Source organism: Streptomyces sp. NPDC033221, assembly GCF_055577005.1.
In genome coordinates, this window is record NZ_JBVIQN010000003.1 from 211,458 (window position 1) to 409,259 (window position 197,802).

Sequence of the window (197,802 nt, forward strand, 5' to 3'; positions counted from 1 at the left end):
ATGTCGGCCGGCGTCAGGCCCTCGTACGCGCCGTAATCGACCTCCATCAGCGCGTCCCAGTCCTGGGCGCGGTCGCCGAAGCCGGCCAGCTGACAGGTCTCCTTCGCGCGCATCAGGGGGCTGGTGCGGACCTCGACGTCCGGCAGGCCGTTCCAGGGCGCGCGGTGCAGCCGCTCGCCCAGGAGCTTGGCGCCGCGGCGGCCCTCCTCCAGGAGCGGAATGTCCGTACGTCCGGTGTGCTTGCCGGACAGGGACCACTCCGTCTGCCCGTGCCGGGCCAGCAGAATGCGCGGTGCCATGGGAAATACCTCTGGCCGATTGCTCGGCTTTTCCGTTGTCGGAGTCCGCTTCGGAACTCTTTTTGTTCGACTGGTGCTCGATGGTGACCGGCTCATGCCGCCATGTGGCGGTGGCCGTCCGTTCCATCATCGCGCATCGCCCTGACTTCCCGGGGCGGGCCCTCCCCGCCGGAAGCATCCAGCCATACGGCGTACGGTGGAGGGTCGGCGTTTTTCGCGCCGGCGGGTGCCGCGCCGAGCCGCGCACCCCTCGTACCAGGCCCGCGACCGATCCGCCACGGGCATCGCATGTTGGAGAACGACCACGATGGACGCCGTAGCGCGCCGCCTCGCGGCTGCCGGCAGCCGGCCGCGCTGGTGGACGGAACTGCCCCTGCTGGCCCTCGTGTACGTGGCCTACTCCGCGGGCCGCCTCGTGGCCCGCGGGGACGCGCACACCGCCGCGGGACACGGTGAAACGATCCTCCGGTGGGAGGAGGTGCTGCGGCTCGATCCGGAACCCGCGCTGAACCGCTTCTTCACCGCCACGCCCGCCATCGGCATCCCCGCCGACTTCGCGTACGCCTCACTGCACTACCTGGTCACACCCGCCGTCCTCATCTGGCTGTGGAACCGGCGCCCCGAGCGCTACCGCGCACTTCGTACGTGGCTCATGCTGGCCACCCTCATCGGGCTGATCGGCTTCACGCTGCTGCCGACCGCGCCGCCGCGCCTGCTGGAGGCGGGCAGCGGCTTCGCCGACACCATGGCGCAGTTCTCCTCGTACGGATGGTGGGGCGGCGACGCGAGCGCGCCGCGCGGGCTCGGCGGCATGACGAACCAGTTCGCGGCGATGCCCAGCCTCCATGTGGGATGGGCGCTGTGGTGCGGCGTGGTGCTGTGGCGGCACGGCCGGTCGCCGGTGACGCGGGGCCTCGGCGCGGCGTATCCGCTGCTCATCGTGCTGGTCGTGATGGGCACCGCCAACCACTACCTGCTCGACGCGCTGGCCGGTACGGCCGTGATGGGGCTGGGGCTGCTGCTGACCCGCCCGGCGCTGCGGCTCGCGGACGGCGTGCGCGGGCGGTTCCGGGCCGGCGGGCGGACCGGGACGCGCATGGGGGCGACGGGCGCGGTCGGCGCGGCGGGAACGGCGAACGCCACGAGCGCGGCGGGCACGGTCGGCGCGGCGGGCGCTACAAGCGCGGCGGGTGCCGGAGACGGCCTGGTCATGGGCTCGGCGGCCGACCTTCCGGCCGCTCGGGCGACGGGTGTCCACGCGAATGTCAGTGGCGGATGCCAGACTTCCGCGGGTGAACGTTTTCCGCGACAGCCGACCCGCCGCGGCCGACCGGCCGCCGGAGCAGCCGCCGCCGCGGCCGCAGCCGACGACGGGGTTGCGACAGCGGCTCAGTGAGCTGCGCGGCCCCGGCGTGCGGCCGCGGCCGCTGGACGCCCGCTCGCTCGCCGCGCTGGCCGCCAACCCCGGCTGCCGCCGCCGCGCGCTGCTGGACGGCGCCGGGGTCGACAAGGCGGCCCTCGCGGGCGCCCTCGGTTCACCCGCGGCCTTCGGGCAGTCACAGTTCGCGCTGGCCCGGGGCAACTCCTTCGAGGCCCGCGTCAAGGCGGACGGCGGCGCGGACCTGATGCGGCTGGTCCACGAGCGCGTAGGGGGCGGCGCGGAGGCCCCCGAGCCCGGCCGGACCGCCGTCCCGGACCTGTCCGCCGCCGGCCCCGAAGGGCGGGCCGCCCGTACGGCTCTGGCCTTGCGCGAGGCCACCGCGACCGGCGGCTGGACGCTGCTGGACCATCCGTTGATCACCCTGGACGTGGCCGGGTCGCCCGCGTATCTGGAGCCGGACGCGGTCGTGGTGCATCCGGACGGCGGCTGGACGGTCGTGGAGATCAAGTCCTTCCCGATGATCGACGGTTCCGCCGATCCGGCCAAGGTCGGCGCCGCGGCCCGGCAGGCGGCTGTGTACGTCCTCGCGCTGGAGCGGGTGGCCGGGCAGGTGCATGCCAGTACGGGCCGTACGGTGACGGTGCGGGACCGGGCACTGCTGGTCTGCCCGAAGGACTTCGCGAACCTCCCCACCGCCGAGGCCGTCGACATCCGTAAACAACTGGCGACGACACGACGTCAGTTGCGGCGCCTCACCCAGGTCGAGGAGATCGCCGGGGCCCTCCCGCCCGGCACCACCTTCGACCTGCGCCTCGCGGACGACGGGAAGACCGTGACGCGGTCCGCCGCCGAGCTGACCGAGGCGGTCGAGTCCGTGGACGCGGCCTACGCCCCGGAGTGCCTGGCCGCCTGCGAGCTGGCCTTCCACTGCCGCGGGCGGGCCCGCGCGGCAGGCGCCGTGGAGTCGCTGGGCCGCGGGGTGCGCGGTGAGCTGGGCGGGCTGCGTACTGTCGAGGAGGTGCTGGCGGCAGCGCGTACGGAGAGCGCGACGGACGCGGCGCCCGGCCTCCCGGGGGCGACCGCCTGCCCTTCGGCCCCGGGCACCGATACCAGCACACCTACCGACACCGACACCGCCGCCAATGCGGACGCCCCCGCCGCCGAAGCGCTGCGCCGCGCGGCCGCCCTGCGCGCCGAAGCCCTGGCCGCCGCCGGATACGGCACCGCCAGGGACGCGGCGGGCCGCGCCGGAGAGCGGACGGACCGCGCCGGGGAACGGACCGAGGACGGGGCCGACGGCCGGGACCAGAGCCGGGCCGACGGCGCCCAGGGGGTGGCGGCATGTCGCTGATCGAGGTGCTCGCCAGGATGGAAGCCGTGGCGGCGGGCCGTGCCCAGCCGCTGACGACGGTCCGGCACCGCCATCTGTCCGCCCGTCCGCTGGTGTTCGTCCCGTTGACGACCTCGGGTGAGGCGGGCGCCCCGCTGGGCGCCCTGATCGGTACGGACCGCGAGAAGCCGCTGCTGCTCGCCGTGCCGCAGCCGCGCGACCGTGACCTGCGGTTCGCGTTCCTCGCCGAGCTGGCCGAGACCGTCCTGCCGTACGTGGACGGGTACGCGGACACCGTCGAGCTGGAGGAACGCAAGGAGACCGACCCCGAGACGGGCAAGAAGGTCCCGGTCGAGGTCGAGCTGTGCGCGGACGCGCCGCAGGTCGTCGTGCCGAGCGCGGCCGGCGTGGAGTACGTACGCCTGCTGGGCCGGTCCATGCGGTTCCGGCGGACCGCCGAACAGGAACCGGACACACCGCACCCGGCGCCTCCTCATGTGCCGCTGCTGGGCCGCTGGTTCACCCACTTCGGCGAGCGGGCCCGGGTGCCCGGCGCGAGCCTGCTGCTGCCGATGACCGGGCTGCTCAGCCGCCACTGGGCGACCGGTCAGAGCAACCTGGAGGACCAGCACCTGGGCGCGCTGCTCGCCTGGATAGACCCTCCCGGGGGCGAGCACGGCGCGACGGCCGCGCAGCGCGCCGAGACGGCACGGGACGCGGACGGCCAACTGCTGTGCCCGCCCGCCGGACCGGCCACGGACCCGGCCTTCGACAACAAGCGCCTCGCCCCGGCGATGGCCCGTTACGACGCAGGGCTGCCCGGCGCCGAGGACGAGATCCGCGGCCTGGTCGAGAGCCAGCTGCGACCCACCTGGGACGCCGTGTGGCAGGGCATCGATCTGCTGCGCGGCCTGCCGGAGGGCTCCCGGGTGGCCGACCGCTGGAAGCGCGACCGCTGGTCGTACACCGCGCACCGCGACCGGGTACGGACCGGTGAGCCGCCGCAGCCCAAGCGGGACGACGCGATCACGGCCGCGCAGAAGCTGTCCTCCCGGGAGACCGCGCAGGCGCAGCTGGACGCGCAGGAGGCACTGGACGACCCGCTGGTCATGGCGGGCCGGCGGCTCACCGGAGAGGCGCTGGTCGGCGAGGTGACCGCGGTCGAGATGGCGTATTCGCAGGGCAAGCGGCCGATGCCGCGCCCGCTGGTCACGCTGTGGACCGACGACCGGCCGCAGCTGGCCGAGGGCGGCAAGCTGTACCGCCCGCTGCCGGAGGGGAAGGCCCAGCCCGCCGAGTTCATCGCGTACACGACGGACGGGCCGGGCGGGCTGGTCGTCCGGCTGACCGGCGGGATGGGGCGGGGGAAGACCCCGGAGCCCGGGTCGGTCCCGGAGCCGGGCGACCGGGTGTGCTGGACCCTGTTCGAGCACCAGCCGCGCGGCGGCCCGGAGCTCCCCGACCCCGAGGACACACCGTGGACACACGGCGGGCCGCCCGCGGCCGACACCGCCGTACGGCCCGCGGACCTGCCCGATCCCGTCACCGCGGAGGACTTCCTGTGACCGAGGCCCGCCCCGCGCACCCCGACGAGCCCGCGCATCCCGACGCGCTCGCGCACCCCGACGAGCCCACACCCTCCGACGTGCCCGCCGCGCGGCGGCCGGACGGCGCGACGCACCCCGCCCCGAGCACCGCGCACGCCACCCCGAACGCGATGCCCTCCGCCCCGGGTGCCGCGCCCTTCGACCCCGGCGCGGCGGCGGCCGAGGCCACCGACGCGATCGTGCACAGCACGCTGTACGGCACGCACCGCGGCGTCGTCGTCGACTCGCCGCCGGGCGCGGGCAAGTCGACCCTGGTGGTGCGGGCGGCCCGCGAACTGGCCGCGGCCGGACGCCCGCTGATGATCGTCGCGCAGACCAACGCGCAGGTGGACGATCTGGTACTGCGGATCGCCGAGAAGGACCCCGAGCTGCCGGTCGGCCGGTTGCACAGCAGCGAGCCGGGCGCGTTCGACCCCGCGCTCGCGGAGCTGCCCGCCGTCCGTACGTCGTCGAAGGTCGCCGACCTGGCCGGACTGGACATCGTCGTCTCGACGGCCGCCAAGTGGGCGTACACGAAGGTCGACGAGCCGTGGCAGCACGCCATCGTGGACGAGGCGTACCAGATGCGTTCGGACGCGCTGCTGGCCGTCGGCGGCCTGTTCGAGCGGGCGCTGTTCGTGGGCGATCCGGGGCAGTTGGACCCGTTCAGCGTGGTGGGCGCCGGCCAGTGGGCCGGGCTGGCCTACGACCCGTCGGCCAGCGCCGTGACGACCCTGCTCGCGCACAATCCCGGCCTGCCGCAGCACCGGCTGCCGGTGTCGTGGCGGCTGCCGGCCTCCGCGGCGCGGCTGGTCTCCGACGCGTTCTATCCGTACACACCGTTCCGCAGCGGTACGGACCACGGCGACCGGCGGCTCGCGTTCGGCGTGCCGTCCGACGGTTCGGGCGTGGACCGCGTACTGGACGAGGCCGCCGAGTCCGGCTGGGGGCTGCTCGAACTGCCCGCCCGCCACACCCCGCGTACGGACCCGGAGGCAGTGCACGCCATCGCCCGGGTGGTGCGGCGGCTGCTCGACCGGGGCGGCGCGGCGACCAGCGAGCGCTCCCCCGAGCCGGCGCCGCTGACGGCCGGCCGGATCGCGGTCGGCACGGCCCACCGCGACCAGGCGGCGGCGGTCCGGGCCGCGCTGGCCGGGCTCGGGGTCAGCGGTGTCGCGGTGGACACCGCAAACCGGCTGCAGGGACGGGAGTTCGACGTCACGGTCTTCCTCCACCCGCTCTCCGGCCGCCCCGACGCGACCGCCTTCCATCTGGAGACGGGCCGGCTGTGCGTCCTGGCCTCGCGCCACCGGCATGCCTGCATCGTGGTCTGCCGGGCGGGCGTACCGGAGTTGCTGGACGAGCACCCCTCGGCGGAGCCCGTGCAACTGGGCGTCACGGTCAAGTTCCCGGACGGCTGGGAGGCGAACCACGCGGTACTGGCCCATCTGAACGAGCACCGGGTGCCCTGGCGGCCTTGAGCGGCAGGCACTGCCGCGGGCCTGCTCCGTCCGGCACGGCAAACACCAACAGCCATAGCAGACAGCAGACAGCAGACAGCAACGAGCAGGGCGCGCATCGGCCGGCGCGGCGCATTGCCGCCGCCGTGCGCCGCTTACGGACGTACGGTGGCGGTGCGGGCGCGGGGCAGGGGCGCGCGGCACGTGGCGCGCCGCTCCCGATGGGCGGGCGAGCCCCCGTAAGGGCGCATCCCCAGGCGCACTTGCGCGGCGCGGGACAATGGAACGCGGCACACGATCCAGGAGGTACGTACATGTCCGAGCCGCAACCGGCTTCCGACCCGCGCGGGACGGCCCCCGCGTCCCGGCGCCTGAAACCGGCTCCGCTGCTCTTCGAGCCTCCGGAAGCCACATCCGATCCCGAACACTTCTTCGACCTGGAGTCCATCGAGGACCCTAAGGAGCTGCTCGCCCGCTCCACCGAGCTGACGCTGGCCTTCCGCGCGGCGGCGGACCGGGCCACGGAGTTCCAGGCGATGGCGGCGGCCCACCTGGCCGACCCGCGGCGCTTCGACCGGCTGCCGCTCTCCGTGATCGCCGAGCGCGCCGACTGGACCGAGGACTACGCGGCGAAGATGGTCGAGTTCGGCCGCGGCCTGCTGCGCAGCGGTGGCGGCAGCCGCCTGGACGCCACGGACTGAACGGTTCAGCTCGGGCCCCCGCTTGGCCCCCGGCCCATGACCAGCCAGGTTGATCATGGGCCGCTGGCATATGCGGGCGCGGAAACATACCCCACACCGACCCGTCCTGTCCCGATTTCAGCCATTCCGCAGAAACGGAACGCCTGATACCGGTAGACCAGGGCCCATGAGCGACTGGCCCTCCGGGCACCCCCGCCGTCCCGCGCCCGCCACCACGTTCCACTCCGCGTCGTTCGTCACGCTCGCCGGCGCCGACTGGCTCGCCTCCGCCGCCCCGTGCCCGGAGACCGTGCACGCCCGGTGGGCGTCCCGCCCGGACGCCCCGAGCACCCTGCCGTGCGGCACCGTCTTCGACGTGATCAACGCGCCCGCGCTCTTCGGCCGCGACCTGGTGGACCGCTTATGGACCGCGGGGCCCGGCTCCGGCCCGGTCGCCACCCACCGCGGCCGCATCCTGCTGTTCACGGAGCCCGGCACGGCCCGGCGGCTGCCCGCCCTGCTCGGCTGGGAGGAGTGGTCCGGCTCCGTACCGCCGCTGCTCTGCCACGGCCCGGGCGACGCGGTGACCGTGCCGCCCCTCTTCCCGCACCAGCCCGCGCACCGGTCACCACAGCCGGAGCCCGACCTGGAGCCCCACCTGAAGCCCGGCCCGGAGTCCCACCCAACCTCACACCCGACCCCGCACCCGGCCTCCCAGCACACCCCCCACAGCACGCTCACCGCCCAGTACGGCCCCCTCAGCACCGCGGCAGCCGCCCCCGGCCCCGGCGCCGACCCCGAAGACCCCACGCCCGACCTCGCCGCCTCCCGCTGGCTTGTCGCCCCGGACGTGCGCCACCCCTGGCTCCCCGGCCCCGGCGCCCTCCTCTGGGCCTGCATACGGGCCGCCCGCCGCGCCACCGCCACCCGAACGGCGCCACCGCTCCCACCCCTGTGACCAGCGCCACCGTCGCCCGGACGGCCCCGGAAACCGGGCCCGGCGAGGCCGCCGCGCCCCGCACACCCCGGTGCGGGGCCGGTCCGGCGGAATCGATTTTTGCGCCGCCCGATCAGGATGCTAATGTTTTCCACGTCAGCAGGCGCCGCTAGCTCAGTTGGTTAGAGCAGCTGACTCTTAATCAGCGGGTCCGGGGTTCGAGTCCCTGGCGGCGCACCGACAGAAGAAGGCCCCCACCTCGGTGGGGGCCTTCTTCGTGCGCCGGAAAACCGGAGCGGGAGGGACAGGAGAAACGGAAGGGGCAGGAGGGACGAGCGCACCGTCTCAGCCGCTCCGGCCCACCTTGACCGTCCAGTCCCCCGAGGACGACCGCCCGTACACCTGTACCCGGACCCCGTCCTCGGCGTCGTCCAGGCTTTCGCCCGCGCCGAGCGGCGCATCAGCAAGCCGGGGGAATACGGAAGTCCCCCAACACGCCTCGGTACCGGGGTGGCCGTCCAGCACCTCCACCGGACCGCTCCCGGACGCGGTCTCGCTGTGTACGCGGTAGACCAGCACGCCCTCGGTGCAGACGTCGTGATCGTTGCCGACCGCGCCGCGTGCCTCGATGGCCAGCGCGTCGCGTGGTCCGGTGCGTACGACCAGGAGCCGTGCCCGCCGCTCGTCGCCCGGCCCCATGGGGGCCGACAGCGGCCGCAGGGTGTGCACGGTGGCGCGCCGCTCCTTGGCGGGGGAGACGCACGTCACCTGGCGGTCGCCGAGCCAGCCGACCTTCCACTTGTGCCAGCCGAAGGGGTCCGGGGCGAGGCCGAACTGGCTGCCCATGAGGTCCCAGTCGCCCACGTAGGTGTCCCAGTCGCCCTTGCCGTCCCGGGGCCGGTGGTAGAGGTCCGGCAGGTCGAAGACATGGCCGGTCTCGTGGGCCAGCACGTTGCGGTCCGGTGGGCTCTGCTCGAAGACGGTGACGAACCGGCTGAGGTCCGCTTCGTCGGCGCGCAGCGGCCGGTCGAGGTTGACGACCTTGGTGGCGTCGGAGTCGACGCCGGCCGCGTCCGGGTCGGCGACGAGGTAGACGACGTCGTAGCGGCTGAAGTCCACCGAGCCGTCGGCGGCCGCGACGGCGTCGCGGAGGTAGGCGGCGCGGCGGTCGGCGTCCCAGTCCCGGCGTATGCCGTAGGTGCTGGAGGTCTGGGGCATCCGCACCCAGCGGCGCTGGATGTCGGGGCGCAGGGTGAAGCGGCCGTAGGACGCGCGCCCGAAGAAGCGGGAGGTGGCCGGGAAGTAGTCCGCGGCCAGTTCACGGGTATCGGCGACGGGTTCGGAGTCCGGGAAGGACAGGAAGACCATGACGGCGTCGAGTGTGCGGGCCGGACGGGGGTAGGCGCGGTTCCAGGTGTCCAGGCCCTCGGAGTGGTGTGCGTCGGTGCGGGTCAGGGCGCAGGGCGGTGTTCCCTCGGACGCGGTGGCGGGGCCGGCGATGACGGAGGTGGCTATGACCGCGCTGAGGGAGGTGGCCACCGCGGCCACCCGGCGCAGTACCTGACGTTCCACCTCCGGAGGTGGCTGGGCGCGTGGCACATCGACCTCCCGGTACGGATTCGGAGCACCCTCACCACCTTGTGATGGTTTGCCGGATTCCGCCCAGTTCCGGGGCCCCAGACGAGTGACCGGCCCAACTCCCCACCCCGTAACGGAAAGTCACTATCGATCGTTGACCGGATACGCACGAACACAGCCGGACGAAAATGGCCAAACTTCCGCCATGGGTGCCGATGATCACGGTTACGTCGCTGGCTACGCCCTTGCGGCAGCCTCTATGATCGCCACACTTTCCAGCGCGGATTCCCCCCTCCATCACGAGACAAGCGCCATGCGGGAGCGAGCAGTGAGCGGATACCCCGGCGGCACGGGCCGCGCGCCCGGAACGACGCTCTCCGCGGTGACGGAGCGTAATGAACCGACCAATGAATCCGCCGGAGGCCAGGACGGCGCCTCCGGCCCGGAACACACCGGCGGCCCCACCGCGGCCGACGGACGCACCCGGCCCGGCGCCCACGACGACCAGCGGACGGGCGCCCGCGGCGAACCGGACGTTGGTGACGGCTCGGCGGCCTCGCTGCGCGACTACCGCGCCGCCTTCCGGGCCGCCCGCGCGCCACTGGCCGTACTGAACCGCGAGGGCCTGATCCTCGCCGCCAACCCCGCCTTCGGCGAACTGGTCGGCGCGGCGCCGGACGAACTGGTCGCGGCGACCGCCGCCGACCTGACCGAACTGGGCACCGACCCGCGCATCTGGGCCGCGTACCGCGAGGTGCTGCGCGGCCACAGCGACCGGCTGCGGTGCACCCGACGACTCAAACATCCCGACGGGCAGTTCCTGTGGGCCGAGGTGACGGTCGAGCCGCTGCCGGACGAGGACTGCGTCCTGCTGTCCGTCTCGGACATCAGCGACCGGCACGACCTGCTGGCCCGGCTGCGCCACCTCCAGATGCACGACCCGGTGACCCGGCTGCCCAACCGCGCGCTGTTCTTCGAGCGGCTGGCGGGCGCGCTGGAGTCGGCCGCCTTCGAGCAGCACGGTACGGGCCGGGTCGGCCTGTGCTACCTCGACCTGGACGGCTTCAAGGCCGTCAACGACACCCTCGGGCACCGGGTCGGCGACCGGCTGCTGGGCGCGGTGGCCCAGCGCCTGACGCACTGCGCCGAGAGCCTGACCGAGCGCGGCGCGGTACGCGGCCGCAGCGGCCACCTGGTGGCGCGGCTGGGCGGCGACGAGTTCGCGCTCCTCGTGGAGGACTCGGCCGGTACCGAACAACTCGCCGAACTGGCCCAGCGCGTGCTGGACGCGCTCCAGCGGCCGTTCGACCTGGCCGGGCAGCGGCTCTCCGTCTCGGCGAGCATCGGCGTCGTGGAGCGCGCGGCGACCGGCACCACCGCGACCGGTCTGATGCAGGCCGCGGACACCACGCTGTACTGGGCGAAGGAGGACGGCAAGGCCCGCTGGACGCTCTTCGACCCGGAGCGCAACGCGCACCGGATGACCCGCCAGGCCCTGTCCAGCACCCTGCGGCCCGCGGTGGACCGCGGTGAGTTCACGCTGGAGTACCAGCCGCTGGTCGGGCTCGGTGACGGGCGGGCGCAGGGCGTCGAGGCGCTGGTGCGCTGGCGGCATCCGCAGTTCGGCACACTGTCGCCGAATCGGTTCATCGGATTGGCGGAGGAGAACGGCTCGATCGTCGAGCTGGGCCGCTGGGTGCTGGCCCGCGCCTGCCATCAGGCCCGCGCCTGGCAGCTGGCGCGTCCGGGCGCCGAGCCGCTGTTCGTCAGCGTCAACGTCGCCGTACGGCAGGTGTGGGACTCCGACCTGGTCGCGGACGTGGCAGGCATCCTCGCCGAGACCGGGCTGCCGCCGGCCCTGCTCCAGCTGGAGCTGACCGAATCGGCCGTGATGGGGTCGGCCGGGCGCCCGCTCCAGGCGCTCCAGGCGCTGAGCGAGATGGGCGTACGGATCGCCATCGACGACTTCGGGACCGGTTACTCGAACCTGGCATACCTCAGCCGGCTGCCGGTGTCCGTACTGAAGCTCGACGGCTCCTTCGTCCGGGGGTTCCGCTCGCAGGAACACCCGAACCCGGCGGACGAGACGATCGTGGAGGCGCTGGTCGCGCTCGCGCACCGGCTGGGCCTGACGGTCACGGCGGAGTGCGTGGAGAGCGCCGAACAGGCGGAACGGTTGCGTCGTATCGGCTGCGACACCGGGCAGGGGTGGCTGTACTCCCGCCCGGTGCCCCCGGACCGGGTCTGTGACCTGATCGGCGCGGGGCGGCAGACCGGCGCGTAGCGGCTGCGGAGGGAGCGGGCGGAGCAGCACACTCCCCCGCCCGCTCCGACGCATCCGCCCGTTCCCCGGGCGGCACCAGGGTCACGCCGCCGTCCGCGCGACGGTCACACCGTCGGCAGCCCGTACGCGTCGGCGATCAGCTCGTACGAACGCAGCCGGACGTCGCCGCCGTGCGCGTTGGCCGTGATCATCAGCTCGTCCGCGCCGGTGCGCTTGGCGAGGTCGTCCAGGCCGGCGCGGACGGCATCCGGCGTGCCGTGGATGATGTTGGCCAGCCAGCTGTCGACGAAGTCCCGTTCCATGGCGCTGAACGCGTACGCCGCCGTCTCCTCGGGGCTGGGCACCAGCCCGGGGCGCCCGGTGCGCAGCCGGATCATGGACAGCGCGCCGGTGAGGACCTGGCGGTAGGCCGCCTTCTCGTCCTCGGCGGCCAGCGCGGCGACGCCGATCAGCGCGTACGGCTCGGAGAGGACCGCGGAGGGGCGGAAGGACTCGCGGTACAGGTCCAGCGCGGGGATGGTGTTCGCCGCCGAGAAGTGGTGGGCGAAGGCGAACGGCAGGCCCAGGCGGCCCGCCAGCTGGGCGCTGAAGCCGGAGGAGCCGAGCAGCCACAGCGGCGGCCGGTGCGCCGACTGGACGCCGCCCGGTGACGTCGCCTGCACCGGGCCCGGCACCGCGTGGATGCGGCTGTACGGGTGCCCGTCGGGGAAGTCGTCGTCCAGGAAGCGGGTCAGTTCGGCGAGCTGCTGCGGAAATTCGTCGGCTCCCTCGTGCAGTCGCTCCGTACGGCGCAGGGCGGCGGCGGTGGCGCCGTCGGTGCCGGGCGCGCGGCCGAGGCCGAGGTCGACGCGGCCGGGAGCCATCGCTTCGAGCGTGCCGAACTGTTCGGCGATCACCAGCGGCGCGTGGTTGGGCAGCATGACGCCGCCGGAGCCGAGCCGGATGCGCTCGGTGTGCGCGGCGAGGTGCGCCAGCAGGACCGCGGGCGACGAGGACGCCACACCGGGCATCGAGTGGTGCTCGGCGACCCAGTAGCGGTGGAAGCCGCGGCGCTCGGCCGTGCGGGCGATGCCGACGGCGGTCCGTACGGCCTCGGAGGCGGTGTGCCCGGCGCCCACGGTCACCAGGTCCAGTACGGACAGGGGTACCGGCGCGGTGCCGAGGGCCGTGCCCCGTATGCCGTCGCCGCTGCGGGCGTCATCGGCCGGGCTGCCGGTGCCGGCCCGGTGGCCGGCCTCGGCTCCGTTGCCGTCGTGGTCCCGGATCTCGTCGTGGTCGCCGCTCACGGTGCGGGCCCTCCTCGCGTCGCTGGTCTGCCCGGGGAACAACCGGAGTACTTCTCCGGTTATTCCCCGGGCGGGCGAGGAGGGCGGTCCGGCGGGCGGGTCCGCCGCCGTCACCCCGCCGCGGACGGCACCGGCGCCCCCGCGAACAGCGTGCCCAGCGCCGGGCAGGCGACCGTACGGTCCAGCAGCCGCAGCCCCTCCCAGGCGGTGACCTGGTTGGCGGTGAGCACCGGCTTGCGCAGCTCCTCCTCGATGGCGGGCACATACCCGGCGGTGTGCAGGGCCGTATCGGGGAGCAGCACCACCTCGGCGTCGGGATGGTCCCCCGAACGGGCGAGCAGCAGGACCTCCTCCAGGCCCCATGTGCCGACCTCGGCGGCGGTGATGATGCCGCTGCCGCACGTCGAGACGACTTCCGTGCCCGCGGATTTCAGGAAGGCACGGAAGCACTCGGCGACGTCGTCGGGATAGGTCGCGGCGATGGCCACACGCTCGGCACCCAGCGCCCGTACGGCGTGCGCGAAGGCGAAGGACGTACTGGAGGCGGGCAGCCCGGCGGTAGCCGACAACTCGCGCACCTGCTCGTGGGCGCCCTCCCAGCCGAAGACGAAGCTGGCGCTGGTGCAGGCCCAGACGACGGCCTCGGCGCCGCGGTTCTTCAGGTCGGCGACGCCGGCCGCGAGCCGGGCGGCGGAGCCCATCTCCAGCAGGGCGTCGACGCGGTGGGCGTCCTCGCCGATGTCGGTGTGGACGAGCGGCAGGCTCAGGCCGTTGCCGAGGAGTGCTTCGAGCCGGGGATAGTCGTCCTCGGCGGAGTGGCCGGGGTAGAGGAAGCCGACCGTGGATGGCATGCACGTCTCCTGACTGGGTGGGGGGATGCGTGTGGGGGTGTGTGCTGCGGTGCGCGCGCCGCCCCGGGCGTACGTGCGCGGGGCGCGCGGGTGGACGCGGGGTGGGGACGGCAGCCGGCGGGGCGCCGCCCGTACGCGTCAGACCGGTGCCGCCGGACCGGGCTCCTCCGGGGGATGAAAGGGCGGCACGTCCAGGCCGTCGACCGGCTCCGCCTCGGACGACGGGACCGCCGAGCCGGCGAACGCCGCCTCGGAGAAGCCGCTCCGCCTCGGCATCCCGGCCCCTTCCTCCGGGGCCCAGGAACTGGTCATGGAGGCCGGACCGCGTCTGGCGACGGGGTCCACCAGCGCCTGGTACGGACCGATCGCCGCGGCTCCGATGGCCCGCAGGGAGGCCCACATCGTGACCTGGTTGGCCGACAGGACCGGCATCCGCAATTCGGCCTCCAGCTGCGGGATGACGTCGTACGTCGGCAGGTTCGTACAGCTGATGAACAGGGCGTCCGCGGCGCCGACGACGGCCTGGCGGGCCATGTCGACGACGTCCCGGTACGGCACTTTCCAGATGTGCCGGGTCAGGCCCAGGTAGGCGCGGCCCGTGACGGTGACGCCGGCCTCCTTCAGGTACTCCTCCAGGGAGTCGGTGACGGATTTGGTGTAGGGGGTGACGACCGCGATCCGCCACGCGCCGATCTCGCGCAGCGCTTCGAGGAGCGCGCCGGAGGTGGTGAGCGCCGGCAGCCGCTCCCCCGCCAGGGTCATGGCGGCGCACATGGCGCGCTCGCCCGCCACGCCGCCGACGAAGCTGCCCGAGGTGCAGGCGTACGAGACGACCTGCGGGGAGACGGCGCACAGTGCCTGGACGGCGGCGTGCAGGGTTTCGTGTTCACTGACGAGGCGGGCCAGGTCGAGGCTCACCTCGACGGGCACGAAAGGGGTTCGGGTGAGGTGGAGGGACACATCGTCGGGGATCCAGCGCCACAGCTCGCGGTCCAGGGCGAAGTCGAAAGGAGCGACGACACCCACACCGAGCTGAGGCTTCGGTCCCCCCAGAAATGAGACGTCCATGATGCCCCCAGAAGAGCGAAGGGCTGGTAAGGGCAAGGCCTTTGGCCAGGGGTTCGTGGTGCGACCGGCACGAGCCGGGGACGTCGGGACAGAGCCGTTGTTGACACGGTAGTTACGACTTCTTAGCGTGGTCAATCCTCGCATCTCAGGCATCTGTCGGCGCCTCCTTTCATTCAAGGGGGCTCACGTTTCAGAACGGTTTCTGGCCTATGTCCGAAAGCACCGTCCTTGTCCTCGGCTCCGACCCGCCTCCCCGACTGGACCGGCTAGCCGGCCGGGCCCGGCTGGTGTACGCCGACGACGAGACCTTCGCCGACCAACTACCCTCAGCAGACGTGGTGTTGGCGTGGGACTTCACCTCCGACGCGGTCCGGGCCGCCTGGCCGGGCGGCGGCCCGCGCCCCGTTTGGGTGCACACCGCGAGCGCGGGCGTGGACCGGCTGATGTGCCCGGAGCTGGTGGCGGACGAGACCCTGGTGACCAACGCGCGCGGAGTTTTCGAGCAGCCGATCGCCGAGTACGTGGCCGGGCTGGTGATCGCCATGGCCAAGGACTTCTACGGAAGTTGGGAGCTCCAGCGGCAGCGGCGGTGGCGGCACCGTGAGACGCTGCGGGTGGCGGGCAGCCGCGCCGTGGTGGTGGGCTCGGGACCGATCGGCCGGGCCATCGGCCGGACCCTGCTGGCACTGGGTGTCAGGGTGGATCTGGTCGGGCGGCGGGAGCGTACGGACGATCCCGACTTCGGCCGGGTGCACGCCGGGAGCGCGCTGCACGGTCTGCTGGGCACGGCCGACTGGGTGGTGTGCGCGGCGCCTCTGACCGAGGAGACGCGCGGCATGTTCGACCGGGCCGCGTTCGGCCGGATGCGGCAGCGGGCCCGCTTCGTCAACGTGGCGCGCGGGCCGCTCGTCGTCGAGGACGACCTGGTGGCGGCGCTGCGGGAGTGGCGGATCGCGGCGGCGGCGCTGGACGTCTTCGAGCACGAGCCGCTGACCTCGGACAGTGCCCTGTGGGACGTGCCGCACCTGATCGTCTCCCCGCACATGAGCGGCGACACGCTGGGCTGGCGGGACGCGCTGGCCGAGCAGTTCGCGGACAACTTCGACCGGTGGGCGGCGGGCGAGCCGCTCACCAATGTGGTGGACAAGCGGCTGGGCTACGTACCGGGCTCCTGATCTTCCGGGACCGTGGTGGCAAGCGCTCGTGGATGGAGGTCGGGATGGCTGAGGTGACGGACCTGGCGGACTGCTCGGCGGTGCGGCTGGTCGCCGGGTACGCGGCGGGCGAGTTCTCGCCGGTGGAAGCGGTGCAGGCGGTGCTGGAGCGGGCCGAACGGGCGCAGGAACGGGTGAACGCCTTCACCCTGATCGACGCGGACGACGCGCTGACCGCGGCCAAGGAGTCCGAGGAGCGCTGGCGGACCGGGCGGCCCGCCGGGCTGGTGGACGGGGTGCCCGCCACGGTCAAGGACCTGCTGCTGACCCGTGGGGCGCCGACGCTGCGCGGCTCGCGCACGGTGCGCGAGGAGGGCGCGCGCTGGGACGCGGACGCGCCGGCGGTGGCGCGGCTGCGTGAGCACGGCGCGGTGTTCGTGGGCAAGACCACCACGCCCGAGTTCGGGTGGAAGGGCGTCACGGACAGCCCGCGGCACGGGGTGACGGGCAATCCGTACGACCCGTCCCGTACGGCGGGCGGCTCCAGCGGCGGCAGCGCGGCGGCCGTGGCGCTCGGCGCGGGGCCGCTGAGCCTGGGCACGGACGGCGGCGGGTCGGTGCGCATCCCCGGGTCGTTCTGCGGGATCTTCGCGCTGAAGCCGACGTACGGGCGGGTGCCGCTGTTCCCGGCGAGCCCGTTCGGGACGCTGGCGCACGTCGGGCCGATGACCCGGGACGCGGCCGACGCGGCGCTGCTGATGGACGTGATCACCGGGGCCGACTGGCGGGACTGGTCGCAGCTCGCGCCGCCGGCCGGGTCGTTCCGGGAGGGGCTGGACGGCCCGGTGGCCGGGCTGCGGGTGGCGTACAGCCCGTCGCTGGGCCGGGACGTGCCGGTACACCCGGAGGTCGCCGCCGCGGTGCGGCGCGCGGTGGACCGGCTCGCCGAGCTGGGGGCGCAGGTGGAGGAGGCCGACCCGGGGATCGCGGACCCGGAGGAGGAGTTCCACACCCTGTGGTTCAGCGGCGCGGCGCGCGTGGTGCAGCATCTGAGTCACGCGCAGCGGGAGTTGCTCGACCCGGGCCTGCGGGAGATCTGCGCGGAGGGCGCGCGGCGCAGCGCGCTGGACTATCTGGCGGCGATGGACGTACGGATGGCGATGGGGCTGGCGATGGGCCGCTTCCACACCACGTACGACCTGCTCGTGACGCCGACCGAGCCGATCACCGCCTTCGAGGCGGGGGCCGAGGTGCCGGCCGGGTCCGGGCACACGCGCTGGACGGGCTGGACGCCGTTCACGTACCCGTTCAACATGACGCAGCAGCCCGCCGCGACCGTGCCGTGCGGCGTGGACGGGGACGGGCTGCCGATCGGGGTGCAGCTGGTGGGCGCGCGGCACGCGGACGCGCTGGTCCTGCGCGCCGCGCACGCCCTCTACACGTCGGGGGCCGCGGACCTGCCCGCCCCGGCTACACCCGGCGGAAGTTGAGGGTCTCCCCCAGGGCGCCGGCGCGCCACAGGTCCTGGCAGGCGTCGGCCATCCGGTCCAGGCCGTCCACCACCGCGCCCCACACGATGCCCGGCACCCAGCCCGCGTCACCGTTGATCAGCAGGTTGTTGCGCTCGTAGAACAGCGCGAGGTCGACGACGGTGGCCCGGCCCTGGTGCCGGGCCTGGCTCTCGTAGCCGTACGAGGCGGTGCCCAACTGGGTGCCGGTGAAGGTGAAGTAGCACAGGTCGCCGGGGATGGGCGTGATGGTCGGGTTCTCCAGAGGGGGCTCCTCCGGGGCGAACGGCGGGACGAGTGCGTAGATCTCGTTGCGGGCGTATTTGGCGTGGTAGACGTCGCCGCCGAGCGGCAGGGCGTCCCAGACGGCCTTGCAGGTGACCGGCGCGCGGTCGTCGAGCAGCTTGGCCGTGCAGCTCACGCCCCGCTTGTCGAGGGAGACTTCGATGAAACGGTCGACCACTTGTGCCTCCTTACGGTGCTTTGCGGCTCCATGGTGGACCAGCGGGCGGCCCGATGCACACGGGAACCCCGGACGCGGTACCCGGCGCTCCCGCCACTGCGTGCGGCGGTTGACGACCGACGTCAACAAGCCACAGGAAAAGCGGAATTGCCGCCCCCGAACGGGTGTCGTGTGCACGCATGACCGACATGCGCCACGGCCCCGCACCGCTTACATCAAGGGCCGGAAACGATTGGCATATCTTCAACGAGTTCGGGTAGCCGCGCGCCCATGGCTCCACCACAGGGGAACAGCTCAGGAAACACCGCATCAGGGTTCCGCCGCCGCTCACTGCTCGCAGGAGCGGCGGCGCTGGGTTTGACGGGGGCACTGGGGGCGACCGCAGGGTGCTCGCGTGTGGACATCACCGGGGCTACGGACGGGGGACACCTACTCGATGATCTTCGCAGCAGGAAAGTCGTACGGATGGGCATCGCCAGCGAGCCGCCGTACGCGTCGATCAACAGCCAGGGCGAGCTGACCGGCGAGGCACCCGCCGTCGCCAAGACAATCTTCCAGCGGCTGGGGGTGCGGAACTTCGAGCCGGTACCGGTCGAGTTCGGCGCACTCGTACCGGGCCTGCACTCCTTCCAGTACGACGTGATCGTGGCCGGCATGTTCATCAACAAGGCCCGCTGCCAGGCCGTGCTCTTCTCCGACCCGGACTACGAGTCGAAGGACGGCTTCCTCGTGCCCAAGGGCAACCCGAAGAAGATCAAGTCGTACGAGGACGTGGCCGAAGGCGGCCTCCGGATGGGCACCGGCATCGGCTACGCGGAGATCGATTACGCGGTCGGCAACGGCGTCGCCAAGGGGAGGATCCAGACGTACGGCGACCAGATCGCCGGCATGGAGGCCCTGGAGGCCGACCGCATCGACTGCTTCGCCGGCACCGCGCTGACCATGATGGAGGCGCTGAAGACCGGCAAACACCCCAAGGTGGAGATGACCCACCCCTTCACACCGGAGGTGGACGGCAAACCCCAGCGGGACGGCGGCGGTTACGGCTTCCGGATCGGCGAGACGAAGCTGCGGGACGCCTTCAACGGCGAGCTGCACCGGATGAAGAAGAGCGGCGAACTCCTGCGCATCGCCCGGCCCTTCGGATTCACCGAGGAGTTCATGACCGACCTCACGGCGAAGGAGCTCTGTGCCCGGTGACCGGAGCCTTGTGGGAACTGTTCTTCAAAGGGGTGTGGATCACCGTCCAGCTGATGGTCTACAGCGCCGTGCTGGCCGCCGTCGTCGCCTTCGGCATCGGCCTGGCCCGGATGTCGCGGCTGTGGACCGTCCGCTTCCTGTCCGGCGTCTACGTGGAGTTCTTCCGCGGCACTTCGGCGCTGGTCCTGATGTTCTGGCTGTTCTTCGCACTGCCGCTGCTGGGCTGGCAGCTGGCCGGGCTCTGGGCGGGCACCCTGGCGCTCGGCCTGTCCTACGGGGCGTACGGCTCCGAGATCGTCCGCGGCTCCATCCAGGCGGTGGCGCCCGCCCAGCGTGAGGCGGCGATCGCGCTGAGCTTCACGCCGTGGCAGCGGATGCGCAAGGTCATCCTGCCGCAGGCCGTGCCGGAGATGCTGCCGCCGTTCAACAACCTGCTGATCGAGCTGCTCAAGGGCACCGCGCTGGCCTCGCTGCTGTCGATCGGGGAGCTGACCTTCCAGGCCAAGCTGGCCCGGCTCTCCACCGGCCAGAGCGCCCAGGTCTACGGGATCATCCTGGTCCTCTACTTCGTGATCGCGTTCGTGGTGACCCGGATCATGCGCCTCCTGGAGCGCCGGGCCAAGGCGTCGATCGGCCGTGCGCCGGAGAAGTCGAGCTGGTTCTCGCGGCGGCTGCCGGTCGGGAAGCAGGGCCCGCAGGTGATCGCCACCCCCGGAGGCAAGCCGTGAACAACTGGTCGTGGGAGTACGTCGGCGACATCCTGCCCGACCTTCTCCAGGGGCTGCTGGTCACCGTCCAGGCGACCCTGCTCGGTTCGCTGGTGGCGTTCGCCCTGGGCCTGGTGTGGGCGCTGCTGCTGCGCTACCCCAGCCGCTGGGTGACGTGGCCGGTCAGCATCTTCGTCGAGTTCGTCCGCAACACCCCGCTGCTGGTGCAGCTGTTCTTCCTCTTCTTCGTACTGCCGGGCTGGGGGCTGACCTTCGACCCGCTGACCACCGGCGTCATCGGCCTGGGTCTGCACTACTCGACGTACACCGCCGAGGTCTACCGGGCGGGCATCGACGGCGTTCCGGAAGGCCAGTGGGAGGCGGCGACGGCGCTGAGCCTGCCGCGCCGGCGCACCTGGACCGCGGTGATCCTGCCGCAGGCGTTCCGCCGGGTGGTCCCGGCGCTCGGCAACTACGTCATCGCGATGTTCAAGGACACGCCGATGCTGGCCGCGATCACCGTCGCGGAGCTGCTCTTCCAGGCGAACAGCATCAGCGCGACCACCTTCGACTACATGGAGCCGATCACGGTCGTCGGCGTCCTGTTCGTCGTGATCTCGTACCCCACCTCCCTTCTCCTGCGAGTCCTGGAGCGTCGCCTTGTCCGCTGACAGCAACCCCATACAGCCCGCGCAGCCCACGGTCGGGACCGAGGAGGACGGCCCCGAGCTGGTCCGCTTCGACCGGGTCACCAAGCGCTTCGGCGCGCACACCGTCCTGGACTCGCTGGACATGACGGTCTACTCCGGCAAGCACGTGACGCTGATCGGCCCCTCCGGATCCGGCAAGACGACGATCCTGCGGCTGCTGATGACGCTGCTGAAGCCGGAGGAGGGAAAGATAAAGGTCGGTGACGCGTATCTGACCCACGAGGAGAAGAACGGCAAGCTCGTGCCGGCGAGCGAGAAGCACTGCCGGGAGGTGCGCAAGAACATCGGGATGGTCTTCCAGCAGTTCAACCTCTTCCCCAACATGAAGGTGCTGCGCAACATCACCGAGGCGCCGGTGCACGTGCTGGGCCTGGGCAAGGATGCCGCGGAGGAACGGGCCCGCGGGCTGCTGGACCTGGTGGGCCTGACCCAGCACATCGACAAGTACCCGTCCCAGCTCTCCGGCGGCCAGCAGCAGCGGGTCGCCATCGCGCGGGCCCTGGCCATGCGGCCGCAGGTGCTGCTGCTGGACGAGGTGACCAGCGCGCTCGACCCGGAGCTGGTGGCCGGCGTGCTGGACGTGCTGCGCGACATCGCGCACACCACCGACATCACCATGCTCTGCGTGACCCACGAGATGAACTTCGCGCGGGACATCTCCGACTGCGTGATGATGTTCGACCAGGGACGGGTGATCGAGTTCGGGTCGCCGGAGAAGATCTTCAGCGAGCCGGAGAACACCCGGACGCGGGAGTTCCTGAGCGCGGTCCTCTGAGGCCCGGTCCGCTGCGGCGCCGCCCGTCGCGGCGTGGCGTCCGGGCATGGCCGAGGCCGTGCTCCGGGCGCCCGCCGGGTGGCGGACCGGCCCTCCGGACGCCCCCGGAATGACATCGGCATATGCCTTCGGACCACGCCCCAGCACAGCTGCGTGACCGGGTCCCCTTTTCGGTCAAGACCCCCTCCAGTGAGCGGCTTTGACCGCTATCGTGGTACGAGCCCCGCTGCCCGGGAACGGCCGGTACTGCTCGACGGCCGTGACCGCCGGCGACGGCAGCGACGCAAACGGTCACAACCTGCTAGGGGGACACCGTGGCGCTGAAGCCCGAGCCGACCGCGCCGTTCCACTCGGTGCAGTACGCCCTCCGCGTGCTCGAAACCATCGCCCGGCACGCCGACGGCGTGTCGGACATCCAGATCGCCCGCGAGACCGGCCTGCCGGCCGGGCACCTCGCCCACATGCTGGCGATGCTGCGCCGCGAGGGCTATGTCGCGCAGGTCGCCGACGGTGCGTACGTCGTCGGCGAATCGCTCGTCCTGCTCGGCTCGGGCGGCGGCCACGAGGAGGCGCTGCGCGACAAGCTCCAGCGCACCCTCGTCGAGCTGCGCGACTCGGTGGGCGCGGCGGTCTACATCAGCCGCTACATCGACGGCGAGGTCAAGATCCTGCACTACGCCGACGGCCCGCGCGCCCCCAAGGTCAACGAGTGGGCGGAATTCCGCCGTACGGCACATGCCAGCGCGGTCGGCAAGTGCCTGCTGGCGCAGCTGGACCACGACGGCCGGATGGACCACCTCTCCCGCCACAAGACCGCCCGCCTCACCTCCCGGACGATCACCAACGAGAAGGTGCTCTTCCACAAGCTGGACAGCCAGCCGCCGACGGTCCCGATGCTCGACCTCCAGGAGTACGCCGTCGGCACGGTCTGCGCGGCCGTACCGATCACGGCGGGCGCCACGGTCGGCTGCCTGGCCCTGTCGCTGCCGCTGGAGCACGCCCACCGGCTGCGGCAGGCCGCCGACGCGCTGAACCGGCGGGCGGCCCCGGTGCTGCTGTCGCTGACCCTCTGATCCAGGGGTCAGCGGCCTGCGGAGGCGGCGGCCGGTGCGATGGTCGGAAGCACCCCCGCGGACCAGGTAGTATTTCTTTTGTCAGCGCGCGCCGCTAGCTCAGTTGGTTAGAGCAGCTGACTCTTAATCAGCGGGTCCGGGGTTCGAGTCCCTGGCGGCGCACCTGAGAGTGGGCCTCTCGAAGCACAGCTTCGAGAGGCCCACTCGTGTTTTCCGTACCGGTCGCGGTGGCCACCGCACGGCCGGCCGCCCGCGCCGCTCAGTACTGCACGTCCGAGCAGGCGTAGAAGGCGTTACCGGTGTCGGCGATCGTCCAGACGCCGACGATCAGGTGCTTGCCGGTCTTGCCGCCGGGCAGCGTGCCCGGGTGGGAGTACGTGGTCGGCGGCTGCTGCCCGTTGTAGGGGACCGTCAGGAACGGGGTGAGTTCCAGGTCCGCCCTGGTCAGGGGGCGACTGGGGTCCCAGCCGTTCTTGGTGATGTAGTAGCGGAAGTCCGTGGTGCGGTGCGGGGCGGTGAACCGCCAGCGGAAGGTGTACGAGCCCGCGCTCACCTTGGTCGCGGGCCACTGGCCGGCGCGCGGGTCGTCCAGCTCCTTGAAGCGGCCGTTGCCGCCGGAGCAGATCTTCCCGTCGGCGGGTCCGCCGTTCGGGAACCCCTTGGGGCCCTCGACGCTCTGCGGCTCCCACTGGATCGCGCCGCAGTTCTTCACCGTGCCGTTGGCGCACAGTTTCTGTCTGCTGATGGGGGCGTCGCTGTAGCCGTGGCTGCCCGCACCGCTCGTCGACAGGACGGATGCGCCGATGATGCCCAGGCCGATGACGGCCGTACCGATCCTTTTGCGCATGTGTCGCTCCCGGAACATGAGGGGGTGGTTCCTGCGAGCCGAGTGCACTGCGGTCCAGACCAACCAGCAGAATATTCCCGCCGGTCGGTGCTGCCTAGGGGATGCGGGCCGGTGATGCGAGCGGCTGCGGGGAGCGGGTTCGTGCGGACGGAGGGGGCCGTACGGGCGGAGGGGTGCGTGCCGTACGGGCGGAGGGGGCCTCCCCGGAGGAAGGACAGGGAGGCCCGTCGACGCTCCGGCGGCGGTTACGACAGGTTGACGTCGGAGCAGGCGTAGAACGCGTTGCCGGTGTCGGCGATGTTCCAGACGCCGAGGATGATGTGGTGGCCGGACTTCTGGGTGGGCACCGTGCCCTGGTGCTGCACGGTCGCGGCCGGCTGCCGCCCGCCCATCGGCACCGTCACGAACGGCTCGGGTTCGAGGTCCGCGCGGGTGAGCGGCTTGCTCGGGTCGTAGCCGTCCTTGGTGATGTAGTACCGGAAGTCCGTGGTGGCGTGCCGGGCCGTCAGGCGCCACTGGAAGGTGTAGCCCTGGCCGCCCTTGAGAGCGGTGGCGGGCCACTTGCCGCCGCGCGGGTCGTCCAGCTCCTTGAACCCGCTGTTGCCGCCGGAACATATCTTGCCGTCGGCGGGGCCGGCCGCCGGGAAGCCCTTGGGGCCTTCGACGCTCTGCGGCTCGTACTGGATCGCGCCGCAGTTCTTGACGGTGCCCTTGGCGCAGAGCGCCTGGCGGCTGGGGGGTGCATCGCTGTAGCCGTGGCTGGAAGCGCTGCCCGTGGCGAACAGGGAGACTCCGGCGATGCCGAGACCGACCACGGCAGCGCTGAGCTTCTTACGCATGGGTGCTCCTGTAGAACGAGGGGGGTGTTCCATGAGCTGCTGACTTGCGCACTGTGCGGTCTAGACCAAAGCAGAGCGTAGTGACGCTGCATGGACATGTCCAGACCAATAACAACCGGACGGCCGGTTACCGCTTCCGTACAGCCGCCCCAACAGCCCCCTCCCTGATCACGCCACGGCGGTCAGCGAACCCCCGGCCGGAAGCGCTCCCGGATGCGCGGCACAGTGCACCAGCCCCGCGTACGTACGCCGCAGCGCGATCAGCGCCTCCCGCGCCTCCCGGTAGGCGGCGGCATCCGGACCACCCCGGTACGCAAGAGTGCGTACGGGCGCGCAGTGCCGGTCCATCGCGGTCAGCCAGGCGCGGTGCGCGGGCGGCAGATGACGGCGCAGCTGATGCCGGCCGCACTCCCCCGCCCGGCGCCCGCCCGTGCCGAGCACCGCGTCGGCCGCCAGGAACACCGGCGGCTCCAGCGCCCCCTGCGCCGCGAGCGCGGCGAGCACCGCGCCCTCCCGCGCGGAGGCCGGAGCCGCTTGCAGCTCCGCCGCCTCGCTCCGCAGCTGAGCGCGCAGTGCGTGCTGGATCCGGGTCAGGCGGCGCAACGCCGTACCGGTGGACACGTCCCCGGGGCCGCGCTCCGCGAGCGTCCCGGCCAGCCGGAACAACCAGCTCCCGTGCGCCTCCAGCCGGGTGGTGGCCAGCATCAGCCGGTCCAGCCGGCCGAGCGGCTGCCCCGGCGGCGACCAGCGCACGATGGGGACCAGCGTCTCCGTACGGGCGAGCTGGTCGATGGGCAGGTGGCGGCGCGGCTTGCGTTCGGGGGCCCAGTTCAGCAGGGCCAGCGTGGGCAGCGCCACGAACTGCTGGTGGTCGACGCGGTGCGCGACGGCCGACCACAGGTCGAGGAAGGCCGCGTCGGCGGTGCGCCGGGAGGCGGGGGCGAGCGGGTCCAGGCCGCTCCAGCCGCAGGCCGTCGCGAGCACCGCCACCCGCAGGGAGGCGGCCTCGGCGTGGCGCGGCGACAGGCGTGAGACGCGCTGCCGCAGCGCCGCCAGTTCGCCGTCCCGTCCTGCCCGGGAGACCAGGCAGCGGGCGGTGTCCAGGTCGGGCGCGACGGCGGCCGCGACGGCCAGTTCGCCCAGCCGCGCCCAGGTACCGGCCATGGTCCGTACGGGCGGCCGTTCGGGCAGGAAGCCGTGCGTCCCCAGGTCGGGGGCTCGTACGGACGGGGTGGGGGCGGGGGTCGCGGTGGCTCGCCCGGGTATGGCGGGGCCGGGCAGGGCCGGGCCCGGTATGACGGGGTCGGAGCCCGTGGACGGGTTGCCGGGCGGGGCCGTGAGGGTGGTGGGCGCGTTCGGCGCCATGGCGGTGGACCTTTCTTCGGGAACGGGCCTGCGCGGCGGACGGCGGGGCGGCCGGCCGCGGGGTCAGCCGACCCGCCCGTACAAGGTGGGGCGGTAGGAGGCGAAGGACGAGATCCGGACCGACCGGCCGGCCCGCGGCGCCTCCAGGTACTGGCCGCCGCCGAGGTAGATCGCCACGTGGTGGACGCCGGACGAGGAGCCGTTGGACGACCAGAAGACCAGGTCGCCGCGGCGCAGCTGGGACCGTGTGATCGGCTCCGAGGCGCGGTACTGGGCGTCGGCGACCCGCGGCAGTGAGATGCCCGCGCGCTGGTACGCCTGCTGGACCAAACCGGAGCAGTCGAAGGAGTACGGGCCGTTGCCGCCCCACGCGTAGGGCTTGCCGAGCTGGGCCATCGCCCACCGGATCGCGGCCTCGGTGCCGTACCGGATGGGGGTGCCCTTGCCGCTCTCGCTCCCGCCGCTCAGCGAACCGGAACCGGAGCCCGAGCCGGGCTCCGAGCCCGAGCCGGTGCCGGTGGGCCCGTCGTCCCCTGGCCTGCTGATACGGGCCTCGTAACGCTCCCGGTGGCTGGTCCACCGCCAGCCGCCGTTCTCCCGGTACCAGTACACCCGGTCGACGGCGTCCCAGCCGGACCGGCCCCGGAACGTGGGGCTGGGGTTGTGGCCGCGCACGCCCGCACCGGCGGCGGAGGACGCGGCCGGCGCCCTGTCTGACCTGCCGCTCCCCGAACCGCCCGCGTGACGCGCGTACTTCTCGTAGTGGCTGGTCCACCGCCACCAGCCGGTGGCGTCCCGGTACCAGTACTTCGCACCGTCCCAGCCCGCGTGGCGGGGCGCCGGTTCGGCGCCCGCCGAACCCGCCGCCGCGCCCACGAGCGTCACCGCGCCCACCGCCGCCGCGACCGCGCCCCGCACCGTGCACCGCGCCCGGCTGCCGCCGTTGCGCGCCGCGGACTCGACCGCGGCCCCGCTGCAGAAGGCGCACCCGCAGTCGGCCCCGACGACCTCGAAGAACACCGGTGTCCCCATCCCACTGCCTGCCTCTCCGCTGTGTCAGCTCTTGGCGGCGGCGCTGCCGCGCGCCGTATAGAAGGCCACGGTCAGGTCCTTGACCAGGGCCTTGCGTTCGTAGTCATCCAGCTCCACCAGCCCTCTGCTGGTCAGCCGGTGGACGGTGTCGTCGACCGCGTCCACGACCGAGGTCAGGACGCTGTCGCGGTGCTTGGCGTCGATCGCCGCGATCTGCCGGCGCTGCATGGCCGCGGCCACCTCCGGCGCGTACTCGATCCGGGTCGGCTGGACGGAGAAGACCTCGATGCCGACCGGGCGGCAGTCCGCGGCCAGTTCCCGGGTGAGGGCCTCGCCGACCGCCTGCGCGTCGCGCAGGGTCGGCGCCTCCTCGTGGAACGCGTCCGCCGGGAGCTGCGAAAGGACCCGCGCCATCGCCGACTCCACCTGTTCCCGCAGGTAGGCGGTGTGGTCGCGGACGGTGAGCAGGGCCCGCGCGGTATCCCTGACCCGCCATACGACGAGCACCACGACGCGCAGCTGGACGCCCTCCGCGTCGACCGCCGGCATCGCCTCGCTGCGCCAGTGCCGCAGCCGTACGTCGACCCGGCGGCGCAGCACGAAAGGGCTGATCCACACCAGGCCGGTACGGCGCACACTGCCGCGGTAGCTCCCGAAGAGGCTGAGCACCCAGGCACTGCCGACCCGCCCGCGGGCCAGCCCGCCGAAGGCGTACACCGCCGCCGCGCCGCCGAGACCGGCCAGGGCCCACTCCCACAGGTGCGGCGCGGGCCGGATGGCGATCTCCAGGCCCAGGGCCCGAACGACCGCGGCGGGCAGCATCCCCCGCCACCACAGGAACGCCACGGAGCAGGCGATGGCCAGCAGGCCGGCGAACAGGGCCAGCCAGCCGGACAGGGAGAAGCCGCGCCGCTCGGACAGTTCGGCGTCTTCCTCGGGGGCCCGGCGCACGGTCGGTCCGAGGAGTTCGCGGAACCAGGAGGGCCGGCCGTCGCCGGTGGTGCCGGAGCCCGCGTACCGGCCGCCGCGGGCTCCGGGCCCGCCGTCCGTACGGGACCGGCTGCCCGCGTCGACCACTCCGAGGGCGCCGTCGAGTACGGCGCGTTCCGCGGTGTCCAGCAGGTCGGTCGCGGCGGCGATACCGGCCACGGCGGCGTCGGCGGGGGTGATGCGGACGGGTTCCGTGGCCGTCGGCGGGACCGGGACCCGCGGCTGTTCGGCGGTTTCCGCCTCGGCGGCCGCGGCACCGGACGCGTCTGCCCGGCAGGCCGTGCCGGGTGGTTCGTCCGGGTCCTGCGTACCGTGCGGGTCGCGGGGCGGGATGCTGCCGTTCGGGCGGCGCGGGCCCTTGGTGAAGTCCAGCTCGGGCGTGCGGGCGTCCTCCGGCGGTTCGGCCGGGCCGGTGCCGAGGCCGGTTCCGGGGCCCGTTCCGGTTCCGGTGTCCGGTTCGGCGCGGAAGAGCATATCCATGGGGATGCTGTCGCCGTGACCGGCGGGCCGCAGCCGTGCGGACCAGAGGGGAGGGCCGGAGGGTACGGGTCCCTCCGGGGTGTCGGGGGTCGGCCCGGGACCGGCCGCAGCCGTCGCACCACTTTCCGGAGCCGGGCCGGAGCCGGGTACTGAGCCCCGGTCAGAGCACTTCCCGCTGACCCGTCCTGAGCCCGCATCAGCAGTGGCCACCGCCCCGACCGCAGCCTCCGCCTCCGCCCCGGCCCCCGCCCCGGCAGCCTCGCCGGGCTCCGTGTCCGGGCCGTTCGCCCCGTTCCCCGTGTCCGCTGTCTCGGTCTTCGTCGCCATCGTGCGCTCCGTCATCGGAAGAGTCGCCGCCATGTCTCGGGGCCGGGGTAGCCGTCGGCGTCCCGGCCGGTCCAGCCCTGGGCCCGCTGGAACGCCTCGACGTTGCGGCGGTCCGCCTCCGTCCACCGGGGTCCCGGGCCGGAGGTGTAGTACTTGCCGAACCCCTTGCTCACCAGTTGCTTCCCGAGGCTGGTGACATATCCGTTCGACTGGCCCGGCCGGAACCAGCCGCGGCCGGGGAACGCCCCCGCGTCGCTGCCGCCGGTGCTGCCGATGTCCCGGCCCACGCCGTTGACCAGGTACGACCAGGTCGTCGGGCCGGGGATGCCGTCCGCCTCGGCGCCGCTCCAGCCCTGGGCCCGCTGGAACGCCTCGGTGGCCCGGCGGTCCGCCTCGCTCCAGCGCGGCCCGGGTCCGGAGGTGTAGAACCGGCCGCCGCCGCGTTCCACCAGCATCCGGCCCAGCCGGGTGACGTACGCGTTGTCCGCGCCCGGCCCGAATTTCCGCGCGCCGGGAAAGGCCGAGGTGCCGCTGCCCGGGTCGCCGCCGGTGTCGCCGCCGTCGGCCAGGCCGCGATAGCGATAGGCGACGTAGCGCGTGGAATTGCTCCAATAGGCGTACGGCGTCGACCGTTTCACCGCGTGCGGCCGGGTCTGTTCATAGGCGATGTACCGCGTACGGGAGGAATCGGCCCAGCCGCCGAAAATGGTGGCGTGGGACCCGGCGCCCGGATTTCCCGGGTTGTGGAAGAGCAGCATGTCGCCGGGCCGCAGTTCGCTCTTCGTTATACGGGTGCCGTATTGGGCCAGGCTTCCGGTCCACTGGTTGCGGCCGAGGTTCCAGGCCATCGAGATGAATCCGGAGCAGTCCTGGCGGTATCCGTCCGACCAGTGGCGATGCATGTTGTACGGGACCTGGGCGCTGACCCAGCGCCGGGCCCGCGCGATGATCTCGTCGCGGGTGAGGGGCCGGGGCGCGGAGGTGGCCACGGCGCGGCCGCGCCCGCTGCCCGTTCCCCCGTACAGCCCGCTGACCTGGCCTTGCGGGGTCGCCCGGGAGGTCAGGGAGAGGGCCGGGGCGCCCGGCCGGGCGTTTTGGGGGCGGCCGGGGCCATGGGCCACGGCGGTGGTGAGCAGGGCCCGCTCGCCGCCGGTCTGCGCGCCCGTTCCGGCGCCGAGGGCCGCGGCTGCCCCGGATCCGGAAACGCCGCTGCTCAGGACCGTTCCGGCGGTCGCCATGAGGACCAGCGCGCGGCGGGCTCCGTGCACGGCGGGGTGGCCGCCGTCCCGGATCGCGAGCGCGTGCTGGAGGGCTCGCCGCTCCTGGGCGCAGCCGCCGCAGGGGCAGCCGCCCGCGGGGTCGAATTCCACGAATCCCGGCACTGCCATTCCCGTTCCCCTCCAGGCTCGATCCGCTTCCGTTCGCCTTCGCACGTGCGACAGCTTCTCAACTGGCAGGAGATATCGCATGTTGACGGGGCAACTGATGATCATCCATTACGAAAGCATACTCACAGACCAAATCGGTCAATCGGCTCGACGAAGGTCCCGAGATCACGGGACTTTCGCCCCGCCGGACCTCGCCATCCGGCACGGCGCCAACACTCCCCGGACGGACGCAAAAGCGGGTGACGCAGGTCACACATTCGGCGGGCCCGGGCGGCCGGGCAGGTGGTCGGGAGCACCCCCGGAGTTCGTGTAAAGTTTTCCACGTCAGCGCGCGCCGCTAGCTCAGTTGGTTAGAGCAGCTGACTCTTAATCAGCGGGTCCGGGGTTCGAGTCCCTGGCGGCGCACGTCACACCGAGGCCTCTCGCAGCTGCGAGGGGCCTCGGTGCTTTTCCGCCGCCTTCCGGGCCGCCCGCCGCTTCCCCTTCGGCGCCGGGCCGGTGAATCGCTGGTCAAAACGGTGATCGGGGTGCACAGTCGCACAATGGCGCGCGACAACCAGGAGCGGATCAAGAAGCTCATCATCGACCGGCGGCTGGCCCCCGGGGCGCCGCTGCCCACCGAGACGGACCTGATGGAGCTGCTCGGGGTCAGCCGGAACTCCGTCCGCGAGGCACTCAAGGCGTTGCAGGCGATGGGCATCGTGGAGATCCGGCACGGCTTCGGCACCTACGTCGGGCCGATGTCGATGGCCCCGATGACCGAGGGGCTGGCCTTCCGCACGGTGGCCGGCCACTACCGGGGCGAGGACAGCCTGCTCCAGCTGCTGGAGCTGCGGGAAGCGGTGGAGACCGGACTGATCGCGCGGCTGGCGGGGCAGGTGCCGCCCGCGGCGCTCGCGGAGCTGGACGAGCTGGTGGAACGGATGGCGGCGGAGGCCGCCGGGGGCGCGGTGCGGGCCGACACCGACCGGGCCTTTCACGCCGCGCTCTACCGGGGGCTGGACAACCGTCTGCTGAGCGAGGTGCTGGACGCGTTCTGGGAGGCGTTCCACCGCGTACGGACGGACCTGGCCGGACTGGGGGCCGATCCGCGGATCACCCACCGCCAGCACGCGGAAATTCTCGCGGCGGTGCGCGACGGCGACGCACAGCGGGCCGAGCAGGCCGTACGTAGCCATTTCGACAACATCCGTCAGCGGCTGAGCAGTTCGGGACCGAAATAATGCCCCCTCCGACCTGACCCGTCCATCAATGCACTCGCATGTCCGGTAAACTCCTCGTTTCGCCCTTGCGATCAAGATATGAGGTTCGGGACCCTGACGGGATACTGGAGCCCAACTGAGCCTGTGCACGCTCATGTTGGGTGACACACCGGTTGCGGTGAATGTGGGAGTGGGGACCCCGCTGCACGGGACGCGAGTCGGAGCGGACATCATGCAACCGGAAGGCGGCCGTCACACGTCTACGACGTAGGCGGCCGACACCATTTGCGCCCGGGTCGGTCGAGGGGGACCGAAGACTCGGACCAGGAGAAGACGGGCACGCAGCCAGAAGCGTGCCGGGGGGATGGACTCATGACGTCGCCGCCTACCGGCGCCCGGCAGGAGCACCAGTACGACCCGTCCGCGACGACACGCCTGCGCGTGCCGCGCCAGCACTGGCAGCGCCGGCCGCAGCGCAAGCCACTGCCGCGCTACGACTACGAGCACTACAGCCGCCTCGCCGGGCCGCTCACCCAGCCGGACCCCGACAAGCCGTACAAGGTGCGGTACCGCAGTCTGCTGGCGGACGAACCGCACCGAATACGCGCGGCGCTACTCCTCGGCGCCGCTCCCCTGCTCTCGCTCGGCCTGCTCGCCTGGCTGATGCAGCCGGCCCACTGGACCGAACGCGACTACCCCGCCTACGACTTCCTGCCGGTGCTGGACATCGTCATGCTGGTCTCGATCGGACTGATCGAGTTCTTCCGGTGCATGAACGTGCTGTCCAACGCGCACGCCACCCTGGTGGCCCGCGACCCCATCCCGGTCGTCCCCGAACAGGGCACCCGCGTCGCCTTCCTCACCTCCTTCGTGCCCGGCAAGGAGCCGCTGGAGATGGTGACCAAGACGCTGGAGGCGGCCGTCAAGATCCGCCACCGCGGTCTGCTGCACGTCTGGCTCCTCGACGAGGGCGACGACCCGGACGTCAAAGCGGTCTGCGAGCGCCTGGGCGTCCACCACTTCACCCGCAAGGGCATCCCGCAGTGGAATCAGAAGAAGGGCCCGCACCGCGCCAAGACGAAGCACGGCAACTACAACGCCTGGCTCCAGGCACACGGTGACGCTTACGACTACTTCGCCTCCGTCGACACCGACCACGTACCGCTGCCCAACTACCTGGAGCGGATGCTCGGTTTCTTCCGCGACCCGAACGTCGGCTTCGTCATCGGGCCGCAGGTGTACGGCAACTACGACACGTTCGTCACCAAGGCGGCGGAGTCGCAGCAGTTCCTCTTCCACGCGCTGATCCAGCGGGCCGGCAACCGCTACGGCGCGCCCATGTTCGTCGGCACCTCCAACGCCGTACGCATCAAGGCCCTCCAGCAGATCGGCGGCCTGTACGACTCGATCACCGAGGACATGGCCACCGGGTTCGAGATGCACCGGCACCGCAACCCGGACACCGGCAGGAAATGGCGCTCGGTCTACACCCCGGACGTGCTCGCGGTCGGCGAGGGCCCCACCGCCTGGACGGACTTCTTCACCCAGCAGCTGCGCTGGTCGCGCGGGACGTACGAGACCATCCTCAAGCAGTTCTGGAAGGCGCCCTTCACGCTGCCGCCGGGCAAGTTCTTCAACTACACGATGATGGTCATCTTCTATCCGATGTCCGCCATGAACTGGATTCTGGCGGCCCTCAGTTGCGCGCTGTTCCTGGGCCTGGGTGCCTCGGGCGTGCAGATCGACCCGTCGGTGTGGATGATGCTGTACGGCAACGCCTCGGCGCTCCAGATCGGGCTGTACGTGTGGAACCGCCGGCACAACGTCTCGCCGCACGAGCCGGAGGGCTCCGGCGGGGTGGCCGGCATGGTGATGTCCGCGCTGTCCGCGCCGATCTACGCCCGCTCGCTGTTCGACGCGGCGCTGCGCCGCAAGAGCAAGTTCGTGGTGACGCCGAAGGGCGACTCCTCCAGCCCGGACACCCTGTTCGGCACGTTTCGGGTGCACCTGTTCTTCATCCTGGTCTTCGGGGGATCGCTGGGCGCCTCGTTCTGCTTCGGGCACAGCCACCCGGCGATGATCACCTGGGCCGTGCTGGCCCTGCTGATCACCGCGGCGCCGATCTTCGCCTGGCGCTGGGGCATCCGCCGGGACAAGCGCGGGAAGGCGCGCGGGGACACACCGGCGTCCGGCGGCGACGGGCCGCAGCAGGCGCCGCATCCGCAGCGCCAGCCCAGCTGGGCGGCGCCCACCGGACGCGAAAACCCCGCTGAGCCGGGCCACCGCACCGCCGACGACCGGACCGCGCAGATCGCCCTTGGGGGACGTCACACATGAAGTACCGTCCGAGCCGGCGCACCCGCAGAGTCGCGATAGGCGCGGCGGTGGTGCTGGCGCTGGCCGGGATGAACGGCCCCGCCCTGTTCAACTTCGCCTCGGAGCAGTACCACCAGTACAAGATCAACAAGCCCGAGTACAAGGCGGCGAACGGCCACTGGGACGTGGTCGACGTACCGCCCGAGTACAAGATCAACACGATTCACGCCGCACTGCTGCACACCGGCAAAGTGCTGCTGGTCGCCGGGTCCGGCAACAACGCCAAGAACTTCGCGGCCAAGTCGTTCCGTACGGTCCTGTGGGACCCGGCGAAGAACACCTTCAAGAACATCCCCACCCCGAAGGACCTCTTCTGCGCCGGCCACACCCAGCTGCCGGACGGCAAGCTGCTGGTGGCCGGCGGCACCCAGCGCTACGAGAAACTCGGCGGCGACGTGAAGAAGGCCGGCGGCCTCATGATCGTCTACAACGAGAACCCGGACGCGCCGAAGACGTTCCCGGCCGGGACGCTGTTCACCGGCAAGCAGAACGGCAAGACGTTCGCGTCCAAGGACCCGGTCGTGGTCCCCCGCGCCAAGAAGAAGGCGGACCCCGGGACCGGCAAGGTCACGGTCACCCACAGCGAGGCCCGGGTCTACGTGGAGGCGCTCAAGGAGGGCCGCGAACACTCGACCGGCGCCCAGGACAACTACCGCATCCACGGCCTGACCGGCGCCGACGCCCGCAACTTCTACGGCATCGCGCAGAAGCTGTCCTTCGACAAGAAGGACTTCCAGGGCATCAAGGACTCGTTCGAGTTCGACCCGGTGGCCGAGCGGTACATCCCGGTCGACCCGATGAACGAGGCCCGCTGGTACCCGACGCTGACCACCCTGGAGGACGGCAAGGTGCTGTCCACTTCGGGGCTGGACGAGATCGGCCAGGTCGTCCCGGGCAAACAGGAGATCTACGACCCGAAGACGAAGAAGTGGACCTACCTCCCCAAGCAGCGCTTCTTCCCGACCTACCCCGCCCTCTTCCTCACCGAGAAAGGCCGACTGCTCTACACCGGCTCCAACGCCGGGTACGGTCCCGACAACATCGGGCGCAAGCCCGGCATCTGGGACCTGAAGACCAACAAGTTCCAGGTCATCCCCGGGATGAGCGACCCGGACGTGCTGGAGACGTCGATGTCCGTACTGCTGCCGCCCGCGCAGGACCAGCGGTACATGGTGCTGGGCGGCGGCGGGGTCGGCGAGGACCCCAAGGCCACCGACAAGACCCGGCTGGTGGACCTGCACGCCGCCCAGCCACGGTTCAAGGACGGCCCGCCGCTGTACGCGAAGGCCCGCTACCCGAGCAGCGTGATCCTGCCCGACGACACGGTGCTCACCACCAACGGCTCCGGTGACTACCGGGGGCGCAGCGACAGCAACATCCTCAGCGCCGAGCTGTACGACCCGAAGGGCAACACCTCGCGGGCGGTGGCCGATCCGCTGGTGGGGCGCAACTACCACTCCGGCGCGCTGCTGCTGCCGGACGGCCGGGTGATGACGTTCGGGTCCGACTCGCTCTTCGCCGACAAGGACAACACCAAGCCCGGTGTCTTCCAGCAGCAGATCGACATCTGGACGCCGCCGTACCGGTACCGGGACTCGCGGCCGGAGCTGACCGACCCCGGGCCGAAGACGGTGAAGCTGGGCGGTACGGCCACGTACGGGACCAAACACGCGTCGTCCATCAAGAAGATGCGGCTGATGCGGCCGGGTTCGTTCACCCACGTCACCAACATCGAACAGCGGTCGATCGCCCTGGACTTCAAGGCGACCAAGGACGGGGTGACCGTCACGCTGCCGAAGGACCCGACACTGGTGCCGCCCGGCTGGTACATGCTCAACGCGGTGGACGACCAGGGCACGCCGTCCAAGGCGGTCTGGGTGAAGGTGCCGACGGCGTCCCAGGCCGAGCTGGCCGGCCTGGGCCTGAACTGAGCCGCCGACGAGGGTGCGGGGTGCCACGGATCTCCCGGGGCGCCCCGCACCGTCGTTCCCTCGCGGCTACTTCGTATTGCGGGCCAGCTCCAGGGCGTAGTCCGGCCACCACTCGCCCGCCTTGGGCCCGCCCTTGCACGTGCCGTCGGACTCGCCGGGCCGCTTGATCCACAGGTAGGCGTCCACGAGCGGGTCGCCGGTCCGGACCGTCGGTGCCGCGCCGAGGGCGCGGCCGCGCGGGTTGCACCAGTTCTCCGGGTCGTCGCCGCCGGGGGCCGGGCCGTTGCCGTTGCGGCTGGTGTCGATGACGAAGTGCTTGCCGCCGACCATCGAGGACAGCCGCTGGCCGTACTTCTTGTTCTCCTCGGTGGTCTGGAAGTTGGATATGTTGAGCGCGAACCCGTCGGCCTTGTCGATGCCGGCCCGCTTGAGGGGCTCCACCATGCGGCCCGGGTCCTTGATCCAGTGCGGGTTGCCCGCGTCCAGGTAGACCTTGGTGTGCGGCAGCGCCTTGAGCTTGCCGACGGCCTCCGTCAGCAGGGCGTAACGCTCCTCGTGGAACTGCCCGGGGGTGCACTTGTCCTCGATGTGCGGCAGCGCGTCCGGCTCCAGCACGACCGTCGTGGGGCGGTCGCCTATGCCCTTGAGCACGCCGTCCAGCCACGCGCGGTACGCGTTGCCGTCCGCGGCGCCGCCCTTGGAATAGCTGCCGCAGTCGCGGTGCGGGATGTTGTACAGGACCAGCAGCGCCTCGCGGCCGGACTTGGCCGCCGCTTCCGTGAAGCCGCGGGCCTCCCCCTGCGGATCCTCGACGCCGATCCATTCGGCCACCGGCTGCTCGGCAATCTTGTCGATCTGCCGGGCGTCGTCGGACTTGTCGTCCTTGGCGTACGCGGCGGCCTGCCGCGCCGCCTTGCCTTCCGGGTTGACCCAGTAGGGCACCGTGGACTTGGGCTGTTGCCCGGGCTTGGCCCCGGGCTTCCCGTCGCCCTCGCCGTCACCGCCGTCGGACGACGAGAAACACCCCGACACCAGCAGCAGCGCCCCCAACGCCGATGCCGCGCCCCACCATCCGCGCCGGCGCGCGGCGCGGCGCCCGCCCGGGGGACCGCCCCCGGATCCCCGAACACTGCCGTACATCCACTCCCCCCTCGGAGCACGGGACAAGACCGGTCGAATCCATCCTGGCACATGCCCCTCAGCCGCAGGCCGGCCTGTGGACAACCTGTTACGCCCGCGCCGCCCGGCCGGAACCGACCGGTTGGGCCGGTCCAACTGCCGCACATCCCCTAGGCGGCACAGCGCAGCAGTCCTACAGTGAACGCAGGTGGAACTTCCTGTTGGTCACCTGGCCCCAGCCCCCGGCCGGGCACGTGCACGCGCCTTCGTGCAGGCGCCCACGCACCTCCCGCCGGCGGCAGGGCAACTCCCGCAGTCCTGACATCCCGGCGGTCGAGGACCGGCCGGTCGGCGGCTCAGGGGGAGCGAGCCGTCGGCCGGGATCGGTCGGCTCCGGTTGCCGTCCCCCGTACGCGGCTGCCTCAACTCGGCTGGGTCTGCGTGGCGTTCGTCAGGTAGGCGTGCACGACGACGTTGGCGGTGTAGGCGTCCCGCTCGTGGTCGTAGGCTCCGGCGCAGGTGATCAGGCGCAGTTCCGCGCGGCCCGGCACATGCGCGCCGTAGACCTTGCGCGGTACGAAGTTCTTGCGGTCGTAGATCTTGACGTCCTCGACGGTGAACCGCGCGGTGCCGCCGTCCTCCCTGCGAACGTCCACCGGCTGCCCCGGCCGGAGGCTGCCCAGGCGGTGGAAGACGGCCCGCCCGCTGGTCGTGTCGACGTGCCCGACCAGCACCGCGGCGCCCGCCGTGCCCGGCTGCGGCCCTTTCGCGTACCAGCCGACGAGTCCGGGCGTGCGGTACGGCGGCGTGTCCACGGCGCCGGTGGGGTCCAGCCCGGTCTCCGTCACACCCGCCCGTACGTCCAGCGCTCCGACCGAGACCTCGGTGGGGCGGCCGCCCGGGGAGGTGGCCAGGGGCGCGTGGGCGGCGGGCAGGTCCGGTCCGAGCGGGCGGCCGACGGCGGCGACGTCGCCGGTGGTCGGCCCCTTCGCCAGGTCTCCGCCGTCCGTCAGGTCCCTTCCCCACATCCACAGTCCCAGCAGCAGGACCGCCCAGGCCACTCCGGCGGCCATCCGGCCGTGGCCCTGAGGGTGGCGGCGGTCCGCCACCGGGTGGTCGTCAGCCGGCATCGCCATCGCCCGATCCCTTGCGCCGGCGCCGCATCCGCAGCACCTGTCCGGTGAGCGCGAGGACCGCGCCTCCTGCCAGTACGAGTCCCACCGCGTAGACGCCGTCGCCCTCGTGGCTCGCGGCCGTCCGCACGGCCACCGTCCGCTCCGGCGTGGTGTGCGACGCCTGCGCGGGCGTCGCGGCGGTCTTCGCCGTATGCGCCGGGGTCCGGTGCGCCTGCGCCGCCGTCCAGCCGCCTCCCGCCCGTACGGGGGCGGAGGGGGACGCCGGCGGGCCCGCGGCGCCGGACTCCGCCGCGTCGAGGGGATCGGCTGCCACAGCTCCCGGGGCGTTTCCGGCCGGGTCCGCGCCCTCGGCGCCGCCGGCCGTCCCCGCGTCCGCGTCCTCGCCGTTCTCCGCGGGCGCGGGGACGACCTCGAAGGTGCCCGCGGCACGCGCGTCCTCGCCATCGCAGTGGACGGCGACGGCGTACGTGCCGGGATCGGCCGAGGAGCGCACCCGCGCGTCGCCCACCAGGCCCGCGGCGACCCGCGCCAGGGGTACCGCGTCGACGAAGGCGGCCGAGGTGGCCCGGCCCGCGCGGCCCGCGCAGCCGGTGACCTGGAGGGCCGTCTCGGTGCCCGGCGCGGGGGCCGACGGCGTGACCGCGACCGTGCCGGCCGTGGCGCCCGGTGCCCGGGCCGGGGACGCGAGGGCGGGCCCCGGAGACAGCACCGCCACCGTCAGGGCGGCACAGAGAGTGAATCCCGGTGAGCGCATGGTGAACCTCCGAACACTTCCGAAGGTCCGCCCGGCGGCCCGTTTCCGCATCCGGTGCGGGCCGGAACTGCGCCGTCCGGGTGAGCGATCGTGGTCCGGCCGCGGGCGGTGCGGCCGGACCGCGCCCGGTCAGACCAGGTCGACGAGGTCGGCGATGGAGTCGACGACCCGCGACGGCCGGAACGGGTGCCGCTCGATGTCGCCCTTGCCGGTCAGCCCGGTCAGCACCAGGAAGGTCTCCATGCCCGCCTCCAGGCCGGCCAGCACGTCGGTGTCCATCCGGTCGCCGATCATCGCGGAGGTCTCGCTGTGCGCGCCGATGACGTTCAGGCCGTGCCGCATCATCAGCGGGTTGGGCTTGCCGACGAAGTACGGCTCCACGCCCGTCGCCTTGGTGATCAGCGCGGCGACGGAGCCGGTGGCGGGCAGCGCGCCGTCCGCCGAGGGGCCGGTCTCGTCCGGGTTGGTGGCGATGAACCGGGCGCCGTCGTTGATCAGCCGGATGGCCTTGGTGAGCGCCTCGAAGCTGTACGTGCGGGTCTCGCCGAGCACGACGTAGTCCGGCTCGTGATCGGTGAGGACGTAGCCGATGTCGTGCAGGGCGGTGGTCAGACCCGCCTCGCCGATGACGTACGCGGTGCCGGACGGCCGCTGCTCGTCCAGGAACTGGGCGGTGGCCAGCGCGGAGGTCCAGATGGACTCCCAGGGCACGTCCAGGCCGATCCGGTTCAGCCGGGCGTGCAGGTCGCGCGGGGTGTAGATGGAGTTGTTGGTCAGGACGAGGAAGGGCTTGCCCGAATCGCGCAGCCGCTTGATGAAGGTGTCGGCACCGGGCACCGGGATGCCCTCGTGCATCAGCACCCCGTCCATGTCGGTCAGCCATGACTCGATCGGCTTGCGCTCTGCCACTGCCGGTCTCCCGCCGTGCGTGTCTGCCAGGGGCGCCGGCCGTGCCCGCGCCGTCGCGGGGCCCGTACGCGTCGCGCACCACAGCGGGTGACCTGCGTCTCGTACGTATGGCCGACGCCCCCAGCCTAAGTCAGCCGCCGCGATCTTGACCCCGCCGAATGGCCCCGGGCCTCGGGCCGGGGCCGCGCCCGGGAGCGGTACGGCGCTCAGCTGCCCGTCGCCGCCTTCCAGGCGTCGAGGTAGCCGGACAGGTTCTTGTCGATGTCGGTCCAGTCCGGGCGGAAGATGTCGACGCCGTCCATGATCCTCGTGAGTTCGGCGGCGTTGCGGTCGGTGGGCCGGATGTCCGTACGGGCCGCGAACCCGCCGCCGACCGCCGAGACCTGCTTCTGCACCTCGGGCGAGAGCAGGTGGTCCAGGAACCTTCTGGCCCGCGCCGCGTGCGGGGCGTTCTTGACCAGCCCGGCCGCGTACGGCAGCGCGAAGGTGGACGGCCGGGCACCGGGCCGGGCGGCGGGGAAGAAGATGCCCTGGTTCGGCATGGACTTCATGTTGGCGTGGTTCATCTGCACGTCGCCGTTGGCGATGAGAAGTTCGCCCTTGTCGGTCTTGGGGGCGAGCTGTCCGGTGGAGGAGGCCGGGCCGACGTTGTTGGCCTGGAGTTTCCCGAGGAAGTCCATGGCCGGGCCCTGGCCGCCGAAGTCGTGCAGGGCCTGGATGACGACGGCGGTGCCGTCCCCGGCGACGCCCGGCGTGGAGTACTGGAGCTTGTTCTTGAAGCGGGCGTCCGTCAGGTCCTGCCAGGTGCGGGGCGGCTGCTGGAGTTCCTGCTTGTTGTAGATGAAGCAGAAGTAGTTGTTGACGATGGATGTCCACTTGCCGCCCGGGTCCTTGTCCGCGGCGGCGACCCGCTCGGAACCCTTGGGGCGGTAGGCCTCCAGCAGGCCCTTGCCGTCGGCCTGCTGGATGAACGGCGGCAGGGTCACGACGATGTCCGCCTTGGTGTTGTCCTTCTCGCGGGCCAGCCGCTGTACGGCGGCGCCGGACCCGCTCTCCACGAGGTTGACCTTGATGCCGGTCTTCTTCTCGTAGTCCGCGAAGACCCGGTCGTAGAAACCGTCGCCCCGCTCGCCGCGCAGGCCGTCGGCGCTGTACACGGTGATCTCTTTCGCGTCGGCGCGGGACACGCCGCCGCAGCCGGTCAGGGCGGCGCCGAGGACCAGGGCGCCGCAGAGGGCGGCGGGCGGCTTGGGGTGGGTGCGCATGACGTGTCGTGGCTCCTTGGGTGGTCGGGCCGGGGCCCGTCAGCGGTACGCGGCTTTGGTACGGATACGGGAGACGGCCAGGAGCACGAGCAGCGTGGCGGCCAGCAGCGTCACCGCCAGCGCGGCCCCGGCGAACAGGGCGCCCCGGTCGGTGGTGGCGAAGATCCGCACCGGCAGCGGCAGCCAGTCCGGCGGGTAGATCATCATCGTGGCGCTCAGCTCGCCCATGGACAGCGCGAAGCACAGGCCGGCGGCGGCCGTCAGGGACGGCAGCAGCAGGGGCAGTTTGACGCGCCACAGGACGTAGGCCGGGCGCGCGCCGAGGCTGGCGGCGCTCTGCTCGTACGCCGGGTCCAGGCGGGCCAGCGCGGCCGTCACGGACTGGTATGCGAAGGCGGTGACCAGGACGGTGTGCGCGAGGACCACGATCTGCGGGGTGCCGTTCAGGAGCAGCGGCGGCTGTGAGAAGGCGACCAGCAGCGACAGGCCCACGACGACCGACGGCACCGCGACCGGCAGCACGAACAGGCCGTCGAGCACGCGGCGGGCGCGTGGCCCCAGACGCTGGGCGGCCAGCGCTGCCCAGGTACCGGCCGTGAGCGCCAGCAGGCTCGCGGCGGCGGCCGTCGCCAGGCTGGTGACCAGCGCCTCCAGCGAGTCGCCGCGCACGATGTCCTGGTAGTGCGCCGTTGTCGGGCCGGACGGCAGCGCCCCGCTCCAGCTGCTCGCGAAGGACACCGCGACGACCACCAGCAGCGGCAGCGCGAAGACCGGCAGGAAGAGGACGAAGAAGACGGCCCAGACGGCCCGTCGGGCCCCTTTGCTATGCACGAGCACGGTGGCCGGCACCTCCCGTCGACGGTGTACGCGCCCTGCCCGCCCGTGCGGCCACGGTCCGGTACAGGGCGTAAAGGGCCACGGACAGCACGATGTTGACGGCGGCGACGACGCACGCCCCCGTGTAGTCGCCGTCGAGAATGGCCTTGGTGTAGACGAGCACGGGCAGGGTCACCACGTCCTTGGCGCCGGTGAACAGCACGATCCCGAACTCGTTGAGCGTCAGCACGAGGACGAGCGCGCCGCCCGCTGCCAGCGACGGCAGCGCATCGGGCCAGATCACCTTCCGTACGATCCGGGCCGGTCGGGCGCCGAGCGAGGCAGCGGCCTCCAGCTGTCCGGTCTCCACCTGGGAGAAGGCCGCGAGGAGTGGCCGCATCACGAACGGCGTGAAGGAGGTGGTCTCGGCGAGCAGCACGCCCCACGGGGTGTGCAGAAAGCCGAATGGGCCCTCCGCCGCGCCGGTGACGTCCGTCCACACCCCGTTGGCCAGGCCGGACGTGCCGTACACGAAGAGCAGGGCGAGCGTGATCAGGAAGGACGGGAAGGCGAGGAAGACATCGATGAAGCGGCTCAGCGCCCGGCTGCCGGGGAACGGTACGAACGCGATCACCAGCGCGAGGAAGAAGCCGAGCAGCAGACAGCCGGCGGTCGCGCCGACGGCGATCAGCACGGTGTTCCCGAGCGCGTCACGGAACGACGCTTCGGCGAAGACCTGCGCGTACGGCGCGGTGGACGGCGTGCCGCCCTCGTCGCCGGTGACGGACTGCCGTACGACCAGGGCCAGCGGATAGAGGAAGACGAGGGTGAGGGCGAGCAGCGGCGGGAGCGCCCACAGGGCCGCTGAGGCCGATGACGCTGCCGAGGCCGGTCGCTTCCCTGGCTGGTCCTGCGGCGCCGCGCGGCCCTTCGCCCGCGCCGGTGCGAACGTGTCCGGCCTACTCATCGGCCGTGCTCCCCGCCCCGGCCGGCAGCAGCACCGCGTCCTCGGCGGCGAAGTGCAGGACGACTTCGGCGCCCGGCTCCGGAGTCGTCCGCAGCTCGCGCAGGTCCGCCAGGACGCGATGGCCGGCCACGTCCGCGTACACCCGGTGGGTCGCGCCGCGCCACTGCACCTCGGTGACCCGGCCGTGCAGCGCGTTGGGGCCCTCGCCGAGGCCGACGAGGTGCGGGCGTACGCACAGCGTGGCGGACGCGCCGGGCACCGCGCCGTCGGCGGGCGTGACGGCCAGCCGGGTACCGGCGAAGTCCGCCGTGCCGCGCGGGCCGGCCGTCACCGGCAGCAGGTTGGCGTTGCCGACGAAGGAGGCGGTGAACTCGGTGCGCGGGCGCCGGTAGAGGTCCTGCGGGGTGCCGCAGTCGCGCAGCCGGGCCCGGTCCATGACGGCGATGCGGTCCGCGAGTGTCAGCGCCTCGATCTGGTCGTGGGTGACGTACAGGATCGACACGTCGGGCAGTTCCCGGTGGAGCCGGGCCAGTTCGGCGAGCATCCCGGAGCGCAGCCGGGCGTCCAGGGCGGACAGCGGCTCGTCCAGCAGCAGCACGCCGGGCCGGATGGCCAGCGCCCGCGCGATGGCGACCCGCTGCTGCTGCCCGCCGGACAGTTCGCGCGGGTAGCGCCCGGCGTACGCGGCCATGCCGGTCATCTCCAGCGCCTCGGCCACGCGCGCGGCGGTCTCGGCACGTGACGCGGTGCGTCCGCGCCGCGCCTTGAGGCCGAAGGCCACGTTGTCCTCGACGCGCAGGTGCGGGAAGAGCGCGTACTGCTGGACGACCATGCCGATGCCGCGCCGGTGGGGCGGCAGCCCGGTCATGTCCCGGCCGCCGATCAGCACCCGTCCGGCACACGGCCGGACGAACCCGGCGACGGCCCGCAGCGCGGTGGTCTTGCCCGAGCCGGACGGGCCGAGCAGGGCCAGCACCTCGCCCGGTTCGACGGTCAGGTCGAAGGAGTCCAGGACGACGTTCCCGCCGTACGCGACGGAGACGTTGTCGAAGCGGATGCCGGAGGGGGCCTCCGGGGCCCGGTCCGGGCCGGCCGTCGCGGCGGTCGCGGCGGCGGCGCTCATGAGGGGCGCTCCGGCCGCGGGCCGTCGAGCAGCGCGGGCAGTCCGGCCACCGAGCCGAGGACGTGCGTGGCGCCCGCGCCGCGCAGCGCGGTCCCGTCATGGGCGCCGGTCAGCACCCCGGCGACGACGGAGGCGCCCGCGCGGCGCCCGGAGAGCATGTCGTACGAGGTGTCCCCGGCGACCGCGATCTGGCGTACGGAGTCGGCGGCGCCGGTCCGCAGCAGCGCGGCCAGCACCAGGTCCGGGTACGGGCGTCCGCGCCCGCCCGCGTCGGCCGGGCACAGGGTCACCGGCACCAGTTCCCGCCAACCGAGCGCGTCCAGGACGGCGTCCTGGGTGACCCGCGCGAAGCCGGTGGTCAGCACGACCGTACGGCCCGCTTCCCGCAGGTCCTCGATCGCCTCCCGCGCGCCGGGCACGGGGGCGATGCGGCCGCCGTCGACCAGTTCCCCGTACGCCTCCTCGAAGGCGGTGTTGGCTTGCCGGGCCCGCTCCTCGTCCCCGAAGAGGTGGCGGAAGACGGAGATCTTGGATTCACCCATGGTGGCGCGGACATACGCCAGTTGCGCCTCGTGCTCGGCGCTGCCCGGTCCGACGCCGAGCCGCCCGGCCGCGGTGGCGAACGCCTGCTCGACCAGCCCGCCGTCGGCCACGGTCGTCCCGGCCATGTCCAGCACGACCAGTGAAATGCGGTCCGCGTGTGCGGAATTGTCGACGGTCACCGTCCTCACCACCCGATTTCGTTCGCGGTGTCCTCGGCCAGCGCCGGGGAGCAGGTCATACCGCGCCCGCCGGGCCCGGTGACCAGCCAGACGCCGTCGCGCACCCGTTGCCGGTGCACGACGCGCGAGGTGTCGGTGCACTGGGCGTACACCCCGGCCCAGCGGCGGCGCACGGCGGGCAGCGGGCGGCCGAGCAGGTCTTCGACGACGCCGGTCAGGTGCTCGTACGGGTCCTCGACGACGTCGAAGCCGAAGGGCGTGGCGTACTCGTGTGTGTCGCCGATGGTCAGGCCGCCGTCCGCGCGCTGCACCATCAGCAGCTGCATCCGGTGCCCGGCCGCGACGGGCGGCTGCGGCTGGGCCGCCGCCCAGGCGTCCAGCTCGGCTCCCCCGTAAGCCGGGTAGTAGCGGAAGCTGTCCGCGTCGGCCACAGAGGTGGTGAGGGTTTCGCCGAGGGGCGCGGTCTGCATCATCTGGAGCCGGACGCGGCGCACCGGCAGGTCGGGCACCAGCTCGCGCACCAGTCCGCCGAGCCAGGCGCCGGTGCAGAGGACGACGGCGTCCGCCTCGTGCAGTTCGCCGTGGTCGTCGCGTACGGACCGCTCGCCGACGACGTCGCGTACCTCGCGGTCGCCGAGGAAGGTGTAGCGGCCGGAAGCGGACAGCGCCTCGCGCAGCGCGCGCTGTGCGGTACGGGGCTCCATGGCGGCGTCGCGCTCGCACCACAGCGCGCCGTGGAGGACGCCGCGCAGGGCCGGGTTCACGGCCCGGACCTCATCGGCGTCGAGCAGCTTGTAGCCACGGGACGCGGCGTCCGGGCGGCGCGTGGCGGCCTCGGCGACGGCGCGCTCGGCCGCGTTCCGTACGACGGTGAGGGAACCGTTGGGCCGGAATCCGAGGCCGGGGACCCGCTCCCCGATGCCCTCCCACAGCTCACGGGCCCGCAGCGCGGTCGCCAGCTCCGCGCCGCCGGCCCGCCCGCCGACCCAGACCAGCCCGAAATTGCGCACCGAGGCCCCGCGCGCCTCGGTCTCCCGCTCGATGTGCACGACCTCGTGGCCGCGCCCGACCGCTTCCCAGGCGTGCATGGTTCCCAGCACCCCGGCTCCGACAACTATGACTCGCATGCCCGGAACGGTCGTGGGAGCGGGTGACCCACCGGGGGCCGGGAGACGACGCCGGGGTGAATGCGGACTCAATCTTGGCCTAGACCCGTTATGCATCCGTGACCTTACAGCCCAAGGGGGTGCGGATGAGCGGGGATCAGCCGCCCAGGCGGGTCGTGAAGGAGAACCGGTCGCCCCGGTAGAGCGAACGCACCCGCTCCAGCGGCAGGCCCCGGGTGTCCCGCGAAAGACGGTGGATCAGCAGCATCGGCAGCGCCCCCGGAGTGCCGATCAGCAGGGCCTCGCGCGGGGTGGCCAGGACGGTCTCCAGGCGCTCGTCCGCGTCACCGAAGCCGATGCCCAGCCGCTCGTGGAGGTAGGCGTAGAAGGAGGAGTCCGGCTCGAACTCCGTGTCCAGGCGCGGCACCCGCGCCACGGCGACGTACGTGCTCTCCAGCCCCACCCGCTCCTCGTCCGCGAGCAGCACCCGCTCCATGTGCCACACCTCGTCGCCGGCCTGCAGCCCCAGCTCCCCGGCCAGCTTCGCCCACGCGGCAAACCGCTCCAGGCCGACCAGATGACGGCCCGGCCGCCGGCCCTGCTTCCGTACGCCCTCGGTGTAGCTCGCCAGTGACAGCGGCTGCTCCAGCTTGGGGCCCGCCACGACCGTGCCGCGGCCGAGGCGCCGCAGCCGCCCCTCCAGGTGGAGTTCGCGCAGCGCCTGGCGCAGGGTCTCGCGGGAGACCTCGAAGCGCAGCGCCAGGTCGCGTTCGGTGGGCAGCGCCTCGCCCTCGCCCAACTCGGCGAGCAGTGCCTCCAGCTGGACCTTCGCCGCGTAGTACTTGGGGATACGTCCGTGTTCGGGGATGCCGGATCGGACCGGCGCGCCGGGTTCCTGGCCGTTCGGGTAGTCCACCGGCCGATCCTCGCACCCCCGGGGCCGCGCGGGTCAGGGGGACCGGCGCCGGCGGAGGCGGCGGGCCGCCGTCACGAGGAGCGCGCCGGCGGACAGGAACACCAGGGCGGCGGCTCCGATACGGGGCACCCCGGGCGAACCGGTGTCGGCCAGGCGGGGCGGTGGGCCGGGGCGGGCCGGGGCGCCGGTGGCGGGAGGTTCGGCCCGGGGGACGGCCGCGCCCTCCACAACGGCCGCCGGGGCGACTGCCGTACGGGCGGCAGTCGTCGCGGTGGCGGCGTGCGCCGATGGCGTGGTGATCAGGAGGGTTACGGCCAGCAAGGCCGCCGGAAGGGTGGCGCGCAGCAGTGCGCGGGGCGGACGCACGGGCATGACGGACGCTCCTGCTCGATCGGCCCGGAGCCGGTGTCCCGTCCCCGGCCCGCGGCGGGCGCCCGGCCAGGACTGTGGGCACCGGCTCTCGGGCGACGGGGACCACACCAGGCCGCTCGTATGACCGGTCGGCTTCGGACCTTGCCATGTACGGCCGTCACCGTGGCTCCGACACCGCCGGTGCGGCTCCCCGGTCGCCCGAATGCCGCGCGTTCAGCGCAGTTACGCGCCCGTTCCGGCTCCGAACGGGGTGCCCGGGGACCCGAACAGCGGAGCCAGGACGAGTTGCGCCGCGCCGTCCGCGACCGCCCGCGCGCCGCCCTCGGCCAGGGCCACGGGGACCGCGGGCGTGCCGCCGTCGCCGCGCGTGCGGGCCTGTTCGGCCAGCGCCTCGGCCACGCCGCGTACGTATATGCCGGGACAGGCCAGCACCGTACGGCCGCCGAGCAGGACCCTGTCGATGTCGAGCAGTTCCACGAGGTTGGCCGCGCCGACGCCCAGGATGCGCGCCGCCTCGGCGGGCTCGCCGCGCGCCGCCCGGTCGAGGCACAGCGCCTCGACGCAGCCGCGCTTGCCGCAGCCGCAGGGCGGGCCGTCCAGTTGCAGCACCTGGTGGCCGAACTCCCCCGCGCCGGTTCTGGCCCCCCGGTACAACGCGCCGCCCAGCACCAGGCCGGCGCCCAGGCCCGTACCGAGGTGCAGGTAGCCGAACGAGCCGCGGCCGCCTGGCGCGCGCTGGGCGAGCCCGAGCGCCGCGGCGTTGGTGTCCTTGTCCAGGACGACGGGCAGGCCGAGCCGTTCGGCGAGGGTGTCGCGCAGCGGGAAGCCGTCCCACTCCGGGAAACCGGTGACCCGGCGCAGCACCCCGGCCGCGTGGTCCAGCGGCCCCGGGCAGGCGGCGCCGACGCCCAGGACGCGGGGCGAGCGGGCTTCCTCCGGCAGCGCGGCGAGCTGTCCGGCCACCGTGTCGAGCACGGCGCACGCGCCCGCGCCGAAGTCGAGCGGGGCGGTGCGCTCGGCGACGGTACGGCCCGCGAGGTCGGCGAGGACCGCGGTCAGCTCGTCGCGGTCCAGGTGCAGCCCGATCGCGTACCGGGCTTCGGGGACCAGGCACAGCACCGTACGCGGCTTGCCGCCGGTGGAGGCGCGCCGGCCCGCCTCGGCCACCAGGCCGTCGGCCCGCAGCCGGGCGATGATCTTGCTGACGGCCTGGGGCGTCAGCCCGGTGTGCGCGGCCAGCTCCAGCCTGCTGACGCCCGCCGGGCCCGCCGTCCGCAGCAGGCCCAGGACCAGTGCGGTGTTGTGGCCGCGCAGGGCGGGCAGGCCGGCTCCGCCGCCGGGCGGGGCGGAGGCCGCCGTGGAAGTCGATGCGGGAGCCGGTGTGGAGGCAGGGGCAGGTACGGAGTCGGGTGCGGCGACGCCCGGCGGCGCCGGGGCCGGGGCGGCGACACGTTCTGCGGGGTCGTTGCTGGTCACCCGTCCATTGTCCGTATTGCTTGCACTTTGGCAACAGCGTTGTTTAAGTGGGTGGCATGAACGACTCCCCCGGCACACCGCTCCGCGTCGGCCTGATCGGCTACGGCCTGGCCGGCTCGGTCTTCCACGCCCCCCTGATCGCCGCCACCGACGGCCTGGTGCTGGACACCGTCTCCACCCGCAGCCCGGACCGGCAGGCCCGGGCTCGCGCCGCACATCCCCAGGTCCGTACGGTCGCCACCCCCGACGAGGTACTGGCCCGCGCCGGCGAACTGGACCTCGTCGTCATCGCCTCGCCCAACAAGACACACGTCGCCCTCGCCAAGGCCGCCCTGGACGCCGGGCTGCCGGTCGTCGTCGACAAGCCGCTCGCCGGGACGGCCGCCGAGGCCGACGGACTGGCCGGCCTCGCCGAGCAGCGCGGCCTGCTGCTCTCCGTCTTCCAGAACCGCCGCTGGGACAACGACTTCCGCACCGTGCGCAAACTGGTCACCGAAGGCGCGCTCGGCGACGTACAGCGCTTCGAGTCGCGCTTCGAACGCTGGCGGCCCGAGCCCAAGGGCGGCTGGCGCGAATCCGGCGACCCGGCGGAGATCGGCGGCCTGCTGTACGACCTCGGCAGCCACGTCGCCGACCAGGCGCTGGCCCTGTTCGGGCCGGTCACCCTGGTCTACGCCGAGTCCGACGTACGCCGCCCGGGCGCGGAGGCCGACGACGACACGTTCCTCGCCCTCACCCACGCCAGCGGCGTCCGCTCCCACCTGTGGGTCAGCGCGACCACCGCCCAGCTCGGCCCGCGCTTCCGGGTGCTGGGCAGCCGCGCGGGTTACGTGAAGTACGGCCTGGACCCGCAGGAAGCGGCGCTGCGCGACGGGCGGCGCCCGGGCGACGACCCGGCCGGCTGGGGCGTCGAGCCGGAATCGGCGTGGGGCCGGATCGGCTCCGGGGAATCCCCGCTGACCGGCGGCGGCGACCCCGTACCCACCCTGCCCGGTGACTACCCCGCGTACTACGCCGCCGTCGCGGCAGCGCTGCGCACCGGGGGCGAGCCGCCAGTGAGCGCCAGAGAAGCAGCGGACGCGCTGCGCGTCCTGGAAGCGGCGAAGACATCGGCGGCCGAGGGCCGCGCGGTACGGATCGAGGAGTCGGCATGAGCGGCACGAACGGCGTGACCAGCATGAACGGTACGGGCAGCACAGGACTGCCGCACGGCCTCGACGAGCGCGAGGCGGCCCGCCACCAGATCCGCGAACTGGAGGAGCAGGAACGCCGCCTGGTCCTGGACCGCTTCGGCAACGAGGACGCCTGGCGGCTCGGCTGCCTGCTGACGGAGCTGGCGCGCGAGCGCGGCGCGGCCGTGACGGTGGACATCCGGCGCGGCGCGCAGCAGCTGTTCCACTGCGCGCTGCCGGGTACGTCGGCGGACAACGACGCGTGGGTCGAGCGCAAGTGCCGCGTCGTCGAACGGTACGCGGAGTCCTCGTACCTGGTCGGCGCCCGCTTCCGCGCCAAGGGCCGGACCTTCGAAGAATCGTCCCGCCTCGACCCGGACCGCTACGCCGCGCACGGCGGCGCCTTCCCCGTACGGCTGCGCGGCACGGGAGTCGTCGGCACCATCGCGGTCTCCGGCCTCCCCCAGGGCGACGACCACGCACTGGTGGTCGACGCCCTGGGGCGCTACATCGAGCAGCAGCCGGCGGACTGACCCGGGGGTCAGCCGGAGCGGCGGCGGGTGCGGATGATCAGTACGAGCACCACACCACTGACGACGGCGGCCGCTGCCGCCCCGATGAACAGCGGGTCCTGGAAGGCACCACCGCTGTGGGCCAGTTGGTCTCCGTCATCCGTTGGCCCGGGGCTCGGTACGGGGCTGGGTACGGGGCTGCCGGATGGGGAGGTCGTGGGGTGCGGGGTGGGGGTTGGTGATGGGGGCTCGGTCGGTGACGGGGGTGCGGTCGGCTCGGTGGGGGTGGGGGTCGGTGACGGAGACGCGGTCGGCTCGGTCGGGGTCGGTTCCGGGGTGGGGTCGGTGGGCTCCGGGGTCGGGTCGGTGGGGTGCGGCGTCGGCTCCGTCGGGGACGGGGTCGGCTCGGGGGGAGTCGGCGACGGCGGCCGGGTCGGCTCCGTGGGGGACGGGGTCGGTTCGGTCGGCGTGGGGGTGGGAATCGGCTCGGTCGGGGATGGCGTCGGTGACGGGGTCGGCTCCGTGGGTGACGGGCTCGGCTCTGTGGGCGACGGGCTCGGGTCCGTCGGAGTCGGTGACGGCTCGTCCGTCGGTGACGGTGACGGCTCCGTGGGTGACGGGCTCGGCTCGGTCGGCGACGGACTCGGGTCCGTGGGCGACGGGCTGGGCTCCGTCGGGCTCGGCGACGGTTCGTCCGTCGGCGACGGCGACGGCGTGAGTGATGGGGTGGCAGTTTGCGTGGGTGTCGGGCTCGGAGCGCGGCAGTCCGGCAGGTCTCCGTTGAACGGGTAGTTGTGCATCTCCGCGCCGGATGTCGAGGTGTGCACCAGCGAACCGGCCGTGAAGAAGCGGCCGTTCATGCCCGGTACCGACACCGTCGTCGTACTGCCCTGCCTGCCGACCAGCACACTCCCCTGGAACTGCGCGCCGCCCTTGAACTCCACCGTGTTCGCGTCCGGGAAGTTCCACAGCAGGCGCTCGCGGATGCCGGGCGGCTGGAGGTCGTGCCCGATGTGGGTGTTGATGGTGCGGGCGTCGCCGAGCATGTTGACGAGGACGGTCGCGCCCGCCGGGATACCAGCGAAGGTGATGCCCTGCGCGCCGCCGTTGCGGCCCATCAGGTCGAAGTCGACGTTGAAGACCTGGAGGGCGGACGTGCCGTCGCCGGTGAAGACCGTCGCGTAGCCCTGGTTGACGGCGGTGCCGGTCGCGGGCCGCTGCCCGTCCCCGGTGCGGGCGTAGCACCGGCTGCTCGCCGTCAGGTCGGGCACCAGCCCGCGGTACGGGTCGGCGACGCCCGGGCGCTGGTCGGCCTGGGGAATCACCGTGCCGGTCAGCCTGCCTTCGTACGCGACGACGCCGTGCGTGCTGCCTTCCTCGGCGAGCAGCCGCTGGCCGGGGGCGATGGTGACGTCGCCGCCCACGGTCAGGAAGTCGGAGCCGTTGGGCGGCGTCACCCGGGAGCCCACGGCGATGCCCACGTTGTAGACGCTGGACCCGCCGGTCTTGTTCATCTCGAAGCTGCCGAGGGTGACGACCTTCCCTTCGGCCTCCGCGGCCGAGCCGCCGACGCGGAAGTCCCCGCCGACGAAGACGTTGATGTTCTCGTCGCGCCCGGCGACCGGTCCGTTGTTCGGATCGTCGTACGAGGACGGGCACGCGCTCCCCCGGCACGGGCCGAGGCCGTCGGGCAGCGGCGCCGCGAAGCCGAACGCCGCGAACAGGCCGAGGAGCAGGGCGGCCACGGCTCCCAGTGCGGCGGCACCCACCACATGGGACCGTTTTGTCTTTTTTGCAGGCATATACGCACTATGTGCGCAGGTCGGTCGGGCAGCCGGACAGCCCGCACCCCCGCACGGCGAGTCCCCCTGTCCAGCCGACAGCCACCCGCCGACCGCCCCTGCCCGCACCGGCCCGCCCGTACCACCCCACCCGCACCGGCCCGCGCACCTGAGTCCCCGTCAGGACGGTGTCACGTCCCGGCTGGACTCTCGCCCGGCCCTGTCAGGCCCCCTTCAGCTCCTGCCGCTGCCGCCCCAGGCCGTCGATCTCCAGCTCCACCACGTCACCGGCGCGCAGATACGGCTTGGGCTCCGGGCAGCCCATCGCCACGCCCGCCGGGGTACCGGTATTGATCACATCGCCCGGGTACAGGGTCATGAACCGGCTCACGTAACGGACCACTTCGGCCACCGGGAAGATCTGCTCGGCGGTCGTGCCGTCCTGCCGCAGCGTGCCGTTGACCCAGAGCCGTACGCCCAGCGCCTGCGGATCGGGCACCTCGTCCGCCGTCACCAGCCACGGGCCCAGCGGGTTGAACGTCTCGCAGTTCTTGCCTTTGTCCCACTGGCCGCCGCGCTCGATCTGGAACTCCCGTTCGGAGACGTCGTGCGCGATGGTGTAGCCGGCGACGGCGGCGCGGGCCTCCTCGTCGGTCTCCAGGTAGCGCGCGGTACGGCCGATGACGACGGCCAGTTCGGCCTCCCAGTCCGTCTTCACGCTGCCGCGCGGCACCAGCACCGTGTCGTCGGGGCCGACGACCGTGTCCGGCGCCTTCAGGAAGACGATCGGTTCGGCCGGGACGGCGGCGCCGGTCTCGCGCGCGTGGTCGTGGTAGTTCAGCCCGATGCACACGATCTTGCCGATCCGGGCGACGGGCGGCCCCGTGCGCAGACCGGCCGGGTCCAGGCGCGGCAGTACACCGGCGGCAGCCGCCGTCCGGATCCGCGCGAGGGCCGGGCCGTCCGCGAGCAGCGCCCCGTCCACGTCCGTGATCAGCGACGACAGATCGCGCAGTACGCCTTCCTCGTCGAGCAGCGCCGGGCGTTCCGCCCCCACCGGACCGACTCGCAGCAGCTTCATCGGTACAACTCCCGTGGTCGAAGGGTCGGTCCGGGAGGGCTCTCCCGGACCGGCCGATGGGGACGGCCATCGAGCGATTCGGACGATCGTCCAAGAACAGTGTCCGCTCCGCAAGACCCGGTTCACGTACTGGACCATTACCCAGTGGTACGGGCCGGGGGCGCGACTCCCTTCCCGGCCCCGGGCGTACGGTCCTCCCGGCCGCCCCGGGGGTCACGGTCCCGGTGCAGCAGCGCCCGCTCACACGCCGTCCACGCCGTGGTCGTCACCAGGTAGAGCGCGGCCGCCAGCGGCAGCACCGCGACGCTGACCAGCGTCCCGAAGGACAGCAGCGGCAGCACCTTCGTCATACCGGCGAGTCCGGGCACCGCGCCACCGTCGCCCGCGCCCGCCTTCCCGAGGGCCGCGACCGGCGCGGGGTTCCGCGCCATCGCCGTACGGGCCCGCCGGTAGTTCCAGGTGGCGACGGCGGCGACCAGCACGAACAGCGCGAGGTAGACCCGGCCGTGGGGCCCGAACACCCCGCCGTCCGCGACGGCCTGCGACCAGTGCCCGCCGAGCGGCGCGCCCAGCAGCGTGTGCCCGAGCAGACCGCTGCCGTCGCTGGTGAACAGGTGGTACATGACGAAGAAGACGGGCAGTTGCAGAAGCGCCGGCAGGCAGCCGGCCAGCGGGGAGGAGCCGGTCTCGGCGTAGAGCGCGGCCGTCTCCTCCCGTAGGCGCTGCGGGTCCTTCGCGTGCTTGCGGCGCAGCTCGGCCAGGCGTGGGGCGTGCGCGGAGCGGGTTTTCTCGCCCCGGGCGGCGGCACGGGCGAGCGGGTGCAGTACGGCACGTACGCACAGGGTGACCAGGATGATCGCGGCGGCCGTCGCCGAGGCGCCGAAGAGCGGTTCGATCAGGTCGGCGGCCTGGGACAGCGCGCCGCCCAAGGCGGAGAAAACGGACATGGGTGAGCCCTCCACGGGGTCTCGTCGTGCCGGGATACGGAATCGGCGTGACGAGCCGCGCGGGGCCGGAGACCCCGCAGAATGCGAGGTGAAAGGCGCCTACGCGGCCGTCGGGAGGGGACGGTCGGGCGCCCTGGGGCGCGGGCGGCCCGCGGCGTCGGGGTCGCGTTGCGGCAGGAAGGCCGTACGGCGTTCCCGGTCGCGCAGGGCGGTACGGATGCGGCCCGGCGGTTCGGGCCGGGCGAGCGCGGCGGCCAGGAAGGCGCGGCACAGCAGCAGTACGGCGGCGGTGGCCGCGGCGGAGGCGAGCGCGGGAGCCAGCCCGCTCTCGGCGAGGAGGAGCCCGGAGAGCAGGAAGAACAGCGCGCCCACGTACAGCCGCCAGGCTTCGGCGCAGCGCTGCATGTGCTCACTCACCTCTTCCTCAGGGCGGGTCGCGGGCTCGCGGCTTGTGTGACCTACCGCCGGTGTCCGCCCAGAGTAACGGTGGCACGGCCGTACCGGTTCCCGGCCCCGGACCCGGCCCGTGCGGGGCAGGCCCGGGACCGCACAAGGCGGCGGCCCCGGAGGGGAGCCCGGGGCCGCCGCGGTCATGGTGCGCCCGTCACAGTCCGTTGACCCGGGCCTCCCTGGCCATGCCCAGCGGACGGATGGTGGAGGCGACGGCCCGCGCCCGGCGGCCGGCCCGCGAGCGGTAGCGCCGTACATGGGCCATCAGGCGACGGCTGCGCAACGCCATCTCCAGCTCGAAGCGGGTACGCGGATCCCGCAGCGCGGGCCCGAAGAGCTTTTCGATCTGCCGCAGGCGGTACCGCACGGTCTGCGGGTGCACTTGGAGCACCTTGGCCGCTTCGGGCGCGCCGCCGCCCTCCAGCCAGGCCAGCAAGGTGACCTCCAGGCGCTCGCTCTGCCGGGGTGTCAGGTCGTCCAGCGGGCTCAGCCATCGGGAGGACAGGGCCCGGGCCAGCGATTCGTCCTGGAGGAGGAGCAGGGCGGAGAGGTGGTCGTCGACGAAGGCCGGGCGCGTGTCGGGGCCGCCGCGGCCGGGTGACAGTGCGAGCAGGGCGCGGGCCCAGCGCAGTGAGGAAGCGGCGTCGCCCGCCGGTACGGCGTGGCCGACCGCCGCCGCCCGGCCCTTGAGCGCGGCCTCCAGCCGGGCCCGGGTCTGCGTCCCGGGGTCGGGGACCAGCAGGCAGGTGTCACCGTCGACGGTGCCGATGAGGGCGTCGCCGAGGGCGGCGGCCAGCTGGGGGACTTCGGCGGGCGAGGCGAGGGCGATGGCCTGGACGAGCGCCGGTACGGGCCAGCCGGCACAGCGGGCCACCTCGGCGAGGGCGACGTCGGAGACGTCCTTGGCGCCGGAGAGGGCGGCGAACATCTCCCGGCGGGCCGGCGCCACCGGCAGCGGGGTGACGACGAGGTCCTTGGGCCGCCGGACGCGCTCCGCGGTTTCCTGGTAGCCGAGCGCCACCAGCATGGCCTGTTCCACGGCCCACCGGGTCTCTTCGGCACCCGTTTCCGCGAGAAGTGCGGAAAAGGCGGGAAATCCGCTCCGCAGTTCCTCAGTCACCTTCCCGGCGAGCGCCGGGAGTTCCTTTCTCAGAACGCGGGTCCATTCACCACGGGGGCGTGACCAGATGCGGTTCAGGAGATCACACATCGCTACCTCGTTCCTGGCGTGATGCGGAGGGGGGTAAGGCCCTGCTTGCCCGGAAGCACCGTGAGCAGGGTGCGCACCGTGCGGAAGTGCTTCGAGCGGGAAGTGCATCGTGCGGAAGTGCATCGAGCTGTGGTCGTGCGGTGGTTGTGCGTGGTGTGCGGTGGTGCGCAGTGATCGAACGGTGGTGTGCGGTGGTCGTGCTTGGAGGGGCACCATCCGGAGTTACCTGGCGTAACTTCGATGCCGGTGCAGGAATTTGTCACAGCGCGATAAACCGGAGGACGGTCCGGCGGCGTTCCGTGATGCTGCTGCTCACCCCCGATCACCGCCTATGGCGCATACCTTTGCGCGCTTCCCCGGCGGGGACACGGCGCATAAACCGTGGCGCATATCCCGGCGGCCCGACCGGCCCGCCCTTCCCACGTCCGCCGCCGGCAATTGGCCCCACCCCCGTGCCCCTGTTCCCCCACGCCCTCCTTCCCTCCCCCGCCCCCTCTCCAAGGAGGCCCGATGCCCGCATCCCGCTTGCGGACCGCCCTGCGCCCGGCCCTGCCGGCCGTCGTGCTGCTCTTCCTCGCCGTGGCCGCCCAGGTCGGCGCTCCCCAACAGGTGCTCGCCTTCCTGGACTTCGGCGCGGGCGTCCTCGCCCTGGTCTCGCTCACCGGAACCGTGCTGTGGGGCCTGGCCGCCACCGACCGACTGCTGCTGCACTCCGGCCACCGGCTGGTCGCGCAGGCCGTGCACCGCGGAACCGGCGTCGCCGGGCTGGGATTTCTCGCCCTGCACATCGGCGTGAAGATCGCCCGCGACCGGACCAGTGGCACGGCCGCCGCGGTGCCGTTCGCCGACGACGGCCGGCCGCTGCTCATCGGCCTCGGCACGCTGGCCGGCTACCTCTTCCTCGCGGCGGCGGTGACCGGCGCGGTACGCGGCACGTTCACCTCGCGCCGCGGATCGCGGTGGTGGCGGGTGCTGCACATGGGCGCGTACGTGGCCTGGTGCGCGGCACTGGTACACGGCCTGAAGACGGGCCGCCCGGCCGCCGGCTGGGTGACCGCCGGGTACATGCTGTGCGTCGCCGGGGTCGCGGTGGTGCTCGTCCTGCGGCTGCGGGCACCCCGTAACGGAACGGTGCCGGGCGGCCGCCCACCGGGAACGGACACCGGCGGGCCACGGGCCCCGGCCCACTCCGCCCGGCACCACCGCGGCACACGGCCATGACCCTTCGCTACGCGCGCAGATACCGCCGGGGCCCACCGGTACGTGCACAGATGCCGCCGGTACGCCTGCGGAGCCGCACAGCGCCTGCGGGGCTGCACCGTCGCGCCTACGGGGCCGACTTCTGTGGCCCCCCGAATGCCCCAACGTCTCAACGAACCAACGGAGTTCCCGTCATGACGCTTCTAGCGCAGGCCACCACGATCCCGCTGCCCGTCATCGGCCGCGCCCCCGCCGACGGCCACGCTCCCACCGACGGCCGCGCCCCCGACGACAGCCGCGTCCCCGCCGTACCCGTATCCATACCCGGTCCCGTTCCCGGCCCCGGCCCCCTTCCCGTTCCCGGTCTGGCTGTGCTCGGGGTGCCTCGGCTGCTGGGCGGGCTGGACGGGGCCGAGCGGCTGGACCGGGTGGCGCATCTGACCCGGCACGGCAGCCCGCCCGATCTGTCGGCGAGCGAACTGGTGGCGCTGGCCGAGGACACCGGGCTGCGCGGCCGGGGTGGTGCGGGGTTCCCGTTCGCGCGGAAGCTGAGCGCCGTGATGGAGGGACAGCGCCGCGCAGACGGGCGGGTCGCGGTGGTCGTCAACGGCAGTGAGGGTGAGCCCAGTTGTCTCAAGGACACGGCGTTGCTGCTGTACGCGCCGCACCTGGTGCTGGACGGTGCGCTGCTGGCCGCGCGGGCGCTCGGCGCCGAGGAGGTCGCGATCGGGGTGACCCGCGCGGACGTGGCCCGGTCGGTGCGCCGGGCGATCGCCGAACGGGGCCCGCTGTCCACGCCGGTCCGCGCCGAACTGCTGGCGGAACGTTTCGTGACGGGCGAGGGCACCGCGCTCACCAACGGCCTCAACCGCGGCCCCGGCCTGCCGTCGGGCCGTAGGGTCCGCTCCAGCGAACGCGGCCTCGGCGGCCTGCCCACCCTGCTCTCCAACACCGAGACGTACGCCCAGCTCGCCGTCGCCGCGCGGCTGGGCGCCCTCGGCTACCGCGCCACGGGCGACCCCGCCGAACCCGGCACCGTCCTGCTGACCGTGGCCGGCGAGCGGGTCGTGGAGGCCCCGACCGGGGTGCCGCTCGCACGCGTCCTGGCCCTGTGCGGGCTCGGCCCCGGACAGGGCGTCCTGGTGGGTGGCTATCACGGCACCTGGCTGTCACCGTCCGCCGCAGGTACGGCCCTCCTCAGCCGCGACGACCTGGCCGCGTACGGCGCGGTGCTCGGCGCGGGAGCGGTACTGCCGCTCCCGGAGGAGACCTGCCCGGCAGGCGAGACCGTACGGGTCGCGCGCTGGATGGCTGCCGAGTCAGCAGGACAGTGCGGGCCCTGCGTCCTGGGTCTGCCCGCGCTCGCCGACGCACTTGGCCAGGCGGTCGGCGGTGGCGGGCAGCGCGCGCTGGACGCCGTACGGACCCGGATGCGGGCCGTGGAACGGCGCGGCGCGTGCAGCCACCCCGACGGCACCGCGCGGTTCGTCGCCTCGGCGCTGACCGCCTTCCCCGACGAGTTCGACGGGCACGCCCGCGGCACCGGCTGCGGCCGCCCGGTGCTCGGCGCGCTGCCGGTGCCCGGCGAGGCGTACGGCCCCGAAGGCGCGCCCGGGCCCGGCAGCGGGCGGCAGGGCGCGGGCGGCAGGGCGGCCACGTCCGCCGCCCGGACCCGCGCGCCCGAAGAGCGGCTGCTCGTGGACTGGACGCTGTGCCGGGGCCACGGCCTGTGCGCCGATCTCGTACCCGGCATGGTCCGGCTGGGGCCGGACGGTTACCCGGAGCGGGCCACGATGCCGCTGCCCGCCCGGATGCGCCGCCGCGCGCAGCTCGCGGTACGGCGCTGCCCGGCGCTCGCCCTGCGCGTCCAAGGCGGCGAATGACCCGTACGGCACGTGGAGGCTCGTACCGGCACCCACGGACACGTGCGGGCACGCACGGGCCCCGGGCACGCACGGGCACGCACCGGCATCGAATCTGCCCGGTCCGGACGCCGCTTCGGCGCGGTTCCTGTCTGCCGATGACAACTTCCGTCCCGCCTGAACACCCGCTCCCCACCCCGCGTACCCCGCAGACAACACCCCCGGCACGCCACCACCCGCCCCTCCCGAAGGAGACACCCATGACCCCGCAACCTCACGCCCACACCAACCAACCCCGCCCCCGCACCACCCAGCCCCGCCCCGCCGACCCCCGAACCGACCGCCCCCGCCCCGCCGACCCCCGCCCCGCAGCCCGCCGCCCCGACCCCCAGCGCCGGCACGCCGCGCTGGCGGTGGCGGCCGCCGCCGTCATGGCGCTCACCACCGCCTGCGGCTCCGGTGACAACACCAATGCCGCGCCGGTGGCCAACGACAAGGTCCAGGCGGGCAGCGGCAGTTCCGCCGGGTACGGGTCGGGCAGCGACGGTGGCGGTTACGGCACCGGCAAGGGTCAGGCCGGCGGTGACGGTTACGGGTCGTCGGACGACAGTTCCCGGCCCGCCGCGCAGGGCGCCCCCGCGCAGACCCTCGCCCTGCGCCAGTCCCCCGAACTGGGCCCCGTCGTCACCGACAGCAAGGGCATGTCCCTGTACCGCTTCGACAAGGACACCGCGAAGCCGCCCAACTCCGCCTGCGCCGGAGCCTGCGCGACGACCTGGCCCCCGGTCCCCGCCGACGACGCCACCGCCGCCTCCGGCATGGCCGCGAGCGCCCTCGGCTCGGTCACCCGCGCCGACGGCACCAAGCAGCTCACCATCGGCGGCTGGCCCGCCTACCGCTACGCCAAGGACACCGCCCCCGGCGACACCAAGGGCCACGGCGTCGGCGGTACCTGGAACGCGTTCGCCCCCGACGGCAAGAAGGCCACCGCCGGGCCGGCCGCCGACGTCTCCGTCTTCGACCAGCCCAAGCTGGGCAAGCTGCTCGTCGACAAGGAGGGCCGTACGGTCTACCGCTTCAACAAGGACAGCGCCTGGCCGATGAAGTTCGGCTGCAACGGCGCGTGCCTGGACACGTGGAAACCCGTCGGACCGGCCGACAAGAGCAAACTCGAAGGCATCCCCGGGAAGCTGATCAGCACCGTCACCCGCCCCGACGGCACCAAGCAGCTCGCGGTCGACTGCTGGCCGGTCTACACCTTCAGCGGCGACAAGCAGCCCGGCGACGTCAACGGGCAGGGGAAGATGGGCACCTGGTTCGCCGTCTCCCCGGAGGGCAAGAAGATCACTTCGCCGGCGACGGGCTGACCCCGGCCGCGCCGCCTCCCGACGCGCCGTCCCCCGGCGCGACGGCCGCGCCCGGACCGTCCTCCGGGTCCAGGTCCGACGCCAGCACCTCGGCGTCCGGCCGGTCGTCCACGGGCCGCGGGCCCAGCCAGGTCACCGCGAGCGCCACCACCAGGTTCACCGCGAGCGCCACGATCCCCGCGTTCATGCCCCACACCGGGTCGTGCTCGGTGAAGACCAGCCCGCAGACCACCGCCAGGCCCACGACCAGGCCGCTGACGGCCCCGTACAGCGTCAGCCGCCGCCACACCAGCCCCAGCAGGATCATCGGTACCAGCTGCGCCATCCCCTCGTACGAGATGAGCGAGAGCCGTACGAGGGTGTTCGGCGCGGTGTACGTCAGCAGCAGCGCCAGCGCGCCCGCCACCACCACGACCAGCTGCGACCACAGCTTCTGGCGGTTCGCCAGCCGGGGTACCGCGCCCAGCACGCTCCTCCCCCACATCGTGCCGATGACCAGCATGAACACGGCCATCGGCACGATGGAGGAGAGCGCCGCCGCGACGCCGGTGACGCCCACCAGCCAGGCCGGCAGCGAGTCCACCACCAGCTTGAACAGCGCCAGATTGGAGTCCGCGCCGGTCAGCCCCGGCACCACGAACAGGGCCGCCATGCCCAGCAGCATCGGCACGAACAGCAGCACGTTGTAGAACGGCAGCAGCACCGCGTTGCGCCGCAGCGCGTCGGCGTTGCGCGCGCCCAGGTAGCCCGCGACGGTCGTCGGGAAGATGACGACGGTCAGCGAGTTCAGCAGGGAGGTGGTGATGAACCAGCCCTGGCCCAGGCCGCCCGACTCGTGGCCGGGGAAGGTCAGCCACTGCGGCTTCTCGGCGACGATCCGGTCCAGGAAGGGCCCGTACCCGTCGAAGTAGTGCAGCGGTACATACCCGGCGAGGAACGCCAGCGTCGCGATGACCAGGATGTCCTTGAGGACCGACACCCACGCGCTGCCGCGCAGCCCGCTGACCACGACGAAGAGGGTGGTCACCGCGAAGCCGATGAAGTAGGCCCAGTTCAGGCTGATCGCCCCGTAGGAGATGGTCGTCACGACCACGCCCATACCGGTGATCTGGAGCTGGATGTACGGCAGCAGGCAGACGGTGGCGAGGATCGCCACCGCCGTGCCGAGCCAGCGCCGCCCGTAGCGGTGCGCCACCAGGTCGGTGATGCCGACCAGGCCGTGCCGGCGGGCGTACGACCAGAGCATCGGGCCGACGACGAAGCCGAGCGCGTAGCCGCAGGACATGTACGCGAGGACGTACAGGACCGGGGCGCCGAAGTTGTAGCCCCAGCCCGCCGCGCCCAGGTAGCTGAAGCTGGTGTAGCTCTCGCCCGCCATCAGCACCCAGATGAAGACCGTGCCGAGGCTGCGGCCGCCCACCGACCATTCGGCGAGCCCGCCCTCGCGGCGCCCGCCGCCGCGGACCGCCAGCAGGCCCAGGGCCAGCGTCAGCACCATGAACGCCGCGAAGATGGAGGTGGCGATGGTGGCGTTCATGCCGCACCCCGCTCCGCGGTCCGGCGCGCCGCACGCTTGCGGTCGCCGCGCCAGGCCAGCCACACCGACGCGGGCGTCAGCAGGGTGGCGAGCAGCATCCAGAAGACGAGGAAGGGCAGGCCGAACACGGTCGGCGTCACACGGTTCACCAGCGGCAGCACGCCGAGGTAGAGCACGTGAGGGACCAGGAGCCACAGCAGCGTGGGACGTTTCAGCACAGTCGATGAGCCTATCGGGGCGCCGCGCCCGTCAGACGGCCCCACACCACCAGCCGGTAAGCGGAGGAGTACTCGGGCGTGCAGGTCGTCAGCGTCAGGTAGGCGCGCGGCTCGGTGTAGCGGTGGGCCGGGTGGGCGGTGCTGTACGGGACCGGGGCGGTGACCGTGCCGTCGGCGGGCGAGGTGCGCGCCAGGATCCGGTCGACCGCGTACGTGTAGCGGACGGCCGCGGTCACCACCTCCACCGTGTCGCCGGGCCGCAGCCGGTTCAGGAAGCGGAACGGTTCACCGTGGGTGTTGCGGTGCCCGGCGAGGGCGAAGTTGCCCTGCTCGCCGGGTTGCGCGGTGTGCGCATAGTGGCCCGCGTAGCCCTTGTTCAGGACGGCGGACCTGCTGGTGCCCTCGGCGACGGGAACGGTCAGGCCGAGGCGCGGGATGCGCAGCACCGCGTACGCGGCGTCCCGGCGCGGGCGCGGCGGCGCGGACCGCTCCAGCGTGCTGCGGAACTCCTGGCTCATGCGGATGCCGGGCCGCCCGGGGGCCGGTGCGGGAGCCGGGGAGGCGGCCGTGCCGGGCGGTGGTCCGCCGGGCGTCGGTTCGGCGGACGGCGGGCGCTGCGCGTCCCACTGCCGTTCCAGCCGCGCCACCTGGTCACGCACGCCCGCCTGCGCCTGCCGGTTCGTCCAGTACAGCTGGTGCACGACCAGCAGCAGGACGACCACACCGAACGTCACCGCCAGTTCAGCGCCCGCCCACAACACCCGTACAGCGCGCGGCCGCCGCCGTCGCTGCCCCTGCACCACCACCGGTATCCGCTCGCGCACGCGGTGCACGGTAGGGCCTGGGGCGTGAAACATCCATGGCCGCCGCCCCGCGCGCTACCCTCCGAGCAGCCGCGACACCGCGTAGATGCACAGCCCGGCGAGCGCGCCGACGACCGTGCCGTTGATCCGGATGAACTGGAGGTCGCGCCCGATGTGCGCCTCGATCTTCTTCGAGGTGTGGTCGGCGTCCCAGCTCGCGACGGTGTCGGTGATCAGCGAGGTGATCTCGTCGCGGTACGTCGTCACGACGTACACCGCGGCGCCCTCCAGCCAGCCGTCGACCTTGTTCTGGAGCCGCCCGTCACGGGCCAGCCGCTGCCCCAGCGACAGCAGGGCCGACCGGGTGCGCTGCCGCAGTTCGCTGTGCTCGTCCTCGGCGGCGGCCACGATCATGGTGCGTACGGAGCCCCACGCCGAGGCGATCAGGTCCTGCACCTCGCCGCGCCCCAGCACCTCCGACTTCAGGCGCTCCACCCGCTCCCGGGTGTCGGTGTCGGACTGCAGGTCGCTCGCGAAGTCCTTGAGGAAACGGTCCACCGCGCCGCGCGCCGGATGTTCGGGCATGTCGCGCATCTCGGTGACGAAGCGCAGCAGCTCCTTGTAGACCCGCTCGCCGACCTTGCGGTCCACGAAGCGCGGCGTCCAGCCGGGGGCGCCGCCGGAGACCGCCGTCATCACGGAGTCGCTGTGCGAGGTCAGCCAGTCGTGGGCCCGTACGCAGATCAGGTCCACGACCCGCCGGTGCCCGTCGTCGGCGACGACCTTCTCCAGCATCTTGCCGAGGCCCGGCGCCACCTCCTGCGCGTCGGCGCGGCGGGTGATCGCCTCGCCGACCACCGCCTGTACGTCGGAGTCGCGCAGCACAGTCAGCGCGCCGCGCAGCGCGGTGGACAGCTCCGCCGTCACCCGGTCGGCGTTCCTCGGTTCGGCGAGCCAGGCGCCCAGCCGGCGGCCGATGCCGACCTTGCGCAGCCGCTGCCGGACCACCTCGCCGGACAGGAAGTTCTCGCCGACGAAGTCGCCGAGGCTGACCCCGAGCTGGTCCTTCTTCGTCGGGATGATCGCGGTGTGCGGGATGGGCAGCCCCAACGGGCGCTTGAACAGGGCGGTGACCGCGAACCAGTCGGCCAGCGCGCCGACCATGCCCGCCTCGGCCGCCGCCGCCACATAGCCCGCCCAGCCCCCGGCGCCGGCGGCCTTGGCCAAGGTGGCGAGGGCGTAGATCAGCGCCACCCCGAGCAGCAGGCCGGTCGCCAGGGCCTTCATCCGCCGTACGCCGCGCCGCTTCTCCTCGTCGGCGGGGCTGTACGGGAAGCCGCCGGGCGGCACCGGGCCACGGAAGCGGCCCGTACCCGTGTGTGCGCCGCCCGTCGGTGTGCCGCCCGGTCCCGCGGCCGTATCCGCACCGGGGACCACGTCCGTCTTCGTCCGTTCCATCCGCTCCACCCGCTCGAACCCGTCAGCACCGTACGTACAGGCATATGCCCTGCTTCATGCCGGCCGTGCGTTCAACTGTGTCCTACTCCGGCAACGAACCACGAGTTCCCCGATCGCCCGGCTCTTAGGGCGCCGGGCGGGCCAGTCGGCCCGCGTGGCACCATGCAGGGGCCGATCGGACCGCAACGGCGCCGCTGATCACACGCTGCCCTGTGCCCGCCCGGAGCACGCCGCTCCGCCTGCCCCAGGAGACTGTGCCCACATGTCGACAAAAGTGGGCCGCGCCGTGCTCGCCGGCCTCGCGGCGCTGGTGGCGCTCGTCATCACCGCGGTCCTTCTCAGCACCGGGGACGACGGCACCCAGGACTCCGCGGGAGGCGACCGTCCGCCCGCCCCGCCACAGTGGGCCGGTACGTGGTCGGCCGCCGCGGCCGCCGCCGAGCCCGGTGCCCTCGACGGCTATGCGGGCCGGTCCCTACGCAACCTCGTGCACACCAGCATCGGCGGCACCAGCGCCCGCATCCACCTCTCCAACCTCTACGGCACCCGCCCGCTGCCCGTCAGCCACGCCTCCCTCGCCCTGGCCGCGGTGCCCGGCGAACCGGCGGCCACGCCCGGCACCATACGGCGGCTGGCCTTCTCCGGACGGCCCGCCGTCACCATCCCGGCCGGCGGCGCGGTCACCAGCGACCCGGTCCGGCTGACCGTCCCGGCCGCCGCCGACCTCCTCGTCACCACCTACTCCCCGGCGCCCTCCGGACCCGTCACCTACCACCCGCACGCCCGCCAGACGTCCTACCTGGCACACGGCGACCGGGCCGCGGACACCACCGGCGCCGCCTACACCGAGAAGGTCACCTCCTGGCGCTACCTGACCGGCGTGGACGTCCGCGGCCCGCACACCGAGGGCAGCGTCGTCGCCATCGGCGACTCGATCACCGACGGCAACACCTCCACCCCCGACACCAACCACCGCTGGCCGGACTTCCTCGCCGCCCGGCTGCGCGCCGAGCCGGGCGCGCCCCGCTTCGGCGTCCTCAACCAGGGCATCAGCGGCAACCGCCTGCTGACCGACGCGAACCGCTGGTCGGTCAGCGGCGGGCCGAGCGTGCTGTCCCGGCTGGAGCGCGACGTGCTGTCCCGAGCGGGGGTGCGGGCGGTCGTCGTCGAGATCGGTCTCAACGACCTGTTCAAGTCACGCCACCGGCTCGCCCCGGAGGAGCTGGCGGACGGGATGCGGGAGATCGTGCGCCGGGCGACGGCGCGCGGCATACGCGTCGTCGGCAGCACGCTCACCCCGTTCGGCGGCCACCGCGGCTACCGGCCGGAGCTCAACGCCGTACGGGAGGCCCTCAACGCGAAGATCCGCGCCGGGGAGGTCTACGGGCAGTACGTGGACTTCGACAAGGCGCTGCGCGACCCGCACGACCCGCTGCGGATGCGGCCCCGCTACGACTCGGGCGACCATCTGCACCCGAGCGACGAGGGCTACCGGGCGATGGCCCGGGCGGTCGGCCTGCGGCAGCTCAAGGGGCCGGCGCGGGCGGCGCTGTGAGCCGCCGGGGCGTCTCCCGGGCCGCGCGCGCCGTCAGTCCAGCTCCTTGCGCCAGCGATCCGTCACCTCGGGCCCGCGCGGGTCTCCCGGAAGCTCCGGCGCCGCGCGCCGCTCGCGCTCCAGCCTGATCCGCTTCTTCTCCAGCTTGGACAGTTTGCGCCGGACACCGACGCCGCCCATCATCGCGAACCCGGTGATCTTCACGCGCGGCGCGCCCGGGTCCCCCGGCTCGCCGTCGCCGTTGTCGAAGCCGCCCATGAAGCCCCAGCCGGTCACCTGCACCTCAACGCCCGGCGGCACCACGACGTCGATGCCGCCCATGAGCGCGAAGCAGCGCACCGTGATCTCGGCAGCCTCGAAGTGCGCGTCGCGCAGGTCGATCTCGCCGCCCGCCTGGAACACCCCCGCGGTGAAGGTCCGCGGCGCCGTCCAGCGTCCCTTGCGGGAGAAGCCGCTCCAGAAGGCGAAGGCCCCGCGGGAGGACGGCTCACCACCGATCCGCTCCCGCCAGCCGGTGATCTCGGATCCGGCGGCCCGGGTGTCCGGCGCGCCGCCGTCGAACGTCTGCGGCAGGTCGGCGACCAGCGGCCGCAGGGCGCCGATCGTGCGCGCCTCGTACGTCGCGGTCAGCCGCTCGTCGAACTCCTCCATCGCCAGCCGCCCCTCGGCGAGGGCGTCGCGCAGGATTCCGGCGACCCGGTCGCGGTCGGCGTCCGATGCGCGCAGCTCGGGGAGTTCGTCAGTCATACGAACAGATTAATGCCTCATGGCGCCGCGTTGTCCGCGTACATCCGGGAGATGACGTCCTCGATGTCCGGCTCCCGCACCGACAGATCGACCAGCGGATACCGCTCCGCCACCGCCGAGACGATGGGCGCCGCGCTCTGTGCGGCCGGGAACGCCAGCCACTGCCGCGGCCCTTCGACCTTGACCGTACGGGCGCCGGGCACCCCCTCGATGGGCGGCAGCTCCCGTTCCAGATCGACCACCAGGGTCCGTTCGCTGCGGCCGACGGCGTGCAGCCCGTCCAGGCCGCCGTCGTAGACCAGCCGTCCGTGGTCGATGACCATCACCCGGTGGCAGAGCTGCTCGATGTCGGTGAGGTCGTGGGTGGTCAGCAGAACGGTGGTACCGCGCTCCGCGTTCACCTCGCGCAGGAAGCCGCGCACCTTGGCCTTGCTGATCACGTCCAGCCCGATGGTCGGCTCGTCGAGATAGAGCACCTCCGGGTCGTGCAGCAGGGCCGCCGCGATGTCACCGCGCATCCGCTGGCCGAGCGAGAGCTGCCGCACCGGGACCGGCAACAGTCTCCCCAGGTCGAGCAGTTCGACGCAGCGCTCCAGATTCCGGCGGTACACGGCGTCCGGAATCCGGTACATCCGCCGCACCAGTTCGTAGGAGTCCTTCAGCGGCAGGTCCCACCACAGCGTCGTACGCTGCCCGAAGACCACCCCGACCCGGCGCGCCAGCCGGGTGCGTTCGCGCGCCGGGTCGATGCCCGCCACCCGCAGCCGTCCGCCGCTCGGCACCAGGATGCCGGTGAGCATCTTGACGGTGGTGGACTTGCCCGCGCCGTTCGGGCCGATGTAGCCGACCATCGCGCCGCGCGGCACACGGAAGCTGAGGCCGTCGACGGCCCGCACCTCCTCGCGCACCCGCCGCAGCCGCCCCTTCCTGCGCCGTACGCGGAAGACCTTCTCGACGCCGTCCAGCTCGATGAAACCGGACTCCCCGCCGGACGGGCCGGGGCCGTACGCCTGCTCGCGCCGCCCCTCATCAGCACGGGACGCCGCCCCGCCGCCGGCCCGCTCCGGGCCCCGCACCGTGTCCCCGGTCCCGCTCCGCATACCGTCCTCAGCTCCCCGTACTCCGATAGTTCCGCAGGCCCGACCGCCAGGCCAGCCACGCCAGGACACACATCAGCGCCGCCACCGCGGGCCCCAGGAAGTCCACCCAGCCCGGCAGCCCGAGCGGATCGTCGCGGCCCAGCAGCCGCAGCGCGGGCAGCCAGTTGACGAAGGCCAGCGGTACGACGAAGGTGACGCCGCGCACCAGGTCCTTGGCGAAGACGGTGGGCGGGTACTGCAGCATCGTCGTCCCGCCGTACGTGAACGAGTTCTGCACCTCGGCCGCGTCCTGCGCGATGAACTGGAACGCGGCCCCGATGGTGAAGACCGCCCCGAAGATCACCGCGCCGCACAGCAGCATCAACGGCACCAGCAGCACCTTGCCCGGCGTCCAGTCCACCTCCAGCCGGGGCAGCGACCAGCCCAGCACCAGCGCCGCCTGCAGAATCCGGCCGAGCCGGCGCAGCGCGAAACGGTCCGCCGCGACCTGCGCGAAGACCGGTACCGGCCGCACCAGCAGAACGTCCATCGTGCCGTCCCTGACCCGGGACCCGAGCCGGTCCATACTGCCCAGCACCAGATCCGCCAGGCCCAGCGCGGCGCCGGACGTGCCGTACAGGAACGCCACCTCGGGCAGCGAGAACCCGCCGAGGGCCGTGATGTGCGAGAACATCAGCAGGATGGCCAGGAAATCCAGGCCGGTGGCGGCGAAGTTGCCGAGCGCGGTCAGCAGGAAGGACGCCCGGTAGGCCAGCGTGGAGCGTATCCACATCGCCGCGATCAGCCCGTACGCCCGCAGCCCCGCGCCCCACTGCGCGACCGCCCCGGCGCGCACCCGCCCCTCAGCCACCCTGCACCACGACCTTCCGCGTCGCCACGGACTGCACCAGCCGCCCCGCCGCCAGCAGCACCACCGCCCACCCCGCCTGGAAGGCCAGCGCCCACGCCACACCCGCGCCGTCGTGCACCCCCAGCAGCACGTCGGCCGGAACCTGGAGCATCGAGGACCACGGCAGCAGCCGTACGGCCTCCCCGAAGCCGCCGGGAAAGACGTTCAGCGGCAGCACCATCCCCGAGAAGAACAGGCACAGCAGCCCGGCGACCATCGACACGCCCGCGCCGTCCAGCAGCCAGAACGACGTCAGCGCCATGAGATAGCGCAGCGCGAAGCCCACCACCACACCGAGCGCCACCGACACCAGGAACAGCAGCCAGGTCACCGGGGAGGCGGGCAGCGCCGAGGGAAAGACCAGCGTGCCCACCGCCATCGGCACCAGCCCCCGGCCGAGCAGCTGGAAGGCGGCCCGCCCCAGATCCGCGGCCAGCCACCACAGCTGGAGATCGGCGGGCCGGTACAGGTCGACGGCGACGTCCCCGCTGCGGATGCGCTCCTGCAGCTCCTCCAGACCGCCGCCCATGAGCAGCCCGGTCGCCGCCAGCAGCGCCTGGCCGGTCCAGACGAAGGTCAGCGCCTGCGGCAGGTCGTATCCGCCCAGGTGGGGGCGCTCGGTCCACAGGGCGGTGTAGGTGTAGGCGAGGATGAAGCCGAAGACGGTGTTGGTGAAGACACCGGAGACGGTGGCGATACGGTAGGTGGCATAGCGCCGGAAGCTGCCAGCCGCGACGGCTGCGTACAACACGCCGGAGACCTCCCGTACCTGACGGCGCGCCATGTCCGGGCGCGGAGCACAGGAGCCTAGTTCGGGACGCGGGTGCCGGGCCACGCATTTATTCACCCGTTCCGGTGAGACTTTCGACCCGTTCGGCCGGTCACGGAGCGGTCACAGGTGCGCGCCGCCCCTCGTGAGTGAAGGGCATGATGCGAGAGTTTCGTATCGGGCGACAGTTCCTTTTCCGGCTTTGGACGCGAATCGCCCGACACGTCACCGATCCGCCGCGGTACAACCCTCGGCGGCGGCCGAGGAGTCCATACAGACATGAGCGACGATCCGCAGCAGGACGGCAAGGCCGGCCCCCGCGTACCGAGGTGGGCCGCGCGCTCCGAGTTGCCCCCGGCCGCCGGTGAGGACGACCCCCCGGAGGGCCCGGCGGCCGGCGGCAAGGCCGCCACGTCACGGCCCAAGCGCACCGGCTGGCGGCGCGTCATCCCCTCCTGGCGGGTGGTCCTGGGCGGTCTGCTGCTCATCCTGCTGCTGATCGCCGGCGGCCTCGTCGCCGGGTACATGCTCGTACCCATCCCCGCCGCCAACCGGGCCGCCCAGGCGCAGAGCAACGTCTACCTGTACGCGGACGGCAGCCAGATCGCCCGCGACGGCAAGGTCAACCGCGAGAACGTCCCGCTGAGCCAGGTGCCGAAGACCACCCAGGAAGCCGTACTGGCCGCCGAGGACCGCGACTTCTACTCCGAGTCCGCCGTCGACCCGGTCGCCATGCTCCGCGCCGCGTGGAACACCGTCACCGGCAAGGGCAAGCAGTCCGGCTCCACCATCACCCAGCAGTACGTGAAGAACTACTACCTCGGCCAGGAGCAGACCCTCACCCGCAAGGCCAAGGAGTTCTTCATCGCGATCAAGCTGGACCGCGAGCGCAGCAAGTCCGAGATCCTGGAGGGCTACCTCAACACCAGCTACTACGGCCGCAACGCGTACGGCATCCAGGCCGCGGCCCAGGCGTACTACAGCAAGAACTCCGACCGGCTCACCACCGCCGAGGGCGCCTACCTCGCCACCCTGCTCAACGCGCCCAGCGCCTACGACGTCGCCACCCACCCGGAGAACCGGCAGCGCGCCGAGGACCGCTGGAACTACGTCCTGGACGGCATGGTCAAGAAGAAGTGGATCAGCGCGTCCGAACGGGCCACGCTGAAGTTCCCCACGCCCGGCAAGACCAAGCCGCCCACCGGCCTGTCCGGACAGCGCGGCTACCTCGTCGAAGCGATCAAGGACTACCTGACCAACAACAAGATCATCGACGATCAGACGCTGGCGGCCGGCGGCTACCGCATCACCACCACCATCGACAGGAAACGCCAGGACGCCCTGGTCGACGCCGTCGACGAGAAGCTGACCCGGCAGCTCGGCAGCTCGCCGGCGGACCGCTACGTACGGGCCGGCGGCGCCTCCATCGACCCCGCCACCGGCAACGTCGTCGCCATGTACGGCGGCATCGACTACGCGAAGCAGTACGTCAACAGCGCCACCCGCCGCGACTACCAGGTCGGCTCCATCTTCAAGCCGATCGTCTTCGCCGCCGCCGTCGCCAACGACGCCGTCACCCAGGACGGCAACAAGATCACCCCGAACACGGTCTACGACGGCACCAACAAGCGCGAGGCCGTCAGCGACGGCCGGCGCACCGGCTTCGCCCCCGAGAACGAGGACGGCCGCTCGTACGGCCCGATCACCGTCTCCACCGCCACCGACAAGTCCGTCAACGCCGTGTACGCCCAAATGGGTGTCGACGTCGGCCCGCAGAAGGTCAAGGACACCGCCATCGACCTCGGCGTCCCCAAGGACACCCCGAGCCTCGGCTCCTCCGAGGGCGCCATCTCGCTCGGCACCGCCACCCCCAGCGTGCTGGACATGACGCAGGTCTACGCGACCCTCGCCAACCACGGCAAACAGCACGCCTACAGCCTCGTCGGCAAGGCCACCAAGGGCGGCGAGACCGTCGAACTGCCGGACCGCGGCGAGAAGACCGCGGTCCCCCGCAACGCCGCCGACACCACCACCTCGATCCTGCGCAGCGTCATCGAGAGCCCCGGCGGCACCGGCGCAGCGGCCCGCGCCGCCGGACGGCCCGCGGCCGGCAAGACCGGCACCGCGGAGAAGGACAAGGCCGCCTGGTTCGCGGGCTACACCCCCGAGCTGGCCACCGTCGTCGGCGTCCTGGGCCAGGACCCGGACACCGGCGCGCAGAAGCCCCTGTACGGCGCGGCGGGCCAGGCCCGGATCAACGGCGGCGGCTTCCCCGCCGAGATCTGGGCGGAGTACACCGCGGCCGCCCTCAAGGGCAAACCGGTCAAGGACTTCGACCTGGACCTGGAGGAAGGCGCGAGCCAGGCACCCAGCGAGTCGGCGTCCGACACGCCCAGCGCGTCGCCGAGCACCAGCACCGCACCGCCGGCCGACACCGCCCCGCCCACCGGCCCGACCGGCTACCCGCCGTCCAGCGGGCCGACCACGGCCCCCGGGCCGAGCTTCCCGACGTTCCCGACCCAGCAGCCGACCACCCCGCCCACCGACGACTGGCCCACCATCGAGCCCCCCACCGGGGGCACCGAGGGCGGCATCGGCGGGGGCCGGGGCGGCAGCGGCGGCGGAATGGGAGGCGGCATCGGGTACGACGGGGGCTACGGCGGATGGGAGAACTTCCCGGGAGCCTGAGCGGCCCCCGGACCGTGCGGGGGCTGTGCGACCCCGGGGCCGTGCGGGGGCCGTGCGGCGCGTACGGCCGGATCAGTGGCCGGACGTCATCTTCAGCCCCACCACCGCCACCAGCAGCAGGCAGATGAAGAAGATCCGCGCGGCGGTGGCGGGCTCACCGAGCACCAGCATGCCGACGACCGCGGCACCGGCCGCGCCGATGCCGACCCAGACGCCGTAGGCGGTGCCGATCGGCAGGGTCCGGGCGGCGTAAGAGAGCAGCACCATGCTGGCGACGATGCCCGCGCCGGTGAAGACACTGGGCCACAGCCGGGTGAACCCGTCCGTGAACTTCATACCGATCGACCAGCCGACTTCGAGCAGACCGGCGACGGCGAGCAGAATCCATGCCATGACGGCACCTCCGTGGAAAACGAGCTTCTACAGGGGTGCGTCGTCTTGTCGTGACCCGGTACGGCGCGTCTCGTCGGGATGCCTCCGACCCTAGCAAAAGGCAGGCAAAACGGGCGGTGACCCTGGTCACCGCCCGCCCTCACCGCCCTACGGCCGTACCGCTACGGGTACCGCCCGGCGGCCTCTACAGATACAGCCCCGTGGCGTCCTCGGCGCCCTCCAGGCGCTCCGCCGCCACCGCGTGCAGATCACGCTCGCGCATCAGCACGTACGCGACACCGCGCACCTCGACCTCGGCCCGGTCCTCCGGGTCGTACAGCACCCGGTCACCGGGCTCCACGGTCCGTACGCTCTGGCCCACCGCGACCACCTCGGCCCAGGCCAGGCGGCGGCCGACCGCCGCGGTCGCGGGAATGACGATGCCGCCGGTGGACCGGCGCTCGCCCTCGGCGATGTCGGTACGGACCAGCACCCGGTCGTGCAGCATCCGGATGGGCAGCTTGTCGTGGGTGTCCTTGGCGTTATTCGGGCTCACGGCACGACCGTACCCGGCCGCGCGGCCCGGCAGCGCCCGCCCTGCTAACGCCGGCGCCGGGAGCCCACCACCAGCAGCCCGACCACGGCCACACCGATCATCGCCAGCGGCACCACCCGCTCCAGCCGGGGCGCGCCGTCCTCCGCCACCAACTGGGCGCGGATGTCCGAGACCGCGCGGTTGGCGGCCACATACGCCCGCCCCGCCGTACGGTCCACGGCCGCCGCCGTCTTCGCCTTCGCGTCCCCCATGATCGTCTTCGGGTGCAGCCGCACACCGATCTCGTCCAGCGTCACGGCAAGCTCCTGCCGCCTGCGGACGATGTCCTTCTCGATCTGCGCAGGGGTCCTGGCTTCCGACACCGCGCTGCCTCCGGTCGTCTCGATCCGTCTCCGTGCGGACAGTCTGTCAGCACCACCGCCCCGGCGCCCCACAGCACCCCCTTTTCGGGCGCCTCAGTAACCTCGGGGCGTAGCGCAATCAGGGGCGCGACCCGCTCGCGCACCCGCCACCCCGTACGTGATCCCCGCGTGCCGCCCACCCCAAGGAGAGCCATGAGCGAGCGACTGCAGCCCGGCGACACCGCCCCCGCCTTCACCCTCCCCGACGCGGACGGCAAGCAGGTCTCGCTCGCCGACCACCGCGGCCGCAAGGTCATCGTGTACTTCTACCCGGCCGCGCTGACCCCCGGCTGCACCAAGCAGGCCTGCGACTTCACCGACAACCTCGACTTCCTGGCCGGCCACGGCTACGACGTCATCGGCATCTCCCCCGACAAGCCGGAGAAGCTCGCGAAGTTCCGCGAGAAGGAGGAACTGTCGGTCACCCTGCTGGGCGACCCCGACAAGGAGGTCCTTCGGGCCTACGGCGCCTTCGGCGAGAAGAAGCTGTACGGCAAGGTCGTGACCGGCGTCATCCGCTCCACGGTGATCGTGGACGAGGAGGGCAAGGTCGAGCGGGCCCTGTACAACGTGAAGGCCACCGGCCACGTCGCCAAGATCATCAAGGATCTGGGGCTGTAACCCACGGCCGGACGGCCGACAGCGGGCGGCCGGGGCCGGTGGACCGCACACACCGGCCCCGGCCCCCCCCCACGGCCCCTACGAGGCCGCCACCGCTCCCCGCTCCGCCACCAGCACCCGCTCCGCATCCCCCGGCTCCGCCGGACCCGGCAGCTCCAGCACCGCCTCGGCACCGCCGCCCTCGGCCGCACCGAACACCAGCCGGCCGCCCAGCACCTGCGCCTGCCCGGCCGCGATCGTCAGCCCCAGGCCATGCCCCGTACCGCGCTCCGGAGCCGCCGTACGGAACCGGCGCGGCCCCTCGTCACACAGCTCCGGCGGAAACCCGGGCCCGTGATCACGCACGACGATCCGCGCGCCCTCGACCCGCACCTGCACCGGCGGCCTGCCGTGCTTGGCCGCGTTCGCCAGCAGATTGACCAGCACCCGCTCCACCCGGCGCCGGTCCGTCTCCACCACCCGCGCCGGGCCCGCCACGACGACCTCGACATCCGTGATGCCCCGCACCAGCTCCGCCCGGCCCACGATGCCGCGCACCAGCGACGGCAGATCCACCGCGTCCAGCTGCGCCGACTCCACCCCCGCGTCCAGCCGGGACACCTCCAGCAGATCCTCCACCAGACTGCGCATCGTCTGCGCCCGGTCCCGCACCAGCTCCACGGCCCGCTCGTGCGGCAGCAGCTCGGCCGCCGCGACCAACCCCGCCACCGGCGTACGCAGCTCGTGCGCCACATCGGCGGTGAACTTGCGCTCCGCCTCCACCCGCGCCGCCAGCGACGTCGCCATGTGATGCACCGAACGGCCCAGCTCGGCCACCTCGTCCCGGCCACCCGCCGCCAGCGCGTCCGCGTCCGGCGGCTCACCCGCCGCGATCCGGCGCGCCGCCGCCGCACTGAGCCGCAGCCGCCGCGACAGCCGCTGCGAGACGAACCACGACACGCCCGCCATCAGCACCACCGTGCCGATACCCGCGATCACCAGCGCCCGGTCCAGCGACTCCTGGGCCGGATCGTTGTCCGGGAACGCCGCCGACACCGACAGCGTCCGCGGCTGCCCCGGGGGCCCACCGGTCCCGGAATCACCACTCCCAGCCCCATCAGTCCCTGCACCACCACTCCCGGAACCACCGGCTCCGGAACCACCGCCCACCCCGGTCGCCGCCCACACCCGCGGATCCTCGCCCTGACTCACATACGTACCGGACTTGCCCTCCAGGACAGCGGCGCGCAACGGGCTCGGCAACGTCGCGTCGTCCAACTGCGCGCCCAGCGCCAGCGTGCCGTCCCGCTCATAGATCTGCAGCGCCGAACTCAGCCGGTCGTCCTGGTACGAGCGCGCCGACCGCTCCCGCTCCGCATCCGCGATGTGATGCACCGCGAACCCCAGCACCACCACCGCCAACACCGTCACACACGAAATGGCCAGCGCGATCCGGCCCCGGATGCCCATCACGCGAGGTTGTACATCTCCGTCGAATCACCGAGCGGCGTCGAGCCCTCGTACGTCACCTCCAGCCCCGTGAAGGCCCGCGCGCCGTCCACCGTCTTCGCCCCGTACAGCCGGAACGTCGCCGGGAAACCGGCATCCGCACCCGCCCCCGCCGCGGCCTTCTCCACCTGCACCACACCCTTGCCCTCGGCCTCCGCCGTGCCGTACCGGTGCCAGGTGATGCCGGTCGCCACCATGCCGGCATCCGCACACGTCAACGTGATGACCTGCGGCTTGATCTCCGGCTCGCCGAAACCGCAGTCGCGTACGCCGGGCAGCCCGCCGGTCGCCTTCCCGGCCGACTTCACGTCCTGCACCGCCGACGTCTTCGGCGCCGCGTCCACCGCCGACGCGCGGTCCGTCGCCTGGCTGAACCACACACCGCCGGCCGCCAGCGCGGTGACCGCGGCGAAGGTCGCCAGGGCGGTGCGCCCGCTGAACCGGCGGGAACCCTCGCGGTCGGTCATCAACTTCTCCTTCCGGGGCAGCGGCCCCGTGCCGGCGCGGAACGGGCCACCGCGGCCGAACGCGTCACCCGCGCGGATCGCCCGGGTAAAGGTCCCACGCGCGCGCGGACCGGGCTGCGCGTACGCGGGGTACGCGTACACCAGGTATCCACAGAACGAACGGTTCGGAGCATAAGGGTGGTTTCGATACCCGCAACTCTCCCCTCCCCGCCACACAGGCTGATTGCCCGGACACTTCGGTGACCACGCGGCCTTGTACCAGTTCTGTAACAGCGACCGTCACACCCCTGGCGAAATCCACCACGAAACCGGGAGAAACCGCTGCGCCGGACGGCGCAGACTACGTGACGTACGTCGCGTTGTGGGGTCAGAGTGGTTTGAGTCGCGCTCCAGTGCGCAGGCGCACCTGTCGTACGACCACCTTTGTGATCACCGGCGACCGCCGACGGCCCGCCCGGCCACGAGGACGCCCACGACCGCTGCGACCCCCCTGCCGCGCATCGAGCGCGCTGACCGACCGAGAGGACTCGACTCGTGCCGACCGGCAGCACCGAAGCCGAACCCACGACCGACCGGGACCCTGCGGCGTTCAAACGCCACAGAAACCTGTTCCGTGCCGTCGCCCGCCGCCGCAACCCCCGGCTGCGCCGCACCGACATCACGGTGACCGACGAGCGCGTCGTCAAACGCGCCGTGAAGGCCGCCGCGCTCGGCAACGCCATGGAATGGTTCGACTTCGGCATCTACAGCTACCTCGCGGTCACCATCGGCAAGGTCTTCTTCCCCGGCGGCAGCGACACGGCCAGCCTGCTCTCCTCCTTCGCCACCTTCGCCGTCGCCTTCCTCGTACGGCCCATCGGCGGCGCGTACTTCGGCCCCCTCGGCGACCGTATCGGCCGCAAAAAGGTCCTCGCCCTCACCATGATCATGATGGCCGCGGGCACCCTGTGCATCGGCCTGATCCCCTCGTACGCCAGCATCGGCCTGTGGGCCCCCATCCTGCTGATCGTCTTCCGCATGGTCCAGGGCTTCTCCACCGGCGGCGAGTACGGCGGCGCCTCCACCTTCATCGCCGAATACGCGCCCGACAAGAAGCGCGGCTTCTTCGGCAGCTTCCTGGAGATGGGCACCCTGGCCGGCTACACCGGCGCCGCCGGCCTGGTCCTCGTCCTCAACACCTGGCTCGGCCCCGACGCCATGCACGACTGGGGCTGGCGCATCCCCTTCCTGGTCGCCGGACCGCTCGGCCTGGTCGGCCTCTACCTGCGGATGAAGCTCGACGAAACCCCCGCCTTCCAGAAACTGGAAGCGGCCCAGACCCACAACGGCGACGCCTCCCTCACCGAGACCGAAGCCGACTTCTCCCACCTCTCGGAGAACGCCCCCAAGAAGAAGCTCGGCGAGATCTTCTCGCAGCAGTGGCCGATGCTGATCCTGTGCATCGCGCTGGTCGGCGCGTACAACATCTGCCACTACATGCTGCTCTCCTACATGCCGACCTACCTGACCGACACCCTCCACTACGACGAGGCGCACGGTCTGCTGATCGTCATCGGCACCATGCTCGTCCTGATGTGCATCATCAGCAGCGTCGGCAAACTCAACGACCGCTACGGCCGCAAGCCCCTGCTCATGGCCGGCATGCTCGGCTTCTTCGTCCTCTCCATCCCCGCCTTCCTGCTGGTCAAGCAGGGCAGCATGGCCGCGATCATCCCCGGCATGCTGATGCTCGGCCTCTCCCTGGTCTGCCTCCTGGGCACCATGTCCGCCGCGCTCCCCGCCCTCTTCCCCACCAGCGTCCGCTACGGCTCCCTGTCCATCGGCTACAACCTCGCCGTCTCCCTCTTCGGCGGCACCACCCCCCTGGTCATCACCGCCCTCATGGACGGCTTCGGCGGCAACGACATGATCCCCGCCTACTACGCCATGGGCGCCGCCCTGGTCGGCGTTATCGCCGTAGCCTGCATGAAGGAAACCGCCCAACAGCCCCTGGAAGGCTCCCCGCCGGCGGTGGCCACCAAGGAGGAGGCCGTGGAAATGGTCACGGCCCAGTCGCCGGACCCGCGGTTCTGAATCCCTTCGCACTCCGCATCGCGGCCCTCGCCCTCGCCGGGCGGGGGCCGCGGTCGTTTTTTTGGGTTTTTGGGCTGTTCGGCGTAACCGGGTGGGGTGGGGGACGTTGGGCAGTTCGAGGGCACAACACACGGCCGAAAAACGACGGGGGATCACATGCCGGTCAGTCCCTACACTCGCGAACGCTTGACCGAGGTGGCGGCTTCGTCTCGGACGTTGTCGGAGGCATTGGTCAAATTAGGCGTGGATCCGAAAGGTTCTCGGCGTACGTACCTCCGCGAGCGCATGAGGTTGATGAAAATCGATACCTCGCACTTCGCGAGCGAGGGCGCACGCTGGACCAAAGAAGTACTGGAGCCTGCGGTGGCTTCCTCCACCAACGTCTGTGAAGTACTGCGATACCTCGGAATCGAGGAGGTGGGCGGCCACCACACTCACATCAGCCGCCGGATCCGGGCGCTGGGGATCGACACCTCGCACTTCACGGGCAAGAGCCGCACCAGGCGGGCCACCCGGCGTCGCTCCGATGCCGGTCTGCTGGTGGAGATGCCGGCCGCAGGTGCCCGCCGGGTGCCGAGCAGCCGCTTGAAGACGGCGATGCTGGCTCGCGGCGCCACGGAAGTGTGCAGGCTGTGCGGTACAGGACCGAACTGGCGCGGCAGCACCATCCCGCTGGAGGTCGACCACATCGACGGCAATTGGCGCAACAACCGCTTGGCGAACCTCCGGATTCTCTGCCCCAATTGCCATTCGGTGACGGACTCCTATCGCGGCCGCGGCAAAAAGGCCCGGAGCGCGCGGGCAGGCGTACAGCGATGAGCAGCGGCGTGCGCTACACGAGGGAACTGCTCGAAGAGGCCGCTCGCCGCTGCAAGAACATCGACGAGGTCATCGCCTTCGTCGGTGTCCGCCCCTATCAGCAAGTCCAGCGGTACATTCTCCGGCGCTTCGCCCACTTCGATATCGACGTTTCGCACTTTGAAGCCGTGGGGCGCCGGGGCTCCCACCCGCGCCCCACAAAAGCGGCGCTCCAGGCAGCCGTCGCCTCCTCCTGTTCCGTGGCGGCGGCCCTACGGCACGTGAACCGGGCATCGAACTACTGCACGCGCGCGCAGTTCCGGCGTTGGATCCGCGAGTACGGCATCGACACCAGCCACTTTCTGGGCCAGGCCCACCAGCGGGGGAAGACGATGCACAACAGGAAACCAGCTCACGAGATCCTCAGAAAACAGGCCACCGGTCGTCGCACCGGCGCATCGCAACTGCGCCGGGCATTGCTGGAAAGCGGCGTTGCCGACCGGTGCGCAGAGTGCGGAACCGGCCCGGTGTGGCACGGTCGGCCGATGACACTGGAGATCGACCACATCGACGGCGACTGGAGCGACAACCGGCCCGAGAACCTCCGCCTGCTGTGTCCCAACTGCCATGCGGCGACCAGCACCTGGTGCAGGGGAGGCAACCCGCACCGCGGAGCCCGTTGACCTTTCCGTGTTCCGCTGAAGCCGCCAGCCGGTACCATGGCTGGCGGCTAGTGGCCGTGGCGGAAAGGCAGACGCGCGCCGGTTTAGATCCGGGTGAGCTTAGCTCGTGTGGGTTCGAATCCCACCGGCCACACTGGTCAGAAGGGCTGTCCCTCGGAGAGGGGCAGCCCTTCTGCTTGCCTCAGCCCAGCAGCTCCCGCACCACCGGCACCAGCCCCCGGAACGCCTTGCCGCGATGGCTGATGGCGTTCTTCTCGTCGGCGGTCAGTTCGGCGCAGGTGCGGGTGTCGCCGAGGGGCGCCAGGATCGGGTCGTAGCCAAAGCCGCCGGTGCCGGCGGGGGTGTGGCGGAGGGTGCCTTCGAGGCGGCCCTCGACGACGCGTTCGGTGCCGTCGGGGAGGGCGAGGGCCGCGGCGCACGCGAAGTGGGCCGTGCGGTGGCCGTCGGCGATGTCGGAGAGCTGGGCGAGGAGCAGGTCGAGGTTGGCCTGGTCGTCGCCGTGCCGGCCGGCCCAGCGGGCGGAGAAGATGCCGGGGGCGCCGCCGAGGACGTCGACGCACAGGCCGGAGTCGTCGGCGACGGCCGGGTGGCCGGTGGCCCGGGCGAGGGCGTGGGCCTTGAGGAGGGCGTTCTCGGCGAAGGTGACGCCGGTTTCCTTGACGTCGGGGACGTCCGGGTACGCGTCGGCGCCGACCAGTTCGACGTCGAGGTCGGCGGCGGCCAGGATGGCGCGGAGTTCGGTGACTTTGCCGGCGTTGCGGGTGGCGAGGATCAGGCGCTTCATGGGGCCCGATTATCCAGGGGCGGCGGCCGGCCCGCTCATCCCGTGGCGCAGCTCCTGGTGAGTGCGCCGGCCGCGTCCCGCAGTGCGGTGAGGTCAGGGGCCTTGCCGTCGCGTACGGCGTCGTCGGCCTTGTGCACGGCGTCGGTGAGGCCGCTGAGCGCCTTTTGGACGTCGGGGTCGTCCGTCGCCTTCTGGATCTTGCCGAGGTCCGCGTTGAGGCGGTCGATGGCGCGTTCGGCGTCCTGGGGGCTGTCGGCGGCGTTGCTCAGGTCCTGTTTGAGGGAGGACAGGTCGTTGGCGAACGTCGTGGCGGTCTTGGCGCAGCCGACGGCCTTCTCGACGGCGCCGCAGGCGGCGAGGAGGGGGACGGTCAGGGCGGCGGCCGCCAGGAGGGCCGCGGTGGTGGCCGGGCGGCGGTTCGCGGTGCTGCGGAGTGCGGTATGGCGGCGTGGTGCCATGGAACGGTCCTCCCCTGGGCGTGCCGTGCACGGGCGGTGCAGCGGTACTGGTACTAGGGAGAACGCCTTCGGGCGGGCTTTGGTTGCCAGGGCCGGGAGGGAGGCGGGGCGGCTGCCCCGTGTGTCAGATGAGGCCGGTCTGGGTGAAGAGCATGGCCAGGACGACGACCAGGGTCCAGCCGGCGAGGTGTTCCAGCAGGTTGCGGTCGTCCTTGGGCCCGCCGGTGCGGGACCGGGACACGGTGACGGAGGCGTCGGCTGCGGCAGCCGTGGCAGCGGATGTGGACATGCGTTCCACGGTGCGCGGCGCGTCGGCGTTTTCCTAGAGACGCAGATCCCACGAGGGAAAGGTCACAGGACGGGCGCGCGGGGGCGGTACGGGCCGCGCCGGCCCACCGTGGCGGGGGCCGGCGCGTCAAGAGGCTCGTACGGCGGCCGAGGAGACCGCGTGCGGGCCTTACAGCGTGCGGGCGAGGGCCTCGCGCTGGGCGGCGTCCAGAGTCGAGCAGCCGGCGACGGCGAGGTCGAGGAGCGAGTTGAGTTCCTCGCGGGCGAAGGGCTCGGCCTCGGCGGTGCCCTGGACCTCGACGAAGCGGCCGTCGCCGGTGCAGACGACGTTCATGTCGGTCTCGGCGCGTACGTCCTCCTCGTAGCAGAGGTCGAGCATCGGTACGCCGCCGACGATGCCGACGCTGACGGCGGAAACGGTGCCGATGAGCGGCTGGCGGCCGGCCTTGATGGTCTTCTTGGTCTGGGCCCAGGAGATGGCGTCGGCGAGGGCGACGTAGGCGCCGGTGATGGCGGCGGTGCGGGTGCCGCCGTCGGCCTGGAGGACGTCGCAGTCCAGGACGACGGTGTTCTCGCCGAGGGCCTTGAAGTCGATGACGGCACGCAGTGAGCGGCCGATGAGGCGGGAGATCTCGTGCGTACGGCCGCCGATCTTGCCGCGGACGGATTCGCGGTCGCCGCGGGTGTTGGTGGAGCGCGGCAGCATCGAGTACTCGGCGGTGACCCAGCCTTCGCCGCTGCCCTTGCGCCAGCGCGGGACGCCTTCGGTGAGGGAGGCGGTGCAGAAGACCTTGGTGTCGCCGAAGGAGATCAGCACGGAGCCTTCGGCGTGCTTGCTCCAGCCGCGTTCCATGGTGACGGGGCGGAGTTGGTCGGGGGTGCGGCCGTCGATACGAGACATGGCCCCGACCCTATCGGCTCGGCGGCGGGGCCGGTTCCGGGTCGGGTGAGGGTTGGGTGAGGGTCGGGGCGGGGGTACGGAGGGGGAGGGATGCGCGGGTACGTACGCGTGTTTCGGCGGTACGTGCGGCCGCGTGCCGCTGCCGTCCGTCCCCATGCCGGAGCCCCGGTCCTCGCCTGGTGCGGCGGGCGGCCGGGGCTCGGGCGGGTGAGCGGTCAGCTGCTCACATCATGTCTTCGATCTCGGCGGCGATCGGGTCCGCGTCGGTGCCGATGACGACCTGGATGGCGGTGCCCATCTTCACGACGCCGTGCGCGCCGGCGGCCTTGAGCGCGGCCTCGTCGACGAGGTCGGGGTCGGCGACCTCGGTGCGCAGGCGGGTGATGCAGCCCTCGATCTCTTCGATGTTGTCGAGGCCGCCGAGCCCGGCGACGATCTTCTCAGCCTTGCTGGCCATGTCCACTCCTGCTTGTCTCGGCCACCGCGCGGTCGGTGCCGCTCGGTGATCACACGGTAACGCACGTTCAGCCCAGTTACCCGGGCACATGCCCGCGCTCTGGCGAATGATGGCGACCACCCGGCAGCGCTTTTCCGGGGGTCCGAAACGCACCACAAGTGGTCTACACCATCAGTATGCGGCACGTACCGAACCGGCCCGCGACGGGTCGGCGGCCGGGAGGACGCGGATGAGCCCGAACGCGGCGACAGCGGGGCGCAAGAAGCGGTCGGCGAGCCTGTTCCAGGGCTTGCAGAAGATGGGGCGCAGCCTCCAGCTGCCCATCGCCGTGCTGCCGGCCGCGGGCATCCTCAACCGGCTGGGCCAGCCGGATGTCTTCGGCGCGGACGGTCTGGGCTGGGAGAACGTGGCGAAGGTGTTCGCGGGTGCGGGCGGCGCGCTGCTGGACTCCTCGCTCGGTCTGCCGCTGCTGTTCTGCGTCGGTGTGGCGATCGGGATGGCGAAGAAGGCGGACGGTTCGACGGCGCTGGCCGCGGTGGTCGGCTTCCTCGTCTATTACTCGGTGCTGCACCAGTTCCCGCAGGACTGCGCGGCGGGTTCGGCGTATGCGACGGCCGGGCAGTGGGGCGGGGTGTGTGTGGACGGGAGCGGCAAGGCGACTCCGGCGGGTTTCCAGAATCCGGGGGTGTTCGGCGGCATCGTGATGGGGTTCTTCGCCGCGTGGATCTGGCAGCGGTATCACCGCGTGAAGCTGGTGGACTGGCTGGGCTTCTTCAACGGGCGCCGGCTGGTGCCGATCATCATGGCGTTCGTCGGGCTGGCCTTCGCGGCGCTGTGTCTGTGGGTCTGGCCGCCGATCGGTGACGCGCTGACCGGCTTCAGCAGGTGGCTGACGGATCTGGGGGCCACCGGTTCCGGCATCTTCGGTGTGGCCAACCGGGCGCTGCTGGTGATCGGGATGCACCAGTTCCTCAATACGTTCATGTGGTTCCAGTTCGGTGACTTCACCAAGCCGGACGGTACGGCGGTGCACGGTGACATCAACCGGTTCCTGGCGGGTGATCCGACGGCCGGGCAGTTCACCACGGGCTTTTTCCCGATCATGATGTTCGCGCTGCCGGCCGCGGCGCTGGCGATCACGCACTGCGCCAAGCCGCACCGTCGCAAGGAGATCGGCGGGCTGATGCTGTCGGTCGGTCTGACGTCCTTCGTCACGGGTGTGACCGAGCCGATCGAGTATTCGTTCCTGTTCGTCGCGCCGGTGCTGTACGCGCTGCACGCGGTGCTGACGGGTGTGTCGATGGCGGTGAGCTGGGCGCTGGGCGTCAAGGACGGTTTCAGTTTCTCGGCCGGTCTGATCGACTACGTGATCAACTGGGGGCTGGCGACCAAACCCTGGATGATCATTCCGATCGGGTTGTGTTTCGCGGTCGTCTATTACGTGTTGTTCCGCTTCGTGATCATCAAGTTCGACCTGCACACTCCGGGCCGTGAGCCGGAGGAGGTGGAGGAGGAACTGACGAAGGAGAACACGAAGTAGGCGGGTGGGGCAGGGGCAGGGGCAGGGGCAGGGGCCACCGGGGCGGGGCGCGACGGCCGGGTGGCTTTCGTACGGGGGAGATGCGCGCGGTTCGGCCCGGGCCGGTCGGTCCCGTGGGCGGCGGCACTTGTAGGCCGGTCGCCATGTGATCTAAACCTTGGGAACAACGGATTCCTTTATGTGTGGGCGACATGCTAAAAATGGTCTAAACCACTGAGTGGTGTAGACCAAGCCGGCGGGCCGTCCCCCTTCTCCCGGAGCCCGCCTCACCAGGAGGAATCCGATGAGTTCGGCCACCGCTACGGCGGCTCCAGACAAGAAGCGGCGCGGCGCCGGCGCCATGGCTGTAGCCCAGCGCATCGGCCGCAGCCTCATGCTGCCGATCGCGACGCTGCCCGCCGCGGCGCTCATGGTCCGGCTCGGCCAGCCGGACATGCTCGGCCGGGATTCGTTCCCCGCGTTCCTGAACAAGATCGCGGAGTTCATGGCCGCCGGCGGCGGCGCGCTCCTGGACAACATGCCGCTGCTGTTCGCCGTCGGTATCGCCATCGGCTTCGCCAAGAAGGCGGACGGCTCGACCGGCCTGGCCGCGGTCGTCGGTTACCTGGTCTTCAGCAAGGTGCTGGCCACCTTCGGGGACGACAGCCTCCCGAAGATCGCCAAGGTGGTGGACGGGAAGATAGTCCAGGAGGCCGCGCCCGCCGACGCGAAGGTGCTCGGCGGCGTGGTGATGGGCATCGTGGTCGCCCTGCTCTACCAGCGCTACAGCCGCAAGAAGCTGCCGGACTGGCTCGGCTTCTTCAGCGGCCGCCGCCTGGTCCCGATCCTGTCGTCCTTCGCGGGCCTGGTCATCGGCATCGTCTTCGGTTACATCTGGCCGGTTCTCGGCGCCGGTCTGCACAACTTCGGTGAGTGGCTGGTCGGCTCCGGCGCGGTCGGCGCGGGCATCTTCGGTGTCGCCAACCGCGGTCTGATCGCGGTCGGCATGCACCACCTGCTGAACTCCTTCCCCTGGTTCCAGGCCGGTGACTTCGAGGGCAAGCACGGCGACATCGCCCGCTTCCTGCAGGGCGACCCGAGTGCCGGACAGTTCATGACCGGCTTTTTCCCGATCATGATGTTCGCGCTGCCCGCCGCCTGCCTGGCGATCGTGCACTGCGCCCGCCCCGAGCGCCGCAAGGTCGTCGGCGGCATGATGTTCTCGCTCGCGCTCACCGCCTTCGTCACCGGTGTGACCGAGCCGATCGAGTTCACGTTCATGTTCATCGCGCCGCTGCTGTACGCGGTGCACGCGGTGCTGACCGGTGTGTCGATGGCGCTGACCTGGGCGCTGGGCATGAAGGACGGCTTCGGCTTCTCGGCCGGCGCGATCGACTACCTGCTGAACCTGGGCATCGCGACCAAGCCGCTGATGCTGGCCGTGGTCGGCCTGTGCTTCGCCGCCCTGTACTACGTGATCTTCCGGTTCGCGATCGTCAGGTTCAACCTCAAGACGCCGGGCCGTGAGTCCGACGAGGAGATCGCCGAGATGCAGAAGATGGAAGGCAAGTAGGCCCCGGCCCCACGCCTCCCGAGCAGCAGGCCCCCGCGACCCTGTGGTCGCGGGGGCCTGCTGCATCTTCGGCCGGGCGTACGTGCGGCCGGGGCCGCGCGGCTCAGATCTCGTACACCGCGCCCGCCTTGGCGACCTCGACCGGCCCGTCGAAGACCTCCTGCGCGTCGCGCAGATTGATGCCCGGGTCGGTCCACGGCGGGATGTGGGTCAGGACGAGGCGTCCCGCGCGGGCGCGCGCGGCGTGCGCGCCGGCCTCGCGGCCGTTGAGGTGGAGGTCCGGGATGTCTTCCTTGCCGTGCGTGAAGGACGCCTCGCACAGGAAGAAGTCGGTGTCCTCGGCGAGGCCGTCCAGGGCGTCGCAGACCCCGGTGTCCCCGGAGTACGTCAGCGACTTGCCGTCGTGTTCGATACGGAAGCCGAACGCCTCGACGGGGTGGCTGACCAGATCCGTACGGATGGTGAACGGTCCGACGGTGAAGGTGCCGGGGGTCAGCGTCCGGAAGTCGAAGACCTCGCTCATCGCCTGGTCGGTCGGCAGGTCCGCGTGCGCGGCGGTCAGCCGGCGCTCGGTGCCGGCCGGGCCGTACACGGGCATCGGCGCGCACCGGCCGCCGTCGGGCCGGTAGTAGCGCACCACGAAGTAGCCGCACAGGTCGATGCAGTGGTCGGCGTGCAGATGCGACAGGAGTACGGCGTCGAGGTCGTAGAGACCGCAGTGGCGCTGCAGCTCGCCCAGGGCGCCGTTGCCCATGTCGATGAGCAGCCGGAAGTCGTCGGCCTCCAGGAGATAGCTCGAACAGGCCGATTCCGTGGAAGGGAACGACCCCGAGCATCCGACGACAGTGAGCTTCATGCGGGCGTGAACCTCCGTGGCTGGGGGCGGAGCGGCGGGTCCATGCGGGGCTTCGGCGGGCGCGTGCACCAGTCCCCGCCGGGTCCTCGTCCGGCGGGCGTCCTGCCGGGTCTGAGCGGTCATTGCGGTGCCCACGAGCGTAAGGCGCGAAAGGGCCGGTGGCTCCTCCGGCGGGGCGAGCTGTGGGCGGAATCACCAGTCCGGGTGGGTGTGTACAGGACGGTGTTCCCCTGCTGTGGTTCCCCGGTGCCGGACGCCTACACGACGGCGCCCGCACGCCGGTACGGCCGTGCCGCCCGGCTGCTTCGGCCGGTACGGTCGGGACGGTCGGGACGGTCGGGACGGTCGGGACGGTCGGGACGGGGCCGGGTATGTGGAGGGAGCGGGTTTGGACGTCTCGGGGTGGTGGCCGGCGCTGGTCGTGGTGGCCGCGCTGGCGCTGGTGGCGGCGATCGTCGACGGACGGGCCCGGTCGCGGGGCGCGCAGCGGCGTCGAGGGGCGCGCTTTCGGCCAAGAACGCGGGAGCGCGACCGTACGCGCCCCGGCGGGCATCCCGCCCGGACCACGGAACCGGGCGCCCGCACGCCCCGGGCGCGGGAGATCTGGTGGGCCCTGGTGCCGTACGAGGACGAGCCGGGCGCGAAGGACCGTCCCTGCCTGGTGCTGTCGGTGCACGGCCGTACGGCGCACGTCGTGAAGATCACCAGTCGGCACCATCCGGACCGGCCGGGTGTGCTCCCCCTGCCGCCCGGCACGGTCGGCGACGAGCGCGGCCGGACAAGCTTCCTGGAGACGGACGAGCTCCGCGAGGTGCCGCTACGGAACTTCCGCCGGCCCGCGGGGACCGTCGACGGCGCCCTGTGGAAGCGGGTACGCCGCCTGACCGGGGGGTGAGGCGGCGAGGGCGCTGAGGCCTGACGGCCGCACCCCTCCATCACGGCCTCACGCCTCCGTCACAGTCCCGCACCCTTACAGCCTCACGGCCTCACGGCCTCACGGCCTCACGCCCAGAGCTGACCATGCAGCGTCTCGATCGCGGCCTCGGTTGATGCGGCGGTGTAGACGCCGGTGGACAGGTACTTCCAGCCACCGTCGGCCACGACGAAGGCGATGTCAGCGGGCTGCCCCGCCTTGACCGCCTTCTTGGCGACGCCGATCGCCGCGTGCAGGGCCGCGCCGGTCGAGACGCCCGCGAAGATGCCTTCCTCGGCGAGGAGTTCGCGGGTGCGGCGGACGGCGTCCTCGGAGCCGACGGAGAAGCGGGTGGTGAGCACCGACGCGTCGTACAGCTCGGGCACGAAGCCCTCGTCGAGGTTGCGCAGCCCGTAGACCACGTCGTCGTAGCGCGGCTCGGCGGCGACGATCTGTACGCCGGGGACGTGCTCGCGCAGGTAGCGGCCGACGCCCATGAGGGTGCCGGTGGTGCCCAGGCCCGCCACGAAGTGGGTGACGGAGGGCAGGTCGGCGAGGATTTCGGGGCCGGTGGTGGCGTAGTGCGCGCCGGCGTTGTCGGGGTTGCCGTACTGGTAGAGCATCACCCAGTCGGGGTGTTCGGCGGCCAGTTCCTTGGCGACCCGTACGGCCGTGTTGGAGCCGCCCGCCGCGGGCGAGGAGATGATGTCCGCGCCCCACATGGCGAGCAGTTCGCGCCGCTCGGAGGAGGTGTTCTCCGGCATGACGCAGACGATCCGGTAGCCCTTGAGCTTGGCCGCCATCGCCAGCGAGATGCCGGTGTTGCCCGAGGTGGGCTCCAGGATCGTGCAGCCGGGGGTGAGCCGGCCGTCCTTCTCCGCCTGCTCGATCATGTGGAGCGCGGGGCGGTCCTTGACCGAGCCGGTCGGGTTGCGGTCCTCCAGCTTGGCCCAGATGCGGACGTCGGCGGAGGGGGACAGCCGCGGCAGGCGGACCAGCGGGGTGTTGCCGACCGCCGCCAGCGGGGAGTCGTACCGCATCAGCGCTGTTCCCGGGGGTCGCGCGCCATGCCCGAGCCGCCGGCCACGGCCGGCAGGATGGTGACGCTGTCGCCGTCGCTGAGCTGGGTGGAGATGCCCTTCAGGAAGCGCACGTCCTCGTCGTTCAGGTAGACGTTCACGAAGCGGCGCAGCTGGTCGCCGTCGACGAGGCGCTCCCGGATGCCGGAGTGGCGGCTCTCCAGGTCGGTGAAGAGGTCGGCGAGGGTCGCGCCGCTGCCTTCGACGGCCTTCCGGCCGTCGGTGTAGGTGCGGAGGATGGTCGGGATACGGACCTCGATGGCCATGGGAGCTCCTGTGGAAAGGCGGTGGCGTGCGGGGCGGGCGTGCGGGCGGCGCGGCTCGGGGCGTGCGTCGCGGAGGCGCTGAGCGGGAGGGGCACGGTGCGGCGCGCACGGCGTGGTGCGCGCGGGAACCGCCGCGCGGCCGGTGTACCGGCGGCGTCAGGCGGCAGCGCGGAGGGGACAGATGGCGCTGGCAAGGCGGCACAGGTCGACGTGCAGCCGCGCCACAAGCAAAATGCCCGGCGTCTTTTCGCTCACGTCGTCAGGAACCATGCGGTCATCGTATCGATTCCCGGTCCGGGGACCGGAACCTCGTCTTGCGATGCGGACGCCCGGTGCACACCAGGTGGGACGCGCCGGCCGGCGGCCCGGGTCAGGGGCGGGCCTCGTACGCCGCGATCCGCTCGTCCCTGCTGGTCAGGCAGCAGCTGACGCAGCGCACGGCTTCGGCGCTCGTATAGAAGAGACAGCAGGTCCGGCGGAGGTAGACCAGGCGCGGAGAGCCGTCCCGGCGTGTGACGGTGGCCACATCGCCCAGCGCCGCGAGGCCGCCGGGCGCACCGTCCAGAAACGCGTCCCAGCGGCGGGTCAGCAGCGCGGGATCGGCACGGGAGGCCCCGAGGGCGGTCGCGCAGCCGTGCGCCACTCCCCCGCGCAGTTGCCGCAGCCCGGCGCGGGTGCGCTCCCGGAGGGCGTCGGCCAGCGGGAGCAGGTGGCGGGCGAGGACGGCCTGCTGAAGCGTTCCGGCGCCGCCGTCCGGCGCCTCGCCCAGGGTCCGGAACGTCCGCAGCCGCACGCCGGCGATGCCGTGGCCGGGGTCCGGCCGCAGGAGGACGTTCTCCGGCCGTACGTCCAGGACGCGGCCGGTCAGCGCCCAGTGCAGGACGGCCGCCGCGGTGACCCGGCCCGCGTAGACCGCGATGAGGGTGAGGGCGGCGGCGTGGGCGGTGCGGTGGCCGCTGCCCTGGTATTCGGTGTCCAGCAGGTGGGACAGTTCCGGGCCGTACGGGTCGAGCAGCCGGTCGGCGGCGAGCCAGCCGGGCTCGCCGTCCGGCGGGGTGCCGAGCCCGAGGCGGTAGCGGGGGCCGTGTGCGGCGAGCGCGGCGAGCGGCCCGGCCGGGTTGTCGGCGGCGGCTTCGTCGTGCGCGTTCACCGGCGCTCCGCCGTCGTCGTGTTCCTGCCTGCCGCCGCGTCCGGTGGCAGGTACACCACCGTCGGCGCCCCGGTCACCGGGTGCACGCTGACCTCGGCGGCGACCCCGTACACGTCGGCCAGCAGGCCGGGGGTGAGGATCTCGTGCGGCGTCCCGTGGGCGACGACGCGGCCCGCGCGCAGCACGTACAGGCGGTCGCAGTAGTACGCGGCGAGGTTGAGGTCGTGCAATGCGAGCAGGGTGCTGACGCCCAGGCCGGCCACGAGTGAGAGGACGTCGAGCTGGTAGCGGATGTCGAGGTGGTTGGTCGGCTCGTCGAGGACGAGCAGGGACGGCTGCTGCACGAGGGCCCGCGCGACCAGGACGCGCTGCCGTTCGCCGCCGGAGAGCGCGGCGAAGGAACGGTTGCGCAGCTCCGCGACGCCCACCCACTCCAGCGCCTGGTCGGCGAGGGCGGCGTCGGCCGCCGAGTCGGTCTCCCAGAAACGTTTGTGCGGTGAGCGGCCCATCGCGACGATCTCGCGCACGGTCAGCTCGAAGGCGCCGCTGCCGTCCTGGGGGACGGTCGCGACGCGCCGGGCCCGCTCCTTGGCCGAGAACCCGGCCAGGTCGCGGCCGTCCAGGGTGATCCGGCCATGGGTGGGGGCCAGGGTGCCGTAGACGCAGCGCAGCAGGGTGGTCTTGCCGCTGCCGTTGGGGCCGACCAGGCCGACCGTCTCGCCCGGCGCGACGTACAGGTCGGCGCCGTCGACCAGGTGGCGGCCGTCGACGCCGTACGACAGGCCCTCGGCCCGCAGTTCGGCGGGGGCGGCACCGGCGGGAACGGCACCGGCAGGGGCCGGGCCCGCCGCGGCCGCGGTCCGCTCGCTCATCCGGTGATTCCTTCCGTACGGGTGGTGCGGCGCAGCAGCCACAGGAAGAACGGTCCGCCGGCCAGCGCGGTGATCACCCCGACGGGGATCTCCTGGGAGCCGGCGACCGTACGGGCCAGCAGGTCGGCGAGGACGACGAAGACCGCGCCCGCCAGCGCGACCACCGGCAGCAGGGCCCGGTGCGAGGCACCGACGAGCATGCGGACGGCGTGCGGCACCATCAGGCCGACGAAGCCGATCGACCCGCTGGCCGCCACGAGCACGCCGGTGACCAGCGACGCGAGGACGAAGACGGCGGCGCGGAAGCGGCCGGTGTCCAGCCCGAGGACGGTCGCGCCCTCCTCCCCCACGAGCAGCAGGTCCAGCGGCCGGGCGAGGGTGAGCAGCACCGCGAGGCCGGCGAGCAGGGCGAGGGCGGGCAGCCACAGGGTGTTCCAGCGGGCCTGGCCGAGGCCGCCGAGCGTCCAGAACATGAGGGACCGCAGGTGTTCGGCCTGGGCCGAGGTGACCAGGACGAGGCTGGTCAGCGCGGAGAGGATGTACTGCACCGCGACGCCCGCCAGCACCAGGCGCCCGGTGGTCATGGTGCCGCCGCGCCGGGCCAGCGCGTAGACGGCGATCAGTGCGCCCAGTGATCCGGCGAAGGCGGCCAGCGGCATCGAGACGGTGGTGGCCAGGCCGCCGCCGACGCCGAGGACGACGACCATGACGGCGCCGGTCGAGGCGCCCGAGGAGACGCCGAGCAGGAACGGGTCGGCGAGCGGGTTGCGGACCAGCGCCTGCAGGACGGTGCCGATGACGGCGAGCCCCGCGCCGACGACGGCGCCGAGCAGCACGCGGGGCAGCCGTACGTCGAGCACGATGGTCGGGAAGGGGCCCACCGGCGCGTCCCCGCCCAGGATGCGCAGCACGTCACCGGGCGGGATACGGACGGACCCGAGGACCAGTCCGGCCAGGCACGCCGCGAGCAGGGCGGCGGTGAGGACGGCCAGGACGAGGGTGTAGCGCAGTCGGCGCGGCGGCGCGGCCGCTGTCTTGCAGGTCACCGGGGCTACTTGAAGGCGTCGGGGTGCAGCTGCCCGGCCAGCGACCGGGCGGCGTCCGGTACGCGTACGCCGAGCACCGCGCTGGACAGCGGCAGCACCGCGAACCGCTGGTTCTTCACGGCCGGTACGTCCTTGAGCGCCGGGTCTTCGAGCAGCTGCTTCTTCTTCGCCGCGACGGGGGTGCCACCGTAGTCATAGATCACGATGATCTCGGGCTTGCGCTCGACGATCTGCTCCCAGGACACGTCGGTGAAGGTCTTGGCGGTGTCCGCGAAGACGTTGCGGCCACCGGCCAGCGAGATGATCTCGTTGCCGATGCCCTTGCCGCCCGCGGTGTGCACCGAGCTGTCGCCGCTGTCGTAGACGAAGACGGAGACCGGGGCGGTCCCCTTGAGCTTGTCCTTGGTGGCGTCGATCGTGGCCTCGGCCTTCTTGACCAGGGCCTCGGCGCGGTCGCGTACGCCGAAGGTGGCGCCGACCTCGCGGATCTCCCGGGCGAGCTGCTGGACGCCGGTCTTGCCCTGCGTGCAGTACTCGATGTTCAGGCGGGTCTTGATGCCGGACTTCTCCAGGGCGGCCCGCTCGCGGCCCTCGGCCTTGTCGAAGGCGCTGGAGTAACCGCCGTAGACGAAGTCGGGATTGGCGCCGAGCAGCGTCTCGTAGGAGGGGTACTCCTTGGCGAGGACCTTGACGCTCTTGTAGTCCTTCTCGTACTGCGGCAGCACCTTGTCGTCGAGATAGGCGGTGCCGGCCAGCCGGTCCTTGAGGCCGAGGGCGAGCATGATCTCGGTGGTGTGCTGGTTCATGGTGACCACGCGCTCGGGCGGGGCCTTGAAGGTGGTGCGGACGCCGCAGTTCTCGACGGTGTAGGGGAAGCCGGCTGCCTTCGCCGTGGCCCCGCCGGATGCCTTCCCGTCGCCGCCGGTGCCGCAGGCGGCGAGCGGCAGCAGGAGCGCCGCCGAGACGAGCGCGCGCAGCGCGTCACGGGACCTGGGTCTGGACATGGCCGTGCCTCCTCCGGGGGATCCGCGTCCCCTGGTCGGTGTGGGGCGGCAGGTCAGTTCCTGGCTTCCAGGCCGTACGGCCTGGTCACAGTGGCGGGACCGTCCCGGATTCGCACCGGGTTCCTGGGTCCTGCCGCCCTGGGTGATGCGGCACAGTGTGTCAGGTGCGCCGACGGCGTCCGCCGCCGCGGTGGCGGGTACGCGTCCGCGCCCCCGGCGCTCAGTACGCGTCGACGACCTCGACCTCTTCCTCCGTGACCTGTCCGTCCACGATCCGGAACGAGCGGAACTGGAACGGTCCGGCGTCGTCGGTGTCGGCCGTTGAGACCAGGACGTAGTGCGCGCCGGGCTCGTTCGCGTAGGAGATGTCCGTACGGGACGGGTACGCCTCGGTCGCGGTGTGCGAGTGGTAGATGATCACGGGTTCCTCGTCCCGGTCGTCCAGCTCGCGGTAGAGCTTGAGCAGGTCCTGGGAGTCGAACTCGTAGAAGGTGGGCGAGCGGGCCGCGTTGAGCATCGGGATGTACCGCTCGGGGCGGCCGCTGCCGGCCGGGCCCGCGACCATGCCGCAGGCCTCGTCGGGGTGGTCCGCGCGGGCGTGGGCCACGATCTGGTCGTACAGGGCCTTGGTAAGCGTCAGCATGGGCCCAGAATAAGCAGGCGGGCCGGGCCGTACCGAAGGTTGGTACGAACCGGCCCACATGCCGGACAGCCCGCCTGGAGCGGGCCGCCCTCAGTCCTTCTTGCCGCCCTGCGCGGCGGACTTGGCGACGGCCGCGGCGCCCGCCTTGCCGAACATATCGGGGTTGCGGGACTTGAGCACCAGGTAGCTGACGCCCAGGACCGCCGCCCAGACCGGTGCCGCGTACAGCGAGACGCGGGCGTCCGGGTCCACGCCCATCATCACGATGACCATGCCGATGAAGGCCAGCGCGAAGAGCGAGGTGTACGGGGCGCCGGGCGCCTTGAACTCGGACTGCGGCAGCTCGCCGCGGTCGGCCTTGGCGCGGTAGCGCAGCTGCGAGATCAGGATCATGATCCAGGCCCACATGCCGGAGATCGTCGCGAAGGAGACGACCAGGTCGAACGCCTTGCCCGGCCACTGGTAGTTGATCCACACGCCGAACAGCATCATCGCGACGGAGACGCCGGTGCCCCAGGTGGGCAGGCCGTTCTTGCTGAGGCGGGTGAACAGCTTGGGGCCCTGCCCGTTGAGCGCGAGGTCGCGGAGCATCCGGCCGGTGGAGTACATCCCGGAGTTGGCCGAGGACAGCGCCGCGGTCAGCACGACGAAGTTGACGATCGCCGCGCCGGCCGGCAGGCCGATCTGCTGGAAGGCCGCGACGAAGGGGCTCACGCCCGGCTTGAAGACCGTCCAGCTGACGACGGACAGGATGATGATCAGGGAGCCGATGTAGAAGAGGCCGATCCGCCACGGGACGGTGTTGATGGCCTTGGGCAGGACCTTCTTCGGGTTGGTGGCCTCGCCCGCGGTGACGCCGACGAGTTCGACCGCCAGGAAGGCGAACATCACGATCTGCAGGGTCATCAGCGTGCCGCCGATGCCCTTCGGGAAGAATCCGCCGTCCGACCACAGCAGGCTGAAGGAAGCGGTGTCACCGGCGTCGGAGAAGCCGATGGTGATCACGCCGAGACCGATCAGGATCATGCCGATGATCGCGGTGACCTTGACCATCGAGAACCAGAACTCCAGCTCACCGAAGAGCTTCACGGAGATCAGGTTGATACCGAACAGGGCGACCGTGAACACCAGGGCGGACGCCCACTGGGGTATTCCCTTGTTCCAGTACTGCACATAGGTGGCTGCTGCAGTCACTTCTGTGATGCCGGTGACCACCCAGAACAGCCAGTACGTCCAGCCGGTGACGAATCCCATGAACGGGCCGAGGAATTCGCGGGCGTACTCCGAGAAGGAGCCCGACACCGGGCGGTACATGAGCAGCTCGCCCAGGGCGCGCATGATGAAGAAGATGACCAGGCCCACGATGGCGTAGGCCAGGATGATGCTGGGTCCCGCTTTGGAGATCGCCTTGCCCGCTCCGAGGAACAGACCCGTTCCGATGGCGCCACCGATGGCGATCATCTGGATCTGCCGGTTTCCCAGCCCCCGCTGGTAACCCTCTTCGGAAGCAGATCCCGCGGCGTCGCTGCCGCCGGTTTCCTTTTCGACCTGCACAGAGGTCATGTGTGGTGCGCCCTTCTCCATTCCGACCCGGTCTGTCCGGATCGGGTTCCGATCCCCCCGGATGGAGTTCCTGCACGCCGACGGTCGGCCGGCCAAGCGCTCCCGGAGTGACAGGGGTGGCGTCACTCACGGCAGGTTCGTGAACATGTATCACGGTCCCTTGGGCATCTACCAGTGATGTCTTGGGGCCGCGAACAAGAAAAGTAGGATAAATGCTGGAATGGGCTGCTGGGTAGTCAGGGTCGGTGACGCGATCGTTATCCGGATTTGAGTGTCCGTTGAGCGGGACCTCACGATCGCGACATCCGGGGCAGGGCGCCGGTCACGAGGGGCGGCCCGCCGGGCGCCGGACGGCGGCCCGCGCGGGCTCAGGCCGTCAGGGTCTCGATCAGACTCTCCTGGAGGCCGCCCAGCCACAGGTACGCCATCACCATCGGCTTGCGCGGGTCACTGTCCGGCAGCCGCAGCAGCTCACCGCTCTCGTCCTCGTCGGTGACCTCCAGACGGGTCCCGATGGCCAGCCGGAGGTCGTTCAGGGCCCCCAGCCACTGCCGCGACTCGTCCGGCTTCAGGCGCAGCACGGCGCCGTCCACGGCGCCCTCCTCGCCCGTACCGTCCGATCCGCCGACCGGGCCGAGGGCGTCCAGGGCCCGTACGACCGCGAGCGCGTCCTCGCGCTTACGGGTGCGCAGATCGTTCTCGGTGTAGCGGCGGAACTCGGCCGAGGCGGCGTGCGCGGCGTCGTCCGGCACCGCGTCGGGGCCGCCGTACGCGTCCGGGAACAGCCGGGCCAGTGCCGGGTCGGACGGCGGCTCGCTGGGGCCCGCCGTGAACAGCGCGGCCAGCGGGTCGTCGCCCTCGGCGGGCTCCTCACCCGGGCCGATCAGCTCCATGAGCTGGACGGCGAGGCTGCGCAGGATGGAGATCTCGACCTCGTCGAGGGGGGCGGCCGCGCCGCCGCCGGGCAGGGGCTCGAAGTGGCCGGCCATCAGCGGTCCTGCGTGAGGGTCGCCCACAGGCCGTAGCCGTGCATCGCTTGCACGTCGCGCTCCATTTCCTCGCGGCTGCCGCTGGAGACGACCGCCCGTCCCTTGTGATGGACGTCGAGCATGAGCTGCTTGGCCTTGCCCTTCGAGTAGCCGAAGTAGCTCTCGAAGACATACGCCACGTAGCTCATGAGGTTGACGGGGTCGTTGTGCACCAGCGTGACCCAGGGCACGTCCGGCTCGGGCACCTCGAAGGGTGCCTCGCTGGACTCGGGTCGCTCGATCTCCACGGGGGCGCTGAGCGCGCAGCGCGTCGATCGAAGGGCGATGGTGGCAGACGGGTCGGCGCTCACGGTCTCCATGCTGCCACCCGTGGTGGGGCATCGCACAAACGGCCCGGGGAAATCGTCAAAGTGACGAGTATGAGAGGTAGCATCCTCACCATGAACACAGCAGACCTGGGGCTGCCGGTGGCCGTGCCGTCGACTGCGCTCTTCACCGACCAGTACGAACTCACCATGCTGCAGGCCGCGCTGCGGTCCGGGACCGCCGACCGCCGCTCGGTCTTCGAGGTCTTCACCCGGCGCCTGCCCGAAGGCCGCCGCTACGGCGTCGTCGCCGGGACCGGCCGGGTCCTGGACGCGGTGGAGAACTTCCGCTTCGACGAAACGATTCTCGGCTTCCTGCGCGAGCGCGGCATCCTCGACGACCGCACACTGGACTGGCTGGCCGATTACCGCTTCCGCGGCGACATCTGGGGCTACCCGGAGGGCGAGGTCTACTTCCCCGGCTCGCCGATCATGCGAGTGGAAGGCACCTTCGCCGAAGCGGTCCTGCTGGAGACGGTGATCCTCTCCATCCTCAACCACGACTCCGCGGTGGCCGCCGCCGCGTCCCGCATGGCCGTCGCCGCCGGCGACCGCCCGCTCATCGAGATGGGCGCCCGCCGCACCCACGAACTCGCCGCCGTCGCCGCCGCCCGTTCGGCCTACGTCGGCGGCTTCCACTCCACGTCCGACCTCGCGGCCGGCTTCCGCTACAACATCCCGACGGTCGGCACCAGCGCCCACTCCTTCACCCTGCTGCACGACAGCGAGCGCGACGCGTTCCGCGCGCAGGTCGACTCGCTCGGCAGCGGCACCACGCTGCTCGTGGACACGTTCGACGTCACCGAAGCGGTCCGTACGGCCGTCGAGGTGGCCGGCCCGGACCTCGGTGCCGTACGCATCGACTCCGGCGACCTGCTGCTGCTCGCCCACCGGGTACGGCAGCAGCTGGACGAGCTGGGCGCCCGCGACACGCGGATCGTCGTGACCAGCGACCTGGACGAGTACGCCATCGCCTCGCTCGCCGCGGCGCCGGTGGACGCATACGGCGTGGGCACCCAGCTGGTCACCGGCAGCGGACACCCCACCTGCTCGATGGTCTACAAACTGGTCGCACGCGCCGACAGCGACGCGCCGGACGCTCCGCTGCGGCCGGTGGCCAAGAAATCCATGGGCGGCAAGGCGTCACTCGGCGGCCGCAAGTGGGCGGCGCGCCGGCTGGACGAACACGGCATCGCCGAGGCCGAGGTCGTCGGCACCGGGCCGGTACCGCCGGAGCTGGCCGACCGGCAGCTGGCGGTGCCGCTGGTACGCGGCGGCGAGGTGATCGCCCGCGAGCCGCTGGACGCGGTGCGCGAGCGGCACATCGCCGCGCGGGGCGGGTTGCCGATGTCCGCCACGCAGCTGTCGCGGGGCGAGGCGGTGCTGCCGACGGAGTCGCCGTGAGGCGAGGTTTTGGCCGTTCCGGCCGGGGTTTCGGCCGTTCCGGCCGGGGCGGTGGCCGTTCCGGCCGGGGTGTGGGCGGTCCGGCCGGGGTGCGGGGGCCCCGGCCGGTGTGCGCCCCCGGTGCCCACTCCCCCTCGGCGCAGGTAGTGGCTACCCTCGGTCACATCGCTCCAGCGCCCACTTCCCACCGCTCCCCAGCCGGAAGGCTCGCACCATGCACCGGGCATTGATCGTCGTAGACGTGCAGAACGATTTCTGCGAGGGCGGCAGCCTCGCCGTGGCGGGAGGTGCGGATGTGGCTGCCGCCATCACCGATCTGGTGGGGCAGGCGGCAGGCAGCGGCTACCGGCACGTCGTGGCGACCCGCGACCACCACATCGAGCCCGGCGACCACTTCTCCGTACGCCCGGACTACGAGACGTCCTGGCCGCCGCACTGCGTGGCCGGCACGGAGGGCAGCGGCTTCCACCCCAACTTCGCGCCGACGCTCGCTTCGGGGGCCGTGGACGCGGTCTTCTCCAAGGGCGCGCACTCTGCCGCCTACAGCGGCTTCGAAGGGGTGGACGAGAACGGACAGCCGCTGGCCGAGTGGCTCCGCGCCCACGAGGTGAGCGAGGTGGACGTGGTCGGGCTGGCCACGGACCACTGCGTGCGGGCCACGGCGCTGGACGCGGTGAGCGAAGGGTTCCGGGTACGGGTGCTGCTCGACCTCACGGCCGGGGTGGCGCCGGGGACGACGGAACGGGCGGTGGAACGGATGCGGGCGGCCGGGATCGAGCTGAGCGGCAAGCCGGTGGTTGCGGCGGCGTAACGCGATGCGCGCTTTGCGCGCGAGTTTCCGTGTTTGGCTTTCCCGCCGTTGTGGTTGCGGTTCAGGTGTCCTCGAACGCCGGACGGGCTGGGATGGTGCGGGGCGGCCCGCTACGCCGACCGGAGCAATGACCTGATCGGGTGCCAGGATTCCGTATCGTCCTCCGGGGTCTCGCGCCAGACCAGGCCGTCGGGGTGGTGCAGGACGGCCGTGACCTCGTCCGGGGTGGGTGGTTCCGTGTTGCCGCGGAGGTAGACCGCGCGCAGGCCGAGGTTGCGCAGCCTGGTCAGGGCGCGCTGGCGGTTCACGGCGTGGACGAGGACGCGGACGCGGTGTCCGTTATTGCCCGGTCTGGGCAGGGCGAGGGCCACCACCACGCTTCCGCCCGGAAGCCTGATGAACCCTCCTCCGGATGTGGGCACGGTTCCCCCGTGAGACTAGGCGTCAACAAGAGCTCGCACGATGCATCTAAACGCGAACGGCCGCCGCCCGCTAGGGGGCGGCGGCCGATTGGCTTGTGACCTGCGGTTTTGTTGGTTACTTGCCGGAGGGGCCGACCTGGAGGGTCACCGTGGAGCCGTTCCAGGCCTCGTTGAGGATCCTGATGCGGGTGTTGGTGTCAGCAACGATCACGCCCCCGGTCGGGTTCGACTCGTCGTAGTAGTCGCCCTTGCGGTCGTCGAAGACGGTCACCCCGGGCTTCGACTTGATCTTGGTGATCTTGCCGTCCTTGTGCAGCGTGAGCGCGTCCGTGCGGTGCCGGGTGAAGGTCGAGTCGTAGCTCTGGAAGCGGTTGCGCATCAGCTTGCCGTCCGACCACTTCTCGGCCTTCGGGTGGGCGTCGACCGGCAGGATCTGCCCGTAACCCGGGTGCTGGCCGACGTTGTTGTCCGGCTGCGAGGTGTCCCACAGCCAGATCAGGACGCCGTTCTGGTACGGGAAGTGCTCGACCCACTGGGGGCGGCTGGAGGCCCAGCCGAAGTTGTACGGGCCGGTCTTGAGGGTCTTGTCGTACGAGACGTACTGGCGGTTCTCGGCGATGTAGTAGCGCGGGTAGTCCTTGGTGAAGGACGCGCCGATGCGCGAGAAGCCCTTGGCGGCCCAGCCGTTGTCACCGGCCTCGGCGCCGTCCGTGAACAGCGCCGTGCCGTCGGCGGTCACCGAGACCGCGTCCGCGGCGAATCCCTTCTGGGCGGCGCCGCCGTCCGTCTGGTAGCGGAAGCGCAGGTCGATCTTCTTGCCGGCGTACGCGTCGAGCGGGAAGGCCAGGTCCTTGTAGGCGCCCGAAGTGCCGGTCAGGGCGGGCTTGTCGCCGCCGTCACGGGTGATCGGCTTGCCGTCGGCGGTGCCTTCCAGCGGCGTGTAGTTGGCGCCGCCGTCCGTGGAGACCTCGGCGTAGGCGAAGTCGTAGTTCTGCTCGATGTCCCACCAGCCCTTGAGGGTCAGGGCGGCCTTCTTCTTGCCGGTGAGGTCCACCGTGCGGGACAGGGTGTTCTTCAGGTCGTTGCCCATGCCGCTCCACCACTGCTGGGTGCCTTCGGCGGGCTTGACGACGTCGGTGCGGACCGTCTTGGAGGGCAGTTCGACGACCAGGGCCTGCTTGTCCTTGGTGTTGTACTCGGCGACGCCCAGCTTGTGGGTGGACCTGGTGGCCGCCTTGGCCTTGGCGTAGTTGAGCCAGCCGAGCTGGAGCTTGTCCCAGGCGCTCATGTCGCCGGGGAGGTCGCCTATGGAGTCCTTGCCGGTACCGAGCCAGGAGCCGCCGGACATCAACGACCACGAGTCGACGGAGGATTCGCCGGTGCCGGTGGTGTCGTACTCGTCGGGCAGGCCGAGGTCGTGGCCGTACTCGTGGGCGAAGACGCCGAGGCCGCCGTTCTCGGGCTGCATGGTGTAGTCGCCGACCCAGATGCCGGTGCTGCCGATCTGGGTGCCGCCGGCCTTGTTGCCGGCCGGGCCGGTGCGGCCGGAGTCGCTGCCGTACGCGTACCAGCGGTGTGCCCAGATGGCGTCGGTGCCCTGGGCGCCGCCGCCCGCGGACTCGTCCTCGCCGGCGTGCACGATCTGGAAGTGGTCGATGTACCCGTCGGGCTCGTTGAAGTCGCCGTCGCCGTCGTGGTCGTTGCGGTCCCACTGGTCGTACTTGGCGAGGTCGGCCTTGATCTGGGCGTCGGTGCGGCCCTTGGCCTTCTGGTTCTCGGCCCAGCGGTTGACGCCGTCGCGTATCAGGTCCCAGGCGCTGGCGCAGTTGGTGGAGCCGCAGAAGTTGGAACCGTAACGGGCCTCGTTGTAGTCGACCTTGACCCAGTCGGAGACTTCGCCGTCGACGGAGTAACGGCCCGATGACTGCTTCTCGTAGTACTTGGCCAGGGACTCCTTCTTCTTGTCGTGGGAGAAGTAGAGGTCCTGGAAGTGCTGCCGGTTGTAGTCCTTCTGCCAGGCGGTGGAGTTGTCGTTGCGGCGGTCGGGCTGCGCGATGGTGTTGTGCGCGGGGCCGGGCTTGCCGCCGTACTTCTTCACCGGAGGCTTGGGGCCGTCGCCGTCCGGGTCGTACATGGTGGTGTCGTCGACCTTGTTGCCGAACTCGACCAGGATGGTGAAGATCTTGTCGGTCTTCTCGCGGGCGAGTTCGACGTATTTGCCCCGGCCGAGCTTGACGACCTGGGAGGCGCCGCGCCGGGCGGGCGTGGCGTCGCCGGAGATGACCTGCTGGAGCGCTTCCTTGCGCTGCGCCGCCTGCTGGTCGCTGAACGGGCCCTTGAGGTCGTGGTCGACGGCCTGCTTGGCGGGCGCGCCCGGGTCCTGCCGCTGAACGGCGAGCGGCGGGTGGCCGTCGTCGGCCTGCGCCGGCACGCCGGAGGCCAGGCCGGCCGCTCCGATCGCGGCGGCGGCCGTGGCCAGGGCGACCGGTCTGAACGCCCGTCTCTTGGCTCTCACTTGGCGCAATCCTCCCCTTGGAATCGGTCACTGGATGCCAGCATTTGACCGGAAGGGGGAGGGAAAAGACAGATCTTGACTTGGGCACGACAGAGAAGTACGGTTTTCGGTCCTCAGAATGCGGGTATCGCACACCGTCGGGGGCATTCGGGGGCACGCGAAGCGCGTACTTCGTGTACGTATCCACACTCCCCCGGCGGCTCCCCCGCGCCGCGCTCCGCGCACGCCAACGACCGTTCCGATCAGGTCCGTTCACATCAGAGATGAATCCGTGCGCCCCCTATGCCTCGGAACCGTGGGTTAGGTCACGCTTACCGCCAGTTCCGCTCGGGCAGTAAGGACCGTAGAGTCATTTGACGGCGCGCCCCTGTCGACCACACCCCTGCCGACCTCTTGAGGACGGATCCGCCATGCCTCGTCCGACTGCCGCACAGCTCGCCTACGGATCGGCCACCGTCGTCTTCTCGACCCTCGCGTTGTTACTGCTCTCGCAGACGCGGACCGGGGTCGGAATCGCGGTCATCGCCATCGCAGCCCTGGCCCTCGGCCTGCTGGTCGCCCTCACGGCGCCGCTGCCGGGGGTTTCTCATGTGGCGCGCCGCCGTACGGCCCGGCGCTCCGCCACGCGTACACGCGTGACCGTCGCCGCCGGCGCGGCGGCCCCGCGCCCGCCGCGCCGGCGCATCCACGCAGGCGTCTCTTCCGAGGCCCGCGTCAGCGAGCACTCCCGTTAGTCACCTGTCCGTGGCTGGTGGACGCGCGTAGGCGGCCGGGCACCGCTCGGATGAGGGGTGCGCCGACCGCCGGTTGACGCGCCGGAGCCGCCAGGATGGGGACGGGAGAAGCCGAGTAGGGCCGGGGCGCGCCCCCTTGTAGGGGGCAGGTGCCTTCGGGTGTCCGGCGTCAGACCGTGGAGACCACCACCGTCTTGGCCGCCTTGTCGTGCACGCACTGCTGGTACGGCTTGTCCCAGGTGCACCACAGGACGTTGACGAGCCAGAAGAGGAAGCCGCAGCACGGCACGATCTCGGGCAGCGTGTAGACCGCCGCCCGCACCCAGCCCGCCTGCCCGGCCGGTACCGCGCCGTCCTCCAGCATCCCCACCCGGATCTTCATCGCCATCTTGCCGACGGTCTGGCCGCGACTGGTGAGCATCAGGCCCTCGTAGACGAGGTAGACCAGCATCGTCACGAGGGAGACGGACGCCTGCCGTCCGGTGTCCGTGCCGTCGGTCGTCCAGTAGTCGAAGCCGCCGACGATCACGCTCATGATCAAGCCGACCGGTACGCAGATGATGATCCAGTCGATGATGCGGGCGACCAGGCGCCGGCCGCGGCCCGCCAGCGGCGGCATGCCGGCCAGCGGGTCGGCGGCGCCGTACTGGTCGCCGTACGGATTGCCCCCGTACGGGTCACCGCCGTACGGGGGCGGCGGCATCCCCCCGGGCGGCGGGCCGCTGCCGGGCGGCGGGGCGCCGCCGTACGGGTCCCCGCCGGAGGACTGTTCGCCGTACGGGGTGGAGTTGGCGGTCCGGTCGTACGGAGAGCCGCCGGCCGGCTCGTTCCCGTACGGAGAGCCGCCCGACGGCGGTTCCTGCGGCTTCTTCAGGAACGGGTCGTCCTCCGGCGGTTCGCCTCCGGAGCCGGGCCTGGGCTGGTCGGTGCTCATGGCCCGAGTCGAACCCGGGCCGCCCGCCGCCGCATCCGGCGAGGTCCGGGCGGGTGACGCGGCCGGCCCGGCGGCCTACTTCGCGGCGACGAAGGTACGCGCGATCTTGTCGTGCCAGCACTGCCGCCACGGCCGGTCGAAGAGGCACCACACGGCGTTGACGACGCCGACCACCAGCACGCCGAGCACGCCGTACACCAGCCACCGCTTGATCACGGAAGCCATCGGCGGGGTGTCGTGCCCCTCGATGTCCAGCACCTTGACGCCGCACAGCTTCTTGCCGAGCGTGTGGCCCCACTTGACGGTGGGCAGCACCTCGTACAGACCGCCGCCGATGAGCAGCACGGCGAGCACGATGGCCAGGTAGGGACCGGTCGTGCCGTCCAGCAGGTAGACGGTGACCTCGCGCCCGGACTGCTTGGCGGCCTCCACCTTGGCGTCGATGTGGTCGGCGGCCGGGCCCCACAGCGGTACGGCGGCGGCGCCGGTGATGACGGCCAGGGCCAGCGTGTCGATCAGGCGGGCGGCGAACCGGCGGCCCAGGGAGGCCGGGCGGCCCTGCTCCTGCGCGGCGGCGAGGAACGGGTCGGAGGCCGGCGGCTTCCAGGGGACGACGCCCTCGGCCGCGCCGGCGTCCTGCTGCGGCGGGAAACCGGCGAAGGGGGCGGGCGGCTGGGCCTGCGGGCCGGGCGCGGGGGCCGGGGCGGGCGTCTGCGGGGCGGGGGCCGGTCCGGCGTGCGGGCCCGGGGCGGGCTGGGGCGGTGCCTGGTGGACCGGTGCGTGCGGCGCCGGAGCCTGCTGCGGCATCTGGGACTGAAGGGGCTGCTGGGGCTGCTGGGGCTGCTGGGGCTGCTGCGTCGGGAACGGCTGGTGCTGGGCCGGCGGCACGGCGGGCCCCGGGCCGGGCTGCGGCTGTACGGGCCCCTGGGGCGCCTGCCGGGCCGGTCCCTGGGCGGCGGGTGCCTGGCCGCCGGGGCCGGGCTGCGCGGCGCCCTGCTGCGGTCCTGGGGCCGTCGGCGGCTGCTGTGCGCCGGTGGACGGCAGCGGCTGCGGGGCCGTGGCGCCGGGCAGCGGCGAGGACGGGGTACCGCCGGACTGCGGCGCCACCCGGATCGCCATCGTGTCGCTCTTGCCGCTTGCGTTCCCGCCGGGGCGCACGGCGCGGATCGCGGTCGTACCGTGGTCGCCTCGCGCGCCCCCTTCGTCCCGTACGGCCCGGACGGTGACCGTGCCCTCGGACCGCGGAGGCTCGTCGCCGGACGCCGGCGCACCGGACGGGCCGGCCTCCTCCCGCTGCTGCGGCAGGCCGGCCTGCTGCTCCTCCTCGGGTGAACCCCAGGCGATACGGCGGTCCTGTTCGCCGCCGAAGCCGTTCTGCCGGGCGGTGTCGGCCTGCCAGGCGGAGGCGGGCACGCCCGTACCGGAAGCGCCGCCCGGCTCGGTCAGCCGGCCGTGCTCGTCCTCTTCGTCGAAGAAGACCGGGCCGGTCTCCTCCACGGCGGGGGTGGGGGCCGGTGCGGGCGCGGGGGTCTGGGCGGCGCCGGGCGGCGGCGCGGGCAGCGCCTCGCCCTCGGCGGGCGCCGGGCGGCTGGTGCCCGGCACCCATGCGGCACCGTTCCAGTACCGGATGTAGCCGGGGATGGACGGGTCCGGGTAGAAGCCTGGCGTGGGGCTGCCGCCGGCGGATCCTGAGGAAGGGGCGCTCATGTCCGAAGTCCCGCTATCTGTTCTCGGCCTGGTGTGGTGGGTGGGGCATGTGCAGTCTGCCGCAACGCAGCGTCCACATCTATCAGACGGAGGGTCGGGGCGGGTGTCCAGGCCGGGCCGGACCACCTGGAAGAGGCCCGCGAAAAAAGTTGTGCGAAGTCGCGTAATGGTCCGGGCTCCAGGGCCTCTATCCAAGTGCGGGCCCAGTCACAGGGGCCCGCAGGAGGCACAGAGGAGAGGCGGACCGTATGCACACCGTGGTGGAACGAGAGCTGGAGCTGGGTCTGGTCCTGTCGCCGGACCGCAGCGTCCCCGTCCCGGCCCGGCTGACCTACCGCACGGACGACCCCTACGCCGTCCACGTCACCTTCCACATCGGCTCGGACGTCCCCGTCAACTGGACGTTCGCGCGCGAACTGCTCGTCGAGGGCGTGTTCCGGCCGTGCGGTCACGGCGATGTGCGGGTGTGGCCCACGAAGGTGGACGGGCGCAGCCTGGTCTGCATGGCGCTCAGTTCCCCGGACGGCGACGCGCTGCTGGAGGCGCCGGCCGCGGCGGTCTCGGCGTGGCTGGAGCGCACGCTGCGGGTGGTGCCGCCGGGCTCGGAGCAGGAGCACCTGGGACTGGACAAAGGGCTGAGCGCGCTGCTGGCCATGACGACGCGCGACGACCTGTGGCTGTCCGACCCGTGGCCGTCGGACGAGTCGCCGGAGGCGGGGGCGTAGCGGCGTGGGCCGGCGTGCGGCCCGGTCATGGCCGGGCGGTCCGGCCCCGGGCGTACGGGGCCGGAAGGGCCTGCCGGAGCCGGCGCCCGGCAGCCTCTTACCCGGGTCAGGACGCCTCGGTACGGAGGTCCTCCAGGCTGTGCTTGCGGGTGAGGAACTCGATGGCGTGGCCGTCCGGGTCGCTGACGTAGACCCCGCGGCCGCCCGCGAGGTGGTTGATCTCCTGCGGCTGGTGGTGGTACGGGTCCGCCCAGTACGGCAGTTCGCGCTCCTGGATGCGGGCGAAGATCGCGTCGAACTCCTCCTCGGAGACCCGGAACGCCAGGTGCTGGCGCACGATCGCGTCCGGCTCGACGACGTGCTCGGCGTAGTCGATGGTCAGCCCGTCGGCAGCCGCCACGGCGGCGAACGGCCCGAACGCCGTGGGCTCCGCCAGACCGGCCAGTTCGGCGAGGAAGCGCGCGGACGCGAACTTGTCGGTGGCGTGGATGACGGTGTGGTCGAGTTGCACGGACACGGTGTGCCTCCTGCGAAAATCGGAGTGTTCAGGCCCGTCGAGCCCTGGCGCTCCTGACCGTACGGCGGCACACCGCGCGCGGGTATCGGGATTCCGACCTACGCCGCCGGACCGGCCGTGCTCGGTCCGCCGTCCTCAGCCGCGGTACGTCTCCAGCAGCCGCAGCCACACCTCACTGATCGTCGGGTACGCGGGCACCGCGTGCCACAGGCGGTCGAGGGGGACCTCGCCGGCCACCGCGACGGTTGCCGAGTGGAGGAGTTCGCCCACCGCCGGGCCGACGAAGGTGACGCCGAGGAGGATCTCGCGGTCCAGGTCGACGATCATGCGGGCGTGGCCGCGGTATCCGTCGGCGTACAGGCCGGCGCCCGCCACGGAGCCGAGGTCGAAGTCGACGACGCGGGTGCGGTGGCCGGCGCGTTCCGCCTCGGCGGCGGTCAGGCCGACGGAGGCGGCCTCGGGGTCGGTGAAGACGACCTGCGGTACGGCGGCGGTGTCGGCGGTCGCGGCGTGCGCTCCCCAGCGGCCGGTGTCCAGGCCGGTGGTCCCCTGGGCCTGGGCGGCGATGGCGGCGCCGACGATACGGGCCTGGTACTTGCCCTGGTGGGTGAGGAGCGCGCGGTGGTTGACGTCGCCGACGGCGTACAGCCAGCCGCCCGGCACGTCCGTCACCCGGCAGGTGTCGTCGGTCTCCAGCCAGGAGCCGGGCTCCAGGCCGACCGTCTCCAGGCCGATGTCGTCGGTGCGCGGCGCGCGTCCGGTGGCGAACAGGACCTCGTCGGCGACGGTCTCCTCGCCGTTGTCTAGCACGACGGTGGCGGGCCCGTTGGGCAATTCCCGGCGCACCGCGCTCACCGAGACGCCGGTGCGTACGGTGGCGCCCGCCTCGGCCAGGGCCTCGGCGACCAGTTCGCCCGCGAACGGCTCCATCTTCGGCAGCAGCCCGCCGCCGCGCACCAGGAGGGTCACCCGGGAGCCCAGGGCCTGCCAGGCGGTGGCCATTTCGACGCCGACGACGCCGCCGCCGACCACCACCAGGCGCGCCGGGACGGACTGCGCGCTGGTCGCCTCGCGGCTGGTCCAGGGGCGGGCGGCGGCCAGCCCGGGGAGGTCGGGGAGGACGGCGCGGCTGCCGGTGCAGACGGCGACGGCGTGCCGGGCGGTGAGGGCGCGCTCTCCCCCGTCGCCCGTGGCGACCACCACGCGCCGGGGGCCGTCGAGGCGGGCCCGGCCGCGTACGAAGTCGATGCCGGCCGAGTCCAGCCAGCGGACCTGGCCGTCGTCCTTCCAGTGCGACGCGAACGCGTCGCGGTGGGCAAGCACCGCCTTGGTGTCCAGCGGCGCTGCCGCGGCCTGGTGGAGGCCGGGGACGCGGCGCGCGTCGGCGCGGGCGGTGACCGGGCGCAGCAGTGCCTTGCTGGGCATGCAGGCCCAGTACGAGCACTCGCCGCCGACCAGTTCGCTCTCCACGATCACCGCGCTCAGGCCGAGGGCGTGCGCCCGGTCGGCGACGTTCTCACCGGTCGGCCCGGCGCCCAGCACGACGACGTCGTACGTGTCCCGGCCCGCGGCCTCTTCGGCCCCTGTGGTCGTCGGCATCGCTCATCGCTCCCTGTGTCGGCGTCAGCGTCGTGGCAACGGGTCCATCCTCTTCCCGGGGGCCCGGCCCGGCCACATGTATCGGGGCATTCGCCGGGCGGCGGGGGCACCGGCTCTCAGCCTTCCCGGCGCTCCACGGCCTCCTTGGCCTCCACCAGTCCCGCGCCGGTCAGTTCGCGGTAGCGCTTGATCGCCTCGATCTTCTTGCCCTTGTGCAGCAGGGCGTCGACTTCGGCGATGCCCTCGGGGCCGGTCTCCTCGACGCCGAGGTGTTCCATGATCAGGTCGAGCTTGCGGTCCATGCGCCGCAGGCGGCGTTCGAGCGTCTTGTGGCGGGCGTCCATGGTGGAGGCGAGGACGACGATGACGACGGCCGCCGCGCCGATGATGGTCCAGAGGTCGGAGTTCATGGACCGAACCTTAGAAGGTGCAGCTCACGGCGGCCGAACCGCGGGCGGTGTCGTTCAGAACACCTTGCCGGGGTTGAGCAGTCCCAGCGGGTCGAAGACGGCCTTGATGCCGCGGTGCATCTCCAGGCCGACCGGGCCCAGCTCGCGGGCCAGCCACTCCTTCTTCAGGACGCCGACGCCGTGTTCGCCGGTGATGGTGCCGCCCAGTTCCAGGCCGAGCGCCATGATCTCGTCGAAGGACTCGCGGGCGCGCCGGGACTCGTCGGGGTCGTTCGCGTCGAAGCAGACGGTGGGGTGGGTGTTGCCGTCGCCGGCGTGTGCGCAGACGCCGATGGTCAGGTCGTACTTGTCGGCGATGGCGGCGGTGCCGTCGAGCATCGCGGCGAGCTTCGAGCGCGGTACGCACACGTCGTCGATCATCGTGGCGGATTTGACGCGTTCCAGGGCGGTGAGGGTCAGCCGCCGTGCCTGGAGGAGGAGGTCGGATTCGGCCGGGGTGTCGGCCGGTACGACCTCGGTGGCGCCGGCGGCCTTGCACAGTGTGCCGACGGCGGCGAGGTCGGCGGCCGGTTCCGGGGAGTCGAAGGCGGCGAGCAGCAGCGCCTCGGTGCTGTCCGGCAGGCCCATGCTGGCCATGGCGTTGACGGCGCGGATGCTCGTACGGTCCATGAGTTCGAGCAGGGAGGGGGCGTGGCCACGCGCCATGATCTCGCAGATGGCGTCGCACGCGGCGGCGGTGGAGGGGAACTCGGCGGCCAGCGCGAGCTGCTGGGGCGGTGCGGGCTTGAGGGCGAGGACGGCGCGTACGACGACGCCGAGGCTGCCTTCGGAGCCGACGAACAGGCGGGTGAGGTCGTATCCGGCGACGCCCTTGGCGGTGCGGCGGCCGGTGGTGAGCAGCCGGCCGTCGGCGAGGACGACGTCCAGGCCGAGGACGTACTCGGCGGTGACGCCGTACTTGACGCAGCACAGGCCGCCGGAGGCGGTGCCGATGTTGCCGCCGATGGAGCACTCCTCCCAGCTGGAGGGGTCCGGCGGGTAGTAGAGGCCGTGTTCGTTGACGGCCCGGGAGAGCACCGCGTTGACGACGCCGGGCTCGACGACCGCGATCCGGTCGACGGGATTGATCTCGATGATCCGGTCCATCTTGACCAGGGAGAGCACGATGCAGCCGTCGGAGGCGTTGGCGGCGCCCGACAGGCCGGTGCGGGCGCCCTGGGGGACGACCGGGACGCGCAGTGCGGTGGCGGTGCGCATCACGTGCTGGACCTGCTCGACCGTACGCGGCAGCACGACGACGGCGGGCATGCCGGCCTCGCAGAAGCTCGCCATGTCGTGGGCGTAGGCGCCGGTGACGTCGGGGTCGGTGAGGATCGCTTCCGCGGGGAGTCCGTCGCGCAGGCGTGCGATGAGGTCCATGCCGCCAGCCTCCCATCCGTGGGCCGTACACGGAAGATCCTCTCCCGCACCCGGGTGGCGGTCCCGGGTGCGGGAGCGCCGCCTCCCGCGGGAAGGGCCACGGCCCCGCCGGGTCAGGTCCGGCGGAGCCGCGGGGGTGGGGGGTGGCGTCCGTGGGACACCCTGGCGGAGGCCGGGGGTCAGAGGTTGCCGCGGCGTTCCTGCTCGCGCTCGATGGCCTCGAAGAGGGCCTTGAAGTTGCCCTTGCCGAAGCCCAGCGAGCCGTGCCGCTCGATCAGTTCGAAGAAGACGGTGGGGCGGTCCTGGACCGGCTTGGTGAAGATCTGCAGCAGGTAGCCGTCCTCGTCGCGGTCGACGAGGATCTTCAGCTCGCGCAGGGTCTCGACGGGGACGCGGGTCTCGCCCGCCCACTCGCCGAGGGTGTCGTAGTACGAGTCCGGGGTGTCCAGGAAGTCGACGCCGGCAGCGCGCATGGACCGTACGCTCGCGACGATGTCGTTGGTGGCCAGGGCGATGTGCTGGCAGCCGGGCCCGCCGTAGAACTCCAGGTACTCGTCGATCTGCGACTTCTTCTTGGCGATGGCCGGCTCGTTGAGCGGGAACTTCACCTTGCGGGTGCCGTCCGCGACCACCTTGGACATCAGGGCGCTGTACTCGGTGGCGATGTCCGAGCCGACGAACTCCTTCATGTTCGTGAAGCCCATGACGTTGTTGTAGAAGGACACCCACTCGTCCATCTTGCCCAGCTCGACGTTGCCGACGCAGTGGTCGATGGCCTGGAAGCGGCGCTTGCCGGGCTCCACGATGGGGGCGGCGGCGACGTAGCCGGGCAGGTAGGGGCCGTCGTAATCGGTGCGCTCGACCAGGGTGTGCCGGGTCTTGCCGTACGTGGCGATGGAGGCGCGGACGACGACGCCGTGCTCGTCCTTGGTCTCGTACGGCTCCTCTATGCCGGTGGCACCGTGCTCCAGGGCGTACGCGTAGGCGGCGCGCGCGTCCGGCACCTCGATGGCGAGGTCGATGACGCCGTCACCGTGGGCGGCGACGTGGTCGGCGAGGAAGCGGCCCCAGTCGGTCGTCGGCTTGATGACGGAGGTGAACACGAAGCGGGCGCCGCCGGATTCGAGCACGTAACTGGCGGTCTCGCGGCTGCCGTTCTCCGGTCCGGAGTAGGCGACGCGCTTCATGCCGAAGGCGGTGGCGTAGTAATGCGCCGCCTGCTTGGCGTTGCCGACGGCGAAGACGACCGCGTCCATCCCCTTGACCGGGAAGGGATCGGCCTGCCGAGCACTGGTGGGGGTGGTGTGGTCCGTGGTCTGTGTCATGCCCGCAGGCTGCCCCCGGCCCACAAGGTGCGCAATAGTTTGCGCATTCACTGGGCAGTCTGTAGAGCGATTCACGCGATTGACCGGACGTTTCGTACATGATGACCATCAATTTCGGAGGCATGGGCCGTGGCGATCGATCATTTGGACGGCAGGCTCCTGGAGCTGCTCGCCGAGGAACCGCGCATCGGCGTGCTGGAGGCGTCGCGCCGGCTCGGGGTGGCGCGCGGTACGGCGCAGGCGCGGCTGGACCGGCTTCAGTCGAACGGAGTGATCCGGGGATTCGGTCCGGACGTGGACCCCGCGGCGCTGGGCTACCCGGTCACCGCATTCGCGACACTGGAGATCAAACAGGGTCAAGGGGCGGACGTCCGGGCGCACTTGGCGTCCGTACCGGAAGTGCTGGAGCTGCATACAACGACGGGACATGGGGACATGCTGTGCAGACTCGTTGCCCGTTCCAATGCCGACCTGCAGCGGGTGATCGACCGTGTTGTGGGTTTTGATGGCATCATGCGGGCTTCCACCGCGATTGTCATGGAAAATCCGGTTCCGTTGCGCATCATCCCCCTGGTCAAACAAGCTTCGGGGGACTGACCGAGGAGAGCGCGTGTGAGCTTCTGGGAGTACGTCGGCAACCGGCACGCCCAGCTGCTGACGGATACGTTTCAGCACGCCAGCGCCGTCTTCCAGTGCATGGTGCTCGCCACCGTGCTCGGAGTGCTGCTCGGCGTCGCCACGTACCGCAGTGAATGGGCCGGGAACCTGGCCACGGCCACCACGGCGACGATCCTGACGGTGCCCTCGCTGGCCCTGATCGGCCTGCTCGTGCCGATCGTCGGCCTCGGCGTGGCCCCCACCGTCATCGCCCTGACCCTGTACGGACTGCTGCCGGTCGTCCGCAACGCCGTCGTCGGCCTGCGCGGCGTCGACCCCGCGCTGATCGACGCCGCCAAGGGCATCGGCATGTCCCGTACGGCCCGGCTGCTGCGGGTGGAACTGCCGATCGCCTGGCCGCCGATCCTGACCGGCATCCGGGTCTCCACCCAGATGCTGATGGGCATCGCGGCGATCGCCGCCTACGCCTCCGGCCCCGGCCTGGGCAACGAGATCTTCCGCGGCATCTCCTCCCTGGGCAGCGCCAACGCGCTCAACCAGGTGCTGTCCGGGACGCTCGGGATCGTCGTCCTCGCCCTGCTCTTCGACGCCGCGTACGTCGTCCTCGGACGGCTGACCATCTCCAGGGGGATCCGTGCCTGACACCACCGCCTCCGGCGCCGGCATCGCGCTGGAAAACCTCAGCAAGCTCTACCCGGGCAACCCCACGCCCGCGGTCGACAACGTGAGCATGGACATCAAGCCCGGCGAGACGGTGATCCTCGTCGGCCCCTCGGGGTGCGGCAAGTCCACCACCCTGAAGATGATCAACCGGCTGATCGAGCCCACCTCGGGCCGGATCATGATCGGCGACGAGGACGTCACCGGCATCGACCCGGTCAAGCTGCGCCGCAAGGTCGGCTACGCCATCCAGTCGTCCGGCCTCTTCCCGCACATGACCGTCGCCCAGAACATCGCCCTCGTCCCCAGGATGACCGGCTGGCCGAAGGCGAGAGTGAGCAGCCGCGTCGAGGAGATGCTCGACCTGGTCGGCCTGGACCCGCGCGAGTTCCACGGCCGCTACCCGCGGCAGCTGTCCGGCGGACAGCAGCAGCGCGTCGGCGTGGCGCGGGCCCTGGCCGCCGACCCGCCCGTCCTGCTCATGGACGAGCCGTTCGGCGCGGTCGACCCGATCACCCGCGACCACCTCCAGGACGAGCTGATCCGGCTCCAGCACGAACTGCGCAAGACGATCGTCTTCGTCACCCACGACTTCGACGAGGCGATCAAGCTGGGCGACCGCATCGCGGTACTGCGCGAGCGCTCGCACATCGCGCAGTTCGACACCCCGGAGGCGATCCTCACCAACCCCGCCGACGACTTCGTCTCCGGCTTCGTCGGCGCGGGCGCGGCCCTCAAACGCCTCAACCTCACCCGCGTACGGGACGTCGGCGTCGTCGACTTCCCCACCGCGTCCGTGGAAGACCCGCTGCAGTCCATCTTCGACCTGCTGCGCTCCGGCACCACCAACGAGATCCTGCTGCTGGACCGGCACCGGCGCCCGTACAAGTGGCTGCGCCGCGGCGACCTGATGCGCGCCAAGGGCTCGCTGGCCCGCGCGGGCACGCTCGTGCACGACACGGTCACCCGCGACGCGACGCTGCGCGACGCGCTGGAGGCGGTGCTCACCGACAACGCGGGCCGGGTCGCGGTGACCGGACGGCGCGGCGAGTACATCGGCGTGGTCGACATGGAGACGCTGATGAACAACGTCCACGAGCTGCTGGAGGCGGACCGGCTGGACGCCGTCGAGCACCGGCACGAACTGGAGGAGCAGCGCGCGCGGCAGACGCGGCTGGCCCAGGAGGGCGTGGATCCGGCGGGCGGCGCGCACGGGGTCAAGGCGTGAGCCCCCGGGACAAGCGCCGGCCGCCGAAGGACGAGCGGCCGCCGGGCGAGCACGAGGTACGCGGCGTGCCGTTCCGCGACGAGGCGGCGGCCGGGGAGCGCGGGCCGGTGCTGGCGGCCGAGCCGGCGCCCGCCGCGCCCACCGCGGCCGCCACCCGGCCGCCGCGCCGGATCACCTGGAAGAAGGCGGTCGCGCTGCCCGCCGTGCTGGCGGCGGTGCTGCTCGCCACCTGGCTGTGGTTCCGCGGCGCCCGCCTGGACTCGATCGCGCATCAGGCGGTGGACGGCGGCAAGGTCTGGCTGGCGGTGCGCCAGCACCTCCAGCTGACCGCCGTGTCGACCTTCTTCGTACTGATCATCGCGCTGCCGCTGGGCATCGCACTGACCCGCGCCAGGCTGCGCCGGGCCGCGCCGCTCGCGGTGGCGGTGGCCAACCTCGGGCAGGCGGTGCCCGCGCTGGGCCTGCTGGTGCTGCTGGTCATCTGGATCGGCATCGGCCCCGAGGCCGCCGTCATCGGCATGGTCGTCTACGCCGTGCTGCCGGTGCTGGCCAACACCATCGCGGGCCTGAAGGCCATCGACCCGACGCTGACCGAGGCCGCCCGCGGTATCGGCATGTCGGCGGCCGGGGTGCTGGGCAAGGTGGAACTGCCGCTGGCCGTACCGCTGATCCTGGCGGGCGTACGCAACGCGCTCGTGCTGAACGTCGGCACCGCCACCCTGGCCACCTTCGGTGGCGGCGGCGGGCTCGGCGACCTGATCTCGGCGGGCATCATCACCCAGCGGATGCCGGTGCTGGTGCTCGGTTCCGTCCTGACCGTGGTGCTGGCGCTGCTGGTCGACTGGCTGGCGTCGCTCGTCGAACTGCTGCTGCGCCCACGAGGGCTGGAGGTGGGGGAATCATGACCGCCGGACCGCGGCGACACCGCCGTACCGTACCGGCCGCCGCTGCCTGCCTGCTGCTGGCCGCGGCCGGGCTGAGCGGCTGCGGGCTGGTCAGCGGCAGCCCGATGAGCGACGACGTGCGGCCCGGCACGATCGGCCGGGGACAGCCGCTCAAGGGCGCCGAACTGACCGTGACGTCGAAGGAGTTCACCGAGAACATCATCCTGGGCCAGATCATGGGCCTGGCCTTCAAGGCGGCCGGCGCCTCGGTCGTCGACAAGACCAATATCCAGGGCACGATCGGCGCCCGCGAGGCGGTCAAGTCCGGTACGGCCGACGGCATGTACGAGTACACCGGCACCGGCTGGATCACCCACCTCGGCCACGAGAAGCCCATCGTCGACCCGCAGAAGCAGTGGGAGGCGGTACGCGACGGCGACCGGGCCAACGGACTGGAGTGGCTGCCGCAGTCCAAGCTGAACAACACCTACGCGCTGGCGCTCAACGCGGAACAGTACGAGCGGCTGGGTGTCGGGACGCTGTCGGACGTCGCCGAGCTGTCCCGCAAGAACCCGAGCGTGGTCACCCTGTGCGCGGAGGCCGAGTTCTCGGCCCGTAACGACGGCCTGCCCGGCATGGCCAAGGCGTACGGCATGCAGATCCCGGCGGGCAACATCAAGAAGATGACCAGCGGCGTCGTCTACACGCAGGTGGCGGAGGGCCGGGCCTGCACGTTCGGCGAGGTCTACACGACCGACGGCCGGATCAAGGCGATGGGTCTTAAGCCCCTCAAGGACGACAAGCACTTCTTCCCGAACTACAACGCGGCACCCGAGATGAACGCGGCGACGATGAAGAAGTACCCGCAGATCGCGGACCTCCTCGCGCCCGTCACCGCGGCGCTGGACAACGCCGTCGCGCAGAGCCTGAACGCGAAGGTGGACGTGGACGGGCAGGACCCGCACGAGGTCGCCAAGGAGTGGATGATCGAGAAGGGGTTCATCGAGGACGGCGGCTGAGGCGGCGGGCCGGGGCCTCTCCGTACGGGCGCCCCGTCCGGACCCTCGGCTCGTCTTTCCACCTCAGCAGCTGGGGACCTTGCCGCCGGACTTCAGCGCCTTGAGCGCGTCCACGGTGCCGGACAGCGTGCTGATCGGGATCAGCCGCATCCCGTCCGGCAGCTCGGCCTGCGCGTCCTTGCACTCCGACTGGGGGACGAGGAAGACCGTGGCACCGTCCCGGCCCGCGGCCTGCGTCTTCAGTGAGACCCCGCCGACCGCTCCGACCTCGCCGTCCGCGGTGATCGTGCCGGTACCGGCGATCTTCTGCCCGCCGGTCAGGTCGCCGCCCTTGCCGTCCCCGGCGAGCCTGTCGATGATGCCCAGCGAGAACAGCAGGCCGGCGCTGGGCCCGCCGATCGTGCCCAGGTCCAGCTTGACCTGCACGTCCTTGTCGCTCTTGTGCAGGTAGTTCAGGGCGGCCCGGGTGGCGACGTCCTGCGAGGAGCGCATGTCCTTCAGGTTGTGCTCCACGGCCTTCTCCGCCGTGTCGCCGACCGGGTAGACCGACTCGACCGGCATCACGGCCTGGTCCGTACGGAACCAGCCCTTGACGATGTCCGGCAGCCGGACCGGCGCGTCGGGGCCGGTCGCCACGATCGCCGCCATCCGCAGCTGGCCACTGGTCTCGCGGGTCGGCGCGCCGCTGATCGTGATCACCTGTTTGCCCTTGTGCTTGCCGAGCACGTCCGCCGTGTCGCCGGGGAAGGCGACCGAGAACGGCAGGGGCGCGAAGGCCACGGTGGCGAGGAGCGCGATGACCAGGGCGGCGCAGATCCCGAGGGCGCGAGTGCGAGAAGACACCCCGCCACCCTAGATGACCTGTGCCCCCGGCCCCGCACCACGGGGCGCCGGCCGGTGCTCCCCGGTACCCCCGGCGCCCCCGGCCAAGCCTGCCGCCGTGCCCGGCTCAGCGCAGCGCTTCGGACACCTCGCGGGCCGCCTCGACCACCCGGGGCCCGACCCGCTCGGGCACCGTGTCGGCGAGCATCACGACGCCGACGCTGCCCTCGATGCCGCTCACCCCGAGCAGCGGGGCCGCCGCGCCGCTCGCGCCCGCCTCCAACTCGCCGTGTGTCAGGGCCAGTCCGGCGTCCTCGATGCGGCCTTGGCGGGCCTTGAGTATCGCCCGCCCGGCCGCGCCCCGGTCCAGCGGGTGCCGGAAGCCCGCGCGGTAGGCGACGTGGTAATCGGTCCAGGACGGCTCGACGACGGCCACCGCCAGGGCTTCCGTACCGTCCACGAGCGTCAGGTGGGCGGTGGCGCCGATGTCCTCGGCCAGGGCCCGCAGGGCGGGCAGCGCCGCTTCGCGCACCAGCGGGTGCACCTGGCGGCCCAGTCGCAGCACGCCCAGGCCCACCCGGGCCCGGCCGCCGATGTCCCGGCGTACCAGGGCGTGCTGCTCCAGGGTGGCGAGCAGGCGGTAGACCACGGTCCGGTTGACCCCCAGCTTGGTGGACAGCTCGGTGACGGTCAGGCCGTGGTCGGTGTCGGCGAGCAATTTGAGGACGCGTAGTCCCCGGTCGAGCGTCTGGGAGGTCTCCGCGGTCACGACGCCCCCTCCTCGGGTGAGTGGCGGCTCGTCCGCGGGGTGCGCTGCCGGTCCCGGGGCAGCGCGCGCAAAGAGGCCGCCGGCCGCATGGCACCGGCTGCGCTCCGCGGCGGCGCTGCCACGGGGCGTGTGCGTGACCGGGACAGTAGCGAGCCAGTCCGGTGAGCGGAAGGGTCCGTCCAGAATCCGGTCTTCCGTGACCGCTTTGTCCCTGTACATCCGCAGGTTGCGACCGTACGGCGGCGGACTGCGGCCTTTCGGCCTGGGGCACAACACGGAGACGTACGGACACGCGCCCCCGCGTGCAGACACGCGGGGGCGCGTGCGGACACCCATGGGCGCGTACGACCGCGGCCCGCGCCCCGGAACACCGTCCGGGGCGCGGGCCGCCGCCTCACCTCACAGGAGGGTCACTTCATGCGCGTGGCCCACTCCCGTACCTTCTTGATCCGCTCGTTGAGCTGCCCGGCCGTGGCCTCCGCGCTCGGCGGGCCGCCGCACACCCGGCGCAGCTCGGTGTGGATCACTCCGTGCGGCTTGCCGCTCTGGTGGACGTACGCGCCGACCAGGGTGTTCAGCTGCTTGCGCAGCTCCAGCAGCTCCTTGTGCGTGACCACCGGGCGCCGCTCCGCGGGCATCTCCAGCAGGTCGGCCTCGGAGTCCGGCTTCTTCTTGCTGTGCGCTATCTGCCGGGCCTGCCGCTTCTGGAGCAGCATCTGCACCTGGTCGGGCTCCAGCAGCCCGGGGATGCCGAGGTAGTCCTGCTCCTCCTCGCTGCCCGAGTGCGCCTGCATGCCGAACTCGGCGCCGTCGTAGAGCACCCGGTCGAAGACCGCCTCGGACTCCAGCGCCTCGAAGGAGAACTGCTCCTGCTCGCCGGTGTCCTCGTCCTGCTCCTTGTTGGCCTCGTCCATCTCCTTCTCGGACTCGGCGTACGGGTCCTCCTCGCCGTCCTTCTTCGGCTTGTCCAGGACGTGGTCGCGCTCGACCTCCATCTCGTTGGCGAAGCCGAGCAGCGAGGGCACGGTGGGCAGGAAGACCGACGCGGTCTCGCCGCGCTTGCGGGACCGTACGAAGCGGCCCACCGCCTGCGCGAAGAACAGCGGGGTGGAGATGGTCGTCGCGTACACGCCGACCGCCAGGCGCGGCACGTCGACGCCCTCGGACACCATCCGGACCGCGACCATCCAGCGGTCGTCGGAGTGCGCGAAGTCGTCGATGCGCTGCGAGGCGCCACTGTCGTCGGACAGCACGAGGGTGGCGCCCTGCCCCGTTATCTCGCGGATCAGCTTGGCGTACGCGCGGGCCTGCTCCTGGTCGGAGGCGATCACCAGGGCGCCGGCGTCCGGTATGGCCTTGCGGACCTCGGTCAGCCGCTGGTCGGCGGCCTTGAGGACCTTGGGCATCCAGTCGCCGCGCGGGTCGAGCGCGGTGCGCCAGGCCTGGGAGACCGCGTCCTTGGTCATCGGCTCGCCGAGCTTCGCCGCGATCTCGTCCCCGGCCTTGGTGCGCCAGCGCATGCTGCCGCTGTACGACAGGAAGATCACCGGCCGGACGACGCCGTCGCCGAGCGCGTTGCCGTAGCCGTACGTGTAATCGGCGGAGCTGCGCCGGATGCCGTCGTTGCCCTCCTCGTACGTCACGAAGGGGATCGGGTTGGTGTCGGAGCGGAACGGCGTACCGGTCAGCGCGAGCCGCCGGGTGGCCGGCTCGAACGCCTCCAGGCAGGCCTCGCCCCAGGACTTGGAGTCACCGGCGTGGTGGATCTCGTCGAGGATGACCAGCGTCTTGCGCTGCTCGATCCGGTTGCGGTGCAGCATCGGACGTACGCCGACACCCGCGTACGTGATCGCGATGCCGTGGTACTCCTTGCTCAGCGGGCCCGCGCTGTACTCCGGGTCCAGCTTGATGCCTATCCGGGCGGCGGCCTCCGCCCACTGCTTCTTCAGGTGCTCGGTGGGGGCGACCACGGTCACCTGCTGCACGACGTGGTGGTGCAGCAGCCAGGAGGCGAGGGTGAGCGCGAAGGTGGTCTTGCCCGCGCCGGGGGTCGCGACCGCGAGGAAGTCGCGCGGCTGCGTCTGGATGTACCGGTCCATCGCGGTCTGCTGCCAGGCGCGCAGCTTGTTCGCGGTACCCCAAGGGGCCCGTCCGGGGAAGGCCGGGGACAGGTGGTGGTTGTTGGTGGCGCTGGTGGTGGTAGTCACGGTCTCCGTCGGGCTGGCTCGGCGATCGGCAACCGCGTCAGCCTAACGCTCCGCGGGAGCGGACGGCGTTCGCGGGTGAGTCGCCGGTGCCGTCTTCGCGCCACCGGGCGGGGCCGCCGCCGGGCCGCTTTCCGCGGGCTTCAGGCGTGTGGCCACCCACGATCCGGTGAGGGCGACCGCCGCCATGGCGACGAAGACCGCGGCGAAGGCGGCGGGCTGCCCGGATGCGGCGTTGGTCACGTCCGGCGCGGCGTGTCCCTCGGCCGCGGCGCCGCCGAAGGCGCTGAACAACAGGCCGCTGATGCCCACGAACGTGATGTTTCCCAGGGCGTCGGACACCTGGAGGGAGGCCGAATTGCTCCCCGCGTCCTCCGGCCGGGACAGCTTCAGCAACAGCACGCTCCCGCTCGAAATGTTCAGCCCGATACCGAACCCGGCCACCACCCACGCCACCGCCACGATCCAGACCGGCACCCCGTCGATCAGCACCAGCGGCACGGCCAGGATCGCCGCCGTCATCAGCAGCAGCCCGACCCCCATGACCCGCTCCCGGTACGGCTCCAGGCGCGGCCTGCTCTGGATGTACGAGCCCAGGGCCCAGGTCAGGCCGCCGCCGGTCAGCGAGAGCCCGGCCAGCGTGGTCGACAGGCCCCGCTCGGTGACGAGCAGCAGCGGGATGAAGCTCTCGGCGGCGAGCAGCGAGCCCGCGGCCAGGCCGCGGATGAGGACGACGGAGGGCAGGCCGCGGGCCGCCCGGAACGTGCCCGCGGGAAGCAGCCGGACGACGGCGGGCACCAGGAGGGCGAGGCCCGCGGCCGCGGGCTGGACGGCGGTCCAGTCGCGCCGCTGGGCCGCGTACTGGAGGAGCCCGGCGCCCGCGGCCACGGCCAGGGCGAGCAGGATGCGGCGCCGGTCCATCCGCTCGTCCGACCTCCGGGGCGGCAGCTTGCGCAGCGCGGGCAGCATGACCGTCAGCGGCAGCAGCACGAGGACGGGGATGGACAGGAACACCCAGCGCCAGCCCAGCTGCTCGGTGACCGTCCCGGCGACGAGCGGCCCGACGATCACCGGCAGCACCCAGGCCGCCGAGAAGGCGGCGAGGACGGACGGCCGCAGCGCCTCCGGGTAGGCGCGGCCCACCACCACGTACAGCGCGACGATGACCAGCCCGCCCCCGACCCCCTGCACCCCGCGCCCCACCACGAACAGCCACATCTGCTGCGCGCACCCCGCGACCACCAGCCCGGCGCCGAACGTGGCGATACCGGTGAACAGCGGCGCCAGCAGCCCGCCCCGGTCGCACCACTCCCCCGACAGCGCCATCGCGAACAGGCTCGCCGTGAAGTACGCGGAGAAGGCGAACGCGTACAGCTCGATGCCGTCCAGCGCGTGGCCGACGGCGGGCATCGCGGTGTTCACCGCGCTCGCCTCGAAGGCGATGAGCGAGACGACGGAGATGATGCCGAGGGTGAGCGCCCGGTACGTACGGCCGAGGACGCCTTCGGTGGGCGGTGCGGCCTGCGGGCCTGCTTGCAGGGGCACTTCGGCGGCGTCGCGCGGGTCCACGGCAGTCATGCGGTCAGCGTAAGAGGCGTCGGTACGGTGTGCCCCTGTCGCGGGGAGGGGATCTTCTGGGACGTTGGGACTAGGACGCCGGGCCGTGGCCGCCACGCGGGGCCTCTCCCCCGTACGGCAAGCTGGGGCCATGCCGTACTTCACCAGCTACGACGACGCCGAACTGCATTACCGCATGCTCGGTCCGGACGATTCCGGGCTGCCGCCTCTGGTGTGCCTGGCGGGCGGACCGGGCCGGGACGCCGCGTACCTGGGCGGCCTCGTCGGCCTGGCGGAGCGGCGGCAGCTGGTGATCCCGGACAGCCGTGGCACGGGTTCCTCCCCGGCCGCCGCCGACCCGTCCCGCTACGCCTTCCCGCACCTGGCCGAGGACCTGGAGGCACTCCGCGCCCACCTGGGCCTGGAACGCTTCGCGCTGCTGGCGCACGACGCGGGGGCGGCGACCGCGCAGGCGTACGCGGCCGCGTACCCGGGCCGCCTCACCCGGCTGGTCCTGGTCTGCCCCGGCTCCCGTCTCCAGGGGGAACTGCCCGATGACGCGCGGGAGATCTTCGAGGCCCGGAAGGACGAGGTGTGGTGGCCGGAGGCGGCAGCGGCGGTACAGCGCCTGGCGGAGACGCCCGACATGGCGGAGGTACGGGACCTGTTGCTGCGCGCGGCGCCGCTCGCGTACGGGCGCTGGGAGGCGCCGCAGCAGGTCCACGCGGCGGCGGAGGGCGAGCAGTTGGCCCCGGTGCCGCGGGCGGGCTTCTGGCAGGGCGTGGACGAACCGGCCCGCCAGACGCTGCTGGCGGGCCTCCGCGAGGTGACGTGCCCGGTGCTGGCCGTCACCGGCGGCCGGGATGCGGTGACGGGCGTACGGGCGGGCGAACTGGTCGCGGAGTCCTTCCCCGACGGCCGGGTACGGTCCCTGCCCGAAGCGGGCCACTACCCCTGGGTCGACGAACCGGCCCTCTTCGTCCGGGTGGTGGAGGAGTTCCTGCACGCCGCCTGAGCGACGCCCGCGCCCCCGGGAACCGGCGGCTACCCGGACTCGTGAACACCGCATTGCAACCTCGTGGCAGCCCCGCCCGGGCCCTTGCCCCTCCCCCGGGCCCCCGGCCTACTCTCGGTACATCGCCTCATCACGGCCGTGTGCCCGAGCGGTTCAGGGGCCGGATTGCAAATCCGGTTACGTCGGTTCGAATCCGATCACGGCCTCCGGGAGCGTGAAGGAGGCCCCGTACGTATACGGGGCTTCCTTCACGTGTGTACGGCGCCTACTGCTGCTGCGCCACCGCCGCCTGCGGCCGGATCGGGAGGCGCCCTATCGGGCGGCCGGTGGCGGCCCGTACGGCGGAGGCGACGGCGGCCGGGGAGGTGACGACCGGGACCGCGCTGGCCGGTTTGGCGCCGAACGGGGCCACCACGTCACGTTCCTCGACGAGCTTGACGATACGGATGTCGGGGGCGTCGAGGGCGGTGGGCAGGGGGTAGCCGGTGAGGTCGGGGTGACGTACCTGGCCGCGGGTGGTGCGCAGGTTCTCCATCAGGGCCGCGCCGAGGCCCTGGGTGACCCCGGCCTCGATACGGGCGCGGAGCTGGCGCGGGTTGAGGACCCGGCCGACGTCCTGGGCGACGGACATCTCGACGACCCGGATGGTGCCGAGTTCGATGTCCACGTCCGCGACGCAGCGGATGGCGCAGAAGGCCAGGCCCACGAACGCGTCGCCCTGGCCGCTCTCGTCCAGCGGCTCGGTGGGGTGCGGGCGGCACTGCGCGGTGGCCCACAGCTCCTTGCCGTCCAGGGCCTCCGCGACGGTGGTGCTGAGCACCCCGTCGTACGAGGTGATCTTGCCGTCGTTGATCTGGAGGAGCTCGGTGGACATGCCGAACTTGTGCGCGAGGGGCTGGAGGAGCTGGGTACGCACCATCTTGGCGGCGCGTTCGACGGCGCCGCCGGAGACCCAGGTGTGCCGGCCGTGACAGGCGCGTCCGGCCGACGGCTGGTCGGTGTCGACGCCCGCCACGTGCACCTCGTCGATGCCCAGGGTCTCCTGGACGATCTGCCGCGCGAGAGTCGAGAAGCCGGAGCCGGTCTCCACGGCGGCGCACAGCACGGTGGCGACCGAGCCGCTGACCTTGACCGTGGCGGTGGACACCTCGTCGGTGCCCTCCGCGCCGAGCATGTGCACCATGCCGAGCGCGTAGCCGACGCCGCGGCGCACCGCGGACGGCTCGCCGGCGCCCTCCAGGCCGCCGGGCAGCAGCCAGTCCTCCTCCGGGGTGTCCTTGGGGAGTTCGGGCAGCGGCTCGTCCTTGACGGCGCGCAGCAGTTCGGCGACCGGCGCCGGGCAGGTGACGGTCTGGCCGGTGGGCAGCAGGTCGCCGGTGGCCATGACGTTGCGCAGCCGCAGGTCGGCCGGGTCCATGCCGAGCTTGGCGGCCAGCTTGTCCATCTGGCCCTCGTACGCGGCGCAGACCTGCATCGCGCCCTCGCCGCGCAGGTGGCCGGACGGCGGGTTGTTGGTGCGGACCGCCCAGCCCTCGATGAAGGCGTGCGGGACGACGTACGGGCCGCAGGCGAACGACACGGCGGCGGCGAGCGCTTCGGCGGAGGTGTCCGCGTACGCGCCCGCGTCCATCAGGATCTGCGCCTCGACCTTGACCAGCTTGCCGTCGGCGTCCGCGTGGTGCCGGTAGCGCAGCAAGGTGGGGTGGCGGTGGGCGTGGCCGAGGAAGGACTCCTCGCGGGTGGCGGCCAGCTTCACCGGGCAGCCGGTGCGCAGCGCCAGCAGCCCGAGGGAGAGCTGCATGCCCGGGTCCTCGCGGTCCGCGGTCGCGCCGGGCACACCGGTGACGACGACGCGGACCCGCTCCGGCTCCAGGCCGAAGCAGGCGGCGGCCAGGTCGCGGTCGGTGTGCGGATCGGTGGAGGCGGTGTAGATCTCCACGCCGCCGTCCGGGCGGGGCACCGCGAGCCCGGCCTCGGCACCGATCGGCGCCGGGTCCTGGCGGCCGATGCGGTACAGGCCCTCGACGATGGTCTCGCCGACCACCTCCGGGTCGCCGAAGTGCAGCGGGATGTGCCGGATCAGGTTGCCGTCCGGGTGCAGCGGCTCGGCCTCGAAGGCCAGTTGCGGATCGGTGACCGGCTCCAGGACCTCGTACTCGACCTCGATGGCCGCGGCCGCCAGCCGGGCCGTGTCGGGGTGGTCGGCGGCGACGGCCGCGATCGGCTCACCGTGGTGGCGGACCATGTCGTGGGCGAAGACCGGGCGGTCCGGTGTGCCCCGGCCGTGTCCGGCGTCACCCGGCACGTCCGCGTGCGTGACGACGGCCCGTACGCCCGGCATCTCCACGGCCTGCTTGGTGTCGACCGACAGGATGCGGGCGCTCGGGTACGGGGAGCGCAGGATCGCGGCCCACAGCAGGCCCTCGGCCCACAGGTCGGAGGCGTACGGGAAGACGCCCTCGGTCTTGGCGGGCGCGTCCGCGGACGGCAGGGAGACGCCGAGGCCGATCGGCGGCGGGTCGGCGGGGAGGGGAACGCCCGCGGCGGGGGTCGCGGTGACGGCGCCGGCGCCCTCGGATGTGCCGGTCATGCGGAGCCTCCGGACTGCGGATCAGCGCCCGGGCCGTGGGGGTGCGGCCCGTGGGGGTGGTGGCCGTGGGAAGCGGGGCCCTGCGGGTCGGCGGGGCCCGCCTGGTGCGGGATGCGGGGGGTGCCGGGCGTCTCGGGAACGGCGGCCGCGGCCTCTTCGGCGGCAGCGGCGGCGTCGGCGCGGTTCCGTACGACCTCATTGACCGCGTCGAGCACGCCCCGGTAGCCCGAGCAGCGGCACAGGTTGCCGCACAGGGCCTGCCGGGTCTCCAGCTCGGTGGGGGCGTGGTTGCCCTCCAGCAGGTCGTGGACGGTCATCGCCATGCCGGGGATGCAGAAACCGCACTGCACCGCGCCGGAGTTGGCCAGGGCGCACTGCACGTCGGAGGGCGCGCCGTGTTGCGCGAGCCCCTCGACCGTACGGACCTCGCTGCCCGCCGTGGTCGCGGCGGGCACCAGGCACGACGCCACCAGCCGCCCGTCGACCTGCACGGAACAGGCCCCGCACTCGCCCTGCGCACAGCCGTCCTTGGCCCCGGCGAGACCCAGCCGCTCACGCAGCACGTACAGCAGCGACTCGCCGATCCAGGCGTCGGTGACGGGGCGGTCGGCGCCGTTGACGGTCAGGACGTAGGAGATGTGGGGGTGTTCGTCGTGGGGGTCGGTGGGGCCGGGGTCCGGGGCGGGGGCGGTTTCGGTGGGGGCGGAGGCGGGGGCTTCGGCTGTGGCGGCGGCCGGTGCCGGTGTCGGTGCCGGTGTCGGTTCCGGTGTCGGTGCCGGTGTCGGTTCCGGTGTCGGTTCCGGCGCTGATTCCGGTGCCACGGCCGGTACTTCGGCCGGTTCTTCGGCCGTGGTGCCGGGCTCCGGGGCCGTCACGGGCTCCGGAACGGTGGCGGGCTCCGCGAGCATGACGGGCTCGGCCACAGCCTCGGGAGCGTCCGCCGGGGCGTCGGGAGCGGCTTGGTCACCGGCCTCGGCCGGGGCGGACGGCGCCTCGTTCTCCGTCCGGGGATCGGTCCCGGTACCGGTCCCGGACCCCACCTCGGCCTCGGCCCCGGCCCCGATCTCCGTCCCGGCGGCGGTGACTTCGGCGGTGACGTCGGCGGTCCCGCCGTCGGCAGCCTCCTCTGGTCCGGCCGCCTCCGAGGCGGCGGCGGGCAGAGCGTCGGCGGCCGGAAGCGCGTCCGTGGCGTCGTGGCCGTCGGCTTCCGGGGAGGTGCCGGACTCGGCGGTGACCTCGTCCGCACCCGACTCGGCGGCGGGCGGCTCGGTCTCGGCCACGGCCGGTCCGGTGGTAACGGCGTCGGCATGCGCGGTGTCAGCGGCAGCCGGGCCGAGAGCGATCGGTCCGGCCGCAGGCTCCTGAGCCCGACCGGCGTCCTCCCCGGCCTCCGGCTCCAGCTGCGGCTGCGGCTCCAGCGCCGGTTCCGGCTCCTGGTGCGCCGGCGCCTCGTCTTCCGGCTCCGTACGCGGCTCGTCGAGCGGTTCGGCGCGCGGCGGCCACTGCGCCAGCGCGTCGGCGGGCAGCGACCAGTTGCCCGCGCCGCCGCCCAGGGTGCCGCCCCCGCTTCCGCCGGCCGCGGGCACGCCGGGGCCGGGGTCGTAGCCGGGGGTCACCTGGTCGGCGGGCCGGTGCGGCTGCTGGTCGTACGGCAGGTGGCCGGGGCCCGGGTGCTGGTCGGTGGTGAAGTTCCACTGGCCGGTGGCCGCCGGGTCCGGGCCGAGCCCGTGACCGTGACCGTGGTCGACGGGTCCGTAGGCGCTGCCGTACCCGGAGGCGGGGTGCGTACGGTCGTCGCCGAGCAGGTACTCGCCGGACTCCTCCAGCACCTCGTCCGGGGCGGTCGGGATCGCCCACTGGCCGGTGGTGCCGCTGGACCCGTCCGTGCCCGCGGCGGGCCAGAGCGGGTGCGACGCGCCGTCCTGGCCGTCCGTGTAGTCCGGGCCGTCCGTGTAGTGGCCGCCCGGCACCCCGGTGTGCCCCCCGCCGTCGGGCAGCCCGTGCGCGGGCAGGTCGGTGGCCGGGCCGTCCGCGAACGGCATCGTCCACTGCCCGGTGGCCGACGGGTCGGTCGTCGCGCCCGGGGTGGGCGGCGCGAAGGAGGACGGCGGGGTGTAGCCGTGGCCGGGCGCGGCGAGCGGGTCGGCGGCGTAGCCGCCGTGGTCGCCGGCGCCGGGCACGCCGCCATGGCTTTCGGGCGCACCGGTGCCGTAGGCGTCCGGGTAGCCCTGGTAGCCGTAACCACCCGGGTAGGGGCCGCTGGTGAAGCCCTCGGGGAGCTGGACGAAGGCGGTGGCCTCCGACTCGTACTCGTTGCCCTGGGGGAGCGGCTCCCAGCGCTGGCGGTCCTGCGGCCGCACGACGCGCAGTGGCTGGGTGTCCTCGGGGCTGTTGCGCCGGTCGGGACGGTCGGGGCGGTCGGCGTCGCTCACGAGAGCGCCCTCCCAAGTGCTCGGCGGGCCAGGGCCGCCACCGTACGGCGCAGGTGCAGCGCGGCGGGCGGCAGGGTCTGCGGTTGCGTGCCGTCCTGCGGCGGGGGCGGGTCCGGGATGCAGGCGGCGGCCACGTAGTCGCCGAAGGCGGCCAGCGCCTCGGGTACCAGGGTCCGTTCGCCGTCCCAGTCGATGATCGAGGCCACCCACTGCTCGGCCTCCAGGGGCCGCAGGGGCATGGCGGCCACCGCGCCGACCGCGCAGCGCACGCCGCGCCGGGCCGGGTCGAGGACGAGGGCCACCGAGGCGGTGGCGCGGCCGGGGCCGGTGCGGCCGGTGGCCTTCAGGAAGGTCTGCGGGGCGTGCAGCAGCGGTACCCGTACGTAGCCGACGAGTTCTCCGGGGCGCAGCATCTCGCGGCCGGCCAGCAGGTGGCTGACGGGGACCTCGCGGCGGGCGCCGCCGGGTCCGGCGACGACCAGGTTCGCTTCGAGGGCGGCGAGCACCGGCAGGGTGTCGCCGGTGGGCGCGGAGGTGACGATGTTGCCGCCGAGGGTGCCCGCGTTGCGGACCTGCGGGGGTCCGGCGGCGCGGGCGGCGGCGGCCAGGCCCGGGATGAGCGCCGCGAAGTCGGGCCGTCCCATCCGGGCGAGGGTCAGGCCGGCGCCGAGGAGGGCGTGGCCGTCCTGGTACTGCCAGCCGCGGATCTCGCTGATCCGGCCGAGGCCCACCAGTCCCGCGGGCCGCAGCAGCCCGGAGTTGACGGCGGCCATCAGGTCCGTACCGCCCGCGACGGGCACGGCGGCGGGCATGGCGGCGAGCGCCGCCACGGCCTCGTCGAGCGAGGCCGGCAACGTCACCGATTGCGAAGCCTGCGGTGCGTGCGTGGTCAACCCAGCTGCCCCTTCCCCGGTGTCCCGGCTGTTCCGCTCCGCCGTACGGTACGTGCTCACGGTCCGGACGTGGCAACTCTGGCACATCTTTGCAGGCCCGCGGTGCTAGGGCCCGGGTTCGGGACGCTCCCGTGCGGCAGGGGGCGCCGCACGGGCGGGACATGGCCGATGTTCGGGGCGTACGGGACGTTCGGGGCACGAACCGGAGAGGGGCTCCGCCGTGCGGCCGGGCGCCGCCGGCCGGGGGCCGAGCGGCGCGCGTGCGGGCGCATTCTGGGACACCTGGTGCGATTTACCGGACATACCTCACCTTGGCCGCCTTGAGTGCCTTCCGCGAGGAACCACCGTCCCAGCAACCGGCCGCTCCGGCCGCCCGCATCCGCCCCGGCTCACACGTTTGGGGGCGACCCCTCGATCGGGCGTCCGAGCAACCCGGGGCGCCGCTGCCACGGGAGGGGGCCACCGGGCGGCCGGTAGTCGACGCCGAGGGCGTCCAGGCGGTCGTAGTGGGCGGCCATCCGGCGGGTGAAGCCGGCGTGGTCGCGTTCCCCGGGGGGCGGCAGCTGTGACCAGGCCACCTCGGCGAAGGCGGCGAGGCGCGGGAAGACCTGGTAGTCCAGGCGCTGCTGGTTCTCCATCACCTCGGTCCAGACGTTGGCCTGGGTGCCGAGGACGTGGGCGGCCTCGGCCGGTGTGAGCTGCGGCGGCACCGGCTCGAAGCGGTACACGTCCTCCAGGGTCCGTACGTAGCCGATCGGTACGGGCTCGTCGGGGCCGCCGTCCTGCCGGTGGTCCAGGTAGACCTGCTGCTCGGGGCACATGACGACGTCGTGGCCCGCGCGGGCCGCGGCGATGCCGCCCGCGTAGCCGCGCCAGGAGGACACCGCGGCGCCGGGCGCGAGACCGCCCTCCAGGATCTCGTCCCAGCCGATCAGGCGGCGCCCACGGTCGGCGAGCCAGCGGTCGAAGTGCCGGATGAACCAGCTCTGCAGTTCGTCCTCGTCGGCCAGTCCCAGTTCCTTGATGCGGGCCTGGGCGTACGGCGAGGCGCGCCACTGGTCCTTGGGGCACTCGTCGCCGCCGATGTGCACGAACCGGGAGGGGAAGAGGGCGAGGACCTCCTCCAGTACGCCTTCGTAGAAGCGGAGGGTGGTGTCGGCGGGGGTCAGCAGGTTCGGGTTGACGCCCCAGGTGTCCCACGGCGTGAGGGAGGCGGTGTCGACGACGTCGGTGTTGCCCAGTTCCGGGTAGGCCGCGATGGCGGCCTGCGAGTGGCCGGGGATCTCGATCTCCGGGACGACGGTGATGTGCCGGGCGGCGGCGTAGGCGACGATCTCCCGGATGTCGTCCTGGGTGTAGTAGCCGCCGTGCGGGCGGTCGTCCCACAGGGGTGAGGCCCGGTGGCCGAGCTTGGTGCGCTCCCGCCAGGCGCCGGTCCCGGTGAGCCGGGGGTGGCGCTTGATCTCGATCCGCCAGCCCTGGTCGTCGGTGAGGTGGAAGTGCAGGACGTTGAGTTTGTGCGCGGCGAGCAGGTCGAGGTAGCGCAGTACGCCGTCCTTGGGCAGGAAGTGGCGGGCGACGTCGAGCATCATGCCGCGCCAGGCGAAGCGGGGCGCGTCCTCGATGCGTACGGCCGGTACGGACCAGTGCCGGCCGGGGTGCAGGGATGCGCGGCGGTGCGCGCCGGGGCCGAGGAGCTGCCGCAGGGTCTGCGCGCCCCAGAACGTGCCGGCCGCGCCGCCGCCGAGGAGGGTGACGCCGCTGCTGTCGGCCGACAGGCGGTAGCCCTCGGGGCCGAGCGCGTCGGCGGTCGCCGCGTCGACGCGCAGGCGGAGCACGCCACCGCCGTCGGGGCCGTCCCCGGTGCCGGGCGGGAGCGACAGGCCGGTCGCGGCGCCGATGGTGCCGCGCAGCCAGGTGGCGGTGGCCTCCGTACCGGGGCCCGCGTCCAGCACGGTGCCCGGCCCGAGGAGGAACGCGCCGTCGTCCGGCCGGGTGTCGCGGGGCTGCGGTATCAGGGTGGTCTCCGTACGGGCGGTCTCCGCGCGGGAGCCGTCCGCCGTCGCTGCGTCGTCCATGGGCTGACCCTTCTCTTCCTGGACCAAAGGGGGGCGGGAATGGCCGGGGTGGCCGGGGCGGTTCACGGGAGTGCCGGGGGCCGTGGGCACCGTCAGTCCTTCACCGCGCCGCCCAGGCCCGACACCAGCCTGCGCTGCACGAGGACGAAGAACACCAGTACGGGCACGGTCATCACGGTCGAGGCCGCCATGATGCCGCCCCAGTCGTTCTCGTCCGGCTTGAAGAAGACCAGCAGGGCCATCGGGAGCGTGGAGTTCTCGGTGGCGCTGATGATGAAGGACTTGGCGAAGAGGAAGTCGTTCCAGGTGCTGATGAAGGAGAAGACGCTGGTCGCGACGAGCCCGGGGAAGACCAGCGGGAAGAGGATCTGCCACAGGAAGCGGGCGCGGGACGCGCCGTCCAGGTAGGCGGCCTCCTCCAGCGCCTCGGGTACGGCCTTGACGAAGCCGCGCAGCATCCAGATCGCGAAGGGCAGGGAGAAGGCGAGGTGCGGCAGGACCAGTGAGCCGAGGGTGTTCAGGCCGATGCCGGGCACGGCGTCGCCGACGTCCCGCATCAGGAAGAACAGCGGGATGGTCAGCGCCTCGACCGGCACCATCTGCGCGACCAGGAACATGATCAGCAGCGTCGTGCGGAACCGGAAGCGGAAGCGGGTGACGGCGGTCGCCGCGAGGAAGGCGATCAGCGCGGACACGATGACGACGACGCCCGCCACGAACAGGCTGTTGAGGAAGTAGCGGCCGAAGTCCTGCTGCTGGAAGACCCGCCGGAAGGCGTCCAGCGAGGGATGCAGGGTCCAGGGCAGCGGCTCGGTGGACTGGATCTCGCCTGCCGGTTTGAAGGCGGACAGCACCATCCAGTAGAGGGGGAAGGCCACGGCGGCAGCGATCAGCAGGGCGCCCGCCTCGGCGGCCAGCCGTCCCGGCCGCCGGATCCGCGGCGTACGGACCGTACTCACGATTCCTCCCCCTGTCGGCGCAGCAGGCGCAGGTAGACGAGCGTGACGGCCAGCAGGATCAGCAGCATCACGATGCCGATCGCCGAGCCCAGGCTGTACTGGGACGAGGCGAACGCCTTCTGGTAGGCGTACACGTTCAGTACGAGGTTCTGCCCGGCGATGCCGCCGCCGTTGGTCATGACGTAGATCTGGGTGAAGACCTTGAAGTCCCAGATGACCGACTGGATGGTGACGACGACGAGGATCGGCCGCAGCATCGGCGCCATGACCGAGCGCCAGATCCGCCACTGCGACGCGCCGTCCATGGCCGCCGCCTCCAATACCTCGCCCGGTATCGCCCTGATGCCCGCGTATACGGTCACCATCACGAACGGGAACGAGCACCACACGACTTCCAGCAGCACCAGTGCGAAGGCGCTGTAGCGCCCGTAGGTCCAGGAGAAGTCGCCGAGGCCCAGCAGCCGGTTGACCGGCCCGAAGTCCGGGTCGAACAGGAAGACCCAGACGGTGGAGCCGGTGATGGCGGGGGTGGCCCAGGCGCCGAGCGCGGTGAGCATCAGGGCCAGCCGCGGCACCGCCCGTATCCGGGTGAGCAGGACGGCGAACGCGCAGCCGACGGCGAGGGTGCTCAGGACGCAGGCCGCGGCGAACACCACCGTGGCGAGCAGCACCTGCCAGAACTGGCCGTCGCCGAACAGTTCGGCGTAGTTCGCGAGCCCCTTGAAGCTGGTCGGTTCGCCGCCGCTGACCTGGGCCTGGGTGTATTCGAGGAAGGAGATCAGGCCGAGCTGGTAGATCGGGTAGACGAGCAGCCCGCCCAGGACGACCAGGGCGGGGGCGAGGTAGAGCCACGGCGTCCAGCGGCTCCCGTGCCGGGACGGCGGCCGCGTCCGGCGGCCGCCGGAGAGCGGCGTACGGCCGCCCCCGGGGCGTGCTTCCTTGACCGTGAGCGTCACTTCTTGAACGCCTCGTCCATCTTCTTGGCCGCGTCACCGGACGCCGCGGCGACGTCCTTGCGGCCGCTGACGATCTCCTGGTACATCGTCGGCAGGACCAGCGAGGAGTCGATGGTGCCCCAGGCCGGGGAGGCCGGCACGAACTTGGCGCCCGCCTCCAGCGTCCGCACGAAGGGCCGGACGAACGGCTGCTTCTTCGCCGCCTCGGCCCGTACGTCACCGTACGTCGGCAGGAAGCCCATCGCGTCGAACAGCCGCCGCTGGGTGTCCTTGCCGGCCAGCTGCTTCATCAGGCCGACGGCCAGCGTGCGGTGCGCGCTGCTCTTCAGCACACCGATGTTGTTGCCGCCCGCGAAGGCCGGGGCGATCGAGCCCTTCGTGGTGCCGGGCAGCGGTACGACCGCGTACTTGCCCTTGACCTTGCCGTCCTCCATGGCCTGGTGGCTGAAGTCACCGCCGATCGCCATGCCCGCCTTTCCGGCGGCGAACGCGGCGACGGTGTCGTTGCCGCCCATCTCGGCGCACTTGGCAGCCGGGCAGTTGGCGTCGCCGAAGAGGTCCGCGTACGCCTTGATGCCCGCCCGGGCCTTGGGGCCGTTCACCGCGGCGGTGTACGACTCGCCCTTGCCGGTGGCGAGTTCGCCGCCGTGCGCCCACAGGAAGGGCAGCGCGCCGTACGTGTACGCGCCGCCGACGGCGATCCCGTACAGCTCCGGACGCTCTTCACGGATCTTGCGGGCGGCCGTGGCGACCTCGTCCAGCGTGGTGGGTACGGCGATGCCCAGGTCCTTGAACACATCGGTGCGGTAGTACAGCGCCCGGACGCCGACGAACAGCGGCGCGCCGTAGACCTTGCCGTCCACGGTCACCGATTCCTTGGCCGTCGGGTCGGTGTCCTTGGCGTCCTTCCAGGCGCCGAACTCCGCGCCGACGTCGGCCAGTCCGCCGTCCTTCACGTATCCGGCGGTGTCGGTGTTCCCGTACTCGATGACGTCGGGGGCGCTCTTGGGGTCGTTGAAGGCGGCCTTGATGCGCTGGGCGCGGGTGTCGACCGGGATGTAGTCCACCTCGGCCTTCGCGCCCCGGTGCGCGGCCTCGAAGTCCGCCACCGCCTTGCGGACGACCTCTTCCTTGGGCTTGTTGTTCACCTCCTGGAAGAGCCAGACCCGCAGCGTGCCGGTCTTGTCGTCCTCCTTGGCACCGCCGCCCGAGGTGGACGGGGCGCAGCCGGCGGCGGTGCCGACGGCCAGGACAAGTGCCGCCGCGCAGGCGGCTGTTCGGGCGGAGAGCTGCATCGGTGACTCCCTGAAGGATCGTTGCAATATACGCAACGGGCGTTTCGCCATGCACAATCCTCAGGAGGCTAAGCGCGCCGACGCTCCCCCACAAGAGCCGATGGGGCACCGGCACGGGCGACACGCCGCCACTGGCCCACATTGGCCGCCAATCCGTCCCGGTACGTCTATCTATGAATCAGATGTCCCTCCTCGGCTACCAGAAGCAGCCCCGGGCCTCGTCCGCGCGGACCGGTCCCCGGCAGCCCCCCTGGAAGCAGCTCCCAGCCGCACGACACGCAAAGGACCGACCGAACCCATGCGCGCAAGACCCGTACGCACCGCCCTGCTGGCCGTCGCCGCCCTGGGGCTGCTCCCCTTCGCCACGACCCCCGCCGCCGCCACGGACGCCCAGCCGGAGACCGGCGGCCGCCAGCACATCGCCGTCCACGAGGGCACCGACCCCTCCGGCCCGCTCCTCGCCGCCGCCTACCTGCGGTGCTTCCCCACCGGCGGCAGCCACCCGACGCCGGAGGCCTCCTGCCTCAAGCTGGCCCTCGCCAACGGCGACTACGCCCGCGTCCCGCAGATCCACCGCGCCTGCCCGCGCATCTACCAGCCGGTCACGGTCGTCGCCCACGGCACCTGGCACGGCAAGACGACCGCCTACAAGCACACCTATCCGAACCAGTGCGTCGCCAACACCGAGAGCGGCGACATCTTCAACCTCACCCCCTGGCGCAGCTGACACACCCGGCGCACCAACGCCGGAGGCCCGGCTCCCCGCAGGGGGCCGGGCCTCCGTATGCAGCGCGCAGCGCGCGTGCGGCCCGCTCCTCGTACGGAAACGGGCCGGACACGCGCGAGGCGGGGCGAGGAGCCGCGCGGCAGCGCGCCGGCTCCGGCGGGACTACTTCTTGCCGCCGCCCTTGCCGCCCTTGTCCTTGTCCTTGTCGCCGCCGGCGCCCATGGACTCGTAGATCTCCTTGCACATCGGGCAGACCGGGTACTTCTTCGGGTCCCGGCCCGGGACCCACACCTTGCCGCAGAGAGCGACGACGGGAGTCCCGTCGAGCGCGCTCGCCATGATCTTGTCCTTCTGGACATAGTGGGCGTAGCGCTCGTGATCGCCGTCACCGTGCGACGTCTGCGGCGTCGGCTCTACGAGGGTCCCCGTACCTGCCCCACGCTCGGGCTCAACAGTGCTCATAACCGCCAAGGGTACCGACGCGCGCGACGTCCCGGGAGCGGCGGCCCGCGCACAGATGGAGGGCAAGCCCCAGAGTCGCGACACCGGCCGCCGCCCACGGCAGCGGGGGCGCCTGGGCCCCCGCCCCCGGCGGCGTCACCGACCGTGAAGATCGCGAACCCGGTGTGCGAGCGGCCTCCTCGCCGGAGAGGCGCTGCCGTACGGCAAGCAGCGCCGGCTCGTGCAGCGCATCACGGAGCAGGCCTGAGCGACCGCACAGGTACCGCACAGCGCCGGCACTCGCACATCGGGTACTGCGGGCTCGCCAGAAGCCTCACCGAATCACCCTCACGGACCGCAATGGTCCGCCCCCACGTGCGCCCGGAGTCACGGGACACGCGCAGCGTCATCAGCACGCGCTTCCCGGCATCCGGGCCGGGCACCCGTGAGGCATCTCCTCGCTCGTGTCCTTCAGCCGCGTTCCGCGTTGCCATGGTCGGATCCCTTCGCCGTTTCCTGCCGAGCCGCGCTCGGCAACTCCGAGTAGAGAGGCAGGAGTCGGCGAATCCCACGGCATCGATGCGGCAGTCTTGACGCAGATCCGTGCACGGAGGCCGACGCCCGGACCGCAGGGAGGAGCTGTATGGGACTCGCGGAACGACGCAGGGCCCTCGGCTGCAGCCAGGAGAGATTGGCCCGGATGCTCGGTGTGGACCGCACAACGGTCTGCCGCTGGGAAAGCACAAAAACCGCCCCTCAGCCGCCGCAGCGACGGGGTCTGGCGATCGCCCTCGACATCAGCCTTTCGGAGCTGGACGACCTCCTGACTCCGGCACGACCATCAGGGCAGGACACTGCGGGGCCTCAGCCCAGTGCCCCTCCGGACGCGGGAGACCTCGACGAAATGATCCGCCGTGAATTCCTCCGCATACTGACCGTCAGCGGCGCCTTGACCGTCTGGCCGACCGATGAGGCAGCCGCCCTCACGGAAGCCGTCCGCCGAGGGACGGCCGCCGACTTCGCCAAGATGAACGGCCACCTCTGGCAGGTCTACCGGCTCGCCCGGTCCAAAGGTTCGCTGTACCCCGTCATCCGCGGCCAGCTGGCAGTGCTCAACGAAGCGCTCACGGGCCGCGGTGACACCCGGCCCCTGCTGAGTGCGGCAGGCGACCTCTTTCAGCTGGCCGGCGAAGTGGCGTTCGACGGGAACCGGTACGGCGACGCCGTCGCCTCGTACGCACTCGCGGCGGCGGTCAGCAAGGACTCCGGAGCGTTCGACCTGTGGGCCTGTGCGCTCGTACGCCACGCCTACGTGGAACTGTCCGAGGGGCGCTACCGCCAAGCGACGCAGCTGCTCGGCGCGGCCGAAGGACTCGCAGGCAAGGGCGACGGCGGCCTCCCGACCCGTCACTGGGTCGCTTCGGTACAAGCCGAGGCTTACGCCGGTCTGGGCGACCTGGACGGGTGCGAGCGCGCGATGGACCGAGCCGAGGCCGTCCGGAGCCTCACCGGCAGCAGCGTCAATGGCGGATGGCTTCGCTTCGGCGGCGCACGCCTGACGGAGGAGCGAGGCGCGCGCTACGTGCAGCTCGGCCGTCTCGACCTGGCGGAGGAGGCTCTGCAGAGGGCGCTGGGACAGGAAGCTCTGGCTTCCGGACACTCCTACCGGCGCAGGGGCGCAGCCCTGACCGGCCTGGCAGCCATCGGCGCGAAGCGGCGGGACGTCGAACAAGTCGTCACGTACGGCGGGGAAGCCGTCGGGCTCGCCCGGGCCTCATCGTCCGGTTACGTCGCCCGTAGACTCCGAGCCCTGTGCGACGAGATCGGCCCCTTGAGCCGCGACCACCGCGTGGCGGAGCTGAGGGCGGAGATCGCCACGCTCAGCCCACCGTGACGAGAGGGGTCGGCATGTCGCAGACCGAAGGCGCACGACTGTTCCGGGAGAGCTGGATCGCGGGAGTCCGCCGCCGCTTTCCCGGCGAACCCAAAGCCGGGTACGTCACCCCGTGGGAGGACACCCCTCAGTGGGAGCGCGAAGCCGCCGGGGCCGTGCACGACCAGATCCGCCGATTCGTCGAGGTCAGCGGAGGCCGTACATCGCGGCTGTCCCGCGAGCAGAAGAGCCGGTTCGTCGCGACCTGCTGGACGGCCCAGATGTTCAAGCACTTCGAGGACCCGAAGCCGGGCTATGTGGCCGACTGGCCGGACCTGCCGACCTGGCAGCAGGAGACCGACGCGGACATTTTTGAAGCCATCGAGAAGGCGCTGGTCTGAACCTGCGGTCTCGGCGGGCGCCGGGCCCGGGGCCAAGCGGCGAAGTCGGCCCAGGGGCGCACGGCGGAGCACCCGGAAGACAGGCCCCCGTCAGTTCAACGACGGATCATCCGGATACGTAGCCACCATCGCCAGCTCGTTCCGCTGGCGGCGCAGGACGGCTCGCCAAAGTTGTTCCGGATCCGGGGAGGAAACGTCGCCCGGTTCGGATTCGACGACGTACCAGGCGCCCTCGACCAGTTCGTCCTCCAGCTGGCCGGGGCCCCAGCCCGCGTAGCCGGCGAAGATGCGGAGGCTGCCGAGGACCGTGGAGAGCAGTTCCGGCGGGGCTTCCAGGTCCACCAGCCCTATGGCGCCGTGTACGCGGCGCCAGCCCAGGGGGCCGTCGCCGACCAGGGCGCTCTCCGGTGTCTCCGGGCCGCCCGGTACGACGGCCACGCCCAGGGCCGAGTCCAGTGAGACCGGGCCGCCCTGGAAGACCACGCCGGGCTCGCCGGCCAGGGACGCCCACGGCTGGAGTATGTCGCCGACGCCGACGGGCGTCGGACGGTTGAGGACCACACCGAGGGACCCCTCCTCGTCATGGTCGAGCAGGAGCACCACCGCGCGATCGAAGTTCGGGTCGGCGAGCGCCGGTGTGGCGACGAGCAGCCGGCCGGTGAGCGAGGACACCTCGGTCATGAGGACATGATCCCGCACTTCGTACCGCGGCGGGGAGTCAACAGCGGTACCCGGGCGAGAGCAGCGCAGGGCGTACGACGGCAGCCCCGGCGCACGGCTCCGCGGCAGAGGTGACATTGCGGGGCATAGTCGTACGCACCGTATCGAATGTCGATTACAGAACAAAGGCGGACCGTTGCGGAGGGTGTTGTGACAAAGCCATTACACGCCCCGGACCCGCTCCGGCCTACGGGCAACCCCTCCACCGCCCTTACCATTTCCCCTTGGCCCCCTGTCCGTCTCCAGGAACGCGAGATCCATGACCGTCTCTACCGACGACGTACTGCTTGTCCACGGCGGCACCCCGCTGGAGGGCGAGATCCGGGTTCGCGGCGCGAAGAACCTCGTGCCCAAGGCCATGGTCGCCGCGCTGCTCGGCAGCAGCCCGAGCAGACTGCGCAATGTGCCCGACATCCGCGACGTACGCGTCGTACGCGGCCTGCTGCAACTGCACGGCGTCACGGTGCGTCCCGGCGACGAAGCGGGCGAGCTCATCCTCGACCCGTCGCACGTGGAGAGCGCCAATGTCGCCGACATCGACGCCCACGCCGGGTCCTCGCGCATCCCGATCCTCTTCTGCGGCCCGCTGCTGCACCGCCTCGGCCACGCCTTCATCCCGGGCCTGGGCGGCTGTGACATCGGCGGCCGGCCGGTCGACTTCCACTTCGACGTGCTGCGCCAGTTCGGCGCGACCATCGAGAAGCGGGACGACGGGCAGTATCTGGAGGCCCCGCAGCGGCTGCGCGGCTGCAAGATCCGGCTGCCGTACCCGTCCGTCGGCTCGACCGAGCAGGTGCTGCTGACCGCCGTACTGGCGGAGGGCGTCACCGAGCTGTCGAACGCGGCCGTGGAGCCGGAGATCGAGGACCTGATCTGCGTACTGCAGAAGATGGGCGCGATCATCTCCATGGACACCGACCGGACCATCCGGATCACCGGTGTCGAGAAGCTGGGCGGCTACAACCACCGCGCCCTCCCGGACCGCCTGGAGGCGGCCTCCTGGGCGTCGGCGGCGCTGGCCACCGAGGGCAACATTTACGTGCGCGGCGCCCAGCAGCGCTCGATGATGACCTTCCTGAACACCTACCGCAAGGTCGGCGGCGCCTTCGAGATCGACGACGAGGGCATCCGCTTCTGGCACCCGGGCGGCTCGCTGGACGCGATCGCCCTGGAGACCGACGTGCACCCCGGTTTCCAGACCGACTGGCAGCAGCCGCTGGTGGTCGCGCTGACGCAGGCGTCCGGCCTGTCCATCGTCCACGAGACGGTGTACGAGTCCCGGCTCGGCTTCACCTCGGCGCTCAACCAGATGGGCGCGCACATCCAGCTGTACCGCGAGTGCCTGGGCGGCAGCGCCTGCCGCTTCGGGCAGCGCAACTTCCTGCACTCGGCGGTGGTGTCCGGGCCGACCAAGCTGCAGGGCGCCGACCTGGTCATCCCGGACCTGCGGGGCGGCTTCTCGTACCTGATCGCCGCGCTCGCGGCGCAGGGCACCTCGCGGGTGCACGGCATCGACCTGATCAACCGGGGTTACGAGAACTTCATGGAGAAGCTCGTGAGCCTGGGGGCGCACGTGGAGCTGCCGAATGGGGCATTGAGCGCCTGAGAGGCGCGGCGGGCGTCAGGCTCGTGCAGGAATGACAGGAGGGGCGGTCACCCAGTCGGGTGACCGCCCCTCCTGTCGCGTGTGCGGGGTGCGGCACAGGTCGCATGGATTCGCTTTTGTGAATGATTGAATCCGGCCCTGTGGGGTGGGTGCCGCCCGCTCCCCGGCGTCGCACGGATTGCGGGTGCGACGGGCCGGCGGGGGGGGGCGCGGCGGTGGCCGGGGCGGGCGGGCGCCGCCGTATGCCCCGCTACGCGCCCTGGGCGGCCTCTACGCCGCTGTAGAACCACAGGAGCCACAAGAGCCCCACAGGCCCCATTCACGGGCCTTCTGGGGCCCTTCCCGGGCGCCGGACGGCAAAGAGGGCGGCCGCCCCCGATGGGGACGGCCGCCCTCACGCCTTTGTCACCGGGGCCCGCGGGCCCCGGGGTGGCTTACTTGCCCTTGGCGGCTTCCTTGAGCTTCGAGCCCGCGGAGACCTTCACGCTGTAGCCGGCCGGGATCTGGATCGGGTCGCCGGTCTGCGGGTTGCGCGCGGTGCGAGCGGCACGGTGGGTGCGCTCGAAGGTGAGGAAGCCGGGGATGGTGACCTTCTCGTCGCCCTTGGCGACGACCTCGCCGACGGTCTCGGCGAGCGCGGCCAGAACGGCGTCGGCGTCCTTGCGGGTCACCTCGGCGCGGTCGGCCAGAGCGGCCACCAGCTCACTGCGGTTCATGTTTGTACTCCCGTGTTCTTCTTGCCAATGAGGCGTGAGATCGAAGCCGATGCTGCCAGGGCCCTCGGACAGTCCCCGGACCCGGGTCTGCCTTCAGATCCTTTCGCGCCCTGGGGGTGCCCCCTGGACGGAGTCCTCGGGGGAGCATCCTGCCCCCACCTGCGGCGGTAAAGCCAATCCGGCACCCAGGAGGGTCACACGAAAAGCGCCACTGCCTCAGAGTGGTGACGTCCCGCACCGTGCCTCACCGGGCCGGCCCCGCAGAGCGGCGGCCGTTGCCTGCCCGCCAGCCTAGGGGGGCGCCAAGGGCCCGGTGTCACGCGACGCGCCGGACGTCAGGCCGTCGTGGCGGCCGTCACAGCCTCCCCGGCGGCCTTCGCGGCCTCCTTCACCGCGTCGGCCACCGCGCCCGCGACCTTGTCGTTGAAGACGCTGGGGATGATGTAGTTCGCGTTGCGCTCGTCGTCCAGGACGACGTTCGCCAGCGCGCCGGCCGCCGCCAGCATCATTTCCGTGTTCACCGTACGGGACTGGGCGTCCAGCAGGCCGCGGAAGACGCCCGGGAAGACCAGCACGTTGTTGATCTGGTTCGGGAAGTCGGAGCGGCCGGTGGCCACGACGGAGGCGGTCTGCCGGGCGACGGCCGGGTCCACCTCGGGGTCGGGGTTGGCGAGTGCGAACACGATCGCGCCGTCGGCCATCTTGGCCACGTCGTCGCCGTCCAGGACGTTCGGCGCGGACACGCCGATGAAGACGTCGGCGCCGACGATGGCCTCCTTGAGGGTGCCGGTCTCGCCCTCCGGGTTGGTGTTGTCGGCGATCCAGCGCAGCGGCGAGTCGGGGTCGGCGTCGACCAGGTCCTTGCGTCCCGCGTGCACCACGCCGTTGATGTCGGCGACGACGGCGTGCTGGACGCCGGCCGCCATCAGCAGCTTGAGGATGGCCGTGCCGGCGGCGCCGGCGCCGGACATCACCACGCGGACGTCCTCGAACTTCTTGTCGACCACGCGCAGCGCGTTGGTCAGCGCGGCGAGCACCACGATGGCGGTGCCGTGCTGGTCGTCGTGGAAGACCGGGATGTCCAGGGCCTCGCGCAGCCGGGCCTCGATCTCGAAGCAGCGGGGCGCGGAGATGTCCTCCAGATTGATGCCCGCGAAGCCGGGGGCGATGGCCTTGACGATCTCCACGATGGCGTCGGTGTCCTGGGTGTCCAGGCACAGCGGCCAGGCGTCGATGCCGGCGAAGCGCTTGAAGAGGGCCGCCTTGCCCTCCATGACGGGCAGCGCGGCCTTGGGGCCGATGTTGCCCAGGCCCAGTACGGCGGAGCCGTCGGTGACGACCGCGACGCTGTTGCGCTTGATGGTCAGGCGCCGGGCGTCCTCGGGGTTGTCGGCGATGGCCTTGCAGACCCGGGCGACGCCGGGGGTGTAGACCATCGACAGGTCGTCACGGTTGCGGATGGGGTGCTTGGACTGCATCTCGATCTTGCCGCCGAGGTGCATCAGGAACGTACGGTCGGAGACCTTGCCGAGCGAGACACCCTCGATGCCACGGAGCTTCTCGACGATCTCGTCCGCGTGCGCGGTGGAGGTCGCGGCGATGGTGACGTCGATGCGGAGCTTTTCGTGGCCGGAGGCGGTCACATCGAGGCCGGTGACGGAGCCGCCGGAGGACTCCACGGCCGTGGTGAGCTGGCTGACCGCCGTACCGCTCGCGGGAACCTCCAGCCGCACCGTCATCGAATACGAGACGCTAGGCGCCGTTGCCATGGCCGACTTCCTCTGCTTTCCCTTGTTTCACTCTGCGCGCCGCTCCGGGGTCCGCGGCGGGACCTGGCCGGAGCGCGAGGACCGATCGTCCCACCTACCAGCCGGTATACGGTAACCAGCCGGTGATTCCGGAAATGCTTTTCCACCATACGAGAGGGTTCGGTCGAACGGAAGACCTGACCGCCGACCGCGGATGAACAGTGCGCGAACGGCGACGGGCGCCTCCCGGATTGCTCCGGAAGGCGCCCGTCGTGTGGTTCAGTGACACCGACCCGCCATGCTCGCCTCGCGGCAAGTGGTCGCTCGTAGCGACTATGGTTGGGCCCGGGGGCTTGGATCGGGCCGGTGCCACCACCAAGGCTAACAAACCATCTCTCGAAGCGAATCCCGTCCCGCGACCTTCTTTCCCGGCCGTCGCCGGACTCCCCCGCGCGGCCCGGGCCGGCCGGACCCGGGCGGCCCCGCCGACCGCCCGCCTCAGTCCCTGAGCAGGTCCGGCACCCCGTCCTCGTCCGGCTCGTCCCGCGCCCCGGACAGCACCGTCAGCTGCTGGGTGGCCCGGGTCAGCGCCACGTACAGCACCCGCAGCCCGGCCGGCGACTCGTCCGCGATCTCGGCGGGCGAGACCACCAGCGTCGCGTCGTACTCCAGGCCCTTGGCCTCCAGCGAGCCCAGCGCCACCACCCGGTCGCCCAGCCCCGCCAGCCAGCGGCGGGCCTGCGCGCGGCGTTCCATCGCCACCACGACACCGACCGTGCCGTCCACCTCGTCCAGCAGCAGCCGGGCCGCATCCCGTACGGACCCGGCCAGGTCGGCGTCGTCGGCGACCGCGAAACGCGGCGTCAGACCCGTCGAGCGGACCGCCTCCGGCGCTTCCATACCCGGCATCGCCAGCGCCAGCACCCGCGCCGCAAGCTCCGCGATCTCGGCGGGGTTGCGGTAGTTGACGGTGAGGGTGAAGCGGCGGCGCGGGCGGGTGCCCAGCGCCTCGTCGCGGGCGACGGCCGCCTCGTCCGGGTCGGACCAGGACGACTGCGCCGGGTCGCCGACCACCGTCCACGTCGCGTGCCGGCCGCGGCGGCCGACCATCCGCCACTGCATGGGCGTCAGATCCTGCGCCTCGTCGACGATGACGTGGGCGTAGTCCGTACGCTCCTCCTCCAGCCGCTCGCGTCTGCCGCGGCCGCCGCCGGACATGCGCTCGCCGTAGGTGCTCAGCTCCTCCAGACCGGTGAGCTGGTCCAGCGGGTCGGCGTCGCGGGGCCTGGCGGGCCGGGGCGGCGCGCCGAGGATCAGCTGCAGCTCGTCCAGGAGGGCCACGTCGTGGACCGACAGCGGCCCCTGCCCCTTGTCGTCCAGACGGCTCAGCGAACGGGCCAGCCGGCGTACCTCGCGCTGGTTGAGCACCCGGCGCGCCCAGCGGCCCAGCCGGCGCTCGTCGGCCATGGCGGCCAGTACACCGCGCGGGTTCAGCTCCGGCCACCAGGCGTCGAGGAAGTCCTGGAAGTCCGGCTCGGTGGTGATGTCCTCGTCGAACGCCTGGCGCGCCTCGGCGGCCAGTTCGGGGTCGGTGTAGCGCTTGGCCGAGCCGGATCTGGACCAGAGGGCGTCCAGGATGAGGCGGCGGGCGCGCGGGCGCAGCAGGTTGACCGGCGCGGTGCCGCCGAGGGCGGACTGCCGGATGCGGTGCAGGTCGCGTGCGTCCAGTTCGACGCGGGCGCCGAAGACGACGACGCGCAGCCGGTCCGGCGGCCCGGCGGGGGCCTCTGCGGACTCGTCGTCCTCGTCGCCGAAGGCGAGCTGGCCGTCGGCGGGCTTGGCGGCGGCCCCCGCGGACGCCGTCCCGGCCATTTCCAGGGCCCCGCGCGCCGCCTTGCGCAGCAGTTTCTGCATCCGGCTGGAGCCCTTGATACGGGCCACGGCCGGGGAGTCGTACGCGGTGGCCTCGGCGCCGTCCATCAGGGACCCCAGCGCGCGGATGGCGACCTGGCCCTCCTCGCCGAGCGACGGCAGGACGCCTTCGGTGTACGCGACGAGCAGCGGCGTCGGGGAGACGATGAGGATGCCGCCCGCGTAACGGCGGCGGTCCTGGTAGAGGAGGTAGGCGGCGCGGTGCAGCGCCACGGCGGTCTTGCCGGTGCCGGGGCCGCCCTCGACCTCCGTGACGGAGGCGGCGGGGGCCCGGATGACCATGTCCTGCTCGGCCTGGATGGAGGCGACGATGTCGCGCATCGTGTGGCTGCGGGCCCGGCCCAGGGCGGCCATCAGCGCGCCGTCGCCGACCGCGGGCAGTTCCTCGCCGTCGAGCGTCGCGGTGATCTCCGGGCGCATCAGGTCGTCCTCGACCCCCAGGACGCGGCGGCCCTTGGAGCGGATGACCCGGCGGCGTACGACGCGGCCGGGCGCGACCGGGGTGGCCCGGTAGAAGGGGGCGGCGGCGGGGGCGCGCCAGTCGATGACCAGCGGGCTGTAATCGGCGTCGAGCACGCCGAGGCGGCCGATGTGCAGCGTCTCGGCGATCTCGGCGCGGCCGTCGGTGATCGCGCCGTCGGCGGGGTCGACGGAGGTGTAGGCGCCGTCCGGGCCCTTCTTGCCGTCCTTGCCCAGGAGCAGGTCGATCCGGCCGAAGAGGAAGTCCTCGTACTCGGAGTTGAGCCGGTTCAGGTGGGCGCCGGCCTGGAAGACCTGGGCGTCCCGCTCGGCGAGGGCGCCGGGCGTGCCGACCTGGCCGCGTTTGGCGGCGTCGTCCATGAGGAACTCGGCCTCATGGATCTTCTCTTCCAGACGCTGGTAGACACGGTCGAGATGCTCCTGTTCGGACGCGATCTCGCGTTCGCGTGTGCTGTCCGGCTGTGCGTCGTCGACGGAGTCCGGCGCGTGCGTGGCATTCTGCGCGGCCACCCAGGCCCCCTTCTTCTGTGCGTAGGGCAGCCGTCAACCGTACGCGAACCGGGCACCCTGCGCACCTGGCCCAAAGGACGAAATCACCACCGGGCGGGAGCAAACCGGGCACCGTTGGCGGGCGGATGGTGCGGAATCAACCATTCCGCCGCTTCGGAAGGGTGGGGCCGGCCGGTCAGACCTTGATCTCGGCCAGCCGCCTGCCGTCGAGGGTGCGGACCTCGAAACGGTCGATGTTGGAACGGTTCATCGCCGAGCCGCCGTGGGTGTAGAGGGGCTCCTTGTTCCACTTGGCGGCGCCGTCCTTGAGGCCGTAACCGCCCGGGGGCACCGCCCAGGTCGTCACGGTCTGCTCCGCGCCGCTCTTGCCCACCGCGACCAGGTCGCAGGTGAGCGGGCCCTTGACATTGCCCAGCTTGAGGGCGACGTGGGTGCCCCAGGGCTTGCGCTCCAGGGAGACGCTGGCGGCGACCCTGGTCACCGGGTCGACCGTGCCGACCTTCTCGCCGTGCTCGTACATCGTGCGGGCGTAGCCCGTCAGATGCTCCGGGGACTCCTCGCCCTCCCCGGCGGTCAGCGCGTACGTGGTCAGCGGGCCGCCGACGACCAGGACGGCAGCGGCGGCCACCAGGTACAGGCGGCGCCGGCGGCGGGTGCGGCGCACCGCGCCGACCTCGGCCAGGAGGCCGTCCAGCAGGCCCGGACCGGGGACCGGGGCGACGGCCTCCGCGTCGGGCGCCGACTCCCTGGCGTCGGCGAGCAGCGGCGGCAGGCCCAGCAGGCCGTCCAGTTCGGCGGCGCACCGGTCGCAGCCGGCCAGGTGCTCCTCGAAGCGTGCCGCCTCGGCGGCGTCCAGGACGCCCAGCGCGTAGGCGCCGGCATCGGTGTGTGCCACGGGCTCCGTGGGCCGCATCACGCCGTCACTCCTCGTTCTTCAAGTGAGAGCTTCAGGGAACGCAGGGCGTAGAAGACCCGGGACCGTACGGTCCCGGCCGGCACCCTGAGCACTTCGGCCGCCTCGCTGACCGTACGTCCCTTGAAGTAGGTCTCTATCAACGCCTCCCGGTGGGCCGCACTGAGGTCGCCGAGCGCCTCGGTGATCGTCATCAGGCGCAGGGCCCGGTCGATCTCGTCGGCGGCCGGCATCGATTCCAGGGGGGCGGCGTCGACCTCCTGGGGGCGTGCCTGGCGGCTGCGGTGACTGTCGATGACGATCCGCCGGGCGACGGTCACCAGCCAGGGGCGGACGGAGCCGGTCGCGCGCTGCAGCTGGCCGGCGTTGCGCCAGGCCCGCAGCAGGGTCTCCTGCACCACGTCCTCCGCCCGGTGCCGGTCCCCGGCGACCAGGCGCAGCACGAAGGCGAGCAGCGGGCCCGCGTGCTCCTCGTAGAGGGCCCGCATCAGCTCCTCGTCCGGCGCCGTACTGTCTGCCACGACGGCATCCTTGCGCACGCCAACTCCCGGGTCGATAGCGCGGATCGGACATTCGCTGCGCATGGGCATCAGCGCCCGCGTGGGTCGCCGGCGTCACTGCCGTCACCGTCTGCACCGCCGATCACCTCGATCTGCCGTCCGCGGCCGGGCTCGCGCATGTCCGCCCCCTCGTCTCGAATTCCGGGCCTGAATAGGGCCTGTGTGCACGCCCCTTCAGCCAGCAGTACGGGGCCGGGGGCGCCGCTGCTCAGCACCTGCCGGGCGAATTCCCCGAGCGGTGGCAGGGGTTACCCGAACGGGTGGGCGGGCGTTTTGCGCGCGCCCGTGCGTGAGCCCTCTCGGGCGCCCGCGCGGGCGGCACGGTTTTCCCCTTCCGGGCGTTCGGCCCGGCCGCCGTGACACCGCCCTCCTTTCCCCGGTGAACGGCCGCGCCGGGCACCCCGTACAGCAGCCCGACGAGCCCGGCGCCCAGGCCGGGCACCGACGGCAGGGAGGTACACCGTGAGCCGTGGCAGGACCATCGCCGCTGCCGGCGCCGTGGCCACCGTCGTGGTGGCGCTCGTGGCGCCGCCCGCGCAGGCCGGGGAGAAAGGGCAGGCCGGGGACTCGAAGGGGGCTTCGCGGGCCGGGGACGCCGTCGCGGCTTCCTTCGTGAGCAGTCTGAACGGGGCGAACGAGGTGGCCGCGCCGGGCGACCGGGACGGGCGGGGTCTGGCCTTCCTCCGGCTCCGCGGCGACCGGCTCTCCTTCGCGCTGTCCTTCCGGGGTGTCGCCGCGCCCACCGCCGCCGTGCTCCAGGAGGCGGGGAAAGACGCCGAAGGGCCGGTGCGCATTCCCCTGTTCACGCGGCGGCTTTCCGCCGGGAAGGCGGCGGGGCGGGGCGCGGAGCACCACACGGTGAGCGGCACGGTCGAGGTTTTTGACCGGCGCGTGCGGGATGCCCTGCGGAAACAGCCGAATGGTTTCTCTTTCAATCTCCGTACGGCGCAATTCCCGCACGGCGCGGTACGCGGACAACTGCACGCGCTGGACCGCCCTCTCGACCCGGAACGGGCCCTGCGGCACAGCGTGCAGGCGCCGGTGATCCACGGCGCGCAGATCTACACCTGTACGCGACAGGCCGACGGGCGGTACACCTACACCCAGCGGAACGTACGGGCCCGGCTCGAAGGCGGCATCGCGCACTTCTTCGCCGCCCCCGGCCCCAAGGGCCCGCCCGCGTGGGTGGCGCCGGACCGCTCCGCCGTCACCGGCACGGTGCGTTCCAAAACCCCGAACGGCGCGGGCAACATCCCCGAACTCGCGCTGGACGCACACCGGGCGGGGCGTCCGGACGGAAGGCTCGGCGGCACCGGGGAGATCTTCCGGCTGAACACGGCGGGCGGCGTCGCCCCCACCGGCACCTGCGACCCGGCAGTGCGCCCGGAGGCCGCCGTGCCGTACCGGGCCGATTACGTGTTCGTCGGCACCGTACGTACGGCAGCGAGCTGAACCTGGGCGCTCACGGCAGGCTGCTGGCCCGCGCGGCTCACCGCCCGCCGGCGGTGGCGTGCCACCCGCTCACGGTTTCCGCACACCTCGCTGGAGCACCACCGGCGCCGCCGCCCGCGCGAGGTGTCCAGGTACACCAGCGAGCAGCTCTCGCCCTCGCACTGCCGCAACTGGCCGCGCGTCGCCGTGTCGGTCAGCATCCCGATGGCGTCCCGCGCCACCGCCGCCAGCAGTCCGGCGCAGTCGGGCGGCCCGGTGAGCGCCCGGACCAGGGCGCCGTCGTCGGCGCGTACGGCTCGGGCGGGCGGCACCGGGGCGGCGGCCGCCGCGTTGAGCAGGCGCAGGTCCCCGTCGGCGGCCCGGCCGCGCAATTCGTCGTGGATCACGCGGCGCAGCAGTTCGCGCAGCATCCGGAAGCGTACGACCCAGCCGCGGTCGACGGCGCCGAGCTGGGCGCTGCCGGGGACGACGCCCGAACCCACCAGCCAGGCCGCCAGATGTTCGGGGCCGGTCAGCCGTTCGGCGGCCCGGCCGGTCGTGGCCATCAGGTCCAGGCAGATCCGCCCGCAGTCGAACCGCAGGTCAAAAGGCGCCGCCATGTGCCCGTCACTCCTTAGGAGACAACCTCTGCCCTATCAGAGTGCCCGGCACGGCCCCCGGCCGGAAGCCTCGGCACCGCCGCGTACCGCGCGGCCCACCCTGTATACATCGCATGTATACAGCTGATGTATAGTCCCGATCATGTCGGCCAAGACCCTGCTCAAGAACCGCTCCAGCCTGACGCACAAGGTCCGTTACGCGGTCAGCAACCCGGCGCGCATCGCACCGTACCTCCGGCGTACCGCCCGGGACGGCTGGCTCCGCCTCAAGCACCCCGACCACGTCGCGTACTACCGCGCCGTGATGGCCTCCGACGCCGGACGCGACCCGGAGGCCGCGGTCGGCAGCCGCAGCCACGAACGGTGGCTGGCGCTCGGCGAGATGCAGTTCGGCTACCTGATGGAACACGGGCTGCGGCCGGACATGCGGATGCTGGACATCGGCTGCGGCAACCTGCGAGCCGGCTGGCGCTTCATCGCCCACCTCGGCACCGGCAACTACTATGGCATCGACATCTCCCCGGACATCCTCGTCTCCGCCAAGAAGACCCTGGCCACCTACGAGCTGCAGGACAAGCTGCCGCACCTGACGCTCACCCAGGATCTGACCTTCGACTTCCTGCCGGACCGGCACTTCGACGTGGTGCACGCGCACAGCGTCTTCTCGCATTCGCCGCTGTCCGTGATCGACGAATGCTTCCGGCACGTCGGCCGCATCCTGGCGCCCGGCGGGTTCTTCGACTTCACCTTCGACCGCACCGAGGGCGCCGAACACCAGGTGCTGCGCGAGGACTTCTACTACCGCACCGAGACGCTGCTGGCACTGGCCCGCAAGCACGGCCTGACGGCCCGGTTCATGGAGGACTGGGAGACCCGGCCGCACGGGCAGTCCAAGATCCGGGTGGCCAACCCCGCGTAGGGGCGGGTCGGGTACGGCGGGTCGGATTCGGCGGCCCGGGACGGCGGTCCGGGTGCCGGCAGCCCGAAAAGCTCCCGGCCCCGGCCGTACGGAATGGCACCGGACCCGGCCGTACGGCGCGGAACGTCACGTCACCCGTCGCCGTACTTGGCCCCCAGCTGCGGATCGAGCGCCAGCCGGTACCCCCGCTTGACCACCGTCTGGATCAGCTTGGGCGCGCCCAGCGCCCCTCGCAGCCGGGCCATCGCCGTCTCCACCGCGTGCTCGTCGCGGCCCGAGCCCGGCAGGGCGCTCAGCAGGTCGGCGCGGGAGACCACCCAGCCGGGACGGCGGGCCAGGGCGCGCAGCAGCGCCATCCCCGCCGGGGGCACGGGCCGCAGCGCGCCGTCGACCAGGACGGCCTGCCCCCGGATCTCCACCCGCCGCCCGGCGACCGTCAACGGGCGCACCCGTTCCGGGAGTTCCCGGCACAGGAGCTGGACGAGCGGGCCGAGCCGGAAGCGTTCGGGCTGGTACGTGGTCACCTCGTGCGCTTCGAGGGGCAGCGCGGTGACCGGTCCGACGCAGGCGGGCAGCACCTCGTGCCGCAGCGCGTGCAGCAGTCCGTCGAGCAGGCCGCGCTCCTCGGCGCGGCGCAGCAGCGAGGCGGCGGCCGGCGCGCTGGTGAAGGTGATCGCGTCCAGGCCGCGGCCGACCGCCGCGTCCAGCAGCCGGTCGACGGGACCGATGTCGGCGGGCGGCATCCAGCGGTAGACCGGGACGCCGACCACCTCGGCGCCGCCCGCCCGCAGCGACTCCACGAAGCCGGGCAGCGGTTCGCCGTGCAGCTGGATGGCGATCCGCCGTCCGCGTACGCCGTCCGCCAGGAGCCGGTCCAGCACCTCCGCCAGCGACTCGGACCGCGGCGACCACTTCTCCGTCAGCCCGGCCGCGCGGATGGCGCCCTTGACCTTGGGCCCGCGGGCCAGCAGTTCGACGGCGCCGAGCCGGTTGAGCAGCGCCTCGCCGACCCCCCAGCCCTCGGCGGCCTCGATCCAGCCCCGGAAGCCGATCGCGGTGGTCGCGATGACCACGTCCGGCGCCCGGTCGATCAGGTCCTTGGTGGCGGCGAGCAGTTCCGCGTCGTCGGACAGGGGCACGATGCGCAGCGCGGGGGCGTGCACGACCTGGGCGCCGCGCCGTTCGAGCAGGGTGCCCAGCTCCTCGGCGCGGCGGGCGGCGGTGACGCCGACCGTGAAGCCGTCCAGGGGGCGTACGTCCGGGGCGGCGGCCACGGCGTCCGGCCCACGGTCGCCGCCCTCTCGGCCGCTTTCTCGGCCGTCCCCCCGGCGGTCGTCGCGGCGTTCGTCGCGCTGCCGCTCGCCGTGCCCCGCGCCGCCGTCGTCGTCCCGACGCTCGTCCTGCTCGCCCTCGTGCATGGTCCGTCCCTGGCTTGTCCTGACTCCGGCGCCACCGGGCACCGTGAAGGTCCGAGCCTGCCAACCGCCGGTGACAGGCTCACTCCCGCAGTATTTCCCAGCTGTTACGGACCGCGGCGGGCGCCCGGCGCTCCGCGCGTCACACCTCGGCGAGCGCGGGCGCCGCCGCCTCCCGCTCCCGTACGGCCACGGTGGCCGCCGTGCGCCTCAGGTATACGGCCCAGGTCACCGCGGAGCACAGCGCGTAGCAGCCGAGGAAGGCCACGAACGCCGGTGTGCCGGTGCCCGCCGACTGGAACGCCTGGCGGAGGGCGAGGTTGATGCCCAGGCCGCCGAGCGCGCCGACGGCGCCGATCAGTCCCATCGCCGCGCCGGACAACCGCCGCCCGTGGGCCGCGGCCGCCTCGCCCGTCAGGCCTTTCGCCAGCGCCTTGGCCTGGAAGATGCCGGGGATCATCTTGTACGTGGAGCCGTTGCCGAGCCCGGAGAGCACGAACAGGGCGACGAAGCCGGCGAGGAAGACGTCCAGCGAGTGGCGCGCCGACGCCAGGATCACCACGCCGGTGGCCAGGGCCATCGCCGCGAAGTTCGCCAGGGTGATCCGGGCCCCGCCGTACCGGTCCGCCAGCCGGCCGCCCACCGGCCGCACCAGGGAGCCGAGCAGCGGCCCGATGAAGGTCAGCGACGCCGCCTGGAGGGGCGTACGGGCGAACTGGGTCTGCAGGACCAGGCCGAAGGCGAAGCCGTAGCCGATGAACGACCCGAACGTGCCGACGTAGAGGAGCGAGACGATCCAGGTGTGCGGGTCGCGGGCCGCGTCCCGGGCCGCCCCGGTGTCGTTGCGTACCGGGCGCAGGTTGTCCATGAAGCGTGCCGCCAGTACGGCGGCGATGACGATCAGCGGCAGGTAGACCGCGAGCAGCAGCCGCGGGTGCGCCGCGCCGGCCGTGGCGATGACGAGCAGTCCGAGCAGCTGGACGACGGGTACGCCGATGTTGCCGCCGCCCGCGTTCAGGCCGAGCGCCCAGCCCTTCTTCCGCAGCGGATAGAAGGAGTTGATGTTCGTCATGGACGAGGCGAAGTTCCCGCCGCCGACCCCGGCCAGGGCCGCGACCAGCAGGAAGACGGTGTACGAGGTGCCCGGCCGCAGCGCGAAGACCGCGGCGGCCGCGGGGACGAGCAGCAGCGCGACGCTGCACACCGTCCAGTTGCGCCCGCCGAACCGCGCCACCGCGAAGGTGTACGGCACCCGCAGCACCGCCCCCACCAGCGTCGGCAGCGCCACCAGGAAGAACTTCCCTGCCGCGTCGATCCCGTACTCGGGCCCCATGAACAGCACCAGCACCGACCACAGGCTCCACACGGAGAACCCGATGTGCTCGCAGACGATGGAGAGGACGAGGTTGCGCCGGGCGACCCGCTGTCCGCGCTCGCGCCAGAACGTCTCGTCCTCCGGGTCCCAGTGTTCGATCCAGCGGCCCGCCCTCCGCGTGGGGGTGCGGGCCACCGCATCGCCCGTGGCCGTTCCTGTGTCGGTCATCACGTCTCCCAGCTGCCGGTTTCCGCCGTATCCACGACGCTAGGGAGGGCGCGTTTCCCCTCTGTGGCGGTGCGTGACCGCTGCGAAACCTTGCGCTCACCGCGTCCGGGAGCGCGCGGTGAGCGGGATACGCGCTGGTGGCGCACAACCGCCGGAGGTTACGCCAATGCACCCCGTGCGCCCCCTTCATCACCCTTTAGGGGCAATGGCAGGGGCCGTGGATGGTGGCAGCATCTTTTCTGGACGCGCTGAGTAACCGAATGAACACAGCCTGTGGTCATGGGCGGTGCGGCACTTCTGAGGGAAGGGGACACATTCCCATGGCGGACATCCAGGAACAGCCCGAGCCGGTCGAGTACGAGGCACCGGAGCTCGCCGAGGCCGGCGGCTTCACCGAGCTGACGCTCGGATACGGCGGCCATAACTGGGACGGCTGGGGAGGTCGCGGCCGCGGCTGGTGGTGACTCGGAAGCCGATCGGGCCCCATCGGAACCCAGCCACGCCCCGGTGGGGCCTGTAGGCCTCCGGCCTGACGGGACGTCGCCCACACGCCCCCCAGTCCGGCGGCCCCTGCCCGGGCGCGCACCGCCCGCCCCGGCAGGGGCCGCCTCCACCGGTCCGGCCGGACGGCGGGTGGCGCCGCGGGCCCAGCCGCCCCGCGGCGCCCCGGCCCGGCGGTACGGCCCCCACCCCGTACCGGCCCGCAGCTGTCCGTACACCTGCCCGCACCCGACCGGATCCGACCGCGCCCGTCCGGATCCGACCTACGCACCATGTGCCACACGCCCGCACCGCACGCCAGGGGTGGTAAGTCATCGTGGATTTCGTCGTCTTCCCCGATCATCCCGCGACCGGTCCGCTGTGCCTGTGTCTGCGGCGCGACCCCACCGTGCGGACGGTGCGCCACCCCTCCGGACGCCCCTGGATCATGGGTCGCTGGACCGATGACGAGACCGTCGCGGCCGGTTCGGGACCGGACCGGCTGCTGCTGCTCGGCACGACCTCGGCCGACGCCGACACCCTGGACCGGCTGCTGCGCCGGCTGCGCCGCCTCGAAGACCTGGACAGCCGGGTCCGCGAACTGCCCGGCAGCTTCTTCCTGCTGGCCACCATGGGCCGCCGCGTCCGGTGCCAGGGCAGCCTGTCGACGGTCCGGCAGATCCATCACGCGGGCATCAACGGCGTCACGGTCGCGGGCAGCCGCCCGCAGGACCTGGCGGCGCTGGCCCGCGAGGCGGCCGCCGCCGGCCTGCCCACCGGCGCCCCGGGCCTCGGCTCCGTCGACGAGGAGAGCCTGGCGCTGCGGCTGCTCGCGCCGTTCGCGCCGTTCCCGCTCGCCCAGCGCCCCTCCTGGCGGGCGGTGCACGTCGTCGCGCCCGGCCACTGCCTGACGCTGGACGCCGACGGACGGCACACCACGGCGCGCTGGTGGCAGCCGCCGCGGCCCGACCTGTGGCTGGAGGACGCCGCCGAGTCCGTACGCGACGCCCTGACCGAGGCGGTACGCGTACGCACCCGCGCGCCGACGGTCAGCGCCGACCTCTCCGGCGGCATGGACTCCACCAGCCTGTGCTTCCTCGCCGCCCGCGACAGCACCCGGCTGATCACCACGGCCTGGGTGTGCCGGGACGAGGCCAACGACGACAGCATGTGGAGCGGCCACGGCGCGGCCCTGCTGCGGACTGCCGAGCACCTGCCGCTCCCGTACGCCGAAGCGCCCACCTGGTACGCCCCGCCGCGGCCGGGGCTCGGCGACCCGGCGGGCCCGCTCGCCGTGGTCCGGGAGAGCGCCCGCCTCGCCCACCAGGCCGGCCTCGTCGCCGCCCGCGGCTCCCGTACCCACCTGGTCGGCGTGGGCGGCGACGAACTGTTCTGCCCGCGCCCGGTGGCGCTGAACTCCCTGGCCCGTACGGACTTCCGCTCCGCCGCCCGGCGCGCGTGCACCGCCCGCCGCCTCGGCCGCTGGACGCTGGTCGACACCCTGCGCACCCTGTTCGGCGGCGTCCCGTACCCGCAGTGGCTGGAGTCCTGCGCCGACCGGATCGTGCCCGGCGTGCGCTCCGGCGACAGCGGCGCCGACTGGGAGGTCGTGCCGGCCATGCCGCCGTGGGCGCATCCGGACGCGGTGGCCACCGTCCGCCGTCTGATGCGCGAGGCGGCGGCCGGGGAGCCGGAGCCCTTCGCGCCGCTGCGCTGCCAGCACGAGACACTGCGGGCCGCCGTCCGGGCCGGGGAGATCATGCGCGGCGCGGGCGCCCTGGCCGCGCCCCACGGCGTCGCCTTCGAGGCCCCGTTCCTGGACGACAACGTGATCGAGGCGGCGCTGAGCGTGCGGCTCGCCGACCAGGTCGCGTTCGGCTCGTACAAGCCCCTGCTCAGCGCGGCGATGCGCGGCATCCTGCCGGACGCGGTACGGGCCCGGGGCACGAAGGGCGAGCACAGCGCCGAGGTCTACGCGGGCCTGCGCCGCCACCGCGGGGCCCTGTCCGCGCTCTGCGACGACTCACGCCTGGCCGGTCTGGGCCTGATCCGGCCCGAGGCGCTGCGGACGGTCCTGACCTCGCTGCAGCCGCTTTCCCGCACTCTGCAACCTCTCGACCCCACCCTGGCGGCCGAGTACTGGCTGCGCTCCCTCCAGGAGACGCAGACGCCCGTCCTTGCCCGCCCCACCGTTCCCGCCGCGGAAGGAGCCTGAACCCGATGTTCGCCCTCGCCCCCCATGTCAGCAGTGTGCGCACCCCCGGAGGCATGGTGCTGCTCAACGCCCGTACGGGCCGCTACTGGCAGATGAACAACACCGGCGCGTTCGTCCTGGAACACCTCCTGGCGGGCGGCACCTGCGCGTCGGCCGCCGACGAGCTGCGCTACCGGCACCCCTCGGCAGCCGACCGGGTGGCCGCGGACGCCGTCGCGCTGCTGGAGTCGCTGGTGTCGGCGAAGTTGGTGACCTCGTGAGCTACCCGGTCGCCGCGGGCGGCCCGGTGCGCCTGTCGTTCGCCGCGCGCTGCGCCACCCTGGGCTGTGTCGCCGCGGCCCGCCTCCTGACGTCGTTCTCCCCGCGCACCCTGTGCCGGGTGCTGGATTCCGTACGGCGTGGCGCCCGTCCGGCCACCGAGCCGGAGGCCGTACGCGCCCGGCATGCCGTCGTCACGGTCAGCGTGCGGTGCGCGGGCAACGGCTGCCTGCAACGCTCGGTGGCGACGGCGCTGTTGTGCCGGCTGCGCGGGCGGTGGCCGCAGTGGTGCACGGGAGTGCGGACGGAACCGTTCCGCGCCCATGCGTGGGTCGCGGTGGACGGCCGTCCCGTGGGCGAGCCCGACGACACCCGGCTCTACCACCCGCTGCTGTCCGTGCCCCGCTGAGCGGTGGCGCGTACGGCCCCGCCGAGGCGGTCAACCATTGCGTTCGCACACCCGGTTTGGCGGGACGTGACCCGTGCACCGGACACCTCTCCCTTGCCTCGGGCCCCGTCCGTCCCGGCCGGAAAACGCGCTTGTGGACGTTGGGGTCTCTGCTCACCATCGGATGGTGCTCCAGCGGCGCCGGGCCCACCGGCGCGCCGGCACGACACCTGTGACCTGACGGCCGGTATTTCCGGGTGCAACAACCTCAGGCCCTGAAATGTCCGGCCTTCACCATCCGGCAAGAGGGGACCACCAGATGGACATCACCAAGATCGAAGCGTATGTCGCCACCGCGGACGAGGCCGACGCCGGCACCAACGGCTGGGTCTACCTCGGTATGGGCGGCCGGGAGTTCCTGCTCGACACCTCCGCCGACGACTTCGAGCGCGGCGCCAAGGCCACGTACACCCTCGGCGACGGCACCAACCTGCTGAACGCGGACCACAACGACCCGCGCCGGCCGCAGCTGCGCACCGAGGACCTGGACCGCTTCCCGGTCTACATCCGGTTCGCGAGCGACGGCGAGAAGGACAACTGGCTGCTGGAGCGCGTCGTCGTCACCGTCAACCCCGACGAGAAGGTCCCGCACCAGTTCGACAGCCCCTCGCTGATGGGCGAGGGCGGCGACCGCAAGATGTGGCTGAGCAAGGCCACCGGGCAGTTCTGTTACCTGCGGCGCGCCTGACCGTCCGAGGCGCCCGGCGGCGAAGGTCCGCCGGCGGGGAGTGCCGGCCGGTCGTGTGGTGCCGGCCGGTACGCCCCGCGGGTCCGCCCTCGCGACCCGTACCTCTCACGGGTCCGCGACCGTGACCGGTGCATCCCCGGGTGCCCGGTACGTTCCGCGGGCCCTCAGCCGGTGGCCGCCCGCCGTGGCGGTGCCATGCGGATGACGTTGTCGCACACGTCGAGCCGGGCCCGCCGGCCGCTCTCGTCCCACACCTGGACCAGCGTGCCCTTGGTGTCGCGCGGCGCCGTCACCTCGGCGGAGCCGTTGCTCACCAGGCATTCCGCGGGGTCCGGCCGCCCGGGTTCGGCGTCCCGGTAGCGCAGGTCGACCACGACGCCCGTACCGCTGGGCAGGTTCACCGCGCGGGCCCGGCCGTGCCCCACGCCGCCCGCCTCGGGCCCCTTGCCGACGCGTACGAGGAAGTCGGGGAAGCCGCGGAAGATGCACTCGTCCGCACCGGTGTTGACCGCCGAGAGGCGGCCTTCCCGGTGGGCGCCGTGGGCCTTCTTCTTCAGCGTGACCTTCCACCTCAGATCCTTGGTCGTGCAGCTCGCGTGCAACGCGTCGACACGCGGTTCGTCGCAGGCGACCAGGCCACCGCTCAGGACGAGCGTGGCCAGGGCCGCCACGGTCAGCGGGCGCTTGCGCACGGGACCCCCAGTAGTCCGGCTGTCGTTCCTGCCGTCCATAGGGAGGGATTCCAGCGCTTATAGGTTGCTTATACGGCAAAAGTTCGGCCGTCACCCACGGTGTTCCATCAGGGCCGCGTCCTCCTCGGGCAGCCACACCGGGCCGTCCGGTCGCCGCAGCCACCCGTGTTCGGCGGCCAGCTCCCGGCAGGCCGTACGGAGCGCGTCCAGGCCCGGGTGGCGCAGGCCGCGCCGCCACACCAGGGATATCGGCGAGAGCGGCACGGGGTCGGTGACCGGCCGCAGCGCCATGCCGGGCACATCGATGAACTCGACGCTGGCCAGCACCGACCAGCCCTGTTTGCGCACCACGCGCAGGAACTCCGCCGATCCCTCGATCTCCGGGAACGGCGCGGCCATCGCGATGCCCCGTCCGGTGAAGAGGCGGGCGGCGAGGTCGGTCCACTCGGCGGTGTGCGGGTTTCCGGCCCCGGCGTAGAGGGTCTCGCCCGCGAGGGCGGACAGCGGCACGGCGGGCCGGGCCGTCAGCGGGTGGTCCTCGTCCAGGAGGACGGCCATCGGCTCGTACCGGACGGGCCAGTGTTCCAGACAGGCCCGGACGGCCGGGGGCAGTCCGGCGACGCGTCCGAAGGAGACGTCCAGCCGTCCGGCGGCGAGTTCGGCCGCCGCGCCGGTCAGGCCGCTGTGGAAGCGCGCGACGAGTTCGCAGGCGGGGGCCAGCCGGCGGGCCTCCTGCAACACGGCGTGTGCCGTGCCGATGGGGACACTGACGTCGACCAGCAGCGGACGGTCCTCGGGGGCGTGGAAGGCGGCGGCCAGGTCGTCGTGGGCGGCCAGCACCCGGCGCGCGTACGGGAGCAGCCGGGTGCCCTCCTCGGTGAGGGCGACCCGGCGCGTCGTACGGTCGAAGAGGTCGGCCCCCACTTCCCGTTCCAGCCGCCGGATGTCGCGGCTGAGGGCCTGCTGGGCGACGTACAGCCGGGTGGCGGCGCGGGTGAAGTGCAGTTCGTCGGCGACGGCGGTGAAGGCGCGGAGCAGACGCGGGTCGAGGTCTCGGGGCACGCGCTCATCGTGCCACCGGCGCGCGCGGGGTACGGGCGCGTCTCCGTGATTGACAACGGGAGTGCGTGAATGCGTACGGATCAGGTGTTGGACGGGGAACGGGCCGTGCGGCGACCGTAGTTGCGTGATCCTCTTCCTCGCCGCCCGCCCGGTGACCGCCCCGCCCGTTCCGCCCGCCCGCCGCCGGCGCCGCCGCTCCCCCGCCGCGCTCCGGCGCGTACTCGTGCCGTACGGACGGATCTTCGCCGTCCCCGGCGCCCGCGCCTTCACCGCCGCCAACCTCCTCGCCCGGCTGCCGATGGGCATGTTCAGCGTCAGCGCGATCCTGATGATCGCCGGATCGCGCGGCTCGTACGCGCTGGCCGGGGCGGTCACCGCGACCGGGCTCGCGGCGACGGCGGTCGCCGGGCCGTGGACGGCGCGGCTGGTCGACCGGTACGGACAGGCCAGGGTCGCCGTCCCCGCGACGGCACTGGCCGTCCTCGGATCGCTCGCCCTGCTGCTGTGCGTCCGCTTCGGCGCGCCGTCCTGGACGCTCTTCGCCGCGTACGCCTGCACCGCGACCACCCCGAACACCGGCGGCATGGCACGCGCCCGCTGGGCTTACCTCCTGCGCGACGACCCGGGCGCGCTGCACACCGCCAACTCCTTCGAGCAGGCGGCCGACGAGGTGTGCTTCATGCTCGGACCGGTGCTGGCGGCCTTCCTGTGCACCGGGCTCTTCCCTGAGGCGGGCACGCTGACCGGCGCGGCGCTGCTGCTGACGGGTGTACTGCTGTTCGCCGCCCAGCACCGTACAGAACCGCCGGTCGCGGCCGTGTCCGCCCACCACGGCGCCGGACGTCTGGTGACATCACTGCTGCCCCTCCTGCTGACGTTCCTCGCCACCGGCGCCGTCTTCGGATCGCTGGAAGTCGTCACCATCGGCTTCACGGACGCACACGGACAGCGCGCCGTGGCGGGCCCGCTGCTCGCCCTCCAGGCGGCCGGGTCCTGCGCGGCAGGCCTCCTGTACGGAGTGCTGCGCCCGGCCGGACCGGCGGACCGCCGCCTCGTACGGTGCGTCGCCGCCATGGCCGCGCTGATGTGGCTGCCGTTCACGGCGGCGGGCGCGGGCGGCGGGGTCCTCCTGGGGGCAGCCCTGCTGCTCGCCGGAATGGCCACGGCGCCGACCATGGTCACCGGCATGGGCCTGATCCAGTCGCGGATACCGGCCGACCGCCTGAACGAGGGCATGACGCTGGCCGTGACCGCACTGCTGACCGGCATCGCGGCGGGCTCGGCGGGCGGCGGCTGGGCCGTGCAGCACCTGCCGGCGGGCACCGCGGCGGGCTACACCGTGCCCGCCACTGCGGCAGCCCTGGCCCTGGCCGCGGCCGGCACCGCACACGCCGTACGGGCCGCCCGGCGGCCGTCGTGAGGACCGCAGCGCGGCGGCGACGACAAAGACGGCAACGACAAAGGCCCCGCTGCCTGGACAGCGGGGCCTTCGCCTCACATGGGGTGACGGGTCCGGGGGCCGGGGCCTCCGGTTTCTCCGTCGAGTGGAGATGGCGGGAATCGAACCCGCGTCCAACGGTGCGGAAACAGGGCTTCTCCGAGCGCAGTCCGCTGCGATTTTCTCAGCCCCGGAGATCTCGCGGACACGTCTCCGACGGGCTCAGTCACTGTTTGATTTCCTCCCAGGACCCGTGACCGGACCTAGAAGTTTAGTTCCCTAGCTGATGCCAGGATCCGGGTCGGGAACACCCCCGGGCTGACACTTCGCAAGTCGCTACTTAGGCAGCGAGGGCGAAGGAATCGCGCTTGGTGTTGGCGATTATTTTTTGCGACATATGGTTTACGAGATCATTGCCGCTTCCTCGGCTCGCTTCCCCTGCTTCGACATCCGCTGTCGAAACCGATCATCCCCATGTTGTTTTTTCAAGGTGGTGCCTGCACCGGCGTGCGGTGCGCAGCCCATCGTACGTGACCAACGCGCGACGATGCCAGCGTATTCCTGCCCGGTCAGCCGCGCTCGCGCCGCTTGGCCGCCGAGATCGCCCGGTGCGCCTCGCGACGGTCCTGCTGCTCGCGCAGCGTCTGCCGCTTGTCGTACTCCTTCTTGCCCTTGGCGAGCGCGATCTCGACCTTCGCGCGGCCGTTCGTGAAGTACAGCGACAGCGGCACGATCGTGTGGCTGGTCTCCTGCGACTTCGACTCCAGCTTGTCGATCTCCAGGCGGTGCAGCAGCAGCTTGCGCTTGCGGCGCGCGCTGTGGTTGGTCCACGTGCCCTGGGCGTACTCCGGGATGTGCACGTTGTGCAGCCACGCCTCGCCGCGGTCGATCTGCACGAAGCCGTCGGCCAGGGATGCCCGGCCCTGGCGCAGCGACTTGACCTCGGTGCCGGTCAGCACCAGCCCGCACTCGTACGTGTCCAGGATGAGGTAGTCGTGCCGCGCCTTCTTGTGCTGGGCGATGAGCTTGCGGCCGGTCCCGTCGTCCTTCTTGTTGTTCTTCTTGGCCTTGGACGTCTTAGTCATAGTGGAGCCATTTTCGCACTACGCCCCGCCCCCGAGGCCACTCAATACTGTGCGGGCGCGCGCCGGGGCGTCGTCCTCGGCGGTCAGGTCCGGGGTGATGCCGCGCCCGTCGACCGTGCGGCCCGACGGCGTGCGGTAGTGGCCGACGGTCAGCTCGGCGACCGAGCCGTCCGGCTGCTCGCTGGGCAGCTGCACCGAGCCCTTGCCGAAGGTCGGGGTGCCGACGAGCACCGCGCGGCCGCGGTCCTGGAGCGCCCCGGCCAGCAGCTCGCCGGCGCTCATCGTGCCGCCGTCCACGAGCACCGCGAGGGGGATCTGTGTGTTCCCGCCGTCCTTCGCGTACAGGGCGCGCTGGCTGCCGCGGACGTCGTACGTGGCGACCAGGCCGCCCTCCAGGAAGGCGGAGGCGGCGGTGACCGCCTCGTGCACCAGGCCGCCGGTGTTGCCGCGCAGGTCCAGCAGCACACCGCCGCGCGGGGAGGCGGCGCGCACCGCCCGGCGGATCTCCTCGCCCGTGCCGCTGCTGAAGGCGCCGACGGTGATGCGGGTGGGCCCGTCCGGGCCGTCGGGGTGGTCGGTGGTCACGTTCCGGTCCCGCAGGCGGGCCCGGTGCAGGGTCTCGGTCCACTGGCGCGTACCGCGCCGCAGCTCCAGGGCGACGCTGCTCCCGGCGCCCGGCGCGAGGCCTTCGGCGGCCGGTCCGGCGTCGCCGCGCAGCCGTGCCACGACCTCGGTGATCCGGCTGCCCCGCGAGGCCACGCCGTCCACCGCGCGCAGGTCGTCGCCCGCGCGCAGGCCGGCCGCCGCGGCGGGGCCGCCGGGCCGTACCCGGGAGACCAGGGCGCGGCCGTCCGCCGCCTGCCGCAGCCACAGGCCCACGCCCACGTACTCGCCGTTCAGCTCCTGCTGGAAGTCCTCGTACTCGCGGGCCGAGAACGCCGTCGACCAGCGGTCACCACTGCGGCTGACGACGTCGTCCGCCGCCTGGGAACCCGTCGCGTGCGGTCCGTCAGCGGGCCGGCCGGCGCGCTGCGCCCGGTGGACGCGGTCCGCCTCGGCGGCCGCGCGCCCGGATATCCGCCGTTCGTCCCCCGGGTGTCCGCTCTCCTCCCAGGTGCCCGCCGCCGCGCCGGTGGCCAGCACACTGACGAAGACCAACGTCAGGGCCGCCCCGCGGCGGCTGCGGCGGGGCCGGACGAACAAACACGGGCCCGTCATGCCGGTGAGTGTAGGCCAGAAAGAAGCGCCGTACGGGGAGTTGACCGTACGGCGCCCTTGGCTTACGTCACACCTTGAGGTACTTGCGGAGCGCGAAGAACGCGGCGAGCGCCGGCATCAACAGACCGATCAGCAGCACCAGCGGCAGCACGGCCACGACCGAATCCCAGCCAATGAAGTTGATGACCTGGATCCGCGCGGCCAGCCAGTTGTTGATCAGCACCCACTTGCCGCCGACGATCAGCACACAGGCGAACACCGCCCCCAGCAGGCCCGCGATGGCCGCCTCCAGGATGAACGGCATCTGGATGTAGAAGCTGGAGGCGCCCACCAGGCGCATGATCCCGGTCTCCCGGCGCCGGCTGAACGCCGACACCCGCACCGTGTTGACGATCAGCATCAGCGCCACCACCAGCATCAGCGCCATCACCACCAACGCGGCGATGTTCATGCCGTTGAGGAGGTTGAACAGCGGTTCGACGGTGTCCCGCTGGTCCTGCACCTCCTGGACACCGGGCCGCTCGGAGAACGCCGACTTGATCACTTCGTACTTCGTCGGGTCCTTCAGCTTGACCCGGAAGGACTCCTGGAACTGGTCCGGGGTGACCAGGCCCGCGATGGGCGTGTCACCGAACTGCTCCTTGTAGTGCTTGAACGCCTCGTCGCTGGACTCGTGCGTCACGCTCTGCACGATCGGCAGGCGGTCCAGCTCCGCCTTGATGTCGTTCTTCTGCTGCTCGGTGGCCGCGCCCTTGGCGCAGTTGGCACCGGTCTCGGTGTCGTTCTTGTTGCAGAAGAAGACGGAGACGTTGACCTTGTCGTACCAATAGCCCTTCATCGTGCTGACCTGGTCGCGCATCAGCAGCGAGGCGCCGAACAGACCGAGCGAGAGGGCGACGGAGACGATGACCGCGAAGGTCATCGTGAGATTCCGGCGGAGACCGACGCCGATCTCCGACAGGACGAACTGGGCGCGCATGGCGTCCTTTCAGTGCTGGGGGCCGTACACGCTTAGTGCTGGTAGCCGTACACGCCACGCGACTGGTCGCGCACGAGCCGGCCCTTTTCGAGTTCCATGACGCGCTTGCGCATCTGGTCGACGATCTGCTGGTCGTGGGTGGCCATGACCACCGTCGTACCGGTCCGGTTGATCCGGTCCAGCAGCTTCATGATGCCGACCGAGGTCTGCGGGTCGAGGTTGCCGGTGGGCTCGTCCGCGATGAGCAGCAGCGGACGGTTGACGAACGCCCGCGCGATGGCGACGCGCTGCTGCTCACCACCGGACAGCTCGCCCGGCATCCGGTCGTCCTTGCCGCCGAGGCCGACGAGGTCGAGCACCTCGGGGACCGTCTTGCGGATCTGGCCGCGCGGCTTGCCGATGACTTCGAGGGCGAAGGCGACGTTCTGTCCCACCGTCTTGTTGGGAAGCAGCCGGAAGTCCTGGAATACGGTGCCCACCTGGCGCCGCATCTGCGGCACCTTCCAGTTGGAGAGCTTCGCGAGGTCCTTGCCCAGTACGTGCACGGCGCCATGGCTGGCGCGCTCCTCACGCAGGAGCAGACGCAGGAAGGTGGACTTGCCGGAGCCCGAGGAGCCCACCAGGAAGACGAACTCGCCGCGCTCGATCTCCAGGGAAACATCCCTGAGGGCGGGGCGGTTCTGCTTCGGGTAGGTCTTGGAGACGTTGTCGAATCGGATCACTGATGCACCACGGTCGACCTGGGTAGCGGCACGGGATGCCCCTGTCGTGGCTCCCGTCGGTGAGCGTGACCATACGCGAGTCTCGCGCGAAGGCGCAGTCGCCGTTCGGGGTTGGTGCGTTTATTCACGGCATCTACGGGGACAAAACGAGCACATTCCGGCCCGTGGATCCGGGCCGTCGCGCCGAAAAGGCCGGAAGCCGACCGGGGCGCGCCGTTCCGCCGACGAGCTGGCACAGTGGTAGAGGGAACCATCGTGGTCGCCTGCGCGTTGCAGCGGTTGAGGAGGAGGTCGCATGACGTACGACCGGCTGGTGTGCGCCAACTGCGCGGCCCCCGTGAACGAGGGCCGCTGCCCCGTGTGCCGGGCCAGCAGGGAACGGCTGCAGGAGACCGGGCTGTTCGGCCAGGTGACGCCCGCGGCCCTGGTGGCGCTGCTGGTGGCGCTGATCGCGCTGGCGATACTGGTGCACCAGGCCGCCTGAGGCGGGCCCGGACCACCGGACCCCCGCGTGACGCTTCGCGTACGGAGCGTCACCGCGCCCGGTGCGCCGCGGACATGAGCACACCGAAGGGCCCGGACCGCTGCTCGCGCTCCGGGCCCTTCGTCACGCACTGCCCCGCGTACGGGGCGGAGCCTGGTGTCAGGCCGCGGCCGCGCCGCCGCCGTTCTTGTTGATCAGGCGCGGCATCAGGCGGAAGCCGATGCCACCGGCGATCATCGTCGCCGCGCCGACGAGCAGGAAGGTGGTGCCGGAGGCACCGGTCTCCGCCAGCTCGCCGCCCTTGGCCTGCTGCTGCGGCTGGCCGGGCGTGTTCACGATCTGCTCGTTGCCCTCGCCGGGCTGCTCGATCGGCGTGGTGCCCTCGTTGTCGGTGCCGGTGCCGGTGCCGTCGTCGCTGCCACCGGTGGAGCCGCTGCCACCGGTGGAGCCGCTGCCGCCGGTGGAGCCACTGCCACCAGTGGAGCCGCTGCCGCCGGTGCTGCCCGAACCGCCCGTGCTGCCCGAACCGCCGGTGCTGCCCGAGCCGCCGGAGTGGCCGCCGCCGGTCTGCGAACCGGACTGGCCGCCGGTCTGGGTGCCGCCGGTCTGGCTGCCGCTCTGACCACCGGTCTGCGTGCCGCCGGTCTGGGCACCACCGGTCTGGGTGCCGCCGGTCTGACTGCCGCCGGTCTGGCTGCCGGACTGGCCACCAGTCTGGGTGCCACCGGTCTGGGTGCCGCTCTGGCCGCCGGTCTGGCCGCCGGTCTGGCTGCCCGACTGGCCGCCGGACTGGGTGCCACCGGTCTGGCTGCCCGACTGGCCGCCCGTCTCGTTACCGCCGGTCTGACTACCGGACTGACCACCGGTCTCGTTACCGCCGGTCTGGCTGCCCGACTGCCCACCAGTGATCAAGCCGCCGGTGGTGGTCTCGCCGGTGGTGCTGCCACCGGAGTCCCCGCCACCGTCGAAGATGTCACCCAGGCCACCGATCAGGCCGCTGGAGTGGGAACCGGATGCCTGGTCCGTGCCGACCGCCGAGGCCGCGCCGGCCGCGGTGAGCGACGCACCGGCCGCGATCACCGCACCGGCCGCAATGCGCGCTACGCGCAGCCGCGTCTTCTTCGTCATGTACTGCTACCCCCAGTAGCTACTCGTCATGGGAGCATCGCTGTTCGGGGCAGCAGCCGACCCGGGTAGGCGAGTTGCCGTACCGCCCTGCGGCCGTCGCACTCAGATCCCCGTTCACACGCACACCCCAGACATACGTATGCCACGTACCACCCTTCCCAGTTCTCACATCATCGTCAAGGTCAAATAAAGGTGCGATGACCGAATTGAGGGGAGTTGCGGGGTCCATGGACGTATGACTGTGACCAAACCGCCACATGGTCGAACGGCAGCGAAAAACAACTGCCGCTCAATAAGCGACAGTTGTTTTCACGCATTATCCGGACGGTGTTTTCCGGCGGCTTGTGCCGGAGGGTTACTTCCCCTGTTCCTGCTGCTTGCGCCAGCGAATGCCCGCTTCCAGGAAGCCGTCGATGTCGCCGTCGAGCACGCCCTGCGGATTACCGACCTCGAACTCGGTACGCAGGTCCTTGACCATCTGGTACGGGTGCAGAACGTACGACCGCATCTGGTTGCCCCAGGAATTGCCGCCGTCGCCCTTGAGCGCGTCCATCTTGGCCTGCTCCTCCTGGCGGCGGCGTTCGAGCAGCTTCGCCTGGAGGACGTTCATCGCGGTCGCCTTGTTCTGGATCTGCGAGCGCTCGTTCTGGCAGGAGACGACGATGCCGGTCGGGATGTGCGTCAGGCGCACCGCGGAGTCGGTGGTGTTGACGCCCTGGCCGCCGGGGCCGGAGGAGCGGTACACGTCGACGCGCAGCTCGGACTCGTCGATCTCGATGTGGTCGGTCTGCTCGACCACCGGCAGCACCTCGACGCCCGCGAAGGACGTCTGGCGGCGGCCCTGGTTGTCGAAGGGCGAGATGCGCACGAGGCGGTGGGTGCCCTGCTCGACGGAGAGCGTGCCGTAGGCGTACGGCACCTGGATGGCGAAGGTGGTCGACTTGATGCCGGCCTCTTCGGCGTACGAGGTCTCGTACACCTCGGCCTTGTAGCCGTGCCGCTCGGCCCAGCGCAGGTACATGCGCTGGAGCTTCTCGGCGAAGTCGGCGGCGTCCACGCCGCCGGCCTCGGCACGGATGTTGACGACGGCCTCGCGGGAGTCGTACTCGCCGGACAGCAGCGTGCGGACCTCCAGCTCGTCGACGGCCTTGCGGACGTCGGCCAGCTCGCTCTCGGCCTCGGCCCGGGTCTCGTCGTCCCCCTCGGCCTCGGCGAGCTCGAAGAGCACACCGACGTCGTCGACCCGGCCGCGCAGTTCCTCGGCCCGGCGCAGCTGGCCCTGGAGATAGGACAGCCGGCTGGTGATCTTCTGCGCGCTCTCCGGGTCGTCCCAGAGGGACGGCGCCGCTGCCTGCTCCTCAAGCGCGGCGATATCGGCCCTCATCTTGTCGAGGTCCAGGACGGCCTCGATCGACCCCATGGTCGAGGAGAGGGACTTCAGCTCTTCGGATACATCGACGACTGCCACGCTCCCCAGCCTAACGGCTGCCGCCGTCTGCGTGTCCCGAGCCTCGCGCCGCTTCCCGGGCGGCGGCGCGAGGAGGCAGGTGGGGAGGGGTGCGGACCGGTGGCACGGCCGCCGCTCCGACCGGCGGGCCGGGGCGGCGGCCCGGGTCAGGGGGCCGGCCGCGGGGTCAGCGCGTGGGCCGCGGGGTCGTCGCGTCGGAGTGCTGGACGCCCGGCCTGGCGTCGCCGGAGTCGCCGTGCTGGGAGGCGAACCAGCCACCGAGTCCGGCGGCGGCCACCACCGCGGCGGCGGCCAGGCCCAGTTTCACCCGGCGGCGGCGCACCGCCTCGCGGTGCCGGGCCGAGCCGGCCCGGGGCTCGCCCGCGGCGCGCGGGGCACGTGCCGTGCCGTGGGCACCGCCCGCCAGCTCGTCCGGGCCGGGGACGCGCATGCTCGTGTGGGTCTCGCGGTTCGAGTCGGGGGCGGCCGAGCCGTGGACGAGCGGTACGGCGCCGCGCGGCCGGGAGCCGCCCGGCGCGACCGGCGGGTAGAGGGACTCGTCGTACGCACCGGACCCGGATCCGGCGGTACCGGACGCGTACGGGCCGGTGGCGGCCTCCTCGGGCTCCTCGGCGGCCTGGTCGCCGTCGGGCTCGTCGATGTCCAGCGGCGGGTGACCCGCCAGGTCCGGCAGGATCTCGCGCAGCCGGGCGGCCAGTTCGGGGGCGCGCAGCCGGGAGGCGGGCGCCTTGGCCAGGCACTGCAGGAGCAGCTGCCACAGTTCGTCCGGGATGCCCGGCAGCGGCGCCACGGCCTCGGTGACGTGGCGGCGCAGCACCGCGCCGGGGTGGCCGCCGCCGAAGGGGGTGAAGCCGGCCAGCATCTCGTACAGCACCGTGGCGAGCGCGTACACGTCGACGGACGCGCGCGGCGGCAGGCCTTCGATGATCTCGGGCGCGAGGTAGTCGGGCGTGCCGATGACCTTGGTGGCCCGGGTGTGCCGGGGCGTGTCGACGAGGCGGGCGATGCCGAAGTCGGTGAGCAGCGCGGGGTGGGCGCCGCCGGGTCCGAGCGGCCCCTGCATGTCCAGCAGGACGTTCTCGGGCTTCACGTCGCGGTGCACGACGCCGGCCTTGTGGGCGGCGGCGAGGCCGTCGGCCACGTCGGCGGCGATCGCGACGGCGGCCTCCGGGGCGAGGCGGCGCTCCCGGTCCAGGCGGGTGCGCAGGTCCGTACCCCGTACGAGGTCCATGACCAGGGCGAGGTCGTTGCCGTCGACGACCAGGTCGCGCACGCCGACGACGTGCGGGTGGTCCAGGCCGAGCAGCGCCGCGCGCTCCTGGACGAAGCGGCCGACCAGTTCCTGGTCGGCGGCGAGGTCCTCGCGCAGCAGCTTGATGGCGACGGCCCCCTCGGGTCCGTCGCCGAGCCATACCGTGCCGGCGCTGCCGCGGCCAAGGATCTGGTGGGCGGTGTACCGGCTGCCGATCTTCCGTGCCAAGACTGCTCCGACGTGTCGGGCCCGCTGAGCGTCCTCAGGGGGCTGAAGGTGGCGTCAAAGCTACGCGGGTGCCAGGGGGTTCCGTGCCCAGGATGGGCCCGGCTGTCACTTCTGTGGGGGAAATCGCCCCCCGGAAGTCGACAAATCCCCTCAGTCGCCGTGTTGGACGCCACCGGCGCACGTCACACGACGCCCTTGTGTCACTTGCCGAACCAGTTGCCGACGTCGTTGAAGAAGTTCCGGACGCTGCCGATGATGTCGCCGATCTGTTCGAAGTAGCCCTTGGTCGTACCGATCCACTCCTGGAGCGGGGAGAACTCCCAGACCGCCCAGCCGCCGACGAACAGGATCACCAGCACGAACAGGCAGCCCTTCAGGCAGCCCAGGCCGGGGATGCGCATCGGGTTGGCGCTGCGCTGCCGGGGCTCGCGGCGCGGCCGGGGCTCCCGCTCCGGCGGCCGCTCGGGCTCGTAGCGCTGGGGCGGCGGCTGCTGCCGGCGCGGTGCCTGCTGCGGCTGGTGCTGCGGCGGCTGATAGGGCGCGGGCGCCTGCTGCTGGTACGGCGCCGGGGCCTGCTGCTGGTACTGCGGCGGCTGCTGGGGGCGCTGCTGGGGCTGTGCGGGCTGCCGCTGCGGACGGCGCTGCAACGGATCCTGACCGGGATCCAGGTACTGGGTCTGCTCGTTGCGGTCCCGGGCGGCCCGCATCTGGGACTCCCAAGGGTGCGGCCCCTCGGCCTGACCGCCGGGCGGGCCCGGCGGTACGGGCGGCATCGCGCGGGTCGGATCGGCGCCGCCCTGGCCGTAGCCCTGGCCCTGACCGCCGTTGCCGGAGGCGAGCACCTGGGTCGGGTCGGCGTCCGGGCCGCCCTGGCCACTGGTGGACGGCAGCACGCTGGTCGCCGCGGCCGGGTCGTACGAGCCGCCGGTGGACGGCAGCACCTGGGTCGGGTCGGCGTCGCCCGAAGCGCCGGTGCCGGTGCCGGTGCCGGGCACCGTGGCGGGCGACGGGTCCGGCGCGAGCAGCGCGGCGACGCCGAGCGCGGCCTCGGCCTGCGCCGGGGTCGCGTGCACGCCGACGCCCGCGGCGACCGTGCGCAGCGCGCGGGCCAGGTTCTCGGCGCTGGGCCGGTTCCCCGGCTCCTTGCTCAGGCAGCGCTCTATGACCGTCCACAGCGGCTCAGGGACGGTGGACGGGCGGCGCGGCTCCTCGCTGAGGTGGCGGTGCAGCACTTCGAGGGCACTGGCGCCGCCGAACGGCGGACGGCCGGTGACCAGCTCGTACAGCAGGATGCCGGCGCCGTAGATGTCCACGGCGGAGGTCTGCGGGCGGCCCTCGGCGGACTCCGGCGCCACGTAGGCGGGGGTGCCGACGAATTCGTGGGTGCGGGTCAGGCCGGGCGAGTCCGCGAGGCGCGCGATGCCGAAGTCGGTGAGCATCGGGTGCAGCTCGGCGGTGTCGCCGTCGCCGGTGCCCTGGAGCAGGACGTTGGCGGGCTTCAGGTCGCGGTGCACGACGCCGTCGGCGTGGCTGGCGGCCAGCGCGTCGGCGATCTGCGCGGTCAGCAGGGCCGCCGCGACGGGGCTGAAGGGCCCGTTGTCGCGCAGGTGGCGGTGCAGGTCGGGGCCGTCGACGAGGTCCATGACCAGGGCGAGCAGATCGCCCTCGACGACCAGGTCGCGGGTGCGGACGATGTTCGGGTGGGTGAGCCGCAGCAGCACCGAGCGCTCGCGCAGGAAGCGCATGACGACGTCCGGGTCGTGCGCCAGCTCCTCCTTGAGGACCTTGATCGCGACCGTCTCGCCGGGCTCCCCGGCCACCGCGGCCTCGGCGCCCGCCGTTTCCCTCTGACGGGCACGCCAGACGGTGCCCGTGGCGCCGCGTCCCAGCGGCTCCTCAAGCAGGTACTTGCTGCCTACCGGCCGCACGTGCGCTCCCTGGTCGTGATCGATCCTTGCCGGGCCGGTGGGTCGCGGCGGCCCGTCGCCCCACTGTAGTGCCGCCGAACGGGCCGTACGGCGGGACGATCGGGCGGGGCTCGGGGGAAAGACGCGCATTACGGACGGATGGTTGCGGGCGGACCGGGATCGGTGTCCGTGTCCGGCCGAACAGCGAACACCGATGATCGAAAACAGGCCGTTCGCAGTACCCGATCAGGCGGTTTTTCGCCCGGGAGCGACCGATCAAGATCACTGAGTGATGGTCGGCGGGCGTGTTGTCAGTGGCAGGTGCGAGGATGCACCCAGCACGGAAGCGGTGGGGGTGCGGGGCCTCCGTCGCGCGCGTGCGGCGCGGGAGCACGAGCCCCGCGCCCAGGGACTTGTACGTGCCGAGTGCCCGGGCGCGGCGGGGGAGGTCACGGGGCCCCCGCCGACGGTCCGGGCGGAAGGGACCGCTGACGGCGATGCAGATCCGGCTGACCGTCCTCGGGCCGCGCAGCGGCCACCCCACGCGGGCCTGCGACGTCCTCGTCACGGCCCCCGCCGGGACGGCGCTCGCCACGGTCGCGGGCGGCCTCGCGGCCGCCGTGGCCGGGTCCGGCGCGGACATCGGCAGCAGCGGCAGCGGCAAGGGCGGTGCCGGCGCGGGCGGCTCCGGCGGCGCCGTCGTGCTGTACGCGGGCGGCGAGCGGCTGGACCCGCAGCGCGCCGCGGTCGGCGAGCCCCCGCTGATCGACGGCGCGGTGCTCTCCCTCGGCGGCCCGGGCCCCGCCCCGGCCCATGGCCTGCCGCACGGCGCGCCCCGGCTGCGGGTCGTCTCCGGGCCGGACGCCGGCGGGGTGCACCTCCTGCACGGCGGCCAGGGCGGCGCGATCCGCGTCGGCCGCTCGGCGGAGGCCGACGTACCCCTCGACGACCCGGACGTCTCCCGGCTGCACTGCGCGGTGACGGTCGAGCCGGACGGCTCGGTGCTCGTCGCCGACCTGCACTCCACCAACGGGACGGCCGTCGGCGGCGCCGAGGTCGGCGAGCGGCCGGTGCCGCTGCCGCCCGGCGCGCTGCTGCGCATCGGCGAATCGGCGCTGCGCCTCCAGGCCGCGCCCGCCGAGCCCGACCCGGCCCTGGCGTGTGCCCCCGACGGCGAGGGCCGGCTGCGCGTCTCCGAGCCGGACGCCGCCGCCCGGGATGCCGAGGGCGCCGCGTGTCCCGGTGCCGCCACCGTCCCCGGCGCGCGCTCCGCCGCACACGACCAGGACACCCGACGGCCCGTGGTGCCGGCGCAGGGCTTCCCGCCCCCTGCCGCCCAGGGCACCACGGCCCACGTCACGGGCCCGTACACCCCTGTCCCGTACGGCGATCCGCGTTCCGGGGAGGAGCTGCCCGCCGCGTACGACAGTCCGGCGCGCCGCGGCACCCCGCTGCGCGGCACCCCGTATCCCGGCAGCCCGCAGGAGCAGTACGCGCCGTACGCCCCGGACGCCGCCGGTGCGGAGCGGACCCACGGCGGCGGGCAGAACCTGGCCTCCGACGAAGAGCCACGCGCCGCGGACCTGCCCGCCGATGAGCTGCGCGACGACCCGCGCCAGGACTCCGGAGCGGCCCCCAAGGCCGCACGCCGGGGCGGCCTCGGCGCCTGGGCCCGCCGGCTGGCCGGCGCCCGGCCCGCCGACGGGCGCGCCGGGGCAGCGCCCGCCCCCGCGCCGACCGTGTGGCAGGAGCAGCAGCGGCAGTCGCAGGCAGCGGCTTCCGGCGCCGCGGACCATACGTACGGGCCCGCGGGCGAGCGGCTGAGCCCGGAGGCGGCCGACGAGCGGTGGCCCGACCCGGCTACGGTGCTGCTGACCGCGCTCGGCCCCGGGCCCCGGCTCTGGGAGCGCGGCCCCGACCACCAGGACGCGCTCACCGTCCGGCTCGGCACGGTCGCGCAGGACGGCGGCCGGGCCGCCGCGCCGGTGACCGTGGAGCTGCGCCGGGCTGGCGCCCTGGGCCTCGCCGGGCCGCGCGCCCGGCTCGGCGGACTCGCGCGCGCCACAGTGGCACAGCTCGCCGCCCTGCACTCCCCCGCCACCCTCGAAATCGTGCTGATCAGCACGGACCGCGCGCGCCCGCTGGAGGACCGGCTGGCCGACTGGTCCTGGCTCGGCTGGCTCCCCCAGGTGCGCCCGGCCCACGCCCAGGACTGCCGGCTGCTGCTCGCGTACGAGAAGGAGCAGGCGACGGCCCGTACGGCCGAGCTGGCGCGCCGCCTCGACGACGGCCCGCTGGGCCCGCACTGGGCCGGTGCCGAACGGTCCGCCGTCGCCTCCGCCGCCGCGCGCTACAACGGCCCGTACACCCTGCTGATCGTGGACGGCGACCCCGGCTCCGCCGCGCTGCGCGAGACGACCGCCCGGCTCGCGGCGAACGGCCCGGCGGCCGGCATCCATGTGCTCTGCCTGGCCGAGACACCCGCCGCCACCCCGGCCTTCCCGCTGGCCGCGACGTACGAGGCCGCCCGTGCGGCGTCGCCCGCGTTCGGCGAGTGCGGCGCGGTCGCGGTGCTGAGCGGCGATGTCGCCACGGCGCTGCGCGTCGTCCAGCCCGGCACGGACCCGAACGGCACGGTCGCCGCGGTCGACGCGGTCTCCGGCGCCTGGGCCGAGCGGTTCGCGCGCGCCCTCGCGCCGCTGCGCGAGGCCGACACGGGCGCCGGCCTCGGCGGGCGCCCGGCGCGCAGTGCGGCGGTACCGCTGCCGGACACCGCCCGCCTGCTGGACGAGCTGGGCCTGGCGCGGGCCACCCCGGCCTCGCTGATGGTCCGTTGGGCCGCCGCCTCGGATCCCGGCCGGGCGGGCGCCGCCGCCGTGCTGGGCGCGGGCCCGCACGGGCCGCTCTGCGCCGACCCGGCCACCGACGCCTGCCATCTGCTGGTCACCGGCGGTCCGGGCAGCGGCAAGACGGAGCTGCTGCGCTCGCTGGCCGCCTCGCTCGCCGCCGCCGACCGCCCGGACCTGCTCGCCCTCGTCCTGGTGGACGGCGCGGGCCCGGAGCGCGGCGAGGGCCTGCGGCTGTGCACGGACCTGCCGCATGTGACCACCCATCTGTCGGCCTCCGACCCGGTGCGGATGCGGCAGTTCGCGCAGGCGCTCAGCTCCGAGCTGAAGCGGCGCGCCGAGATCCTGGCCGGCGGGGACTTCGCCGAGTGGCGGGCCCGGCACCTGCCCGCGCCGCGCACCCCGGCGCCCCGGCGCCCGTCCGACGGTCCGTCCGGCCCGGCCGCCGAGCAGGACTCCACGTCGACGGGCACCCTGCGGCTGCGGGCGCGCAGCGCTCCCGGGCCCGGCCCCGAGGGGCAGGCGCCGCAGACCGTGCCGATGTCCCGGCTGTTCGTGCTGGTCGACGACTTCGACGCGCTGGTCGCCCCGGCCCTCGGCAGTACGGGCCGGCCCGCGGCCGGTTCGGTGGTGCGGGCGCTGGAGGCGGTGGCGCGGGACGGCGTGGCGCTCGGCGTGCATCTGATAGCGGCCACCGGCCACCCGGACCGTACGGCCGACACGGCCACGGACCGCGCGGCCGGACTGCGGGTGGAACTGGGCCCGGCGGCGGACGCGGCCGAGCCGGTGCCGCCCGGCCGCGGCCGGCTGCACCGCGTGGCGGACTCCTCCGTGACGCCGTTCCAGGCCGGCCGGGTGACCGGGCGGATACCCCGTACGTCCACGCTCCGCCCCACGGTCGTACCGCTGGAGTGGGAGCGGATGGGCGATCCGCCGGCCCGCCGCCCGCTGCGCGAGCTGGGCAACGGCCCGACCGACCTGGCCCTGCTGGCGAGCGCCCTGCAGCGGGCCGCCCAGTCCTCCGGAGCGCCCGCCGCTCCGCCGCTGCTCTGAGACCCGGTGTCCGGTCCCCGGCGGCCGGCCGCGCCACGCGCGGGCCCGGCGCGGCGCGCGAAGCGCAATCGTGAGGTGTACGCGAGGGGTAACGGGCCGGTCACGAAAGGCCAGTTGAGGCGAGAGGCGGTATTGCGGGGCCGGTGATCCGGGCGTAGGACTGTGCCCGGCGGGCCGTCGCACGGCGCGGGCCGTCCCACGGCGCTCGGTGCACCGCACGGGAGGGGCTTACGGGGATGGGCACTTCTTCACGCACACGGCGCGCCGGCGCGCGCGCCACCGCAACGACCCGCGCCGCCCTGGCACTTGCCGCGGCGGGCGCCCTGACGCTGACCGCGTGCAGCGGCGGGGGTGACGGCGGTGACGGCGGTGACGGCGGCAAGAGCGAGGGCGGCGACAAAGGCCGCAGCGGCGGTGTCTCCGTCCAGCTTCCCAAGCTGACCGGCCAGAAACTGCAGGTGTCGGCGGTGTGGACGGGCCCGGAGCGGGCGAGCTTCCTGAAGGTGCTGGAGGAGTTCGAGAAGCGCACCGGCGCGACCGTCGACTACATCCCCAGCGGCGACGACATGGCCGGGTTCATCGGCTCGAAGGTGGCCGGCGGCGGGCAGCCGGACGTGGCATTCCCGCCGCAGGTCGGCGTGTTGCGGGAGTTCGCGCGCAAGGGCTGGCTCAAGCCGCTCGGGCCCGAGGCCAAGGAGCAGCTGGCCAAGAACTTCTCCCCGGGCTGGCGGCAGCTGGGCTCGTACGGCAACACCGAGTACGGCGTGTACTACAAAGCCAGCAACAAGTCGTTGATCTGGTACAACGCCAAGGCGTTCGAGAACGCGGGGGTGGCCGAGCCGAAGGACTGGGCGGAGTTCCTCAAGACCGCGCAGACCCTCTCGGACTCCGGGGTGCCGCCGGTCTCGGTGGGCGGCGCGGACGGCTGGACGCTGACCGACTGGTTCGAGAACATCTACCTCTCGCAGGCCGGTCCGGAGAAGTACGACCAGCTCGCCCAGCACAAGATCAAGTGGACCGACCCGACCGTCACCAAGGCACTGACCGCGCTCGGCCGGCTCTTCGGCACGACGGGGCTGCTGGCCGGCGGTAACAGCGGCGCGCTGCAGACCCAGTTCCCCGCCTCGGTCACCCAGACCTTCAGCGGCGGCGACCAGCCGAAGGCCGCCATGGTCTCCTCGGCGGACTACGCCGCCACCAACATCGCCCAGACCAAGGCCAAGGTCGGCACGGACGCCAAGGTCTTCCCGTTCCCCGCGGTGGGCTCCCGGTCGCCGGTGGTGACCGGCGGCGACGCGGCGGTGGCCCTGAAGGACACCAAGGGCGCGCAGGCCCTGCTCACCTTCCTCGCCTCCACGGACGCCGCGAAGATCTGGGCGCAGGCCGGCGGGTTCATCTCCCCCAACAAGGAACTGGACAAGGCCGCGTACGCCAACGACACGATGCGCGAGATAGCCGAGGCGCTGGTCAAGGCGGGCGACGGCTTCCGCTTCGACATGTCCGACCAGGCGCCGGCCAGTTTCGGCGGCAAGCCGGGACAGGGCGAGTGGAAGGACCTCCAGGACTTCCTGAAGAACCCCAAGGACATCGCGGGCACCCAGAAGAAGCTGGAGCAGGACGCCGCCAAGGCGTACGGCAGCTGACCCGGAGCGTCCCTGCGGCGGTGGGCCCCGCACGGCCCGCCGCCGCGCAGCGCACCCACGGTGCGCAACACCGCCGCTGACCGCATCGACCGGGGGACACCACCATGAACGCTGCGACCGCGGGCGGGCCGGCCGGCCCGGTCCGTCCGCGCACCGGCACGCTGCGCCGGGTCAAAAGTGTGGCGGGCACCCGCCCCTGGATCGCCGCCGTCTTCCTGCTGCCCGCCTTCGTCCTGCTCGGGGCGCTGGTCGTCTACCCCATCGGCTTCTCGGTCTACCGGAGCCTGTTCGACGCGTCCGGCGACGGGTTCGTGGGGCTGGGCAACTACGGCGAGCTGTTCACCGACGAGCGGATCCGGATCGCCCTGAAGAACAACGTCATCTGGGTCGTGGTGGCCCCCACCGTCGCCACCGCCCTCGGCCTGATCTTCGCGGTGCTCACCGAGCGGGTCCGTTGGGGCACCGCCTTCAAGCTGGTCGTCTTCATGCCGATGGCGATCTCGATGCTGGCCGCGGGCATCATCTTCCGGCTGGTGTACGACCAGGACCCGGAGCGCGGTGTCGCCAACGCCGTATGGGTCGGCGTGCACGACACGTTCGCGGAGCCGGCGCCGTACCCGGGCGCCAAGCCCCGTCCCAACGCCGGGCTGACGGCGTCCGGCGGCGCGTACACCACCGGAAAGCCGGTGCGCGCGGGCGACCCGGCGAACCTGCCGCTGGTGGCCGTGCAGCCCGCCGACCTGGGCGACGCGCGCCCGGCGACGGCCGCGCGCCCGGAGCCGGGCAAGGTCACCGGCACCGTCTGGCTGGACTTCACCCGCGGTGGCGGCGGCACCCCGAACATCGTCGACCGCTCCGAGAAGGGGCTGCCCGGCCTGACGGTCGAGGCGGTCAAGGACGGCCGGACCGTGGCGAGCACGACGACCGGCCCGGACGGGCGGTTCGCGCTGCCCGCCGCCGCGGACGGCGCCCTGCTGCGGCTGCCCGCGGCGAACTTCGCCGCGGCGTACAACGGCGTGAACTGGCTCGGCCCGGCCCTGGTCACCCCCGCCATCATCGGCGCGTACATCTGGATGTGGGCCGGGTTCGCGATGGTGCTGATCGCGGCCGGCCTGGCCGGGATGCCGCGGGAGCTGCTGGAGGCGGCGCGGGTGGACGGTGCCAGCGAGTGGCAGGTCTTCCGCCGGGTGACGGTGCCGCTGCTGGCGCCCGTCCTGATCGTCGTGCTGGTCACCCTCATGATCAACGTGCTGAAGATCTTCGACCTGGTCTACATCATCGCGCCGGGCTCCAGCCTCAAGGACGCCAACGTGCTCGCGCTCCAGCTCTTCCAGTCGTCGTTCGGCACGGATGTGGACCAGGGCATCGGCAGCGCCATCGCGGTGTTCCTGCTGCTGCTCGTCCTGCCGGTGATGTACGTCAATCTCCGGCGCCTACGGAAGGAGCGCGGGCGATGACCACCGCCGACGGTGTCGTACGGGCCAAGCGGTCCCTGCCCGCCCGGATCGCGGCCCGCACGGGCGGCGGCGCCCTGCGGGTCGTCCTGATCCTGACCGGGCTGTTCTGGCTGATGCCGACGGTCGGCCTGCTGGTGTCCTCGCTGCGCTCGCCGCAGGACATCGCCGAGTCCGGCTGGTGGAAGGTGTTCGCCGAGCCCGCCCAGCTCACCTGGTCCAGCTACGGCCATCTCCTGGAGAACGCCAAGGTGATGGACTCGCTGCTGACCACCGCGCTGATCACGGTGCCGGCGACGGTGCTGGTGGTCGTCATCGGGGCGCTGGCCGGGTACGCGTTCGCCTGGATGGACTTCCCCGGCCGCGACGTGTGGTTCATGGTCGTCGTCGGGCTGCTGGTGGTGCCCGTGCAGGTGGCGCTCATCCCCGTCGCCGAGCTGTTCGGTGCGATCGGACTGTTCGAGACGACGCCCGGTGTGATCCTCTTCCACACCGCCTTCGGCCTGCCCTTCGCGGTGTTCCTGCTGCGCAACTTCTTCGCCGAGATCCCGCGCGAGCTGCTGGAGGCGGCCCGGCTGGACGGCGCGAACGAACTGCGCCTGTTCACCCGGGTGGTGCTGCCGCTGGGCGGGCCCGCCATCGCCTCCCTGGGCATCTTCCAGTTCCTGTGGGTGTGGAACGACCTGCTGGTGGCGCTGATCTTCGCGGACAGCGGCAGTCCGCCGATCACGGTCGCGCTCCAGCAGGAGGTGCGGCAGTTCGGCAACAACATCGACGTACTGGCGCCCGGCGCGTTCCTGTCGATGGTGGTCCCGCTGGTCGTCTTCTTCGCCTTCCAGCGGCAGTTCGTCTCCGGGGTGATGGCGGGCGCGGTGAAGTGACCGCTCCCGGCGGGATCCGGAGGGGTACGGGAACAGGTGCGGCGGCGTAAGGGAACGCTGTGCCGGACGCCACTTTCCGTTCACGTTGCTGCCCCACGATGACGGGCACGCCGACGGCGGGTACGGCCGCCGCGGCGCGGGCCGCCGCGTGCGCCGCACGGGCCCCGACCCCTCGACCGTCTGGAGACGGACCGCACATGACTGCCCGCACCGCAGACCTCAGTGACGGACACCTCCCGCGCCCCGGGCGGCTGTCCGACGTCAAAGGCTGGTTCTTCACCGCCGACCAGCTGCTCTTCGACTGGTTCCTGGCCCGCCAGGCGGACCGCTCCGAGCCCGGCGACCTGCTGGAACTCGGCGCCTACCTGGGCAAGAGCGCCATCTTCATGGGCGCCCGGCTGCGCGCCGGCGACCGCTTCACGGTCTGCGACCTGTTCGACTCCCCCGCCGAGGACGCCTCCAACTCCAAGGAGATGGCGAAGTCCTACGCCACGCTGACCCGCCGCGCCTTCGAGGCCAACTACCTGGCCTTCCACGACGAGCTGCCCGAGATCGTGCAGGGGCTCAGCTCGGCCGTGGCGGACCATGTCGAGCCGGGCAGCTGCCGCTTCGCGCATATCGACGCCTCGCATCTGTACGAGCATGTGCACGGCGACATCGTCACGGTGCGCGACCTGCTCACGCCCCAGGGCATCGTCGTCCTCGACGACTTCCGCGCCGAGCACTGCCCCGGGGTGGCCGCCGCCACCTGGCAGGCGGTCACCGGCCAGGCGCTGCGCCCGATCTGCATCACGCCGACCAAGTTCTACGGCACCTGGGGCGACCCCGCGCCCGTACAGGCCGCGCTGCTGGCGTGGCTGACCGGCCGCGAGGGAATGTGGCACGAGGTGCAGGAGGTCAACGGGGCGCCGCTGATCCGGCTGAGCGCCAAGGGCGCCAAGGAGCCCGCGCACCCGGTTTCCCGGCACCGTACGGAGCCCGCGCGCAACGCCGGTCCGGCCTCCCCGGCCGCCACCGCCGCCGGCCCGCAGTCACCCGCCCGCGCCGCCGCGCCCCGCCCGGCCGCCCGCCCTGCCGCCCGTTCGCGCCGCAGCCCGGCCCGCCGTCTCGCGGTGAACGTCCTGCCGCCGTTCATCACCAAGGCCGTGGTCGCCGCCCGCCGCCGCTCGGCGGCCCGCTGAGCCCGCGCAGGTCCGCCGAGCCCGCACCGGACCGCTCAGCCGCCCCGGACCGGCCGGGTCACCCCACGTCACCCGACGACGGCACCGGGCCCCGTCAGGGTGCGCGTACCGCTGTCCTCCCGGGCCGCGGCCCGTTCCGCGGCCCGGGGCGACGGGGCGGTCCGGCGTTCGCCCGGTGGCAGTGGGGGCAGCAGGTCGTCCTCGCCGAGGAGGACCCGGCGCACCACCCGCTCCGCCGCCAGCCCGTCGTCGTACTGGCAGAAGCGGTCGCGGAAGGCGGCCCGCAGCGACGCCGCCGCCGGGCCGTCCCAGCGCCCGGAGTGGAAGGCCCCGGCGACGGCCGCCTCGTCCGGCGCGAGGACGCCGGGGGTGTCGCCGGGCTGCCCGGACAGCAGGTCGACGTAGACGCCGCGGGTGAGCCGGAAGGTGTCCCAGTCGGCGGTGTGCACGACGATCGGCCGGTCGAGGACGGCGTAGTCGAACAGTACGGAGGAGAAGTCGCACAGCAGCGCGTCGGCGGCCAGGCACAGGTCCTCGATGTGCGGGTGGCCGGAGACGTCCAGGACCGCGTCGCTCTCCCCGTGGAAGGCCGTCCGCGCGTCCGGGTGGGGGCGCTCACTGTGCGGCCGGCTGTACGGGTGGGCGCGGAACAGGAGCTGGAAGCGCGGGCCGAGCTCGGCGGCCAGTCGGGCCACGTCCAGTGGCGGGACGGCGCCGCCCGGCCGGTCGCGGTGGGTGGGCGCGTACAGGACGGCGGTCGCTCCGGGCCGGACGCCGAGCGCGGCCCGTACCGCGCGCACGTCGGCCGCGGTGGCGGTCGCGTACCGGTCGTTGCGGGGGAAGCCGGTGGCCAGCGTCTCGTACGAGCTGGGGTAGGCGCGCTCCCAGATCTCGCTGGTGTGCTGGTTGGCGGAGAGGCAGTAATCCCACTGGTCGGCGTGTTCGAGGACGCGGCCGGGGCCCGGTCCCGCCGGGCCGGCCGCGTAGCGGTGCGTGTCCAGGCCCGTGGCCTTCAGCGGGGTGCCCTGGTGGGTCTGGAGGCAGATCTGTCCCGGCCGCCCGGCCGCGCCGGGGAAGTCGCCGTCGGTGACCAGGTACGTGGCGCGGGCCAGCAGCTCCCAGTAGCGGCGGGAGCCCACGATGACATGGTCGGTGCCCGCCGGGACGGCGTCCACCGCGTCCTCGTGGACCGCCCAGACGCCGTGCAGCTGGGGCGCGATCTCGCGGGCCTTGCGGTCGACGGCGTACGGGTTGCCGGTCACCGCGCGGTTGCCGCGGGCGCCGTAGAGCACGAGGTCGGGGTCGAGCGGGGCGTGCAGCCGCAGGCCGTAGTAGCGCCGGAAGGCCGTACGGGCGGCGGCCTCGCCGCGGTCGCGCAGCTCCTTGGCCACCTCGCGCCGCAGCACCTGGGCGCCGTGCAGCGACCGGTAGGCGCGGTACGAGCGCAGCGCGGCCGGCAGCGGCGCGCCGTCCGGGCGGTGCCGCCGGATGCAGCGGCTCGCGGCGCGGAAGAAGGCGGCGCGGTCGGCGGGCACGATGCGGTCGGGGTCGTCGAGGATCGCCAGCAGCCGGTCGGTCATCCGGGCGTGCAGCACGGTCAGCAGCGGCAGCCGGCCGTCTTCCGCAGGGGCCGGCTCCCCGCCCGCGTCACCGACTCCGGCCCCGGCCCCGCCCTCGCGTCCGTCCCCGTCGCCCGGCAGCAGCCCGTCCAGCCGGGCGAACAGCTCCTCGTAGCGTTCGACGGCGACGAAGTGGTGGCGCCCGGGGGTCGTGACGGCGCTGCCTCGCCGCCGCTCGCGCCAGGTGACGCACACCCGGTCGAGCGCCGCGACGCGCCCGGCGGTCAGCAGGCTCTCGTACGCGTACGGAACGTCCTCGTACGGGCCGTCGGCGAAGGCGAGCCCCCGGCCGGACCAGTGCTCGCGGCGGACCGCGCGGTTCCAGGCGGCGGGCTCGACACCGAGCACATCGGGGCGCTGCGCGGCGTCGAAGACGGTGTCGCCCGCCGACTCCAGGAAGGCGCCGTCGCCACCGGGGCGCCGCCGCTCCCAGACGTCCATCCGTTCGTGGCCCCACAGCAGGACGTCCGGCTCGCCGCACGCCCGCAGCCGTGCGTCGACGGCGGCCAGCGCGCCGGGGGCCAGCGTGTCGTCGCCGTCCAGGAAGAGCAGGTAGTCACCGCCGGCCAGCGCGGCACCGGCGTTGCGGGACGGTCCGGCGCCGCTCGGGCGGCGCAGGTGCAGGGCGGTCAGGCGCGGGTCGCGGCGCGCGTACTCGTCGACGATCGCGCCGGTGGCGTCCGCCGAGCAGTCGTCGACGGCGATCAGCTCCACGTCCCGGTGGGACTGCTCCAGTACGGAGTCCAGGCAGGCGCGCAGGAAACCCTGGACGCTGCGGGCGGGGACGATGACGCTGAACCGGGGCATGGCCATCCCAAGGTCGGGGCTCGCGGACCGAGTACACACGGGGAACGGACGCAGAGCGTAATCAGTCCGCCACGCACTGTCGATCGCGCCCGTCACCCGTTCGGCCCACGGCCGGTGACCCACCGGCCGTGGGCGAGTTGAAGCCACATGTCACGGAAGGGCGGAAATTGGGGGCGCACCCCGCCGGTGCGGGGCGAGTTGGGGCATCCGTCACGGAAGGGGGCCACCGCCCGGCCGCCGGGCACGGGACGGCAAGATGGCCCCGAGCAGAAGCGCGCATGCAACCGTGTGCCGGCTTCCGGCCCTCTGTGCAGAGGGGCGGAAACCACGGGGGCCCTACGGCGCCGACCACACCGACACGAAATGTAGATGTAGTGACTGCGAATGAAGCCCCAGAGCCGCAGCCTGGGCCTGCCCTCACACCGTCCGCGCAAGTCAGCATCGTCGTGATCGCCTACAACGACGCCGCCCTGGTCGGCGAGGCGGTACGCTCCGCGCTGGCGCAGGGCGACGCGATCGCCGAGGTGATCGCGGTCGACGACGCCTCCACCGACCGCACGGGCCAGGTCCTGGACCGCCTCGCGCGCGACCATCCGCGGCTGCGGGTGATCCACCGCGCCGACAACAGCGGCGGCTGCGGCACCCCCCGCAACGACGGGCTGCGGGCCGCCGCCGGACGCTATGTGATGTTCCTGGACAGCGACGACGTACTGCCGGACGGCGCCGTCGACGCCCTCCTGGAGGCCGCGCTGCGCCTCGACGCCCCGGTGACCGCCGGGCTGTGCGTACGCCGCGAACTGCCGGGCCCGCGCGAGGTGCCCTGGCAGCCCGGCCTCTACCACGAACCCGCGCTGTACGCGCCCGTCGCCGACCACCCCGAGCTGGTCGGCGACACCCTGTGCGTCAACAAGCTCTACGACCGGGCCTTCCTGCTCGACCACGGCGTCCTCTTCCCCGACGGCCGCTTCACCTACGAGGACTTCGTCTTCACCGCCCGGGTGCTGGCCGCCGCCCCGCGGATCGCGGTCGTCCCCGACGAGGTCTACGTCTGGCACGTACGGCGCAGCGCCGAGAAGCAGTCGATCTCACTGGACCGCCGGGACGTCGCCAACTGGGAGTCCCGTATCGAGGCGCACCGCACCAGCGTGCGCATCCTGGCCGACGCCGGGCACCGGGACCTCGCGCACGCGGCGCGCACCAAGTTCCTCGACCACGACCTGCGGATGTACGTCCGGGAGCTGCACACCCGCGGCCCGGACTACCGGCAGGAGTGGTGGCGGCTGACCCGCGCGTACCTGTCCGGCTTCGAGGAGGGCGAGCTGCTCGCCGCCACCGCCCCGGCCCGCTGGCTCGCCCGGGTGCTGCTCGCCTCCGAGGAGCCGGTCGACTCCGACCGGCTCACCCAGCTCGCCGCCCGCCCCGGACGGCTGCTGCCGCCGTACGCGCGCGACGCCGAGCGGCCCGTGTGGTCGCCCGGCCTGCCCGGGGCCGCACTGGACGGCCTGGCCGCGCTGCCCGCCGATGAACTGCCGGTGACCATCGACGCCGAACCGGTCCTCGGCACCCGCTCCCTGCTGCGGCTGCGCCTGCACGAGCTGTACGGGCGGGTGGGCGCCGCCGGGCCCGCCGTCATCGACGTGGAGCTGCGCCGCCGGGCGGGCGGCCGCCGCGGGCCCGTGCACACCGCCACGCTCACCCCGGCCCCGTCGGGCGACGCCTGGACGGCCGAGACGACGCTCGACCTCGGCGCCCTCGTCACCCGCGCCGACAGCGGCTCCGGGACGCCCGTGCCGTGGGACCTGGCCGCCCGGGTGCACTGCAAGGACGGCTCCGTCCTGCACGCCTCGCTGCGGGCCACCGGACCCGGACTGCGGCGGTTCGCGCTGCCCAGCGCCCGGCACGGCCTGCTGCTGGCGCAGCCGTACGCGACCACCGGCGGCGCGCTGGCGCTGCGGATGGCGTCCGGAATGCGCACCACGTGGCAGATCGCGGCCCGCAAGCTGCGCCGCGGCCTCGGGCGCGCTCGTTAGTCATGTCACAGCGGCCCGGCCGGCGGCGGCCGGGCCGGGCGCGGCGGCGGTCGCGCGACGCCCCCGGTCAGCGCGCCGGATCCGTCCGTACGCCCTCCGGAGCACCGCCCGCCGGCGTTCGCTCCCGCACCACCCGACGAGCAACGACCACCTTAGGATGGCGAGATGTCTTACTTGATCACGGGCGGCGCCGGCTACATCGGCGCCCACGTCGTACGGGCCATGACACAGGCGGGCGAGCGGGTCGTGGTGCTCGACGACCTCTCCACGGGCGTGGCCGCCCGGATTCCCGAGGGCGTCCCGATGGTGGTGGGCTCCACCCTGGACCGCGAGCTGCTGGACCGGACCATCGCCGAGCACGGCATCACCGGTGTCGTGCACCTCGCCGCGAAGAAGCAGGTCGGCGAGTCCGTCGAGATGCCGCTGCACTACTACCGCGAGAACGTGCACGGCCTGCAGACGCTGCTGGAGGCCATGGCGGCGGGCGGCGTCGGGCGGTTCGTCTTCTCCTCCTCGGCAGCCGTCTACGGCATGCCGGACGTGGACCTGGTCACCGAGGACACCCCCTGCGCGCCGATCAACCCGTACGGCGAGACCAAGCTCGTCGGCGAGTGGATGGCGCGCGCGGCGGGCAAGGCGCACGGCATCAGCACCGCGTGCCTGCGCTACTTCAACGTGGCCGGCACCGCCACCCCCGAGCTGGCCGACATGGGCGTCTTCAACATCGTCCCGATGGTCTTCGAGAAGCTCACCGACGGCGAGTCCCCGCGGATCTTCGGCGATGACTACCCGACCCCGGACGGCACCTGCATCCGCGACTACATCCACGTCGCGGACCTGGCGGACGCCCATCTGGCCGCCGCGCGCAAGCTGGCCGAGCCCGGCCCGGTGCGCGACCTGACGCTGAACATCGGCCGTGGTGAGGGCGTCTCCGTCAAGGAGATGGTCGACCTGATCAACGAGATCACCGGCCACACCGGCGTCGTCGCCGAGGTGACCCCGCGCCGCCCCGGCGACCCGGCCCGGGTCGTCGCCGCCGCCGACCGCATCGCGGATGAGCTGGGCTGGAAGGCCCGCCACGACGTACGCGACATGATCACTTCCGCCTGGGAGGGCTGGCAGCACCACCGCGCCGGCGCCTGATCCGAGCGTTCCGCCGTCCGCCCCCGGTCCTGCCGGGGGCGGACGGCTTTTCAGGCCGTTTCGCCGGGTCCGGCCATCCGCAGGGCGTAGCAGGCGTCCGGGATGCCGTGCTCCGGGTCGCGGAAGTACGGGTACGCGGCGTATTCCCGGCCGTCGTCACCGGCCACCGGCGGCCCCGGCTCCCGCCCGGTGTCCGCCCGTACGATCTCGCTCAGCTCGTCCGTCAGCCCCGCGCGCAGACAGTGCGCCCGCAGCCGCAGCCGGGGCGGGAGGGCGGCCAGCACCCGGTCGGTGAGGTAGGCCTCGACCAGCGGGCGGGCGGCCTTCGCCATGGCCCGGCGGCCCGCGGCGTCCCGGGCGAGATACGGCGCGGCGAACTGGGCGAGGATCTCGCCGTGGAAGTGGCGGACCATGAGCGTGTCGCGGCCGGGGCCCGGCGGCACCAGCTCCGCGACCTGGGCGAGCACGGTGGCGATGTAGCCGAGGTGCTCGGGCCAGTCCAGGTCCTGGCGGCTGGCGTTGCTGTCGTCGTCGCGGCCCCGGAGGTAGTAGCAGTCGTAGTCGCCGAGGACGGAGACGGTGTCCGCGCCGAGCAGGGCGCGGATGCCGAAGGGCAGGTCCTCGGCGAGCAGCCGGCCCTCGACGAAGCGCAGTCCGCGCTCCTGGACGTAGGAGCGGCGGAAGAGTTTGTAGGCGGCCAGCGTCCAGTAGACGGGCGAGTCGTAGGGCGTGACGCGGGGGCTGGTGGTGTGCAGGTCGACGGGGGCCGGGCGCCCGCCGACGCCGACTATGCGCCCGTAGACGAGGTCCGAGCCATGGGTGTCGGCCAGCGCGGTGAGCCGTTCCAGGGCCTCGGTGCCGAGGTGGTCGTCGGAGTCGAGGAAGAAGAGGTACCGGCCGCGGGCGAGGTCCATGCCGACGTTGCGCGGCCGCCCTGCGCCGCCCGACGGCGGCTGGTGCACCACCGTCAGGTTCCGGTGCGTACGGGCCTGTTCGTCCAGCCAGGCGCCGCTGCCGTCGTCGGACCCGTCGTCCACGGCGATCAGTTCGACGGCGTCCGGCCCGAGGCTCTGGGCGAAGACGGACCCCAGGCACCGGTCCAGATAACGCCGGGTGTTGTGCACCGGCACGACGACCGAGACGGCCGGGCCGTGGCGGCCCCGGCCGTCGGGGGCGGGCGGACGGTCTGCTGCCACGGTGTGCCTCTTCCGTCGTCCGGTGCGGACCGGCCCCGCGGGGCCGGTCCGGGGACCTCAGCGCTCCAGCAGGGCGAAGAGCTCCTCCCAGCGCTTGGTGATCCGGTCGGTCGAGTAGCGCTGGACGTTCTCCCGCGCCGCCGTGCCGAGCCGGTCGCGCAGCTCCTTGTCGGAGATCAGCGCGTCGATGTGCCGGGCCAGTTCGGTGGTGTTGCCGACCACGGCCAGCAGGCCGTCCTCGCCGTCCCGCACGATCTCGTGGACGCCGGGCGCGCAGTCGAACGCCGCGCACGGCACGCCACTGGCCATCGCCTCCATGAGGGAGAGCGGGAAGCCCTCGGCCCGGGAGGACTGGGCGAAGACCGAGGCGCCGCGCAGCGCCTCCGCCACGTCGTCGGTACGGCCCATGAACGCGACCGAGCCGTTCAGCCCGAGGGTGGTGGCCTGCTTCTTGAGGACGTCCTCGTCGTCGCCGGAGCCGTAGATCCGCAGGGTCCAGTCCGGGTGGTCCGGCGCGACCATGGCCCAGGTGTCGAGGAGCAGGTCGACGCCCTTCTCGTCGGAGAGCCGGCCGATGCTGGCGACGACCTTGGCGGTGCGGTCGGAGGGCACCTCGGGCGTCACCGGCAGCGGGTTGGGCATGAAGTCCGCGTTGTCCATGCCCTGGCGGATCCACAGGTCGGCGTCCTCGCGGGTGAGGGCGAGCAGCCGGTCCACGTCCTTGTAGTGCTTCTTGACCCGCCCGAAGCGCGAGGACTTGCGGCAGGCGTCGAAGGACTCGTGGGTCATGCCGACGACCGGCAGGCCCGCGGTGTCGGCGAGGTTCACCCATTCCATGGCCCATACCTGCGTCACGATGACCACTCCGCCCGGCCGGGCCCCGCGGAACAGCGCGCTGAGCCGGTCCGCCTGCTCCTGCATCCCGGCCTGGCGGGCGGCGCGCCGCCGCTGCTCGGCGATGTTCAGCCGGCCCTTGAGGCCGCGGGCGGCCGGTACGGCCTTCGGCGGGTGCGCGTCGTACAGCGTCGTGGTGGCGTACGGCAGGTCGGCGCCGAGGTCGGCGCGCAGTTCCTCGGGGGCCGGCACGACGCCGATGACGTGCACCCGGTGGCCGCTCGCGGTGAAAAGCCGGGCCATCTGGTGGGACCAGGTGGTCACCCCGCCCATCTCGTCCACGTTGTTGGAGACGATGAAGATGTCACGCCCGGTCATGGGCTTCCCCCTTCACGGAAGAACCGCTGTGCGCGGAGCCGGTGATGACGGTGGGGGCGGGCAGCGCGCCGCCGTGTGCCGGGCCGCTCTCCGCGCCGCGGCCGGTGCCGCCGAAGAACCGGTCGACGATCTGGCGGGCCGCGTCGCCCTGGTCGTACTCGCCGAACTCGGCGGTGAAGCGGCGCCGTGCCGCGCGGTGCCCGTCGTCGGCCGCCTTGAGGCCCTCGATGGCCTCGAACAACTCCTCGGCGGTGCCCAGCACCGGCCCGGGCGCCTTCTCCTTGAGGTCGAAGTAGGTGCCGCGCGCCTCGTTGGCGTACTCCTCGTAGTCGTACGCGAAGAACAGCATCGGCCGGTCGAGCAGCGCGTAGTCGAACATCACGGAGGAGTAGTCCGTGATCAGGCCGTCGGCCAGTTGGAGCAGCGGGGTGATGTCGTGGTACCCGGTGGCGTCGATGACCTTGCCGCGTACGGACGGCGGCAGCACCACGTTGTTCAGGTAGTGCGAGCGCATCAGCAGCACGAAGCGGTCACCGAAGCGCTCGGCGAACTCGTCCACGTCAAAGGGGAGTTCGAAGCCGCGCACCGAGCCGTTGGGGTGGGCGCGGAAGGTCGGCGCGTACAGCAGCACCGTCTTGTCCGCCGGGATGCCCAGCTCCTCGGCGATCGGGCCGCGCTCGCGCACCCCGCTCGCCTCCTCGGCGCGGCGCGTCGCGACCAGCGCGTCGTTGCGCGGGTAGCCGCTGCGCAGCAGCACCTCGTCGCGCAGCCGGAAGGCGCCGGCCAGGGTCCGTACGTCGTGCTCGGAGCGGACCAGGAAGTGGTCGAAGCGGTCCAGGACCTTCTGGAAGTCCTCCTTGGCGGCCCGCGTCTTGAGTTTCATGCGCGGCTCGTCGAAGCCCATGCGCTTGAGGGCGGAGCCGTGCCAGGTCTGGATGTAGGTGGTCTCCGGGCGCTTGACCAGGCGCAGCGGGAAGCCCTGGTTGTCGATCCAGAACTCGGCCTGGGCGAGGGCGCGCAGGTACTGCCAGCTCCAGCGCTGGACGAGGGTGGCGTCCTTGGGGAAGCCCTCCGGCTTCTTGCCGTCGTAGGCCCACACCGCCTCGAAGTCGACGCCCTGGCGGCGCATCTCCTCGTAGATGGCGCGGGGGCTGTCGCTGTACTGCTTGCCGAGGTGGCTCTCGAAGACGACCAGGCCCTTGCGGACCGGCAGCTTGCTGAACACCTCGTGGTAGGCGCGCAGTTTGGTCTCGCCGGAGTTCAGGTCGCGCCGGGCCTTGCGGGCCTTGCGCACGCCGCTCTTGGCGAGGTCGGCGGCGGGGCTGCGCAGCGCCTGCCGGAGCACCTCGTTGGTGCGCCTGGCCGCCTTGCCCTGGGCGTCCAGGACGAAGGTGAGGTGGCCGCGCTTGGAGGGGGCGGGCTCGACGCGGTCGGAGACCAGCCGGGTGAGCCGGGGGCGGACCCGCAGCGCGTGGGCGCTGTCCAGGTCGACGCCGCCGACGGTCAGCCGGGTGCGGGTGGTGACGCCGTCCACGTCCAGGATCAGCCGGACGTCCCAGACGGCGTCGATGACGCCGAGCGGGCGCAGCCGGCGGGCGAGGTCCAGTTCGGCGTCCCAGTGCAGGCCGTCGGCGGCGATGCGCAGCGAGGTCAGCGGGAACGAGAACGCCTGGAGGCTCTTGCGGCGGGCCTTGAGTTCGAGCCGGCCGCGCAGCGGGGTGCCGGGGACGACCCTGCCGAGCGGGTTGACGACGGTGCCGGCCAGCCGGACCGTGCCGCGGCCGTCGTCCTCGTAGGAGGTGAGCTGGTTGCGCAGGAACAGCGTGCCGACCGAGCGGGTGTGGTAGCCGGCGTCGGTGACGTCCAGGACCCGGCGGCCCTCGGGGTCGTCGAGGTGTTCGGCGCACCAGTAGACCCGGCCGTCGCGCTCGGCGAGCGGCGAGGAGAGTTTGTCGCGGTTGATCAGTGTGTCCACCGCGGGCATCAGATTCCGCCAGTCCTCCCGGGCCAGGAGGTAGGCGCAGATGGCCTGAATGCGCTGGACCCGCTCGTACGCCTCGGGGGCGATGCCGGCGAGATAGCCGTTGGCCATCCGGGCGAACTCGCGGCGGTACTCCTCGTCGAGCAGCGGAAGATCACGCAGATGCAGCACGAGGTCGTGCTTGAGGAACTTGACGTCCTTGTGGAACTTGAGGTCGTCCAGGCCCTCGCGCTCCAGCAGTTCGTCCACCCGGCGGTGGATCTCCATGCGGTGTGCGAAGTTGGCGATCTCGTGGCGCCGGTTGCTGATCGACTTCGTGGCGGCCTTCTCGAAGACGTTCCAGAAGTAGACGTGGTTGGGGATCAGCGTGATCCGCTTGGCCGCCACGTACGCCTGGGCCGAGAAGAGCAGGTCCTCGTAGTGGATGCCGACGGGAAAGACCAGCCCGGCCTCCAGGAGGAATTCCCGCCGGTAGCACTTGTTGGTCGACAGCGTGTCGAAGACCAGCAGGTCGGGCAATTCGGAAATGGATTCGATGGTCCGGGTTCTGGAGTACAGCCAGGGGTACCACTCGGTCTGCTTCTGATGGCGGGAATCGACCATGACCCGTACGCACATGCCGGACACCAGGTCGGCGCCGGTGCGCTCGGCCGCCTCCAGCATGTTGCGGCAGGCGTTCGGCTCCAGGACGTCGTCGCTGTCCAGGAACATCACGTACGAGCCGGTGGCGTGCTGGACGCCGTGGTTGCGGGGCGCCCCGCAGCCGCCGCTGTTCTCCGGCAGCTGCAGCGCCCGCACCCGGTCCGGGTGGGCGGCGGCGAGCTGCTGGGCCACCTCGAAGGATCTGTCCGTGCTGCAGTCGTCGACGATCAGAACTTCGACTCCGTGGAGCGTCTGGTCCAGTACGGACCGGACGGCCGTCGGTAGCCGGTCGGCGTCGTTATAGACGATCACGACTACGGAGACGTCAGGCACGGGCACCCCAATCCTCTTTTCATAGCGCTGCGGGACCCCAAAGCTACCTTGGCCCGCGACCGGCCCGGCACGCCGTCGACCGGCGTACGAGCGCACGTTCGCCGCCGCACCTTGCTCTTGTCAAACCGCATTATTGCGGACATTTGGCTTACCGTAGGACTCTCGACCCGGGGACGATCACCCGCATCGAGAACCGGGTCACGACATGCCGTACATGAAAAGCGGATCACCCAAAAACGGCATCTACTCGCTCAAGACGCAGCTGAGCAGGGAAGCGCGGCGCCCCGTGAAAGTGACCATCAAAACGCTGACCGCGTCGGCGAAACCGCTGGCCGGGCCACGGTTCGCGCCGCCTTTCGCGGCATTGCTGGCCATGAGCGCCTATTGCCTCGGTATGACGATGCTCGGCAGCTATCCGTTCGGTACCCGCTCACGTGCCGTGAATGACCTCGGAAATCAGTTCGTACCGTTCCACGCCCATCTGTGGGACCTGCTGCACGGCGGCGCCACCGGCGATCTGGCCTTCAACTGGAACAGCGGTTACGGCGTGCCCTTTCTCGCCGACTTCCTCACCTATCTGATGAATCCGTTCTCCTGGCTCGTCGGGCTGTTCCCCCGCGACCTGGCCGAGCTGCCGGTGTTCCTCGTCACCCTCGGCTGCATCGGCCTCGGCACCGCACTGATGACCGCCTTCCTCGGACGGGTGCACCCCGGCTCGCCCTGGCTGCGCGCGCTGCTCGCGGTGGGCTACGGCACCTGCGCCTGGGTCGTGAGCGACGGCACCGCCGACCCCATGTGGATGTGGGGCCTGGTCTCGCTGCCGCTGACCGGCATCGCCGCCGACTGGTGCCTGCACCGGCGCCGCTGGGCAGCCGGCACCCTGCTCGTCGGCGCGTCCTGGGCGGGGAACTTCTACACGGCGGCGATGGCCACCCTCGCCATGACCCTGGTCTTCGTCCTGCGCCTGCTCCTCGCAACGGGCCTCTCCGTACGGCACCGGCTGCGCGCGGCGGCCCGCGCCGCCGCCATGGCGCTGACCGGCATCCTGCTGGCGGCGCCCGCGGTCACCGTCACGCTCAAGGCCAGCAAAGCGTCCCGGCCCGCCCCGGAGGCCTCCTACCGGGGGCGGCCGCCGACGCTGGACTTCCTCGCGGAGCTGCTGCCCGGCGGGCGCGGCTCGGTGCCCGCGCCGCACCTGTTCATCGGGATGCTGGGCCTCCTGCTGGTGGCGGCCTTCCCGTTCGTCCGCGCCATTCCGGTGCGTACCCGGGTCGCCTGGTACGGGCTGGCCGCCTGCGTCGGCATCTCCTTCGTGTGGAAGCCGACGCTGCTGGTCTGGCACGGCCTGGCGGTCCCCAACGGCAGCCCGTACCGCGCCTCCTTCGTGCTCAGCGCCCTGCTGGTGATCATCGCCTGGCTGGCGCTGGCGCACCGGCCGCGCCCGCGCGAGCTGGCGGCGGGCGGCGTACTGGTCGCCCTGCTCGCCGCGCTGTGCCACGGCCGCAGCGTGGTCGGCCCGGCCACCTGGGTCCTGGTCCTGGGGTGCGGCGCGGTGGTGCTCGCCGCGCTGCTGGCACTGGCCCGGGACGGCGCGCGCCGGACCGTCCGTATCGCCGTCGCCGCCGCGCTGACCTGCGCGGTCTTCTTCGGCTCGGCGTACGCGGCGTTCTCCGTGACGGCCGTACGGGACAAGCTCGCATGGTGGGGGCCGAAGATCACCCTCAACGACCGGGCCCGCGCGGCGCACCGGGGCATCAAGGAACGTGCGGACTGGCCGCGCTCCCGCACCGACCCCGGCCCGCACGAGTTCGCCAACAACGATCCGCTGCTGCTGGGCGGCGAGGGCGGCTCGTACTACAGCAGCTACCTGCCCGCGCGGACCGCGCGCACGCTGCGCGAGCTGGGCGGCGGCTGGTACATCCACGGCCGCCACACGCGCAGCTTCGAGGACCCCGTAAGCCGCGCGGTCATGGGCGTGAGCAGCTTCCAGACCGGTCCGCAGGCCGGCCCGGTCGACGTGGGCCGGGCCGCCGCCGCGCCCCTGCTGACCGTACGGCCCGGCCTGTCGGCGGACGGCCTCGACCAGCGGCGGCGCGGGGCCGCCGGGCGGGGCATCGACGTACGCGCCGATCCGCGCGTCGGCGGCGGCTCGGTCTTCGCCCGCCAGGAGCGGCTGCTGGGCGCGCGGGTGTACGAGGTGCCGCCGCTGCGCCTGGCGGGCGGTGGCGGCGGCGCCGGGGGCCCGGCGGCTGGGAGCCGTTCCGTGGCCGGCTTTCCGGACCGGACCGTGCGTCCGGTTCCGCGGCTGGCCGACGGCGCATGGCGGCTGCCCGCCACCCGCCGCGGCGGCGCGGCCGTCTTCACCGCCCGGTGCGCGCCGGGCTCCGCCGTCTACTGGTACGCGCCCTGGTACGAGGGCAAGGTGCGGGCCCTCGGCCACACCTCCCCGGGGTTCGGCACCCGGGAGACGACCGCGAACCCGGTCAGGGGCCTGGGCACGGTCCCGGCCGACGGACGGCTGACGGTGTCCTTCAGCAACCACAAGGCCCAGCGCGTCCCCGAACACCCACTCGGCTGCCTCGCCACGAAGAAGCTCACCGGCGCCGTCGTCCGCCTGCGCGGACAGGGCCCGGTGCGGCTCTCGTCGAGCGGGCACGGGCTGTCCGCCGTGCTGCCCGCGCGCAGCACCGGCACGGCCGTCCTCGCCGTCCCGGCCGTGACCGGCTGGAGCTGCCGGGTGGACGACGGCGCCGCCCGGGCCCCTCACTCGTTCGGCGGACTGATCGCCGTACCGCTCGGGGCGGGCGCCTCGCGGCTGGACTGCTCGTACCGTCCGCCCGGGCTGATGGCGGGTCTGGCGGTGAGCGGTGCCGCGCTGGGGGTGACGGCCGCCGTGGCCGTCGTCTGCGGGGTGCGGCGGCGCGGGGCGGAGCGCACCACCCCACCCTCTCGCCCGAATCGTGACATTTCATGTGATTAGTAGAATTACTGCCTGGGACGTGGTGGCTCCCGCCGCGCTCCGCCCCGGCGAAAGGGCCCTCCATGAAGCTCTCGGTCGTTGTCCCCTGTTACGACGAAGAGGAAGTCATCGGGCGCTTCGACGAGGAGATCCGAGAGGTGCTCGGCACACTCGCCGTCGAGTACGAGCTGTGCTACGTCGACGACGGCAGCTCCGACGGCACCTTGCACCGGATACGCACCCTCGCCCAGCAACACCGCCCCACCACCCGCTACCTCTCCTTCAGCCGTAACTTCGGCAAGGAGTCCGCGATGCTCGCGGGTCTGAAGGAGGCCACCGGCGACGCCGTGATCCTCATGGACGCCGACCTCCAGCACCCGCCCCAGCTCATCGAGAAGATGCTCGACCTCTACCAGCTCGGCCACGACCAGGTCATCGCCAAACGCAGCCGGGACGGCGACAAGCCGCTGCGCAGCGTGTGCAGCCGGCTGTACTACCGCGCCGTCAACAAATGGGTGGACGTGGAACTGACCGACGGCGTCGGCGACTTCCGGCTGCTGTCGCGCACCGCCGTGGACGCGCTGGTCTCGCTGCCCGAGTACAACCGCTTCTCCAAGGGCCTGTTCTCCTGGATAGGCTTCGACACCGTCACCTTCGACTACCGCAACGCCCGGCGCGAGGGCGGCCGGACCAAGTGGTGCTTCGGCGCGCTGGTCAACTACGGCATCGACGGCATGATCTCCTTCAACAGCCGCCCGCTGCGGGTGGCGATCTACACGGGCCTGAGCCTGGCCGCGCTGGCCGGCGCGTACGCCCTGTGGATCGTCGGCGCGGCGGTCGCCGGCGGCATCACCGCGCCCGGCTATGTGACGCTGGTGGCGATCATCGTGGGCCTGGGCGGTCTGCAGATGGTGATGCTCGGCCTGATCGGCGAGTACATCGGCCGCATCTACTACGAGACCAAGCGCCGCCCGCACTTCCTGGTCAAGGAGACCAACGGGACGACGCCCACCCACACCCCCACGGCCCGGGTCGCCGGGCGGGCCCGCCGATGAGGCGTCGGGCGTACCGCGGGTTCCCGCCAGGGCGCTTGCCGTGGGGCCGGCTGCTGCGCTTCGCCGTCGTCGGCGGGGTCAACACCCTCACGTTCTACGGGTGCTACCTGGCGCTGCACCCCTGGATGCCGTACTTCGCGGCGTACACGATCGCGTTCCTGTCCAGCATGGCCGGCTCGTTCTTCCTGAACACCTACTTCACCTACCGCACCCGGCCCAGCTGGAAGAAGTTCCTGCTCTTCCCGCTGACCCAGGTCACCAACTACGTGGTGCAGAGCGCGGGCCTGGTGGTGCTGGTGAACTGGTGCGGGCTCGGCACACGGGTCGCACCCCTGGTCGCGGCGGTGATCGCGATCCCGTTCACCTATCTGGTGTCCACCCGCATCCTGGTGCCGGAGAGGCCGGTACGGCCCGTACCGGGGCGGTCCGTGCCCGTACGGGACGCGCAGGAGGCCGAGGAGGCCGCTCCGGCGGGCGGGGGAGACGGCCGTACGGGTGACGAGGCTCAGCCGGCCCGTTTCGCGGGACCGGTCTGACCCCGCGGGACCGGCTGGGCCTTCCACTCCGGGAACGGGCCGTCCACCCCCGCGTCCCGCTGCCGCACCACGTGCAGCCGCCCGTCGTTGCCGAGGACCGCCAGCACCGCGCGCCCGTCGGTGTCCTGCCCGACGGCCGCCGCGCCCGAGTGCGGCACCTCCCCCGTCAGCCAGCGCCCCGGCGTGTCCTGCTCCGGGTCGCCGAGTGCGTACCGCAGCAGGCCCGCGCCGTCCCGGCCCGCGAGCACGACCGTCCGCGCGGGCTTGCCGACGGCCGCCGCGGCCACCCGCCCGTACCCGCCGACCGGCTCGTACCGGGCCGTCAGCCGCCAGGTCCCGGACCGCGGCCGCCGCCCGCCGAGCAGCACCTGGGCCGTGCCGCTCTGCCGGTACGCGAGGCGCACCTCCCCGTCGCCCAGCGGCACCAGGCTCAGCGGGCCGGCCGGTTCGGGCAGGCCGGTGCCCCCGGTGGGCTCGGGCAACTGTCCCGGCTCCCTGGACACCCAGTGGTGCACGGCCCGGGCGCTGGGCGCCACGACGTGCACCAGCCCCTCGGAGTCCACGCACGCGTCCAGCCCGTCGACGAGGACCGGCACCCGGTCCGCCGCCCCGCCGGGGGCGGCCGGCGCCTCCAGGGGCCGCCACAGCGACCAGTCGCCGCCCTTGGCGCCGCTGCGGCAGGCGATGCCGCCCCGCCAGTCGAGGGCGAAGACGTGCACCGTGCCGTCCCGGTCGACGGCCGCCGCCGGAAAGCCCGTCTCCAAAGACTTGGCCGGGGCGGCGTCCGGGGCGCCCAGCGACTCCCACGCGCCGAAGGCCGGCACGCCGTTCCGGGCGGTGCCGTTCTGGCGGGCGGTCAGCAGCTCACGGCGGTGCGCGTGGTTGCGCGCGGGCAGCACCGTACGGGAGGCGAAGAGCTGAAGCGCGCCACCGGGGTGGCTCACGGCGTGGATCTGGCCCTGGAGGAGGCCGCCGCCGAGCCGGTGCGGGCCGCTGAATGTGCCGTTGCCCGGCGCGGTCTCGGTCCAGCACACGCCTTCGCCGTCCAGCACGGCGAAGGCGGCGAGCCGCCCGTCCTTCAGGGGCCGCAGCCAGCTGTTCGAGCCGGGGGCACGCAGCCGGGTGCTGCGCGTCCAGTTGCGTGACCAGCCGTCGAACGCCGTGCCGCCTACCTTGCGGTCGCCACAGCCCGCCCGGTCCCCGCAGTCCCGGCCGTCGGCCCAGCCGTAGACGGACAGCAGCTCGCCCTTGCGCCGGGCGGTCGGCAGGTCGACGTTGTTGGGCAGTACGCCCGCCTCGTAACCGAGGTAGCTCTCCACGACGATGGGGCGGCCGTGCCCGCGCTTCCAGTAGCCCGCCAGCGCGGCCTGCGCGAAGTAGGCCGAGGCGAAGTGGTCCTGGTGGTCGTAGTACGCGAACCCGCCCAGCCGGGGGTCGTCGGCGGGCGGCGGCTCGTGCGGGGCGTGCACCGCGTTCGGGTCGAGGGTGCGCACCACGGTGGGCCGGACCCGCTCCAGAAGCGCGACCAGCGAGGCGACGACCTGTTCGCGGGTGTACTGGAACGTGCGCTGCACGGGGGTACTCTCCGGGCGCAGCGTGGGCAGCACGTCCGTGACGCCGAGCCACAGACCGCGCAGGCTCCGCGCGCGCGGCCCGGAGACGGTCCGCGCCTCCACCAGTTCCATGAAGACGAGCTGGTTGCGCGGCGCGGCCCGCAGCGTCTGGATCTCGACCTGGAAGCCGGGCAGCAGGGAGACCGCCTCCACGTCCCACGGGCTGAGCGGGTCGCCGGTGGCCATCACCGCGTGCGCGGCCCGCAGCCCGTTGGTACGGGCGCGCGCGAACGCCGGGCGGTCGCGCGGTGGCAGCCGGTTCCCGCGCCCGTGCTCGGCGGTGTTCCGGCCGTCCGACTCACCGCCGGTCAGGCACACCGTCACCGAGCGGGCGCCGCCGCGCACCGACTGCTCCAGAGCCGGGTTCATGAAGTACAGGGAGTCGTCGGCGTGCGCGATGACGTGCAGAAACGCCTGCTCCGCCCCGGACACCGCGGCCTCCCGCTCCCGTACGGGACCCGCCGCCTGCGTCAGCGGCGCGCGCGGGCCGCACCAGGCCCACACCCCGGCCCCGGCCGTGACCGCGGCCGCGCCGCCCCCGGCGACCTGGAGCAGCCGCCGTCGGGACGGCCGGGACGGGTGCGTCGGCACAGATCACGTCCTCCACGGCGCCCGGCAACGCCCCAGTCGTCACAGGAGGCGGCCCACACCGGGATGAGCCGCGTACCCAGCTGCATCACCCCAGTATTCGGTCCCCGGGCGCGCACCGCTCGCTTGATTGGTCCGGGGCCGGGGGCGGCGGGGCGGCGGGGTGAGGACGGACGGCCGGGGTGGGGCCGGGCGGCCGGGGTGAGGGCGAGGGCCGGGCGGCCGGGGTGAGGCCGGGCGGCTGCCCTACGCCTCCAGAGCCGCCGCCACCGCGAAGGCCAGCTCGTCCAGGTAGCTCTTCGGGAGTTCGTCGCGCACGACCATCAGGCGCCAGTACAGCGGCCCGGTCATCAGGTCCAGCGCCAGGCGCGCGTCGACGCCCGGCCGCAGTTCGCCGCGCTCCGCCGCGCGGGCCACCATCGCCGCCGCGACACCCTGCTGACTGTCGAGCAGGGCGGTCCGCAGCGCTTCGGCGATCTCCGGGCTGCGCGCCGCCTCGGCCAGCAGGTCCGGGATGATCTGCGACGCCATCGGGTGCCGCAGGGCACGGGCCGCGACCTCCAGCAGCATCCGGATGTCCCCGCGCAGCGACCCGGTGTCCGGCGTCGGCAGGCCCTCGGCGGCCACCGCCGAGACCACGTCCAGCACGAGGTGCAGCTTGGAGCGCCAGCGCCGGTACACGGCGGTCTTGCCGACGCCCGCCCGCCGCGCGATGCCCTCGATGGACATCCGCGCGAACCCCACCGCCGCCAGCTCCGCGAAGACCGCGGCGCGGATCGCCTCGGTCTTCTCCTCGCGCAGTACGGCGGCCCCGGCGGGCGTCCGCCGCCCGCCCGGCACGCCCGGGGCCCTGGTCACTTCACTGCCGTCCTTTGCCATGCCTTGATCGTAGCGTCGCGACGCAACGGTTGCGTTTCGACGTCAGGCGGTCGTACGCTCGGCACCGTTACGACGATACGGGACCGTTCTAACGTCGCGTCGGCGCCGGAAGCGACGCCCCGCCGCCCGCACAGCGGCCCCTCCCGAACGCCCCCGTCCACGCCCCTCCTCACTCCCCGGAGGCGACCGCCCTCATGACCCAGACCCTCGCCCCACCGGCCCGCGCCGCCGAGGCGTCCCCCGCGGTCCCGGCCGCCGCCCCGCCCGACCCCGCCCTGCGCACGCTGGCGGAGCAGTACGGCCTGACCGTCAGCGGCGCCCGCCCGCCGCTGCGGGAGTACACCCGCCGCCTGTGGGCGCGCCGCCACTTCATCGCGTCCTTCGCCACCGCCCGGCTGGCCGCCATGTACACCACGGCGCGCCTGGGCCAGCTCTGGCAGGTGATGACCCCACTGCTCAACGCGGGCGTCTACTACTTGATCTTCGGCGTGCTGCTCGGCACCGACCGCGGCATCCCGAACTTCATCCCGTTCCTGTGCACCGGCATCTTCGTCTTCACGTTCACCCAGTCCACGGTCCTGGCCGGCACCCGCGCCGTCTCCGGCAGCCTCGGCCTGGTCCGCGCCCTGCACTTCCCGCGCGCCGCGCTGCCCGTCGCGCACACCCTCATCCAGCTCCAGCAGCTCATCTGTTCCATGGGTGTGCTGGCGGCCATCGTGCTGATCTGCGGCGTACCGGTGACCTGGCACTGGCTGCTGATGGTCCCCGCCCTGCTGCTCCAGTCGGTCTTCAACACCGGCCTCGCGCTGGTCATGGCCCGTATCGGCGCGAAGACCACGGACACCGCGCAGCTGATGCCGTTCGTGCTGCGCACCTGGATGTACGTCTCCGGCGTCTTCTACAACCTCTCCGCGTTCACCAGCACCGCGCCCCACCTGGTCTCGGTGGCCCTGAACTGCAACCCCGCCCTGATCTACATCGACCTGATGCGTTACGCCCTGATCGACACGGTGCGCGCGCAGGACCTGCCGCCGCACGTGTGGCCGCTGGCCCTCGGCTGGGCCCTGCTGGCCGGTGTCGCCGGATTCGTCTTCTTCTGGAAGGCCGAGGAGGAGTACGGCCGTGGCTGACACCGACCGCGTCCCCACCGTCATCTGCGACAACGTCCACATCGTCTACAAGGTGCACGGCGGCAGCGCCGGCAAGGGCAGCGCAACGGCCGCCCTCGACCGGATCGTCCGCCGCAGGCCGAGCACCGCTGTCCGTGAGGTACACGCCGTCAAGGGCGTCACCTTCGTCGCCCACAAGGGTGAGGCGATCGGCCTGATCGGCTCCAACGGCTCGGGGAAGTCCACGCTGCTGCGCGCCGTCGCCGGACTGCTCCCGCCCGCCGCGGGCCGTGTCTACACCCACGGCCAGCCGTCACTCCTCGGTGTGAACGCGGCCCTGATGAACGATCTGACCGGCGAGCGCAACGTCGTCCTGGGCGGGCTCGCCATGGGCATGTCCCGCGAGGAGGTCCGTGCCCGCTATCCGGACATCGTCGACTTCTCCGGCATCAACGAGAAGGGCGACTTCATCTCGCTGCCGATGCGTACGTACTCCTCCGGCATGGCGGCCCGGCTGCGCTTCTCCATCGCCGCCGCGAAGAGCCACGACGTCCTGATGATCGACGAGGCCCTGGCCACCGGCGACCGCGCCTTCCAGAAGCGCTCCGAGGCCAGAATCCGCGAACTCCGCGAAGAGGCGGGCACGGTCTTCCTCGTCAGCCACAACAACAAGGCCATCCGCGACACCTGCGACCGCGTGCTGTGGCTGGAGAAGGGCGAACTGGTGATGGACGGCCCGACGGAGGAGGTCGTGGCGGCGTACGAGAAGTCCGCCAGGTAGACGTCCGGGCCGGCCGCCCAGGCAGAGCGCCCGGAAACGACGGCGGGGGGGGGGGGGGGGGGGGGGGGGGGGGGGGGGGGGGGGGGGGGGGGGGGGGGGGGGGGGGGGGGGGGGGGGGGGGGGGGGGGGGGGGG

The 197,802-nt window shown here is 72.6% G+C and carries 172 protein-coding genes, 5 tRNA genes, 1 other RNA gene and 2 riboswitches (1 of these 180 cut by a window edge); of the genes, 71 read left to right on the forward strand and 107 right to left on the reverse strand.

Annotated features, from left to right (window positions below; all coding sequences use genetic code 11):
* Positions 1 to 299, reverse strand: partial view of a histidine phosphatase family protein gene (locus tag ACZ53K_RS04960; protein ID WP_468832120.1) — the 5' portion only. It extends 295 nt beyond the left edge of the window; the window shows 299 of its 594 coding nt (coding positions 1-299); it begins with the start codon at positions 297 to 299; its stop codon lies off the left edge, out of view.
* A gap of 307 nt (positions 300 to 606) precedes the next feature.
* Between ACZ53K_RS04960 and ACZ53K_RS04965 the strand changes: the two genes are divergently transcribed.
* The 7 genes from ACZ53K_RS04965 (at position 607) to ACZ53K_RS04995 (ending at position 7,910) form a co-directional block, all read left to right on the forward strand.
* Positions 607 to 1,695, forward strand: a complete 1,089-nt coding sequence (locus ACZ53K_RS04965; RefSeq protein ID WP_468832121.1) for a phosphatase PAP2 family protein — start codon at positions 607 to 609, stop codon at positions 1,693 to 1,695.
* Complete coding sequence (locus ACZ53K_RS04970) at positions 1,592 to 3,031, forward strand: hypothetical protein (protein ID WP_468832122.1); 1,440 nt, start codon at positions 1,592 to 1,594, stop codon at positions 3,029 to 3,031. Before ACZ53K_RS04965 ends, ACZ53K_RS04970 begins: the two co-directional genes overlap by 104 nt.
* Positions 3,022 to 4,575 carry a hypothetical protein gene (locus ACZ53K_RS04975; RefSeq protein WP_468832123.1) on the forward strand — a complete coding sequence of 518 codons (1,554 nt, stop codon included), beginning with the start codon at positions 3,022 to 3,024 and terminating at the stop codon, positions 4,573 to 4,575. Before ACZ53K_RS04970 ends, ACZ53K_RS04975 begins: the two co-directional genes overlap by 10 nt.
* Before the next feature lie 152 nt (positions 4,576 to 4,727).
* Positions 4,728 to 6,077: an AAA domain-containing protein gene (locus ACZ53K_RS04980; RefSeq protein ID WP_468832349.1), complete on the forward strand. Its 1,350-nt coding sequence runs from the start codon at positions 4,728 to 4,730 to the stop codon at positions 6,075 to 6,077.
* Positions 6,078 to 6,370: 293 nt separating this feature from the next.
* Positions 6,371 to 6,757, forward strand: coding sequence for a hypothetical protein (locus ACZ53K_RS04985; RefSeq protein WP_468832125.1), 387 nt, complete (start codon positions 6,371 to 6,373; stop codon positions 6,755 to 6,757).
* A 166-nt stretch (positions 6,758 to 6,923) separates the two neighbouring features.
* Positions 6,924 to 7,694: a hypothetical protein gene (locus ACZ53K_RS04990; RefSeq protein ID WP_468832126.1), complete on the forward strand. Its 771-nt coding sequence runs from the start codon at positions 6,924 to 6,926 to the stop codon at positions 7,692 to 7,694.
* 142 nt (positions 7,695 to 7,836) lie between these two features.
* Positions 7,837 to 7,910, forward strand: a tRNA-Lys gene (locus ACZ53K_RS04995).
* A 108-nt stretch (positions 7,911 to 8,018) separates the two neighbouring features.
* Here ACZ53K_RS04995 and ACZ53K_RS05000 read toward each other — a convergent pair.
* Positions 8,019 to 9,272, reverse strand: a complete 1,254-nt coding sequence (locus ACZ53K_RS05000; protein ID WP_468832128.1) for a M6 family metalloprotease domain-containing protein — start codon at positions 9,270 to 9,272, stop codon at positions 8,019 to 8,021.
* A gap of 292 nt (positions 9,273 to 9,564) precedes the next feature.
* Between ACZ53K_RS05000 and ACZ53K_RS05005 the strand changes: the two genes are divergently transcribed.
* Entirely contained in the window at positions 9,565 to 11,535 is a 1,971-nt protein-coding gene (locus tag ACZ53K_RS05005; RefSeq protein ID WP_468832129.1) for a putative bifunctional diguanylate cyclase/phosphodiesterase, read from the forward strand.
* Positions 11,536 to 11,639: 104 nt separating this feature from the next.
* Here ACZ53K_RS05005 and ACZ53K_RS05010 read toward each other — a convergent pair whose 3' ends face one another.
* From ACZ53K_RS05010 to ACZ53K_RS05020, 3 genes are all read right to left on the reverse strand, one after another.
* Positions 11,640 to 12,713, reverse strand: a complete 1,074-nt coding sequence (locus ACZ53K_RS05010) for an LLM class flavin-dependent oxidoreductase (protein ID WP_468832351.1) — start codon at positions 12,711 to 12,713, stop codon at positions 11,640 to 11,642.
* A 218-nt stretch (positions 12,714 to 12,931) separates the two neighbouring features.
* Positions 12,932 to 13,672 carry a maleate cis-trans isomerase family protein gene (locus ACZ53K_RS05015; protein ID WP_468832130.1) on the reverse strand — a complete coding sequence of 247 codons (741 nt, stop codon included), beginning with the start codon at positions 13,670 to 13,672 and terminating at the stop codon, positions 12,932 to 12,934.
* Positions 13,673 to 13,810: 138 nt separating this feature from the next.
* Entirely contained in the window at positions 13,811 to 14,740 is a 930-nt protein-coding gene (locus tag ACZ53K_RS05020) for a maleate cis-trans isomerase family protein (RefSeq protein WP_468832131.1), read from the reverse strand.
* Between the two features lie 209 nt (positions 14,741 to 14,949).
* On the opposite strand from ACZ53K_RS05020, the gene ACZ53K_RS05025 reads away from it, so the two are divergent.
* The gene (locus tag ACZ53K_RS05025; protein WP_468832132.1) at positions 14,950 to 15,915 is read left to right on the forward strand and encodes a D-2-hydroxyacid dehydrogenase; all 966 of its coding nucleotides are present in this window, start codon (positions 14,950 to 14,952) and stop codon (positions 15,913 to 15,915) included.
* A gap of 44 nt (positions 15,916 to 15,959) precedes the next feature.
* The gene (locus ACZ53K_RS05030) at positions 15,960 to 17,384 is read left to right on the forward strand and encodes an amidase (RefSeq protein WP_468832134.1); all 1,425 of its coding nucleotides are present in this window, start codon (positions 15,960 to 15,962) and stop codon (positions 17,382 to 17,384) included.
* Here the strand turns inward: ACZ53K_RS05030 and ACZ53K_RS05035 are convergent.
* Complete coding sequence (locus ACZ53K_RS05035; RefSeq protein ID WP_468832135.1) at positions 17,365 to 17,865, reverse strand: DUF3830 family protein; 501 nt, start codon at positions 17,863 to 17,865, stop codon at positions 17,365 to 17,367. The genes ACZ53K_RS05030 and ACZ53K_RS05035 overlap by 20 nt on opposite strands.
* A gap of 270 nt (positions 17,866 to 18,135) precedes the next feature.
* Here ACZ53K_RS05035 and ehuB point away from each other — a divergent pair, with 270 nt between their 5' ends.
* From ehuB to ACZ53K_RS05065, 6 genes are all read left to right on the forward strand, one after another.
* Positions 18,136 to 19,065, forward strand: a complete 930-nt coding sequence (gene ehuB, locus ACZ53K_RS05040) for an ectoine/hydroxyectoine ABC transporter substrate-binding protein EhuB (protein ID WP_468832137.1) — start codon at positions 18,136 to 18,138, stop codon at positions 19,063 to 19,065.
* Entirely contained in the window at positions 19,062 to 19,793 is a 732-nt protein-coding gene (gene ehuC / locus ACZ53K_RS05045; RefSeq protein WP_468832138.1) for an ectoine/hydroxyectoine ABC transporter permease subunit EhuC, read from the forward strand. Before ehuB ends, ehuC begins: the two co-directional genes overlap by 4 nt.
* On the forward strand, positions 19,790 to 20,443 hold the full coding sequence (gene ehuD / locus ACZ53K_RS05050) for an ectoine/hydroxyectoine ABC transporter permease subunit EhuD (RefSeq protein ID WP_468832139.1): 654 nt from the start codon (positions 19,790 to 19,792) through the stop codon (positions 20,441 to 20,443). Before ehuC ends, ehuD begins: the two co-directional genes overlap by 4 nt.
* Complete coding sequence (gene ehuA, locus ACZ53K_RS05055) at positions 20,433 to 21,257, forward strand: ectoine/hydroxyectoine ABC transporter ATP-binding protein EhuA (RefSeq protein WP_468832141.1); 825 nt, start codon at positions 20,433 to 20,435, stop codon at positions 21,255 to 21,257. Before ehuD ends, ehuA begins: the two co-directional genes overlap by 11 nt.
* Before the next feature lie 314 nt (positions 21,258 to 21,571).
* Positions 21,572 to 22,330 (forward strand): IclR family transcriptional regulator, encoded by a 759-nt coding sequence (locus ACZ53K_RS05060; protein WP_468832142.1) that lies wholly within the window; start codon positions 21,572 to 21,574, stop codon positions 22,328 to 22,330.
* An 88-nt stretch (positions 22,331 to 22,418) separates the two neighbouring features.
* Positions 22,419 to 22,492 (forward strand) — tRNA-Lys (locus ACZ53K_RS05065).
* 97 nt (positions 22,493 to 22,589) lie between these two features.
* On the opposite strand, the gene ACZ53K_RS05070 is transcribed toward ACZ53K_RS05065, so the two are convergent.
* The 6 genes from ACZ53K_RS05070 to ACZ53K_RS05095 all read right to left on the reverse strand — a co-directional run bounded on the left by ACZ53K_RS05070 (position 22,590) and on the right by ACZ53K_RS05095 (position 29,598).
* Positions 22,590 to 23,177, reverse strand: coding sequence for a lytic polysaccharide monooxygenase auxiliary activity family 9 protein (locus ACZ53K_RS05070; protein WP_468832143.1), 588 nt, complete (start codon positions 23,175 to 23,177; stop codon positions 22,590 to 22,592).
* A 245-nt stretch (positions 23,178 to 23,422) separates the two neighbouring features.
* A complete protein-coding gene (locus ACZ53K_RS05075) occupies positions 23,423 to 24,016 on the reverse strand; it encodes a lytic polysaccharide monooxygenase auxiliary activity family 9 protein (protein WP_468832144.1) in 594 nt (197 codons plus the stop codon).
* Positions 24,017 to 24,184: 168 nt separating this feature from the next.
* Positions 24,185 to 25,381 (reverse strand): hypothetical protein, encoded by a 1,197-nt coding sequence (locus ACZ53K_RS05080; RefSeq protein WP_468832145.1) that lies wholly within the window; start codon positions 25,379 to 25,381, stop codon positions 24,185 to 24,187.
* Positions 25,382 to 25,444: 63 nt separating this feature from the next.
* A complete protein-coding gene (locus ACZ53K_RS05085; protein WP_468832146.1) occupies positions 25,445 to 26,413 on the reverse strand; it encodes a C40 family peptidase in 969 nt (322 codons plus the stop codon).
* A gap of 24 nt (positions 26,414 to 26,437) precedes the next feature.
* The gene (locus ACZ53K_RS05090) at positions 26,438 to 27,883 is read right to left on the reverse strand and encodes an SPFH domain-containing protein (protein ID WP_468832148.1); all 1,446 of its coding nucleotides are present in this window, start codon (positions 27,881 to 27,883) and stop codon (positions 26,438 to 26,440) included.
* Positions 27,884 to 28,221: 338 nt separating this feature from the next.
* On the reverse strand, positions 28,222 to 29,598 hold the full coding sequence (locus ACZ53K_RS05095; RefSeq protein ID WP_468832149.1) for a peptidoglycan-binding protein: 1,377 nt from the start codon (positions 29,596 to 29,598) through the stop codon (positions 28,222 to 28,224).
* Positions 29,599 to 29,929: 331 nt separating this feature from the next.
* On the opposite strand from ACZ53K_RS05095, the gene ACZ53K_RS05100 reads away from it, so the two are divergent.
* The 4 genes from ACZ53K_RS05100 to glxA all read left to right on the forward strand — a co-directional run bounded on the left by ACZ53K_RS05100 (position 29,930) and on the right by glxA (position 35,107).
* Positions 29,930 to 30,003 (forward strand) — tRNA-Lys (locus ACZ53K_RS05100).
* Between the two features lie 137 nt (positions 30,004 to 30,140).
* Complete coding sequence (locus ACZ53K_RS05105; RefSeq protein WP_468832150.1) at positions 30,141 to 30,821, forward strand: FadR/GntR family transcriptional regulator; 681 nt, start codon at positions 30,141 to 30,143, stop codon at positions 30,819 to 30,821.
* 351 nt (positions 30,822 to 31,172) lie between these two features.
* Positions 31,173 to 33,137, forward strand: a complete 1,965-nt coding sequence (locus ACZ53K_RS05110; RefSeq protein ID WP_468832152.1) for a glycosyltransferase family 2 protein — start codon at positions 31,173 to 31,175, stop codon at positions 33,135 to 33,137.
* The gene (glxA, locus tag ACZ53K_RS05115) at positions 33,134 to 35,107 is read left to right on the forward strand and encodes a radical copper oxidase GlxA (RefSeq protein ID WP_468832153.1); all 1,974 of its coding nucleotides are present in this window, start codon (positions 33,134 to 33,136) and stop codon (positions 35,105 to 35,107) included. The genes ACZ53K_RS05110 and glxA overlap by 4 nt, the downstream gene beginning before the upstream one ends.
* A gap of 66 nt (positions 35,108 to 35,173) precedes the next feature.
* Here glxA and ACZ53K_RS05120 read toward each other — a convergent pair whose 3' ends face one another.
* The 13 genes from ACZ53K_RS05120 to ACZ53K_RS05180 all read right to left on the reverse strand — a co-directional run bounded on the left by ACZ53K_RS05120 (position 35,174) and on the right by ACZ53K_RS05180 (position 47,635).
* Entirely contained in the window at positions 35,174 to 36,247 is a 1,074-nt protein-coding gene (locus ACZ53K_RS05120) for a glycoside hydrolase family 6 protein (RefSeq protein ID WP_468832155.1), read from the reverse strand.
* A 401-nt stretch (positions 36,248 to 36,648) separates the two neighbouring features.
* Positions 36,649 to 37,362 carry a class F sortase gene (locus ACZ53K_RS05125; RefSeq protein WP_468832156.1) on the reverse strand — a complete coding sequence of 238 codons (714 nt, stop codon included), beginning with the start codon at positions 37,360 to 37,362 and terminating at the stop codon, positions 36,649 to 36,651.
* Positions 37,346 to 38,116 carry a hypothetical protein gene (locus ACZ53K_RS05130; RefSeq protein ID WP_468832157.1) on the reverse strand — a complete coding sequence of 257 codons (771 nt, stop codon included), beginning with the start codon at positions 38,114 to 38,116 and terminating at the stop codon, positions 37,346 to 37,348. The genes ACZ53K_RS05125 and ACZ53K_RS05130 overlap by 17 nt, the downstream gene beginning before the upstream one ends.
* A 129-nt stretch (positions 38,117 to 38,245) precedes the next feature.
* On the reverse strand, positions 38,246 to 39,025 hold the full coding sequence (locus ACZ53K_RS05135) for an HAD-IIA family hydrolase (RefSeq protein ID WP_468832159.1): 780 nt from the start codon (positions 39,023 to 39,025) through the stop codon (positions 38,246 to 38,248).
* A gap of 206 nt (positions 39,026 to 39,231) precedes the next feature.
* Positions 39,232 to 40,290: a 2-aminoethylphosphonate ABC transporter substrate-binding protein gene (locus ACZ53K_RS05140; RefSeq protein ID WP_468832160.1), complete on the reverse strand. Its 1,059-nt coding sequence runs from the start codon at positions 40,288 to 40,290 to the stop codon at positions 39,232 to 39,234.
* A 39-nt stretch (positions 40,291 to 40,329) separates the two neighbouring features.
* A complete protein-coding gene (locus ACZ53K_RS05145; RefSeq protein WP_468832162.1) occupies positions 40,330 to 41,127 on the reverse strand; it encodes an ABC transporter permease in 798 nt (265 codons plus the stop codon).
* Entirely contained in the window at positions 41,114 to 42,073 is a 960-nt protein-coding gene (locus ACZ53K_RS05150; protein WP_468832163.1) for a 2-aminoethylphosphonate ABC transporter permease subunit, read from the reverse strand. The genes ACZ53K_RS05145 and ACZ53K_RS05150 overlap by 14 nt, the downstream gene beginning before the upstream one ends.
* Positions 42,066 to 43,196 carry an ABC transporter ATP-binding protein gene (locus tag ACZ53K_RS05155; protein ID WP_468832164.1) on the reverse strand — a complete coding sequence of 377 codons (1,131 nt, stop codon included), beginning with the start codon at positions 43,194 to 43,196 and terminating at the stop codon, positions 42,066 to 42,068. The genes ACZ53K_RS05150 and ACZ53K_RS05155 overlap by 8 nt, the downstream gene beginning before the upstream one ends.
* A complete protein-coding gene (locus ACZ53K_RS05160; RefSeq protein ID WP_468832166.1) occupies positions 43,193 to 43,927 on the reverse strand; it encodes a phosphonatase-like hydrolase in 735 nt (244 codons plus the stop codon). Before ACZ53K_RS05160 ends, ACZ53K_RS05155 begins: the two co-directional genes overlap by 4 nt.
* Positions 43,924 to 45,045, reverse strand: coding sequence for a TIGR03364 family FAD-dependent oxidoreductase (locus tag ACZ53K_RS05165; protein ID WP_468832167.1), 1,122 nt, complete (start codon positions 45,043 to 45,045; stop codon positions 43,924 to 43,926). Before ACZ53K_RS05165 ends, ACZ53K_RS05160 begins: the two co-directional genes overlap by 4 nt.
* A gap of 136 nt (positions 45,046 to 45,181) precedes the next feature.
* Entirely contained in the window at positions 45,182 to 45,940 is a 759-nt protein-coding gene (locus ACZ53K_RS05170; RefSeq protein WP_468832169.1) for a GntR family transcriptional regulator, read from the reverse strand.
* Between the two features lie 33 nt (positions 45,941 to 45,973).
* A complete protein-coding gene (locus tag ACZ53K_RS05175) occupies positions 45,974 to 46,312 on the reverse strand; it encodes a hypothetical protein (RefSeq protein ID WP_468832170.1) in 339 nt (112 codons plus the stop codon).
* A gap of 222 nt (positions 46,313 to 46,534) precedes the next feature.
* Positions 46,535 to 47,635 carry an ROK family transcriptional regulator gene (locus tag ACZ53K_RS05180; RefSeq protein WP_468832352.1) on the reverse strand — a complete coding sequence of 367 codons (1,101 nt, stop codon included), beginning with the start codon at positions 47,633 to 47,635 and terminating at the stop codon, positions 46,535 to 46,537.
* Positions 47,636 to 47,844: 209 nt separating this feature from the next.
* On the opposite strand from ACZ53K_RS05180, the gene ACZ53K_RS05185 reads away from it, so the two are divergent.
* Together ACZ53K_RS05185 and ACZ53K_RS05190 are read left to right on the forward strand one after the other, a co-directional pair.
* Positions 47,845 to 48,942, forward strand: a complete 1,098-nt coding sequence (locus tag ACZ53K_RS05185) for a Gfo/Idh/MocA family oxidoreductase (RefSeq protein WP_468832171.1) — start codon at positions 47,845 to 47,847, stop codon at positions 48,940 to 48,942.
* On the forward strand, positions 48,939 to 49,493 hold the full coding sequence (locus ACZ53K_RS05190; RefSeq protein ID WP_468832173.1) for a heme-degrading domain-containing protein: 555 nt from the start codon (positions 48,939 to 48,941) through the stop codon (positions 49,491 to 49,493). The genes ACZ53K_RS05185 and ACZ53K_RS05190 overlap by 4 nt, the downstream gene beginning before the upstream one ends.
* Positions 49,494 to 49,501: 8 nt before the next feature.
* On the opposite strand, the gene ACZ53K_RS05195 is transcribed toward ACZ53K_RS05190, so the two are convergent.
* From ACZ53K_RS05195 to ACZ53K_RS05215, 5 genes are all read right to left on the reverse strand, one after another.
* A complete protein-coding gene (locus ACZ53K_RS05195) occupies positions 49,502 to 51,274 on the reverse strand; it encodes a choice-of-anchor A family protein (protein WP_468832174.1) in 1,773 nt (590 codons plus the stop codon).
* Positions 51,275 to 51,476: 202 nt separating this feature from the next.
* On the reverse strand, positions 51,477 to 52,334 hold the full coding sequence (locus ACZ53K_RS05200; RefSeq protein ID WP_468832175.1) for a fumarylacetoacetate hydrolase family protein: 858 nt from the start codon (positions 52,332 to 52,334) through the stop codon (positions 51,477 to 51,479).
* Positions 52,335 to 52,471: 137 nt separating this feature from the next.
* A complete protein-coding gene (locus tag ACZ53K_RS05205; protein ID WP_468832176.1) occupies positions 52,472 to 53,281 on the reverse strand; it encodes a YidC/Oxa1 family membrane protein insertase in 810 nt (269 codons plus the stop codon).
* Between the two features lie 99 nt (positions 53,282 to 53,380).
* Positions 53,381 to 53,686, reverse strand: coding sequence for a DUF6412 domain-containing protein (locus ACZ53K_RS05210; RefSeq protein ID WP_468832353.1), 306 nt, complete (start codon positions 53,684 to 53,686; stop codon positions 53,381 to 53,383).
* A 199-nt stretch (positions 53,687 to 53,885) separates the two neighbouring features.
* The gene (locus ACZ53K_RS05215) at positions 53,886 to 54,770 is read right to left on the reverse strand and encodes a PucR family transcriptional regulator (protein ID WP_468832177.1); all 885 of its coding nucleotides are present in this window, start codon (positions 54,768 to 54,770) and stop codon (positions 53,886 to 53,888) included.
* A 681-nt stretch (positions 54,771 to 55,451) separates the two neighbouring features.
* Between ACZ53K_RS05215 and ACZ53K_RS05220 the strand changes: the two genes are divergently transcribed.
* The 3 genes from ACZ53K_RS05220 to ACZ53K_RS05230 all read left to right on the forward strand — a co-directional run bounded on the left by ACZ53K_RS05220 (position 55,452) and on the right by ACZ53K_RS05230 (position 59,370).
* On the forward strand, positions 55,452 to 56,162 hold the full coding sequence (locus ACZ53K_RS05220) for a hypothetical protein (protein ID WP_468832184.1): 711 nt from the start codon (positions 55,452 to 55,454) through the stop codon (positions 56,160 to 56,162).
* A 173-nt stretch (positions 56,163 to 56,335) separates the two neighbouring features.
* Positions 56,336 to 58,024, forward strand: coding sequence for an NADH-ubiquinone oxidoreductase-F iron-sulfur binding region domain-containing protein (locus tag ACZ53K_RS05225; RefSeq protein ID WP_468832185.1), 1,689 nt, complete (start codon positions 56,336 to 56,338; stop codon positions 58,022 to 58,024).
* A gap of 239 nt (positions 58,025 to 58,263) precedes the next feature.
* Positions 58,264 to 59,370, forward strand: coding sequence for an SCO0930 family lipoprotein (locus ACZ53K_RS05230; RefSeq protein ID WP_468832187.1), 1,107 nt, complete (start codon positions 58,264 to 58,266; stop codon positions 59,368 to 59,370).
* Here the strand turns inward: ACZ53K_RS05230 and ACZ53K_RS05235 are convergent.
* Genes ACZ53K_RS05235 through ACZ53K_RS05250 form a run of 4 tightly spaced genes read right to left on the reverse strand, consistent with a single transcriptional unit; the run spans position 59,348 to position 63,386 of the window.
* Positions 59,348 to 60,907, reverse strand: coding sequence for a sodium:solute symporter family protein (locus ACZ53K_RS05235; RefSeq protein WP_468832188.1), 1,560 nt, complete (start codon positions 60,905 to 60,907; stop codon positions 59,348 to 59,350). The two genes, ACZ53K_RS05230 and ACZ53K_RS05235, sit on opposite strands and share 23 nt — an antisense overlap.
* Positions 60,904 to 61,125, reverse strand: coding sequence for a DUF3311 domain-containing protein (locus tag ACZ53K_RS05240; protein ID WP_468832189.1), 222 nt, complete (start codon positions 61,123 to 61,125; stop codon positions 60,904 to 60,906). The genes ACZ53K_RS05235 and ACZ53K_RS05240 overlap by 4 nt, the downstream gene beginning before the upstream one ends.
* A gap of 11 nt (positions 61,126 to 61,136) precedes the next feature.
* A complete protein-coding gene (locus ACZ53K_RS05245) occupies positions 61,137 to 61,949 on the reverse strand; it encodes a class E sortase (RefSeq protein WP_468832190.1) in 813 nt (270 codons plus the stop codon).
* 54 nt (positions 61,950 to 62,003) lie between these two features.
* Positions 62,004 to 63,386 (reverse strand): DUF445 domain-containing protein, encoded by a 1,383-nt coding sequence (locus ACZ53K_RS05250; RefSeq protein ID WP_468832192.1) that lies wholly within the window; start codon positions 63,384 to 63,386, stop codon positions 62,004 to 62,006.
* Positions 63,387 to 63,648: 262 nt separating this feature from the next.
* On the opposite strand from ACZ53K_RS05250, the gene ACZ53K_RS05255 reads away from it, so the two are divergent.
* On the forward strand, positions 63,649 to 64,941 hold the full coding sequence (locus ACZ53K_RS05255; RefSeq protein WP_468832193.1) for an SGNH/GDSL hydrolase family protein: 1,293 nt from the start codon (positions 63,649 to 63,651) through the stop codon (positions 64,939 to 64,941).
* Positions 64,942 to 64,974: 33 nt separating this feature from the next.
* Here the strand turns inward: ACZ53K_RS05255 and ACZ53K_RS05260 are convergent, their stop codons facing one another.
* The 4 genes from ACZ53K_RS05260 to ACZ53K_RS05275 form a co-directional block, all read right to left on the reverse strand.
* Positions 64,975 to 65,688, reverse strand: a complete 714-nt coding sequence (locus ACZ53K_RS05260; RefSeq protein ID WP_468832194.1) for a DUF1707 SHOCT-like domain-containing protein — start codon at positions 65,686 to 65,688, stop codon at positions 64,975 to 64,977.
* A 17-nt stretch (positions 65,689 to 65,705) separates the two neighbouring features.
* Positions 65,706 to 66,788 carry an ABC transporter ATP-binding protein gene (locus ACZ53K_RS05265; protein ID WP_468832195.1) on the reverse strand — a complete coding sequence of 361 codons (1,083 nt, stop codon included), beginning with the start codon at positions 66,786 to 66,788 and terminating at the stop codon, positions 65,706 to 65,708.
* A 7-nt stretch (positions 66,789 to 66,795) separates the two neighbouring features.
* A complete protein-coding gene (locus tag ACZ53K_RS05270) occupies positions 66,796 to 67,560 on the reverse strand; it encodes an ABC transporter permease (protein ID WP_468832355.1) in 765 nt (254 codons plus the stop codon).
* Positions 67,561 to 67,630: 70 nt separating this feature from the next.
* Positions 67,631 to 68,461: an ABC transporter permease gene (locus ACZ53K_RS05275; RefSeq protein ID WP_468832197.1), complete on the reverse strand. Its 831-nt coding sequence runs from the start codon at positions 68,459 to 68,461 to the stop codon at positions 67,631 to 67,633.
* Between the two features lie 264 nt (positions 68,462 to 68,725).
* Between ACZ53K_RS05275 and ACZ53K_RS05280 the strand changes: the two genes are divergently transcribed.
* Entirely contained in the window at positions 68,726 to 71,134 is a 2,409-nt protein-coding gene (locus ACZ53K_RS05280; protein ID WP_468832198.1) for a transglycosylase domain-containing protein, read from the forward strand.
* A gap of 72 nt (positions 71,135 to 71,206) precedes the next feature.
* Here the strand turns inward: ACZ53K_RS05280 and ACZ53K_RS05285 are convergent, their stop codons facing one another.
* The 3 genes from ACZ53K_RS05285 to ACZ53K_RS05295 all read right to left on the reverse strand — a co-directional run bounded on the left by ACZ53K_RS05285 (position 71,207) and on the right by ACZ53K_RS05295 (position 72,424).
* Positions 71,207 to 71,527, reverse strand: coding sequence for a DMT family transporter (locus ACZ53K_RS05285; protein WP_030023730.1), 321 nt, complete (start codon positions 71,525 to 71,527; stop codon positions 71,207 to 71,209).
* Between the two features lie 34 nt (positions 71,528 to 71,561).
* A riboswitch (guanidine-III (ykkC-III) riboswitch) is annotated at positions 71,562 to 71,633 on the reverse strand.
* Between the two features lie 78 nt (positions 71,634 to 71,711).
* Entirely contained in the window at positions 71,712 to 72,014 is a 303-nt protein-coding gene (locus tag ACZ53K_RS05290; protein WP_050515252.1) for a GroES family chaperonin, read from the reverse strand.
* 92 nt (positions 72,015 to 72,106) lie between these two features.
* Positions 72,107 to 72,424: a DUF3618 domain-containing protein gene (locus ACZ53K_RS05295; protein ID WP_468832199.1), complete on the reverse strand. Its 318-nt coding sequence runs from the start codon at positions 72,422 to 72,424 to the stop codon at positions 72,107 to 72,109.
* A 192-nt stretch (positions 72,425 to 72,616) separates the two neighbouring features.
* On the opposite strand from ACZ53K_RS05295, the gene bcp reads away from it, so the two are divergent.
* Positions 72,617 to 73,084 carry a thioredoxin-dependent thiol peroxidase gene (gene bcp, locus ACZ53K_RS05300; protein WP_468832200.1) on the forward strand — a complete coding sequence of 156 codons (468 nt, stop codon included), beginning with the start codon at positions 72,617 to 72,619 and terminating at the stop codon, positions 73,082 to 73,084.
* A 78-nt stretch (positions 73,085 to 73,162) separates the two neighbouring features.
* Here the strand turns inward: bcp and ACZ53K_RS05305 are convergent, their stop codons facing one another.
* Together ACZ53K_RS05305 and ACZ53K_RS05310 are read right to left on the reverse strand one after the other, a co-directional pair.
* The gene (locus ACZ53K_RS05305; protein WP_468832201.1) at positions 73,163 to 74,533 is read right to left on the reverse strand and encodes a sensor histidine kinase; all 1,371 of its coding nucleotides are present in this window, start codon (positions 74,531 to 74,533) and stop codon (positions 73,163 to 73,165) included.
* A complete protein-coding gene (locus tag ACZ53K_RS05310) occupies positions 74,533 to 75,039 on the reverse strand; it encodes a hypothetical protein (protein WP_468832202.1) in 507 nt (168 codons plus the stop codon). Before ACZ53K_RS05310 ends, ACZ53K_RS05305 begins: the two co-directional genes overlap by 1 nt.
* A gap of 534 nt (positions 75,040 to 75,573) precedes the next feature.
* Here ACZ53K_RS05310 and ACZ53K_RS05315 point away from each other — a divergent pair.
* From ACZ53K_RS05315 to ACZ53K_RS05330, 4 genes are all read left to right on the forward strand, one after another.
* Positions 75,574 to 77,112, forward strand: coding sequence for an MFS transporter (locus tag ACZ53K_RS05315; RefSeq protein WP_468832203.1), 1,539 nt, complete (start codon positions 75,574 to 75,576; stop codon positions 77,110 to 77,112).
* A gap of 156 nt (positions 77,113 to 77,268) precedes the next feature.
* The gene (locus tag ACZ53K_RS05320; RefSeq protein ID WP_468832205.1) at positions 77,269 to 77,931 is read left to right on the forward strand and encodes an HNH endonuclease signature motif containing protein; all 663 of its coding nucleotides are present in this window, start codon (positions 77,269 to 77,271) and stop codon (positions 77,929 to 77,931) included.
* Positions 77,928 to 78,593, forward strand: coding sequence for an HNH endonuclease (locus ACZ53K_RS05325; RefSeq protein ID WP_468832206.1), 666 nt, complete (start codon positions 77,928 to 77,930; stop codon positions 78,591 to 78,593). Before ACZ53K_RS05320 ends, ACZ53K_RS05325 begins: the two co-directional genes overlap by 4 nt.
* A gap of 50 nt (positions 78,594 to 78,643) precedes the next feature.
* Positions 78,644 to 78,726: transfer RNA gene (locus ACZ53K_RS05330), tRNA-Leu, on the forward strand.
* A 48-nt stretch (positions 78,727 to 78,774) separates the two neighbouring features.
* On the opposite strand, the gene rdgB is transcribed toward ACZ53K_RS05330, so the two are convergent.
* From rdgB to ACZ53K_RS05355, 5 genes are all read right to left on the reverse strand, one after another.
* Positions 78,775 to 79,377, reverse strand: a complete 603-nt coding sequence (gene rdgB / locus ACZ53K_RS05335) for an RdgB/HAM1 family non-canonical purine NTP pyrophosphatase (protein WP_468832207.1) — start codon at positions 79,375 to 79,377, stop codon at positions 78,775 to 78,777.
* 35 nt (positions 79,378 to 79,412) lie between these two features.
* On the reverse strand, positions 79,413 to 79,835 hold the full coding sequence (locus ACZ53K_RS05340) for a hypothetical protein (protein WP_468832209.1): 423 nt from the start codon (positions 79,833 to 79,835) through the stop codon (positions 79,413 to 79,415).
* A gap of 124 nt (positions 79,836 to 79,959) precedes the next feature.
* The gene (locus ACZ53K_RS05345; RefSeq protein ID WP_468832210.1) at positions 79,960 to 80,124 is read right to left on the reverse strand and encodes an SCO1431 family membrane protein; all 165 of its coding nucleotides are present in this window, start codon (positions 80,122 to 80,124) and stop codon (positions 79,960 to 79,962) included.
* Positions 80,125 to 80,292: 168 nt separating this feature from the next.
* Positions 80,293 to 81,024, reverse strand: coding sequence for a ribonuclease PH (gene rph, locus ACZ53K_RS05350; RefSeq protein WP_468832211.1), 732 nt, complete (start codon positions 81,022 to 81,024; stop codon positions 80,293 to 80,295).
* Positions 81,025 to 81,247: 223 nt separating this feature from the next.
* The gene (locus ACZ53K_RS05355; RefSeq protein ID WP_468832212.1) at positions 81,248 to 81,481 is read right to left on the reverse strand and encodes a PTS sugar transporter subunit IIB; all 234 of its coding nucleotides are present in this window, start codon (positions 81,479 to 81,481) and stop codon (positions 81,248 to 81,250) included.
* Between the two features lie 229 nt (positions 81,482 to 81,710).
* On the opposite strand from ACZ53K_RS05355, the gene ACZ53K_RS05360 reads away from it, so the two are divergent.
* Positions 81,711 to 83,021 carry a PTS transporter subunit EIIC gene (locus ACZ53K_RS05360; protein ID WP_468832214.1) on the forward strand — a complete coding sequence of 437 codons (1,311 nt, stop codon included), beginning with the start codon at positions 81,711 to 81,713 and terminating at the stop codon, positions 83,019 to 83,021.
* A gap of 283 nt (positions 83,022 to 83,304) precedes the next feature.
* Complete coding sequence (locus ACZ53K_RS05365; protein WP_468832216.1) at positions 83,305 to 84,573, forward strand: PTS transporter subunit EIIC; 1,269 nt, start codon at positions 83,305 to 83,307, stop codon at positions 84,571 to 84,573.
* 103 nt (positions 84,574 to 84,676) lie between these two features.
* Here the strand turns inward: ACZ53K_RS05365 and ACZ53K_RS05370 are convergent, their stop codons facing one another.
* Positions 84,677 to 85,429, reverse strand: a complete 753-nt coding sequence (locus tag ACZ53K_RS05370; protein WP_468832217.1) for an MBL fold metallo-hydrolase — start codon at positions 85,427 to 85,429, stop codon at positions 84,677 to 84,679.
* Between the two features lie 388 nt (positions 85,430 to 85,817).
* Between ACZ53K_RS05370 and ACZ53K_RS05375 the strand changes: the two genes are divergently transcribed.
* Positions 85,818 to 86,324, forward strand: a complete 507-nt coding sequence (locus tag ACZ53K_RS05375; protein ID WP_468832219.1) for a type II toxin-antitoxin system PemK/MazF family toxin — start codon at positions 85,818 to 85,820, stop codon at positions 86,322 to 86,324.
* Positions 86,325 to 86,431: 107 nt separating this feature from the next.
* Here the strand turns inward: ACZ53K_RS05375 and ACZ53K_RS05380 are convergent, their stop codons facing one another.
* The 11 genes from ACZ53K_RS05380 to clpS form a co-directional block, all read right to left on the reverse strand.
* Positions 86,432 to 87,382 carry a PLP-dependent cysteine synthase family protein gene (locus tag ACZ53K_RS05380; RefSeq protein ID WP_468832220.1) on the reverse strand — a complete coding sequence of 317 codons (951 nt, stop codon included), beginning with the start codon at positions 87,380 to 87,382 and terminating at the stop codon, positions 86,432 to 86,434.
* Positions 87,382 to 87,687, reverse strand: coding sequence for a MoaD/ThiS family protein (locus tag ACZ53K_RS05385; protein WP_468832221.1), 306 nt, complete (start codon positions 87,685 to 87,687; stop codon positions 87,382 to 87,384). Before ACZ53K_RS05385 ends, ACZ53K_RS05380 begins: the two co-directional genes overlap by 1 nt.
* 156 nt (positions 87,688 to 87,843) lie before the next feature.
* A complete protein-coding gene (locus tag ACZ53K_RS05390; RefSeq protein WP_468832223.1) occupies positions 87,844 to 87,957 on the reverse strand; it encodes a putative leader peptide in 114 nt (37 codons plus the stop codon).
* Positions 87,958 to 88,057: 100 nt separating this feature from the next.
* On the reverse strand, positions 88,058 to 88,837 hold the full coding sequence (locus ACZ53K_RS05395) for a (2Fe-2S)-binding protein (protein WP_468832225.1): 780 nt from the start codon (positions 88,835 to 88,837) through the stop codon (positions 88,058 to 88,060).
* Positions 88,834 to 89,709 carry an ABC transporter ATP-binding protein gene (locus ACZ53K_RS05400; RefSeq protein WP_468832226.1) on the reverse strand — a complete coding sequence of 292 codons (876 nt, stop codon included), beginning with the start codon at positions 89,707 to 89,709 and terminating at the stop codon, positions 88,834 to 88,836. Before ACZ53K_RS05400 ends, ACZ53K_RS05395 begins: the two co-directional genes overlap by 4 nt.
* Positions 89,706 to 90,755 (reverse strand): FecCD family ABC transporter permease, encoded by a 1,050-nt coding sequence (locus ACZ53K_RS05405; protein WP_468832228.1) that lies wholly within the window; start codon positions 90,753 to 90,755, stop codon positions 89,706 to 89,708. Before ACZ53K_RS05405 ends, ACZ53K_RS05400 begins: the two co-directional genes overlap by 4 nt.
* Positions 90,756 to 90,760: 5 nt before the next feature.
* Positions 90,761 to 91,759: an ABC transporter substrate-binding protein gene (locus ACZ53K_RS05410; RefSeq protein ID WP_468832229.1), complete on the reverse strand. Its 999-nt coding sequence runs from the start codon at positions 91,757 to 91,759 to the stop codon at positions 90,761 to 90,763.
* Positions 91,760 to 91,813: 54 nt separating this feature from the next.
* Positions 91,814 to 91,912, reverse strand: a riboswitch (cobalamin riboswitch).
* 67 nt (positions 91,913 to 91,979) lie between these two features.
* Positions 91,980 to 92,402: a M67 family metallopeptidase gene (locus tag ACZ53K_RS05415; RefSeq protein WP_468832230.1), complete on the reverse strand. Its 423-nt coding sequence runs from the start codon at positions 92,400 to 92,402 to the stop codon at positions 91,980 to 91,982.
* 90 nt (positions 92,403 to 92,492) lie between these two features.
* A complete protein-coding gene (locus ACZ53K_RS05420) occupies positions 92,493 to 93,965 on the reverse strand; it encodes an amino acid permease (protein ID WP_468832231.1) in 1,473 nt (490 codons plus the stop codon).
* Positions 93,966 to 94,333: 368 nt separating this feature from the next.
* Positions 94,334 to 94,954 carry a DUF2017 domain-containing protein gene (locus tag ACZ53K_RS05425; protein WP_468832233.1) on the reverse strand — a complete coding sequence of 207 codons (621 nt, stop codon included), beginning with the start codon at positions 94,952 to 94,954 and terminating at the stop codon, positions 94,334 to 94,336.
* Positions 94,954 to 95,313, reverse strand: a complete 360-nt coding sequence (gene clpS, locus ACZ53K_RS05430; RefSeq protein WP_468832234.1) for an ATP-dependent Clp protease adapter ClpS — start codon at positions 95,311 to 95,313, stop codon at positions 94,954 to 94,956. The genes ACZ53K_RS05425 and clpS overlap by 1 nt, the downstream gene beginning before the upstream one ends.
* Positions 95,314 to 95,394: 81 nt before the next feature.
* Between clpS and ACZ53K_RS05435 the strand changes: the two genes are divergently transcribed.
* Together ACZ53K_RS05435 and ACZ53K_RS05440 are read left to right on the forward strand one after the other, a co-directional pair.
* Positions 95,395 to 96,723, forward strand: coding sequence for a nicotinate phosphoribosyltransferase (locus tag ACZ53K_RS05435; RefSeq protein ID WP_468832235.1), 1,329 nt, complete (start codon positions 95,395 to 95,397; stop codon positions 96,721 to 96,723).
* 214 nt (positions 96,724 to 96,937) lie between these two features.
* Positions 96,938 to 97,534 (forward strand): isochorismatase family protein, encoded by a 597-nt coding sequence (locus tag ACZ53K_RS05440; protein ID WP_468832236.1) that lies wholly within the window; start codon positions 96,938 to 96,940, stop codon positions 97,532 to 97,534.
* A gap of 110 nt (positions 97,535 to 97,644) precedes the next feature.
* On the opposite strand, the gene ACZ53K_RS05445 is transcribed toward ACZ53K_RS05440, so the two are convergent.
* Positions 97,645 to 97,956 (reverse strand): hypothetical protein, encoded by a 312-nt coding sequence (locus tag ACZ53K_RS05445; protein ID WP_468832237.1) that lies wholly within the window; start codon positions 97,954 to 97,956, stop codon positions 97,645 to 97,647.
* Positions 97,957 to 98,071: 115 nt separating this feature from the next.
* Positions 98,072 to 100,471: an immune inhibitor A domain-containing protein gene (locus ACZ53K_RS05450; protein ID WP_468832238.1), complete on the reverse strand. Its 2,400-nt coding sequence runs from the start codon at positions 100,469 to 100,471 to the stop codon at positions 98,072 to 98,074.
* Between the two features lie 410 nt (positions 100,472 to 100,881).
* Here ACZ53K_RS05450 and ACZ53K_RS05455 point away from each other — a divergent pair, with 410 nt between their 5' ends.
* Positions 100,882 to 101,205 carry a hypothetical protein gene (locus ACZ53K_RS05455; RefSeq protein ID WP_468832240.1) on the forward strand — a complete coding sequence of 108 codons (324 nt, stop codon included), beginning with the start codon at positions 100,882 to 100,884 and terminating at the stop codon, positions 101,203 to 101,205.
* Between the two features lie 169 nt (positions 101,206 to 101,374).
* Here the strand turns inward: ACZ53K_RS05455 and ACZ53K_RS05460 are convergent, their stop codons facing one another.
* A complete protein-coding gene (locus tag ACZ53K_RS05460; protein WP_468832241.1) occupies positions 101,375 to 102,139 on the reverse strand; it encodes an RDD family protein in 765 nt (254 codons plus the stop codon).
* Between the two features lie 75 nt (positions 102,140 to 102,214).
* Positions 102,215 to 103,846 (reverse strand): RDD family protein, encoded by a 1,632-nt coding sequence (locus ACZ53K_RS05465; RefSeq protein ID WP_468832243.1) that lies wholly within the window; start codon positions 103,844 to 103,846, stop codon positions 102,215 to 102,217.
* A gap of 248 nt (positions 103,847 to 104,094) precedes the next feature.
* Here ACZ53K_RS05465 and ACZ53K_RS05470 point away from each other — a divergent pair, with 248 nt between their 5' ends.
* Positions 104,095 to 104,571, forward strand: a complete 477-nt coding sequence (locus ACZ53K_RS05470; RefSeq protein WP_468832244.1) for an SsgA family sporulation/cell division regulator — start codon at positions 104,095 to 104,097, stop codon at positions 104,569 to 104,571.
* 106 nt (positions 104,572 to 104,677) lie between these two features.
* Here ACZ53K_RS05470 and ACZ53K_RS05475 read toward each other — a convergent pair whose 3' ends face one another.
* The 5 genes from ACZ53K_RS05475 to hppD form a co-directional block, all read right to left on the reverse strand.
* Positions 104,678 to 105,088 carry a VOC family protein gene (locus tag ACZ53K_RS05475; protein ID WP_468832245.1) on the reverse strand — a complete coding sequence of 137 codons (411 nt, stop codon included), beginning with the start codon at positions 105,086 to 105,088 and terminating at the stop codon, positions 104,678 to 104,680.
* 135 nt (positions 105,089 to 105,223) lie between these two features.
* Positions 105,224 to 106,687 carry a dihydrolipoyl dehydrogenase family protein gene (locus ACZ53K_RS05480; RefSeq protein ID WP_468832247.1) on the reverse strand — a complete coding sequence of 488 codons (1,464 nt, stop codon included), beginning with the start codon at positions 106,685 to 106,687 and terminating at the stop codon, positions 105,224 to 105,226.
* Between the two features lie 116 nt (positions 106,688 to 106,803).
* On the reverse strand, positions 106,804 to 107,097 hold the full coding sequence (locus ACZ53K_RS05485; RefSeq protein WP_030025047.1) for a ribosomal protein L7/L12: 294 nt from the start codon (positions 107,095 to 107,097) through the stop codon (positions 106,804 to 106,806).
* Between the two features lie 54 nt (positions 107,098 to 107,151).
* Positions 107,152 to 108,516, reverse strand: coding sequence for an FAD-binding oxidoreductase (locus ACZ53K_RS05490; protein ID WP_468832248.1), 1,365 nt, complete (start codon positions 108,514 to 108,516; stop codon positions 107,152 to 107,154).
* A gap of 179 nt (positions 108,517 to 108,695) precedes the next feature.
* Entirely contained in the window at positions 108,696 to 109,841 is a 1,146-nt protein-coding gene (gene hppD / locus ACZ53K_RS05495) for a 4-hydroxyphenylpyruvate dioxygenase (protein WP_468832250.1), read from the reverse strand.
* Between the two features lie 129 nt (positions 109,842 to 109,970).
* On the opposite strand from hppD, the gene ACZ53K_RS05500 reads away from it, so the two are divergent.
* From ACZ53K_RS05500 to ACZ53K_RS05520, 5 genes are read left to right on the forward strand one after another with little or no spacing between them, the layout of a single operon-like run.
* Positions 109,971 to 110,438 carry an Lrp/AsnC family transcriptional regulator gene (locus tag ACZ53K_RS05500; protein WP_073761201.1) on the forward strand — a complete coding sequence of 156 codons (468 nt, stop codon included), beginning with the start codon at positions 109,971 to 109,973 and terminating at the stop codon, positions 110,436 to 110,438.
* Between the two features lie 15 nt (positions 110,439 to 110,453).
* Positions 110,454 to 111,101: an ABC transporter permease gene (locus ACZ53K_RS05505; protein ID WP_468832251.1), complete on the forward strand. Its 648-nt coding sequence runs from the start codon at positions 110,454 to 110,456 to the stop codon at positions 111,099 to 111,101.
* Positions 111,094 to 112,347 carry a betaine/proline/choline family ABC transporter ATP-binding protein gene (locus tag ACZ53K_RS05510; protein ID WP_468832253.1) on the forward strand — a complete coding sequence of 418 codons (1,254 nt, stop codon included), beginning with the start codon at positions 111,094 to 111,096 and terminating at the stop codon, positions 112,345 to 112,347. Before ACZ53K_RS05505 ends, ACZ53K_RS05510 begins: the two co-directional genes overlap by 8 nt.
* A complete protein-coding gene (locus tag ACZ53K_RS05515; RefSeq protein ID WP_468832254.1) occupies positions 112,344 to 113,252 on the forward strand; it encodes an ABC transporter permease in 909 nt (302 codons plus the stop codon). Before ACZ53K_RS05510 ends, ACZ53K_RS05515 begins: the two co-directional genes overlap by 4 nt.
* The gene (locus ACZ53K_RS05520; RefSeq protein ID WP_468832255.1) at positions 113,249 to 114,250 is read left to right on the forward strand and encodes a glycine betaine ABC transporter substrate-binding protein; all 1,002 of its coding nucleotides are present in this window, start codon (positions 113,249 to 113,251) and stop codon (positions 114,248 to 114,250) included. The genes ACZ53K_RS05515 and ACZ53K_RS05520 overlap by 4 nt, the downstream gene beginning before the upstream one ends.
* A 63-nt stretch (positions 114,251 to 114,313) precedes the next feature.
* Here ACZ53K_RS05520 and ACZ53K_RS05525 read toward each other — a convergent pair whose 3' ends face one another.
* The 4 genes from ACZ53K_RS05525 to ACZ53K_RS05540 all read right to left on the reverse strand — a co-directional run bounded on the left by ACZ53K_RS05525 (position 114,314) and on the right by ACZ53K_RS05540 (position 119,623).
* Positions 114,314 to 115,093 carry a S16 family serine protease gene (locus ACZ53K_RS05525; RefSeq protein ID WP_468832257.1) on the reverse strand — a complete coding sequence of 260 codons (780 nt, stop codon included), beginning with the start codon at positions 115,091 to 115,093 and terminating at the stop codon, positions 114,314 to 114,316.
* A 106-nt stretch (positions 115,094 to 115,199) separates the two neighbouring features.
* The gene (locus tag ACZ53K_RS05530; protein WP_030025056.1) at positions 115,200 to 115,841 is read right to left on the reverse strand and encodes an IclR family transcriptional regulator; all 642 of its coding nucleotides are present in this window, start codon (positions 115,839 to 115,841) and stop codon (positions 115,200 to 115,202) included.
* 410 nt (positions 115,842 to 116,251) lie between these two features.
* A complete protein-coding gene (locus tag ACZ53K_RS05535; RefSeq protein ID WP_468832258.1) occupies positions 116,252 to 118,048 on the reverse strand; it encodes a DEAD/DEAH box helicase in 1,797 nt (598 codons plus the stop codon).
* A gap of 42 nt (positions 118,049 to 118,090) precedes the next feature.
* Positions 118,091 to 119,623: an MFS transporter gene (locus ACZ53K_RS05540; RefSeq protein WP_468832259.1), complete on the reverse strand. Its 1,533-nt coding sequence runs from the start codon at positions 119,621 to 119,623 to the stop codon at positions 118,091 to 118,093.
* 130 nt (positions 119,624 to 119,753) lie between these two features.
* Here ACZ53K_RS05540 and ACZ53K_RS05545 point away from each other — a divergent pair, with 130 nt between their 5' ends.
* Positions 119,754 to 120,617, forward strand: coding sequence for an alpha/beta fold hydrolase (locus tag ACZ53K_RS05545; protein WP_468832261.1), 864 nt, complete (start codon positions 119,754 to 119,756; stop codon positions 120,615 to 120,617).
* A gap of 134 nt (positions 120,618 to 120,751) precedes the next feature.
* A tRNA-Cys gene (locus ACZ53K_RS05550) sits at positions 120,752 to 120,823 on the forward strand.
* Between the two features lie 59 nt (positions 120,824 to 120,882).
* On the opposite strand, the gene ACZ53K_RS05555 is transcribed toward ACZ53K_RS05550, so the two are convergent.
* The 7 genes from ACZ53K_RS05555 to ACZ53K_RS05585 form a co-directional block, all read right to left on the reverse strand.
* Complete coding sequence (locus ACZ53K_RS05555) at positions 120,883 to 123,207, reverse strand: xanthine dehydrogenase family protein molybdopterin-binding subunit (RefSeq protein WP_468832263.1); 2,325 nt, start codon at positions 123,205 to 123,207, stop codon at positions 120,883 to 120,885.
* The gene (locus ACZ53K_RS05560; protein WP_468832264.1) at positions 123,204 to 125,639 is read right to left on the reverse strand and encodes a (2Fe-2S)-binding protein; all 2,436 of its coding nucleotides are present in this window, start codon (positions 125,637 to 125,639) and stop codon (positions 123,204 to 123,206) included. Before ACZ53K_RS05560 ends, ACZ53K_RS05555 begins: the two co-directional genes overlap by 4 nt.
* Positions 125,636 to 126,532 (reverse strand): FAD binding domain-containing protein, encoded by an 897-nt coding sequence (locus tag ACZ53K_RS05565; protein ID WP_468832266.1) that lies wholly within the window; start codon positions 126,530 to 126,532, stop codon positions 125,636 to 125,638. Before ACZ53K_RS05565 ends, ACZ53K_RS05560 begins: the two co-directional genes overlap by 4 nt.
* A gap of 389 nt (positions 126,533 to 126,921) precedes the next feature.
* Positions 126,922 to 128,610, reverse strand: a complete 1,689-nt coding sequence (locus ACZ53K_RS05570) for a beta-N-acetylhexosaminidase (RefSeq protein ID WP_468832268.1) — start codon at positions 128,608 to 128,610, stop codon at positions 126,922 to 126,924.
* Between the two features lie 92 nt (positions 128,611 to 128,702).
* Positions 128,703 to 129,569: a carbohydrate ABC transporter permease gene (locus tag ACZ53K_RS05575; RefSeq protein ID WP_468832269.1), complete on the reverse strand. Its 867-nt coding sequence runs from the start codon at positions 129,567 to 129,569 to the stop codon at positions 128,703 to 128,705.
* A complete protein-coding gene (locus ACZ53K_RS05580) occupies positions 129,566 to 130,525 on the reverse strand; it encodes a carbohydrate ABC transporter permease (protein ID WP_468832270.1) in 960 nt (319 codons plus the stop codon). The genes ACZ53K_RS05575 and ACZ53K_RS05580 overlap by 4 nt, the downstream gene beginning before the upstream one ends.
* Positions 130,522 to 131,820, reverse strand: coding sequence for an extracellular solute-binding protein (locus ACZ53K_RS05585; protein ID WP_468832271.1), 1,299 nt, complete (start codon positions 131,818 to 131,820; stop codon positions 130,522 to 130,524). The genes ACZ53K_RS05580 and ACZ53K_RS05585 overlap by 4 nt, the downstream gene beginning before the upstream one ends.
* Positions 131,821 to 132,118: 298 nt before the next feature.
* On the opposite strand from ACZ53K_RS05585, the gene ACZ53K_RS05590 reads away from it, so the two are divergent.
* Positions 132,119 to 132,547, forward strand: a complete 429-nt coding sequence (locus tag ACZ53K_RS05590) for an SSI family serine proteinase inhibitor (RefSeq protein WP_468832272.1) — start codon at positions 132,119 to 132,121, stop codon at positions 132,545 to 132,547.
* 162 nt (positions 132,548 to 132,709) lie between these two features.
* Here the strand turns inward: ACZ53K_RS05590 and ACZ53K_RS05595 are convergent, their stop codons facing one another.
* Positions 132,710 to 133,009 carry a DUF3039 domain-containing protein gene (locus ACZ53K_RS05595; protein ID WP_468832274.1) on the reverse strand — a complete coding sequence of 100 codons (300 nt, stop codon included), beginning with the start codon at positions 133,007 to 133,009 and terminating at the stop codon, positions 132,710 to 132,712.
* A gap of 622 nt (positions 133,010 to 133,631) precedes the next feature.
* Between ACZ53K_RS05595 and ACZ53K_RS05600 the strand changes: the two genes are divergently transcribed.
* On the forward strand, positions 133,632 to 134,882 hold the full coding sequence (locus tag ACZ53K_RS05600) for a helix-turn-helix transcriptional regulator (protein ID WP_468832275.1): 1,251 nt from the start codon (positions 133,632 to 133,634) through the stop codon (positions 134,880 to 134,882).
* A 14-nt stretch (positions 134,883 to 134,896) separates the two neighbouring features.
* A complete protein-coding gene (locus tag ACZ53K_RS05605; RefSeq protein WP_468832276.1) occupies positions 134,897 to 135,262 on the forward strand; it encodes a hypothetical protein in 366 nt (121 codons plus the stop codon).
* 90 nt (positions 135,263 to 135,352) lie between these two features.
* On the opposite strand, the gene ACZ53K_RS05610 is transcribed toward ACZ53K_RS05605, so the two are convergent.
* Positions 135,353 to 135,943: a YqgE/AlgH family protein gene (locus tag ACZ53K_RS05610; RefSeq protein WP_030018029.1), complete on the reverse strand. Its 591-nt coding sequence runs from the start codon at positions 135,941 to 135,943 to the stop codon at positions 135,353 to 135,355.
* A gap of 298 nt (positions 135,944 to 136,241) precedes the next feature.
* Between ACZ53K_RS05610 and murA the strand changes: the two genes are divergently transcribed.
* Positions 136,242 to 137,588 (forward strand): UDP-N-acetylglucosamine 1-carboxyvinyltransferase, encoded by a 1,347-nt coding sequence (gene murA, locus ACZ53K_RS05615; protein ID WP_468832277.1) that lies wholly within the window; start codon positions 136,242 to 136,244, stop codon positions 137,586 to 137,588.
* 434 nt (positions 137,589 to 138,022) lie between these two features.
* On the opposite strand, the gene ACZ53K_RS05620 is transcribed toward murA, so the two are convergent.
* From ACZ53K_RS05620 to ACZ53K_RS05640, 5 genes are all read right to left on the reverse strand, one after another.
* Complete coding sequence (locus ACZ53K_RS05620) at positions 138,023 to 138,304, reverse strand: HU family DNA-binding protein (RefSeq protein WP_004571953.1); 282 nt, start codon at positions 138,302 to 138,304, stop codon at positions 138,023 to 138,025.
* Positions 138,305 to 138,639: 335 nt separating this feature from the next.
* Positions 138,640 to 140,073 (reverse strand): NAD-dependent malic enzyme, encoded by a 1,434-nt coding sequence (locus tag ACZ53K_RS05625; protein ID WP_468832279.1) that lies wholly within the window; start codon positions 140,071 to 140,073, stop codon positions 138,640 to 138,642.
* Between the two features lie 477 nt (positions 140,074 to 140,550).
* A complete protein-coding gene (locus ACZ53K_RS05630; RefSeq protein WP_468832280.1) occupies positions 140,551 to 142,974 on the reverse strand; it encodes a HelD family protein in 2,424 nt (807 codons plus the stop codon).
* 175 nt (positions 142,975 to 143,149) lie between these two features.
* Positions 143,150 to 143,869: a zf-HC2 domain-containing protein gene (locus ACZ53K_RS05635; protein WP_468832282.1), complete on the reverse strand. Its 720-nt coding sequence runs from the start codon at positions 143,867 to 143,869 to the stop codon at positions 143,150 to 143,152.
* A gap of 17 nt (positions 143,870 to 143,886) precedes the next feature.
* Entirely contained in the window at positions 143,887 to 144,471 is a 585-nt protein-coding gene (locus ACZ53K_RS05640; RefSeq protein ID WP_468832283.1) for a sigma-70 family RNA polymerase sigma factor, read from the reverse strand.
* 438 nt (positions 144,472 to 144,909) lie between these two features.
* On the opposite strand from ACZ53K_RS05640, the gene ACZ53K_RS05645 reads away from it, so the two are divergent.
* Positions 144,910 to 145,899, forward strand: coding sequence for a CHRD domain-containing protein (locus ACZ53K_RS05645; protein WP_468832285.1), 990 nt, complete (start codon positions 144,910 to 144,912; stop codon positions 145,897 to 145,899).
* On the opposite strand, the gene ACZ53K_RS05650 is transcribed toward ACZ53K_RS05645, so the two are convergent.
* A complete protein-coding gene (locus ACZ53K_RS05650; protein ID WP_468832286.1) occupies positions 145,860 to 146,498 on the reverse strand; it encodes a CGNR zinc finger domain-containing protein in 639 nt (212 codons plus the stop codon). The two genes, ACZ53K_RS05645 and ACZ53K_RS05650, sit on opposite strands and share 40 nt — an antisense overlap.
* A 142-nt stretch (positions 146,499 to 146,640) precedes the next feature.
* Here ACZ53K_RS05650 and ACZ53K_RS05655 point away from each other — a divergent pair, with 142 nt between their 5' ends.
* The gene (locus ACZ53K_RS05655) at positions 146,641 to 147,417 is read left to right on the forward strand and encodes a class I SAM-dependent methyltransferase (RefSeq protein ID WP_468832288.1); all 777 of its coding nucleotides are present in this window, start codon (positions 146,641 to 146,643) and stop codon (positions 147,415 to 147,417) included.
* 131 nt (positions 147,418 to 147,548) lie between these two features.
* Here ACZ53K_RS05655 and ACZ53K_RS05660 read toward each other — a convergent pair whose 3' ends face one another.
* Together ACZ53K_RS05660 and ACZ53K_RS05665 are read right to left on the reverse strand one after the other, a co-directional pair.
* Positions 147,549 to 148,835 carry a uroporphyrinogen-III synthase gene (locus ACZ53K_RS05660; RefSeq protein ID WP_468832289.1) on the reverse strand — a complete coding sequence of 429 codons (1,287 nt, stop codon included), beginning with the start codon at positions 148,833 to 148,835 and terminating at the stop codon, positions 147,549 to 147,551.
* A 139-nt stretch (positions 148,836 to 148,974) separates the two neighbouring features.
* Complete coding sequence (locus tag ACZ53K_RS05665) at positions 148,975 to 150,375, reverse strand: nitrate/nitrite transporter (protein ID WP_468832290.1); 1,401 nt, start codon at positions 150,373 to 150,375, stop codon at positions 148,975 to 148,977.
* Between the two features lie 320 nt (positions 150,376 to 150,695).
* Here ACZ53K_RS05665 and ACZ53K_RS05670 point away from each other — a divergent pair, with 320 nt between their 5' ends.
* The 5 genes from ACZ53K_RS05670 to ACZ53K_RS05690 all read left to right on the forward strand — a co-directional run bounded on the left by ACZ53K_RS05670 (position 150,696) and on the right by ACZ53K_RS05690 (position 154,464).
* Positions 150,696 to 150,839, forward strand: coding sequence for a lasso RiPP family leader peptide-containing protein (locus ACZ53K_RS05670; protein ID WP_468832292.1), 144 nt, complete (start codon positions 150,696 to 150,698; stop codon positions 150,837 to 150,839).
* Between the two features lie 353 nt (positions 150,840 to 151,192).
* On the forward strand, positions 151,193 to 153,070 hold the full coding sequence (locus ACZ53K_RS05675) for an asparagine synthase-related protein (RefSeq protein WP_468832293.1): 1,878 nt from the start codon (positions 151,193 to 151,195) through the stop codon (positions 153,068 to 153,070).
* 5 nt (positions 153,071 to 153,075) lie between these two features.
* On the forward strand, positions 153,076 to 153,330 hold the full coding sequence (locus tag ACZ53K_RS05680) for a lasso peptide biosynthesis PqqD family chaperone (protein ID WP_468832294.1): 255 nt from the start codon (positions 153,076 to 153,078) through the stop codon (positions 153,328 to 153,330).
* Positions 153,327 to 153,737, forward strand: coding sequence for a lasso peptide biosynthesis B2 protein (locus ACZ53K_RS05685; protein ID WP_468832296.1), 411 nt, complete (start codon positions 153,327 to 153,329; stop codon positions 153,735 to 153,737). Before ACZ53K_RS05680 ends, ACZ53K_RS05685 begins: the two co-directional genes overlap by 4 nt.
* A 298-nt stretch (positions 153,738 to 154,035) precedes the next feature.
* Positions 154,036 to 154,464 carry a hypothetical protein gene (locus ACZ53K_RS05690; protein ID WP_468832297.1) on the forward strand — a complete coding sequence of 143 codons (429 nt, stop codon included), beginning with the start codon at positions 154,036 to 154,038 and terminating at the stop codon, positions 154,462 to 154,464.
* A 164-nt stretch (positions 154,465 to 154,628) separates the two neighbouring features.
* Here ACZ53K_RS05690 and ACZ53K_RS05695 read toward each other — a convergent pair whose 3' ends face one another.
* Together ACZ53K_RS05695 and ACZ53K_RS05700 are read right to left on the reverse strand one after the other, a co-directional pair.
* Positions 154,629 to 155,156 (reverse strand): DUF4232 domain-containing protein, encoded by a 528-nt coding sequence (locus ACZ53K_RS05695; protein ID WP_468832298.1) that lies wholly within the window; start codon positions 155,154 to 155,156, stop codon positions 154,629 to 154,631.
* Between the two features lie 90 nt (positions 155,157 to 155,246).
* Positions 155,247 to 156,218 (reverse strand): LysR family transcriptional regulator, encoded by a 972-nt coding sequence (locus tag ACZ53K_RS05700; RefSeq protein WP_468832300.1) that lies wholly within the window; start codon positions 156,216 to 156,218, stop codon positions 155,247 to 155,249.
* 124 nt (positions 156,219 to 156,342) lie between these two features.
* Between ACZ53K_RS05700 and ACZ53K_RS05705 the strand changes: the two genes are divergently transcribed.
* The gene (locus ACZ53K_RS05705; RefSeq protein ID WP_468832301.1) at positions 156,343 to 157,638 is read left to right on the forward strand and encodes an MFS transporter; all 1,296 of its coding nucleotides are present in this window, start codon (positions 156,343 to 156,345) and stop codon (positions 157,636 to 157,638) included.
* Between the two features lie 122 nt (positions 157,639 to 157,760).
* On the opposite strand, the gene ssrA is transcribed toward ACZ53K_RS05705, so the two are convergent.
* The 5 genes from ssrA to ftsE all read right to left on the reverse strand — a co-directional run bounded on the left by ssrA (position 157,761) and on the right by ftsE (position 161,660).
* Positions 157,761 to 158,130: a transfer-messenger RNA gene (gene ssrA, locus ACZ53K_RS05710) on the reverse strand.
* A gap of 95 nt (positions 158,131 to 158,225) precedes the next feature.
* Positions 158,226 to 158,741: an SsrA-binding protein SmpB gene (smpB, locus tag ACZ53K_RS05715; RefSeq protein WP_468832302.1), complete on the reverse strand. Its 516-nt coding sequence runs from the start codon at positions 158,739 to 158,741 to the stop codon at positions 158,226 to 158,228.
* An 18-nt stretch (positions 158,742 to 158,759) separates the two neighbouring features.
* Positions 158,760 to 159,959 (reverse strand): S41 family peptidase, encoded by a 1,200-nt coding sequence (locus tag ACZ53K_RS05720; RefSeq protein WP_468832304.1) that lies wholly within the window; start codon positions 159,957 to 159,959, stop codon positions 158,760 to 158,762.
* 67 nt (positions 159,960 to 160,026) lie between these two features.
* On the reverse strand, positions 160,027 to 160,938 hold the full coding sequence (gene ftsX / locus ACZ53K_RS05725; protein ID WP_468832305.1) for a permease-like cell division protein FtsX: 912 nt from the start codon (positions 160,936 to 160,938) through the stop codon (positions 160,027 to 160,029).
* 32 nt (positions 160,939 to 160,970) lie between these two features.
* Positions 160,971 to 161,660, reverse strand: coding sequence for a cell division ATP-binding protein FtsE (gene ftsE, locus ACZ53K_RS05730; protein WP_030025118.1), 690 nt, complete (start codon positions 161,658 to 161,660; stop codon positions 160,971 to 160,973).
* Positions 161,661 to 161,955: 295 nt separating this feature from the next.
* Between ftsE and ACZ53K_RS05735 the strand changes: the two genes are divergently transcribed.
* Entirely contained in the window at positions 161,956 to 162,144 is a 189-nt protein-coding gene (locus ACZ53K_RS05735; protein ID WP_468832306.1) for a hypothetical protein, read from the forward strand.
* 159 nt (positions 162,145 to 162,303) lie between these two features.
* Here ACZ53K_RS05735 and ACZ53K_RS05740 read toward each other — a convergent pair whose 3' ends face one another.
* The 4 genes from ACZ53K_RS05740 to ACZ53K_RS05755 form a co-directional block, all read right to left on the reverse strand.
* Complete coding sequence (locus ACZ53K_RS05740) at positions 162,304 to 163,272, reverse strand: hypothetical protein (RefSeq protein WP_468832308.1); 969 nt, start codon at positions 163,270 to 163,272, stop codon at positions 162,304 to 162,306.
* A gap of 355 nt (positions 163,273 to 163,627) precedes the next feature.
* Positions 163,628 to 164,740 (reverse strand): peptide chain release factor 2, encoded by a 1,113-nt coding sequence (gene prfB / locus ACZ53K_RS05745; RefSeq protein ID WP_468832309.1) that lies wholly within the window; start codon positions 164,738 to 164,740, stop codon positions 163,628 to 163,630.
* Between the two features lie 166 nt (positions 164,741 to 164,906).
* A complete protein-coding gene (locus ACZ53K_RS05750; protein WP_468832310.1) occupies positions 164,907 to 166,220 on the reverse strand; it encodes a serine/threonine-protein kinase in 1,314 nt (437 codons plus the stop codon).
* A 200-nt stretch (positions 166,221 to 166,420) separates the two neighbouring features.
* The gene (locus ACZ53K_RS05755; RefSeq protein WP_468832311.1) at positions 166,421 to 168,148 is read right to left on the reverse strand and encodes a serine/threonine-protein kinase; all 1,728 of its coding nucleotides are present in this window, start codon (positions 168,146 to 168,148) and stop codon (positions 166,421 to 166,423) included.
* 476 nt (positions 168,149 to 168,624) lie between these two features.
* Between ACZ53K_RS05755 and ACZ53K_RS05760 the strand changes: the two genes are divergently transcribed.
* From ACZ53K_RS05760 to ACZ53K_RS05780, 5 genes are all read left to right on the forward strand, one after another.
* Positions 168,625 to 172,026: an FtsK/SpoIIIE domain-containing protein gene (locus tag ACZ53K_RS05760; RefSeq protein ID WP_468832313.1), complete on the forward strand. Its 3,402-nt coding sequence runs from the start codon at positions 168,625 to 168,627 to the stop codon at positions 172,024 to 172,026.
* 236 nt (positions 172,027 to 172,262) lie between these two features.
* On the forward strand, positions 172,263 to 173,669 hold the full coding sequence (locus tag ACZ53K_RS05765; RefSeq protein WP_468832314.1) for an ABC transporter substrate-binding protein: 1,407 nt from the start codon (positions 172,263 to 172,265) through the stop codon (positions 173,667 to 173,669).
* 104 nt (positions 173,670 to 173,773) lie between these two features.
* Entirely contained in the window at positions 173,774 to 175,126 is a 1,353-nt protein-coding gene (locus tag ACZ53K_RS05770; RefSeq protein WP_468832315.1) for a carbohydrate ABC transporter permease, read from the forward strand.
* Entirely contained in the window at positions 175,123 to 176,004 is an 882-nt protein-coding gene (locus tag ACZ53K_RS05775) for a carbohydrate ABC transporter permease (protein ID WP_468832317.1), read from the forward strand. The genes ACZ53K_RS05770 and ACZ53K_RS05775 overlap by 4 nt, the downstream gene beginning before the upstream one ends.
* A 197-nt stretch (positions 176,005 to 176,201) precedes the next feature.
* On the forward strand, positions 176,202 to 177,185 hold the full coding sequence (locus tag ACZ53K_RS05780) for a class I SAM-dependent methyltransferase (RefSeq protein ID WP_468832318.1): 984 nt from the start codon (positions 176,202 to 176,204) through the stop codon (positions 177,183 to 177,185).
* A gap of 68 nt (positions 177,186 to 177,253) precedes the next feature.
* On the opposite strand, the gene ACZ53K_RS05785 is transcribed toward ACZ53K_RS05780, so the two are convergent.
* A complete protein-coding gene (locus tag ACZ53K_RS05785; RefSeq protein WP_468832319.1) occupies positions 177,254 to 179,611 on the reverse strand; it encodes a bifunctional glycosyltransferase/CDP-glycerol:glycerophosphate glycerophosphotransferase in 2,358 nt (785 codons plus the stop codon).
* A 374-nt stretch (positions 179,612 to 179,985) separates the two neighbouring features.
* On the opposite strand from ACZ53K_RS05785, the gene ACZ53K_RS05790 reads away from it, so the two are divergent.
* Both ACZ53K_RS05790 and galE read left to right on the forward strand, forming a co-directional pair.
* A complete protein-coding gene (locus ACZ53K_RS05790) occupies positions 179,986 to 181,641 on the forward strand; it encodes a glycosyltransferase (RefSeq protein WP_468832321.1) in 1,656 nt (551 codons plus the stop codon).
* Between the two features lie 165 nt (positions 181,642 to 181,806).
* Positions 181,807 to 182,784 (forward strand): UDP-glucose 4-epimerase GalE, encoded by a 978-nt coding sequence (galE, locus tag ACZ53K_RS05795; protein WP_468832322.1) that lies wholly within the window; start codon positions 181,807 to 181,809, stop codon positions 182,782 to 182,784.
* Between the two features lie 50 nt (positions 182,785 to 182,834).
* Here galE and ACZ53K_RS05800 read toward each other — a convergent pair whose 3' ends face one another.
* The 3 genes from ACZ53K_RS05800 to ACZ53K_RS05810 are packed head-to-tail and all read right to left on the reverse strand — an operon-like array spanning position 182,835 to position 188,154.
* Entirely contained in the window at positions 182,835 to 183,980 is a 1,146-nt protein-coding gene (locus ACZ53K_RS05800; RefSeq protein WP_468832324.1) for a glycosyltransferase family 2 protein, read from the reverse strand.
* Between the two features lie 57 nt (positions 183,981 to 184,037).
* On the reverse strand, positions 184,038 to 185,192 hold the full coding sequence (locus ACZ53K_RS05805; protein WP_468832325.1) for a glycosyltransferase: 1,155 nt from the start codon (positions 185,190 to 185,192) through the stop codon (positions 184,038 to 184,040).
* On the reverse strand, positions 185,179 to 188,154 hold the full coding sequence (locus tag ACZ53K_RS05810; protein ID WP_468832327.1) for a bifunctional glycosyltransferase/CDP-glycerol:glycerophosphate glycerophosphotransferase: 2,976 nt from the start codon (positions 188,152 to 188,154) through the stop codon (positions 185,179 to 185,181). Before ACZ53K_RS05810 ends, ACZ53K_RS05805 begins: the two co-directional genes overlap by 14 nt.
* 208 nt (positions 188,155 to 188,362) lie before the next feature.
* On the opposite strand from ACZ53K_RS05810, the gene ACZ53K_RS05815 reads away from it, so the two are divergent.
* The 3 genes from ACZ53K_RS05815 (at position 188,363) to ACZ53K_RS05825 (ending at position 192,698) form a co-directional block, all read left to right on the forward strand.
* Positions 188,363 to 191,128, forward strand: coding sequence for a YfhO family protein (locus ACZ53K_RS05815; protein ID WP_468832328.1), 2,766 nt, complete (start codon positions 188,363 to 188,365; stop codon positions 191,126 to 191,128).
* A 62-nt stretch (positions 191,129 to 191,190) separates the two neighbouring features.
* A complete protein-coding gene (locus ACZ53K_RS05820; protein WP_468832330.1) occupies positions 191,191 to 192,162 on the forward strand; it encodes a glycosyltransferase family 2 protein in 972 nt (323 codons plus the stop codon).
* Positions 192,159 to 192,698, forward strand: a complete 540-nt coding sequence (locus ACZ53K_RS05825; protein ID WP_468832331.1) for a GtrA family protein — start codon at positions 192,159 to 192,161, stop codon at positions 192,696 to 192,698. Before ACZ53K_RS05820 ends, ACZ53K_RS05825 begins: the two co-directional genes overlap by 4 nt.
* On the opposite strand, the gene ACZ53K_RS05830 is transcribed toward ACZ53K_RS05825, so the two are convergent.
* Complete coding sequence (locus tag ACZ53K_RS05830; protein WP_468832332.1) at positions 192,668 to 194,902, reverse strand: PIG-L family deacetylase; 2,235 nt, start codon at positions 194,900 to 194,902, stop codon at positions 192,668 to 192,670. The two genes, ACZ53K_RS05825 and ACZ53K_RS05830, sit on opposite strands and share 31 nt — an antisense overlap.
* A 243-nt stretch (positions 194,903 to 195,145) precedes the next feature.
* Positions 195,146 to 195,778 carry a TetR/AcrR family transcriptional regulator gene (locus ACZ53K_RS05835; RefSeq protein WP_468832334.1) on the reverse strand — a complete coding sequence of 211 codons (633 nt, stop codon included), beginning with the start codon at positions 195,776 to 195,778 and terminating at the stop codon, positions 195,146 to 195,148.
* A 194-nt stretch (positions 195,779 to 195,972) separates the two neighbouring features.
* Here ACZ53K_RS05835 and ACZ53K_RS05840 point away from each other — a divergent pair, with 194 nt between their 5' ends.
* The gene (locus ACZ53K_RS05840; RefSeq protein WP_468832335.1) at positions 195,973 to 196,908 is read left to right on the forward strand and encodes an ABC transporter permease; all 936 of its coding nucleotides are present in this window, start codon (positions 195,973 to 195,975) and stop codon (positions 196,906 to 196,908) included.
* Entirely contained in the window at positions 196,901 to 197,668 is a 768-nt protein-coding gene (locus tag ACZ53K_RS05845; protein WP_468832337.1) for an ABC transporter ATP-binding protein, read from the forward strand. Before ACZ53K_RS05840 ends, ACZ53K_RS05845 begins: the two co-directional genes overlap by 8 nt.
* Positions 197,669 to 197,802 lie beyond the last annotated feature (134 nt).

Bases quoted from the DNA above. Each gene is read 5' to 3' on its own strand.
- ACZ53K_RS05260 (WP_468832194.1), bottom strand. From the start codon at position 65,688: ATGACTGACGAACTCCCCGAGCTGCGCGCATCGGACGCCGACCGCGAC.
- ACZ53K_RS05670 (WP_468832292.1), top strand. From the start codon at position 150,696: ATGGCGGACATCCAGGAACAGCCCGAGCCGGTCGAGTACGAGGCACCG.
- ACZ53K_RS05540 (WP_468832259.1), bottom strand. From the start codon at position 119,623: ATGACTGCCGTGGACCCGCGCGACGCCGCCGAAGTGCCCCTGCAAGCA.
- ACZ53K_RS05110 (WP_468832152.1), top strand. From the start codon at position 31,173: ATGACGTCGCCGCCTACCGGCGCCCGGCAGGAGCACCAGTACGACCCG.
- ACZ53K_RS05555 (WP_468832263.1), bottom strand. From the start codon at position 123,207: ATGACCGGCACATCCGAGGGCGCCGGCGCCGTCACCGCGACCCCCGCC.
- ACZ53K_RS05760 (WP_468832313.1), top strand. From the start codon at position 168,625: ATGCAGATCCGGCTGACCGTCCTCGGGCCGCGCAGCGGCCACCCCACG.
- ACZ53K_RS05225 (WP_468832185.1), top strand. From the start codon at position 56,336: ATGACGCTTCTAGCGCAGGCCACCACGATCCCGCTGCCCGTCATCGGC.
- ACZ53K_RS05290 (WP_050515252.1), bottom strand. From the start codon at position 72,014: ATGCTGCACGACCGGGTGCTGGTCCGTACCGACATCGCCGAGGGCGAG.
- ACZ53K_RS04985 (WP_468832125.1), top strand. From the start codon at position 6,371: ATGTCCGAGCCGCAACCGGCTTCCGACCCGCGCGGGACGGCCCCCGCG.
- ACZ53K_RS05255 (WP_468832193.1), top strand. From the start codon at position 63,649: ATGTCGACAAAAGTGGGCCGCGCCGTGCTCGCCGGCCTCGCGGCGCTG.
- ACZ53K_RS05655 (WP_468832288.1), top strand. From the start codon at position 146,641: ATGTCGGCCAAGACCCTGCTCAAGAACCGCTCCAGCCTGACGCACAAG.
- ACZ53K_RS05265 (WP_468832195.1), bottom strand. From the start codon at position 66,788: ATGCGGAGCGGGACCGGGGACACGGTGCGGGGCCCGGAGCGGGCCGGC.
- ACZ53K_RS04990 (WP_468832126.1), top strand. From the start codon at position 6,924: ATGAGCGACTGGCCCTCCGGGCACCCCCGCCGTCCCGCGCCCGCCACC.
- ACZ53K_RS05250 (WP_468832192.1), bottom strand. From the start codon at position 63,386: ATGGAACGGACGAAGACGGACGTGGTCCCCGGTGCGGATACGGCCGCG.
- ACZ53K_RS05720 (WP_468832304.1), bottom strand. From the start codon at position 159,959: ATGACGGGCCCGTGTTTGTTCGTCCGGCCCCGCCGCAGCCGCCGCGGG.
- ehuB (WP_468832137.1), top strand. From the start codon at position 18,136: ATGGCTCCACCACAGGGGAACAGCTCAGGAAACACCGCATCAGGGTTC.
- ACZ53K_RS05740 (WP_468832308.1), bottom strand. From the start codon at position 163,272: ATGACGAAGAAGACGCGGCTGCGCGTAGCGCGCATTGCGGCCGGTGCG.
- ACZ53K_RS05005 (WP_468832129.1), top strand. From the start codon at position 9,565: ATGCGGGAGCGAGCAGTGAGCGGATACCCCGGCGGCACGGGCCGCGCG.
- ACZ53K_RS05130 (WP_468832157.1), bottom strand. From the start codon at position 38,116: ATGCGCTCACCGGGATTCACTCTCTGTGCCGCCCTGACGGTGGCGGTG.
- ACZ53K_RS05390 (WP_468832223.1), bottom strand. From the start codon at position 87,957: ATGGTTCCTGACGACGTGAGCGAAAAGACGCCGGGCATTTTGCTTGTG.
- ACZ53K_RS05305 (WP_468832201.1), bottom strand. From the start codon at position 74,533: ATGGGCATCCGGGGCCGGATCGCGCTGGCCATTTCGTGTGTGACGGTG.
- ACZ53K_RS05820 (WP_468832330.1), top strand. From the start codon at position 191,191: ATGAAGCTCTCGGTCGTTGTCCCCTGTTACGACGAAGAGGAAGTCATC.
- ACZ53K_RS05310 (WP_468832202.1), bottom strand. From the start codon at position 75,039: ATGACCGACCGCGAGGGTTCCCGCCGGTTCAGCGGGCGCACCGCCCTG.
- ACZ53K_RS05070 (WP_468832143.1), bottom strand. From the start codon at position 23,177: ATGCGCAAAAGGATCGGTACGGCCGTCATCGGCCTGGGCATCATCGGC.
- ACZ53K_RS05155 (WP_468832164.1), bottom strand. From the start codon at position 43,196: ATGAGCGCCGCCGCCGCGACCGCCGCGACGGCCGGCCCGGACCGGGCC.
- smpB (WP_468832302.1), bottom strand. From the start codon at position 158,741: ATGACTAAGACGTCCAAGGCCAAGAAGAACAACAAGAAGGACGACGGG.
- ACZ53K_RS05360 (WP_468832214.1), top strand. From the start codon at position 81,711: ATGAGCCCGAACGCGGCGACAGCGGGGCGCAAGAAGCGGTCGGCGAGC.
- ACZ53K_RS05125 (WP_468832156.1), bottom strand. From the start codon at position 37,362: ATGGCGATGCCGGCTGACGACCACCCGGTGGCGGACCGCCGCCACCCT.
- ACZ53K_RS05640 (WP_468832283.1), bottom strand. From the start codon at position 144,471: ATGCGCAGCGAATGTCCGATCCGCGCTATCGACCCGGGAGTTGGCGTG.
- glxA (WP_468832153.1), top strand. From the start codon at position 33,134: ATGAAGTACCGTCCGAGCCGGCGCACCCGCAGAGTCGCGATAGGCGCG.
- ACZ53K_RS05345 (WP_468832210.1), bottom strand. From the start codon at position 80,124: ATGTCCACATCCGCTGCCACGGCTGCCGCAGCCGACGCCTCCGTCACC.
- ACZ53K_RS05665 (WP_468832290.1), bottom strand. From the start codon at position 150,375: ATGACCGACACAGGAACGGCCACGGGCGATGCGGTGGCCCGCACCCCC.
- ACZ53K_RS05105 (WP_468832150.1), top strand. From the start codon at position 30,141: ATGGCGCGCGACAACCAGGAGCGGATCAAGAAGCTCATCATCGACCGG.
- bcp (WP_468832200.1), top strand. From the start codon at position 72,617: ATGAGCGAGCGACTGCAGCCCGGCGACACCGCCCCCGCCTTCACCCTC.
- ACZ53K_RS05835 (WP_468832334.1), bottom strand. From the start codon at position 195,778: ATGGCAAAGGACGGCAGTGAAGTGACCAGGGCCCCGGGCGTGCCGGGC.
- ACZ53K_RS05840 (WP_468832335.1), top strand. From the start codon at position 195,973: ATGACCCAGACCCTCGCCCCACCGGCCCGCGCCGCCGAGGCGTCCCCC.
- hppD (WP_468832250.1), bottom strand. From the start codon at position 109,841: ATGACACAGACCACGGACCACACCACCCCCACCAGTGCTCGGCAGGCC.
- ACZ53K_RS05165 (WP_468832167.1), bottom strand. From the start codon at position 45,045: ATGCGAGTCATAGTTGTCGGAGCCGGGGTGCTGGGAACCATGCACGCC.
- ACZ53K_RS05275 (WP_468832197.1), bottom strand. From the start codon at position 68,461: ATGGCGCGCCGTCAGGTACGGGAGGTCTCCGGCGTGTTGTACGCAGCC.
- ACZ53K_RS05805 (WP_468832325.1), bottom strand. From the start codon at position 185,192: ATGACCGGGCGTGACATCTTCATCGTCTCCAACAACGTGGACGAGATG.
- ACZ53K_RS05195 (WP_468832174.1), bottom strand. From the start codon at position 51,274: ATGCCTGCAAAAAAGACAAAACGGTCCCATGTGGTGGGTGCCGCCGCA.
- galE (WP_468832322.1), top strand. From the start codon at position 181,807: ATGTCTTACTTGATCACGGGCGGCGCCGGCTACATCGGCGCCCACGTC.
- ACZ53K_RS05435 (WP_468832235.1), top strand. From the start codon at position 95,395: ATGAACACAGCAGACCTGGGGCTGCCGGTGGCCGTGCCGTCGACTGCG.
- ACZ53K_RS05370 (WP_468832217.1), bottom strand. From the start codon at position 85,429: ATGAAGCTCACTGTCGTCGGATGCTCGGGGTCGTTCCCTTCCACGGAA.
- ACZ53K_RS05210 (WP_468832353.1), bottom strand. From the start codon at position 53,686: ATGCAGCGCTGCGCCGAAGCCTGGCGGCTGTACGTGGGCGCGCTGTTC.
- murA (WP_468832277.1), top strand. From the start codon at position 136,242: ATGACCGTCTCTACCGACGACGTACTGCTTGTCCACGGCGGCACCCCG.
- ACZ53K_RS05355 (WP_468832212.1), bottom strand. From the start codon at position 81,481: ATGGCCAGCAAGGCTGAGAAGATCGTCGCCGGGCTCGGCGGCCTCGAC.
- ACZ53K_RS05150 (WP_468832163.1), bottom strand. From the start codon at position 42,073: ATGAGTAGGCCGGACACGTTCGCACCGGCGCGGGCGAAGGGCCGCGCG.
- ACZ53K_RS05400 (WP_468832226.1), bottom strand. From the start codon at position 89,709: ATGAGCGAGCGGACCGCGGCCGCGGCGGGCCCGGCCCCTGCCGGTGCC.
- ACZ53K_RS05620 (WP_004571953.1), bottom strand. From the start codon at position 138,304: ATGAACCGCAGTGAGCTGGTGGCCGCTCTGGCCGACCGCGCCGAGGTG.
- ACZ53K_RS05190 (WP_468832173.1), top strand. From the start codon at position 48,939: ATGAGCGGCACGAACGGCGTGACCAGCATGAACGGTACGGGCAGCACA.
- ACZ53K_RS05120 (WP_468832155.1), bottom strand. From the start codon at position 36,247: ATGTACGGCAGTGTTCGGGGATCCGGGGGCGGTCCCCCGGGCGGGCGC.
- ACZ53K_RS05085 (WP_468832146.1), bottom strand. From the start codon at position 26,413: ATGGGGACACCGGTGTTCTTCGAGGTCGTCGGGGCCGACTGCGGGTGC.
- ACZ53K_RS05605 (WP_468832276.1), top strand. From the start codon at position 134,897: ATGTCGCAGACCGAAGGCGCACGACTGTTCCGGGAGAGCTGGATCGCG.
- ACZ53K_RS05460 (WP_468832241.1), bottom strand. From the start codon at position 102,139: ATGAGCACCGACCAGCCCAGGCCCGGCTCCGGAGGCGAACCGCCGGAG.
- ACZ53K_RS05660 (WP_468832289.1), bottom strand. From the start codon at position 148,835: ATGCACGAGGGCGAGCAGGACGAGCGTCGGGACGACGACGGCGGCGCG.
- ACZ53K_RS05610 (WP_030018029.1), bottom strand. From the start codon at position 135,943: ATGACCGAGGTGTCCTCGCTCACCGGCCGGCTGCTCGTCGCCACACCG.
- ACZ53K_RS05770 (WP_468832315.1), top strand. From the start codon at position 173,774: ATGAACGCTGCGACCGCGGGCGGGCCGGCCGGCCCGGTCCGTCCGCGC.
- ACZ53K_RS04975 (WP_468832123.1), top strand. From the start codon at position 3,022: ATGTCGCTGATCGAGGTGCTCGCCAGGATGGAAGCCGTGGCGGCGGGC.
- ACZ53K_RS05415 (WP_468832230.1), bottom strand. From the start codon at position 92,402: ATGCTGACGCTTACCAAGGCCCTGTACGACCAGATCGTGGCCCACGCC.
- ACZ53K_RS05425 (WP_468832233.1), bottom strand. From the start codon at position 94,954: ATGGCCGGCCACTTCGAGCCCCTGCCCGGCGGCGGCGCGGCCGCCCCC.
- ACZ53K_RS05340 (WP_468832209.1), bottom strand. From the start codon at position 79,835: ATGGCACCACGCCGCCATACCGCACTCCGCAGCACCGCGAACCGCCGC.
- ACZ53K_RS05410 (WP_468832229.1), bottom strand. From the start codon at position 91,759: ATGTCCAGACCCAGGTCCCGTGACGCGCTGCGCGCGCTCGTCTCGGCG.
- ACZ53K_RS05320 (WP_468832205.1), top strand. From the start codon at position 77,269: ATGCCGGTCAGTCCCTACACTCGCGAACGCTTGACCGAGGTGGCGGCT.
- ACZ53K_RS05380 (WP_468832220.1), bottom strand. From the start codon at position 87,382: ATGCGGTACGACTCCCCGCTGGCGGCGGTCGGCAACACCCCGCTGGTC.
- ACZ53K_RS04980 (WP_468832349.1), top strand. From the start codon at position 4,728: ATGCCCTCCGCCCCGGGTGCCGCGCCCTTCGACCCCGGCGCGGCGGCG.
- ACZ53K_RS05175 (WP_468832170.1), bottom strand. From the start codon at position 46,312: ATGCCCGTGCGTCCGCCCCGCGCACTGCTGCGCGCCACCCTTCCGGCG.
- ACZ53K_RS05080 (WP_468832145.1), bottom strand. From the start codon at position 25,381: ATGGCGCCGAACGCGCCCACCACCCTCACGGCCCCGCCCGGCAACCCG.
- ACZ53K_RS05075 (WP_468832144.1), bottom strand. From the start codon at position 24,016: ATGCGTAAGAAGCTCAGCGCTGCCGTGGTCGGTCTCGGCATCGCCGGA.
- ACZ53K_RS05455 (WP_468832240.1), top strand. From the start codon at position 100,882: ATGCCTCGTCCGACTGCCGCACAGCTCGCCTACGGATCGGCCACCGTC.
- ACZ53K_RS05220 (WP_468832184.1), top strand. From the start codon at position 55,452: ATGCCCGCATCCCGCTTGCGGACCGCCCTGCGCCCGGCCCTGCCGGCC.
- ACZ53K_RS05545 (WP_468832261.1), top strand. From the start codon at position 119,754: ATGCCGTACTTCACCAGCTACGACGACGCCGAACTGCATTACCGCATG.
- ACZ53K_RS05775 (WP_468832317.1), top strand. From the start codon at position 175,123: ATGACCACCGCCGACGGTGTCGTACGGGCCAAGCGGTCCCTGCCCGCC.
- ACZ53K_RS05780 (WP_468832318.1), top strand. From the start codon at position 176,202: ATGACTGCCCGCACCGCAGACCTCAGTGACGGACACCTCCCGCGCCCC.
- ACZ53K_RS05480 (WP_468832247.1), bottom strand. From the start codon at position 106,687: ATGCCGACGACCACAGGGGCCGAAGAGGCCGCGGGCCGGGACACGTAC.
- ACZ53K_RS05280 (WP_468832198.1), top strand. From the start codon at position 68,726: ATGAGCGACGATCCGCAGCAGGACGGCAAGGCCGGCCCCCGCGTACCG.
- ACZ53K_RS05585 (WP_468832271.1), bottom strand. From the start codon at position 131,820: ATGCAGCTCTCCGCCCGAACAGCCGCCTGCGCGGCGGCACTTGTCCTG.
- ACZ53K_RS05690 (WP_468832297.1), top strand. From the start codon at position 154,036: ATGGACATCACCAAGATCGAAGCGTATGTCGCCACCGCGGACGAGGCC.
- ACZ53K_RS05825 (WP_468832331.1), top strand. From the start codon at position 192,159: ATGAGGCGTCGGGCGTACCGCGGGTTCCCGCCAGGGCGCTTGCCGTGG.
- ACZ53K_RS05765 (WP_468832314.1), top strand. From the start codon at position 172,263: ATGGGCACTTCTTCACGCACACGGCGCGCCGGCGCGCGCGCCACCGCA.
- ACZ53K_RS05200 (WP_468832175.1), bottom strand. From the start codon at position 52,334: ATGAAGCTGCTGCGAGTCGGTCCGGTGGGGGCGGAACGCCCGGCGCTG.
- ACZ53K_RS05785 (WP_468832319.1), bottom strand. From the start codon at position 179,611: ATGCCCCGGTTCAGCGTCATCGTCCCCGCCCGCAGCGTCCAGGGTTTC.
- clpS (WP_468832234.1), bottom strand. From the start codon at position 95,313: ATGGAGACCGTGAGCGCCGACCCGTCTGCCACCATCGCCCTTCGATCG.
- ACZ53K_RS04965 (WP_468832121.1), top strand. From the start codon at position 607: ATGGACGCCGTAGCGCGCCGCCTCGCGGCTGCCGGCAGCCGGCCGCGC.
- ACZ53K_RS05090 (WP_468832148.1), bottom strand. From the start codon at position 27,883: ATGGATATGCTCTTCCGCGCCGAACCGGACACCGGAACCGGAACGGGC.
- ACZ53K_RS05490 (WP_468832248.1), bottom strand. From the start codon at position 108,516: ATGGACCTCATCGCACGCCTGCGCGACGGACTCCCCGCGGAAGCGATC.
- rph (WP_468832211.1), bottom strand. From the start codon at position 81,024: ATGTCTCGTATCGACGGCCGCACCCCCGACCAACTCCGCCCCGTCACC.
- rdgB (WP_468832207.1), bottom strand. From the start codon at position 79,377: ATGAAGCGCCTGATCCTCGCCACCCGCAACGCCGGCAAAGTCACCGAA.
- ACZ53K_RS05020 (WP_468832131.1), bottom strand. From the start codon at position 14,740: ATGGACGTCTCATTTCTGGGGGGACCGAAGCCTCAGCTCGGTGTGGGT.
- ACZ53K_RS05140 (WP_468832160.1), bottom strand. From the start codon at position 40,290: ATGCGCACCCACCCCAAGCCGCCCGCCGCCCTCTGCGGCGCCCTGGTC.
- ACZ53K_RS05440 (WP_468832236.1), top strand. From the start codon at position 96,938: ATGCACCGGGCATTGATCGTCGTAGACGTGCAGAACGATTTCTGCGAG.
- ACZ53K_RS05030 (WP_468832134.1), top strand. From the start codon at position 15,960: ATGGCTGAGGTGACGGACCTGGCGGACTGCTCGGCGGTGCGGCTGGTC.
- ACZ53K_RS05485 (WP_030025047.1), bottom strand. From the start codon at position 107,097: ATGAACTCCGACCTCTGGACCATCATCGGCGCGGCGGCCGTCGTCATC.
- ACZ53K_RS05230 (WP_468832187.1), top strand. From the start codon at position 58,264: ATGACCCCGCAACCTCACGCCCACACCAACCAACCCCGCCCCCGCACC.
- ACZ53K_RS05465 (WP_468832243.1), bottom strand. From the start codon at position 103,846: ATGAGCGCCCCTTCCTCAGGATCCGCCGGCGGCAGCCCCACGCCAGGC.
- ACZ53K_RS05365 (WP_468832216.1), top strand. From the start codon at position 83,305: ATGAGTTCGGCCACCGCTACGGCGGCTCCAGACAAGAAGCGGCGCGGC.
- ACZ53K_RS05650 (WP_468832286.1), bottom strand. From the start codon at position 146,498: ATGGCGGCGCCTTTTGACCTGCGGTTCGACTGCGGGCGGATCTGCCTG.
- ACZ53K_RS05470 (WP_468832244.1), top strand. From the start codon at position 104,095: ATGCACACCGTGGTGGAACGAGAGCTGGAGCTGGGTCTGGTCCTGTCG.
- ACZ53K_RS05570 (WP_468832268.1), bottom strand. From the start codon at position 128,610: ATGGACGACGCAGCGACGGCGGACGGCTCCCGCGCGGAGACCGCCCGT.
- ACZ53K_RS05385 (WP_468832221.1), bottom strand. From the start codon at position 87,687: ATGGCCATCGAGGTCCGTATCCCGACCATCCTCCGCACCTACACCGAC.
- ACZ53K_RS05625 (WP_468832279.1), bottom strand. From the start codon at position 140,073: ATGGCAACGGCGCCTAGCGTCTCGTATTCGATGACGGTGCGGCTGGAG.
- ACZ53K_RS05185 (WP_468832171.1), top strand. From the start codon at position 47,845: ATGAACGACTCCCCCGGCACACCGCTCCGCGTCGGCCTGATCGGCTAC.
- ACZ53K_RS05595 (WP_468832274.1), bottom strand. From the start codon at position 133,009: ATGAGCACTGTTGAGCCCGAGCGTGGGGCAGGTACGGGGACCCTCGTA.
- ftsX (WP_468832305.1), bottom strand. From the start codon at position 160,938: ATGCGCGCCCAGTTCGTCCTGTCGGAGATCGGCGTCGGTCTCCGCCGG.
- ACZ53K_RS05590 (WP_468832272.1), top strand. From the start codon at position 132,119: ATGCGCGCAAGACCCGTACGCACCGCCCTGCTGGCCGTCGCCGCCCTG.
- ACZ53K_RS05235 (WP_468832188.1), bottom strand. From the start codon at position 60,907: ATGAACGCCACCATCGCCACCTCCATCTTCGCGGCGTTCATGGTGCTG.
- ACZ53K_RS05285 (WP_030023730.1), bottom strand. From the start codon at position 71,527: ATGGCATGGATTCTGCTCGCCGTCGCCGGTCTGCTCGAAGTCGGCTGG.
- ACZ53K_RS05735 (WP_468832306.1), top strand. From the start codon at position 161,956: ATGACGTACGACCGGCTGGTGTGCGCCAACTGCGCGGCCCCCGTGAAC.
- ACZ53K_RS05520 (WP_468832255.1), top strand. From the start codon at position 113,249: ATGACCGCCGGACCGCGGCGACACCGCCGTACCGTACCGGCCGCCGCT.
- ACZ53K_RS05600 (WP_468832275.1), top strand. From the start codon at position 133,632: ATGGGACTCGCGGAACGACGCAGGGCCCTCGGCTGCAGCCAGGAGAGA.
- ACZ53K_RS05270 (WP_468832355.1), bottom strand. From the start codon at position 67,560: ATGTGGATACGCTCCACGCTGGCCTACCGGGCGTCCTTCCTGCTGACC.
- ACZ53K_RS05015 (WP_468832130.1), bottom strand. From the start codon at position 13,672: ATGCCATCCACGGTCGGCTTCCTCTACCCCGGCCACTCCGCCGAGGAC.
- ACZ53K_RS05095 (WP_468832149.1), bottom strand. From the start codon at position 29,598: ATGGCAGTGCCGGGATTCGTGGAATTCGACCCCGCGGGCGGCTGCCCC.
- ACZ53K_RS05205 (WP_468832176.1), bottom strand. From the start codon at position 53,281: ATGTCCGTTTTCTCCGCCTTGGGCGGCGCGCTGTCCCAGGCCGCCGAC.
- ACZ53K_RS05420 (WP_468832231.1), bottom strand. From the start codon at position 93,965: ATGACCTCTGTGCAGGTCGAAAAGGAAACCGGCGGCAGCGACGCCGCG.
- ACZ53K_RS05680 (WP_468832294.1), top strand. From the start codon at position 153,076: ATGTTCGCCCTCGCCCCCCATGTCAGCAGTGTGCGCACCCCCGGAGGC.
- ACZ53K_RS05325 (WP_468832206.1), top strand. From the start codon at position 77,928: ATGAGCAGCGGCGTGCGCTACACGAGGGAACTGCTCGAAGAGGCCGCT.
- ACZ53K_RS05025 (WP_468832132.1), top strand. From the start codon at position 14,950: ATGTCCGAAAGCACCGTCCTTGTCCTCGGCTCCGACCCGCCTCCCCGA.
- ACZ53K_RS05815 (WP_468832328.1), top strand. From the start codon at position 188,363: ATGAAAAGCGGATCACCCAAAAACGGCATCTACTCGCTCAAGACGCAG.